At 44.4% G+C, this 230,686-nt stretch carries 226 protein-coding genes, 7 tRNA genes, 3 rRNA genes, 1 other RNA gene, 2 pseudogenes and 2 riboswitches (1 of these 241 cut by a window edge); of the genes and pseudogenes, 192 read left to right on the forward strand and 47 right to left on the reverse strand.

The features are described 5' to 3' along the window. The first annotated feature begins 218 nt into the window (after positions 1-218). The 5 genes from ACZ43I_RS01145 (at position 219) to ACZ43I_RS01165 (ending at position 4,015) form a co-directional block, all read left to right on the forward strand. The gene (locus ACZ43I_RS01145; RefSeq protein WP_344703426.1) at positions 219-1,352 is read left to right on the forward strand and encodes an alcohol dehydrogenase catalytic domain-containing protein; all 1,134 of its coding nucleotides are present in this window, start codon (positions 219-221) and stop codon (positions 1,350-1,352) included. A 202-nt stretch (positions 1,353-1,554) separates the two neighbouring features. Continuing rightward, entirely contained in the window at positions 1,555-2,001 is a 447-nt protein-coding gene (locus tag ACZ43I_RS01150; RefSeq protein WP_344703427.1) for a DUF4385 domain-containing protein, read from the forward strand. 81 nt (positions 2,002-2,082) lie between these two features. Further along, the gene (locus ACZ43I_RS01155; RefSeq protein ID WP_344703429.1) at positions 2,083-2,535 is read left to right on the forward strand and encodes a YaiI/YqxD family protein; all 453 of its coding nucleotides are present in this window, start codon (positions 2,083-2,085) and stop codon (positions 2,533-2,535) included. Between the two features lie 69 nt (positions 2,536-2,604). Further along, a complete protein-coding gene (locus ACZ43I_RS01160) occupies positions 2,605-3,114 on the forward strand; it encodes a YfiT family bacillithiol transferase (RefSeq protein WP_344703431.1) in 510 nt (169 codons plus the stop codon). Positions 3,115-3,151: 37 nt separating this feature from the next. After that, on the forward strand, positions 3,152-4,015 hold the full coding sequence (locus tag ACZ43I_RS01165) for an alpha/beta fold hydrolase (RefSeq protein ID WP_344703433.1): 864 nt from the start codon (positions 3,152-3,154) through the stop codon (positions 4,013-4,015). Positions 4,016-4,185: 170 nt separating this feature from the next. Here the strand turns inward: ACZ43I_RS01165 and ACZ43I_RS01170 are convergent, their stop codons facing one another. The 5 genes from ACZ43I_RS01170 to ACZ43I_RS01190 form a co-directional block, all read right to left on the reverse strand. Further along, complete coding sequence (locus tag ACZ43I_RS01170; protein ID WP_344703435.1) at positions 4,186-5,100, reverse strand: ABC transporter ATP-binding protein; 915 nt, start codon at positions 5,098-5,100, stop codon at positions 4,186-4,188. Next, the gene (locus tag ACZ43I_RS01175; protein ID WP_344703437.1) at positions 5,100-6,143 is read right to left on the reverse strand and encodes an ABC transporter ATP-binding protein; all 1,044 of its coding nucleotides are present in this window, start codon (positions 6,141-6,143) and stop codon (positions 5,100-5,102) included. The genes ACZ43I_RS01170 and ACZ43I_RS01175 overlap by 1 nt, the downstream gene beginning before the upstream one ends. 5 nt (positions 6,144-6,148) lie before the next feature. Further along, on the reverse strand, positions 6,149-7,063 hold the full coding sequence (locus ACZ43I_RS01180) for an ABC transporter permease (protein ID WP_344703466.1): 915 nt from the start codon (positions 7,061-7,063) through the stop codon (positions 6,149-6,151). A 4-nt stretch (positions 7,064-7,067) separates the two neighbouring features. Continuing rightward, on the reverse strand, positions 7,068-8,006 hold the full coding sequence (locus ACZ43I_RS01185) for an ABC transporter permease (protein ID WP_344703439.1): 939 nt from the start codon (positions 8,004-8,006) through the stop codon (positions 7,068-7,070). A gap of 78 nt (positions 8,007-8,084) precedes the next feature. Continuing rightward, the gene (locus tag ACZ43I_RS01190; protein ID WP_344703441.1) at positions 8,085-9,731 is read right to left on the reverse strand and encodes a peptide ABC transporter substrate-binding protein; all 1,647 of its coding nucleotides are present in this window, start codon (positions 9,729-9,731) and stop codon (positions 8,085-8,087) included. A gap of 271 nt (positions 9,732-10,002) precedes the next feature. Between ACZ43I_RS01190 and ACZ43I_RS01195 the strand changes: the two genes are divergently transcribed. The 3 genes from ACZ43I_RS01195 to ACZ43I_RS01205 all read left to right on the forward strand — a co-directional run bounded on the left by ACZ43I_RS01195 (position 10,003) and on the right by ACZ43I_RS01205 (position 12,842). Then, complete coding sequence (locus ACZ43I_RS01195) at positions 10,003-11,430, forward strand: NAD(P)H-binding protein (protein ID WP_344703443.1); 1,428 nt, start codon at positions 10,003-10,005, stop codon at positions 11,428-11,430. Positions 11,431-11,566: 136 nt separating this feature from the next. Continuing rightward, positions 11,567-11,848 carry a DUF3219 family protein gene (locus ACZ43I_RS01200; protein ID WP_344703445.1) on the forward strand — a complete coding sequence of 94 codons (282 nt, stop codon included), beginning with the start codon at positions 11,567-11,569 and terminating at the stop codon, positions 11,846-11,848. A 13-nt stretch (positions 11,849-11,861) separates the two neighbouring features. Then, the gene (locus tag ACZ43I_RS01205) at positions 11,862-12,842 is read left to right on the forward strand and encodes an LLM class flavin-dependent oxidoreductase (protein ID WP_344703447.1); all 981 of its coding nucleotides are present in this window, start codon (positions 11,862-11,864) and stop codon (positions 12,840-12,842) included. Positions 12,843-12,872: 30 nt separating this feature from the next. On the opposite strand, the gene ACZ43I_RS01210 is transcribed toward ACZ43I_RS01205, so the two are convergent. Then, complete coding sequence (locus ACZ43I_RS01210) at positions 12,873-13,823, reverse strand: threonine ammonia-lyase (RefSeq protein WP_344703449.1); 951 nt, start codon at positions 13,821-13,823, stop codon at positions 12,873-12,875. Between the two features lie 250 nt (positions 13,824-14,073). Between ACZ43I_RS01210 and ACZ43I_RS01215 the strand changes: the two genes are divergently transcribed. From ACZ43I_RS01215 to ACZ43I_RS01235, 5 genes are all read left to right on the forward strand, one after another. After that, positions 14,074-14,487: a universal stress protein gene (locus tag ACZ43I_RS01215; RefSeq protein WP_344703451.1), complete on the forward strand. Its 414-nt coding sequence runs from the start codon at positions 14,074-14,076 to the stop codon at positions 14,485-14,487. Between the two features lie 139 nt (positions 14,488-14,626). Continuing rightward, positions 14,627-15,409 (forward strand): Cof-type HAD-IIB family hydrolase, encoded by a 783-nt coding sequence (locus tag ACZ43I_RS01220; RefSeq protein WP_344703453.1) that lies wholly within the window; start codon positions 14,627-14,629, stop codon positions 15,407-15,409. Between the two features lie 140 nt (positions 15,410-15,549). Beyond that, on the forward strand, positions 15,550-17,445 hold the full coding sequence (locus ACZ43I_RS01225; RefSeq protein ID WP_344703455.1) for a heavy metal translocating P-type ATPase: 1,896 nt from the start codon (positions 15,550-15,552) through the stop codon (positions 17,443-17,445). 13 nt (positions 17,446-17,458) lie between these two features. Continuing rightward, on the forward strand, positions 17,459-18,121 hold the full coding sequence (locus tag ACZ43I_RS01230; protein ID WP_344703457.1) for a Crp/Fnr family transcriptional regulator: 663 nt from the start codon (positions 17,459-17,461) through the stop codon (positions 18,119-18,121). A gap of 65 nt (positions 18,122-18,186) precedes the next feature. Then, on the forward strand, positions 18,187-18,654 hold the full coding sequence (locus ACZ43I_RS01235) for a Dps family protein (protein WP_344703459.1): 468 nt from the start codon (positions 18,187-18,189) through the stop codon (positions 18,652-18,654). Between the two features lie 132 nt (positions 18,655-18,786). Here ACZ43I_RS01235 and ACZ43I_RS01240 read toward each other — a convergent pair whose 3' ends face one another. After that, positions 18,787-20,376: a BCCT family transporter gene (locus tag ACZ43I_RS01240; protein ID WP_344703461.1), complete on the reverse strand. Its 1,590-nt coding sequence runs from the start codon at positions 20,374-20,376 to the stop codon at positions 18,787-18,789. A 147-nt stretch (positions 20,377-20,523) separates the two neighbouring features. On the opposite strand from ACZ43I_RS01240, the gene ACZ43I_RS01245 reads away from it, so the two are divergent. Next, positions 20,524-20,964 carry a MarR family winged helix-turn-helix transcriptional regulator gene (locus tag ACZ43I_RS01245; RefSeq protein WP_344703462.1) on the forward strand — a complete coding sequence of 147 codons (441 nt, stop codon included), beginning with the start codon at positions 20,524-20,526 and terminating at the stop codon, positions 20,962-20,964. 104 nt (positions 20,965-21,068) lie between these two features. Here ACZ43I_RS01245 and ACZ43I_RS01250 read toward each other — a convergent pair whose 3' ends face one another. Beyond that, the gene (locus ACZ43I_RS01250; protein ID WP_344703464.1) at positions 21,069-21,290 is read right to left on the reverse strand and encodes an HAD hydrolase-like protein; all 222 of its coding nucleotides are present in this window, start codon (positions 21,288-21,290) and stop codon (positions 21,069-21,071) included. Between the two features lie 70 nt (positions 21,291-21,360). On the opposite strand from ACZ43I_RS01250, the gene ACZ43I_RS01255 reads away from it, so the two are divergent. Both ACZ43I_RS01255 and ACZ43I_RS01260 read left to right on the forward strand, forming a co-directional pair. Continuing rightward, on the forward strand, positions 21,361-22,029 hold the full coding sequence (locus ACZ43I_RS01255) for a transposase (protein ID WP_344703107.1): 669 nt from the start codon (positions 21,361-21,363) through the stop codon (positions 22,027-22,029). A 47-nt stretch (positions 22,030-22,076) separates the two neighbouring features. Then, complete coding sequence (locus ACZ43I_RS01260) at positions 22,077-22,922, forward strand: IS3 family transposase (protein WP_464761327.1); 846 nt, start codon at positions 22,077-22,079, stop codon at positions 22,920-22,922. Between the two features lie 71 nt (positions 22,923-22,993). Here the strand turns inward: ACZ43I_RS01260 and ACZ43I_RS01265 are convergent, their stop codons facing one another. Then, positions 22,994-23,452 carry an HAD family hydrolase gene (locus tag ACZ43I_RS01265; RefSeq protein WP_344703587.1) on the reverse strand — a complete coding sequence of 153 codons (459 nt, stop codon included), beginning with the start codon at positions 23,450-23,452 and terminating at the stop codon, positions 22,994-22,996. A 115-nt stretch (positions 23,453-23,567) separates the two neighbouring features. On the opposite strand from ACZ43I_RS01265, the gene malQ reads away from it, so the two are divergent. Further along, positions 23,568-25,049 carry a 4-alpha-glucanotransferase gene (gene malQ / locus ACZ43I_RS01270; protein ID WP_464761669.1) on the forward strand — a complete coding sequence of 494 codons (1,482 nt, stop codon included), beginning with the start codon at positions 23,568-23,570 and terminating at the stop codon, positions 25,047-25,049. Then, a complete protein-coding gene (locus ACZ43I_RS01275) occupies positions 25,046-27,394 on the forward strand; it encodes a glycogen/starch/alpha-glucan phosphorylase (protein WP_344703591.1) in 2,349 nt (782 codons plus the stop codon). Before malQ ends, ACZ43I_RS01275 begins: the two co-directional genes overlap by 4 nt. Positions 27,395-27,440: 46 nt before the next feature. Here ACZ43I_RS01275 and ACZ43I_RS01280 read toward each other — a convergent pair whose 3' ends face one another. Together ACZ43I_RS01280 and ACZ43I_RS01285 are read right to left on the reverse strand one after the other, a co-directional pair. Further along, positions 27,441-27,866, reverse strand: coding sequence for a hypothetical protein (locus tag ACZ43I_RS01280; protein ID WP_344703593.1), 426 nt, complete (start codon positions 27,864-27,866; stop codon positions 27,441-27,443). 21 nt (positions 27,867-27,887) lie between these two features. Continuing rightward, entirely contained in the window at positions 27,888-28,604 is a 717-nt protein-coding gene (locus ACZ43I_RS01285; protein ID WP_344703595.1) for an SDR family NAD(P)-dependent oxidoreductase, read from the reverse strand. Positions 28,605-28,742: 138 nt separating this feature from the next. Here ACZ43I_RS01285 and kynU point away from each other — a divergent pair, with 138 nt between their 5' ends. The 10 genes from kynU (at position 28,743) to ACZ43I_RS01335 (ending at position 39,449) form a co-directional block, all read left to right on the forward strand. Next, positions 28,743-30,008 (forward strand): kynureninase, encoded by a 1,266-nt coding sequence (kynU, locus tag ACZ43I_RS01290; RefSeq protein WP_344703599.1) that lies wholly within the window; start codon positions 28,743-28,745, stop codon positions 30,006-30,008. Further along, positions 30,008-30,637, forward strand: coding sequence for an arylformamidase (kynB, locus tag ACZ43I_RS01295; protein WP_344703603.1), 630 nt, complete (start codon positions 30,008-30,010; stop codon positions 30,635-30,637). Before kynU ends, kynB begins: the two co-directional genes overlap by 1 nt. After that, a complete protein-coding gene (locus ACZ43I_RS01300) occupies positions 30,630-31,472 on the forward strand; it encodes a tryptophan 2,3-dioxygenase (RefSeq protein WP_344703605.1) in 843 nt (280 codons plus the stop codon). The genes kynB and ACZ43I_RS01300 overlap by 8 nt, the downstream gene beginning before the upstream one ends. A gap of 16 nt (positions 31,473-31,488) precedes the next feature. After that, the gene (locus tag ACZ43I_RS01305) at positions 31,489-31,809 is read left to right on the forward strand and encodes a hypothetical protein (RefSeq protein WP_344703607.1); all 321 of its coding nucleotides are present in this window, start codon (positions 31,489-31,491) and stop codon (positions 31,807-31,809) included. A gap of 127 nt (positions 31,810-31,936) precedes the next feature. After that, positions 31,937-32,923 carry a TAXI family TRAP transporter solute-binding subunit gene (locus tag ACZ43I_RS01310; protein WP_344703609.1) on the forward strand — a complete coding sequence of 329 codons (987 nt, stop codon included), beginning with the start codon at positions 31,937-31,939 and terminating at the stop codon, positions 32,921-32,923. 4 nt (positions 32,924-32,927) lie between these two features. Next, complete coding sequence (locus ACZ43I_RS01315) at positions 32,928-33,455, forward strand: DUF1850 domain-containing protein (protein ID WP_344703611.1); 528 nt, start codon at positions 32,928-32,930, stop codon at positions 33,453-33,455. Then, positions 33,445-35,670: a TRAP transporter permease gene (locus ACZ43I_RS01320; protein ID WP_344703613.1), complete on the forward strand. Its 2,226-nt coding sequence runs from the start codon at positions 33,445-33,447 to the stop codon at positions 35,668-35,670. The genes ACZ43I_RS01315 and ACZ43I_RS01320 overlap by 11 nt, the downstream gene beginning before the upstream one ends. Positions 35,671-35,827: 157 nt before the next feature. After that, positions 35,828-36,976: an NAD-dependent epimerase/dehydratase family protein gene (locus ACZ43I_RS01325; RefSeq protein ID WP_344703615.1), complete on the forward strand. Its 1,149-nt coding sequence runs from the start codon at positions 35,828-35,830 to the stop codon at positions 36,974-36,976. Between the two features lie 16 nt (positions 36,977-36,992). Continuing rightward, positions 36,993-38,129, forward strand: coding sequence for a glycosyltransferase family 4 protein (locus ACZ43I_RS01330; protein WP_344703617.1), 1,137 nt, complete (start codon positions 36,993-36,995; stop codon positions 38,127-38,129). An 18-nt stretch (positions 38,130-38,147) separates the two neighbouring features. After that, the gene (locus ACZ43I_RS01335; protein ID WP_344703619.1) at positions 38,148-39,449 is read left to right on the forward strand and encodes a pyrimidine-nucleoside phosphorylase; all 1,302 of its coding nucleotides are present in this window, start codon (positions 38,148-38,150) and stop codon (positions 39,447-39,449) included. Positions 39,450-39,512: 63 nt separating this feature from the next. On the opposite strand, the gene ACZ43I_RS01340 is transcribed toward ACZ43I_RS01335, so the two are convergent. Next, on the reverse strand, positions 39,513-40,442 hold the full coding sequence (locus ACZ43I_RS01340; protein WP_344703621.1) for a GGDEF domain-containing protein: 930 nt from the start codon (positions 40,440-40,442) through the stop codon (positions 39,513-39,515). A gap of 356 nt (positions 40,443-40,798) precedes the next feature. Between ACZ43I_RS01340 and ACZ43I_RS01345 the strand changes: the two genes are divergently transcribed. The 9 genes from ACZ43I_RS01345 to ACZ43I_RS01385 all read left to right on the forward strand — a co-directional run bounded on the left by ACZ43I_RS01345 (position 40,799) and on the right by ACZ43I_RS01385 (position 51,319). Continuing rightward, positions 40,799-41,203: a response regulator transcription factor gene (locus ACZ43I_RS01345; RefSeq protein WP_344703623.1), complete on the forward strand. Its 405-nt coding sequence runs from the start codon at positions 40,799-40,801 to the stop codon at positions 41,201-41,203. A 75-nt stretch (positions 41,204-41,278) separates the two neighbouring features. Continuing rightward, positions 41,279-42,190, forward strand: a complete 912-nt coding sequence (locus ACZ43I_RS01350) for a hypothetical protein (RefSeq protein ID WP_344703625.1) — start codon at positions 41,279-41,281, stop codon at positions 42,188-42,190. Then, positions 42,177-43,589 (forward strand): glycosyltransferase family 2 protein, encoded by a 1,413-nt coding sequence (locus tag ACZ43I_RS01355; RefSeq protein WP_344703627.1) that lies wholly within the window; start codon positions 42,177-42,179, stop codon positions 43,587-43,589. Before ACZ43I_RS01350 ends, ACZ43I_RS01355 begins: the two co-directional genes overlap by 14 nt. Further along, positions 43,589-45,712, forward strand: coding sequence for a hypothetical protein (locus ACZ43I_RS01360; RefSeq protein ID WP_344703629.1), 2,124 nt, complete (start codon positions 43,589-43,591; stop codon positions 45,710-45,712). The genes ACZ43I_RS01355 and ACZ43I_RS01360 overlap by 1 nt, the downstream gene beginning before the upstream one ends. A gap of 110 nt (positions 45,713-45,822) precedes the next feature. Then, positions 45,823-46,971, forward strand: a complete 1,149-nt coding sequence (locus ACZ43I_RS01365) for a UTP--glucose-1-phosphate uridylyltransferase (protein WP_344703631.1) — start codon at positions 45,823-45,825, stop codon at positions 46,969-46,971. Positions 46,972-47,024: 53 nt separating this feature from the next. Beyond that, positions 47,025-47,693 (forward strand): PAQR family membrane homeostasis protein TrhA, encoded by a 669-nt coding sequence (gene trhA / locus ACZ43I_RS01370; RefSeq protein WP_344703649.1) that lies wholly within the window; start codon positions 47,025-47,027, stop codon positions 47,691-47,693. A gap of 78 nt (positions 47,694-47,771) precedes the next feature. Next, positions 47,772-48,575, forward strand: a complete 804-nt coding sequence (gene proC / locus ACZ43I_RS01375) for a pyrroline-5-carboxylate reductase (RefSeq protein ID WP_344703633.1) — start codon at positions 47,772-47,774, stop codon at positions 48,573-48,575. A gap of 76 nt (positions 48,576-48,651) precedes the next feature. Beyond that, positions 48,652-50,208, forward strand: a complete 1,557-nt coding sequence (locus tag ACZ43I_RS01380) for an amidohydrolase (RefSeq protein WP_344703635.1) — start codon at positions 48,652-48,654, stop codon at positions 50,206-50,208. Between the two features lie 13 nt (positions 50,209-50,221). Continuing rightward, on the forward strand, positions 50,222-51,319 hold the full coding sequence (locus ACZ43I_RS01385) for an NAD/NADP octopine/nopaline dehydrogenase family protein (protein ID WP_344703637.1): 1,098 nt from the start codon (positions 50,222-50,224) through the stop codon (positions 51,317-51,319). A gap of 121 nt (positions 51,320-51,440) precedes the next feature. Here ACZ43I_RS01385 and ACZ43I_RS01390 read toward each other — a convergent pair whose 3' ends face one another. Further along, the gene (locus ACZ43I_RS01390) at positions 51,441-52,838 is read right to left on the reverse strand and encodes an alanine/glycine:cation symporter family protein (protein ID WP_344703639.1); all 1,398 of its coding nucleotides are present in this window, start codon (positions 52,836-52,838) and stop codon (positions 51,441-51,443) included. 27 nt (positions 52,839-52,865) lie between these two features. After that, positions 52,866-54,311 (reverse strand): alpha-amylase, encoded by a 1,446-nt coding sequence (locus ACZ43I_RS01395; protein WP_344703641.1) that lies wholly within the window; start codon positions 54,309-54,311, stop codon positions 52,866-52,868. A 188-nt stretch (positions 54,312-54,499) separates the two neighbouring features. Here ACZ43I_RS01395 and ACZ43I_RS01400 point away from each other — a divergent pair, with 188 nt between their 5' ends. The 13 genes from ACZ43I_RS01400 to rocF all read left to right on the forward strand — a co-directional run bounded on the left by ACZ43I_RS01400 (position 54,500) and on the right by rocF (position 64,227). Next, a complete protein-coding gene (locus ACZ43I_RS01400; RefSeq protein WP_464761676.1) occupies positions 54,500-55,414 on the forward strand; it encodes a mechanosensitive ion channel in 915 nt (304 codons plus the stop codon). Positions 55,415-55,552: 138 nt separating this feature from the next. Continuing rightward, entirely contained in the window at positions 55,553-56,602 is a 1,050-nt protein-coding gene (locus ACZ43I_RS01405) for an Mrp/NBP35 family ATP-binding protein (protein ID WP_344703645.1), read from the forward strand. 15 nt (positions 56,603-56,617) lie between these two features. Further along, positions 56,618-57,388, forward strand: coding sequence for a KinB-signaling pathway activation protein (locus ACZ43I_RS01410; protein WP_344703647.1), 771 nt, complete (start codon positions 56,618-56,620; stop codon positions 57,386-57,388). A 423-nt stretch (positions 57,389-57,811) separates the two neighbouring features. Next, a 16S ribosomal RNA gene (locus tag ACZ43I_RS01415) occupies positions 57,812-59,364 on the forward strand. A 224-nt stretch (positions 59,365-59,588) separates the two neighbouring features. Then, a 23S ribosomal RNA gene (locus tag ACZ43I_RS01420) occupies positions 59,589-62,465 on the forward strand. An 89-nt stretch (positions 62,466-62,554) separates the two neighbouring features. Beyond that, positions 62,555-62,669 (forward strand): 5S ribosomal RNA (gene rrf / locus ACZ43I_RS01425). The 16S, 23S and 5S rRNA genes sit together here with 6 tRNA genes alongside, the layout of an rRNA operon. 14 nt (positions 62,670-62,683) lie before the next feature. Further along, positions 62,684-62,758: transfer RNA gene (locus ACZ43I_RS01430), tRNA-Asn, on the forward strand. 28 nt (positions 62,759-62,786) lie between these two features. Beyond that, positions 62,787-62,858, forward strand: a tRNA-Glu gene (locus ACZ43I_RS01435). Between the two features lie 10 nt (positions 62,859-62,868). Continuing rightward, a tRNA-Val gene (locus ACZ43I_RS01440) sits at positions 62,869-62,941 on the forward strand. Positions 62,942-62,945: 4 nt separating this feature from the next. Beyond that, a tRNA-Tyr gene (locus ACZ43I_RS01445) sits at positions 62,946-63,026 on the forward strand. Between the two features lie 9 nt (positions 63,027-63,035). Beyond that, positions 63,036-63,110: transfer RNA gene (locus ACZ43I_RS01450), tRNA-Gln, on the forward strand. Position 63,111: 1 nt separating this feature from the next. Then, positions 63,112-63,184, forward strand: a tRNA-Lys gene (locus ACZ43I_RS01455). Between the two features lie 131 nt (positions 63,185-63,315). Next, positions 63,316-64,227 (forward strand): arginase, encoded by a 912-nt coding sequence (gene rocF / locus ACZ43I_RS01460; RefSeq protein WP_344703282.1) that lies wholly within the window; start codon positions 63,316-63,318, stop codon positions 64,225-64,227. A 91-nt stretch (positions 64,228-64,318) separates the two neighbouring features. Here rocF and ACZ43I_RS01465 read toward each other — a convergent pair whose 3' ends face one another. Continuing rightward, positions 64,319-64,774 (reverse strand): ArsR/SmtB family transcription factor, encoded by a 456-nt coding sequence (locus ACZ43I_RS01465; protein WP_344703284.1) that lies wholly within the window; start codon positions 64,772-64,774, stop codon positions 64,319-64,321. 162 nt (positions 64,775-64,936) lie between these two features. Here ACZ43I_RS01465 and ACZ43I_RS01470 point away from each other — a divergent pair, with 162 nt between their 5' ends. From ACZ43I_RS01470 to ACZ43I_RS01540, 15 genes and pseudogenes are all read left to right on the forward strand, one after another. Further along, entirely contained in the window at positions 64,937-65,884 is a 948-nt protein-coding gene (locus ACZ43I_RS01470; protein WP_344703286.1) for a helix-turn-helix domain-containing protein, read from the forward strand. Positions 65,885-65,906: 22 nt separating this feature from the next. Beyond that, a complete protein-coding gene (gene cdaA, locus ACZ43I_RS01475) occupies positions 65,907-66,731 on the forward strand; it encodes a diadenylate cyclase CdaA (RefSeq protein WP_344703288.1) in 825 nt (274 codons plus the stop codon). Further along, on the forward strand, positions 66,718-67,656 hold the full coding sequence (locus tag ACZ43I_RS01480; RefSeq protein WP_344703291.1) for a CdaR family protein: 939 nt from the start codon (positions 66,718-66,720) through the stop codon (positions 67,654-67,656). Before cdaA ends, ACZ43I_RS01480 begins: the two co-directional genes overlap by 14 nt. A 25-nt stretch (positions 67,657-67,681) precedes the next feature. Beyond that, a complete protein-coding gene (gene glmM / locus ACZ43I_RS01485; RefSeq protein ID WP_344703293.1) occupies positions 67,682-69,031 on the forward strand; it encodes a phosphoglucosamine mutase in 1,350 nt (449 codons plus the stop codon). A gap of 315 nt (positions 69,032-69,346) precedes the next feature. Continuing rightward, on the forward strand, positions 69,347-71,149 hold the full coding sequence (gene glmS, locus ACZ43I_RS01490) for a glutamine--fructose-6-phosphate transaminase (isomerizing) (RefSeq protein ID WP_344703295.1): 1,803 nt from the start codon (positions 69,347-69,349) through the stop codon (positions 71,147-71,149). Between the two features lie 213 nt (positions 71,150-71,362). Next, complete coding sequence (locus tag ACZ43I_RS01495; protein WP_344703298.1) at positions 71,363-72,124, forward strand: SurA N-terminal domain-containing protein; 762 nt, start codon at positions 71,363-71,365, stop codon at positions 72,122-72,124. A 301-nt stretch (positions 72,125-72,425) separates the two neighbouring features. After that, positions 72,426-74,558 (forward strand): ATP-dependent Clp protease ATP-binding subunit, encoded by a 2,133-nt coding sequence (locus ACZ43I_RS01500; protein ID WP_344703299.1) that lies wholly within the window; start codon positions 72,426-72,428, stop codon positions 74,556-74,558. A gap of 136 nt (positions 74,559-74,694) precedes the next feature. Continuing rightward, entirely contained in the window at positions 74,695-75,153 is a 459-nt protein-coding gene (locus ACZ43I_RS01505) for a transposase (protein ID WP_464761680.1), read from the forward strand. Positions 75,154-75,179: 26 nt separating this feature from the next. Beyond that, positions 75,180-75,362: a hypothetical protein gene (locus tag ACZ43I_RS01510; protein WP_464761765.1), complete on the forward strand. Its 183-nt coding sequence runs from the start codon at positions 75,180-75,182 to the stop codon at positions 75,360-75,362. A 47-nt stretch (positions 75,363-75,409) separates the two neighbouring features. Continuing rightward, complete coding sequence (locus ACZ43I_RS01515) at positions 75,410-76,255, forward strand: IS3 family transposase (protein ID WP_464761327.1); 846 nt, start codon at positions 75,410-75,412, stop codon at positions 76,253-76,255. A gap of 452 nt (positions 76,256-76,707) precedes the next feature. Beyond that, positions 76,708-78,158 (forward strand): annotated as a pseudogene (gene aldA, locus ACZ43I_RS01520) (aldehyde dehydrogenase). 58 nt (positions 78,159-78,216) lie between these two features. Continuing rightward, complete coding sequence (locus tag ACZ43I_RS01525) at positions 78,217-79,128, forward strand: cation diffusion facilitator family transporter (RefSeq protein ID WP_344703317.1); 912 nt, start codon at positions 78,217-78,219, stop codon at positions 79,126-79,128. A 206-nt stretch (positions 79,129-79,334) separates the two neighbouring features. Next, a complete protein-coding gene (gene desA / locus ACZ43I_RS01530) occupies positions 79,335-80,354 on the forward strand; it encodes a Delta(5) desaturase DesA (protein ID WP_344703318.1) in 1,020 nt (339 codons plus the stop codon). Positions 80,355-80,437: 83 nt separating this feature from the next. Beyond that, complete coding sequence (locus ACZ43I_RS01535; RefSeq protein WP_344703319.1) at positions 80,438-81,568, forward strand: sensor histidine kinase; 1,131 nt, start codon at positions 80,438-80,440, stop codon at positions 81,566-81,568. Next, a complete protein-coding gene (locus tag ACZ43I_RS01540) occupies positions 81,565-82,164 on the forward strand; it encodes a response regulator transcription factor (protein ID WP_344703320.1) in 600 nt (199 codons plus the stop codon). Before ACZ43I_RS01535 ends, ACZ43I_RS01540 begins: the two co-directional genes overlap by 4 nt. 11 nt (positions 82,165-82,175) lie before the next feature. On the opposite strand, the gene ACZ43I_RS01545 is transcribed toward ACZ43I_RS01540, so the two are convergent. After that, complete coding sequence (locus ACZ43I_RS01545) at positions 82,176-82,658, reverse strand: metal-dependent hydrolase (RefSeq protein ID WP_344703323.1); 483 nt, start codon at positions 82,656-82,658, stop codon at positions 82,176-82,178. 286 nt (positions 82,659-82,944) lie between these two features. Between ACZ43I_RS01545 and ACZ43I_RS01550 the strand changes: the two genes are divergently transcribed. Then, positions 82,945-83,139: a YwbE family protein gene (locus ACZ43I_RS01550; RefSeq protein ID WP_344703326.1), complete on the forward strand. Its 195-nt coding sequence runs from the start codon at positions 82,945-82,947 to the stop codon at positions 83,137-83,139. A 36-nt stretch (positions 83,140-83,175) separates the two neighbouring features. On the opposite strand, the gene ACZ43I_RS01555 is transcribed toward ACZ43I_RS01550, so the two are convergent. Then, positions 83,176-84,636 carry an MDR family MFS transporter gene (locus ACZ43I_RS01555; protein ID WP_344703329.1) on the reverse strand — a complete coding sequence of 487 codons (1,461 nt, stop codon included), beginning with the start codon at positions 84,634-84,636 and terminating at the stop codon, positions 83,176-83,178. Positions 84,637-84,753: 117 nt separating this feature from the next. Between ACZ43I_RS01555 and ACZ43I_RS01560 the strand changes: the two genes are divergently transcribed. Then, positions 84,754-84,924, forward strand: coding sequence for a hypothetical protein (locus ACZ43I_RS01560; protein WP_344703331.1), 171 nt, complete (start codon positions 84,754-84,756; stop codon positions 84,922-84,924). Positions 84,925-85,004: 80 nt separating this feature from the next. Then, on the forward strand, positions 85,005-85,991 hold the full coding sequence (locus tag ACZ43I_RS01565; RefSeq protein WP_344703333.1) for an acrylyl-CoA reductase family protein: 987 nt from the start codon (positions 85,005-85,007) through the stop codon (positions 85,989-85,991). 49 nt (positions 85,992-86,040) lie between these two features. Here the strand turns inward: ACZ43I_RS01565 and trhO are convergent, their stop codons facing one another. After that, on the reverse strand, positions 86,041-86,997 hold the full coding sequence (trhO, locus tag ACZ43I_RS01570) for an oxygen-dependent tRNA uridine(34) hydroxylase TrhO (protein WP_344703335.1): 957 nt from the start codon (positions 86,995-86,997) through the stop codon (positions 86,041-86,043). A 259-nt stretch (positions 86,998-87,256) separates the two neighbouring features. Between trhO and queC the strand changes: the two genes are divergently transcribed. The 4 genes from queC to queF all read left to right on the forward strand — a co-directional run bounded on the left by queC (position 87,257) and on the right by queF (position 89,616). Then, entirely contained in the window at positions 87,257-87,910 is a 654-nt protein-coding gene (queC, locus tag ACZ43I_RS01575; RefSeq protein WP_425568394.1) for a 7-cyano-7-deazaguanine synthase QueC, read from the forward strand. Between the two features lies 1 nt (position 87,911). Beyond that, positions 87,912-88,328, forward strand: coding sequence for a 6-carboxytetrahydropterin synthase QueD (gene queD / locus ACZ43I_RS01580; protein ID WP_344703339.1), 417 nt, complete (start codon positions 87,912-87,914; stop codon positions 88,326-88,328). Continuing rightward, the gene (queE, locus tag ACZ43I_RS01585) at positions 88,325-89,044 is read left to right on the forward strand and encodes a 7-carboxy-7-deazaguanine synthase QueE (RefSeq protein WP_344703341.1); all 720 of its coding nucleotides are present in this window, start codon (positions 88,325-88,327) and stop codon (positions 89,042-89,044) included. The genes queD and queE overlap by 4 nt, the downstream gene beginning before the upstream one ends. An 83-nt stretch (positions 89,045-89,127) precedes the next feature. Further along, positions 89,128-89,616, forward strand: a complete 489-nt coding sequence (gene queF, locus ACZ43I_RS01590; protein WP_344703343.1) for a preQ(1) synthase — start codon at positions 89,128-89,130, stop codon at positions 89,614-89,616. A gap of 30 nt (positions 89,617-89,646) precedes the next feature. Here queF and ACZ43I_RS01595 read toward each other — a convergent pair whose 3' ends face one another. Further along, complete coding sequence (locus tag ACZ43I_RS01595) at positions 89,647-89,931, reverse strand: hypothetical protein (protein ID WP_344703345.1); 285 nt, start codon at positions 89,929-89,931, stop codon at positions 89,647-89,649. A 109-nt stretch (positions 89,932-90,040) separates the two neighbouring features. On the opposite strand from ACZ43I_RS01595, the gene ACZ43I_RS01600 reads away from it, so the two are divergent. The 4 genes from ACZ43I_RS01600 to ACZ43I_RS01615 all read left to right on the forward strand — a co-directional run bounded on the left by ACZ43I_RS01600 (position 90,041) and on the right by ACZ43I_RS01615 (position 94,139). Further along, a complete protein-coding gene (locus tag ACZ43I_RS01600) occupies positions 90,041-90,541 on the forward strand; it encodes a GNAT family N-acetyltransferase (RefSeq protein WP_344703347.1) in 501 nt (166 codons plus the stop codon). Positions 90,542-90,629: 88 nt separating this feature from the next. Further along, complete coding sequence (locus ACZ43I_RS01605) at positions 90,630-91,814, forward strand: dicarboxylate/amino acid:cation symporter (RefSeq protein WP_344703349.1); 1,185 nt, start codon at positions 90,630-90,632, stop codon at positions 91,812-91,814. A 234-nt stretch (positions 91,815-92,048) separates the two neighbouring features. Beyond that, positions 92,049-93,185: an MFS transporter gene (locus tag ACZ43I_RS01610; protein WP_344703351.1), complete on the forward strand. Its 1,137-nt coding sequence runs from the start codon at positions 92,049-92,051 to the stop codon at positions 93,183-93,185. A gap of 42 nt (positions 93,186-93,227) precedes the next feature. Further along, positions 93,228-94,139 carry a Rossmann-fold NAD(P)-binding domain-containing protein gene (locus ACZ43I_RS01615; protein WP_344703353.1) on the forward strand — a complete coding sequence of 304 codons (912 nt, stop codon included), beginning with the start codon at positions 93,228-93,230 and terminating at the stop codon, positions 94,137-94,139. 99 nt (positions 94,140-94,238) lie between these two features. On the opposite strand, the gene ACZ43I_RS01620 is transcribed toward ACZ43I_RS01615, so the two are convergent. The 3 genes from ACZ43I_RS01620 to ACZ43I_RS01630 all read right to left on the reverse strand — a co-directional run bounded on the left by ACZ43I_RS01620 (position 94,239) and on the right by ACZ43I_RS01630 (position 96,979). Further along, the gene (locus ACZ43I_RS01620; protein WP_344703364.1) at positions 94,239-95,168 is read right to left on the reverse strand and encodes an IS3 family transposase; all 930 of its coding nucleotides are present in this window, start codon (positions 95,166-95,168) and stop codon (positions 94,239-94,241) included. Further along, positions 95,126-95,797, reverse strand: coding sequence for a transposase (locus ACZ43I_RS01625; RefSeq protein ID WP_344703355.1), 672 nt, complete (start codon positions 95,795-95,797; stop codon positions 95,126-95,128). The genes ACZ43I_RS01620 and ACZ43I_RS01625 overlap by 43 nt, the downstream gene beginning before the upstream one ends. Positions 95,798-95,884: 87 nt before the next feature. Beyond that, positions 95,885-96,979, reverse strand: coding sequence for a LysM peptidoglycan-binding domain-containing protein (locus tag ACZ43I_RS01630; protein WP_344703357.1), 1,095 nt, complete (start codon positions 96,977-96,979; stop codon positions 95,885-95,887). Positions 96,980-97,217: 238 nt separating this feature from the next. On the opposite strand from ACZ43I_RS01630, the gene ACZ43I_RS01635 reads away from it, so the two are divergent. The 3 genes from ACZ43I_RS01635 to ACZ43I_RS01645 are packed head-to-tail and all read left to right on the forward strand — an operon-like array spanning position 97,218 to position 99,396. After that, positions 97,218-97,832, forward strand: coding sequence for a Bax inhibitor-1/YccA family protein (locus ACZ43I_RS01635; protein WP_344703359.1), 615 nt, complete (start codon positions 97,218-97,220; stop codon positions 97,830-97,832). A 53-nt stretch (positions 97,833-97,885) separates the two neighbouring features. Next, on the forward strand, positions 97,886-98,605 hold the full coding sequence (locus ACZ43I_RS01640; RefSeq protein WP_344703361.1) for a YebC/PmpR family DNA-binding transcriptional regulator: 720 nt from the start codon (positions 97,886-97,888) through the stop codon (positions 98,603-98,605). Positions 98,606-98,622: 17 nt separating this feature from the next. Continuing rightward, on the forward strand, positions 98,623-99,396 hold the full coding sequence (locus tag ACZ43I_RS01645) for an SDR family NAD(P)-dependent oxidoreductase (RefSeq protein WP_344703362.1): 774 nt from the start codon (positions 98,623-98,625) through the stop codon (positions 99,394-99,396). A 171-nt stretch (positions 99,397-99,567) separates the two neighbouring features. On the opposite strand, the gene ACZ43I_RS01650 is transcribed toward ACZ43I_RS01645, so the two are convergent. After that, positions 99,568-100,797: an IS110 family RNA-guided transposase gene (locus ACZ43I_RS01650; protein ID WP_344703124.1), complete on the reverse strand. Its 1,230-nt coding sequence runs from the start codon at positions 100,795-100,797 to the stop codon at positions 99,568-99,570. A 349-nt stretch (positions 100,798-101,146) separates the two neighbouring features. Between ACZ43I_RS01650 and ACZ43I_RS01655 the strand changes: the two genes are divergently transcribed. The 3 genes from ACZ43I_RS01655 to ACZ43I_RS01665 all read left to right on the forward strand — a co-directional run bounded on the left by ACZ43I_RS01655 (position 101,147) and on the right by ACZ43I_RS01665 (position 104,620). Next, a complete protein-coding gene (locus ACZ43I_RS01655) occupies positions 101,147-102,052 on the forward strand; it encodes an ABC transporter ATP-binding protein (protein WP_344704651.1) in 906 nt (301 codons plus the stop codon). Continuing rightward, positions 102,024-104,015 (forward strand): hypothetical protein, encoded by a 1,992-nt coding sequence (locus tag ACZ43I_RS01660; RefSeq protein WP_344704649.1) that lies wholly within the window; start codon positions 102,024-102,026, stop codon positions 104,013-104,015. Before ACZ43I_RS01655 ends, ACZ43I_RS01660 begins: the two co-directional genes overlap by 29 nt. A gap of 77 nt (positions 104,016-104,092) precedes the next feature. Next, on the forward strand, positions 104,093-104,620 hold the full coding sequence (locus ACZ43I_RS01665) for a ribonuclease FAU-1 family protein (protein ID WP_344704647.1): 528 nt from the start codon (positions 104,093-104,095) through the stop codon (positions 104,618-104,620). A 42-nt stretch (positions 104,621-104,662) separates the two neighbouring features. Here ACZ43I_RS01665 and ACZ43I_RS01670 read toward each other — a convergent pair whose 3' ends face one another. Beyond that, entirely contained in the window at positions 104,663-105,541 is an 879-nt protein-coding gene (locus tag ACZ43I_RS01670) for an SDR family oxidoreductase (protein WP_344704645.1), read from the reverse strand. Between the two features lie 136 nt (positions 105,542-105,677). Between ACZ43I_RS01670 and ACZ43I_RS01675 the strand changes: the two genes are divergently transcribed. The 5 genes from ACZ43I_RS01675 to ACZ43I_RS01695 all read left to right on the forward strand — a co-directional run bounded on the left by ACZ43I_RS01675 (position 105,678) and on the right by ACZ43I_RS01695 (position 108,559). Further along, positions 105,678-106,535 carry a LysR family transcriptional regulator gene (locus tag ACZ43I_RS01675; RefSeq protein ID WP_344704643.1) on the forward strand — a complete coding sequence of 286 codons (858 nt, stop codon included), beginning with the start codon at positions 105,678-105,680 and terminating at the stop codon, positions 106,533-106,535. Between the two features lie 178 nt (positions 106,536-106,713). Further along, the gene (locus tag ACZ43I_RS01680; protein ID WP_344704641.1) at positions 106,714-107,199 is read left to right on the forward strand and encodes a DUF456 domain-containing protein; all 486 of its coding nucleotides are present in this window, start codon (positions 106,714-106,716) and stop codon (positions 107,197-107,199) included. 75 nt (positions 107,200-107,274) lie between these two features. Continuing rightward, positions 107,275-107,529 carry a hypothetical protein gene (locus ACZ43I_RS01685; protein ID WP_344704639.1) on the forward strand — a complete coding sequence of 85 codons (255 nt, stop codon included), beginning with the start codon at positions 107,275-107,277 and terminating at the stop codon, positions 107,527-107,529. Positions 107,530-107,584: 55 nt separating this feature from the next. Then, on the forward strand, positions 107,585-107,926 hold the full coding sequence (locus ACZ43I_RS01690; protein ID WP_344704637.1) for a hypothetical protein: 342 nt from the start codon (positions 107,585-107,587) through the stop codon (positions 107,924-107,926). 93 nt (positions 107,927-108,019) lie between these two features. Then, positions 108,020-108,559 (forward strand): GNAT family N-acetyltransferase, encoded by a 540-nt coding sequence (locus ACZ43I_RS01695; protein ID WP_344704635.1) that lies wholly within the window; start codon positions 108,020-108,022, stop codon positions 108,557-108,559. Between the two features lie 22 nt (positions 108,560-108,581). Here the strand turns inward: ACZ43I_RS01695 and ACZ43I_RS01700 are convergent, their stop codons facing one another. After that, the gene (locus tag ACZ43I_RS01700; RefSeq protein ID WP_344704633.1) at positions 108,582-109,169 is read right to left on the reverse strand and encodes an LOG family protein; all 588 of its coding nucleotides are present in this window, start codon (positions 109,167-109,169) and stop codon (positions 108,582-108,584) included. 44 nt (positions 109,170-109,213) lie between these two features. Then, on the reverse strand, positions 109,214-110,200 hold the full coding sequence (locus ACZ43I_RS01705) for a hypothetical protein (RefSeq protein WP_344704631.1): 987 nt from the start codon (positions 110,198-110,200) through the stop codon (positions 109,214-109,216). Positions 110,201-110,335: 135 nt separating this feature from the next. On the opposite strand from ACZ43I_RS01705, the gene ACZ43I_RS01710 reads away from it, so the two are divergent. The 12 genes from ACZ43I_RS01710 (at position 110,336) to ACZ43I_RS01765 (ending at position 123,253) form a co-directional block, all read left to right on the forward strand. Then, positions 110,336-111,022, forward strand: a complete 687-nt coding sequence (locus ACZ43I_RS01710) for a hemerythrin domain-containing protein (protein WP_344704629.1) — start codon at positions 110,336-110,338, stop codon at positions 111,020-111,022. Between the two features lie 239 nt (positions 111,023-111,261). Beyond that, on the forward strand, positions 111,262-114,933 hold the full coding sequence (locus tag ACZ43I_RS01715; RefSeq protein WP_344704627.1) for a nitrate reductase subunit alpha: 3,672 nt from the start codon (positions 111,262-111,264) through the stop codon (positions 114,931-114,933). After that, positions 114,923-116,476: a nitrate reductase subunit beta gene (narH, locus tag ACZ43I_RS01720; protein WP_344704625.1), complete on the forward strand. Its 1,554-nt coding sequence runs from the start codon at positions 114,923-114,925 to the stop codon at positions 116,474-116,476. Before ACZ43I_RS01715 ends, narH begins: the two co-directional genes overlap by 11 nt. Beyond that, positions 116,469-117,047 carry a nitrate reductase molybdenum cofactor assembly chaperone gene (narJ, locus tag ACZ43I_RS01725; protein ID WP_344704623.1) on the forward strand — a complete coding sequence of 193 codons (579 nt, stop codon included), beginning with the start codon at positions 116,469-116,471 and terminating at the stop codon, positions 117,045-117,047. The genes narH and narJ overlap by 8 nt, the downstream gene beginning before the upstream one ends. Next, on the forward strand, positions 117,040-117,717 hold the full coding sequence (narI, locus tag ACZ43I_RS01730; RefSeq protein ID WP_344704621.1) for a respiratory nitrate reductase subunit gamma: 678 nt from the start codon (positions 117,040-117,042) through the stop codon (positions 117,715-117,717). The genes narJ and narI overlap by 8 nt, the downstream gene beginning before the upstream one ends. A 30-nt stretch (positions 117,718-117,747) precedes the next feature. Beyond that, positions 117,748-118,206: a GAF domain-containing protein gene (locus ACZ43I_RS01735; protein WP_344704618.1), complete on the forward strand. Its 459-nt coding sequence runs from the start codon at positions 117,748-117,750 to the stop codon at positions 118,204-118,206. Further along, positions 118,193-119,224 (forward strand): sensor histidine kinase, encoded by a 1,032-nt coding sequence (locus tag ACZ43I_RS01740; protein ID WP_344704616.1) that lies wholly within the window; start codon positions 118,193-118,195, stop codon positions 119,222-119,224. The genes ACZ43I_RS01735 and ACZ43I_RS01740 overlap by 14 nt, the downstream gene beginning before the upstream one ends. Positions 119,225-119,236: 12 nt before the next feature. Then, positions 119,237-119,887, forward strand: a complete 651-nt coding sequence (locus ACZ43I_RS01745) for a response regulator transcription factor (protein WP_344704614.1) — start codon at positions 119,237-119,239, stop codon at positions 119,885-119,887. 15 nt (positions 119,888-119,902) lie between these two features. Then, entirely contained in the window at positions 119,903-120,439 is a 537-nt protein-coding gene (locus tag ACZ43I_RS01750) for a hemerythrin domain-containing protein (RefSeq protein ID WP_344704612.1), read from the forward strand. A 109-nt stretch (positions 120,440-120,548) separates the two neighbouring features. Next, positions 120,549-121,727 carry a nitrate/nitrite transporter gene (locus tag ACZ43I_RS01755; RefSeq protein WP_344704610.1) on the forward strand — a complete coding sequence of 393 codons (1,179 nt, stop codon included), beginning with the start codon at positions 120,549-120,551 and terminating at the stop codon, positions 121,725-121,727. A gap of 10 nt (positions 121,728-121,737) precedes the next feature. Further along, on the forward strand, positions 121,738-122,742 hold the full coding sequence (locus ACZ43I_RS01760) for a ThiF family adenylyltransferase (RefSeq protein ID WP_344704608.1): 1,005 nt from the start codon (positions 121,738-121,740) through the stop codon (positions 122,740-122,742). 10 nt (positions 122,743-122,752) lie between these two features. After that, the gene (locus ACZ43I_RS01765) at positions 122,753-123,253 is read left to right on the forward strand and encodes a MogA/MoaB family molybdenum cofactor biosynthesis protein (RefSeq protein ID WP_344704606.1); all 501 of its coding nucleotides are present in this window, start codon (positions 122,753-122,755) and stop codon (positions 123,251-123,253) included. Between the two features lie 21 nt (positions 123,254-123,274). Here the strand turns inward: ACZ43I_RS01765 and moaC are convergent, their stop codons facing one another. After that, positions 123,275-123,757, reverse strand: coding sequence for a cyclic pyranopterin monophosphate synthase MoaC (gene moaC, locus ACZ43I_RS01770; RefSeq protein WP_344704604.1), 483 nt, complete (start codon positions 123,755-123,757; stop codon positions 123,275-123,277). Between the two features lie 62 nt (positions 123,758-123,819). On the opposite strand from moaC, the gene ACZ43I_RS01775 reads away from it, so the two are divergent. The 9 genes from ACZ43I_RS01775 to ACZ43I_RS01815 all read left to right on the forward strand — a co-directional run bounded on the left by ACZ43I_RS01775 (position 123,820) and on the right by ACZ43I_RS01815 (position 131,956). Beyond that, the gene (locus ACZ43I_RS01775; protein WP_344704602.1) at positions 123,820-125,076 is read left to right on the forward strand and encodes a molybdopterin molybdotransferase MoeA; all 1,257 of its coding nucleotides are present in this window, start codon (positions 123,820-123,822) and stop codon (positions 125,074-125,076) included. Beyond that, a complete protein-coding gene (gene mobB, locus ACZ43I_RS01780) occupies positions 125,073-125,522 on the forward strand; it encodes a molybdopterin-guanine dinucleotide biosynthesis protein B (protein WP_344704601.1) in 450 nt (149 codons plus the stop codon). Before ACZ43I_RS01775 ends, mobB begins: the two co-directional genes overlap by 4 nt. Beyond that, complete coding sequence (locus tag ACZ43I_RS01785; RefSeq protein ID WP_344704600.1) at positions 125,519-125,962, forward strand: molybdenum cofactor biosynthesis protein MoaE; 444 nt, start codon at positions 125,519-125,521, stop codon at positions 125,960-125,962. The genes mobB and ACZ43I_RS01785 overlap by 4 nt, the downstream gene beginning before the upstream one ends. Then, entirely contained in the window at positions 125,962-126,198 is a 237-nt protein-coding gene (gene moaD, locus ACZ43I_RS01790; protein WP_344704598.1) for a molybdopterin converting factor subunit 1, read from the forward strand. The genes ACZ43I_RS01785 and moaD overlap by 1 nt, the downstream gene beginning before the upstream one ends. Continuing rightward, positions 126,195-126,770 carry a molybdenum cofactor guanylyltransferase gene (gene mobA, locus ACZ43I_RS01795; RefSeq protein ID WP_344704596.1) on the forward strand — a complete coding sequence of 192 codons (576 nt, stop codon included), beginning with the start codon at positions 126,195-126,197 and terminating at the stop codon, positions 126,768-126,770. Before moaD ends, mobA begins: the two co-directional genes overlap by 4 nt. An 11-nt stretch (positions 126,771-126,781) precedes the next feature. Next, positions 126,782-127,804, forward strand: coding sequence for a GTP 3',8-cyclase MoaA (moaA, locus tag ACZ43I_RS01800; RefSeq protein ID WP_344704594.1), 1,023 nt, complete (start codon positions 126,782-126,784; stop codon positions 127,802-127,804). Positions 127,805-127,855: 51 nt separating this feature from the next. After that, positions 127,856-129,424 (forward strand): ATP-binding cassette domain-containing protein, encoded by a 1,569-nt coding sequence (locus tag ACZ43I_RS01805; RefSeq protein ID WP_344704592.1) that lies wholly within the window; start codon positions 127,856-127,858, stop codon positions 129,422-129,424. Next, positions 129,424-131,040 (forward strand): ATP-binding cassette domain-containing protein, encoded by a 1,617-nt coding sequence (locus tag ACZ43I_RS01810; RefSeq protein ID WP_344704590.1) that lies wholly within the window; start codon positions 129,424-129,426, stop codon positions 131,038-131,040. The genes ACZ43I_RS01805 and ACZ43I_RS01810 overlap by 1 nt, the downstream gene beginning before the upstream one ends. 64 nt (positions 131,041-131,104) lie before the next feature. Continuing rightward, positions 131,105-131,956: a DegV family protein gene (locus tag ACZ43I_RS01815; RefSeq protein WP_344704588.1), complete on the forward strand. Its 852-nt coding sequence runs from the start codon at positions 131,105-131,107 to the stop codon at positions 131,954-131,956. Between the two features lie 34 nt (positions 131,957-131,990). Here ACZ43I_RS01815 and ACZ43I_RS01820 read toward each other — a convergent pair whose 3' ends face one another. Next, the gene (locus ACZ43I_RS01820; RefSeq protein WP_344704586.1) at positions 131,991-132,437 is read right to left on the reverse strand and encodes a MarR family winged helix-turn-helix transcriptional regulator; all 447 of its coding nucleotides are present in this window, start codon (positions 132,435-132,437) and stop codon (positions 131,991-131,993) included. A 325-nt stretch (positions 132,438-132,762) separates the two neighbouring features. Between ACZ43I_RS01820 and ACZ43I_RS01825 the strand changes: the two genes are divergently transcribed. Next, positions 132,763-134,094: a hemolysin family protein gene (locus ACZ43I_RS01825; RefSeq protein ID WP_344704582.1), complete on the forward strand. Its 1,332-nt coding sequence runs from the start codon at positions 132,763-132,765 to the stop codon at positions 134,092-134,094. 35 nt (positions 134,095-134,129) lie between these two features. Here ACZ43I_RS01825 and ACZ43I_RS01830 read toward each other — a convergent pair whose 3' ends face one another. Then, complete coding sequence (locus tag ACZ43I_RS01830) at positions 134,130-137,009, reverse strand: DEAD/DEAH box helicase (protein ID WP_344704580.1); 2,880 nt, start codon at positions 137,007-137,009, stop codon at positions 134,130-134,132. Between the two features lie 122 nt (positions 137,010-137,131). Here ACZ43I_RS01830 and ACZ43I_RS01835 point away from each other — a divergent pair, with 122 nt between their 5' ends. Then, positions 137,132-137,419, forward strand: a complete 288-nt coding sequence (locus ACZ43I_RS01835; RefSeq protein WP_344704578.1) for a hypothetical protein — start codon at positions 137,132-137,134, stop codon at positions 137,417-137,419. 32 nt (positions 137,420-137,451) lie between these two features. Here ACZ43I_RS01835 and ACZ43I_RS01840 read toward each other — a convergent pair whose 3' ends face one another. Together ACZ43I_RS01840 and ACZ43I_RS01845 are read right to left on the reverse strand one after the other, a co-directional pair. Continuing rightward, positions 137,452-137,709, reverse strand: coding sequence for a GlsB/YeaQ/YmgE family stress response membrane protein (locus ACZ43I_RS01840; protein WP_344704576.1), 258 nt, complete (start codon positions 137,707-137,709; stop codon positions 137,452-137,454). A 95-nt stretch (positions 137,710-137,804) separates the two neighbouring features. After that, positions 137,805-139,004, reverse strand: a complete 1,200-nt coding sequence (locus ACZ43I_RS01845) for an MFS transporter (protein ID WP_344704574.1) — start codon at positions 139,002-139,004, stop codon at positions 137,805-137,807. A gap of 200 nt (positions 139,005-139,204) precedes the next feature. Here ACZ43I_RS01845 and ACZ43I_RS01850 point away from each other — a divergent pair. The 6 genes and pseudogenes from ACZ43I_RS01850 to recQ all read left to right on the forward strand — a co-directional run bounded on the left by ACZ43I_RS01850 (position 139,205) and on the right by recQ (position 144,868). Then, a pseudogene (locus ACZ43I_RS01850) lies at positions 139,205-139,795 on the forward strand (anthranilate synthase component II). Between the two features lie 80 nt (positions 139,796-139,875). Further along, positions 139,876-141,489 (forward strand): bifunctional anthranilate synthase component I family protein/class IV aminotransferase, encoded by a 1,614-nt coding sequence (locus tag ACZ43I_RS01855; protein ID WP_344704572.1) that lies wholly within the window; start codon positions 139,876-139,878, stop codon positions 141,487-141,489. Continuing rightward, positions 141,476-141,706 (forward strand): hypothetical protein, encoded by a 231-nt coding sequence (locus ACZ43I_RS01860; protein WP_344704570.1) that lies wholly within the window; start codon positions 141,476-141,478, stop codon positions 141,704-141,706. Before ACZ43I_RS01855 ends, ACZ43I_RS01860 begins: the two co-directional genes overlap by 14 nt. A gap of 19 nt (positions 141,707-141,725) precedes the next feature. Further along, positions 141,726-141,983 (forward strand): hypothetical protein, encoded by a 258-nt coding sequence (locus ACZ43I_RS01865; protein WP_344704568.1) that lies wholly within the window; start codon positions 141,726-141,728, stop codon positions 141,981-141,983. Beyond that, positions 141,980-142,921, forward strand: coding sequence for a 5-oxoprolinase subunit C family protein (locus tag ACZ43I_RS01870; protein WP_344704566.1), 942 nt, complete (start codon positions 141,980-141,982; stop codon positions 142,919-142,921). Before ACZ43I_RS01865 ends, ACZ43I_RS01870 begins: the two co-directional genes overlap by 4 nt. 156 nt (positions 142,922-143,077) lie before the next feature. Then, positions 143,078-144,868 (forward strand): DNA helicase RecQ, encoded by a 1,791-nt coding sequence (gene recQ, locus ACZ43I_RS01875; protein ID WP_344704659.1) that lies wholly within the window; start codon positions 143,078-143,080, stop codon positions 144,866-144,868. Between the two features lie 31 nt (positions 144,869-144,899). On the opposite strand, the gene ACZ43I_RS01880 is transcribed toward recQ, so the two are convergent. Beyond that, on the reverse strand, positions 144,900-145,763 hold the full coding sequence (locus ACZ43I_RS01880) for a DMT family transporter (RefSeq protein ID WP_344704564.1): 864 nt from the start codon (positions 145,761-145,763) through the stop codon (positions 144,900-144,902). A gap of 355 nt (positions 145,764-146,118) precedes the next feature. On the opposite strand from ACZ43I_RS01880, the gene nrdI reads away from it, so the two are divergent. From nrdI to nrdF, 3 genes are read left to right on the forward strand one after another with little or no spacing between them, the layout of a single operon-like run. Continuing rightward, on the forward strand, positions 146,119-146,526 hold the full coding sequence (gene nrdI, locus ACZ43I_RS01885) for a class Ib ribonucleoside-diphosphate reductase assembly flavoprotein NrdI (RefSeq protein WP_344704562.1): 408 nt from the start codon (positions 146,119-146,121) through the stop codon (positions 146,524-146,526). Beyond that, on the forward strand, positions 146,489-148,594 hold the full coding sequence (nrdE, locus tag ACZ43I_RS01890) for a class 1b ribonucleoside-diphosphate reductase subunit alpha (protein ID WP_344704560.1): 2,106 nt from the start codon (positions 146,489-146,491) through the stop codon (positions 148,592-148,594). The genes nrdI and nrdE overlap by 38 nt, the downstream gene beginning before the upstream one ends. Before the next feature lie 27 nt (positions 148,595-148,621). Then, positions 148,622-149,596 carry a class 1b ribonucleoside-diphosphate reductase subunit beta gene (gene nrdF, locus ACZ43I_RS01895; RefSeq protein ID WP_344704558.1) on the forward strand — a complete coding sequence of 325 codons (975 nt, stop codon included), beginning with the start codon at positions 148,622-148,624 and terminating at the stop codon, positions 149,594-149,596. Positions 149,597-149,705: 109 nt separating this feature from the next. On the opposite strand, the gene ACZ43I_RS01900 is transcribed toward nrdF, so the two are convergent. After that, positions 149,706-151,181 carry a Na+/H+ antiporter NhaC family protein gene (locus tag ACZ43I_RS01900; protein WP_344704556.1) on the reverse strand — a complete coding sequence of 492 codons (1,476 nt, stop codon included), beginning with the start codon at positions 151,179-151,181 and terminating at the stop codon, positions 149,706-149,708. A 189-nt stretch (positions 151,182-151,370) separates the two neighbouring features. Then, positions 151,371-151,499: riboswitch (FMN riboswitch) on the forward strand. Between the two features lie 163 nt (positions 151,500-151,662). On the opposite strand from ACZ43I_RS01900, the gene ribD reads away from it, so the two are divergent. The 10 genes from ribD (at position 151,663) to ACZ43I_RS01950 (ending at position 160,291) form a co-directional block, all read left to right on the forward strand. After that, on the forward strand, positions 151,663-152,697 hold the full coding sequence (ribD, locus tag ACZ43I_RS01905; RefSeq protein WP_344704554.1) for a bifunctional diaminohydroxyphosphoribosylaminopyrimidine deaminase/5-amino-6-(5-phosphoribosylamino)uracil reductase RibD: 1,035 nt from the start codon (positions 151,663-151,665) through the stop codon (positions 152,695-152,697). Between the two features lie 4 nt (positions 152,698-152,701). Then, positions 152,702-153,340 (forward strand): riboflavin synthase, encoded by a 639-nt coding sequence (locus ACZ43I_RS01910; protein ID WP_344704552.1) that lies wholly within the window; start codon positions 152,702-152,704, stop codon positions 153,338-153,340. Further along, positions 153,333-154,505, forward strand: a complete 1,173-nt coding sequence (gene ribB / locus ACZ43I_RS01915; RefSeq protein ID WP_344704550.1) for a 3,4-dihydroxy-2-butanone-4-phosphate synthase — start codon at positions 153,333-153,335, stop codon at positions 154,503-154,505. The genes ACZ43I_RS01910 and ribB overlap by 8 nt, the downstream gene beginning before the upstream one ends. A 12-nt stretch (positions 154,506-154,517) precedes the next feature. Beyond that, positions 154,518-154,982: a 6,7-dimethyl-8-ribityllumazine synthase gene (gene ribH, locus ACZ43I_RS01920; protein WP_344704548.1), complete on the forward strand. Its 465-nt coding sequence runs from the start codon at positions 154,518-154,520 to the stop codon at positions 154,980-154,982. 120 nt (positions 154,983-155,102) lie between these two features. Then, complete coding sequence (locus ACZ43I_RS01925; protein WP_344704546.1) at positions 155,103-155,516, forward strand: FixH family protein; 414 nt, start codon at positions 155,103-155,105, stop codon at positions 155,514-155,516. A 100-nt stretch (positions 155,517-155,616) separates the two neighbouring features. Further along, complete coding sequence (locus ACZ43I_RS01930; protein WP_344704544.1) at positions 155,617-156,294, forward strand: SDR family oxidoreductase; 678 nt, start codon at positions 155,617-155,619, stop codon at positions 156,292-156,294. 138 nt (positions 156,295-156,432) lie between these two features. Further along, complete coding sequence (locus ACZ43I_RS01935; protein WP_344704542.1) at positions 156,433-157,401, forward strand: ABC transporter permease; 969 nt, start codon at positions 156,433-156,435, stop codon at positions 157,399-157,401. After that, positions 157,394-158,353 (forward strand): iron chelate uptake ABC transporter family permease subunit, encoded by a 960-nt coding sequence (locus ACZ43I_RS01940; RefSeq protein ID WP_344704540.1) that lies wholly within the window; start codon positions 157,394-157,396, stop codon positions 158,351-158,353. Before ACZ43I_RS01935 ends, ACZ43I_RS01940 begins: the two co-directional genes overlap by 8 nt. Beyond that, positions 158,350-159,159: an iron ABC transporter ATP-binding protein gene (locus ACZ43I_RS01945; RefSeq protein WP_344704538.1), complete on the forward strand. Its 810-nt coding sequence runs from the start codon at positions 158,350-158,352 to the stop codon at positions 159,157-159,159. Before ACZ43I_RS01940 ends, ACZ43I_RS01945 begins: the two co-directional genes overlap by 4 nt. Positions 159,160-159,253: 94 nt before the next feature. Further along, positions 159,254-160,291 (forward strand): siderophore ABC transporter substrate-binding protein, encoded by a 1,038-nt coding sequence (locus ACZ43I_RS01950; protein WP_344704536.1) that lies wholly within the window; start codon positions 159,254-159,256, stop codon positions 160,289-160,291. 23 nt (positions 160,292-160,314) lie between these two features. Here ACZ43I_RS01950 and murB read toward each other — a convergent pair whose 3' ends face one another. Beyond that, the gene (gene murB, locus ACZ43I_RS01955) at positions 160,315-161,256 is read right to left on the reverse strand and encodes a UDP-N-acetylmuramate dehydrogenase (RefSeq protein WP_344704534.1); all 942 of its coding nucleotides are present in this window, start codon (positions 161,254-161,256) and stop codon (positions 160,315-160,317) included. Between the two features lie 154 nt (positions 161,257-161,410). On the opposite strand from murB, the gene ACZ43I_RS01960 reads away from it, so the two are divergent. Further along, the gene (locus tag ACZ43I_RS01960) at positions 161,411-162,307 is read left to right on the forward strand and encodes an EMYY motif lipoprotein (RefSeq protein WP_344704532.1); all 897 of its coding nucleotides are present in this window, start codon (positions 161,411-161,413) and stop codon (positions 162,305-162,307) included. Between the two features lie 11 nt (positions 162,308-162,318). On the opposite strand, the gene ACZ43I_RS01965 is transcribed toward ACZ43I_RS01960, so the two are convergent. Beyond that, complete coding sequence (locus ACZ43I_RS01965) at positions 162,319-162,558, reverse strand: hypothetical protein (RefSeq protein ID WP_344704530.1); 240 nt, start codon at positions 162,556-162,558, stop codon at positions 162,319-162,321. Between the two features lie 114 nt (positions 162,559-162,672). On the opposite strand from ACZ43I_RS01965, the gene ytxJ reads away from it, so the two are divergent. Further along, positions 162,673-162,993 (forward strand): bacillithiol system redox-active protein YtxJ, encoded by a 321-nt coding sequence (gene ytxJ, locus ACZ43I_RS01970; RefSeq protein WP_344704528.1) that lies wholly within the window; start codon positions 162,673-162,675, stop codon positions 162,991-162,993. Between the two features lie 24 nt (positions 162,994-163,017). Here ytxJ and gdpS read toward each other — a convergent pair whose 3' ends face one another. Both gdpS and ACZ43I_RS01980 read right to left on the reverse strand, forming a co-directional pair. Further along, the gene (gdpS, locus tag ACZ43I_RS01975) at positions 163,018-164,064 is read right to left on the reverse strand and encodes a GGDEF domain-containing protein GdpS (protein ID WP_344704526.1); all 1,047 of its coding nucleotides are present in this window, start codon (positions 164,062-164,064) and stop codon (positions 163,018-163,020) included. Positions 164,065-164,086: 22 nt separating this feature from the next. Continuing rightward, positions 164,087-165,040 carry an LCP family glycopolymer transferase gene (locus ACZ43I_RS01980; RefSeq protein ID WP_344704524.1) on the reverse strand — a complete coding sequence of 318 codons (954 nt, stop codon included), beginning with the start codon at positions 165,038-165,040 and terminating at the stop codon, positions 164,087-164,089. A 146-nt stretch (positions 165,041-165,186) separates the two neighbouring features. On the opposite strand from ACZ43I_RS01980, the gene ACZ43I_RS01985 reads away from it, so the two are divergent. Further along, entirely contained in the window at positions 165,187-166,239 is a 1,053-nt protein-coding gene (locus ACZ43I_RS01985; protein ID WP_344704522.1) for a glycosyltransferase family 4 protein, read from the forward strand. On the opposite strand, the gene ACZ43I_RS01990 is transcribed toward ACZ43I_RS01985, so the two are convergent. Then, on the reverse strand, positions 166,240-166,872 hold the full coding sequence (locus ACZ43I_RS01990; RefSeq protein WP_344704520.1) for a YigZ family protein: 633 nt from the start codon (positions 166,870-166,872) through the stop codon (positions 166,240-166,242). It abuts the gene before it with no gap. Between the two features lie 98 nt (positions 166,873-166,970). Here ACZ43I_RS01990 and ACZ43I_RS01995 point away from each other — a divergent pair, with 98 nt between their 5' ends. The 22 genes from ACZ43I_RS01995 to whiA all read left to right on the forward strand — a co-directional run bounded on the left by ACZ43I_RS01995 (position 166,971) and on the right by whiA (position 191,741). Continuing rightward, positions 166,971-167,843, forward strand: coding sequence for a DegV family protein (locus tag ACZ43I_RS01995; protein WP_344704518.1), 873 nt, complete (start codon positions 166,971-166,973; stop codon positions 167,841-167,843). Positions 167,844-167,899: 56 nt separating this feature from the next. After that, a complete protein-coding gene (locus ACZ43I_RS02000) occupies positions 167,900-169,150 on the forward strand; it encodes a DEAD/DEAH box helicase family protein (protein WP_344704516.1) in 1,251 nt (416 codons plus the stop codon). Further along, positions 169,147-169,812 carry a ComF family protein gene (locus tag ACZ43I_RS02005; RefSeq protein WP_344704514.1) on the forward strand — a complete coding sequence of 222 codons (666 nt, stop codon included), beginning with the start codon at positions 169,147-169,149 and terminating at the stop codon, positions 169,810-169,812. The genes ACZ43I_RS02000 and ACZ43I_RS02005 overlap by 4 nt, the downstream gene beginning before the upstream one ends. Positions 169,813-169,867: 55 nt before the next feature. Then, entirely contained in the window at positions 169,868-170,422 is a 555-nt protein-coding gene (gene hpf / locus ACZ43I_RS02010; RefSeq protein WP_344704512.1) for a ribosome hibernation-promoting factor, HPF/YfiA family, read from the forward strand. 152 nt (positions 170,423-170,574) lie between these two features. Then, positions 170,575-173,094, forward strand: a complete 2,520-nt coding sequence (gene secA, locus ACZ43I_RS02015; protein ID WP_344704510.1) for a preprotein translocase subunit SecA — start codon at positions 170,575-170,577, stop codon at positions 173,092-173,094. Between the two features lie 17 nt (positions 173,095-173,111). Beyond that, positions 173,112-174,222, forward strand: a protein-coding gene (gene prfB / locus ACZ43I_RS02020; protein WP_344704508.1) for a peptide chain release factor 2 whose coding sequence is annotated in 2 segments (ribosomal slippage) — positions 173,112-173,183 and positions 173,185-174,222 — 1,110 coding nt in all. Because the reading frame shifts where the segments join, the coding sequence is not laid out codon by codon here. Positions 174,223-174,344: 122 nt separating this feature from the next. Further along, positions 174,345-174,731, forward strand: coding sequence for a c-type cytochrome (locus tag ACZ43I_RS02025; protein WP_344704506.1), 387 nt, complete (start codon positions 174,345-174,347; stop codon positions 174,729-174,731). Between the two features lie 329 nt (positions 174,732-175,060). After that, positions 175,061-176,278, forward strand: coding sequence for a C40 family peptidase (locus ACZ43I_RS02030; RefSeq protein ID WP_344704504.1), 1,218 nt, complete (start codon positions 175,061-175,063; stop codon positions 176,276-176,278). A gap of 126 nt (positions 176,279-176,404) precedes the next feature. After that, entirely contained in the window at positions 176,405-176,989 is a 585-nt protein-coding gene (locus tag ACZ43I_RS02035; protein WP_344704502.1) for a TlpA disulfide reductase family protein, read from the forward strand. A 2-nt stretch (positions 176,990-176,991) separates the two neighbouring features. After that, positions 176,992-177,630: a YfbR-like 5'-deoxynucleotidase gene (locus tag ACZ43I_RS02040; protein WP_344704500.1), complete on the forward strand. Its 639-nt coding sequence runs from the start codon at positions 176,992-176,994 to the stop codon at positions 177,628-177,630. Positions 177,631-177,633: 3 nt separating this feature from the next. Then, positions 177,634-177,870, forward strand: a complete 237-nt coding sequence (locus ACZ43I_RS02045; RefSeq protein WP_344704498.1) for a DUF2198 family protein — start codon at positions 177,634-177,636, stop codon at positions 177,868-177,870. A 79-nt stretch (positions 177,871-177,949) separates the two neighbouring features. Beyond that, complete coding sequence (gene uvrB, locus ACZ43I_RS02050) at positions 177,950-179,929, forward strand: excinuclease ABC subunit UvrB (RefSeq protein WP_344704496.1); 1,980 nt, start codon at positions 177,950-177,952, stop codon at positions 179,927-179,929. A 4-nt stretch (positions 179,930-179,933) separates the two neighbouring features. Beyond that, the gene (gene uvrA, locus ACZ43I_RS02055; RefSeq protein WP_344704494.1) at positions 179,934-182,774 is read left to right on the forward strand and encodes an excinuclease ABC subunit UvrA; all 2,841 of its coding nucleotides are present in this window, start codon (positions 179,934-179,936) and stop codon (positions 182,772-182,774) included. 1 nt (position 182,775) lies between these two features. Next, positions 182,776-183,927, forward strand: coding sequence for a DUF4097 family beta strand repeat-containing protein (locus ACZ43I_RS02060; RefSeq protein ID WP_344704492.1), 1,152 nt, complete (start codon positions 182,776-182,778; stop codon positions 183,925-183,927). 150 nt (positions 183,928-184,077) lie between these two features. After that, the gene (hprK, locus tag ACZ43I_RS02065; RefSeq protein ID WP_344704490.1) at positions 184,078-185,016 is read left to right on the forward strand and encodes an HPr(Ser) kinase/phosphatase; all 939 of its coding nucleotides are present in this window, start codon (positions 184,078-184,080) and stop codon (positions 185,014-185,016) included. Beyond that, positions 185,006-185,836 (forward strand): prolipoprotein diacylglyceryl transferase, encoded by an 831-nt coding sequence (lgt, locus tag ACZ43I_RS02070; RefSeq protein ID WP_344704488.1) that lies wholly within the window; start codon positions 185,006-185,008, stop codon positions 185,834-185,836. The genes hprK and lgt overlap by 11 nt, the downstream gene beginning before the upstream one ends. Next, positions 185,833-186,321, forward strand: coding sequence for an acyltransferase (locus tag ACZ43I_RS02075; protein ID WP_344704486.1), 489 nt, complete (start codon positions 185,833-185,835; stop codon positions 186,319-186,321). The genes lgt and ACZ43I_RS02075 overlap by 4 nt, the downstream gene beginning before the upstream one ends. Next, positions 186,314-187,732, forward strand: coding sequence for a tetratricopeptide repeat protein (locus tag ACZ43I_RS02080; protein WP_344704484.1), 1,419 nt, complete (start codon positions 186,314-186,316; stop codon positions 187,730-187,732). Before ACZ43I_RS02075 ends, ACZ43I_RS02080 begins: the two co-directional genes overlap by 8 nt. A 65-nt stretch (positions 187,733-187,797) precedes the next feature. Further along, complete coding sequence (gene trxB, locus ACZ43I_RS02085) at positions 187,798-188,745, forward strand: thioredoxin-disulfide reductase (protein ID WP_344704482.1); 948 nt, start codon at positions 187,798-187,800, stop codon at positions 188,743-188,745. A gap of 180 nt (positions 188,746-188,925) precedes the next feature. Beyond that, positions 188,926-189,810 (forward strand): RNase adapter RapZ, encoded by an 885-nt coding sequence (rapZ, locus tag ACZ43I_RS02090; RefSeq protein WP_344704480.1) that lies wholly within the window; start codon positions 188,926-188,928, stop codon positions 189,808-189,810. After that, complete coding sequence (locus ACZ43I_RS02095; RefSeq protein ID WP_344704478.1) at positions 189,797-190,780, forward strand: gluconeogenesis factor YvcK family protein; 984 nt, start codon at positions 189,797-189,799, stop codon at positions 190,778-190,780. Before rapZ ends, ACZ43I_RS02095 begins: the two co-directional genes overlap by 14 nt. Positions 190,781-190,796: 16 nt before the next feature. Further along, positions 190,797-191,741, forward strand: a complete 945-nt coding sequence (gene whiA, locus ACZ43I_RS02100; protein WP_344704657.1) for a DNA-binding protein WhiA — start codon at positions 190,797-190,799, stop codon at positions 191,739-191,741. A gap of 38 nt (positions 191,742-191,779) precedes the next feature. On the opposite strand, the gene ACZ43I_RS02105 is transcribed toward whiA, so the two are convergent. Beyond that, positions 191,780-192,694 (reverse strand): TIGR01777 family oxidoreductase, encoded by a 915-nt coding sequence (locus ACZ43I_RS02105; protein ID WP_344704476.1) that lies wholly within the window; start codon positions 192,692-192,694, stop codon positions 191,780-191,782. Between the two features lie 137 nt (positions 192,695-192,831). After that, positions 192,832-193,425, reverse strand: a complete 594-nt coding sequence (gene clpP, locus ACZ43I_RS02110) for an ATP-dependent Clp endopeptidase proteolytic subunit ClpP (protein ID WP_344704474.1) — start codon at positions 193,423-193,425, stop codon at positions 192,832-192,834. A 176-nt stretch (positions 193,426-193,601) separates the two neighbouring features. Here clpP and ACZ43I_RS02115 point away from each other — a divergent pair. From ACZ43I_RS02115 to ACZ43I_RS02200, 18 genes are all read left to right on the forward strand, one after another. Then, positions 193,602-193,673, forward strand: a tRNA-Arg gene (locus ACZ43I_RS02115). Positions 193,674-193,690: 17 nt separating this feature from the next. Beyond that, entirely contained in the window at positions 193,691-194,476 is a 786-nt protein-coding gene (locus ACZ43I_RS02120) for a threonine/serine exporter family protein (RefSeq protein ID WP_344704472.1), read from the forward strand. Positions 194,477-194,486: 10 nt separating this feature from the next. Continuing rightward, positions 194,487-194,939: a threonine/serine exporter family protein gene (locus ACZ43I_RS02125; RefSeq protein WP_344704471.1), complete on the forward strand. Its 453-nt coding sequence runs from the start codon at positions 194,487-194,489 to the stop codon at positions 194,937-194,939. A 2-nt stretch (positions 194,940-194,941) separates the two neighbouring features. Further along, positions 194,942-195,205, forward strand: a complete 264-nt coding sequence (locus tag ACZ43I_RS02130) for a glutaredoxin family protein (protein ID WP_344704469.1) — start codon at positions 194,942-194,944, stop codon at positions 195,203-195,205. A gap of 109 nt (positions 195,206-195,314) precedes the next feature. Then, positions 195,315-196,337 (forward strand): sugar-binding transcriptional regulator, encoded by a 1,023-nt coding sequence (locus ACZ43I_RS02135; protein WP_344704467.1) that lies wholly within the window; start codon positions 195,315-195,317, stop codon positions 196,335-196,337. 33 nt (positions 196,338-196,370) lie between these two features. Beyond that, positions 196,371-197,378 (forward strand): type I glyceraldehyde-3-phosphate dehydrogenase, encoded by a 1,008-nt coding sequence (gap, locus tag ACZ43I_RS02140; RefSeq protein WP_344704655.1) that lies wholly within the window; start codon positions 196,371-196,373, stop codon positions 197,376-197,378. A gap of 98 nt (positions 197,379-197,476) precedes the next feature. Next, positions 197,477-198,664 carry a phosphoglycerate kinase gene (locus tag ACZ43I_RS02145; RefSeq protein WP_344704465.1) on the forward strand — a complete coding sequence of 396 codons (1,188 nt, stop codon included), beginning with the start codon at positions 197,477-197,479 and terminating at the stop codon, positions 198,662-198,664. A gap of 47 nt (positions 198,665-198,711) precedes the next feature. Then, positions 198,712-199,470 carry a triose-phosphate isomerase gene (gene tpiA / locus ACZ43I_RS02150; RefSeq protein WP_344704463.1) on the forward strand — a complete coding sequence of 253 codons (759 nt, stop codon included), beginning with the start codon at positions 198,712-198,714 and terminating at the stop codon, positions 199,468-199,470. Further along, positions 199,463-200,986, forward strand: coding sequence for a 2,3-bisphosphoglycerate-independent phosphoglycerate mutase (gene gpmI, locus ACZ43I_RS02155; RefSeq protein WP_344704461.1), 1,524 nt, complete (start codon positions 199,463-199,465; stop codon positions 200,984-200,986). Before tpiA ends, gpmI begins: the two co-directional genes overlap by 8 nt. A 60-nt stretch (positions 200,987-201,046) precedes the next feature. Next, entirely contained in the window at positions 201,047-202,348 is a 1,302-nt protein-coding gene (eno, locus tag ACZ43I_RS02160) for a phosphopyruvate hydratase (RefSeq protein WP_344704459.1), read from the forward strand. A gap of 111 nt (positions 202,349-202,459) precedes the next feature. Then, positions 202,460-202,690, forward strand: a complete 231-nt coding sequence (gene secG, locus ACZ43I_RS02165) for a preprotein translocase subunit SecG (RefSeq protein ID WP_344704457.1) — start codon at positions 202,460-202,462, stop codon at positions 202,688-202,690. A gap of 102 nt (positions 202,691-202,792) precedes the next feature. After that, positions 202,793-203,539, forward strand: a complete 747-nt coding sequence (locus ACZ43I_RS02170; RefSeq protein WP_344704456.1) for an alpha/beta hydrolase — start codon at positions 202,793-202,795, stop codon at positions 203,537-203,539. A gap of 14 nt (positions 203,540-203,553) precedes the next feature. Beyond that, positions 203,554-205,866 (forward strand): ribonuclease R, encoded by a 2,313-nt coding sequence (gene rnr, locus ACZ43I_RS02175; RefSeq protein ID WP_344704454.1) that lies wholly within the window; start codon positions 203,554-203,556, stop codon positions 205,864-205,866. After that, the gene (smpB, locus tag ACZ43I_RS02180) at positions 205,863-206,333 is read left to right on the forward strand and encodes an SsrA-binding protein SmpB (protein WP_425568435.1); all 471 of its coding nucleotides are present in this window, start codon (positions 205,863-205,865) and stop codon (positions 206,331-206,333) included. The genes rnr and smpB overlap by 4 nt, the downstream gene beginning before the upstream one ends. A 71-nt stretch (positions 206,334-206,404) precedes the next feature. Continuing rightward, positions 206,405-206,770, forward strand: a transfer-messenger RNA (tmRNA) gene (gene ssrA, locus ACZ43I_RS02185). A gap of 224 nt (positions 206,771-206,994) precedes the next feature. Next, complete coding sequence (locus ACZ43I_RS02190) at positions 206,995-207,417, forward strand: universal stress protein (protein WP_344704450.1); 423 nt, start codon at positions 206,995-206,997, stop codon at positions 207,415-207,417. 99 nt (positions 207,418-207,516) lie between these two features. After that, positions 207,517-207,897 carry a YbgA family protein gene (locus tag ACZ43I_RS02195; RefSeq protein ID WP_344704448.1) on the forward strand — a complete coding sequence of 127 codons (381 nt, stop codon included), beginning with the start codon at positions 207,517-207,519 and terminating at the stop codon, positions 207,895-207,897. Between the two features lie 77 nt (positions 207,898-207,974). Next, complete coding sequence (locus tag ACZ43I_RS02200) at positions 207,975-209,441, forward strand: Mur ligase family protein (RefSeq protein ID WP_344704446.1); 1,467 nt, start codon at positions 207,975-207,977, stop codon at positions 209,439-209,441. A gap of 17 nt (positions 209,442-209,458) precedes the next feature. On the opposite strand, the gene ACZ43I_RS02205 is transcribed toward ACZ43I_RS02200, so the two are convergent. After that, positions 209,459-209,806: a DUF488 domain-containing protein gene (locus tag ACZ43I_RS02205; protein WP_344704444.1), complete on the reverse strand. Its 348-nt coding sequence runs from the start codon at positions 209,804-209,806 to the stop codon at positions 209,459-209,461. Between the two features lie 133 nt (positions 209,807-209,939). On the opposite strand from ACZ43I_RS02205, the gene aroD reads away from it, so the two are divergent. Continuing rightward, entirely contained in the window at positions 209,940-210,692 is a 753-nt protein-coding gene (gene aroD, locus ACZ43I_RS02210) for a type I 3-dehydroquinate dehydratase (protein WP_344704442.1), read from the forward strand. 31 nt (positions 210,693-210,723) lie between these two features. Here the strand turns inward: aroD and ACZ43I_RS02215 are convergent, their stop codons facing one another. Then, on the reverse strand, positions 210,724-211,041 hold the full coding sequence (locus ACZ43I_RS02215) for a thioredoxin family protein (RefSeq protein WP_344704440.1): 318 nt from the start codon (positions 211,039-211,041) through the stop codon (positions 210,724-210,726). A 131-nt stretch (positions 211,042-211,172) separates the two neighbouring features. On the opposite strand from ACZ43I_RS02215, the gene ACZ43I_RS02220 reads away from it, so the two are divergent. The 15 genes from ACZ43I_RS02220 (at position 211,173) to ACZ43I_RS02290 (ending at position 223,159) form a co-directional block, all read left to right on the forward strand. After that, the gene (locus ACZ43I_RS02220) at positions 211,173-211,535 is read left to right on the forward strand and encodes a Spx/MgsR family RNA polymerase-binding regulatory protein (RefSeq protein ID WP_344704438.1); all 363 of its coding nucleotides are present in this window, start codon (positions 211,173-211,175) and stop codon (positions 211,533-211,535) included. 36 nt (positions 211,536-211,571) lie between these two features. Further along, positions 211,572-211,979, forward strand: coding sequence for a glycine cleavage system protein GcvH (gene gcvH / locus ACZ43I_RS02225; RefSeq protein ID WP_425568428.1), 408 nt, complete (start codon positions 211,572-211,574; stop codon positions 211,977-211,979). Positions 211,980-212,039: 60 nt separating this feature from the next. After that, the gene (locus ACZ43I_RS02230; RefSeq protein WP_425568427.1) at positions 212,040-212,453 is read left to right on the forward strand and encodes a toprim domain-containing protein; all 414 of its coding nucleotides are present in this window, start codon (positions 212,040-212,042) and stop codon (positions 212,451-212,453) included. Next, on the forward strand, positions 212,404-212,721 hold the full coding sequence (locus tag ACZ43I_RS02235) for a thioredoxin family protein (RefSeq protein WP_344704433.1): 318 nt from the start codon (positions 212,404-212,406) through the stop codon (positions 212,719-212,721). The genes ACZ43I_RS02230 and ACZ43I_RS02235 overlap by 50 nt, the downstream gene beginning before the upstream one ends. Before the next feature lie 40 nt (positions 212,722-212,761). Continuing rightward, a riboswitch (SAM riboswitch) is annotated at positions 212,762-212,861 on the forward strand. Between the two features lie 74 nt (positions 212,862-212,935). Continuing rightward, complete coding sequence (locus ACZ43I_RS02240) at positions 212,936-213,958, forward strand: methionine ABC transporter ATP-binding protein (RefSeq protein WP_344704653.1); 1,023 nt, start codon at positions 212,936-212,938, stop codon at positions 213,956-213,958. Next, positions 213,955-214,647: a methionine ABC transporter permease gene (locus ACZ43I_RS02245; RefSeq protein WP_344704431.1), complete on the forward strand. Its 693-nt coding sequence runs from the start codon at positions 213,955-213,957 to the stop codon at positions 214,645-214,647. Before ACZ43I_RS02240 ends, ACZ43I_RS02245 begins: the two co-directional genes overlap by 4 nt. Positions 214,648-214,685: 38 nt before the next feature. Next, positions 214,686-215,564, forward strand: coding sequence for a MetQ/NlpA family ABC transporter substrate-binding protein (locus ACZ43I_RS02250; RefSeq protein ID WP_344704429.1), 879 nt, complete (start codon positions 214,686-214,688; stop codon positions 215,562-215,564). Between the two features lie 173 nt (positions 215,565-215,737). Beyond that, positions 215,738-216,073 (forward strand): DUF4870 domain-containing protein, encoded by a 336-nt coding sequence (locus tag ACZ43I_RS02255; protein WP_344704427.1) that lies wholly within the window; start codon positions 215,738-215,740, stop codon positions 216,071-216,073. 218 nt (positions 216,074-216,291) lie between these two features. Beyond that, the gene (sufC, locus tag ACZ43I_RS02260; RefSeq protein WP_344704425.1) at positions 216,292-217,077 is read left to right on the forward strand and encodes a Fe-S cluster assembly ATPase SufC; all 786 of its coding nucleotides are present in this window, start codon (positions 216,292-216,294) and stop codon (positions 217,075-217,077) included. A gap of 15 nt (positions 217,078-217,092) precedes the next feature. Further along, positions 217,093-218,409, forward strand: coding sequence for a Fe-S cluster assembly protein SufD (gene sufD, locus ACZ43I_RS02265; protein WP_425568425.1), 1,317 nt, complete (start codon positions 217,093-217,095; stop codon positions 218,407-218,409). A 21-nt stretch (positions 218,410-218,430) separates the two neighbouring features. After that, positions 218,431-219,651, forward strand: coding sequence for a cysteine desulfurase (locus ACZ43I_RS02270; protein ID WP_344704421.1), 1,221 nt, complete (start codon positions 218,431-218,433; stop codon positions 219,649-219,651). Beyond that, positions 219,641-220,084 (forward strand): Fe-S cluster assembly sulfur transfer protein SufU, encoded by a 444-nt coding sequence (gene sufU, locus ACZ43I_RS02275; RefSeq protein ID WP_344704419.1) that lies wholly within the window; start codon positions 219,641-219,643, stop codon positions 220,082-220,084. Before ACZ43I_RS02270 ends, sufU begins: the two co-directional genes overlap by 11 nt. A gap of 15 nt (positions 220,085-220,099) precedes the next feature. Next, positions 220,100-221,497, forward strand: coding sequence for a Fe-S cluster assembly protein SufB (gene sufB / locus ACZ43I_RS02280; protein WP_344704417.1), 1,398 nt, complete (start codon positions 220,100-220,102; stop codon positions 221,495-221,497). Positions 221,498-221,597: 100 nt separating this feature from the next. Beyond that, on the forward strand, positions 221,598-222,266 hold the full coding sequence (locus ACZ43I_RS02285) for a transposase (RefSeq protein WP_344703107.1): 669 nt from the start codon (positions 221,598-221,600) through the stop codon (positions 222,264-222,266). Positions 222,267-222,313: 47 nt separating this feature from the next. Continuing rightward, positions 222,314-223,159, forward strand: coding sequence for an IS3 family transposase (locus ACZ43I_RS02290; protein ID WP_464761327.1), 846 nt, complete (start codon positions 222,314-222,316; stop codon positions 223,157-223,159). Between the two features lie 113 nt (positions 223,160-223,272). Here the strand turns inward: ACZ43I_RS02290 and cyoE are convergent, their stop codons facing one another. Then, positions 223,273-224,205: a heme o synthase gene (gene cyoE / locus ACZ43I_RS02295; protein WP_344703420.1), complete on the reverse strand. Its 933-nt coding sequence runs from the start codon at positions 224,203-224,205 to the stop codon at positions 223,273-223,275. A gap of 144 nt (positions 224,206-224,349) precedes the next feature. After that, positions 224,350-224,892 (reverse strand): M15 family metallopeptidase, encoded by a 543-nt coding sequence (locus tag ACZ43I_RS02300; RefSeq protein ID WP_344703418.1) that lies wholly within the window; start codon positions 224,890-224,892, stop codon positions 224,350-224,352. A gap of 220 nt (positions 224,893-225,112) precedes the next feature. On the opposite strand from ACZ43I_RS02300, the gene ACZ43I_RS02305 reads away from it, so the two are divergent. From ACZ43I_RS02305 to ACZ43I_RS02315, 3 genes are read left to right on the forward strand one after another with little or no spacing between them, the layout of a single operon-like run. Beyond that, positions 225,113-226,657 (forward strand): NAD(P)H-hydrate dehydratase, encoded by a 1,545-nt coding sequence (locus ACZ43I_RS02305; protein ID WP_344703416.1) that lies wholly within the window; start codon positions 225,113-225,115, stop codon positions 226,655-226,657. Further along, a complete protein-coding gene (locus ACZ43I_RS02310; protein WP_344703414.1) occupies positions 226,654-226,986 on the forward strand; it encodes a hypothetical protein in 333 nt (110 codons plus the stop codon). The genes ACZ43I_RS02305 and ACZ43I_RS02310 overlap by 4 nt, the downstream gene beginning before the upstream one ends. A gap of 13 nt (positions 226,987-226,999) precedes the next feature. Beyond that, a complete protein-coding gene (locus ACZ43I_RS02315; protein ID WP_344703412.1) occupies positions 227,000-227,923 on the forward strand; it encodes a prenyltransferase in 924 nt (307 codons plus the stop codon). A gap of 107 nt (positions 227,924-228,030) precedes the next feature. Here ACZ43I_RS02315 and ACZ43I_RS02320 read toward each other — a convergent pair whose 3' ends face one another. Continuing rightward, positions 228,031-228,939 carry a DMT family transporter gene (locus ACZ43I_RS02320; RefSeq protein ID WP_344703410.1) on the reverse strand — a complete coding sequence of 303 codons (909 nt, stop codon included), beginning with the start codon at positions 228,937-228,939 and terminating at the stop codon, positions 228,031-228,033. A gap of 116 nt (positions 228,940-229,055) precedes the next feature. Here ACZ43I_RS02320 and ACZ43I_RS02325 point away from each other — a divergent pair, with 116 nt between their 5' ends. Beyond that, positions 229,056-229,613: a thioredoxin family protein gene (locus ACZ43I_RS02325; RefSeq protein ID WP_344703408.1), complete on the forward strand. Its 558-nt coding sequence runs from the start codon at positions 229,056-229,058 to the stop codon at positions 229,611-229,613. A 39-nt stretch (positions 229,614-229,652) separates the two neighbouring features. Here the strand turns inward: ACZ43I_RS02325 and ACZ43I_RS02330 are convergent, their stop codons facing one another. After that, a complete protein-coding gene (locus ACZ43I_RS02330; protein ID WP_344703406.1) occupies positions 229,653-230,417 on the reverse strand; it encodes an ABC transporter permease in 765 nt (254 codons plus the stop codon). Further along, on the reverse strand, positions 230,414-230,686 hold the final stretch of the coding sequence (locus ACZ43I_RS02335) for an ABC transporter ATP-binding protein (protein WP_344703404.1). 432 nt of this gene lie beyond the right edge of the window; only the last 273 of its 705 coding nucleotides appear in the window; its start codon lies beyond the right edge, outside the window — the gene reads right to left on this strand; it ends in the stop codon at positions 230,414-230,416. Before ACZ43I_RS02335 ends, ACZ43I_RS02330 begins: the two co-directional genes overlap by 4 nt.

Consider the following 230,686-nt stretch of genomic DNA (forward strand, 5'->3'; position numbering starts at 1 on the left):
ATTTTACTGCCTCCCTCAGTTCTCAAAACGTTAATATTAATTTACAATCCCTTCAACCATTTAAGGTTGGAGGGATTTTTATATTTACTTCTTTATTCTTTACGAGCAGTTAAAATAACCCTCCATTTTTGTATATACGTTTAAGGATGAATAAAAAAGGCTATTGCTATATATGATAACAGCATACATTATATAAACAAAGGTAAGGAAGGGATACAATGAAGGCGGTAACATTCCAAGGTAAGAAATCAATGGTTACAAAAGACGTGGCGACACCGGATATACAAGATAACAAAGATATAATCGTCCGTATCACTGCAAGTGGCATCTGCGGATCAGATCTTCATCTATACCATGGGGGGGTAGTCCCAGAAGAAGATTACGTCATTGGACATGAACCGATGGGTATCGTGGAAGAAGTGGGTTCTGAAGTCAAGAACTTGAAAAAAGGCGACCGTGTGGTCATTCCGTTCAATATCGGTTGCGGAGAGTGCTTCTTCTGTAAGAACCAGATGGAAAGTCAATGTGATGAATCGAATCCTCATGGAGAAGTGGGAGGACTATTTGGCTTTGCCGAGCCTAATGGGAATTTCCCGGGGGGCCAGGCAGAGTACTTACGCGTACCATATGCCGACTTCACTTCATTCAAGGTCCCCGAATCCAGTGAATTGAAAGATGAGCAAGTGATGCTGCTCTCTGACGTACTGCCGACGGCCTACTGGAGTGTGGAGCACAGCGGCATGAAGAAAGGCGACACTGTCATCATATTGGGTTCAGGGCCAATTGGACTAATGGCGCAGAAGTTTGCATGGATGAAAGGTGCTGAACGTGTCATAGCTATAGACCAGGTGGATTACAGGCTCAAGCATGCTAAGAAAACAAACAATGTTGAAACATTCAACTTCAAAGATAATGAACAAATCGGCAAGCTTCTCCATGAAGAGACAAAAGGCGGGGCGGATGTTGTCATCGATTGTGTCGGTATGGACGGCACAGTACCACCGAATACAGAATTCGGATCAGAGTTGGATAATCAGTTCGGTACAATCAGCCCGATAGTAACCGCTTCGCAGTCTGTAAGGAAATTCGGCACAGTACAACTTACTGGCGTCTATGCATCAGAAGCCAATGGCTTCCCGCTTGGCGATTTCTTCACACGAAACGTATCGCTCAAGATGGGTCAGGCTCCTGTCATCCACCTCATGCCTGAACTTTATGAGAAGATTGAGAATAATGAATTCGACCCGACTGACATCATCACCCACAAGATGGACCTTGATTATGCAGGAAAAGCATACGATATCTTCGACAGGAAAGACGACGACAGCATCAAGATCATATTCAAGCCGTAATTCGATGAATGACGATATCGTTTAACAGTACGACCTTAAAATAATTCGCACTATGTCAAGTATATCAAAGGCATCCGAAACAACTGGAGGGAGAAATATTTTCTTCAGTTGCTAGGATGTCTTTTGATTTATAGCCAGAAAATGTCTGAAGCTTCATCAATGGGGGAAAGATGATAGTGTAGAAAAGAAAGGGTGAGGACGTATGGCATTTGATTACGATATGGATTTTGATTCTATCGACTTCAGGGAACAGCCTGAATTATATCGGGTCGGCAGGGGAGAGCAGGGCGTGCTGATGGTTGAACCTTACAAGAGCGAGATATTGCCCCATTGGCGCTTTAAAACGCCTGATATCGCAAAAGATTCTTCTGAAAAAATATACGCTATGTATCTGGATTATAAAAAGTCAGGTGATTTCGTCGGGATGGATATGTCGCGAAAATTTCTGCAGATGGGATATACTCGTGCGCGTCGATATGCAAATTATAAGGGTGGACGTAAATATGATGAAGACGGCAATATAAAGGATAGAGAAATAGATTCTGAAAAGGCGGAAGCGGCTGCAATTTTCGAAAAGAAGTGGATAAAGGTTCGGGAAGATGAAGAATATCTTGCACTTAAAAAAGAACACCAGAAAAAGTATGGATGATGATCACAATGAAGAAGGCAGCGCAAGAAGACATGTTGGGCATACGCGCTCTGATATAATGGAGCCAAGGAGAGTGACGCCATGAAAGTACTCGTTGATGCAGATGCATGTCCCGTAAAAGATATCGTGATTGAATCAGTCGCCCGCAAATCTATACCGGTCGTGCTGGTATCCAGCTTGTCCCACTATTCTCCAAAAGACCTTCCGTCCCACGTTGAGAGCATCTATGTCGAAGCGGGGCCGGATGCGGCGGATTTTCGCATTGTAAAATTGGCTGAGGGTGAAGATATAATTGTTACCCAGGATTATGGCTTAGCTTCGTTATTGCTGCCTAAAGGTTGTACAGTCATTCATCACAAAGGGTTTATGTATACCAATGATAATATCGACCATCTTCTTGAGACCCGTTATATGGGTGCTATGATACGAAAAGGAGGCGGCCGTACGAAAGGTCCTAAACCTTTATCCAAAGAGGACCGTATGGCATTCTCCGAGCTGTTTCTTCAAAAGATTGAACATTTGGCTATAGAGTAGATGACTATACTAACTTAAAAAATTTATGAGTAATATCAAAACTGATAAAACAAGGAAGGATGAATATAGATGGATGTTAAATTTCCAATAGGTAAATTGAGTGTGCCCGATAACGTGAACAAAGAGAATGTTGACGAGTGGGTTGCTCAAATTGAAACGTACACCAAACGTCTGAGAGAACAAGTGGATGGACTCACGGAAGAACAGCTGGAGAAGACATATCGTGAAGGTGCCTGGAATGTGCGCCAATTGGTCCACCATATAGCAGATTCCCAGTTGAATATGTACCAGCGTCTAAAACTGGCCTTAACGGATGACGCGCCTAAAGTACCGGCTTTTCTTCAAGAGGAGTGGGCAACTCTGCCTGATATGAATCTTCCGGTGGAAAGTTCAATCAAAATGTTGGAAGGCATGAACGCGCGCATTGCTTCAATCGGACGCGACCTCACCAAAACTCAATTAGATCGTTATTTTGTACATGATACCAATGGGAAGATAACAGTAGCCACAAAGATGGCAAAGCTTGCCTGGCATGAAGAGCACCATCTTGCACACATCAAAATAGCACTATCCAAGTGAATCCGGAATAGTTGATTATAAAGTAAGGAGGGGTGAAATGGATATCGATTTTCAATATATACACACAAATAATATTGACCTGCATATGGCTGTGGCGGGTCCAGAAGAAGGTGAACTGGTAGTCTTACTCCATGGCTTCCCTGAGTTCTGGTACAGCTGGAGGAGACAGATACGTGTATTGGCCCAGGCGGGTTACCGGGTGATCGCCCCTGACCAGCGCGGATATAACAAAAGTGATAAACCTGCAGGAGTCGGGGCATATGCCATAAATATCCTTAAAGAAGATATAATTGGGCTCATCGATCACTTCAACAGGGATGAGGCGGCGATTGTCGGACACGACTGGGGTGGTGCTGTGGGATGGCATCTCGCAAGTATCAATCCCGAGAGGGTAAAGTGTTTTACCGCAATCAATATGGCCCATCCAGGCGTATTTCCAGAAGTCATGATGGCTAAGCCCACCCAAATACTGAAGAGTGCCTACATGCTCTTTTTCCAGCTTCCACGTCTTCCAGAATTCATTATGAGTTCTAGAGACTATAGTAACCTGGAACAAATGTTGAAAGTGACGAGTAAAAAAGGTACATTTTCCGATAACGAGCTTGGCGCCTATAATATTGCCTGGTCTAGGCATAACGCGTTGAAAAGTATGTTGAATTGGTATCGGGCGATACCCCATAGTATAAAAAGCATCGACAAGAAATCCAAAGTGGAGGTGCCTGTAAAAATCATCTGGGGCAGTTCAGATCAATTTCTTTCGCAGCGGCTAGCAGAGGAGAGCCTTAAGTATACCCATAGTCAAAGAGTGGTATGGGTGAATGGCGCTACGCATTGGGTCCATCAAGAGTACCCTGATTTCGTCAATGAACAGATATTGCAATTTCTAGATGAACATAAGTAAGGAAAGTAATCTTTTGTCGTAACCGTCTGACTTCATGTCAGGAAAATGTAAAAAAAGCCAGGCCCCATGCTTATATTTAAGCATGGGGCCTGACGTTACTGATTTTCACCATTCATTCGGAAAGAAGACGAACAATCTTCAAAATCCCTGTTGTGACTAAAGCTGTTTCTTCAGCTCCAGTTATCAAACTCTTTTTGGGAACAGAATACATAATGTCCGTTGCCGAAGTCCCTGAGTGTCACTTCTTCATCTTCACTGTAATTATGCTGGCTGGCATCATAGTCCACCCTTTTCCTCTTTTTCTCAGTACGAGGATCAGGTTGGGGAACTGCCGAGAGCAATGATTTCGTATAAGGGTGGATCGGGTTATTATAAAGATCGGACGCCTCTCCAACTTCGAGGAGTTGCCCCATATACATTACAGCGATGCGGTCTGATATATACTTGACCATCGATAAATCATGGGCAATGAATAGATAAGCAAGTCCGCGTTCTTCCTGAATTTCTCTCATCATGTTGACGACTTGAGCTTGAATGGACACATCAAGCGCGGAGATCGGTTCATCAGCTATTATCAGTTTAGGATCAAAGCTGAGGGCACGTGCAATACCGATCCTTTGACGTTGGCCTCCTGAGAATTCGTGAGGATACCTATTGGCATGTTCACGGTTCAAGCCTACTGATTCGAGCAGTTCATATATCTTTATGCGACGTTCTTTCTTGTCCTTATATATGCCGTGGATTTCATATCCTTCGGCAAGAATTTCAAAGACAGTCATCCTTGGGTTGAGGGAAGCATATGGATCTTGGAATATCATTTGCAGTTCCTGGTTGAATTTCTTTTGTTCCTTAGTGGACAACTGATCTGTATGCTTACCATTGAATATGACTTCGCCACCGGTCTTCTCATAGAGCTTGATGATTGTTCTGCCTGTAGTCGATTTACCACAGCCAGATTCTCCAACAAGGCCAAGGGTCTCACCCGGCATCACATGGAAAGTAATATCATTTACAGCTTTAAGCGGATTGTTTTTTGCACCAAAGTATTTTTTTAAGTTCTTTACTTCAAGTATGGGTGCTGTCATCAGTTGTCACCCCCTGTGTATTGAAGATATCTGTTTTTAATGATGTCTGGTATTTCTGATTCCGGTGCATCAGGATGCAGCCTCCATGTTTTAGCGAAATGCTGATCATTTACTTTGAACATAGGTGGGTTTTGTTCATAATCTATTTTCATGGCGTGTGGATTCCTCGGTGCAAACGCATCTCCCTTTGGAGGGTCTGTCAAGTCTGGCGGTGAACCTTCTATAGTACGTAATTTTTGTTCCCTATCTTCGTTCAAGTCGGGCATAGATCCCAATAGACCCCATGTATAAGGGTGTTGTGGGTTATAGAAGATATCCTCTACCGTTCCCACTTCAACTATTTCGCCAGCATACATTACTGCTACACGATCAGCAACATTGGCTACAACTCCAAGATCGTGTGTGATGAATATGATTGATGTCTGGGAATTTTTTTGAATTTCTTTCATCACATCAAGTATTTGAGCTTGGATAGTTACGTCAAGAGCAGTTGTAGGCTCATCTGCGATAAGTAGTTTTGGATCGGCTGCAAGTGCAATCGCAATGACGACACGCTGTCTCATACCACCCGAGAATTCATGTGGATACTGATTGAGACGCCTCTCTGGCATTGGAATGCCTACCATCTTCATCAGTTCAAGTGCACGCTTTTTAGCATCGTTCTTAGAGATTTTCTGGTGTTTCAGCATCACTTCTGTAATCTGCTTACCTATTTTCATAGTCGGATTTAAAGAAGTCATGGGATCCTGGAAAATCATGCTTATATCTTTCCCTCTTACTTTTTCCATCTGTTTCTCAGAAAGATCAAGCAGATTCTTATCATCAAAAAGTATTTCACCACTGGAATAGATGGCAGGAGGTTGTGGGAGCAACTTCATTATGGCCTGGTTTGTGACACTTTTACCTGACCCCGACTCACCGACAATCGCTAGCGTCTCTCCCTTATATACATCGAAGCTTACTCCTCTAACTGCATTTACAGTACCTGCGTAAGTTGAGAAATCTACATGCAGGTCTTTCATTTGGAGAACTGGTTCATTCATCAATATCACTTCCTTAACTTAGGATCCAAAGCGTCTCTCAGTCCATCGCCAATCGAATTAAATGCAAAGATTGTCAAACTGATAAATAGCGCTGGGAAAAATAGTCTCCAAGGTGCGTTCGCCAATGCCGGATAGCCATCGTTGGCCATAGTACCCCAACTGGCTAGTGGCGCAGGTACACCAAGCCCCAAATAACTTAGGAATGCTTCTGTGAAGATCGCATTCGGTATTGTAAGTGTCATCGTAACGAGTATGGCGCCAAGTGCGTTGGGAAGTAGGTGCCTTCTGATCAAATGGAGATTTTTGGCACCAAGTGTCCTGGCGGCAAGTACATACTCCTGGTTCTTCAGTTTAAGTATCTCCGAGCGTGTAATACGAGCCATGTTCACCCAACCTGTCAGAGACAATGCAATGATCATAGGAATCAGCCCAGGCTGCATGACAACAAGGAGTATGATGACAACAAGAAGATACGGAATAGCTGTTAGGATATCAGCGATACGCATCATAATTTCGTCAGTCCGTCCGCCTTTCAAGCCAGCGATGGCTCCCCAGGCTACACCGATTATAAGGTCGATGATCGCGGCTGCGAAACCGATGAATATTGAGATTCGAGCCCCAATCCATACACGTGTGAATATGTCACGTCCAAGATCGTCAGTTCCAAACCAATATGTGCCGTTTGGAGAAACATTGTAATCTCCATTCTGCTGTCTATAGGAGAATTCTGAAATCATGGGTGCGAATATGGCACCGAGAATAATGAGGAAAAGTGTGACAAATCCTACTAGCGCCAGCTTATTTCTTATGAATCTTCTGGATACTTCTCCCCAGAAGGAAATCGACTTCTTGGCAAGTATTTCTGTTTCGTCGGAACGTGTACCGACAACTTCAAAATCTGAATCGTTGAGTTTCGGAATATCTTTATTTGCCACCTGATTTTCCTCCTCTCAGTTTGATGCGCGGGTCGATAAAGCTGTAAAGAATATCAACTAATAATACAGCAAGAAGCAGGATGATAGAGTAGAAGACCGTCGTACCCATTATTACTGTATAGTCACGGTTTGTGATACTCGTAACAAAATATTTACCCATGCCAGGGATTGCAAAAATCTCTTCGATGACGAAACTGCCGGTAATGATTCCTGCTGTGAGCGGAGCCAAATATGTAACGACAGGCAATAATGCATTTCTTAGGGCGTGTTTGAAGACGACCACCCATTTTGATATGCCTTTTGCTTTAGCCATTTTGACATATTCACTATTCGTTTCTTCAAGCATGCTGGAACGTGTCAGTTTGGCTATAAATGCCATAGGCGTGGAAGCTAAAGCCACGGCCGGCAATATGCTGTATAGGAAACCTTCCCACCCTGCGATAGGGAACCATCCGGCTTTTAGGGCAAGGTAATACTGTAGTATCGAGGCCATTACAAAGGATGGTACTGATATACCGATGACGGCTATTACGCTCATCAGGTAATCTGGCCACTTGTTATGGAATAGTGCAGCAATGGTACCGATCAATACTCCCATACCGACTGCAATGAACATGGCTTCAAGTCCAAGTGTCATTGAAATTGGGAAGCCTTCTGCGATCATATCGTTTGTTTCACGATACCGATATTTCATTGAAGTACCAAAATCGCCTTTAACTGTATTTACCAGATATTCTCCGTACTGAACATACCATGGATCATCGAGACCATATTTTTCATTCAGACTTTCCTGGATGGCTGGGGGCACTGTCCTTTCTGAAGCGAAGGGGTTTCCTGGAGCCAAGCGCATCAAGAAAAATGTTGCTGTGATAATTATAAATAAAGCAATGATGATGTATATAAGGCGCTGACCAATATATTTGACCATCTTTAGCGCTCCTTCCTCAAAAATGACAGGTGAGTATATTTATACTCACCTGACAGTGTATTTCTTATCTTATGAAGTCTATTCTTCGATGTCTACGTATTTCAATTGTACGTTACCAAGTGGGTCTGGTGTCATATTCTTAACTTTATCTTCATGCACCGAGAGGTTCGTGTAGAAATATATCGGTGCAATCGGGAAGTCTTCCATGAAGACACTTTCAGCTTCCTGTAGCATTTCTGTACGGGCTGCTTCGTCTGTTTCTTCTGATGCCTGGTCTAGAAGGTTGATGTATTCTTCATCTGTCCAGCCTGTGTTGTTGTTACCTTCTTCTGTTTTGAAGATTTCAAGGAAGTTGACAGGGTCGTTGAAGTCGGCGAGCCAGCCGTAACGGCCAACTTGGTGTTCACCGGCGTCAAGTGCTTCAAGATAGACTTGCCACTCTGAGTTATCGAGTGTGACATCGATTCCCAGGTTCTCTTTCCAACCTTGTTGTACGAACTGTGCAATAGCAGCGTGCGCTTCACTTGTATTGTAGGAGAGTGCAATGCTGAGTTCGGAAGGGTCTTCCATACCGAGTTCTTCAAGTCCAGCATCAAGAGCTGCTTTTGCATCGTCCATGTTACCTGGTTCAAAGTATTCTTCAGGATCTTCAAAGCCTTCCATTGTCAGAGGTACGAGACCTGTTGCAGGTTCTTGTTCACCTTTAGTGACGTTGTTGATGAGCCCTTCACGATCGATGGCGATTGTGAGCGCCTCACGGATATTTTTGTTCTGCATGATTTCATCTTGTGTATTGAATACATACATATAAGTACCGGCTTGGTCGCTGACATTCAACGTACCATTGTCCTTAAACTTATTAAGAGCATTCAAATCAATTGAGTTGAACGGTGAGCCGAGATAGTCAAGATCTCCGCCTTCGTACATTTTAAGTGCAGTGGATTCACTTTCCACCATGTCGATGTTAACTGTTTCAAGCGCTACATTTTCAGAATCCCAGTAATCCTCATTCTTTTGAAGGACAATTTCATCTGAACTTGTGAAGCTTTCCAGATTGAATGGTCCATTTCCAATATAGTTCTCACCATTTGGATCCGTGTGCCAATCTGGATTTTCTTCTGCCATCTTAGAGTTGACAGGGTAGTAAGTGTAGAAGGCCGTCAATTCATCAAAGTAAGGTGTCGGGTTGACCAGTGTTACTTCAAGTGTCTTTTCATCAACTGCTGTAACTGCTACATCTTCTGCAGAGCCTTCGCCTGAGTTGTATGCTTCAGCACCTTCTATGTAGTACAGTTGATATGCATAGTCTGAAGCATTCTCAGGGTCAAGTGCCCATTTCCAGGCATATTCGAAATCATCTGCTGTAACAGGGTCACCATTGGACCATTGAGCATCTCTTAAAGTATACGTATACGTTTTTTCATCTTCACTGACCTCGATATTCTCAGCCATGGCAGGCTCAGGGTTACCTTCAGGATCGAGACGTGTCAAGCCTTCAAAAACACTTGCCATGATTGCACCAGAAGTCGTATCAGTCGCGAGTGCTGGGTGGAAAGAAGGTGGGTCTGAAGCAATCGAAAGGTTGATGGTTTTACCATCTGATCCTTCGCTGCTGGAACTGCCTTCTTCGCCGCCACCATTTCCGCTGTCGTCTCCACCGAAGTTACATGCGGCAAGGACGAGTGTCAAAGTCAGGAAAAGCAATAAAGCCTTAAAACTTTTCATACAATTCACTCCTTTTTTATTATTCTAATTATACTGCTAATTACAGGACTATTACAACACTACAATTGTGTAATATGACAAACTTATCAAATGCACCCTCATTTGAAAACGTTTGCTTTTAGTATTATCTATAAATTCAATCAAGTTGTCAAATTTAAAATAATTAAAAATTAAAACCTCTTGCAGATGAGCACTTTACTTTTGAAGACTATACTTTTAAAAAAAGGGTATGGACAACGATACAGAAAATAAATATGGGAGAGGTGCTAAGATGAAGATTCTATTGACCGGAGCTTCAGGATATATAGGCGGCAATCTATTAAAGAGTCTTAAAGAAGATAATGAAATAGTCGCAGTGTCGAGAAACACATCTAACAAAAAGAATGAAGAGAATGTAACTTGGAAGGAAGCGGATCTTTATTCGCAGATAGATATTGAAGAAGTGATGGAGGATATAGATATTGCGGTGTATCTCGTACACTCGATGCAGCCTTCGTCAAAGTTGTCTCAAGGAAAGTTTAAGGATATGGATGCGATTCTAGCCGATAATTTTGCGTGGGCTGCTAAACAAAAGGGCGTCAAGAGAATCATTTACCTAAGTGGAATCATACCAGAAGATGCTCATTTATCGGAGCATCTATCGAGCCGCCTTGAGTGCGAGGAGATTTTGGGGGCTTACGGAATCCCTGTAACAACATTGAGGGCGGGGCTTATAGTAGGTCCGAAAGGATCATCTTTCCCAATCTTGCATAATCTTGTCAAACGGCTGCCAACGTTGATATTGCCTTCTTGGGCATATAATCGTACGCATCCTGTTGCATTGAAGGAGGTCATCGAGGGATTAGGCAAAATCGTCAGACGGGAACCAAAAAACAATGAATCCATCGATATAGGCGGACCTGAAGAGAAGACATATAAGCAGCTATTTGAAGAGACAGCTGAAGTGATGGGAAAAAAACTGCCGATGGTTGATGTGCCGATCATTCCTATAACTTTGTCGAAACTATGGGTAAGACTCATTGCCCAGAAACCTAAAGAAATGGTCTATCCTCTGTTGGAAAGTCTATCCCACAGCATGGTGATGCACGATGAAAATCGCGTTGAAGGCATTTCAGACGCCAAGACGACATTCAAGGAGAGCGTGCGTATTGCGCTTGACGACGAAATGGATACTGCCGGATTATCAAGACCGGAAGTGATAAAAAAACAGGATCTTGAGAAAAATGATGTGAAATCCGTACAGCGCATTCGGATTCCCGCCAAGTGGTCGGTTGACGATGCTGCTGACTATTACATTAATTGGCTATCAAGAATCGGTGGCAAATTCATTACGACCCGGGTGAGAGATGCCGAAACATCAATCACCTTACCTTTCTTCAAATCTCCAATCCTTGTCCTTGAGCGTTCCAAAGAACGCTCTTATGAAGATCGCATCCTTTATTATATTAAGGGAGGAAAATTTTCTCAGGAGCGGCAGGACGGGCGTGCTCGCCTGGAATTCAGAAGAATTCTGGACTCGAATGAAGTGCTCATCGCCATCCACGAATATGAGCCAACCTTGCCATGGTATGTCTATACGCTGACACAAGCAAAGGTTCATCTGCTTGTCATGAAGGCATTCGGACTGGAGACAAGGGTGCTTGCGAACATGCTGGACTCGAGATATGCCAAATATGCCTCAAGTCCAACATCGAGTTAATATTAAACAGAAAGCACGTAGTCAGAAGTATTGATTACGTGCTTTCTATTGCAGTCTGTCCGTATTATGGGACAGTGAGCAATCAATCTTAGCAGCAGCTATGAATATGATATTCTAGACGGGAAAGGATGATAGCATGTCACAACAAGTGTTCTTGAATGACACACAAATACCGATAAAGGATTATAAACTGGAAAATGAAGGTGGCCAACGACGCTTGACGGTAATCTTTAATGTCACCAGCAAAGATTATCATGATATTGCAGTGCTGTTATACGAGCGGACTTTCGATATCAAATTGCCTTCCGAATCTTTGGATTTCAAGGGAACGATAGTAAATTATTCGACTTCACTGGATAATCTATATGAGCCAGGACAAACTGCAGAATACCGTGTCACGCTACAAGAGGTTGCATAGGGGGAGACAAGTTATGAGACTGAGTATTTTGGACCAGGCTCCAATTTCTGAAGGCCAATCTGCAAAAGAGGCCTTGGAAGCATCGTGCCAACTGGCCCAAGTCGGAGATGAATATGGGTTCAATCGATTTTGGGTGGCTGAACACCACGCTCTACCTAGCCTGGCCTCCAGTACGCCGGAAGTGTTTTTGGGATATGTAGGGTCCCACACGAAACAAATAAGAATCGGATCAGGAGCCACATTGCTCCCATACTATAAACCTTACAAAGTGGCAGAAAATTTCAATATGCTGGCAACGCTATTTGAAGGGCGAGTAGATCTCGGTATCGGTCGGGCACCAGGCGGACCATCTGAAGCATCTGAAGCCTTGACGGACGCCTTTTTACCCCAAGTGTTCAAAATGCCGGAGCTGGTGGATGAATTGATCGAGCACAATCAAAATGCCACTGCTAATCCGCCTGCTAATCCGCTTCCAGCTGTTCCACCATCTTTGTGGATGCTTGGCACCAGCCCCAAGAGTGCAACTTTTGCAGCAGAAAAAGGGCTGTCCTATTGTTTTGGTCAATTCATGAGTGATGAAGACGGATCAGAAGTGGTGAAACAGTATAAGAAGGAGTTCCAACCACGGGATGGTCAGGACTGGCCTCAAGCAATGTTGGGGATATCAATCGTTTGTGCGGATACTTCGGAAGAAGCACATGAAATCGCCGACAGCTGGGTTGTATGGCAATTGATGCAGTCGGAGGGTGCAACAGAAAAAGTGCCGTCTTCTGAAACGGCACGTGCGTATATGGATTCAATGGAAGACCCCGCAAAAGTTGAAGCGGCTAAGCAGAAGATGATTATCGGTGACCCGACTGATGTTGTGGATGAGCTTGAAAGGCTTCAGGAATCCACCGGAGTCGATGAATTCATAATCATCACAATTACGCATTCGCCCGAAGATAAATGGAAATCCTATAAACTCATTTCAAAGGAAGTTAAAAATAGATAGTTGTTTTGACTTTATATTTGTTTTTTAGGTTCAGAGACTTTCCAGTTGTTTGAGCAATGCATCACCAGCATTACCACCAGAGATGACAAAGCATATATCATCATCAGCATTCACTTTTAACTGCTTTGAGAGTATGGCGGCAATTCCGATACAGCCCGAAGGTTCTGCAAGGATCTTGCCCTCCATCAGCATCAATCTGGTAGCCGACAGCAGCATTTCCTCCTGGACATTTAGCATGCCATCGGCATGTTTCTGGATGACCGGGAAATTTTCAATGCCTGGCTGATTAGTGACGAGTGCATCTGCAAGGGTATGCTGGTCTTCGACCTTTTTTCTCTCACCTGCTTTCAGGCTTACGGTGTAACGTGGTACGGAGGCAGGCTCGGCTCCATACACCTTAATGTTTTCCATGACAGGTTTGACAGCTGAAAGGATGCCTCCAAGCAAGCCGCCCCCGCTCGTCGGCACTATTATTTTGTCGATGTTCGGCGATGCGTTTATAATTTCAGAACCGACAGTTCCCTGTCCTGCCATAATATCGGCATCGTCATAAGGGTGAAGCAGTGTATAACCATGTTTTTCAGCTAGTTCCTCACTGATGGTGAAGCGTTCTGAGACATTGCATTTGATAATGTCCGCACCATACTGTTCGATAGAGTGAACCTTGAATGGCGATGCGGTATCGGGAACAACCACAGTTGCTTTTATGCCTAGTGATTTTGCAGCATATGCCACCGCCTTCCCATGATTGCCGGATGATGCGGTAATGATGCCTTTTTCCTTATCCCTAGAAGACATCTTCAATATTTTGTTCATGGCTCCACGGAATTTGAAGGACCCTGTAATCTGCATATTTTCCAGCTTTAAATAGACTCGGCATCCTAAAGCTTCATCAAGTGCCCGCGCTCTGATGAGGGGCGTTTCAGTTATATGCTCTTGTATTCTTTTTGCTGCATCGTCAATCATTTGAATTGTGACCATGGTTTCAACTCCTCTCTTTTGCTCCATTATACGTGGGCGGATTGAATCAAGGAAATTAAAATGTAAAATCATCTAGGTTTCTGCAATTGCACGACATCTTCGACGGGAAGGGTTTTGTAAATCTTTTCATGTAAATCGCGCGCCATATATCAAGCGCTTATGGCCCTTGATAAAAGTGATGATGAAACTGGTAAACAGTCGCACTGTCTAATCAGTGACCAAATATTTCTAGCCCAGAAAGGATGAGTGGATGTATAAGGAAGTGTTATTGGCAATAGATGGCTCCGAGAATAGTCGCAGAGCGGCGGAAGAAGCACTTCATCTTGCAGATGGTAAAACCCGGATCACCCTCCTCCATGTGATGGACCCTGATGATAACCAGGGGGACATAGTAAGGTCGACGAATGAACGCGCATGGAATAAAAAAAAGAAGGATGAAGTGTCTTCCATCATTGCATTCTTCGACAGGGAGAATGTGGGACATAAATATTTGACGCGCCGCGGCCTGCCCGCTAAAGAAATCATTAAAGAAGCTGAATTGGAGGATTATGAGCTTGTGGTCATAGGTAGCAGGGGGTTGAGCAGATTCCAGGAGATGGTGCTTGGCAGTGTCAGCCACAAAGTGGCTAAACGTGCAGAAATCCCTGTAATGATCGTCAAATGAATACTCCCGATCTAAAGTTGCCATACAGGCGATACCTTATCGTAGCCCCTTCAATAAGTGGCTTTCTTTGACATGAAAGGCTTTTCATAAGGTATGATGGTTATGCTTTCGAATGTAAATAATGGATGAGGTGCAAGGGATGAAGGGTAAAAGCATTATTTTCTTTGATATTGACGGAACTTTGTTGGATCATGATAAAAAGCTGCCGTCTTCAGCCAAGCAGGCAATCGCGGAATTGAAGAAAGCGGGTCATATCGTTGCAATCGCAACAGGGCGTGCTCCATTTATGTTCAAAGAATTGAGGGAGACACTCGGCATCGATACATATGTCAGTTTCAATGGTCAATATGTCGTCCTCGAGGGTCAGACCATATATAGAAACCCCCTCGACTCAAAAGCGTTGGAGGCTCTGACGGAAGACGCCCTCGGCAATGACCATCCGGTCGTCTATCTGGATGAAGAAGATATGATGTCGAACGTGCCTGAACATGAATATATCACAGAAGGCATTTCGACACTGAAGCTCGGCATGATGCCTGGTCATGATCCCACATATCATGAGACACGAACACTTTATCAGACGCTGCTCTTCTGCCCGGAGGGTGAGGATGCACAGTATGAAGAAAAGCATGTTGCATTCGACTTCATCAGATGGCATCCGGTCAGCATTGATGTCTTGCCGAAGGGCGGATCAAAAGCGCTCGGCATCGAAAAAATAACTACCCAATTGGGGATTTCTGATGAGAATCAGTATGCATTCGGAGATGGTCCGAATGATCTGGAAATGTTGAGCGCCGTCCATCATAGTGTAGCGATGGGCAATGCGGCCGACGAAGTTAAATCGTATGCCAAGTATGTCACTAAAGATGTGGATGAGGATGGTCTCCTCCACGGCCTGAAAATGGTAGGGCTTATAGAGTAGAAGAACTGCAGGCTTTTGCCTGCAGTTCTTTTTTTGTATCGAATATTGATGACCATCAATTTTTAATCAGCCGGCAGCGTCTATAATAAGAATTAAGCAAGGCGCCGGCAATTAAAAATAAAACAGAAGAGGTGGCAATTATGACGAGGTGGCTAAATAAGCATTTGAACCAAATGATGTATGTTTCTGGAGCATTGATCATAGTGGGAATAATATTCAGGGTGGCGGGGTATGCCGAAATAATGAATATGACATTCATTGCTGCAACGATTGCAGCAATCGGTCCAATCGTCAACAAAGCATGGATGGCACTCAGGATGAAAAGTTTCAGCATAGAACTCCTCATCACCATTGCAGTAATTGGGGCGATGTTGATACAGGAATACACTGAAGCGGCAATTGTAACATTCTTGTTCCTGTTTGGCGCATATTTGGAAAAAAGGACTCTGAACAAAACAAGGGATTCAATTCAGGCACTTGTAGATATGGCGCCTGCAACGGCAACTGTGTCAAGGGACGGACAGGAGCACGAAGTTGATGTCGATGAGGTGGAGGAGGGGGAGAGAGTAATCGTCAGACCCGGGGGTAAAATACCAGTTGACGGCATCATATCAAGTGGCCAGGCACACATCAATGAGTCTGCCATAACCGGAGAATCGAATCTGAGGTTCAAAAATGAAGCGGCTGAAGTGTTTAGTGGGAGTGTGCTAGACGAAGGTTATATTGAACTGACGGCAACTAAGGTCGGAGAAGATACAACATTCTCTAAAATCATTGAGCTGGTAGAGGAAGCGCAGGAAAGTAAGAGTGGCACGGAAAAGTTCCTGAATAAGTTTGCCCAGTACTATACGCCAGCAATCGTAGTGCTCGCGGTGTTGGTTTTCATGCTTACACGAAACCTGCATCTCGCCATCACCTTTTTGGTCATCGCCTGTCCAGGTGCATTGATTATCGGAGCTCCTGTAGCCTACGTTGCAGGTATAGGCAACGGTGCTAAAAATGGTGCACTCATCAAGGGTGGCGAAATTATAGATAACTTTGCAAGAATTGACACAGTGATATTTGATAAAACAGGTACTTTAACTGAAGGACGCCCTTCAGTATCAGATATCATGGTATTTGATGATACGGATCGAGACAAGCTCCTTGAACAGGTTGCGAATATTGAAATGGTCAGTGAGCATCACCTTGGACAGACAATCGTCAAAGAGGCGAAAAAACGTTCACTGAGCGTGGACATGGAAGATGTAACTGATGCAGAAGCATGGAAGGGCAGAGGGGTCACCGGGAAATATCGGGGAGATGATTTTGTCATCGGCAACCTCAAACTGATGGAGGATTATGGGGTGAATGTAGGGCTGAGAACTAAAGAAAATTACATCAAACAACAAAAGATGGGTAATACAGCGATATTTGCAGCAAGGAATGGTGAAGTCGTCGGGATCATATCCATCATGGACCAAATCAGAAGAGATGCTTTTGAAGCAATCACAACTTTGCGTGATAAAGGGGTAGGGAAGTTGGTCATGTTGACGGGTGACAACGCATATTCTGCTGAAAAGGTAAGCGGTATACTCGGTTTGGATGAATATCATGCAGAATTGATGCCCGATGATAAAATGAGGTATATAGAGAATGAAAAAGAAGCGGGCAGGCGGGTGATGATGGTTGGTGATGGCATCAATGATGCCCCAGCGTTGGCATTTGCAGATGTTGGAATCGCCATGGGTCACGGCGGTACGGATATCGCAATGGAGACAGCAGATGTAGTGTTGATGGGGTCAAGGATGGAACAGTTGGCTCATGGATTTACGATCTCGAAAGCAACTTATAGAGTTATGCTTCAAAACACAGCGATTGCGTTGCTGACGGTGGCGTTGCTGCTTGGCGGAGTACTTTATGGATATATCCATCTCGCCTCTGGTATGCTCATACATGAAGTCAGCATACTGCTTGTCATACTGAATGCAATGCGTCTGAGAAAATTGAGGGAGCGCAGCCCGAAAGTTGCACAAATGAAAGAGAGCATGGGTTAGGAGGCATTATGTAATGGAACAACACGCCAATCATAAGATGTGTGTCAGGAAAGTCCCGATTTTCAACCATCTTACCGATAAGGAAATGGATGAAGTATTCAACCAGGTCAATTCAAAAACTTACAAAAGGCAAGAGCATCTTTATATGGCAGGAGACCCCGAAAACGCTCTGTTTGTCCTTCATCGCGGAAAGATTCGTATATACCGTCTGAACGAAGAGGGCAAAGAACAGTTGATCCGCGTCCTCATGCCGGGAGACTTTACCGGTGAACTGGCTCTTTTTGGGGGGGAGACAATGCATGACTCCTATGCTGAAGCAGCAGAAGATTCGAAAGTATGTGAGATTCAAAAGAAAGAATTGTACACGCTTCTTAAGGAGTATCCAGAGATCGGAATCAAAATAATAGAACGATTTTCTGAACGCTTGAGTGAAGTCGAACAACAGGCCACCAATATTTCATTGCTTAGCAGTGAAGAGCGGTTGATTGAATTCATACGGACGGATGTGGATGAGAACGATCGTTTGAAGCTATCGATGACGAAAAAGGATCTGGCGTCCTACTTGAGTATGCAGCCTGAGACACTGACCCGGCTATTCAAGAAATTGGAACAAGACGAGGTATTGGAAAGGGTCGACCATAAAACCTACAATCTGTTGGACTACAGCATACTGTAAGAAGTTTATAGACGGTGGACCAGGGTATATTTAATAATGATATCAATCAGGAAAGGTGATTATTAATGGCTAATTCAGATCGTAAACAGGAAGTAAGAAATGCACTTAATCTGCAAGTCGCCAATTTTACAGTGTTATGGACTAAGCTTCACAATTATCATTGGTACGTTAAAGGAAACAACTTCTTCTCATTACACGACAAATTTGAAGAGTTGTATGACACTGCAGCAGAATATGTGGATGAGCTTGCAGAGCGTCTACTTGCTATTGGTGGGGAGCCTATCGGCAAACAATCTGAAGCAATTGAGAAGGCAACTGTAAAAGAAGCAGAATATGATATAGAGGCTAATGCGATGGTCAGACAGCTTGTCCAGGATTATGATAATATCATCCAGGAGCTTGATGAAGGCAGAAAAGTAGCCGAAGAAGCGGGAGATGACCGTACAGCGGATACTTTCATTAGCATGACTACGGATATAGAAAAAAATAATTGGATGCTTAAATCATTCTTGGGTAAAGAGGTTAAGCAATAGCCACAAATCGGATAATCAATATGAAGAAGCACCCCATGGGTATTGTGCAAACAATCCATAGGGTGCTTCTGTCTTACGAAATGACCAAATTAGGGCACGCCGAATCATTAAATTAAAGCATGGCGAGTATTACTAGTATGAATCACTTGAGACATTCTTCTTCTTCGCAGCTTCTTTTGTATTGTATTTCCAAGCTTCGTCCTTGTCGATCATCTTTATTACAGCATAGACGGTCAGGAACTGTAGAAGTATGATCGGTAATCCCATCATACCGGAAACAATTTCAAGAGGAGCGAGGCCTCCGATTTGCATGAGCACAAGGGCCAATCCTGTAATGACGATGGCAATGAATATCCTTAGGAATTTAGACGGATCCTGTTTACTCATGTCATTCTTGCTTGTATAGGCAGCAATTGTAAACGTTGTAGAGTCGAGTGTCGTAGTAAGGAAAATCATGGCGATGATGATATAGACGACCATCACTATGCTTGAGAATGGCAATGTCTGAAGGATATCAGGTATTATTTGCACCGCTTCCTGTTCGCTTGCCAATGCCAATACATCGAGTTCTCCGTTCAGTTGGCTGTAGACTCCAATGCCTCCCAATACTCCTGTAGCGATCCAAGAAAGTAATGTCGGTGCGAGAAGATAAGTCAGGATCATTTCCTTTATCGTTCTTCCCTTGGATATTTTGGCGGCAAAGATACTGTGGAGCATCGCCCAAGTAGAGCTATATGCAATCCAGAATATCATGTGGTCACGCATATGCGCAGATTGTTCCACGGCTAATGAATCTGTAAAAAAGGAATAGGCGAAATAATTATTCAGTAGATGGCCAACCGTGTCTGTAAAATAATCAAAGATGAAAACGCCCGGACCGATGATCAATATGAATACTGCAAGCAACCCTGCAAGGTACATGTTCGCCACGCTCAACCGCTTGATGCCTTTCTCGATGCCGAGGTATGCACTGAGCGAGAACAATGATACCCAGATGATGGTGACAATCATGGTCATGGTGAATGTCACTTCCATATCAAGAAGGGCAGCCAGGTTGGATGTGATGATCGGTGTGCCCAACCCTAGCGTGACGGCAGCACCTGAAAGGATGCTGACAAGGAAAAGTATATCTATAAGTATACCGCCGATGCCATCAGTGAATTTATCTCCAAAGATGACGCGTGTCGCTTCTGAAATGCGCATCATCGGTCGTTTCTTTACGTGGATGATATAAGCGACTGCAGGAGCAGTCATGACAAATATGGAGAAGATCTGGAAGCTCCACATGTACATTGCATAGGCGTTACCCCATAATAGGGCTTCATTGGAACCAGCTTCTATACCGAAAGGGGGATTGTTTGCAACTTCGGCCCACTGTATCATACCAGTTCTCATTATGGTGGAACCGAGTCCCATTGCAATCAGTATTGAAGCGTAGGATAATAATGAAAACCGCGGCTTCTCACCAGGGTCCCCCAGTACGACTTTTCCGTATTTTGAAAAAGAGAGATAAAGGCCAAGTCCGAAAAGAATGGTGGCATACCAGATGTAGCCCCATCCGAACGATGCTATAATCTGATTAAAAATACCGTTGAGTATTTTTAAAGATTGTGACTCATAGAATGAGAAGGGTATGCTTATTGCAATGATTAGTAAAATGGAAGGTAGAAATATTTTCCAATCGATCGCCCTCCATCCAGTGAGTTTTGGTTTGTTCGACATTTTATTTTCCTCCTCGTCATTAAATTGTTACACTATATACATGCGTAATGCATATGTAAGCAGTGTAACATATTTTCAATCCCCAAAATGTTTTGTAGTACAATAAACGTTATGAAGATAATATAAACTTGAATGGAGAAATGAATCATGGATGAATCCAACGACCAAGCACTATCCTTGAAATTATACGTTATACTCCACCACGCTTTCCATGCCTTGCAGACTGAAGCTTTCAGGGATATGCGGAAGCATGGTTTGAAACCTACAGCTTTTGCGGTACTTGAACTGTTGTATAGTAAAGGTCCCCAACAAATTCAGCATATTGGGGAAAAAGTATTGATTTCCTCAAGTTCAATTACGTATGTCGTGAATAATCTTGTACGAGAAGGATACGTTATGAAAGAGCAATACAGTGGCGATCGGCGCATCACTTATGCCAGCCTGACGGAAAATGGTCAAGAATTGATGAAACACACTTTTCCGGAGCATGCGAAGCGTCTTGAGCAGGTGTCCGGGGGACTGGATGCAGAAGAGAAGGCTCAGTTGATTGATTTACTGAAGAAGTTAGGTAAGAACGCCAGTGGCTGATATGAAATCCATAGTAAGGGGGCGACATGAATGTGTCGTCCTTTTTTGTGCTCAATTCGCCAAGTTTTAGGGCGCATCATATTGTTTCACAGGAAACATCCCCTTCAGTAATTCAGTATTTCTGTAAGTTCATCCAACCGTCTAACTATATAATCAGGGGCATAAGAATGCGGGTTCGTATGGTTGTAAGGGTTGAACCAGCATGTGTCTATTCCGCTATTGATGCCTCCTTTGATATCTGATGTCAACGAATCGCCGATGATGAGTGCTTCATCATGCCTAAATTCTGGAATATTCATAGCTACATGATCAAAAAAAGCCTTCATAGGTTTGATTTGACCCCCTCCAGGTTTACAGATGAAATAAAACATCTGTAAACCTGGAGGGGGTTCTTTTATGACTGACAAATATTATTCATTTGAAGAAAAGCTGAAAATGATTCAGGAATTGAGGGTAGGCATCAGTCCAAGCCATATATCCACAAAGCATCAGGTGTCTGTTGAGACACTTAGAAAGTGGCGGATAAAGTATGAGAAGCATGGTGCTGAGGGATTAAAGAAACGGGACAGGCATAGAACATATACCCGCGGCTTTAAAAAAATGGTCGCAAAAGAATATATGAATGGAATGATCTCCACTCACGAACTCGCACACAAATATGACATACCGTCGAAAACAACTGTTCGGAATTGGATTATACGTTACAATAATGGTGAAGAAATAAGAACGACGCGGGAGGGAGCTTCACCATTGACCAAGGGACGGAAAACAACGTACGCAGAACGGGTTGAGATTGCGCAGTATCATGCACAGGGGGATATCAGTTATCGTGAACTTGCCGAAAGATTTGAGGTGAGTTACCAGCAGGCCCGGAATATCATTGTGAAATACAAGGAATATGGTGAAATCGGCCTTGAGGACAGACGCGGAAAAGGAAAATCAGAAGACCAGCTCACTGAGACGGACCGCTTGAACAGAGAAATTTCCATGCTCAAAGCAGATAAACGAAAGCTTGAGGTGGAGAACGCCCTGCTAAAAAAGTTGGAGGAACTCGAGAGGGATTAAAATACAGCCGGGTTCCCAGTCACACGCTCCACACTGCCATCACTACGTTGCATAATGAAGGCTATGCCATCTCTGAATTATGCCATACGGCAGGCATCTCAAGACAAGCGTATTATCAATATCAGAAACGCCCCGTGCCACACGCTGAAGCAGAGAATGACACAGTGGCCAGTGCGATTGCCGAAATCTATGTTGAAACGGACGGCATCTATGGCTATCGTCAGATGTGCCATGCGGTCAACAAAGCCTTGAGGACGGGGTATAACAGGAAACGCATCTATCGGCTGATGACACGGATGGGCTTGAAATCGGTGACCCGGATCAAAAAGAAACAATACGTCCCCCACACACCGCAACAGGTCGCTGAGAACGTATTGAACAGAGATTTCCACGCAGCCCATGTGAATGAGAAATGGCTCACCGATGTGACTGAATTCAAAGCGCTGAACGGAGAGAAAGCCTACTTGAGCGCGATCATCGATCTGTACGACAACAGTATTGTGGCCTACAAATTCGGCCGTTCAAACAATAATCAGCTTGTTTTTGATACATTCACTTCTGCGATTCAAAAGCACCCGCAGGCAACGCCGCTTGTGCACAGTGACCGTGGCTTCCAGTACACCTCCTACGGCTTTAAAAAGATTCTGGATGCCCAGCAGATTCAACAAAGCATGTCCCGCGTCGGAAGATGCATCGATAATGGCCCGATTGAAGCATTCTGGGGAAAAATCAAATCGGAACGGTTCCACATCAGACGCAAGCAGAAGTACTATGCGGATTATCAAACAATTATAGAAGACATTACACGCTATATTGAGTTTTACAACCACCACAGACCGCAACACAAATTCAAGGGATTGAGTCCGCTGGAATTCAGGGCATTGGCGGCATAGAAAAACGCCTGAGAATCTCCATTCTCAGGCGGGAAACATTTATATTATTTCATCTGTCAACTTGGTAGGGTTCAGATCACCTCACTGATGAAAACATTTAAAAAATAAGGCTGCAAACCTGATTTGAAAAGTCGGACCTCCTGAGTCTCCTTGACGCCATTAGTGATGATATACAGATCATGATAACGTGACAAACTATGAAGGAGATCCAGGGTTCCGTCGAACAGCCGGGTGCCGTACTCGGTGATATTGCTGCGATACAGATTATCGACTTCATGACCATCGACTTCAAAGCCAAGGGTGGAGAAGAAACGCTCGTGGCGCAACTTCAAGACATCTTCTTTTGAGATCAGATCTTTTTCAAGCATCTCCCAATGCTTTCTGTTTATTTCCTTGTACACGCTAAAGTGCCGTGGGGTGCTCGTGACCCCATGATATTCAAGAACCTTCTTCAGAGCGGTATGTTCAGCGTGACCAAAGTCCAATAGTGTATCGTCCAAATCGAATAGTAGTGTTTTATAATCCTTCAAGTTTTAGCCTCCTTATAATGTGTGGTAACATCATCAATTATAAAGTTATTTTAATGTAAATGCATATGGTATACTTAAGTGAAATTGCAAACGTTTGCACAAAAGGAGGATGCATATGGAAGAGCGCTCCAGTGGAATATTGCTTCATATATCTGCATTACCCGGGAAATACGGAATTGGTGATTTTGGGGAAAATGCATACCAATTTGTAGATTTTCTCAGCGCTTCGAGAACCCAGTACTGGCAGATACTGCCGCTTGGCATTACAAGTTATGGGGACTCGCCCTATCAAAGTTTTTCCGCCTTTGCCGGCAACCCTTATTTTATCGACTTGGATAGGATCGTTGAATCCGGTTGGCTGAGGAAATCTGAAATCACGAAGACGGATCTGGGTGAAGATGACGACACAGTCGATTACGCAAAATTATATAAGGGTAAAATGGCGTTGTTGGATACAGCATTTCAACGTGCGTATCCGGATGTGAAAAGTGAATTGGAATCCATGATGGAGCGCCATTCAGATTGGCTGCCGGATTTCGCTCTGTTTATGGCGATCAAACGGACCCATGATAATGCAGCTTGGACGGAATGGCCTGAACACTACCGCCTACGGGATGAGAAGACGCTACAGCACTTCTATGGGAGGCATGAAGCGGAAATAATGTTTTGGGTATTCACCCAATATCTCTTCTTTGAACATTGGCATGACCTTAAGGAGTATGCCAATGGGAAAGGTATAAAGATCATTGGGGACATACCTATTTATGTGGCTGCAGATAGTGTCGATGTATGGTCACGACCAGACCTCTATAAGCTTGATGAAAACTTGCATCCAAGTGTGGTGGCAGGAGTACCACCCGATATGATGAGTGATACCGGACAGCTGTGGGGGAACCCTATCTACGACTGGAAGAAGATGAAGGAAGAAGGTTACCATTGGTGGATCAGACGTGTCGAAGAAAGTTTCGAATTATATGACACTGTGCGGATTGATCATTTCAGAGGGTTTGAAGCATATTGGGAAGTGCCGGCCCAGGACGAAACAGCTGAAAATGGGAGATGGGTGAAAGGTCCTGGACTGCCTCTCTTTGAAGCCATACGTGAAAAATTAGGTGAGAAGGATATACTGGCCGAAGATCTTGGATTCCTTACCGAGGAAGTCTATGAACTTATTGCCTCGACCGGCTATCCAGGAATGAAAGTGCTTCAATTTGGTTTCGGAGGCAAAGAATCGGAATATCTTCCTCATAACTATACAAGGCACACAATTGCCTATACAGGTAACCATGATACACAGACCACAAAGGGATGGCTCGCCAGCGCGGATAGTGATACTTTCAATAAAGTCCAAGCATATTTGAACCTGACTGAGGCAGAGGGGCACGTAAACGGATGCATCCGAGGTGTTTTTGCATCCAGTTCGAATCTTGCAATAATACCTGTGCAGGATCTTCTGGGTTTGGGCGATGCTGCGCGGTTTAATGTCCCATCCACAATTGGAGGCAATTGGGAATGGCGTCTGACACCGGGGTCGCTCACCAAAGCACATAAAGACTATCTAAAAAATATAAACGAACGATACGGGAGGTCGCTATGACATCATTAAAACTTAAAGAAAGAATCGAAGGGCAAGCGTATGAGAGCCATGGACAATCCTTCTATGAATTGAATGAAAAAGAACAGTTCATCGTGGTTGGCAATGCAGTCATGGAACAGCTTGTGCCAAGGTGGATAGAATCAAAAAATAAATTCAAAAAGAAGAAACAGGCCTACTACCTGTCTGCAGAGTTCCTGATGGGGCGCGCACTCAGTAATAATCTTGTCAATTTAGGTATGGAAGATGAGGTCAAACGTACACTTGCAGAGATGGGAGTCGACTATAATGCCCTCGAGGAAGCTGAGGATGATGCAGGTCTTGGAAACGGAGGATTGGGTCGTCTGGCTGCTTGTTTCCTCGACTCAGGGGCAACCCTTGACTATCCTTTATCGGGTTATGGAATCCTTTACCAATATGGCATATTCAAGCAAAACTTTGTTAATGGTTTTCAAGTGGAGGAAGCGGATCCGTGGCTTGAACATGACAATCCGTGGCTTATAAAGAACAGCAATGACACGAGGGTTGTTGAATTCAGTGAAGAGGACAAAGTAGAAGCGGTCCCTTATGATATGCCGATTGTAGGGTATGGTGGGGAGACAATCAATACGCTACGTCTATGGAAAGCGGAAGCCATCAATAAATTCGATTTTAATGCATTCGACGAGGGCAAGTATATCGAATCTGTCCGTGCCCAGAACGAAGCAGAAACGATTTCGCGTATCCTCTACCCCAATGACTCGACATATGAAGGTAAACGTCTCAGATTGAGGCAGCAGTATTTCTTCACATCTGCCTCTTTACAGGATCTTATGGAGAAGTATAAGGCGGAAGGTCATAAGAATTATGATGATTTCTCCAAGATGCATTCCATACAGTTGAACGACACCCATCCAGCCATGGCGATACCTGAGTTAATTCGACTGCTTGAAAATGAAGGTGTGGAGTTCGAAAAAGCTTTCGATATCACGCAAAAATCGATGGCGTATACGAACCATACGCTACTGGCAGAAGCACTGGAAGTTTGGGAAAAGGATTTGTTCATCTCGGCAGTGCCGAATCTCTACCCTTATATTGAACAAATCAATGCACGTCTGATCGGCGAACTAAAAGAGTGGAATGTAGATGAGTCAGATTGGCATAAATACCTGATCATCCAAAACAACTCGATTCATATGGCTTTTATGTCCATCTATGCAACTAGTGCTGTCAACGGTGTAGCTGCCATCCACACCGAACTGTTGAAAACGGATGTCATCAAAGCGTGGCATGATATTTTTCCTGACCGCATACTCAATAAGACTAACGGCATCACTCAAAGGAGATGGCTATTGCAATCGAATCCTCAACTAAGTGAAATGATCACCGATCTGATTGGTTCAAAAGATTGGATCACTGATTTGATGAAGTTGAAGGGTATTGAAGGAAGATTTGAAGAAGAGGAAGTATTGGAGCGCTTCATAGATATCAAGAAAGAAAAGAAAGTGGAACTTGCCGATTATATACGCTTCCACGAGGAAGTCGATATCGACCCCGATTCCATCTTCGACATCCAGATAAAACGACTGCACGAATATAAGCGTCAGCTTATGATGGCATTCTATATAGCAGACTTGTATAACCGCATCAAAGCAGACCCTGATGCCGATTGGACCAAGAGGAGCTTCATCTTTGGAGCGAAGGCGGCTCCCGGCTATTATGCTGCAAAATCAATCATCAAATTCATCAATGAGCTTGCAAATAGGGTGAATAAAGATCCGGAGGTCAACAATATCATCAAGGTCGTGTTCGTGGAAAACTATGGTGTCTCCTATGCGGAGAAACTGTTCCCAGCAGCCGATGTCTCAGAACAGATTTCCCTGGCAGGGAAGGAAGCTTCTGGAACAGGTAATATGAAATTCATGCTGAATGGAGCGGTGACAGTCGGTACGATGGATGGTGCGAACGTGGAAATCGTAGAAGAAGCGGGTCGAGAGAACAATTACATCTTTGGAATGGAAGTTGAAGAAGTTGTAGAAAAACGTGGTAAATATGACCCCCAAAAGGCTCTTAAGAAGACAGAGGGATTGAAAGACGTTGTCGAGTCTCTTGTTGATGGCACTTTCAATGATAATAACACTGGTATGTTCCAAGATTTATATGACAGCCTCATTCATGAAGATCAGTACTTCGTGCTGGAAGATTTTGCGAGCTATCGTGAGGCGCAGGATCAGATAGAAAGTGATTTTAAAGACCCGAAGATGTTTTACAGGAAAGGATTCATCAATATGGCGAACGCTGGTAAATTTTCATCCGACCGGACGCTTGAAGAGTACGCAAAAGAAATATGGCTCGTCAATAAAGGATGACTGCATAAGAAATGCCCAGCCGTAATCGGCTGGGCATTTCTTTTTACTATTCGGCCAGTAGGAATGCTTCTTCATCGCGTGAATGGATTTCATCTACAATGACGATTGAAACAGAGTAATCTACAAGCTTTTGGAAATCGACTTCATCTTTGGCAAGCTCTTCCTTCATCTTATCGATCATGATCCGCATCAGATCGTGATCCCGGGTAAGATGTTGGATCTTGTCATGCATACCGGGATTATTGCGTACAGTTTCTTCATATAGCCCTGATTCTTCCTCTTCGCTGTCGGCATGTGTCAATATACGCTGTTCAACAAATTCGATGAACGATTGCATTTCTTCAGCAAGTTCCTTATGTTCCATTTTATTCAGCATAATTTTCATATCGGCTACGTGATCCTCTGCACCTCCTAGACTTGCATCGTGGATGGCTCTATGTGCATGCAATTGCTTCAGGGCAGGTCCTGCCATGTCGTCACTCCTTATCATTCATTATTTTTGGATGGGATTAGTCGCCCACATTTGACTTGTTTTGATGAAAGTTCTCGGATTCAGTTTGAGTTGGCTGACGATGATGTCTGCAATATCTTCTGGATGAGTCATAGATTCTTCTTCCAAATTAGACTCACCTATTAGATCAGTCAGGACAGCTGAGGGGGTCAAATAGGAAACGCGTATATTATGTCTGCGCATTTCCTGCATCACTCCTTCAGTCATACCTATGACTGCATATTTAGTAGCAGAATAGAGTGAACTGTTTGGCGAGGCCTTCAGGCCAGACATGGAAGAGATATTGATGACGTCTCCAATTCCCTGTTCTTGCATCATTGGAAGGATGCTATGCATCATATTGTAGATGCCGTATACGTTGACGCCCATCATTTCACTTAAATCATCCTGCGAGCTCTCGAGGAATGGCATGTGATTCATGATTCCGGCATTATTGATGAGTATATCAATTCGTGCGAATGCGTCTTTCACTTCGTTCAACATGCGTGTTACATCCTCATTGCTTGAAACATCTCCGTTCAAGGCCACAATCTGTACACCATGTTTTCTGAGCGAATCGGCGGCATCTGCCAGAGTATCGGCGTTCCTTCCGATTATTGCTACGTTTACACCTTCTTCGGCCAAAGCATGGGCCGTTGCCAAGCCAATGCCGCGTGTGCCGCCGGTAATGACTGCATACTTACCTGTAATATCCTGCATATACAATTCTCCTTCTTGTTCGTTACTGTAACGTCATTATAACAAAGAGGGGGAGAACAGACATGGATGAGACTTTAATTGTGGAGATTTCGCTGTATAATGGAGAAAAGGCTTACATTTATAATAAGGAGGCATATTATGGAAGAATGGTTGAAAGTAGCACACAGTAAAGATTCAAATGATTCATTGGCGAAATTCAGATCACAATTCTACATCGGCTCAGGCAGTTATTATATGGACGGCAACTCCCTAGGGCTGATGAGCAAGGCAGCTGAGGAAAGCCTGCTCTCGGTCATGGAAGATTGGAAACGCCATGGCATCGATGGATGGACCGAAGGGGAGCGGCCATGGTTCTATATGAGCGAACGTATTGGGGAAATGATGGCTGATCTCATCGGAGCCGAACATCACGAAGTGCTGGCGACGAATTCAACTACAATGAACATCCATCAGACGGTAAGGACGCTTTATAAACCAACAGAGGAAAGGCATAAAATTCTGGTGGATGAATTGAACTTTCCTTCTGATATCTATGCAGTGCAGGCAATTCTGGACGATTCAGGTTATCCCAACGGGATGGTTGAGGTGCCATCGGAGAATGGCCATACGTTATCAACAGATACCATCATAAATATGATGGATGAGAGTATCGCGCTTGTTATCCTACCGTCTGTATTATATAGAAGCGGTCAAATTCTGGAAATGGAACGAATAACAGAACACGCTCGGAAAAATGGCATCATTGTTGGATTTGATCTATGCCATTCCATCGGTGCGATACCCCATGATTTGAAAGAATGGGGAGTTGATTTTGCTGTATGGTGCACATACAAACATTTGAACGGCGGCCCCGGCTCTGTTGCAGGGCTGTATGTGAATGAGAAGCATCATCCCCATAAAGTTTCTTTGAGGGGATGGTTCGGCAACAATAAAGAAACCCAGTTTGATATGTCCCATAAGTTTGATCCTGCCTTGGATATCAGCCAATACCAAGTCGGAACCCCACACATCTTCTCCATGGCCCCGCTTCTTGGCTCGCTTGAAATATTCGAAGAGGCAGGAATTGCATCCGTCCGCGAAAAATCCCTCGAATTGACGGATTTCATGATTGCAATGATTGAAGATGTGTTCGAAGAAGGTGAAATTGAAATCGTCACTCCAAAAGACCATGATGCAAGAGGGGGACATATCCTCATTGGCCATCCTGATGCAGCAGGTATCAATGCAGCATTGAAATCTAAAGGAGTCATCCCCGATTTCAGAGCCCCAAGCTACGTTAGGATTGCACCTGTTGCACTCTATAACTCATTTGAAGATGTCTATAATACGATAAAGATACTAAAGGAAATTATGGATGGACGGCTATACAAGAAGTTTGAGAATAAGCGGGGAGTGATTGCCTGATGTGGATGGATATTACCCAGATGCTTGAAGCGGATATCGCACATTGGCCCGAAGACACGCCTTTTAGCTATGAACGTACTGTTACCAAGGCGGAGAGTGGTTCCGTGAATATCGGTAAAATCACAACAAGCACCCATATCGGTACTCATATTGATGCGCCTTTCCATTTCAAGGAAGACGGCGATACCGTCGATCAGCTGGATATCAACCGGTATATCGGAGAGGCGACGGTAATAGAAATAGAGAACTCCAAAGAACTGGGTCTTGAGGCAATCAGGCAGTTTGATATCCGAGGGGATATACTGCTTATAAAAACTAAAAGAAAATCCGACACTACAGTTTTTCCGGAAAGTATACCTGTGCTTGAAAAAAGGGCAGTGGAATATATGGCTGCTCAAGGAATCAAACTGTTCGGGACAGATGTCACTTCAGTAGATGCGATTGACTCTAAAACCCTTGATATTCATCATCTACTCCATGAGAGGGACATCATGATTCTTGAAAATGCAGTGCTGGACGATATCGCTCCAGGCTATTATGAATTCGTTGCATTGCCATTGAAGATTAAAGGGGCGGATGGTTCACCGGTGCGTGCTGCGCTGCAGTATAAGGGGGATTTAAATGACTGATTATCAGGATCATACACTGGACGGAGAAGAAGTGAAGACTGATTTTACAAAAGATATGACTTACAGCGAATATCTCAACCTGGAGCAGATATTGTTTGCTCAGGATACTATGAGTGAAGAGCACGACGAGACATTGTTCATCATCATTCACCAAGTGACCGAATTGTGGATGAAACTCATCATCCATGAAATGAATTCAGCCATTAAAGATATCATGGCGGATAATTTCAGGGAATCATTCAAAAAACTTGCGCGGGTGACGAATATACAACGTCAGATCATTGCTGCATGGGATGTACTTTCAACAATGACGCCGAGCGACTACTTGAAATTCAGGGATGCCCTTGGTAATGCCTCCGGATTCCAGTCCTATCAAAACCGCATGATGGAATTCAGTCTCGGCTACAAGACGACACATGCATTAAAAATTTATGAAAAAGATCCCATCATCCATGCGAAATTAAAAAAACAGATCATGACACCGAGCATCTATGATGAGGCTATACGTGCTGTGGACAGAGCAGGCTTCAATATAGACAAGAAAGTCCTCGAACGTGATGTAATGGAGAAATATGTACCTGACCCTTCCGTCAAAGAGGCCTTCAAGCAGATATACCTCAATACTGAAGATTATTTTGAGCTGTATGAAATGCTCGAAAAACTGGTTGATGTAGAAGACCTGTACAGTCAATGGCGGTTTAGGCATATGAAGACTGTCGAGAGGATCATCGGGTTCAAGAAAGGCACCGGAGGGAGTTCTGGTGTGAACTATCTGAAACGCGTCATAGATGATTATTTCTTCGAAGAACTTTGGGAACTGCGGACTGAACTATAGGAAAGGAGTGCATGTAATGCGTGATTTTGGGCAGACCAATATATTTGATGATGTGATAAAAGAAGATGAGACGTTTGTGATCGTTGTGCAGGAAGTGGCCGGGTCGGGTGCACGATTGCAGAAACGTGTCCTACGGGAGTATCCGGGTCTTAAGATGGAAGGAATGAAGCATTTATATGAACACTTGAAGGACGTCTATCTGGAAGAACCGTTCTCGGAAGATGGAAAGTACTTTGATATTACCGTCTATACTAATGAAGATTATGCAGGCGAAAATATTTATGCACATACCAAACGGCATAAAAACAGCAAGGTATGGACGACGACTCCGAAATAAAAGGCTCCTGAGGGGTCTTTTTTTTATGCTGATAAAATAGAATATTCTAAAAAATAAAGCCAATGTAAACGCTATTATGTTACAATATATAGTAAGTAAGATAAAAAATACAAAGGGGATTGGGATTATGAAGAAATTTTCATGGTTGCTTGTATTGATGATTTCCCTATCTTTTGCCTTAGCTGCCTGTGGCGGAGAAGGCGGGGACTCCAGCTCAGATGAAGGCGATTCTTCAGGAGATGGACAGGTTGAAAATGTCACTGTGTTGACTGGGGGAGAAGCAGGGGTATACTTCCCGATCGGTGTAGCGATGGCTGATATCATTGATTCCCAATTGGAAGATGTATCAGCTACTGGTGTTTCATCAGGTGCTTCCGTTTCCAATACGGAGCAGTTGAATAACGGTGAAGCACAGCTTGCACTTGTCCAGAATGATATTGCATACTACGGAGTAGAGGGAACGAACATGTTTGAAGAGCCTCTTGAAAATTACAGTGGGGTACTCACGCTTTATCCTGAAACGATTCAGTTAGTTACAATTGCTGACTCAGGCATTGAATCTGTATCGGATTTGGAAGGTAAACGTGTAGCGATTGGGGACGTCGGATCAGGAACTGAAGCCAACGCAAAACAGGTCCTTGAAGCCCATGGCTTGAGCGAATCCGATCTGGATGCACAGTATCTTGATTTCGCTGATGCCTCGACGAATCTTCAAGACGGCAATGTCGATGCAGCATTCGTTACAGCCGGAACTCCAACTGGTGCGATTCAGGAGTTGAGTGCCAGCGCAGATGTGAAATTGGTCAGTTTCGATCAGGATGCAATTGATTCATTGACAGAAGAATATTCCTATTATACACAACAGGATATTCCTGAAGATGCTTATGAAAACTTCGACAGTACAGCGACTACGGTAGCCGTACAGGCCATGGTAATTGCCTCCAATGATATTCCAGAAGAACAGATGTATGAAATGACGAAGGCACTTTTTGAAAATCTCGATGATCTGAGCAATGCCCATGTCCGTGGTGAAGAAGTGACGCTCGACACTGCACAGGATGGTATGCCGATCGATCTTCATCCAGGTGCTAAAAAATATTATGATGAGCAGTAATTGAATGGTAAGTAGTAATGATAAAAAGACATTGCGTCGCCGCAATGTCTTTTTCACCCTTATCGTAATTTCAACAGTAGCACTACTCGTCATTCTTTATATAACAACGCCTTTTCATATTTCAATCTCTGACATGGAAACAGGTGAGGTTCTATACAGCACCCGAATTGATGACGGGGAACGTTTCTCTGTTGAATACATACATTCAGTCGAACGCTCGCCTGTAAAGGAAATTTTTGAAGTGCGCGGTACGGATATATATACGATGGAAAGCCACACGGAATCATTTGGAGCCGGAATGCCCTATGAGGGGGACGTGATGGAACTCAAAGATGGCAAGTTCATCATCAGTGAAATCAACAGGCCTGTCCATGGTGGGGCTTTGAGAATACGCCCATCCTCTGTATTTCCTCATCATATTATGATAGGAGAGGATGACATACTCATTTCTGAACCGCCATTCAAAGGTAGAAATCTGGAGGTCAATGTCACCCGTGCCTTCTTTAAGAGAGGTGAAATCGATGGAAGATAAAGAACAGAAGAAATTGATCCAGGAACTGGAAGGGAGTGACAGGGAACTTGGGAAGAAGATGGGCCGATTAGTCAGTTTCGTGGCCCTATCCCTGGCATTCTTCCACCTCTATGTAGCTGGGTTTGGACTGCCTGGTATCGGGTCCAGAACTTTCTTGGTCATCCACCTTATATTGGGGGTCATCCTTGCGTTTTTGATCTTCCCGATAAAAAAAGGGTTAAATCAGAAAACAATACCTTGGTACGATTTGTGCCTTGCGGTTTTGACTTTAGGCATAGGAGTATATCTCATCAACCGGCAGACGGCTGAAGCTATAATGTCAGCTCGCCCCACTGAAGTGGATTTATTGGTAGGCGCGCTTTTTGTACTCATAGTCATTGAAGCCACACGTCGTGTAGTCGGGTTGCCTCTGGTCATAATAGCAGCCATTTTTATGGGTTATTTCTTTTTAGGACAATTCATGCCGGGGGATTTCTATCACAACCGAGGGGATTTTTCCCGATTTGTCTATGAAATTGTGTATCGCAGCAATGGTATATTCGGCACGCCAATCTATGCCTCAGCGCAATTTGTTTTCATCTTTATCCTGTTCGGTGCCATACTTGAATCGACTGGAGCGGGTAAGATGTTCATTGATCTGGCTATCAGGGGCTTTGGGAAATATAAGGGGGGGCCTGCTAAAGCCAGCGTGGTGGCGAGTGGCATGATGGGGAGTATCTCCGGGAGTTCTACAGCGAACGCAGTTACTACAGGCACATTCACAATACCTTTGATGAAGAAGGTGGGATTCCCCTCTCATGTGGCTGGTGGTGTTGAAGTAGCAGCTTCTTCAAGCGGGCAATTCCTGCCGCCTGTTATGGGAGCTGCGGCCTTCATCATGGTGGAATTCACGGGGATCCCTTATTATGAAATCATTAAAAGTGCATTCATTCCTGCGATATTGGCTTACGTCGGCATTTTGTTCATGGTCCATTTTGAAGCGGGTAAACATAATATCTCTGGGATGGAACGTTCTGAAATGTCCTCAGCACGGAAACTACTTATGAAACAAGGCTATATGCTAGTGCCGATATTGATTCTGCTGTACTATCTCGTTATTGAACGCGCATCGGTCAATGCTTCGGCATTCTATACGATCATAGCGATGATCGTCATAGCACTCTTCACCTATCGCTTCAAGGAACGTCTGGGAAGAACGATACTTTATGCGGCGATATTGCTTGCACTCACGTTTGCGATGCAGTATCTGGTTGGATACCTCAACCAGGGACTGGTCGCGTTGAATGATGTTTTTGGAACAAGAGTCTTCAACACTCAGACGATACGATGGAGAGACTCGATATTCACCATGGTATTGGGTGGAATCCTTGTGGCATTTCTATTTGGCATTTTCCAAAGGTCGATGAAACATGACAAGGTGAAGTCGGAATACGGAACCAAGGAATTGTTGGAAGGTTTCGACACCGCTTCTAGGAATGCGCTGAGCATCATAGTAGCGTGTGCAACTGCAGGGATTCTGATTGGGGTCATCACGACAAGCGGTTTGTCTACTAAATTCACACGTATCGTCATTGAGTTTTCAGACACCATTGAATCTTCACTACCGACCTTCATGATCACCGATAACACTCAAATTTATATTGCGTTGATATTAACAGTGTTTGCATGTCTGCTTCTCGGGCTTGGTTTGCCGACTACAGCGACTTATGTGGTACTTGCGGCAGTGATTGCGCCAGTGCTCACCAATTTGGGCTTGCCGATCATTGTGGCCCATCTCTTTGTCCTGTACTATGGTGTGCTTGCAGATGACACACCACCAATAAACCTGCCTGCCTATGCAACGGCTGGTATTGCGAACGCCGGTCCGATCCGTACAGGCGTGCAGGGCTTCAAATACGATTCTGCGGCACTTCTTCTGCCGTTTATGTTTGCGATAAATCCTACTATACTGCTGATTACAGATGCCACGGTACTTGAAATGGCATGGGCTGTCCTAACCGCTGCGATAGGAATGGCGACATTTGCGTCATTCATCCAAAACTATATGCTCACCCGTTACAATATCGTAGAGAGAGTGGTTGCGGTCGCTACTGCACTGTTGTTCATACAGAGCAGTCTGATGACGGACGGAGTAGCAATCGGGCTGTTCATCCTACTCGTGGCCTTCCAGTATTATAAGAAGAAAAAGCAGCAACGTACACCTGAAGCGGTTTAATCAGGAACCGGGTCCATCAGGATCTGGTTTCTTTTTAGCATTTCATCAAATAGTCATTAAAAGTTTGTCCGAAGCCATAAACATCTTTATAATAGTGTTGTATACTAGTGGTATACTGTGAGTATTGTAAATAACACTTGAAGCGAGGGATTTTTAAATGAGAATTATTGTAGCAGGAGGAGACGGATTCTGCGGGTGGCCTACAGCATTGTACCTTTCTGAGAAGGGCCATGATGTGACGATTGTAGACAATCTGGTGAGACGCAAAATCGATAATGAACTGCATTCCAACTCTGTAACACCAATTGCTTCGCTCCAGGAGCGCGTGGATAAATGGAAAGAACTCACCGGCAAAGAGATCAAAGTGTATGAAGGGGATCTTAACCATTATGATTTCTTGACTCTGGTCTTTAAAAATGAGCGCCCAGAAGCATTTGTGCATTTTGCCGAGCAACGGTCAGCACCGTATTCCATGATCGATCGTGAGCATGCGGTCTATACTCAGCAAAATAACGTACTGGGTAATCTCAACGTACTTTATGCAATCAAAGAATTCGAACCTGATTGCCATCTCATAAAGCTCGGAACGATGGGTGAATATGGACAGCCGAACATAGACATCGAGGAAGGGTACATAGAGATCGAACATAAAGGTAGAAAAGATACCCTGCCGTTCCCTAAACAACCTGGGTCTTTCTATCACCTTACAAAAGTTCATGATACTCATAATATCATGTTCGCCTGTAAAATCTGGGGTATCCGTGCAACTGATCTCAACCAGGGCATCGTCTATGGTTTGAACACTGAAGAAACAAAAAAAGACCCAGCTTTAGCTAACCGTCTTGACTACGATGCCGTTTTCGGTACAGCCCTAAACCGGTTCTTGGTACAGGCTGCAATTGGTCATGACATCACCGTTTACGGTTCAGGAGGCCAGACTCGCGCCTTCCTGAATATACAAGACACTGTCCGTTGTGTTGAAATTGCTGCGGAAAATCCGGCTGAACAAGGTGAATTCCGTGTCTTCAACCAATTCACAGAGTCATTCTCTGTTCAAGAACTTGCTGAGAAGACTAAAAAAGCAGCAGAAGAGTTGAACGTTGAAGCAACAGTAAAATCAATAGAAAACCCACGTGTTGAAAATGAAGACCACTACTACAATGCAGTGAACACAAACCTGATCGACCTTGGTCTTGAGCCACATCTGCTGACGCAGAATGTCCTTAAAGAAATCCTCCAGGAAGCAATGGAACATAAGGACCGTATCATTGTAGATAATGTTCTTCCTCAAGTGACTTGGAAATAGAAAGAGGTAAGACCGTATGAAGATAGCAATTGTCACGGAGACATTTCTACCATCGACTGATGGGATAGTGACGAGATTGACGAAAGCGATAGATTACTTTATACGGGAAGGACACGAAGTTCTGGTCATTGCGCCGGACCTTGGTGTGTACGACTATAAAGGTGCAAAAGTGATCGGTATCAAACCGATCACTTTCCCTTTTTATAGATACCGTAAATGGGGGGTCCCTTCTCGTAAAGTGTACCATGAATTGAAAAAATTCCAGCCTGACGTAGTACACGCGGTCAATCCAATCCTTCTCGCAACAAGTGCAGTGAAGGCTGCACAGAAACTTGATATTCCGCTTGTCTCCTCCTATCACACTCATCTGCCAAAGTATCTGGATTTCTATAAAGCGTATAAGCCGGCGAAACCGCTTCTATGGTGGTATATCAAACGCAACCATAAAAATGCGGATTTGAATCTTGTCACCTCACAGGCCATCCGTAGGGAACTTGATGCCCAAGGCATCAAGCGTCTGGATGTCATTCCACGTGGAGTGGACGTGGACCATCGGCATCCACGGTTTCGCGATGATAAGATGAGGGAATGGCTGACCGGAGGAAAGCCATCTAATAAGTTGCTAGTATTCATCGGCAGGATAGCGATAGAAAAGGAACTGCATAAATTGGTGCCGTTACTTGAGAAGCGTACCGATATAAGCTTAGCTATGGTCGGCGACGGTCCAGCACGGGCAGAGATTGAAAAGCGTTTTAAGGGTACAAATACGGTATTTACCGGCTTCATCCATGGAGAAGAATTGTCGAAGGCATTTGCTTCTGGAGATGCTTTTATCTTCCCATCAGTTTCTGAAACCCTTGGGCTTGTCATTTTGGAATCGATGGCTTCAGGTCTACCTGTCATTGCCGCCGAAAGTGGACCAACTAATGAACAAGTTGAACATGGTGTCAATGGCATGCTGTTTGAGAATGAAAATCTTGAAAGTATGCTCGAGGCGGTTTCTGTCCTTGAAGATCCAGAACATCTTGACTTGATGCGCAGGAATGCCAGAAAAGAAGCGCTGGACTTTGCATGGGATAAGACTTCCCAAAGATTGATAGATTTTTATATGGAGGCGCGTGACCGACACTCTGTTGGAAATAAAACTATATAGTGTGGAAGGAAGATATGTATGAGAATGGTCGATATAATTGCTAAAAAGCGTGATAATGGAGAACTTACCAAAGAAGAGATCCAGTACTTTATAGACGGCTATACGAAAGGGGATATCCCGGACTATCAGGCATCCGCCCTACTGATGGCTGTATTCTTTAATGACATGACCCAAACAGAACGGGCAGAACTTACAATGGCAATGGTCAAATCCGGAGATGAAATCGATCTTTCAGCAATCAGTGGCGTTAAAGTGGATAAGCATTCGACAGGTGGAGTGGGAGATACCACGACACTCGTTCTGGCACCGCTAGTGGCGGCCCTAGATGTGCCTGTAGCCAAAATGAGTGGGCGTGGACTTGGCCATACAGGCGGAACAATCGACAAACTTGAGGCGGTAGAAGGATTCCACGTCGAGATTACAGACAAGGAATTCACAGACATCGTCAATCGTGACAAAGTGGCGGTCATAGGCCAATCCGGCAACTTGACCCCAGCAGATAAAAAAATCTATGCATTACGTGATGTCACGGCGACAGTCAATTCGATTCCCCTGATTGCAAGCTCAATCATGAGTAAGAAGATTGCTTCGGGCGCTGACGCAATCGTCCTTGACGTTAAAACAGGGGATGGCGCCTTCATGAAGCATGAGGAAGACGCCGTCGCACTTGCGGAAGCAATGGTATCAATCGGCAATAACGTAGGCCGTAATACAATGGCGATCATATCAAGCATGTCAGAGCCACTTGGTTATGCCATCGGCAACGCCCTGGAAGTCAAAGAGGCCATTGAAACACTTAAAGGTGAAGGACCTGAAGACCTGACCAGACTATGCTTGGAACTCGGTGCACAGATGGCAGTCCTTGGGGGAGCTGCAGAAAGCTTGGTTGAAGCAAAAGAAAAGCTCCAGGCGGTCATTGATGATGGACAGGCGCTTGAGAAATTTAAAACCTTCTTGAAGAATCAAGGTGGCGATCCGACTGTAGTCGACGATGTATCGCGGCTGCCTAAAGCGGATTATCAATATGAGGTTAAGTCAAAAGAGAGTGGCTTCGTGGAAGAAATCAGGGCTGAAGAAATCGGTATTGCATCGGCAATGCTTGGAGCTGGGCGCCAGACCAAGGAAGATGTTATTGATCTGGCTGTAGGCCTTGTGCTTAAGAAAAAGGTTGGCGATCCTGTAGAAGTTGGCGAAACACTTGCTGTCATCCACAGCAATACAGAAGATGTGTCAGAGGTTGAAGCCAAAATTCTCAAGGATTATAAAATTGGCAGTAACAAAGTGAATATTGAACTTGTAAGACAAGTCATCACCGGATAAAACTCCCTTCTAGGGAGTTTTTTTGATTGCGTTGCTCAATCAGAGGCCATTGGGGTTTATCAGCTAAAGGAGGTCGCAGCAGACTTGATTGCGTCCCATTGCTTTAGCCTTATAAAGATGTTCGTCGGCTTTTGGGTACAATTCCTCTACACTATCCACCTGGTCCGGATATACAGCAACTCCAAGAGATATGGTCACCTTGATTACTGTACCGTCGAGTGTAGTGAAAGTACTATCTTCGATCGCTGATCTGAAGATTTCGGCGAGTTGTGCAGCTTGCGCCATTGTGTAATCATTAAGTATTACGGCAAATTCTTCTCCTCCTATACGTGCCATAAGTCCTTCACTGACGAGGGAGGATAATTCATGAGTCACTGCTTTTAGGATTCTATCACCTTCAGCGTGTCCATAATTATCATTGAAGGATTTAAAGTGGTCAATATCAATCAAGATCATTGCGGCATTTCTCGTCCCACTTAGTCTATTCATTTGTTCATCAAAGATCCGCCGGTTGTAGACTCCGGTAAGTCCGTCAGTGGAAGCTTCCATTTCGTATTTTTGTAAAAGATTTTCAGAACGGATCATGTAATTGATGACCGACGCTCCTACGGTTATACTGAGAAATGAGAGGCACAGATAATAAAATGAACTGATCAATGTTCTGTCGAAGGCCGGTCCGGTCCATAAAAGAGAAGACAAATATTCAAGGTTGAGCACAAGTGTGAATAAAAACAATTTGAAGTACCTCTGTCTGTTCTGCAGAAGAAAATCGAGTAGGAAGAGGGCAGAGAACAGACGCAGTAGATCAGGGAGTGAGATTGTGGGTATGGCCAGCGGCGAGAAGCCAATCCATATCATAAAGATAAGGCTGCCGATGGCGTATGCACCTCTTCCCGTAAACACGAAGGAAAGTACCAGAACCACCATGCTTAAGCTGAAAAAAACTTCACCATGTGCTACTACTGCATAATAATTTAGGATAATGGCGAACATGCCGCTCATAGATCCTCCGTATAATGCTTTAGAACTTTTTTTCCGTAAAAAGCTTAATAGCCTCCATTTAAGCTGAAAATAAATGTATATGAAAGTAATCAACATACAAAAAAGTATGAACATATCCATGATCATTTTATATACCTCCGCCCTAGCTCAAAGCTCGACCACAGTGATTGAATCCAGCTATTGAAGTATCGTTCTCCACATGCAATTTTTCAGTATATACATAAGTCTATCATAGTATTTGTAAAATAATCTTTAATTAATGATAACGATAGACACGTGAATTAAAAAATTTATAACATTTGTAATTTAATGTATGATTAAAAATATAATAATAAGGAAGTGAAGAAATGTCCGAACATCCAGTTGAGATTCACATCGTTGAACCTGACCCGGTCTTCTTAAGAATACTTTTACGTACATTGGAAGATTATGAAGCATTCGAAAGCGTATTGGTACATGGCTATGAAAATGGTCATGAATTTCTCGAACACTATGAATATAAAGGCATCTATTGCATATTCATCATCAATGATGTGCTCCCTAAAAAAAATGGTACAGAAATTGCCAAAAGGATTCGAAAAGATGATTCTAAAAGCACCATCTACTTCATGACCCGCTCCAATACCGAAGAAGAGATGGTATATGCGCTGAATTCTGGAGTAGATGGATATTTCATAAAACCTTTCAACCTTAAGGTGTTTCAAGCAAAAGTAAATAGGCTGCTTGATAAAGGGGAGAAAATATGGAACTAGAGATTCAGATTATGCTTGTGACTATAGGTTTGTTCTCGTCACTAGTCATCTCAATGACGCTACTTCTTATATACCGTGGTTGGCAAAAACGAAAAAAGATTCAAAAAAACGGCATTATATATTACCAATAATCTCGATCACTGGTTCAATCATCTGTTTTACGGGGATGAACTGAAACAGATAACGCCTTTAAAAAAGTATGAGATTGAAGCAGTTGAGAAAATATTTTTCATCTTTTTGAATAATGGACATTCAGAGGAAATAGATAAAAGAATCCAAGCATTTGCCTCTGTATACTTTGCAACAGAGTATCATCGTCTGTTAAAACACGGCATATGGGCAAAACGTGTGAATACATTGAATAAAATCATCCAGTTCAGGGTGCCAGGTTTCAGCGGATTGTATACCCGTAGAAAGATCATGCGGTTATCACGTTTTGAATACTTTTTGTATTTTACATACCTTTCCATTTTTGACATGACAAGATTTATAGAAACCTTTTTCATGAGGAAAGATCTTTCAGAATACGAATATAAAAAGATATTCAATAAACTTGATGATGAACAGACAGGAATACTTAGGCAGCACTTCGGAAAGATGTCTGATACAGCCAGATATTCTTTGATAGCCAGAACTTCATATATACCTACCAAAGATTCAATCATATGGCTCGAATCCCTTTTGGATTCTAAAGAAGCAGAGATAAGGATAAGGGTCCTTAAAGCGATTAAAACAATTGGCATGATCTATCAGAAGGAAAGATACATGAACTTTAAAGATTCCGGTACATGGGAGGAACGCATGCTTATCATGAGACTCTCACCCCTTGTCGGGAGAGAGATGATACCTCTCTTAGTCAAAGGTATGGATGATGCGAATGAATGGGTGAAAAAAGCATCTGAAGAATCACTGGGCCATTTTAAGACACAGTTGAAAAGTTGGTCCGTACCGCTTGATGGAGGGGGTTATAAAGATGGAGTTGAATGAAGCGGGTATTGTATTGGGGTGGGCCATAATTCTTTATATGGCTCTACTCATCTTCTCTTATATGATCATGATTTTCTCTGCCTACCGCTCTTTAGTCAGGCAGAAAAATCTGGATGCAGAATTTCTGGAAGAGGAATTCAATATGAACATATTCACTAAACCGGTCTCGATCCTGGTCCCAGCGTATAATGAAGCCTCCGGGATCATAGAATCAATCCATTCCTTAATTAACTTGAGGTATCCGGAGTCTGAAATCATCATAATTGATGATGGTTCGCTCGATGAAACAGCCCAAGTGGTTATCGATGCCTTCGATATGCAGAAAGTGTATAAGGAGAAGGATAAACCACTTGAAACGCAGCCAATCAAGAGCATCTTCCAATCACGGGTCCATCCGAAGATATCTATGATCTGTAAAGTCAACGGCGGAAAAGCGGATGCCCTGAATGCGGGGATCAATTTATCTAGATATCCCTACTTCTGTTCCATTGATGGTGATTCCATACTGGATGAAAATTCACTTCTCAAAGTGATGCGGCCAATCATCACTTCAGATGGTGAGGTGGTCGCAGCAGGAGGGAATGTCCGCATTGCAAACGGCAACGATATCCATTTAGGCTCAATTGTCCAACGCCAATTTATGAGACGACCTTTGATTCAGATGCAGATCATTGAATACTTGAGAGCATTCATGTTGGGGCGCATATTTCTGAGCAGATTCAATATGGTGCTCATCATTTCCGGTGCATTCAGTGTATTTTCGAAGCAACGCGTGGTAGAAGCAGGCGGCTACACCTCTGGGGTCATGGGAGAAGATATGGAACTTGTAATCAAGGTCCATGAATTGCTGAGAGAGAAAAAAACTGGTGAGAGGATAGAGTTTGTTCCTGAACCAGTATGCTGGACCGAGGCCCCGACAACATTTAAAGTGCTGAGGCGGCAGCGGCGCAGATGGAGTCAGGGGCTGATTGAAAGTTTATGGCGTCATAAACATATGACCTTGAACCCAAAATATGGACGGATAGGGTTAATCGCTCTGCCTTATTTCTGGCTATTCGAAACATTCGGAGCGATAGTTGAAATCACAGGATACATATATATCGTCATTGCGTTATTCGGTGATGCTTTATATACGGAAATGGCAGTGCTTCTGATGTTGACATTCATTCTGTATGGTTCAATATTCTCGATATTTTCTTTGCTCGTCGAGGCATGGAGCACCGATAGTTATTCCAGGCCGCGGTATACGCTTTCTCTAGTGCTACTCGCCCTTACAGAGACATTTTGGTATCGCCCACTAACCTTGATATGGAGGATGGAAGGACTATTAAATTTCATAAGGAAGAAGCAAGTGTGGGGACAGATGGAGAGAAAGGGACTAGGGAGGGATTCAAGGTAATGAAAAAATACCTGGTTATACTTCTGCTGGTTGTGATTGGAGTTACTGTTGCATACAGTTTAAGTTTCAATAAGGAGAAGGAGGAGCATGAAATGCAACCTGCGCGGGTCTCAGATGATCGTTTCGAAATCAACACTCCAGAAGGATGGGAGGAAATCACCATAAAAGGAGTTAATATGGGCATGGCCAAACCTGGCTACTTCCCAGGAGAAGCAGCAATTGAAGAAGAGGAGTATGCCCGCTGGTTTGAACAGATTGGTGAAATGGGTGCAAACACAATACGGGTATATACGTTGCATCCTCCCGCTTTCTATAATGCGTTACATCGGTATAATAAGAAGAACGAGAATAGGCCACTATATATCATGCATGGGCTCTGGGCAGACGAAAAAAAGATGCATGAAGGGAAAGATGCCTATAAGACCGAATTGAACGAAGAGTTTGATCAGGACATCAAAAATGTTGTGGATGCAGTCCATGGAAACGGTGAAATCGAAGAAGAACCAGGCAAGGCCTCTGGGAACTATAGAAAAGATATTTCACCGTATGTGATCGGCTGGGTAATGGGAGTCGAATGGTACCCGCCTTTTGTAATCGGAACCAATGAAAAACATCAGGATATTGGCGACTATGATGGTGAATTCTATTCTACAGATGGGGCGTCCCCGTTCGAACATTGGCTTGCTAAGAAGATGGACTTCATTACAAGTTATGAAAATGGCAATTATGGTACAGCACGTCCAATGAGCTTTACAAACTGGGTGACGACCGACATTTTAGATCATCCTTCGGACTCTTCTGATATGGAAGATAAAGTCAGTGTCGATCCAAATGTCATTTATACCAAGGGGCTTATGGAGAATGTGGGGCAGTATGCCTCCTACCACATTTATCCTTATTATCCAGACTTTCTTAACTATGATGAGAAATACGTTAATTTTAAAGATCATCGGGGTGAGTACAATAATTACGCCGGTTACCTGGATGAAATGAAAGAGCGACATCGATTGCTCATACTTGTCGCTGAATTTGGTGTGCCGGCTTCCAGGGGGCTGACCCACCGTAACCCATTCGGCCTGAACCAGGGTTTTCATTCCGAAAAAGAGCAAGGAGAGATCGTTGCCCGACTTTTTGAAGATATCATGCATGCGGATATGATGGGAGGTTTGATCTTTACATGGCAGGATGAATGGTTTAAGAGGACATGGAATACCATGGATTATGACGATCCGGACCGACGTCCATTCTGGTCCAACGCTCAGACTAACGAACAGCAATTTGGGCTCTTGAGTTTTGATACGCATAAGATCAAAGTGGATGGTAAACCTTCGGATTGGTCCAACGACTCTCTTTATAAGGGGGACGGACAGCTGCAGTCGTTGGCTATGGACCACGACGAACGCTATCTTTACTTGAAAATTGAGCACGCTCCAGAAATGAAGGGACAGATTGAAGTTGCTTTGGATGTTGTGCCGGGGCAAGGGAACACCGACCTCAATCAAGGATTGAAAGCTGATTCGGGTGTGGATTTTCTCGTCAAACTGAATGAAGGGACTTCTAGGGTTGTAGTGGATGATTATTATGATTTCTTCAATTTCCAATATGGACATACACTGAACATGATTGAGGGCGGAGAAAAGCCTTCAGTCGACTCCGGAGTATTCAACACAATCAAGCTCGCGCTCAACAAGGAATATCATCTGCCCGATCGAGGGGAGACTTTGCCTTTTGAATCACATGAAACTGGAAAGTTGCGGGAAGGGAATGGCAATCCTGAAGCAGAAGCCTACGATGCTTTGGCAGATTATAACTGGAACCGCAGCGACGGTATAGTCGAAGTACGCCTGCCTTGGCAGCTGATCGGGGCACGCGACCCGAGTCAGCACAAGTTCATCGGAAACATTGTAGAAGAAGGGCTTGATGCTTCGCAGACAATTAAAGGGATAAAGGTCGGAGTAGTGGCGATAGAAGATGATAGGATTATCGATGGTCTACCACGACTTCAGGAAAAGATGCTTTCCCTTCAGGCCATGTATAAATGGAAGGCCTGGGATATGCCGGATTCGAAGGAACGGTTGAAATCGTCCTACTATATACTCAAAGAGACTTTTGACGAATATTGAATCTGATGACTGAATTAGATTTTAAGGATGCGGACTACCGTCATCATTTTTTATATTTTTACAGTTCCATAGATATACATTATAATTAAGAAAATGATTTGTGGAGGATAATGATGATAAAGACAATGATACCCCAATACGACAAACTGGAAAGAAATGAACAGGAAGAAGTGGAACATCAATTCCAAACACTTGATATGAATGAAATCAAGGAAGTGTTTGATGATGTCTACCGAAATCCGACACTAGTTGATATGAGAAGCATCGCTGAAATTCCTTATACTACACCTGAAGAACTGGATGAACATATGTTGCATGAAATGACGCTTGATGCAATGGCGGACGGTCAGGTGGGTGTACTGCTGATGGCAGGCGGTCAAGGGACCCGTCTTGAGCACAAAGGACCGAAAGGTACATTCTCATTTGATGGCCATTCCTTATTCGAATTGCAGGCAAAACAACTCAAAGCGTTCCAGGAAGAAGTGAATGTGTCTGTACCATGGTTCATCATGACGAGCGACATCAACCATGAAGAAACTAAGCAGTTCTTCTCCACGCACAATCATTTTGATTTGGACGCAGACAATATCCATTTCTTTAAACAGGAACATTTCCCGGCGTTATCAAAAGATGGGGAACTGCTGCTTGATGCTGACAAGAATATATTGATGACCCCAAACGGCAATGGAGGGATATTCAATGCGCTGAAGGATTCAGGTATGTTGGAGCATATGAAAGAGTTGGGTATCAGGCATGTATTCATGAACAACGTTGATAATGTAGTGGTCAAGGTGGCGGATCCGCTACTTGTCGGACTCCATATTCAAAATGACAATGAAGTGACATCCAAGTCGATAGAACCGGTGGCGGGTGAAAGTGTTGGACGTTTGTGCCTACTGGAAGATCAGAAGAGCGTAGTTGAATATACTGAATTGCCTGAGGGTCAAGAGGAAAACTTCAGGAATGGGAATATCGGTATACATGTTTTCAATATCGAGTTTCTTGAAAAGGTAGCTGACGTAAAAATGCCCTATCATCTTGCATTGAAAAAATTGGAGCATCTCGATGATGATTTGAAGATCATTAAGGCGGAGGCCCTTAAATTCGAAAAATTTTATTTTGATGCGTTCCAGTTTGCAAAAACTCATATGACACTACAAGTCGGTCGGAAGGGTGAATTTTCGCCACTTAAAAACAAGATGGGGAAAGACAGTGTCGAAACAGCTAGGCGGGACTTGATGGATGAAGGCTTGATATAATGTTTTTAAAGCATACAGGTACACGCGGCCCTTTATACAGAAAACAGCACGATATGAGGGGCAGAGTCGTGGATTCATTGAAACACATGGTCCCACTGTCTTTCGGAGAAGAAGTCGGCAATAGCGTCAGCCACGGTGTAGCAGCCATCATATTTATATTGCTGTTGCCCTTTACGGCAGTCTATATGTATGAGAATGGTGGCGTGATGCATGCTGTGGGTGGCTCCATCTATGTCATCAGCATCTTCTCCATGTTCCTGACTTCTACTCTTTATCATGCCATGGCTCATAATACGAAACATAAATATACCATGCGTCTGCTTGATCATAGCTTTATATTTGTTGCTATTGCAGGCACTTATACACCCATTGCCCTGTCAGTGATCGGCGGCACTTGGGGCACAGTGACCCTGATTATCCAATGGACGGTGGCAGTATTAGGCATTTTATATAAAGTGCTGAGTCCAAAAGTGAGCAACAGGGTGAGTCTGACGGTCTATCTCATCATGGGATGGATGGCAGTCATCTTCTTCCCGAGAATATTAGCGAATACAGATTGGGTATTTTTATTTATGATTACATTGGGAGGCGTGAGCTACACGGTGGGAGCTTGGTTTTACGCACAGAAGACACGTCGGTATTTCCATATGATATGGCATTTCTTCATCATAATAGCGAGTTTTCTACACTATGTTGGCATTGTTTTCTATATCCAACCTTGATTAGAGTGCCATTTTAAATATTCGTTTCAGTTTGTTATGATTGTTACTGTCCGTAAAATCAAAAATGGAGCTGATCTTATGAAAATCGTATTTTATGGTGCGGGTAATATGGCGAGTGCCATCTTTATAGGGATGATTGAAAATAAAGTGGTAAAACCAGAAGATATATATTTGACGAGCAAAAGTCAGAAAGAGAAAATAAAATTCTTTCAAGATAAACTGGGAGTCAATATCTCTTATGATGATTCAGAGCTGTTGAAGAATGCAGATTATGTCATCTTAGCGAGCAAGCCGCAAAGTTTTCCTGATGTAGCCAAGAGGCTGCGCCCATACCTGGAAGAAGCGACGAAGATTATTTCCGTTATGGCAGGCACCCAGATTAAAACAATCAGAAGAGAACTTAAAAGTGACAATCCAATAGCTAGGTTGATGCCGAACACTAATGCGATGGTTCAGCATTCCGTCAGCGGTATCAGCTACTCCGAAAACTTTCCGGATAAGGATGAGCTTGTGGAATTGATGGAGAGTTTTGGCACGACCGTGGTAGTGGAAGAAGATGCAATGCATAACATTACTGCTGCAACAGGTTCGGGATCGGCCTTCCTATATTATATTTATGAGAAGTATGCAGAGAGTCTCATGGAGCTTGGATTCGATGAAAACGAAGCCATGTTCCTGACGACAAACCTTGTTATCGGCGCTGGTAAAATGGTGGAGGATTCCGATCTGTCGTTCAGTCAACTAAGGAAGAATATCACTTCAAAGCGGGGAACGACTGAAGCGGGATTGGACGCTTTAGATGGTGAAGGAATTAAGAGCATCTTGATGACAACATTAAATGCGGCAGCTAACCGCAGTGAAGAACTGAGCCAGGATGATTAATTCAACCATTTTGTAAGATAATGATGAATGCTTCATATATAATGTATATATGAGGCATTTTTTCTGGAGGTAATGAATGAAGACATTATATTATAATGGGAATATATATACGATGAAGCGTCCGGAAGATAGGGTGGAGTCTGTCCTTGTAGAGGATGGGACTATTCAAGGGACAGGGAGTTTCTCGGAATTCCAACATGAAACAGATAACCTGGTAGATCTGGAAGGTGCTACAATGCTGCCGGGATTGACCGACACACACATGCACCTTGTCATGTTGGGGAAAAAATTAAAATCACTCACACTCAATGAAGTCAATGATATGAATATGATGAAAAAATTGATCTCAGAATTTGATTCGAAGGACAAATGGAATATCATTTTGGGCTATGATGAGAATAATTTTCCTGATCAATATAAAATGAAGCGCGAAGAGTTGGATATGCTGACCCATAAACCAACACTGATCACCCGTGTGTGCCATCACGCCGGATTGATCAACACGGAAGTGATGTCGCATCTCGGCCTTGATAGTACGACAGAGGATCCGGAAGGTGGATATTTCGAAAGGGATGCGGACGGGGAATTGACAGGGTGGGTCTATGATAAGGCTTTTGAGAAGGTCAGAGCGGAGACGGTGGAAGATGATATCGACTCAATAAGCGATGACATATCAACAGCAGTCGATCATCTCCATTCGTATGGCATCACCAATGTCCATACAGAGGATATGTCCTATCACGGTCCTTATCAAGTGCCCCATGGGGCATATCTCAAGACGGTAGGGCCTGAGGGTAAAAAGATCCGGGTCAATCTGCTTCGGCACGAACAGGTTTACGATGACATGGTTACAGATGAGCCGGATTACCTAAAAGACTGGATTGAACCTGATGCCATGAAACTTTTCATGGATGGCGCTTTTGGTGGTAAAACCGCTCTTGTTAAAGACCCTTATGAAGGCACGGCTGAGCATGGACTGCAGATCCACTCCCAGGAAGATCTGGAATCGCTCATTCTGAAGGCCCGATGTAATAAAGATGCAGTAGCAGTGCATGTCATAGGAGATAGAGCGTGTGAGATGGTGGTGGACGCCATCGAAAAACATCCGGCTCCTGAAGGTAAACACGACAGATTGATCCACACAAGCCTGCTGAACCCAGCATTGCTTGAGAGGATGGCTAAACTGAGTATCATATGCGATGTACAACCGACCTTTCTGACGTCGGACATGCCCTGGGTCGAGAGATATCTTGGGAAAGCGCGTCTTGAATACCTTTATCCATTCAAGACAATGCTCGATCATGGCTTGATACTCGGGGGATCGTCTGATGCCCCTATCGAAGCAGCCGATCCGATGCATGGGATCCATACACTTGTAACACGTCGTGGGGAGAGCAAGGTCTACAATGAAAGTGAATGCATCAGCCGGTATGAAGCATTTAAAATGTATACGCATGATGCTGCTGCAATCATCTATAAAGGTGACAGGGCGGGGTTGATCGATGCAGGCTATTACGCTGACTTTGCGATATTTGAGCGTGACGTCATGCAGATGCCGCCTGAGGAATTATTGACCACAAAAGTAATAAAAACAATCGTCGACGGCGAAGTCGTCTACGATGGACAACCATAGAAGGAGGGATTTGATGGGTTTGAAAATAGGGATTTTTGGTGCCGGCAATGGTGGAATCACTGCGGCCGCTGATATGACTGAGAAGGGTCACCAGGTGACACTTTTTCAGTCGCCGCAATCAAAGAAGGATTTGAGTCAAATTGAGGAGAGTGGAGCAATTTCATTCAATGGAAAACCAATCTCACTCCATAAATTTACACGCGAAGCGGAAGTAGCCGTCAAGGGTCAAGATGTAATAATGCTTACTGTCCCTTCTGTTGCAATTGAACCGGTTGGCGAAACGATCGCACCTTATATTGAGGACGGGCAGTATATACTGATTAATGGCGCAAGTGCAATGTCCAGCCTTCGTTTTAGGCGTGTGCTGCATAATATGAAGGCTGACGTGGATGTGAAAGTAGGCGAGACGATGTCGTTGACCTACGCTTCACGCTATTCATCTGAGAAAAATGAGGCGCAGCTCATTGCCTATAACAAATATAACCTCTTCGCCGCATATCCAGCGAGACATACCGAGGAAATGCTCGAGGTATTCCATCGCATGTACGACTACCTCGAGCCCGCTGAAAATATACTGGAAACAACCTTAAACAACGGTAACCCTGAGAGCCATCCAGGCCCCTCCATACTGAATGCCGGGAGGATCGATTATGCTGGGGATGATTTCTATCTCTACAAAGAAGGAATCACCAAGCATACTGTGAATGTGGTACACAAAATCGATGAAGAGCGTCAGGAGATCTGCAGAGCACTTGGTTTTGATGCACTTTCGAAATCAGAAAGAAGCCTCAGAAGCGGGTATTTTGAAGATGGGCTTACCTTAGATGAACAGTACAACCATTCTAAGGTTTTGAAAGATATAAAGGGGCCTATAGAACTTGACAATCGTTATGTCACAGAAGATGTATCCAACGGGTTAGTACTGTGGGCAAGCATCGGAAAGATGGTTGGGGTTCAAACACCAGTAATGGACTCGGTCATCACGCTGGCAGGGGTCCTTTTGGAACGTGACTATTTCCAGGAGGGTGTGACCTTGGCTAAGCTAGGTATAGAGGATAGCAGTCCGGCACAATTGAATGAAGACATGAAATATAATCATACACGGGACTAAGCCCCAGCTTATTAGGCGAACATATTCTAAAATCAAAAATATGAAATACCCTTCAGTGGTTCTGAGAATACAGAACCACTGAAGGGTATTTTTTAATATGTGCAGAACGGACTGCGTTTAATCAAACTCGTCCATCTCCCACATCTTTCTGATAGTACTTTGGATCGTTGAAGAATTCTTTCTTCAATTCGATGATCTTTGGAGAAAGTAGTATTATGGCGATGATATTCGGTAATACTACGAAGAACAAAGTGAGATCAAGGAAGGCCCATAAGGCAGTTGCTCCCCCTACCGCCCCAACGACGATCGAAATGACGTAGATACTCTTCATGACTGTGCCGGCCCATAGGCCGAAGAGGTACTCTGCTTGCCGTGCGCCATAAAAAACGACTACCGTTATGGTCGAGAAGACAAATATAACCAAGGCTATCGATACTACATAACTTCCGATCGGTCCAAAAGATTCTTCGAAGGCCCGGGTCGTCAAAGCTTCCCTGACACTTTCCTTATGTGCATCACTCTGTTGCCATACACCCGTCGTTAGGACGACCAACGCTGTAACTGTACAAATAATCAGGGTATCAACCAGAATTTGGATCACGGCCCAAAAAGCTTGACGAATCGGATGATCTGTCTGGGCAGCGGCATGTGCAATTGGAGAAGTACCTAACCCCGCTTCATTGCTGTAGATGCCGCGTGCGAAGCCCCACCGTATTGTTTCAGCGAGTACCGCACCAGCTCCGCCGCCAAGAGCCGCTGTCGGATTGAAGGCTTCGGTGAAAATCAATCTAAAGGCTGCAGGAACGGCCGAGGCATTCAAAATAAGAATGATGACCCCTGCCAGAATATAAAACAAGGCCATGAAAGGGACGAGGTAAGAAGACACTTTGCCGATGCGTTTCACACCACCAAAGACAACGACGCCGACGGCAATGGCTATAATGACGCCGGTTGCCAGTGGGTTGAATGAGAAGGACTCAGCTATCGTACTGGCGACGGAATTACTCTGCACCATGATGCTTGGTATCAACTCAATTAATAGGAAGGTGGCATACCATGCTGCCAGAAACTTACCGATCATGGGCCATTTTATGCCATTTTTCATATAATAAGTGGGGCCCCCAACATATTCGCCTGCTTTATTTTTCTCCCTATAGTGTACACCGAGTGCAGTTTCTCCAAATTTTAATGCCATGCCGAACACGGCGATGACCCACATCCAGAAAACGGCACCCGGGCCGCCAAGCATTATTGCCACCGGCACACCTACGATATTCGCAGCGCCGATCGTTGAAGATAGGGCTGTGGTAAGTGTCTGGAAAGGTGTGACAGTCCCTCTTCCCCGCGGTTTTTTGCCGATGCTTCCAAAAGTCTGCCTGAAAATATAGAAAGGATAGACAAACTGAAAGAACTTCAACCTGAAAGTTAAGTAGACGCTAGTGAAAAACAACATTATGATAATCGGGTATCCCCAAAGGAACGATGAAATGGCTGTCACTGATTCTATTAATTTCTCCATGGCTTATCCCCTTTGATTAATTATATATTATGCGTCTGGAAGAGCGTATACACTGATGCTCTGACTATCGACGAAGAATTCCCCATTGCCTTCTTCATCGATGTTAACGACATCCTCCCTGTTTTCTGTAACGTCAACCCATTCCTCACCGCTATGCTTGTCGCCCACATACATTTTTTTGACCCCTTCTTCCACACCATTTGAAATGAGGACGGCGCATCCGGAATTTTCGACTTCATCTTCTCCAAAACGCACCCAGCCTATTGTATTGGGGTGGTCGAAGTAATCTTGTTGTTCTCCAAGCGCCTTGTTATGTCTGGCGTATAGAAGAGGATCGATCAATTCTCCCACCCCCTCTTCACCATCCATTCCATAGTAATCTCCGTAGAATACGCAAGGAAATCCATCCTCCCTCAGAAGAATGAGTGCATAGGCGGACTGTTTAAACCAGTCATCAATAAATGACTCAAGAGATTCTCCAGGCTGCGTATCATGATTGTCTACGAAGGTGACGGTGTTCCAAGGATCTTCTTGCACAAGTGTGCCGTCGAATATCTGGGTGAGATCATAGCCTTCATATTCATTTGCAGCTTCAAAAAGATTATAGTGCAATTTGACATCGAAAAGATCTATATCGAATTCCACATCCTTCAAAAATCCTTCTTTTGCTTCTACATCTGGATTCCAGAACTCTCCGAAGAAATATAAGTCACGATCAGCATGTGCTTCCAGCGCTTCTATAAACTCTGCGATAAATGTACTGTCGATATGCTTGACGGCATCCAACCTGAATCCATCGACGTTCAAAGTATCAGTGAGCCATCTGCCCCAACCGATCATCTCTTCTTTGACATCAGGATGATCGTAATCGATGTCTGAGAACATGAGGTAGTCGAAATTACCATATTCGTCATCAACATTACTGTTCCAATCCTTGTAGTCACCCAAGATACGGAAAATCCCTGTCCGGTCTTCTCGTGCATCATAGTCGACTCCACTGAAATGGTTGAAATTCCAAACGAAGTCACTGTATTTTCCATCTCTTCCGGGGAAGAAGAACCGTGTATACCCTTCTATATCAAAAGGCTCAGAAATATCCTTTTCCCGATCTTCCTGATCCACTTCGATGACTTTGAATGTTTCAGTTTCATCTCCGGCAGCCTTATGGTTCATCACAAGATCGATATAGACCAGTAGATCGGCCTCCTTACATGCTGCTATCGCCGCTTCGAGTTGTTCACGCGTACCATATTTGGTGCGGACGTCTCCTTTCTGATCAAATTCACCAAGGTCGTACACATCATAGACTGCATACCCTGGATCTGTCGTACTATCCGCTTTAGTGGGTGGTGGCAGCCATACGGCATCAAAGCCTTTATCCTTTATTCTTTGGGCGTCATCCTTGAGACGGTTCCAATGTTCGCCGTCATCGGGGAGATGCCATTCGAAATATTGCATGATTGTTAAGTTCATTTATGATCCCGTTCCTCTCTATTGTAATACTCTCTTTATAGCCAATATGAGGATAGTTAACCCCAAATATAATATTTTAGTTTTGAAATAAAATGGAAAAATGTGTTTGGGTGCCATAAAACGGGGTAATAGCTAACCATAATACATTTTAAGGAGGTAATTTTTTGGGTAACGTAGGAGATCAGCTAATGTCAGTATTAGACAAGATCATCGCTTTTATACCTAACTTGATCAGTGCACTTTTACTTTTACTGTTAGCTTGGATTATCGCGGTAGTACTTAAAAACATTATTGTAAAAGGTTTGAAGGCAGTTGGCTTCGATAAATGGCTGCAGAAAAAAGAGTTGAGCAGTCCGGACGAAGCTAAAAAAGAATCAGAAGGCCTCATCACTACACTTGGGAAGCTGGCATACTTTCTAGTATTTATCTTGTTCCTGCCACCAGTTTTCGACGCATTGAATATGCAGTCGGTATCGGCTCCAATTAAGGAAATGATGACTGCAGTGCTTAATTTCATTCCGAAACTGCTTGTTGCTGCGGTTCTGATAGTATTGGGGCTGTACTTGGCTAAGATTCTAGGTAGATTGGTTACAAATCTACTCCAGGGCTTAAATATGAGCAGATTCAATTCATACGTAAACTTTGGCGACAAGACAAAAGAAGGAATTGACATTCCACAAGCTTCCGGTGTAGTCATATCAGTACTAGTAGGCCTGTTCTTCGTTGTACAGGCGTTGACAGTATTGAACTTGGAAGTCTTCAATACGATTGGAACAGCAATTATCGCCTATATTCCACTTGTCGTATCAGCCCTCATTATATTGACTCTAGGATTTGTTGGAGGTAATTTACTTTCTACTGTAATAACTAAGAGTACAGGCAATGCTTTTATTGGCGAGATTGCTAAATATCTAATTATAATTGTCGCGGTCTTCATGACGCTTGATCAATTGAATTTCGCACAAAGCATCGTAAATCTGGCATTCTTGATCATCCTTGGCGCTGTAGCTGTTGCTTTCGCAATAAGCTTTGGTATGGGTGGTAAACCGTTTGCTCAAAAACAGCTTGAGAAATTCGAAAATAAAGTAAATGAAAAAGAGTAATATGCATTAGCGTCAACTAAATATGAGTAAAGTAACCAAACACTTCGGCCATAAAGTGTTTGGTTTTTTTCATTATAAATAGAATATGTTGTGTTATCATGGATGTATTAACCATAAGGCGTAAAGGAGAATTTTTAAATGCTTACTAGAGAGCAAGTGGAAGAAATCGTCGGCAACATAAATGATCCAATCTTGAATGTACCTATATCTGAAACAGAGGGCATCCAGGAAATCAGCATCAAAGAGGAAAAAAATCATGTAAGTGTAAAAGTGGCAATCGGCCGCCTCGGTGGTCAGGAGCAGCTTGATCTGCAGATGAAAATCGTAAATGCAGTAAAAGAAGCAGGCGCAGATACAGTAGGCCTCAGGTTCGATGAACTGGATGAAGAGACAATCGAACGCCATAGAGGCACTTCGGGCAGTGAAGTGGAAAATCGCTTCAAAGATAATGATACAGCGTTCATTTCTATCGCCTCCGGAAAAGGTGGGGTCGGTAAATCGACGGTAGCAGTCAATTTGGCGGTCTCATTGGCGGAGAAAGGTAAGAAAGTCGGACTCATAGATGCGGACATATACGGATTTAGTGTGCCTGATATGATGGGCATTACCGAAAAACCTGGAATTAAGGATAAAACAATCATTCCTGTTGAAAGATACGGGGTAAAGGTTATTTCCATGGCATTTTTTGTCGAAGAGAACACACCGGTGATCTGGAGAGGTCCTATGCTCGGCAAGATGATCAGCAGTTTCTTTAATGAAGTCGATTGGGGAGACCTTGACTATCTTCTCCTGGATCTACCTCCTGGTACTGGAGATGTAGCACTTGATGTCCATCAGCTGTTGCCGCACAGTAAGGAAATAATAGTAACCACACCACATCCGACAGCCGCATTCGTCGCTGCCCGGGCAGGTGCAATGGCACAGCATACTGATCATGATATCATTGGTGTCATAGAAAACATGAGTTACTTTGAGAGTGAACTTACAGAAGAGAAGGAATATGTTTTTGGACAGGGCGGTGGACAGAAACTTGCTGATGAACTAAGTGTGCCACTGCTTGGCCAGTTGCCTCTCGGCCAACCTAAATGGGACAAAGAAGATTTTGCGCCTTCAGTCTACGGGGCAGATCATCAGATAGGAAAGATCTATCGTGAGATTGCAGAAAATGTAATTGATGAAAGTAAATAGCCGGGGGATTATAGTATGACATCTAAGTATCTTGTGAGGTTCTATTTCAGGACACTGCTCCTCGGTATGATCATTACAGCTCTGGTGAGCATGGTTACAGAGTATGAGAATGTAACGCGATATCTTTTTGTAGGGCAATTTGGTGAATTTCTTGCTGGCCTGATTTGGTTTCTTGGGTATGGGTTGTTGATTGCTACAGTAAGTCAAGTGGCATTCTTCATCTATCTGTTCATTCATCCATTAGGTATGGGGCTTTTCAGGAAGCTATGGCCATATATACAATTGTTATTGGTAATCTATGCAGTATTCGATCTTTTCTATGTTAGATTTTACCGCTTTGGCAAAGAAGCGGGTGATGTAATCGACTATATATGGATTCCGATCATTGTAGTCATTGCCGGCTTTATAGTCGCGTGGTGGAAAGACCGCGATGCGCGCGGCACACAAGTTTTCATACCGTCACTCTTCTATATGGTATTCATGACTTCGATTGCCCTGATTCCTTTCCTGAACGTAGAAGATACAGCTTGGATCTATCGTTCAATCTTTACGTTGGTGGCAGTAAATGCATTCCAACTTATAATGTTACCTAAGTATATTGAAGCGTCAGAGCAGGAAAAACGTGAACGCGGTAGGGTCACAAAGGCAGAACGCAACGAAGAAAAGAGAAGAGCAATGGCACAGAGCGATGAGCGCCAGAAACAAAAAGAAGCTGGCCAGGTTAAAGTAAACAATAAGATGAAGTACAAGAATAAGACGAGACAGAATACATCCAAGAAGAAATGATAAAGGCGGTGCATAGCACTGCCTTTTCAATTGGTGTAACAATGCACGATAAAAAAGCTGCGCACCGTTGACACTCTAAAGAGACCTTGTTATGATATAAAAGTCGCTGAAAACAGACGGCAGCTTACCAGCAGCAAGCAACTTAAAATAAAAATAAAAAAAGGTTGCAAGCGAAACGGTAAGATGTTATAGTAGAGAAGTCGCTGAAAACAGCAGGCAAGTATTTGAAATCTACAAGAGCAATCTTGGAAAAGAAAAATAAAGATTGCAAATGAGTAAGTCAAATGCTACGATAGTAAAGCAGTCAACGAGAGAACATTGAAAACTGAATGACAATATGTCAACGTTAATTCCAATAAAACTGGATGGTTTTACCATTCAACTTGGGCGACAAGTAAAACCGCAACGAGTCAGAGCACTCCAATTATGGAGAGTTTGATCCTGGCTCAGGATGAACGCTGGCGGCGTGCCTAATACATGCAAGTCGAACGCGCAGCCCCGGAGCTTGCTCTGGGGTCTGCGAGTGGCGGACGGGTGAGTAACACGTAGGCAACCTACCCATCAGACTGGGATAACCGCGGGAAACCGTGGCTAATACCGGATAATCCTTATTCCCGCAGGGGGATAAGTTGAAAGGCGGTCTTTGACTGCCACTGATGGATGGGCCTGCGGCGCATTAGCTAGTTGGTGGGGTAAGGGCCCACCAAGGCGACGATGCGTAGCCGACCTGAGAGGGTGATCGGCCACACTGGGACTGAGACACGGCCCAGACTCCTACGGGAGGCAGCAGTAGGGAATCTTCCGCAATGGACGCAAGTCTGACGGAGCAACGCCGCGTGAGTGAAGAAGGGTTTCGGCTCGTAAAACTCTGTTGTCAGGGAAGAACGCCGGTGGGAGTAACTGTCCATCGGGTGACGGTACCTGACCAGAAAGCCACGGCTAACTACGTGCCAGCAGCCGCGGTAATACGTAGGTGGCAAGCGTTATCCGGAATTATTGGGCGTAAAGCGCGCGTAGGCGGTTCGTTAAGTCTGATGTGAAAGCCCCCGGCTCAACCGGGGAGGGTCATTGGAAACTGGCGAACTTGAGTGCAGAAGAGGAGAGTGGAATTCCATGTGTAGCGGTGAAATGCGCAGAGATATGGAGGAACACCAGTGGCGAAGGCGGCTCTCTGGTCTGCAACTGACGCTGATGTGCGAAAGCGTGGGGATCAAACAGGATTAGATACCCTGGTAGTCCACGCCGTAAACGATGAGTGCTAAGTGTTAGGGGGTTTCCGCCCCTTAGTGCTGCAGCAAACGCATTAAGCACTCCGCCTGGGGAGTACGGCCGCAAGGCTGAAACTCAAAGGAATTGACGGGGACCCGCACAAGCGGTGGAGCATGTGGTTTAATTCGAAGCAACGCGAAGAACCTTACCAAATCTTGACATCCTCTGACCGCCATGGAGACATGGCTTCCCTTCGGGGCAGAGTGACAGGTGGTGCATGGTTGTCGTCAGCTCGTGTCGTGAGATGTTGGGTTAAGTCCCGCAACGAGCGCAACCCTTATCATTAGTTGCCAGCATTCAGTTGGGCACTCTAGTGAGACTGCCGGTGACAAACCGGAGGAAGGTGGGGATGACGTCAAATCATCATGCCCCTTATGATTTGGGCTACACACGTGCTACAATGGACAGGTTACAAAGGGCAGCTACGCCGCGAGGCCAAGCGAATCCCATAAAACTGTTCTCAGTTCGGATTGGAGTCTGCAACTCGACTCCATGAAGCTGGAATCGCTAGTAATCGTGGATCAGAATGCCACGGTGAATACGTTCCCGGGTCTTGTACACACCGCCCGTCACACCACGGAAGTCGGTAACACCTGAAGCCGGTGGGCCAACCTTTATGGAGGCAGCCGTCGAAGGTGGGACCGATGACTGGGGTGAAGTCGTAACAAGGTAGCCGTATCGGAAGGTGCGGCTGGATCACCTCCTTTCTAAGGAATATAACGGAACGTCCCTTTGGGACGGCGGGATTAACGATTGACATATTGTATTCAGTTTTGAATGGTCTTCATTGACGATTCAACCCTTGCACATTGAAAACCGTATAGAAGCAATGCGAAAAATGATTTTAACCGAAATCAAGCGTAGAAACCGAGAACTGAAGAGTTCATAAAAACACGCGTTGTGTCGCAAGACACACTCACAAATTCATTGCGATTAAGTAATGAAGGGCGCACGGTGGATGCCTTGGCACCAAGAGCCGATGAAGGACGGAACCAACACCGATATGCTTTGGGGAGCTGTAAGTAAGCGTTGAACCAAAGATTTCCGAATGGGGGAACCCCGCACATTAGTGCGACTTTCAGGTGAATACATAGCCTGAGAGAGGTAGACCCGGGGAACTGAAACATCTTAGTACCCGGAGGAAGAGAAAGAAAAATCGATTCCCTGAGTAGCGGCGAGCGAAACGGGAAGAGCCCAAACCAGTCTTTGACTGGGGTTGTAGGACACCGAAAAAGCAGATTGAAGCGAGCAGAAGCGACTGGAAAGTCGCACCATAGGGGGTAACAGTCCCGTATGCGAAGTTTTGATCTGTGGCGGTGTATCCTGAGTACGGCGGAACACGAGAAATTCCGTCGGAAACTGGGAGGACCATCTCCCAAGGCTAAATACTTCTTGGTGACCGATAGTGAACCAGTACCGTGAGGGAAAGGTGAAAAGCACCCCGGAAGGGGAGTGAAATAGAACCTGAAACCGTGTGCTTACAAGTAGTCAGAGCCCGTTAATGGGTGATGGCGTGCCTTTTGTAGAATGAACCGGCGAGTTGTGATTGCATGCGAGGTTAAGCAGCGAATGTGGAGCCGTAGCGAAAGCGAGTCTGAATAGGGCGTCTAGTATGGGGTTGCAGACCCGAAACCAGGTGATCTACCCATGTCCAGGCTGAAGTCCAGGTAACACTGGATGGAGGGCCGAACCGACTTACGTTGAAAAGTGACCGGATGAGGTGTGGGTAGCGGAGAAATTCCAATCGAACCTGGAGATAGCTGGTTCTCTCCGAAATATATTTAGGTATAGCCTCGTGTTAGCATCGTGGAGGTAGAGCACTGTTTGGACGAGGGGCCCATCCCGGGTTACCGAATTCAGACAAACTCCGAATGCCACCTATGTGATGCACGGGAGTCAGACAGCGGGTGATAAGGTCCGTTGTCGAGAGGGAAACAGCCCAGACCACCAGTTAAGGTCCCAAAATATATGTTGAGTGGAAAAGGATGTGGCGTTGCACAGACAACTAGCATGTTGGCTTAGAAGCAGCCATCATTTAAAGAGTGCGTAATAGCTCACTAGTCAAGTGACGCTGCGCCGAAAATGTACCGGGGCTAAACATATTACCGAAACTGTGGATCAATTATATTGATGGTAGGAGAGCGTTCCGATTGCACAGAAGCATGATCGTGAGGACATGTGGAGCGATCGGAAGTGAGAATGCCGGTGTGAGTAGCGAAAGACGGGTGAGAATCCCGTCCACCGAACGACTAAGGTTTCCAGAGGAAGGCTCGTCCGCTCTGGGTTAGTCGGGACCTAAGCCGAGGCGAAACTGCGTAGGCGATGGATAACAGGTAGAAATTCCTGTACCGGTGATGTGTGTTTGAGCGATGTGGTGACGCAGGAGGAGAAGCAGAGCGTGCGGAAGGAAGTGCACGTCCAAGCATCGAGTCGTCAGGGTAGGCAAATCCGCCCTGTGTAACGACGAGATGTGATGGGGAGCCGAAAATAGTAGGCGAAGCTGTGGGTTCACACTGCCAAGAAAACCCGCTAGTGAATACATTACCGCCCGTACCGCAAACCGACACAGGTAGTTGGGAAGAGAATTCTAAGGTGAGCGAGCGAACTCTCGTTAAGGAACTCGGCAAAATGACCCCGTAACTTCGGGAGAAGGGGTGCTCATGAAAATGAGCCGCAGTGAATAGGCCCAAGCGACTGTTTATCAAAAACACAGGTCTCTGCCAAACCGAAAGGTGACGTATAGGGGCTGACGCCTGCCCGGTGCTGGAAGGTTAAGAGGAGCGCTCAGCGTAAGCGAAGGTGCGAATCGAAGCCCCAGTAAACGGCGGCCGTAACTATAACGGTCCTAAGGTAGCGAAATTCCTTGTCAGGTAAGTTCTGACCCGCACGAAAGGCGTAACGATTTGGGCACTGTCTCAACGAGAGGCTCGGTGAAATCATAGTACCTGTGAAGATGCAGGTTACCCGCGACAGGACGGAAAGACCCCGTGGAGCTTTACTGTAGCCTGATATTGAACCTCGACCTCACTTGTACAGGATAGGTGGGAGCCGTTGATGCGTGGACGCCAGTCTACGTGGAGGCACTGGTGGGATACCACCCTGGTGATGTTGAGATTCTAACCCGCACCCGTAATCCGGGTGGGAGACAGTGTCAGGTGGACAGTTTGACTGGGGCGGTCGCCTCCTAAAGAGTAACGGAGGCGCTCAAAGGTTCCCTCAGAATGGTTGGAAATCATTCATAGAGTGTAAAGGTATAAGGGAGCTTGACTGCGAGACAGACACGTCGAGCAGGGTCGAAAGACGGACTTAGTGATCCGGTGGTTCCGCATGGAAGGGCCATCGCTCAACGGATAAAAGCTACCCCGGGGATAACAGGCTTATCTCCCCCAAGAGTTCACATCGACGGGGAGGTTTGGCACCTCGATGTCGGCTCATCGCATCCTGGGGCTGTAGTCGGTCCCAAGGGTTGGGCTGTTCGCCCATTAAAGCGGTACGCGAGCTGGGTTCAGAACGTCGTGAGACAGTTCGGTCCCTATCCGTCGTGGGCGTAGGAAATTTGAGAGGCGCTGTCCTTAGTACGAGAGGACCGGGATGGACATACCACTGGTGTACCAGTTGTCGTGCCAACGGCATCGCTGGGTAGCTATGTATGGTCGGGATAAGTGCTGAAAGCATCTAAGCATGAAGCCCCCCTCAAGATGAGATTTCCCCATTAGATCCCTCAGAGATGATGAGGTAGATAGGTTCGGCGTGTAAGTGTGGCGACACATTGAGCGGACGAATACTAATCGATCGATGACTTATTCAAATGAAGAAAACCGTGTATGGTTTACTACGCAAACGCATTGCTTCTATCCGGTTTTGAATGTCCAAGGGGCATTCAAGCATGCCATATTGTCCGGTGGCAATCGCGGAGAGGCCCCACCTGTTCCCATGCCGAACACAGCAGTTAAGCTCTCCAGCGCCGATGGTAGTTGGACTGACGTCCCGTGAGAGTAGGACGCCGCCGGGCAATTTATAGATTGATCCACAGTAGCTCAGTGGTAGAGCTATCGGCTGTTAACCGATCGGTCGTAGGTTCGAATCCTACCTGTGGAGCCATTTTTTTGTTTTAAATAAAATTTATTCTGGCCCGTTGGTCAAGCGGTTAAGACACCGCCCTTTCACGGCGGTAACACGGGTTCGAGTCCCGTACGGGTCATTTATCTTCAGGAGAATTAGCTCAGCTGGGAGAGCATCTGCCTTACAAGCAGAGGGTCGGCGGTTCGAACCCGTCATTCTCCATTACGGAGGAGTAGCGAAGTGGCTAAACGCGGCGGACTGTAAATCCGCTCCTTCGGGTTCGGCAGTTCGAATCTGCCCTCCTCCATTTCATTATTGGGCTGTCGCCAAGCGGTAAGGCAACGGTTTTTGGTACCGTCATGCACAGGTTCGAATCCTGTCAGCCCAGCCATGAGCCATTAGCTCAGTTGGTAGAGCATCTGACTTTTAATCAGAGGGTCAGAGGTTCGAATCCTCTATGGCTCATCATTAAGACACTTTCTAATCGAAAGTGTCTTTTTTTTTTATGTTTTATGCGGAATATTATTTATATTTGCATAAAAATCCGATGTTGTATATTATGTATGTTGTGAGAATTAACTGAAAAGGGGATAGTTATGAATCAGAATATACATATTATCGGTGCAGCGACAACATTCGGACAACCAAGGTTGGGAGTAGATCTTGGGCCGGACGCAATACGATATGCAGGTCTTGATAAAGCGCTCTATTCGTTAGGTTACACTGTTACTGACGCGGGGGATATACGAAGCAAGTATCGGGTTAATGCTTCCAATCATTCTGTTAAGAATGAAACGAATCTATTAAATTATAAAGAGGTGATGGATTTCAGCCTTGAGCTTGCGGCTGAAGTTGACAACACAGTTTCTTCAGGACATTTTCCTTTGATACTTGGAGGAGATCATTCTTTATCGATTGGTTCTTTAGCAGGCATAAGCAAGCACTATGAAGATTTGGGAGTCATTTGGTACGATGCGCACGGTGACCTCAATGATAGCCGTACATCACCTTCTGGTAACATCCACGGGATGCCATTGGGTATATCATGCGGAGTGGGAGACGAGGATTTGGTCAATCTCTACAATCGGGGTATAAAGGTAAAACCGCAAAATGTAGTGCTTATAGGTATGAGAGATCTGGATGAAGGTGAAAAATTATATATTAAAGAGAATGATATATTGACATTTACAATGGGTGACATCAGAGCTAAAGGCATAGAAAATGTTATGAAGGAAGCTCTGGTCCATTTGGAGGGACGCACAGATGGCATTCACCTATCAGTCGATGTAGATGCCTTGGATCCACTGGAAACACCGGGCACGGGTACTCCAGTAGATGGAGGATTATCGCTCTCTGAGTCACAGCTCGCTATGGAGATGCTGAATGAGAGTGAGAGAATAACCTCAATGGATTTGGTGGAAGTGAACCCTCTACTTGATGAGAAGAATAAAACAGCAGAGAAAGCAGTGAAGATTGCAGAAAGCCTATTTGGAAAAAAGCAACTTTAATTGATAAAAAACCTGTAGCCGTGTTGAGGCGAATCCAAAACGTTCAATTTTGGGCTTCACTTCATTCCGGTACAGGTTTTTTAATCCGTATTCACTCTTCTCCTATGGGCATGATCTGGACCTTGTAGTCTTTTGAGTTTTTTGTATCTTTTTTTACTGAGCTATCTTTAACGAACTTTTTCAGCTCTTTTTTAAAGGATTTAAGATCATCTTCTTTAATTCTTAAGTTATAGGACATGCTATCCTTCTTCTTTTCATCTGAACTATATTTAAGAAGATCTATATTAGGGACTACTTTTTTAGCGATGGGTTCATAAAACTTCTGTACAATACTATTCTTCTCTTCTGTCTTCACAACATGGATAATTCCATTTTTGAGCAGTTCATTCAAATGGTAATGAATTTTTGCACGAGGAATCTCAAGTTCATCAGCAAGCATCTGTCCTGTCTTTGGTTTTTCTCCAAGCATTGTGAGGAGTTGGATGCGAAATGGATCACTGACACTTTTTAATTGAGCAAGATTATCTATTACAAGCAGTTTTTTCACATTTAACACCCCTTATAATGTATGTTTATAGTATGATTAAGTGAAATTGTTATGTCAACGGAATAAACATCCATTTATTTGACTGATAACACTTGTAACATTTGTTGCATAAAGGGCAATTTGATATGATGGAATTGTTAAGTAAGTGGAGGGGGCGCCTTTATGATAGGACAGCGTATTAAGGAAATCCGCAACAATAATAATCTGACTCAAGAAGAATTGGCTGAGGGAATCATTTCCAGAACCTATTTAAGTCTTATTGAAAAGGGCAGTGTCCATCCTTCCACAAACGTTTTGATTAAGCTGAGTGAGCGGTTGAACTGTTCAGTCAATGATTTTATGCAGGAAGTTTCCCATTTCCGGTATAATGATGTAGAAATACTGCGCGAAATCTCTTATTATGAACAGAAGGTGGATCAGGGCGACTATACCTCGTTTGAATATTTCATCGATAAAGAATATCAGAAGGTGGATGAAGTCCCAGCACCGGATAATGGCAGGATCCATTTATTATATGCTAAGTATTATAGGCATATTGGAGACGGACAGAATCTTAATGTACATATCGATCAGGCCGTAAAACTTCTCTCATCTGTCTCCTTCAATCAAACCTACATTGATGCGATTCTCCTCAAAGTGGAGTTGATGGTCGAAGAAAGTAGGGTGGAGGCCGCCCTAGATTTGTTGGAAGATACTTTATTCACGATCCTCCGATTTTCCGATCAGAATTTCGGAGTGATTCGCATCATGTTCGCTGTGGCCGATTGTTATCAGAGATGCGGAGAATATCTTACATCACTCAGGATGCTTAAAAGAGTGGAAAAGCAGTCCAGGATGCTTCAAATCCAATACAAACCAGATGAGCTCGCTATAATTGAAGGAAAGAATTTTGCGATGACTGGTAATTATGAACTGCTTCAAAAAAGAGTGGAGAACATAAACAGTCCAGAGGCAAAATTATTGATGTGTTACGCCACTTTTAAAAAAGGGGACTTTGGAAGTGCCGCAGCACTTTTTGATGATATCAAATCTGATATCCCGACTGTGAGAAATGATGGAGTACTTTCTTTAATCCATGACGAATTGGAAAAAGAATTCGACAGTATATGAATGATTAAGTGAGGGACATATTATGCAGATGGACAGTGTTTTAGGGAATTTCACAACAGCTACTATAATTACAAGTATTGTCGATCTGCTGATCGTATGGTATGTCATTTACCTTTTGATGACAGTGATGAAAGGTACAAAAGCAATTCAGCTGATCAAAGGTATATTCTTCATTCTCATCGGCCGGTCGATAAGTAACTATTTTGATCTTACCACGACCACTCAGATGTTCGATACAGTTTTAGAATGGGGTTTCCTGGCAATAATCGTAATCTTCCAGCCTGAATTAAGGCGTGCCCTGGAGCAGCTTGGGCGGGGCAGCCTGTTCCGTAAGAATGGCAATGGAAGTGCTACATCGGAACACGATAAACTTAGGGAAGCAATGGTGAAATCAGTGCGTTATATGGCTAAGCGGCGCATCGGGGCACTGATTGTTTTTGAAAGGGAAACTGGGTTGAAGGATTATATAGAAACAGGCATACCCATAAATGGAAATATAAGTTCAGAACTGCTGATCAATATATTCATACCAAACACCCCACTGCATGACGGGGCAATGATTATCCAAGGGGACCAGATAGCTACGGCAGCGAGTTATCTTCCATTATCCGACAGCAACAAAATAGCTAAGAATCTTGGTACGAGGCACCGTGCCGCGGTAGGGATATCGGAAGTGACTGATGCCTTCACAGTGGTTGTGTCAGAAGAGACAGGAAACATTTCTGTTTCATACGATAGCAGCCTGACTAAGGAAATTACACTTGAAGAGCTGGATGACCTGCTGAAGACACATTGGAACATACTTCCACCTGTGAAGGAAGGAGGCGGTTTGTTTGCTAGAAAGTAAATGGGGGCTCAGATTTGTCGCCTTGGCATTGGCACTGTTCATGTTCTTGTCGGTCAATAATGTATTTGATGAATTGTTGAATGCGGACAACGATACAGCAGATATGGAAATAATTGAGGATGTCCCAGTAGAAATACTTTATGAAGAAGAAGATTATTATGTGTCAGGTGCTCCTGAACAAGTCAATGTACAATTATTCGGTAATGCTTCGAATATCAAAAGGCTCCAGACCACACGGGATCTGACTGTCTATCTGGATTTGAGGAATCGTGATATCGGGGAATATGAAGAACACTTTACAATAGAAGGTCTGCCAGAAAATGTGACGGCAGAAATAGTCCCACAATCAGCGAATGTAGATATACAGGAGCTTGTAACGAAAACATTTGAAGTGCAGGCAGAAGTCAGTGACAGTCGTATAGGATCAGATCATGAACTTAAATCAATTACGGTGGAGCCTGAAACAATCACGGTCGTGGGTGGAGAAAGTCAGATGAATCGTATACAATATGTACGTGCCACTTTAAGTGATAATTCAAAAATCACTGAAGATCGCGTTGAAGAAGCTGAAGTCAGCGTATTTGATGCCCAATTCAACAAACTGGACGTCAAGCTAGATCCAGGACGTGTCCGGGTTGAAATTAAAGTTGATGAACGAAGCAAGGAAGTACCAGTAAGCTTTGAGGTGAATGGCCAAGTAAAAAAGGGATATTCATTAAAAAATGTAGACCTCAATTATGAAACGGTAGAAGTATTCGGTTCAGAAGACATATTATCAGGAATCGATGAAATGAATGTAGATGTTGATATAGACGGCTTAAGCCAATCGACTTCACAAGATGTGAAAATCGATCTGCCGGAAAATGTGGACCGCACAGAACCGGCAGTTTTTCAAGCAAAAATACAGGTTGAGGAAAACAGTTAAATCTTGGATTAAAAAGGAGAAAGAGATGGGTAAATATTTTGGAACTGATGGAGTCAGAGGTGTTGCAAACACTGAACTTACTCCCGAATTAGCGTTTAAGCTTGGCAGATTTGGCGGCTATATATTAGCGGGAAATGACAACACTAACCCTACCGTATTGGTAGGACGCGACACACGCATTTCAGGGGAAATGCTTGAATCCGCTCTCGTGGCTGGACTTTTATCAATTGGAGCAGAAGTGATGCGACTTGGTGTCATCTCGACTCCAGGCGTCGCTTATCTGACCAAGGAGATGGATGCGGACGCAGGCATCATGATTTCAGCTTCACATAATCCTGTAGGGGATAACGGCATCAAATTCTTCGGATCCGATGGATTTAAACTGAGTGACGACCAGGAAGCTGAAATAGAAAAACTTCTGGATACAGAGAAAGATACATTACCAAGACCGATAGGTGCTGAACTTGGCAGCAAATCGGATTATTACGAAGGTGGACAAAAATATATAAGTTACCTGAAGTCCACAGTAGATGTCGAACTCGAAGGCATGAAGATTGGCCTGGATGGTGCACATGGTTCGACGTATTCCCTGGCACCTTATCTTTTTGGTGATTTGGAAGCAGATACAGTGACCATCGGCTGTAACCCTGACGGCAAGAATATAAATGCGGGCGTCGGGTCAACTCACCCTGAAAAACTTGCAGAGCTTGTTGTAGAAGAAGGGTGCGATTTCGGTTTCGCTTTCGATGGGGACGGCGATAGGATAATAGCAGTGGATGAAAAGGGTAATATTGTAGACGGTGATAAGATCATGTTCATCCTAGCTCAGCATATGAAATCAGAAGGTATGCTGAAAGATGATATGGTTGTATCGACAGTCATGAGTAATCTAGGTTTCTACAAAGCATTGGAAGCCCATAAGCTCAGAAGTGACAAGACTAAAGTCGGAGATAGATATGTTGTTGAAGAGATGAGAGCAGGAGGGTATAGCCTCGGCGGCGAACAATCCGGCCATATCATCATGATGGACTACAATACAACAGGCGACGGGCTTTTGACAGGTGCCCACCTCGCAGCGATCATCAAATCCTCCGGCAAGACGCTGGGACAACTTGCAAAACAAGTTGAGACGTATCCTCAGGAATTGGTGAATATCCGGGTTTCAGACAAATATAATGTCGTCAAAAATGAAAAAGTGTCTAAAAAGATTGAAGAAGTTGAGAAGGAAATGAATGGCAATGGTCGCGTCCTTGTCAGAGCTTCGGGTACAGAACCACTTGTCCGGGTAATGACTGAAGCGGAAACAGAAGAACTATCAAGCAGTTATGCCAATGCTATAGCTGAAGTGGTTCAACAGGAAATGGGACTCGAATAAATTTTAGGCTCCCGGATGAATAATCCGGAAGCCTGTTTTTTGAGAAGACGGTATTCATTAATCTATGTTTATATTGCGGTAGGAAAGCATTTCCATTAGAATGAAACCACTGACAGTGAAGGAGAATAAAGAGAATTTAAGAAATCGGAATAGCGCCTGGACAGGTTTTCCTGTTGACGAGGAGGACAGTTATCGAAAATCGGCGGATGCTGTCCCGGGTACTAAAGTATTCGTGAAGCCAATTGATAAAACTGCCGGGTGACTGGCGGGACAGAACATTGGCATGGATCTACCAAATCGGAAAGGATGTTTTTTATGTGTGGAATTGTTGGTTATATAGGAAGCAAAGATGTTAAGAATATATTGCTTAACGGTCTTGAAAAAATGGAGTATCGCGGCTATGATTCCGCAGGTATCGGTGTCAGGAATGAACAGGAAGTAAAAGTCTTCAAAGAAAAGGGCAGAATTAAGGATTTGACTGAAAAGGTTGATATGGATTTCGCTTCGACAGCAGGCATCGGTCATACAAGGTGGGCCACCCACGGTGTACCGAACGTCAAAAACGCCCACCCACACCAAAGCACTGATAAACGTTTTACATTAGTTCATAACGGTGTCATTGAAAATTATGAGCAGATTAGAGAAACTTACATCCCGGATGTTGAATTGGTTTCAAGCACTGATTCTGAAATCATCGTCGAGATCATCGCCAAGTTCGCGGCGGAAGGAATGACTACTGAAGAAGCTTTCACGAAAACTTTGGACCTTCTACATGGATCATATGCCATTGGTCTGCTGGATGAAGAGGAGCCGGAAGTCATCTATTCAGCTAAGAACAAATCCCCACTTCTGCTCGGTAAGGGCGAAGGTTTTAATGTCATCACTTCTGATGCAATGGCAATGCTTAAGGAAACAAATGAATTTGTTGAATTGATGGATCAGGAGATTGTCCTTCTGAAAAAAGATGAAATCATCATTAAGGATGCTTTGGGTAAAGAAATTCAAAGAGAATCCTTCATAGCCGAGATCGATGAGAGCGAAGTTGAAAAAGGGACTTACGATCATTTCATGCTTAAGGAAATCAATGACCAGCCGGCAGCCATGCGCAAAATTATACAGGAATATCAGGATCAGGACGAAAACCTTAAAATTGATGATGCAGTGATAAACCAACTCAAAGGTTCGGACCGTATATACATCATAGCCGCCGGAACAAGTTACCATGCTGGTCTGATCGGCAAAGAGTACTTTGAGAAATGGGCGGGGATGCCGACTGAAGTGCACGTGGCTTCAGAATTCGTCTACAATACGCCACTTCTATCAGAAAACCCACTATTCATCTTCATTTCTCAATCAGGTGAGACAGCAGATAGCCGGGCAGTACTTGTTGATGTCAAAAAGCAGGGACATAAATCCCTGACTGTGACCAATGTACCCGGATCTACCCTCGCCCGGGAAGCGGATGAAACACTTATATTGCATGCGGGCCCTGAAATCGCCGTCGCTTCAACAAAAGCCTACACGGCTCAAATTGCAGTACTCTCGATTCTGGCTCAAGTAACCGCAAGAGAACTCGGCAAAGACATTGAAATCAATCTGATGCGTGAACTCGCTAAAGTTACAACAGCCATCACAGCTGTTATCGATGATGCGCCTGAAATCGAACAGATCGTCAACGAATATCTTGAAACAACAAGAAATGCTTTCTTTATCGGCCGCACTATGGATTATTATGTCGGTGTCGAAGGCGCTTTGAAATTGAAGGAAATATCCTATATTCAAGCAGAAGGTTTTGCTGGCGGTGAGCTTAAGCACGGCACAATCGCATTGATTGAAGAGAATACACCGGTGTTTGCCTTAGCGACACAGGAACGGGTCAATTTGAATATCCGTGGGAATGCCCAGGAAGTTGAAGCAAGAGGGGCTAAAGTATGCATGGTATCCATGGAAGGAATGGATCAGGAGGAGGACACCTATGTCATTCCGCAAGTGCATGAGATGTTGACCCCCCTTGTTTCGGTAGTGGTATATCAGCTTATTGCCTATTATGCTGCGCTACATCGTGGCAACGATGTGGACAAGCCGAGAAATCTCGCAAAATCAGTGACAGTGGAATAGAAAGCAGAACATTTAATGATGCCCTTATGGATTAAAAAACTTCTATAAAGGGCATTATTTTATATTTTCGGTGAGTTAAAAAGTTATATTTACTTCATGTAATGTTCACATTTCAAAAAATAAACAGATATGTCCTCCCTTAAGAAATGGAATTAAGTTCATGGTGTGTTAAAATGACGGACAGTAAGTATTGGAAGGAGTTCTAAAATAATTATGAAAAAAATATTAATGGCTCTAACTCTAGGCACATTGATTCTTGCCTTGGCAGCATGTGGAGGAGAAGAGTCAGCTGAAGATAAGAATGATGATGCGAAGAAAGAAGAAACAGCAAGTAAGGGACAAGAAGGCGAACAGCCAGAAATGCCTGAACCTGAGCTTGATGATGTACCGGACGTCGTGGCAGAAGTGAATGGAGAAGAAGTGAAGAAAGATGAATTTGAAAAAACTTATACAGCACAGTTTCAACAGCTTGCCATCCAGCAGCAGATGGCTGGTGAAGAAGTAGACCAGGGTGAACTGAAAAAGCAGATAGCCGATGGAATGGTCGGTCAGAAGTTACTTGTACAAGAAGCAGAAGAACGTGACTATAAAGCTTCCGATGAAGAAGTGGATGATATGCTTGATGGCCTTGTTAAGCAGAATGGCATGGAATCCAAAGAAGATTTCTATGCTGCCGTAGAAGAGCAGGGCATGTCTAAAGAGGAAATCACCTCCCAAATTAAAACTCAGGTGAAAGTAGATAAGCTGATTGCAGAAGAAACGGGCGAGGTCAAACCGACAGAGAAGGAATTACAGTCACTTTATGATGATGCGAAAGAACAGCGTGAACAAATGGAAGGTGCGGAGGAACTACCATCTTTTGAAGAACTTAAGCCTGAACTGGAATCCCAGATCAAGTCGCAAAAAGAAAGTGAAGCGGTCCAGAAACTCGCTGAAAAGCTTCGTGAGGATGGAGACATCACTATACACCTGTAAAATGCCAGTAAATGAAAAACAATATTCCAACCCCCTGTACCCGGGCTTTAGTACCGGTGCAGGGGTTTTTATTTTAAAGATTCAACGATGGTAGACACCTATAATTATATGCAGATTTTTAAGGTTAATCACTTGAAAGTCAAACAAGGTCAATGTATAATATTTATATAGTCAAAGTTAGTCAAACGCATAAGGCTTCAAATAATTTTTGAAGCAGACTCTTTGAAATGATGATTGAAAGGCTTTATACTATCTATATAGTCAAAGTTAGTCAAAGTCAATTATATAGGAGGTATGATTCATGAAATGCCAAAACTGTGGAATAAATGATGCAAATGTTAATGTTGCAATGAAACTTAACAATAAAAAGGTACAGATGCACTTATGCAACCAATGTTTCCGAGATATTAGACAACAGATGATGAACTCTGATGGATTCCAGTCTGGATTCCCTTTCAATGGTGAAGGACATAATGATGAATATTATGAAGGAAATGGGTCTGGCCATACAGGTACTACCGTCAAGCAGGGTCAAGAAGGTAACGACAGCCTAATAGAACAGCTTGGCAAAAACGTTTCAGAAGCAGCCAGAGCAGGAGAAATTGATCCTGTCATCGGTCGCGAGCAAGAAGTCAAGCGTGTGATCGAGACATTAAATAGGCGGAACAAAAACAATCCGGTATTAATTGGTGAGCCAGGGGTAGGTAAGACGGCCATCGCAGAAGGGTTGGCACTGAAAATTACTGAAAGTGCAGTGCCGACAAAATTGATAGGCAAAGAGATATATATACTCGATGTAGCCTCGCTTGTAGCCAATACGGGTATCCGTGGGCAATTTGAAGAGCGCATGAAGCAATTGATCGAAGAAATACAGCAAAGGGACGACATCATTGTATTTATTGATGAAATCCATCTATTGGTTGGAGCGGGTACGGCAGAGAGCTCACAGATGGATGCAGGAAACATATTGAAACCTGCACTTGCCCGTGGGGAAATGCAACTCATTGGGGCGACTACGTTAAAAGAATATCGTCAGATCGAAAAAGATGCAGCTCTGGAGCGTCGCTTACAACCGATTATAGTGAAAGAACCAACATTGGAAGAAGCGGAACAAATCCTTCAAGGTATCAAGGATCGCTATGAAAATTTCCATGAAGTACGTTATTCCGACGAAGCGATTCATGCTTTTGTATCACTTTCTGACCGCTATATCCAGGACAGGTTTTTGCCGGATAAGGCGATTGATCTGATGGATGAGGTCGGTTCACGGTTGAACTTGGCAAATGCAGAAAACGATGCGCATGCCATACAACAGCATCTCGATGAAATTGAGAAAGAAAAAAACGAGGCGGCAGAACGAGAAGATTATGAAAAAGCAGCAAACTTGAAGTATGTCGAAATCCAACTTGAGAAACAGCTTGAGAAAGCTAAGGATGAAGAGAAGACCATCGACGTTGATGTCTCTGATATCCAGTTGATAATTGAGGAGAAAACTGGCATCCCTGTAACGAAGTTGCAGACAGATGAACAAGAGAAGATGCGTGATCTGGAAGAAAGGATGACGAGTAAAGTCATTGGACAGGAAGAAGCTGTCGCAAAAGTTGCGAAAGCAGTACGTCGCAGTAGGGCAGGTTTGAAATCGAAATACCGTCCGATAGGCTCTTTCCTCTTCGTCGGACCGACCGGGGTCGGCAAGACAGAACTGACTAAAGCATTGGCGGAGGAACTGTTCGGTTCCCGAGAGTCCATGATACGCCTTGATATGAGTGAGTACATGGAGAAGCATGCAGTATCTAAAATCATCGGTTCTCCTCCAGGTTATGTTGGCCACGAGGAAGCTGGACAACTGACTGAAAAAGTGCGGCATAACCCGTACAGCATCATCCTTTTAGATGAGATAGAAAAAGCACATCCTGATGTACAGAACACTTTCCTGCAGATTATGGAAGATGGTCATTTGACAGATTCGCACGGTCGTATGGTCAGTTTCAAGGATACAGTCATCATCATGACAAGTAACGCAGGCACAGGAGTCAATACAGCGAGTGTGGGATTCAATGCAGATGCACATGAGTCTGTATCGACACTGGAGAATCTGAGTGACTACTTTAAACCTGAGTTCCTGAACCGTTTCGATTCAATCATCAACTTCAATGAACTCTCTGAAGATGACCTATTCCTGATAGTCGACCTCATGTTGACAGAACTTCGGGAAGCCGTCGAAGACAACGATATCGGAATCACGATTACGGATGAAGCGAAATATGAACTGGCACGGCTCGGATATGATAAACGATTTGGTGCAAGACCATTAAGAAGGGTCATCCAGGATATGGTTGAGGACCAACTTACAGATCTTATACTGGAAGAGGAAGCGGTAGGCAACGTTGAAGTAAGGTTAGAAGAAGGAGAAGTAAGAGTCGCATTGGTCTAAAAATTGAGATGGACTCGTGTAATATGCGAACTTCTTGAAATGGAAAGCATGAAAAAAGACTTCCGGGGAATTGATTTGACCCCCTCCAGGTTTACAGATGAAATAAAACATCTGTAAACCTGGAGGGGGTTCTTTTATGACTGACAAATATTATTCATTTGAAGAAAAGCTGAAAATGATTCAGGAATTGAGGGTAGGCATCAGTCCAAGCCATATATCCACAAAGCATCAGGTGTCTGTTGAGACACTTAGAAAGTGGCGGATAAAGTATGAGAAGCATGGTGCTGAGGGATTAAAGAAACGGGACAGGCATAGAACATATACCCGCGGCTTTAAAAAAATGGTCGCAAAAGAATATATGAATGGAATGATCTCCACTCACGAACTCGCACACAAATATGACATACCGTCGAAAACAACTGTTCGGAATTGGATTATACGTTACAATAATGGTGAAGAAATAAGAACGACGCGGGAGGGAGCTTCACCATTGACCAAGGGACGGAAAACAACGTACGCAGAACGGGTTGAGATTGCGCAGTATCATGCACAGGGGATATCAGTTATCGTGAACTTGCCGAAAGATTTGAGGTGAGTTACCAGCAGGCCCGGAATATCATTGTGAAATACAAGGAATATGGTGAAATCGGCCTTGAGGACAGACGCGGAAAAGGAAAATCAGAAGACCAGCTCACTGAGACGGACCGCTTGAACAGAGAAATTTCCATGCTCAAAGCAGATAAACGAAAGCTTGAGGTGGAGAACGCCCTGCTAAAAAAGTTGGAGGAACTCGAGAGGGATTAAAATACAGCCGGGTTCCCAGTCACACGCTCCACACTGCCATCACTACGTTGCATAATGAAGGCTATGCCATCTCTGAATTATGCCATACGGCAGGCATCTCAAGACAAGCGTATTATCAATATCAGAAACGCCCCGTGCCACACGCTGAAGCAGAGAATGACACAGTGGCCAGTGCGATTGCCGAAATCTATGTTGAAACGGACGGCATCTATGGCTATCGTCAGATGTGCCATGCGGTCAACAAAGCCTTGAGGACGGGGTATAACAGGAAACGCATCTATCGGCTGATGACACGGATGGGCTTGAAATCGGTGACCCGGATCAAAAAGAAACAATACGTCCCCCACACACCGCAACAGGTCGCTGAGAACGTATTGAACAGAGATTTCCACGCAGCCCATGTGAATGAGAAATGGCTCACCGATGTGACTGAATTCAAAGCGCTGAACGGAGAGAAAGCCTACTTGAGCGCGATCATCGATCTGTACGACAACAGTATTGTGGCCTACAAATTCGGCCGTTCAAACAATAATCAGCTTGTTTTTGATACATTCACTTCTGCGATTCAAAAGCACCCGCAGGCAACGCCGCTTGTGCACAGTGACCGTGGCTTCCAGTACACCTCCTACGGCTTTAAAAAGATTCTGGATGCCCAGCAGATTCAACAAAGCATGTCCCGCGTCGGAAGATGCATCGATAATGGCCCGATTGAAGCATTCTGGGGAAAAATCAAATCGGAACGGTTCCACATCAGACGCAAGCAGAAGTACTATGCGGATTATCAAACAATTATAGAAGACATTACACGCTATATTGAGTTTTACAACCACCACAGACCGCAACACAAATTCAAGGGATTGAGTCCGCTGGAATTCAGGGCATTGGCGGCATAGAAAAACGCCTGAGAATCTCCATTCTCAGGCGGGAAACATTTATATTATTTCATCTGTCAACTTGGTAGGGTTCAGATCAGATCCCGGAAGTCTTTTTTCATATATCGAGCTTTTATCAATCGAATCAAAACATTCGACGTTTAGACACAGTCCGGTCCCACTGTTAGAATGGTTTTAGAAGTTTGTCTGTAGCCATTGAACTGGAGAAAGATGAGTGAGGACAAATGGAGTTCAGATGAGGAGGTTAGTTTCATGAAAGCAATCAAGCTATTGATGGCCGCCGGCATGACACTCATGCTGTTGACCGCATGTGGTACAGGAGATGACGAAGAAGAATTCAATAAACAGCAGACCATCAATGACTATTGACGATAGACATGCCAACTATTAGAAAAGTTTAAGACATTCCAGTTAAGGGAAGATGGTTATAAACATTTCTAGGAGGCGTTGTTGTGCAGGAACATAAATTGTATATTAACGGACAATACGTCGAATCATCCGGTAATGAATGGCTCGACATCATTAATCCGGCAACAGAAGAAAAGATTTCTAAAACACCAAAAGGTACTGAAAAAGATGTGGATAAAGCTGTAGAAGCGGCATTCAATGCCCAGAAACAGTGGGAAATGACTCCAAACATTGAACGCGGTAAAATTGTACGCAGGCTAGGCGATGAGATCGAAAAAAACAGGGACAGATTTATCGATATTCTTCAAGAAGAGCAAGGTAAAGATTATGAGTTGGCAAGCGGAGAAGTAGACCTTGCCATAGACTATTTCCGATATATGTCTGAATGGGCGAGAAGGATTGAAGGGGAAATCGTTCCAAGTGACCGCCCCAATGAGAACATCTTCATCTATAAAAAGCCGATAGGCGTCGTGGCGGGCATCATACCATGGAACTTCCCGATTTTCATTTTGGCAAGAAAAGTCGCTACTGCTCTTGTAACCGGTTGTACAATCGTAGTGAAACCAAGTCAGCATACACCTAATACAACAATGGAATTTACAAAGCTTGTACATGAAATGGAAGATATACCAAGTGGTGTATATAATGTTGTGACAGGCGTCGGCTCTGAAATAGGCAATGCATTGGCTACTCACGAGAAGGTCCATATGGTGACCATGACAGGAAGCATTCCAGGTGGTGCAAAAGTGATGGAAGCTGCTGCGCAGAATATCACAAAAGTCAATTTAGAGTTAGGTGGAAAGGCACCAGCAATCGTGACGAAAAATGCAGATTTAGACCTTGCAGCAGAAAATATAGCAGCATCACGACTTGCGAACAATGGCCAGGCATGTACAAACGCAGAGAGGGCTTATGTACATGAAAGTGTAGCCGCTGAGTTGACTGAAAAACTAAGAAAATATTCGAATCTAAGAAAATCGGTGATCCGCGTACAGACAAAGAAATCTCAGTTGGACCTTTGGTTAACCAGGAGCGCCTCGAAACTGTAGATGAAATGGTGCAGGAAGCAATCAAAAGCGGGGCTGAAGTGGTCACAGGAGGCGAGCCTGCAGAGACGGATGAAGGGTTCTTTTATAAACCGACCATATTGACTAACGTCACCCACCAGTCAAATATAATGAGCGATGAAATATTCGGTCCAGTGATTCCCATCTCTACGTTCAATACACTGGATGAAGCGATTGAAAAAGCCAATGATACAGTATATGGCCTTTCGTCTTCAGTCTATACAGAGGATTTGAATGAGGCTATGCGTGTAGTCAACGAAATGAAATTTGGCGAAACTTTTGTTAACCGTGAAAACTTTGAAGCGGTGCAGGGTTATCATGCAGGAATGCGTCAGTCGGGCCTTGGAGGTGCGGACGGCAAGCATGGAATGGAAGATTTTCTGGTGACTCAAGCAGTCTATATGCAATACAAAACGGATGATAACTAGTTAATTGGAGGGGCCATGGATTAGATATCCATGGGCTCTTTTTAAAGGAGGCGCGCTGATGGCGCACGATCATACCCATAACGCCAATAAAAAAGTGCTCCAGATTAGCTTCTTCATCATTGCAGGATTTATGATTGTAGAAGCAATTGGAGGGTTTTTGACAAATAGTCTTGCCCTGCTATCTGACGCAGGTCATATGCTGAGTGATGCCATTTCCTTAGGTGTAGCAGTGCTGGCATTCAGATTTGGCAGTAAATCGGCAGATTACAGTAAAACCTATGGCTACAAGCGTTTTGAAATACTTGCAGCCATTTTCAATGGGGTAACACTTATCCTCGTTTCTTTATATATATTCTTTGAAGCCTACCAGCGTTTTACAGATCCGCCGGAAGTAGCTTCAACGGGTATGCTCATAGTCGCCATCATTGGCTTATTGGTCAATTTGGTCGTAGCTTGGTTGATGATGAGGGGCGGTGATACTGAGGGGAACCTTAATATCAGAGCCGCATTCATGCATGTGATGGGAGACCTCCTCGGTTCAATCGGAGCAATCATAGCTGCACTCCTGATCATGTTCTTCGGATGGGGGGTTGCAGACCCCTTGGCAAGTGTGATTGTCGCAGTGCTGATTCTCTTCAGTGGCTGGAAAGTAACGAGATCATCGATACATGTACTGATGGAGGGCACACCGGTTGATATAGATGTCGTTGACATCATTAAAATCCTGAGAGAAGATGATAGGGTCTTAAATCTCCATGATCTTCATGTGTGGAGTATCACAAGCGGCCAGCATGCCCTATCCTGTCACGTGATAGTAGATGGAAAAAAAACTATAGCGGAGAGCCAGTTACTGCTTGATGATCTGGAAAAAAGGCTGATAGATGAAGGGATAGGACATGTTACGATACAAGTTGAAAGTACGGACAACCCACATGATGAAAATATATTGTGTAGAGCACTAGAGGAATAAGGTCATGCATGGATCTAAGGGAGATGGAGCATAGCAAAAATTGTTATGCTCCATTTTTATATGCTTCCGCAAAAAAGCTTCCCAATGAAGAAAGTTATAAAACAATGACAAATGTCATATATTTTTGCTGACACCTGATTCTATTTATATGGTTGTTCCCATTATAAAATGAATTTAACTAGAATAATGGGAAAGAAGGTATACGGATGACTAAAGAAAAACAAGCTCAACTCAGAAAAGCGGTTATGCCTTATGCAAAATCACAGACAAAGACTAGTATAATCCAGATCCTCAATACAATCGTGCCATTTTTTGTATTGTGGTTCCTAGCCTATCAATCATTAAGCATTTCTTTCTGGCTCAGCCTTCTATTCAGCTTGGGAACAGCTGGATTTATGATCAGAACATTTATCATATTCCATGATTGTGCACACCAATCTTTCTTTAAGAGTAAGAAATGGAACAGTATATTGGGCACGTTCACCGGTGTAATCACACATTTTGCTTATGAAAAATGGAAACGTGAACATTCCATTCACCATGCAACCAGTGGGAACCTTGATAAGCGTGGTATTGGTGATATCTGGGTCATGACCGTTGAAGAATATAAGGAAGCAAGCAAAAGTGAGCGTCTCAAGTATCGCCTCTACCGTAATCCGCTTGTCATGTTCGGGCTTGGCCCATTATCACTGTTCCTCTATGCGAACCGCTTCAACCGTAAGGGAGCAAAGAAGAAAGAGCGTATGAACACGTATCTCATCAATGTTTCCCTATTGGCCATTTACACGTTGATTGGTTTTACTTTGGGCTGGCACGTCCTTCTGCTTGTCCAACTTCCAATCATCTATTTTGCAGGTGCACTGGGCATTTGGCTCTTCTATGTCCAACACCAGTTTGAAGATTCATACTTTGAAAATGAATCCGAATGGGATTATGTTAAAGCAGCAGTCGATGGCAGCTCGTATTATAAACTGCCACGTTGGTTGGAGTGGATGACGGGCAGCATCGGCTATCACCACGTCCATCACCTCGCTCCTAGGGTGCCGAACTATCATCTCGAGCAAGCACATGAAAGTACACCGCCTCTACACCAGGCGACAACCATCACATTGAAGTCCAGCCTTGAATCGATCCGGTTCCGCCTGTATGATGAAAAAAATAAGACTTTTGTCGGCTTCCGCGAAATCGAAGAGAGATTAAAGCAGAACCGCACGAGCCTCCAGTAGAAACCAATCCCCCACCATGGGGGATTTTTTAATATATAATGCCGATAAAACTGTTACACTTGAATAAAATGAGGGGGATCAGCATGCGTGACTGGTATCATATATTTCCAAGAAATACAGGGCTCAGTCTATATATATGGATTATTTTGTGCATACTCCCATTTTATTTTATATTCCGTTCGAACTTATTGGCGGAAATAGTGTTTGGTATTGTCATGACATTGCTTTTCTTTACGATATATTGGCTGACATTCAACACCAAGGGTCCGCTTGTATACATTGGGCTCAGTATAGAAATACTCATCAATATTGTCATGACGATTTTATATGGATATGTATATTTCGCACTTTTTATCGCGTTTTTTGTAGGCAATATAAAAAGTAAGGCGGGCTTCGTCTCAATGTATGTCATTCATCTCGTAACGACAGCAGGAGCCATAGTGACAGGTTTTTTCTATAACTATAGCCTTCTTTTCAGCCATCTGCCATTCTTGATTATGACAGTGCTTGCAGTCACACTCATTCCTATCAATCAATATAATAGGCTCAAACAAGAAGAGTTGGAGTCTCAGTTGGAAGATGCAAATCTCAAGATAGCTGAACTAGCAATCGTCGAAGAACGTCATAGAATTGCCCGAGACCTCCATGATACACTTGGTCAAAAATTATCCATGATCGGATTGAAGAGTGAACTGGCCCATAAGTTAATGGCAAGGGACCAGGAAGCTGCCAAGGAGGAGTTGGCAGATATTCAAGTGGCATCCAGGCAAGCATTGAAGGAAGTGCGTGAGATGATCAGCAATATGAAGAATGTCGCACTGTCGGAAGAGGTCACCCACGTCAAAGAACTCATGGATGCTGCGCAGATCAGTTATGACATCAATATTGATGGAGAACTTGATCACATTCCCTTACTGGTGGAGAATGTGCTGAGCATGTGCCTGAAAGAAGCGGTCACAAACGTTGTCAAACATAGCCGCGCGCACTTTTGTGCAATAGAGATCATTGAGACCAACAAAGATATTTTCCTCAAAGTCATGGACAATGGGGAGGGTAAAGAAGAAAATTTCGAAGCAGGCCACGGGATCAGTGGTATGCGTGAACGTTTGGGCTTTGTAAACGGTGATCTCCAGATAATCAATAACATGGATGGATTTGAAATCAATATTACGGTACCGAAGATATTGAAACAGATTGAGGAGGAACAAGCGTGATCCGGATTGTAATTGCTGAAGATCAAAATCTATTGAGGGGTGCGCTTAGCGCATTACTGGATTTGGAAGATGATGTAGAAGTAGTGGGGCAAGCAGAAAACGGCAAGGAAATATTGGGCCTAGTTGAACGGGAAAGGCCGGATATCTGTTTGATGGACATTGAAATGCCTGTCATGACAGGACTCGATGCTGCAGAACAGCTTCAGGAAGCAGATTGTAAAGTCATTATACTTACTACGTTTGCCCGGCCAGGCTACTTTGAAAGGGCTAAGAAGGCGGAGGTAAGCGGCTACTTGTTGAAGGACAGCTCCAGTGAGACTCTGGCACAATCAATAAGGCAGATTATGAAAGGGAAAAAGGTATATTCTCCTGAACTTATTGATATAGCTTTCGAAGCTTCCAATCCGTTGACTGACAGAGAAAAGGAGATCATCCAACGTCTCAGAGAAGGAAAAAGCACCAAAGTGATCGCTAAGGAATTATATCTCTCGAATGGGACGGTCAGAAACTATATATCAATCATATTGGATAAGATGGGTACAAAAAATCGTATTGAAGCAATATCGAAAGCACATGATAAGGGATGGCTCAAGTAGAATGGAACAACCTATAGATAAAACCATGCTATATATTTAAATATGTAGTACCAGCACACGAGGGTGAGTATACTGAGGAAAAACTTCTCGATCCGCCCACCTGTCTTTACAGTGATGGGAAAGCGGATTATGATTGGCAACGGGAAGAACAAACGAATGCCATTATGGGTGGCCATATCAAGAAGGTAATGGCTGATCATTCCAGCAAGAAGACCGTATTTTATAAGATCGCCCGAGAAAATCTGATCAGTGATGAGTGATATCAGAACAAGGAATAGCAGGCTATGTGTGACAGTCCGATGCCCGAACAGCAGATTGATGAGTTTTGATAGGAATGGGAACTGGCGGCCAATCTTACTCCCGCTATGGCATATGTCCGGCAATAACGCGCCCACTATACCTGCTGTGGCTATGATGAAAGGGTTCTCGCTGATGCCATAAGATACTGCAAGACTTGCTGCGATGCCCCCGACTAAGTGTGTTTTTCCAGTCATTGCTGTTCCCTCCTAAAATGCAGTCAGATGAATATTATAATACAATTTGGTATTATTTTCCCGACAATCACAGAAAAATTTAATGTATTCTCTACGTACCAACGCAAAGTAAGATTATTTCATGGGTTTGAAGGGAATATGGTGATGAACTGTGCAATAATAGCTGAGCTCATCAAGAACGTATGTAGGGGTATAAAAATGCAGAAGCAGTAATCACTGACTAGCTCCTGTAGAAATATGAGTATAATAGAGGACAGACGAAACAATAGAAAAGGAGCATTATAATATGGATGGAACAAATAGAGTAGATATCAATATAGGCAGCACAGTTAAAGTGGTGCAGAAACATCATCAGAAGTCTGGACAATTGACTGAGGGAAAAGTAGCGAGGATTTTGACCAATTCTCCAAACCACCACCATGGTATTAAAGTAAAGCTTGAAGATGGGACTGTAGGTAGGGTCAAAGAAATCGAATCGTAAAAATAAGCGCCTGTAAAGGCGCTTATTTTTATAGAGTCATATATGATCAAAATCATCAGGGGATCCCCGGTAGACGCGGAGTGCAAGGAATACGGCGACAAGTGAGAAAAGGAAGGCGATGAAATAAACGAGTTCTACTCCGGCAACCATCGCCTGGTCAATAATCTCAGGGTCATCAGGTCGTTCTGAAGCATTGAGGTAGGCAGCTTGTCTGGCATTCAATATACTGATGAATACAGATACTCCAATGGCGCCGGCCAGCGGCTGCAATGTTGAGATGACAGCTGTACCATGAGGGTATAAATCCTTAGGCAATTGGTTCAGACCATTTGTCTCGACTGGCATCATGATTGCAGAAACCGACACCATCAGCAGAATGAAACTGACGATGATCGTCCAGATTGAACTGTCCACATCCAGTCGACTCATCGTGAACATTGTCACAGCGAGTATGATGGATGCAGGTATCATCAACGGCCGGGGGCCGAACTTATCGAACAGACTACCCATGAATGGGGATAGGGCACCATTCAACAGGCTGCCTGGCAGCAGTAACACTCCTGCAGTCGCTGCACTTAGCGCAAGCGGGCCCTGCATGTAGATCGGAAGTATAATTTCTGACGCAAACATCGTCATGATGATGATCAGGAACATGAAAGCAGCTTGACGGAACATGGGATATTTGAAGACTCTCAGATCCATGATCGGATCATCCAATTTGAACTGGCGCCATGCGAAGAGGGCGATTCCGAGAAAACCGATCAATATGGTCCCGACCACTTCAGGGTTCAAAAATCCGGCTTCACTCTGTCCAGCGGAACTGAAGCCATAGATCGTCGCTCCGAACCCGACTGTAGAGAAAAGGATGGAAAGCAAATCAATTTTAGGCTTTGTGACTTCTGAAACATTAATCAAGAAGAAATAAGCAAATGCTATTGAGAATAAAGTGAAGGGTATAACGGAGATGAACAAGAATCTCCAACCAAGGTATTCTACAATGATGCCTGATAGCGTCGGACCGATTGCGGGTGCAAACATGATTACGAGACCGATGATTCCCATAATTTTCCCTCTGCGATGGGGCGGATAGATGAGCAGGAATACATTGAAGAGTATCGGGATCAACATCCCGGTACCTATTGCCTGAATAAATCGTCCAAGTAGAAGGATGCTAAATACAGGTGCAGAAGCTGCTATCAGCGTTCCTACGGTGAATATGATCATAGTCCCCAAGAACAGTTGGCGGGTGGAGAACCACTGTATCACCAGTGCAGAGATTGGGATCACCACACCCATGACGAGCATGAAGCCTGTAGCCATCCATTGGACAGTGGGTAGAGTGATATTGAATTCTTCCATAAGGGTCGTAAACGCGATGTTAAGCAGCGTTTCATTTAGTATGGCAAAAAAAGCACCTATGATGAGCGACAGCATTATCGGGAGCGTTTTAACATCCGGGTTTTCAGAAAGGTATTCATAATTGGCGTCGTTCGTCATGGTCAGCCTCCTGATTATGTATTGGAACAAATTGCTTCAGTCTATGTTCACATTCCAATATAATATTATGTATATATGATATGTACAAGCAGATAGACTTACGTGGAGGAGATAAGTATGCGCTGTGGAACGAAATGTTTTATCGTCACTATAGAGATGGGCCAGCAGACATTTGTCGAAGAAGTTGGAGCAAGGAGTCAGACAGAAGCAAGAAAAATGACAAGGCGACACTATGGAAATGAAGCTAAAGTGAAAAGGATCATAAAAAAAGACGGGCTGATGAAATAACTATACATGACGCCGAAGTAAACGGGTATATATGTATTGGAACTTAAAAAAACTACACCGTCCAATAAGGAGGATTACATATGGAAAGATTCAAGGCACTTGTTGCAGATAAACAAGACGATAAAATGGAAATGAACATTAAAGAGTTAGGCATGGAAGATTTATCAGAAGGAGAAGTAGTCATCCGGGTAGCCTATTCAAGCGTCAACTATAAAGATGGTATGGTGGGTGTGACAGGCGCTATAGCTGAAACCTTCCCGATCATACCCGGCATAGATCTCGCAGGCACCGTTATCTCTTCAGAGGATGATCGATTCAAAGAAGGGGACGAAGTGATTGCGACAAGCTATTATATCGGCACACGCCACAGTGGTGGATTCAGTGAAGTTGCACGCATACCCGCTGATTGGGTGGTGCCGCTTCCTGAAGGATTGACTAAAAAAGAAGCAATGGAAATCGGGACTGCCGGTTTTACTGCAGCATTATCGATCCAGAGGCTTGAAGATAACGGGCTTGAACCAGGAGATGGTGAAGTACTGGTGGATGGTGCCAGTGGTGGTGTCGGTAGTATCGCCATCAATATGCTTGCAGGCAAAGGATATGACGTAGTTGCAAGTACAGGGCGTACAGAAGAAGCGGAATATTTGAAGTCTCTCGGTGCCCGGAAGGTCATCCATAGGGATGAGGTGACTGATACAGACGGAAAATCTACACGTAAAAGAAGATGGAGGGCGGCCATCGACCCAGTGGGGGGCAAAACGCTCCAGTATATATTAAGCAGTTTGGACTATGGTGGTTCTGTTGCGACATGTGGGCTTGCAGGAGGTGTCGAGGTTGAGACTACAGTACTCCCATTTATTTCCCGGGGAATAAACTGGCTAGGCATCGATTCGGTGAAGTACCCGATGGAAAAACGTTTAGAAGTGTGGGAAAGGTTGGCTGGTGACATGAAGCCAGCAGCTCTTGGCACACATATCGCGCATGAGGTGACGCTTGAAGAGTTGCCTGATACGTTGCGAGATATTTTAAATGGAAAAGTGAGAGGACGCGTCATAGTAAGATTATAGAAACAGTGCCCTCCATCCTGGTATAGGATGAAGGGCACTTTTCATTTATCTATTTGGCATAGGCTTCTTCTTCAAGCTTCTTGATTTGTGCTTCAACATACTCGGGTGAAAGGTCATTTTCTATAATATATCTATTTCTTGAGTGCTTACTGCATTCCAATGAACAGCCACCGAGATGTTTCGCCTCGTTTTCTTCCGATGCAAGAATCTGGTCGTTGCAATCCGGATTGGCACAGTTGATATAGCGCTCACAAGGCGTGCCGTCGAAATGGTCGCGCCCCACGATGTTATGCTCCACCTGGTTGACTGGAACTGTCAATCTTTCATCGAAGACATACATCATACCGTCCCAGTTTTGACCTTTTGCGACAGGATCTTTTCCGTAGGTAGCGATGCCTCCATGGAGTTGACCGACATCTTCAAAACCCTCACGTTTCAACCATCCAGAGAATTTCTCGCAGCGTATGCCCCCGGTGCAATATGTCAGTATGCGTTTGCCTTCAAGCATATCACGGTTTTCTCTTACCCAGTCAGGTAAGTCGCGGAATGTTTCAACTTCCGGACGTATGGCGCCGCGGAAATGACCAACATCATATTCGTAGGTATTCCTGGCGTCGAGCACGATTGTGTCCTCATCCTGCATCTGCTCAAGAAACTCTGCAGGTGCCACATATTCACCCGTCATCTCACGTGGATTGATATCATCTTCCAGACTCAGATTGACGAGCTCAGGTCTCGGGCGTACATGCATTTTCTTGAAGGCATGACCTTCTTCCTCATCAATTTTGAAGGTGATTCTTTCAAAGAGTGGGTGCTCCTTCATATATGCCATATACTTTTCAGTATCCTCCACTGTGCCGGACACAGTACCGTTGATGCCTTCTTGGGCTACAAGTATGCGGCCTTTAAGATCCATGCTTCTACATAGTTCAAGATGTTCTGAAGCGAATGCTTCCGGGTCCTCGATGTCAACATAATAGTAATACAGTAATACTTGATATTTCATTGTCTTTTCCACCTATCAATTATATTTGCAGGATATACCTGATAGTTGCATGAACTGTTCATGCAATACTTCATTATACCAATAACCCGCCTGATTTTAAAGTCTCCCTTATAAAAATGGATATTCATGAAAGTGGCAGTATGATAGGAGCAGAGAATTAACATCTTGGACATGATTCGATAGATTGGATAGTGGAAATTGCTTATAAAAATTGATAAAATCATATAATTGGATATTTAGTGATGAGAGGTAGATGGCTATGAATAGGAAAAAGGCACTTGTTGTTTTCTCGGGAGGTCAGGACAGTACAACTTGCATGTTTCATGCAATGGCCCATTACGATGAAGTAGAGTTAGTCACTTTCAATTATGGGCAACGTCACAGCAAAGAGATCGAAGTGGCAAAAAGTATAGCGGAGGAACAAGGGCTTAAACATCATATATTGGATATGTCATTGCTTGGCCAGTTGAGTCCTAATGCCTTGACGGCACATGATATGGAGATTACGAAAGAAGCAGACGAAGAGATGCCGAATACGTTCGTTCCAGCCAGGAACATGCTGTTTTTATCCTTCGCGACGGCGCTAGGTTATCAGATAGGCGCCGGTACAGTCATCACGGGTGTTTGTGAAACAGATTACAGCGGCTACCCTGACTGCCGGGATATTTTTGTAAAATCGATGAATGTAACGGCGAACCTGGCCATGGATAGCAACTTCGTCATAGAAACACCGCTCATGTGGCTCGATAAGAAGGAAACATGGGCTATGGCAGATGACTATGGCAAGTTGGAATATGTACGGGAAAAGACATTGACTTGCTACGAAGGGGTCATCGGCGATGGATGCGGAGAATGCCCAGCCTGCAGGCTTAGAAATGAAGGGTTAAATGCCTACTTGAACGAAAGGGATTGAGATGATGAACTACAATACTCCGATGCATGACTATACATTTGAACTAAATAAAGACTTCAATTTTTCTGCTGCCCACTATATTCCTGATGAGCGGGCAGGGAAATGCAGTAATGTGCATGGCCATACGTATCATGTGAATATTACAATTGCAGGAAACGAACTGGATGATCTGGGCTTTCTGGTTAATTTCGGGGAGCTCAAATCACTGATAAGTGGTGCATTTGATCACACGCTCCTTAATGACCATGAGCGTTTTAGGGATGTACCCCCAACTTCAGAAACGGTGGCTAAAACGATATATGAAATGGTGACGGAATATATATCCGGATTGAATAACAATCCGGTGTGTCTACAAGTTATTCTGAGGGAGACACCAACAAGTTATGTCGTATACCGCCCTAAAAAGGAGATGCGATGATGAAAGTCCCAGTACTGGAAATTTTTGGCCCGACATTCCAAGGGGAAGGTGCTGTAATCGGACAGAAGACCATGTTCGTCAGAACAGCAGGGTGTGACTACAGCTGCAGCTGGTGCGATTCGGCATTTACTTGGGACGGGTCTCAAAATGATCGTATTCGAATGATGACAGGAGAAGAAATTTTAGAAGAACTAGATGGCCTTGCGCCAAACAATTATAGCCACGTTACTATTTCCGGTGGGAACCCCGCTCTGCTGAAAAACATGGCCGGCTTTGTGGAACTTGCCAAAGAAAGAAATATTCAGATGGCTGTAGAAACACAAGGTACCGTTTTCCAGGAGTGGATGAAAGATATTGACGATGTCACCATCAGCCCAAAACCACCAAGTTCCGGCATGGTTACAGATTACGAAAAATTGGAGAAGGTAATGGCTGGGTTGAATGCTGGAGGCGCCTGCTATAATTTCAAAGTGGTGGTCTTTGATGAACAAGATTTTGAGTATGCTGCACATATTCACGAGAAATATCCTGACGTTGCATTCTACCTGCAAGTAGGCAACCCATTCCTTGGAGATAATGTTGCAGATCATACCAGCAAATTGCTCGAGCGTTATAACAATCTAGTAGATATGACTATGAAAGACCAGAGGATGAATGATGCCAAAGTACTTCCACAGCTGCACACATTACTTTGGAGCAATAAGCAGGGTGTATAACGAAATGGAGAGGTTCTTAGCGCTACCCTCTATAAAAAACTGAGGCATACAGCAGATGGCTGCATGCAAAAAGGAGTATTACAATGCATAATGAAAACACTAAAGATTTGAGCCTCTTGGGGAATCAGGAAGTGAAATACGACTTTGATTATAACCCTAAACTTTTGGAGACGTTCGATAACAAGTATCCCGACCGGGACTACTTTGTAAAATTCAATTGTCCTGAATTCACCACGCTTTGTCCCATCACGAATCAACCTGACTTTGCGACTGTCTATATCAGTTATATACCAGATGTGAGAATGGTTGAAAGCAAATCATTGAAATTGTACCTGTTCAGTTACAGGAACCACGGCGGCTTCCACGAGAGCAGCATGAATCTGATTATGGATGATCTTGTTGAACTTATGAATCCGAAATATATAGAAGTGTGGGGCAAGTTCACCCCGCGGGGAGGGATCTCGATCGATCCATACTGTAACTATGGCCGTGCAGGAACCAAGTATGAAGAGATGGCTGACTACCGCATGATGCACCACGATATGTACCCAGAAAAAATAGATAATCGATAAGAATAAAAAGCGCCCTGATGGGCGCTTTCTTTATTCAGATACAGTTTGATTGGTCTTGTTGAATGTAATGATTTTGTACAAATGATATATCGCCCCGTAAAGCACTAGCAAGGGTGTGATGATGAGCAATAGGAAAAATAGAGTGCCTCCAAATTCACGTAAGCCGAAATTCGAGAAAAACTCCTGTGTAGCAACATCCTCTAGCGGCGGATAGAATACAAAGATGTAGATTAAAGTAATGACTGCAAGTGTGAATATGTAGAAAATCATATTGGTGATATGGTAGGGCACGGTGTACTTATCGAATTTAAACATATTAAAAAACCCCTCTATATTCATTCTACAGATATTATACACTATAATAGAGCTATGTGGATATCAAAAATTGAAAATGATGAATTATGGAAAAATTAGGAGGTATAATATGATCAGACAAGCAGAAAAAAAAGATTTGACTCGGGTTATGGAGATCAAAGAAGCGGTGGTCCCCCTGATGGTTGCTGCAGGGAATACCCAGTGGAGCTCGGAGTACCCCAATGCCCAGCGGTTCAACAGAGATATAGAGTCAGGAACTTTGTATGTCTATGAATCGGACGAAGAGATAGCCGGGTTTGTGGTGGTGGATGATGAGCACCCTAAACCTTATGAAGAAATATCCTGGGAAGTGGAAGCTTCACAAGCGAAAGCAATGCATCGTATGGCAGTTGATCCCGGAGTGCAGGGACAGGGTATCGCGAGGAAGATGATGGAGGCGATAGCAGAGGTACTAGAGCAACAAGGTATCAAAGGCATTCATACAGACACTTCACTAGAAAATGAACGGATGCAGAAACAATTTGAGCGTAATGGCTATCATTACAGAGGTAAGCTCCATCTCGATGATAATATAGAGGACTGGTATATAGCCTATGAAAAAACATTTTAGCATTAGTGGATGCATTATATTGTTTTTTTAACTTGCTTAGATGGTGTAGTATATAGTGGGGAACAACAATTGAATAGGAGGAGTTATAGTGAAATTGTTATTGAAGCTGGTAACCGGCATCGTTGTCGGTATCGGTGTTGGCGCCCTATACTATGGGGTGGGTGAAGCAGGTGGTTTTGGAGCTTTTCTTGAATTCCTGGTCAGGTTGTTCATCACGATAAAGTCTATCCTTGGGAGCTTCATATTCTTCATGATCCCATTGATCATACTCTTTTTTATCGCAAATGGAATTTCAAAGATAGGAATAGGATCCGGAAAAGTTGTCGGGGTCACCTTGGGTACAGCATACATATCGACACTTGGTGCAGGACTTCTTGCCTATATGGTGGCAATGATGGTGATGCCGCGCATCACTAATGGCGGCAGTGTTCCAGAAGAAGCAACCGGACTCGAGCCCTTCTTTACATTCGAAATAGCACCATTGATGGATATACTTACAGCGCTTGTGTTGGCTTTCGCCTTCGGTATAGTCATTACTCTCACGCGCTCAGAAGTGATGGAGAAATGGTTTGAGGAAGGCAAGAATATCGTTGAGTTTCTGATCCAGAAAGTTGTCATCCCAATTCTACCGTTTTATATTGCTGGTGTGTTTGCAGAAATGGCTTCACAGGGGACGGTATTCAACACATTATCTGTATTTGGACTTGTACTGCTTGTGGCAGTCGCTCTTCACTGGATATGGATCACTATCCAATATACAATCGCCGGTGCACTACTCGGCAAGAATCCTTTCAGGATGATTAAAACGATGATGCCTGCATATTTCACTGCGCTCGGTACTATGAGCAGTGCAGCGACGATACCAGTTACCTTGCAGCAGACTAAAGAGAATGGTGTGCGGGGAAGGATAGCAGACTTTGTTATCCCGCTTTGTGCAAATATTCATCTCTCCGGCAGTACGATAACAATAGTTAGCTGTTCAATTGCAGTCATGTCAGTATTGCCTGAATATCAGCTGCCAGGTTTTCTCGCAATGCTCGGTACAATAATGCTCCTTGGAGTGATCATGATTGCGGCACCTGGTGTGCCTGGTGGCGCGATTATGGCAGCAAGTGGGGTACTGGTCACCAACCTTGGCTTTACAGAAGCGGCTGTTGCCTTCATGATTGCACTGTATATGGCGCAAGACAGCTTCGGTACAGCAGCGAATATTACAGGTGACGGAGCGGTTAGTGCCATTGTCGATGCCTACGAAAGAAAATTGAATAAATAGCGGAAAAAAATTCCACATGAATGATCGCCCTTCAAATGATCTACTTGAAAAAGTCGAGAATTTGGAGGGCTTTTCTGTAGTTAAAAAGAGAGTAAAATTAAAAGTTTACCGGCTTATATCGCTTGTACGGCCAGAATTGGATGATCTGTAACATTTACGAGTCATAGAACCCCCAAGCGACTGAAAATATGTTTATAATGGTAGTTATGATTATATGGATAAAGGATGCACTCTATGAATAAGTTTTTGTATTTCATCATCGTCATTTGCTTTTTGGATCTGTTCATTCAGCTGCCGATCATCACCCCATTCGCATTATCACTTGGTGCTGATGAATATACGGCAGGTATCATTGTAGCGATATATTCTTTGTTTAATATAGTGGGCAATATATTTGGCGGATTTTTCTCGGATAAATTCGGGAGAAAGAATATGCTACTTCTCGGAATGGGCTTGCAGATCTTCATTCTGTTATTGTATACCGTAGTGCCGACTGTAGGACTTCTCATTGTCATACGGGTTATACATGGTTTTTCGAGTGGTTTACTGACACCCGCTGCATTCAGCCTTGTAGCCGATATCTCCCGAAGATCAGCAATTGGTAAATCAATGGCGCTGACTGGAGTATCCATAGGGGTTGCTGCAGTACTCGGGCCGGCACTCGGTGGCATCATATCCAGCCAAGCCAGCTACCAGATGGTATATCTTGTCATGTCGGGTATATTCGTATTTGGTATTCTGCTGATTCTACTAACTGTTAATGAGAGCACAACAGTGAAGAGTCGTGAAGAGCACTATACTACGAACTTCGGTGAAATCATCATTAGGCCATCTCTGATAGTGGCTTATATCTCTGCATTTACCTTAATGGTTTCAAATGGCTCACTAGCGTTCGGCCTGCCGCTTAAAGTTGCTGAGGTTGGATTATCGGACCAATCAACAGGCGCGATGCTTAGTGTATTTGGCATCACGGCCATTATTATTTTTGCGAGTCCGCTCAATAGGATATACACAAACTATAGCCCGGTGGCACTTGTATCATTTGGGGTTCTAATCGTAGGCTTTTCCATGATGGTTCTTCATGTTGTCCCTACAGCTTTGATGATCTATCTTGTGATGATCCTCTATGGTATTGGCTTTAGCCTGATTTTCCCTTCGATGAATAAGATAATCGGACAGAATACGGAAATATATGAGCGGGGGAAAGCCAATGGCATATTCTATTCATTCTTTTCCCTGGGGTCTGTAGCAGGTGCCTATTTATCGGGAATCTTTGCCACGTATTTTACAACTCCTTTCCTTTTCATTGGAATGATACTCATCATATTGCTGAGTGGCATTCAGTATGCACATAAAAAAAGTGGCATTTAATATCTCCAGCTAAAGAATCATAAGGGCAAAGGGTGTGGTCATGTGAAAAATGTTTTACTGATGGGCATCAATGGCAGAATAGGAAAAAACCTTTATGAAGAATTGAAAGGAGAATTCAATCTTTTTGCGTTTTCAAGTCCGAATCAAATAAACAATGAGATGGATATCACTTTTTTGAAAAAAGATCTGTTTATCTTACCTGAAGTGGAAGAAGCACTGAAGGGAATCGATACGGTGCTCTTTTTCGAAGATCCTATAATGCGGTTGAACCGGCAGACACAAGGACGCTTCGAAGACTTTTATATTTTGATAGCCGACAATATCGCCAGAGCCGCGCAACTGCATGAAGTCAAACAGATAATATTCATAGCAGATGAGGTGAGTAGCCCTTATATCGTTGAAGTTTTGGGTGCCTTTGGCACAAAAGTGCAGGTCACCCGAACTCCAATTAAAAGATACGGCAAGACCCTCTCCTATAAAACAACTGATTACAACAGTGTGAGGAGTGTACAACGGGCGCGTATGCCCCGCGGCTGGAACATCAAAGATGTTGGGCAATATTATTTTGATTGGCTTGATAACATTCTTTATGGACTCATCAATATCAGTTATGAAGGACGCACGATTAACATGCAACTTCCGAAAAAGGCGCGGCCTATCCTGGTAATCGAATATGATGCACAAGGCAGCTATAACGGTTTGGAAATTTATAGGATAAAGGGTGGCAGCCTATCGAAAAGATTGATGAATAAAACGCCTAGGTTTGAATTCAGAGCATTGCCGGGCGGAGAAGATTTCCTTATGGCACTACATGATTTTGAACCCAAGCTCTCTTGGGGCATTTATCAAATTATACAGGCACCTCTATACACATTGATTAACCGCATATATCAAGTGGAGATGATCATAAATAACCAGGCGCCTGGATCACATAATCGTCCTAGTGTGGAATGATAAAAAAATGGGACGATCGATTGATCTGGTACCACTAAAGTTTACAGATGAATAAAATAATTTTTGCTGAGATTCTAATCGATTAGAATCTCAGTTTTTTTATGCGGCAATCTTGCGTAATTCGACAGGCGTAAGGCCGTAGAGTACCTCTTGCGGGCGTTCGTGATTGTAAAAATGGATGTAGACATCCAGATCATCTATGAGTTGCTGATACGTCCCATATCCAGTATCTTTCCGCACCAGATTGTACCGTTCCGATTTCAGTTTGCCAAAGAACGACTCCATCGGCCCGTTATCAATGCACTTGCCAACACGGGACATGCTTTGCGTCATGCCATGCGCCTTTAAAATCTTTCTGAAACCATATGATGTGAACTGGAAGCCGCGATCACTGTGGATCATGGGGGAGGCGCCTGGATTGGCTGCGAGCGCTGCCTTGAGTGTATCAAACACCAGCCGGTTATTATTACTGAGACCGAATCGGTAAGCGACGATACTGTTATCAAACAGATCGAGAATCGCACACATGAAGACCCGCCGGCCAGTCTTCAACTTGAACTCGGTCACATCGGTCAACCACTTTTCGTTCTTAAATTCCGAGATGAACTGTCGGCCCAGGCCATTCTTTGCCGTGAAGTCGCCGGATTTCATGGTGCGGACCATCTTCTTCTTCCGTGTGACGGACTGAATGCCCATCAGCCGCATGATGCGCAGGATACGGTTACGACTGTAGGCCGTGTTCAAATGACGGTTCACAAGGTGACGCATCATGCGATACCCCGGCACCCCCTGGTACTTGATGTAGAAGTCCGCGATGCATGCGGCAATTGTTTCGTTTTCAATTTCATTCTTCGTTTTTTGGCGCTTTTGGTACTGATAATACGCTTGGCGGCTGATGTTTGCGACTGCGCACAGTTCAGAGATGGAGTAGCCTGCGCTGTGCAGTTCTGTGATCGCTTCATGAATCCGTTGACCCCGAACCCGGCTTACTTGCGTCTCCTCTCGAGTTCTTCCAACTTTTTTAAGAATGCATTCTCCACTTCCACTTTTTTAAGCTTATTCCGTTCGATTTCCAGCTCACGCTTCAGTTTGTCGACTTCAGTCAACGCTGCTTCCGGTTTAGGGCGGCCCCGTCGGTCTTCGAGGCCATATTGCCCCGCTCTCTCGTACTTCTTCACATATTGATACGCTTGTTGATAGGAGACATCGAATCGTTCTGAGAGCTCACGGATACTGACATCATGGGTTGCGTGATACTGTGCGATTTCCAATCGTTCTTCATATGTCGGCTTTCTGCTTTTCGTCATAGAGCGCGCACCCCCAAAGGTCGATTTTAATCTTTTACCTTCAGTATACTCGATGACCCATTGTTTGACTGTAGTATCAGAAGCAATATCGTATTTCCTTGCGAGTGGGAGATACCCAATGCCCTGCTCTAAATACTCAAGGATGACTCTTTCTTTGAAATCGGTTGAATAGGTATGATGCCGTCTTCTGACTGCCAGTGACTCAGGCCCTTTCTCTTGATGCGTTAACACCCATCGATGAATGGTTGTTTTACTAACCTCAAATCGTCTGCTGGTCGTCTTCATATCACCATGTGTTAAATAATGCTCTATAATTGCCATCTTTTCTTTGAAACTGCGATGTCTGGCCATTAAAAAACCTCCTAAGCTACAGATTTTTTCTTTCATCTGTAAACTTAGGAGGTAGCACCTCAGATTAGTCGATCGTCCCATTTTTTATTAATGTATGAAGGTATGGCTGGATACTTGTGATGAACTGATCGTCCTGAAGTTTTTGACGCCTTTGCCACTACCGAAGTTCATTTCGGATACGAGTACGGAACCGTCTGCATTGATGCGTTCCACTACGGCCACATGGCCAAAGCTCCATGCATAGTTTGTCCATGCTTCTGTTTGCATGATCGCGCCGACTGAAGGAGAATTGTTGACGCTATATCCTTCGCTTCTTGCCCCGTTGTCCCAGTCATAGGCATTCCCCCAATTGTTTCCAACAGGTTTTCCGAGCTGTTTGCGGCGTTCAAAGACATACCATGTGCAATCGCCCCAGTAATAGTAGTTCGTACCGTATGAGGTGCCTGAAGGAGCAGGCGCTGACACTTTATCAGTGACTGATGTGTTGTCATTGGAATCCGGCTCACTTACAGAGCTTGAGCTTCCGCTGACACTCAACTTTTGTCCAACATAGATGACAGTTGAAGACAAATTGTTCAAGTTCATGATTTTTCTGTATGTAGTACCATGTTTATTGGCGATTTTACTTAGCGTATCACCAGATTTTACAGTGTATGTACCGGTAGACCTTGTACTCGAGTCTGAGCTTGATGTTGAGTTGGAGTTGGAAGTGTTGGAACTGCTCGAGTTGCTGGAGTTGCTAGAAGATTTCGAACTTCCATCTACACTCAGTTTCTGACCCGGATAAATGATATGTGAAGAAATATTATTATTTTTCATCAATGTACGGTAATTCATGCCATGTGCAGATGCAATCTTGCTAAGCGTATCGCCAGGCTTTACAGTGTATGATCCGCTGGATGAAGTGGTTGTACTTGTTGATGAACTTGATGAAGAGTTTGAACTTGAACTTGAAGAGTTGCTTGAGCTACTCTCTACAGTGAGCTTTTGGTTAATGTAGATCATGTCTGAAGATAAGCTATTCCAAGATTTGAGTTGACCCACTGACACATTATTCTGGTTGGCGATCTTCCAAAGCGTATCTCCGCCTTGTACTGTATAGGACGATGCTTCGACCTGATCTGCGAGACCGTATGTAGATAGTGCAGCTGTAGCTGTAAGGGCTGTGATGACTTTTTTCATGAATGTGTTGACCTCCTGAGGTATGTAGTGATTGTATGTTATGTAATTATTCTTCATACTCCGCTGTCCGTTATTACAAATCATATATTAACAAATTAACAGAATGAATAGTCGAATGTAATATAACTGTAATATAAACTCAATAACATTAATATATTCAGAATATTCCCGTAATAATAAAAGGGTAATTTCACCATTAAAGGGTATATGAATCGTGTTGGTTTGGAGGGATGACAGTATGGCAAGAAAACAAGATAATCGAATGGTCTGGCTGTATTTTCTCTATTATTGGGTAATTTTTGGAATTGGTGCGTACTTTGGACAGTATTTGCCGGAGGAATGGCGACCAACGGCATCAGCGGTCGTTTTTGGAATCTTGATGATCTCGTTATTCGTCCGAGGTTTCAACCGCAGTGGGCCAGTCATAAGCCACTTGTATGCAGTTCTTATAGGACTTGTGTCATATGGGGTATTTGAAAATTTCATCAATGACTTTGGAAACGGTACATTCTACCGGATCATCTTGTTGGGGATAATTGTATTCATCTTCTTTGGTATTATAGGTTACTTTTTTCTTAGGGATGTTACGCATTGGGGAAAGTATTTATTTATCGCATTGCTGGTTGTAATAGGGACAACACTGGTTAACTTCTTTATTGATTTACCCTACTTGACGTTGTCGCTCACGATCGTGGGGCTGGTGTTATATCTACTCTACACAATCTACGATTTCAACAGGATGAAGAACGGTAAATACAGCCCAAGGGAAATGGGATTCAATCTGTTCATCAACCTGCTCATCATCATAAAAAGGCTTCTTAGGCTGTACCGGTATATTAACAATAGAAAATAAATGGTATAGAATGAGATATAGAATATAAAATTTTTAATGAAGGAAGATGAAGTATGGGGCGTAAATGGAATAACATCAAAGAGAAAAAAGCTCAGAAAGATAAGGATACCAGCCGCGTCAATGCTAAATTCGGGCGAGAAATATATGTGGCTGCAAAAAAAGGTGAACCTGATCCTGAGAGTAACCAAGCGCTGAAAGCTGTCCTCGATCGTGCCAAAACATACTCCGTACCAAAGCACATCGTAGATAAGGCGATTGATAAGGCAAAAGGCAATGATGAAGAAGCATTTGATGAACTCCGCTATGAAGGCTTTGGACCAGAAGGTACAATGATCATAGTCGATGCGCTTACAAATAATGTGAACCGTACAGCTTCCGATGTCCGTGCAGCATTTGGAAAAAATGGTGGGAACATGGGGGTAAGTGGTGCAGTCAGTTATATGTTCGAAGCGAAATCGGTCTTCGTCTTTGAAGGGTTCGACCCGGAAAGCATAATGATGGAGATGATGGAGAGGGATCTCGATGTAGAGGACGTGCGGGAAGAGAACGGCTTCACGGTTGTATATGGACCACCCCAAGCTTTCCATGATTTGAAGGAATCACTAGATGGCATGGGGGTTGAAGATTATGAAGTGGCAGAACAGACGATGATTGCACAAAACGAAGTATCATTGGAAGAAACTTCAAAGGAACAATTTGAGACATTGATCGAAGCACTGGATGAACTGGAAGATGTGTCTAACATCTATCACAATGTTGACTTAAGCAAATAAATGGAGGGGAAAGCAGAATGAATTTTGGCTATGAAGGCAAAGTCGCTATAATCACAGGGAGTAGTCAGGGAATAGGACGAAAAACTGCCGAACAGATGGCTCGACTTGGAGCAAAAGTCATGCTTGTTGCTCGAGGTGAGGATCGACTTCAGGAAGCTAAAAAGGAGATTTCACAATTTGGAGAAGTGGATTACATTGTTGCCGATGTGAAAGAAAATGACTCAGCAGAACGGATCATCGAAGAAACAGTCAAACGCTATGGACGGTTGGATGTATTGGTCAATAATGCAGGAGGGTCATTTGCGAAACCATTTGAAGAAGTGGCAATCTCAGACTGGGAAGATGATTTAGACTTGAAACTGCTGGCAGCTGTGAGAATGTCTAAAGCTGCTCTCCCTCATCTGAAGGAGCAGGGTGGAGCAATCCTCAATCTGACGGCTGTCCTTGGTAAAACACCACCACCATCTTCATTGCCGACGACTGTTTCGCGTGCCGCGGGGATGGCTATGACAAAGGCAATGAGTAAAGACCTCGGAAAATATGGCATTCGGGTCAATACAGTGTGCATTGGCCTCATAAGGAGTGCGCAAATAGAAAAGAAATGGCAAAATGAAGCACCTGAACTGACTTGGGAGGAATATTCAAAACTCGATCGCCATAATATTCCACTAGGCAGAATAGGAGAGACCGAGGAAGCAGCGAATGTCATTACATTCCTTTGCTCCGATCTTGCGTCCTACATCAGTGGGGACGCTGTCAATATAGACGGTGGCTCAGGCCATGCCTTATAGAATAATTACGCCTACGGGCGTTTTTCTTACGATTAGTCAATAGATTACAAGCATATATTCCATATTTTTCATCCCTATCCAGCGGGGCGCCCCGCTGGATAGGGATGTCGGCATGCCAAATAGGCCCTGCTTTTTCAGTTTTTTCGGAGCAGGGGCTGTGGTATACTTGAGTTACGAATTGACGCAGTGGTGGGTGGCCACAGCGTAATCATATCGCTGTCCAACGGTGACAAGATGGAAGAGGCACTTCAAAAACTTGTTCACACAGGCGATGCAGGCAACCTTATGGTGTTTACCATGGGGTTGCTTTTTTAGTTTCCGATAGTAGTCCACCAGATGGTTATCCGCGTGCCTCTGGTTCCGGATCATATTCTCGATCATGTAGTACAGGATTTTCCTTAGATGCTTATTGCCGCGCCGATTGATCTTATCCTTGTACAGAAGGGTGCCGGATTGATGGCGGCGGATGTCGATGCCGGTATAGGCATTCAGCTGATTGGCCGTGTCGAACCGGCGGATGTCTCCGGCTTCAGCGATGATACGGACCGCTGTAATGTCTGCAATCCCTGGAAAGCTCTTCAGGATATGGTATTCCGCCTGTTCCTGAGACATGGCGACCATTTGCTGGATGAGCCGGTGCTTCAGCTCCAGCAGGGTCTGACAGCGTGCAGCATAGTTTCTGAGCTGTTCAATTCGGACGTCATCTGTAGACAGTGCCGGATAGGCATCTGCGGCCGCCGACATCAGCTGATCGGCTTTCTCTTCTGCGCGTTTTCGGGACTGGCGCTTCCCGGTGCTGCCGAGGATCATATTCTTCACTTTCGTTCTGGACAGCACAGTCACCCGATCCGGATGCGGAAACAGTTGGAGGATGGAAAGATACAGGTCGGAAGTTCGGGTAAAGAGCTGCTCCAGTTCCGGGAAGGTCATCTGAACCAGGGCATGGATCCGGGTTCTCAGTCGGACAATCTCCTGCTCCAATTCAGCGTAGTGGCGGGAGAGGCTGCGCATTTCTTCGTAATACCCTTCTTGAACCTGCTTGTTGCGGGGCGGATGGGTAAAACAGGCCTGGGCGAGTTTATGGGCATCACTCCGGTCCGTCTTGTGCATCCGCATGGACAGGCTCTGCATCTTGGCCGCCAGTGGATTGAGCAGCGCATACTCGAACCCGCATGCCTGCATGAAGCGTTCCAATGCCTTTGAGTAGACCCCTGTGGCTTCAAATACAATATCAGGCAGGACGCCATCCTGTTTCCGTTGCGTCTCAATCTGGATCCGGACATTATCAAAAGCCGATCTGGTATGCGTGATATCCCCTTCAAATATACAGTGCTGCCAAGCATCATAGACGACCATGTAGCTGTGTCCCATACTGACATCAAATGCGATGACACTTTTCATTTGGTTCTCCTCCTTTGTTTTAAGCAGAAGTGACCACGTATCCTCATCGATTCCCTTTTCTCATACTCGATCTCGAAGATCCCACATACTGAACCTGATTCAGATAAGGATAGTGGAGCTGGCCCGTTTTTATTCCGGATTCTAAATCCTAAAACCTCGTCGACCTGATCTCCACTCCTACTATATGAAAATAGTACCACAGGACCTGGCCGGGTCCTGTGGTACTAATCTTAGTATGTTTTTATTGCTTTAAAATTACACCAGCTATATTATTTAGAATAATACATATAGAATGTCTTCAAGAGGATGATTGGCCTAAATATCAGATTCTAAAATGGAGGTGAGGTATATGAACCTTGAAGTGGTACAACTTGATAAATCATTTTCTGGAAAAAAAGCGGTAGAATCAATTACTTTGTCTGTTGAATCTGGAAAAATCCATGGGCTTTTGGGGTCCAATGGCGCAGGTAAGACCACTTTCATGAAGCTGCTCAGCGGCATCTATCGGCCAGACGATGGATGCGTATATTTTAGTGGTGCGCCTATCTATGGGAACACAGAGATAAAGAGCCAAGTCATGTTCATTAGTGATCATCCATATTTTCTTAATGGAAAAACGCTACTTTCAATGGCTGAATTCTATAGGGCAGTGTATCCGAGATGGTCTTCCACGCGCTTTAGTCAGCTCGCACATCATTTCGGGCTTGATCTTCATCAGCCTCTCTCCCAGTTCTCCAAAGGAATGAAGCGGCAGGCTACCTTTGTTCTTGCGTATTCCTCACGTCCCAAAGTGCTGTTATTGGATGAACCTTTTGATGGCCTGGATCCGATCATCAGGCGACAGGTGAAGGATATCATGATGCAGGATATCACAAATCATGGAATGATGGTCATAATCTCGAGTCATAACTTAAGGGAGATGGAGGACATATGCGACTCCATATCGATGATGCACGAAGGGAAACTGCTGTTCCACAGCAACTTGAATGAAGTCAGAGGAACGCACTTCAAGCTACAGATTGCTTTTGATGTATTGCCGACCGAGTCATTTTTTAAAGATGTGGATGTCGTACACCATGAAATCAGGGGACGGGTGGTCACTTGCATCGTTAAAGGCGACAGGTATGATATCGAACGAAAAATTACAAAATATAGACCTTTGATGTATGACATTCTGCCTTTGTCATTAGAAGAGATATTCGCCTATGAAATGGGGGAGAGAGGTTATGCGATCAGCGACATCACTATTGAATAGGACATTGCTCCTTCATTTTACCGGGTCAGTATTCTGGTTATCGATATTATTTCTCATAGGTAACATATTGCTCCAGCCTCTGGCTTTATGGATTGCCTCGATCAATGTCCGGATTAATGATGGATATGTACCCTCCGGTAATCCTTTGGATATGATGGCAGGTATCCAATTGGTTTTCGGAATGGTCTATGTCGTGTTTTTGGCCGCTTTTCTATTCAGTTATAAAAATAAGGAACAGTCAATTGATTTCATGCACGCGCTTCCAATGAAACGGCATTATCTGTTGAGCCATGCACTGCTCTCAGGATTTATCAATATTTTAATACCTATGGTCACTACTTCAATCATTTTGTTCTTTGAGCGGCACTTCCTTGTATTTGACATATCATTCATAGATATCATTACTTGGGGCGCATATTCAGTTTTTGTCCTGATGACTGTATTTTCTGTTTCAGTATTTTGTGGCTTCCTTGTAAATAACATTTTAGTGCATCTGCAATTGATCCTCATCGTCTTCTTCTTGCCTGTTATTTTTTGGACGCTGAATGTAGCCGTTGCAGACGCGCTTTTTGAGGGTGTCGGAATAATGTCATTTACGGGGAATGGCGGGAACCTAATCAGTGGCGTTGTCGATAACACCTTTCCGATATTTGCTATACAGCAGATCTATTCTGGTTTTGTTTTCTGGAAAAGTTTCATGTGGTCACTGTTCGCAGTATTCCTATTCATTGGATCCTATATTTTATACGGAAGGAACCAGAATGAAAAAGTGCATCACACCTTTAATCAAAGTTGGCTTCGTAACATTCTTGTTGCATTCCTATCGATTTCAGGAATGCTATTGGTGGGCTTGATCATTTCAGTTACATTGCCCAATGGGCTACTGGTTTTCATTTTGTCATTTTTGTTCGGCACGGCCTTTGTTTACATCGCGATAGAGATGTCTTTCCAGGGTACCGTCCGGCTTGAACGGAATATAAAATCTATGATTACGACAGCAGCCCTCCTGATTCTTTTTTGGACTGTTTTCATAATAGGCTGGAATCAATATGTTGCATACGTTCCGGAAGAATCAGAAATCGACAGTGTGAGAGTGACAAATTCTTCGAGCAGCAGTTATGGTAGTAATGGAAAGGTAAATGGAGAAATGAATGAAGATTATCTATACATCGACAATGGGGAGGTAATAGCAGAAGCGGTTCAGGCTCATGAAGAAGCAATGGCCGGCCTGGCCCTCAAAGATATATCACAAGGATATGAATGGATTGAAGTCAGCTACAGGATGAAAAATGGCAATTACATCAATAGACGATTTGATGATCTTGAAAGAGAGCCCTACAAGGAAATTTTAGGCAAGGTAAACAGTGGGGAGTATGCCAGGAACAATGATGTCTTTTTTAATGTCGAGGACCCGTCAAAGCTTTTGAGAATCGAGATATCAGCCCCTGGCGGTACTGTGACGGTTGAAGAAGCTTCATCGTTTATAGAAGAGTATCAGAGGGCGATGCTTGGCGTTGATGAGGATATACCTGCAAATATCCCAAACGGCGGGGAGCCTCTGCTGAACGGTGTGGCAGAATTTGAGCAAAGCTACTACAGTGGCCAGGCATCAATCTATAACCCTGTGCTTCAAAAGGCGATAAAAGGGGAAGAGGAATTGGCAGAGTTCCTAGGAGTGGAAGGCAGCGAGGAAATGTACACCATGACGTTGGATGAAGTGGACAGGCAGAAATTCTTCCAGGATTATCAGACGTTGACCCCAAAACAGTTCACCAGTAAATATGAGCTGAAAGTTTTATCTGACAGTCAGATGGCAGAGATAGTGAAAATAGTCGACGAAGGCAAGTTGGACGGCAGAGGTCAGAAGGTACTAATTTACAGTTCTGTGGCTGAAAATTGGCTGGACGCGGAAGAAATTACAATTTCAATGAATCAGGAATTCAATATTCTGGGGATTGAATGATCAATCGTGCTTGTAGAATTTAATCCTTCACATTCTTCCTCTGATTTTTGTATAATTGAGGGAAGGAGATGACCGTGATGAAAACCAAATATCTCGATAAAAGAGGATGGAGACGTCTTCTCCGCTCTGATTATAGAGAAAAGATCATCCATTACGAAGACGAAAAGATATTGGTGGGTCTGCTGGAGATCCATAAAGTTCGCTCCCCCCTGACAGTATCAATATTGGATGAGAGGGTGAAGGTGTGCGACAATCGATACAGTTGGCTGCAGATTCTTCCTGAAAATAGGAAGTATAGCGTAACGGTGATGTATGACGCCCGTGGCAAAGTACTGCAATACTATTTCGATATCAATATCAAGCACATCCTCGAACTCGGCAATGCCAGGCGCAAGGATATTTATCTGGATGTCTTGGCTCTTCCAGATGGCCGTTATGAACTGGTCGACGAGAAGGATATAGCACGTGCCGTAAGAAAGGGGCATATATCAAAAAAGCAATATGATTTTGCATATAAGGCTGCAAACGAAGTAATGGAAGAGATGGACAAGGATTTTGAACAGTTTACCCGGTTGGCCGCACATTGCAAAAAGATGATGAAGTGATAAAAGGCAGGAGGGAAGTGGAGCTTCCCTCCTGCCTTTCTGTTAAGTTGTCGTGAAGCCCCCACCATTGACATGAAGGACCTGTCCCGTCATGTAGCTTGAGTCTTCAGAGGCCAAAAGCACATAGCATGGAGCGAGTTCACTCGGCTGCCCACGTCTGCCCATCGGTGTTTCATGACCGTGCTTTTCGACTTTCTCGGCATCGAAAGTGGCAGGGATGAGTGGAGTGTATATAGGGCCTGGTGCCACACCGTTTACACGGATCCCCTTATCCGCAAGATTGGCTGATAAGGAACGTGTAAGTGATGTGATGGCACCATTTGTTGCAGAGTACTCGATTAGTTCAGGAGAACCTCTATATGCGGTTACACTCGTGGTGTTGACTATGGCATCTCCTTTCTCAAGATGTGGAAGAGCCGCTTGAGCCATGAATATGAAACCATATACATTTGTTTCAAAGGTGCTCTTCAGCTGTTCTTCTGTAATTTCCAGAAAATCTTCAGTCGGGTATTGCACACCTGCATGGTTGACCAGAATATTCAATTTACCAAAATTATCTATTGTAAATTCTACGAGCTCTTTACATTCTGATTTTTTTGTGACGTCAAACGACTTGATTTCACACCTTACACCGTATGACTGCACAACTTCTTTAGTTTCCTCAGCATCCTTGTCCTCATCGAGGTAACCAATGACCAGATCTGCACCTTCTTTAGCATAAGCCACTGCTACGGCACGTCCTATACCGGAATCTCCACCGGTGATGATGGCGACTTTGCCTTTTAGCTTACCGCTGCCTTTATAATAATCAGCGTCGTATATGGGAGCCGGGTCCATGGTATGTTCAGTACCAGGCTGCTCTTCCTGAGTGTATCCTTTTATCTCCTCGTCAATGCGTCCATACTTATTCTTGCTGCTCATGTTATGTCTCCTTCCATAATATTTAATGTAATGTGCATCTACCCGTTATATCCATCACATACACCTTAAAAGCTGATGATTGTAAAATATAGTTTTTATGATAAGATTTTCTTATCAGTGAAAGGGGAAAGAGTAGATGAAGGTCGATGACTATAAACTTCTGGTCACACTGGATGAAACGCGCACCTTGAGGAAGGCTGCTGAAAAACTATTCATATCTCAACCAGCTGTCAGCCAACGGTTGAAAACGATAGAAGATGAGTGGGGCGTCAAAATTTTCATTCGGACCAAAAAAGAGCTTTATATGACTGGAGAGGGCGAAAAGATCATCGAGCATGCGCGCGATGTTACTGAGAAAGAGGCATTGGTGAAAGAATATATCCGAAGTAATGAAAATTCCATCCAAGGCAATTTATCGATAGGAGTATCATCGCTCATAGGGCACACCATCTTGCCTGAAATATTGTCCCAATACTTGAAACTATACCCTAATGTAAATATAAAGATAAAGGTGGGCTCTTCCCAACAGATCATCGATGAACAGAATGACTTCCATATATCGATTGTCAGAGGAAACCGCATTCTAAACAAGCAGAATGAATTGTTGTTCGTCGATAGGCATTACTTGGTCACCCCCAATGGAAATGAAGAGGAAAAGCGGTTACCAATAATAGAATTTCAGGCAGATCCGATATATATCAGTGAAATTGAACGTTTTTTTGAAGAACGCTTCAAAAGGAAATATGAATCACAGATCAAGGTCGACCAGATTGCAACTTGCCGGGCACTTCTCCTTGAGGGCATAGGCATGACGGTGTTGCCCGAAATAGTGTTGAAGGATTTCGATAAAAGTCAATTCAATATCGACGAAGTATTATATGAAGGACGTGCGATAACCCGCGATACCCATATTGCTTTTGATAAGAGTGTCATGGCACTTCCGCAAGTCGAGGCATTTTTGAAATTAGTGCGCACGTTTGTGAATGCAGATTGAGTAGAGTTCAATTAACAACGATAAGTTGATGAGTTTAATGTAAAAGAAAGAAAATTTATATTTTGTGGTACTGCTATGTTATCCAGTCTCTCATGGCAATTGCCATGCCTCATATGGGACAATGGGAGTATCTTTTGCCTTGCCTTTGTTAAAATGAAATTAAAAAAGGAGAGATTCGATGGAAATCGTCTGGTGGCTCATCGTCATTGCATCATTCATATTGGGTTTTCTCGGCCTTGTTTTCCCGGTTATACCCTCTATCTTGATGTTTTGGGCGGGTTTTCTAGTATTCCAATTTGCTATAGACGGAGAAGCGTTATCATGGATGTTCTGGCTTATCATATTCGTACTGACACTTCTGGTGTTGTTCAGTGATTTTATTGCAAACAGTTATTTTGTTAAAAGATATGGGGGAACGAAGCGGGGGGAGTATGCCTCTATAGCCGGGGTCATCATCGGGATGTTCCTCTACCCGCCATTTGGCATCATATTTGTCCCGTTTGTTTTTGTGCTCGTTGTGGAACTTCTTAACTCAAAAGACATCAACCAAGCATTGAAAGCTTCTGTAGGTTCATTGCTCGCTTTTGTATCGAGTGCTGCTTTCAACCTCGTCGTCTATGTGTTGATGCTTGTCTGGTTCCTGCTTGATGCACTTCTATTTTAAAAATATCCCTCCCTTGGCATACACCATTGATATTAAAAAATGATATGATTATAGACGGATGAGAAGAGTGATTTGATGAAACGTATGATGGCAATCATAATGTTGTTCTCCATTGCGGGATGTTCTGGAGAAGATAGTCAGGCTGAAAAAGATCTGGAGGAAGTGAACCAGGAGAATCGGTCGATAGAGAACAAAGTGCAAAATCTAAAGAATGAAAATGCCCAGTTGAAAGAGAATATAGAGGCGAAGCAAGAAGAACTCAATGCGCTTCAGGATTCTGACTCAGAGTCTCAGGCTAAAAGTAAAACAGAGGCTGAGGATACTGATTAAATGCAATTGATTTGGGAATATATACAGTAAATACTTGAGAGCGAGGAGATTTAACATGCATGAGGAGAAGTTCAATATCATTGAAGGCAAGCAGATGACCCTTGAATCCCTGGGACATGAATTGGAACAGATAACAGGTTTATCGGTTCGGGACTTCAAAGGTGATGCATCACGCTCTGTTGCAACTAAACCAAATCATGATCAGGATTTTGAGACATTCAATGTCCGGTATGACTTCAAAGAATCAAATGACTTTGTAGACGTAGTGTTTACAGTCAAGAAGGAAAAATCTTTGGAGGACTACAATCTTGATGAAGCTGAGGTAACGGTACAACTCATCACCTATAAAAGGGAAGATGCGCCACAACAGAATGAGAGTGATAAAATCAGCGAGTAGGCCCAGTGCTTGCTCTTTTTTGGTGATATTGCTTCAGCCGTATAAAGGAGATCAAACGCTTATAATATAGACGGAAAGTGGTTGTGAGAGCGGATGAAATATATAAAAACCAAAAGGCTTATCCTACGAGATTGGCAAGATAGTGACATCCATCCTTTTATAAAAATGAACCAGGACCCAGATGTCAGAAGATACTTCCCCAGTAAATTATCTGAAGAAGACTCGAAAAATTTTGTAAGAGAAGCTCAAAAGGATATAGAGGACAGAGGGTTTGGGCTTTTTGCGATTGAGCGACGCGATAATGGAGCGTTTATCGGCTTTGCTGGTATGCAGGTTCTCGAAGAAAATGGACCGTTCAGATTGGAATTTCTACCTTGCATTGAGATTGGCTGGAGACTTTCAAAAAGAAATTGGAATCAGGGATTTGCAACGGAAGCTGCGCTTGGAGTCCTTAAATTTTCTGAACGACATACAGATATTAAAGAAATTTATGCGTTGGCAGCTCAGAAAAACCGCCCTTCCATAAACGTGATGGAAAAGATTGGTATGAAGAAAATCGGAGAAATTTCTCATCCTTTGGTAGAAGATGGCCATTCGTTGAAACCACATATCGTTTATAAGATGACAATATAAAATCAAAGAGACATCGATGTCGTCATCGATGTCTCTTTGATTCATATGATCTGATTTCAACAGGTTCGAAATCATCAAAACCTTTCAATATTTCATCTATGTCTTCTGAAATGAACAGTTGGGTTAAATACTTTTCTTGCAGGAACTCCTCGGCAATCAAGTTTTCAAAAAGGTTGACGATCGAGTCGAAGAATTGATTGATATCAAGGATACCAATAGGTTTTTTATGCAATCCTATCTGACCCCATGTGAACATTTCGAAAAACTCTTCCAAAGTCCCTACTCCACCGGGGAGGGTAATGATCGCATCACCCATTTCTTCCATCAATGCTTTCCTCTCATGCATTGACTTCACAACACTCATATGTTGAACATCAGGGTGGGCCATTTCCCTATTGACGAGAAATTCTGGGATTACGCCCTTGACGGTCCCCCCTTTTGACAACGAACCATCAGCAAGAGCCCCCATGAGTCCGACAGCACCGCCCCCATACACGATGGTGATGTCGCGTTCAGCCAATGCTGCTCCCAGTTCGAATGCTTTTTCTTTGTAAAGATTGCCTTTACCTTGGCTTGCGCCGCAAAAAACCGTCACGCTATTTACCTTCAAACTGTGCCACCTGCCTTTTCATGTCTCGTGGAGGGTAAGAATAATTATTTATATTGTTTCCTACGTTGTTTTTCTATTTTCTTCTCAAGCTTCATCTGTTTCTTTGATTTTGTCATTGAACTGGGTTCACCAGTTCTGCGTCCTGTTTCAGACACCTTTTCTTCCTGCATGGTACGGTGGCGATTAAAGAGGGAATCTTGATTGTCCGCTGAGGATGAAGATTTTGAGATTGCGTGTTTTGGGTCCAGTATATTTTTATGCTTTGTGAAGAGTGGGCCATTTTCGTAATTTTCCTCTTCATGTCCTTTGACATTCTTCTCGATGTAGTGGTTCATATTTTGATTCATGTTGTCTAATCTCTCCTGTCCTTCATTATTGGATGGTACTTCCTGTAGATTGTCATCCTCTCTCAATGACGATCGGTCAGAATTACCACCGTCTTCTGTAGAGTATACATCATCCTGGTCATCTTCATCAGCAATCAATCGATTTGATGCGCGATTATCTTCGTATGCCAATGCAACTCCATAGTTATCAGGATTGGATTTCATATCGGTTTTTATTTCAGGGGCTACAGGATCTTCTTCCCCGGAATCGTATGATAAACCATCGTTGTTTTCATTTTGGGACTGCATTATTTTAGGGACTTCGGACTTTTGGATTTCTTTCAAACGGGATTTGCGGTGTTTTTCTTTATCCTTTTGGAAACGGGATTCCAAGGCTTCTGCTTCTTTCAGACTGTCTTCATACTGCTTCATTTCTTTGGTGTATAAGCGTTCGCTTCGTTTTTCTTCTATTGCCCCGGAAACTTTTGATAATGCTGTCCTGCCAGTCGTATATGTCGTGGCCCCAGCATTTTTTACCGTATCCAATGCATTGGCGCTTTTATCCTTTGCAGTATGATAAGCATGAGAAGATTTCTCCTCGAGTTTTTGTACGTCAGGATGCTGCTTAATCCGTTTTCTTTCATTTAGGAGAGGGACGAGGATAAGCGGCAGGAGCGTTACTGCCTTTTTCACATTTTCATTCATTAGATTCAACCTCCATGGTCTTCATATATGATGATTATAATATACCCTAGCCGATGTTTCATTAAACTGCTGGAGAAATCGTTTAGATGCTGTGCTTTAAAGGTATGGTTACAATAAAATAGGGAGGAATGCAGGTTGAAAAATATAACAGAACAGATGACAATAGGCGAGATTGTGACAGAAGTTCCAAAAGCCGGCGACATGATGCGCAAACTGAGAGTCGATTTTGCCAATGAGGGTGGACGGACATTGCAGAGCATAGGAGAGGCACAGCAATTGCCACTTGAAAACCTTTTATATGAAATAAATCAATTCGATACTGAAAATATGGATGGCATTGATGTGAAGTATATGGACGAAGAGAGTCTCATCAAATATATTCAACGGAAGTATCATGAAGACTTGAAAGATGAGCTACCGGTATTGGAAGAATATGTTGAAAAAATGGTCAAAGAAGATCGTGCCCTTGAGGAAGTGGAAACTGTTTTCCTTAATTTGAAGACTGCGCTCCTCGACCATACGAAGGATGAAGACGACAATGTATTTCCGATGCTTAAAGAATTCATGGAGACACCATCAGCCGAGTTGAAAGAGGCTTTAAAACCTCATTTGACAGAACTCGAAGATGAACATCGGAACGCGGTAGAGGCTTTTTGGCGGGTGAGGGATCTGACGAATGATTTCACGCCAGAAGAAGGCGACTCCGGGATTATACGCTTTGTGTATCAGCGGATGGAAAAACTGGAAAAAGATACATTGGACCATGTTCACCTGGAAAATAACATCTTGTTCAAGAATGTTAGAGAAAAACATTACGGCTGATTCGATAAAGCCCCCTGGCCTAAAAGGCCAGGGGGCTTTTTGAACCTATCATTTCCTCGTGTTTGTCTATTGTATAGCCATCTCGTATTCGACTGAGGGGTATGACCATCCTCAATTTCAATTTGATACAGTTCAAAAGAACCAAAAGTAGGAAATTCCCTAATATCTTTATAGGCACTTTAGCCAGATAATATAGATATATTAATCAAATAGCAGAAATTTTGATGGGAGTGGCACAGATGGATGGTTTGTTTGGACTTAAGTTTTTCAAGCCTACTGAGAAGTTCAATGGTAACTGGTCGATTCTGGAAGAAAAAAGTCGCGAATGGGAAAAGATGTATAGACAACGATGGAGTCACGACAAAGTGGTCAGGACAACACACGGCGTAAACTGTACAGGATCCTGTTCCTGGAAGGTGTTCGTCAAAAATGGAATTATAACTTGGGAGAATCAGCAGACGGATTACCCTTCATGCGGGCCCGACATGCCGGAATATGAACCAAGAGGATGTCCTCGTGGCGCTTCGTTCTCATGGTATGAGTATAGTCCGATGCGCATAAAATTTCCTTACATGAGAGGGAAGCTATGGCGTCTCTGGCGGACGGCATTGGAAGAACAACAAGACCCAGTGAAAGCGTGGGCAAGTATTGTCGAAGATGAAGAGAAGGCGAAATCCTATAAGCAAGCAAGGGGGATGGGCGGTCATGTGAGGGTCAACTGGAAAGACGCCACGCAGCTCATAGCAGCGCAGCTCATATACACAATCAAGACATATGGACCGGATCGCATTGCAGGATTCACTCCGATTCCCGCCATGAGCATGCTCAGTTATGCTTCGGGTTCAAGGTTCATTTCCTTGATTGGAGGAGAGATGCTCAGTTTCTATGACTGGTACGCCGACCTTCCGAATGCTTCTCCGCAGATCTGGGGGGACCAGACTGATGTACCCGAATCTGCAGATTGGTATAACTCCAATTATTTGATGATGTGGGGTTCAAATGTTCCGCTGACACGTACGCCGGACGCACACTTTATGACTGAAGTCCGATATAAAGGGACTAAAATCGTATCTGTGGCTCCGGACTATGCAGAGAATGTCAAATTCGCCGATAATTGGCTGGCACCAAATCCAGGAACGGATGCGGCACTTGCACAAGGGATGACGCATGTCATTCTTGATGAATTCTATCATGAACGAAAAGAACCAATGTTCATCGATTATGCCAAACGTTTTACAGACATGCCATTCCTCATCCTGTTGGATGAATTCGAGGATACTTTAAAAGCCGGCCGGTTCTTACGAGAGAGTGATATTGGTCTTGAGTCAGAGCATGCCGAATGGAAACCGGTCATACTGGACGGCAATACCGGCGAAATGATCGCTCCAAACGGTACGATGGGTCAAAGGTGGGAAGAAGGCAAAAAATGGAACCTGAAACTCGAAAGGGATGATGGAGCCCCGATTGATCCGATGATGACAGTTGAAGGTTCGGACTCGGAAGTAATTGAGATTGTATATCCATATTTTGATAATGCCGGAAATGGTACTTTCACCCGTCCTATCGCAGCACGAAAAGTGACCCTGGCAGACGGCACAGAGCGCTATGCAGCAACCATATACGACCTTATGCTGAGCCAGTATGGCGTCAACCGCTTCGGCACTGAACACGAAGCAAAAGGGTATGATGATGCATCTTCCATCTACTCCCCAGCGTGGCAGGAGAAAGTGACGGGAATCAAGCAATCACTGGTTATACAGATTGCCCGTGAATTTGCACAAAATGCTGTGGATACGGATGGACGCTCCATGATTATCATGGGAGCAGGCATCAACCACTGGTTCAATTCAGATACAATATATAGAGCCATTCTGAACCTGGTCATCCTATGTGGTTGCCAAGGTAAAAATGGTGGTGGCTGGGCCCATTATGTCGGCCAAGAAAAAGTAAGGCCACTTGAAGGATGGGGTCAGGTAGCATTTGCAAAAGACTGGGGTGGGCCATCACGCCAGCAGAATGCAACGAGCTGGTTCTATTTCGCAACTGAACAATGGCGTTATGAAGAAGCTGGGGCGGATACACTCCAGTCCCCTACTGCTGAAACAATCAGCTATAAGCATCCGGCTGACTATAACGTACTTGCAGCGCGTCTTGGTTGGCTGCCGAGTTATCCGCAATTTGATAAGAATAGCCTCGACTTTGCTAAAGAGGCAGCAGCGGCGGGTGATGATTCTGATGAAGCAATCATCAATATGGCAGTAGAGCAATTGAAGAACAAAGAAACGAGATTTGCGATAGAAGATCCGGGCGCCAAGGAAAATCATCCGAAAACATTGTTCGTCTGGCGTTCAAACCTTATCTCTTCTTCAGCAAAAGGTCAGGAATATTTCATGAAGCACCTTCTAGGTACAAAAAGTGGACTGCTTGCTTCTCCAAATGATGAATTCATGCCTGAGGAAATTGAATGGCGAGATGATGTGGAAGGTAAGCTGGATTTGATGGTTGCCCTGGATTTCAGGATGACAGCAACACCAATCTATGCAGATATTATACTGCCGGCCGCCACATGGTATGAGAAACATGACATCTCAAGTACCGATATGCACCCATTTGTGCATCCATTCAATCCAGCTGTAGATCCACTGTGGGAATCAAAGTCTGATTGGAATATCTTCAAAGATATAGCGCGGGGCTTTACAACGATGGCAGAGGAACAACTGCCGGGTAAACATAGGGACCTTGTCACAATGCCTCTTGCACATGACACCCAACAGGAAATTGCACAGCCTCTCGGCCATATTAAAGACTGGTCGAAGGGTGAGATAGAAGCGATACCGGGCAAAACCATGCCGGCCATGAAGGTTGTAGAGCGTGACTTCACGCAAGTATACGATAAGTTCATTACTGCAGGTCCTGGATTTAAGAACAAGATAGGAGCGCATGGCGTTTCGTTTGACGTCAGCAAGCAGTATGAAGAATTGAAATCGATGAACGGTGTCTATACAGACGGTTCCATAAAAGATGGTTATCCGCTGATGGATACTGCAAGACGTGCTGCTGATGTAGTACTTCATGTTTCCTCCTGTGCAAATGGGGAGGTTTCCGAAAAATCTTATGAAGACCTGGAGAATCAGACTGGAGTCCAATTGCGCGATATTTCAGCAGACCGTAAAAATGAGAAGATTACATTCAAAAACATCACATCACAACCTCGTGAAGTGATTCCGACGGCAATTTTCCCTGGATCCAATAAACAGGGCAGACGCTATAATCCTTTCACCACCAATATCGAACGACTGGTGCCTTTCCGTACTTTGACTGGTCGCCAATCATTCTATATCGATCATGATATGTTCCTGCAGTTTGGGGAAGCCCTGCCTGTCTACAAACCAACATTGCCCCCGATGGTATTCGGTACACGTGACAAAAAGGTTAAAGGCGGCGTAGACAGTCTGGTGTTGAGGTACTTGACACCACACGGCAAATGGAATATCCACTCAACCTATCAGGACAATCTGCATATGCTGACCCTCTTCAGGGGTGGGCCTACTGTGTGGATATCAAGGCTTGATGCAGAGGATCACGACATCAATGATAACGAATGGCTGGAAGTCTATAACCGTAACGGAGTGGTTGCGGCACGGGCAGTCGTTTCACACAGAATGCCAAAAGGTACGATGTTCATGTATCATGCGCAGGATAAACATATAGAAGTACCAGGATCGGAAATTACGGATACACGAGGCGGCAGTCATAATGCCCCTACGAGAATACACATGAAGCCGACACAGATGGCAGGAGGGTACGCCCAGATCAGTTATGGCTTCAACTATTACGGCCCTATCGGAAACCAAAGGGATGAATATGTAGCAGTAAGAAAAATGAAGGAGGTCGACTGGCTTGAAGATTAAAGCACAGATTGCAATGGTGATGAACCTTGATAAATGTATTGGCTGCCACACATGCAGTGTGACCTGTAAGAGTACTTGGACGAATCGTCCAGGCGCTGAATATATGTGGTTCAATAACGTTGAGACTAAACCCGGAATCGGTTATCCGAAACGTTGGGAGGATCAGGAGCATTACAAAGGTGGCTGGAAACTCAAGAATGGCCGTCTGGAACTTAAAAGTGGTACGAAACTCTCCAAGATTGCCCTTGGTAAAATATTCTACAATCCTGACATGCCCGAAATGAAGGAGTATTACGAGCCATGGACTTATAACTATAAAGACCTGATTACTAAAGAAGAAAGTGAGCATAGTCCTGTAGCTAAAGCCCATTCAGTCATCTCAGGAGAAAAGATGGATCCTGAATGGGGACCGAACTGGGAGGATGATCTGGCAGGCGGACACATTACCGGTCCGAGAGATCCGAACATCGAAAAAATTGAAGAGGAAATCAAATTCAATTTCGAACAGACATTCATGATGTACCTTCCGAGGTTATGTGAACACTGTCTGAACCCAAGCTGTGTGGCAAGCTGTCCTTCAGGTGCAATGTATAAGCGTGACGAAGATGGCATTGTTCTGGTTGACCAGGATGCATGCCGCGGATGGCGCTACTGTATGACTGGTTGTCCTTATAAGAAGGTATACTTCAACTGGAAGACAAATAAAGCAGAGAAATGTACATTCTGTTTCCCACGTGTTGAAGCAGGGTTGCCTACAGTCTGTTCCGAAACTTGCACAGGCAGAATGCGTTATTTGGGAGTTCTGTTGTATGACGCAGATCGCGTACTCGAAGCTGCAACTACGGAAAATGAGAAGGACCTCTACGAAGCACAACTTGACCTGTTCCTGGATCCTAACGACCCGGAAGTGATCGAGCAGGCTGAGAAAGATGGTATCTCTTACGATTGGATTGAAGCGGCGCAGAATTCTCCTGTATATAAACTTGCGGTTGAATATAAACTGGCGTTTCCGCTTCATCCAGAGTACCGCACAATGCCTATGGTATGGTATTGCCCACCACTCAGCCCAATCATGAACTATTTTGAAGGTAAGGATTCCATAAAAAATCCAGATGCAATCTTCCCAGCTATTGATGAAATGAGGATTCCAGTCCAATACTTGGCCAATATGCTGACAGCAGGTGACACTGAAGCAATAAAAGGTGCACTGCAGAAGATGGCGATGATGAGACAATATATGCGTGCCATCTCAAGCGGGAAAGACTTCGATGAATCAAGGCTCGAGCGCGTTGGAATGACTGCTACGGAAACTAAAATGATGTATCGCCTGCTGGCTATTGCGAAATATGAGGATCGTTTCGTCATCCCGACTTCACATCGGGAACAATATACGGACCCATACCGCGCTCAAGGCAGCAGTGGCTTCGGCTTTGGAGGTTCGGATTGCGATGGATGTGGTCCATCATTGTCCCAGGCTTCAATGGCGAAATCAGGTAGAGAAGTTTATGAAGAAAACTTCTACGGGGGAATCTGGCGTGATTAATCTAGAGAAACTATATGATTACAAACAGGCATTCGGCTTTTTCGCCACTCAGCTTACGTACCCGGAAAAACTTGACTTTCATCCAAGGGAATTCGAGGGGGCTTTCACGGAAAGCCACCCTGCCTACCCTTTCATCAAGCAATACTGGGATGATATGTATGAAATCAGTTTGGACGAAATACAACAAGTCTACACACAGACATTCGACTTCGATAAGCATACGAATCTATATATGACCTACTTCAAGTTCGAGGAGCAGAAAGAACGGGGTCAGATGCTTGCGAAACTTAAAGTATTGTATGAAATGTTCGGGTTGAAAATGCCGGACAATGAATTGAGTGATTACCTGCCATTGATGCTCGAATTTCTTTATGCTGCTGATTGGCGTGGAGATGATCGGGCAAAAGAAAGCATGACACTGCTCATCATGGTGCTTGAAGATGGTACATACCACCTGATTCAAGCCCTTGAAAAAAACAAGAGTCCATATTTCAACCTGATAAAAGGACTCAGGGAAACGTTCAAGGCATGTGTAGAAGTGTCTGAGAAAGAGGGCGTAGAACATGATTGATCAGTTCCTTTGGGTTATTCTGCCTTATCTCTGCATCGCAATTTTTATAGTGGGACATATATGGAGGTACAAAATCGACCAGTTCGGCTGGACGGCCAAATCCAGTGAGTTCATCGAAAAGAAATATCTGATGATCGGAAGTATACTTTTTCACTTTTCTGTTATTCCGGTATTCTTTGGTCATGTTGTAGGACTGTTGGTGCCTGCACGGTGGTTGGAAGGAATCGGGGTAACTAACCACCTATATCATCTCGGTGCATTATATGTCGGCGGTTTTTTCGGCATCGTTATGCTGATAGGCATGTTTTTGCTGACACTGCGCCGTGTTACCAATAAATCTGTGCGCCGACTCAGTTCGGCGTCAGATATCCTTGTGAATTTCCTGCTGGTTTTCATTACATTCATGGGAGTATATGCTACTCTTGTAACGAACAATATAGTTGTAGATTTTGACTACAGGCAGACCATCTCCATCTGGCTGAGGGGATTATTCGTATTCTCTCCTGATGCCAACCTGATGACTGATGTACCATTGGCGTTCAAGATACATGTCATTACCGGCTTTCTGATCTTCGCCTTGTGGCCGGCCACGCGGTTGGTCCATGCATGGAGCTTGCCATTCTTATATTTCAACAGAAGCTATATTGTTTACCGCAAGCATAAGTCTTAAAAAAAGACCTCCTTGGGATGGAGTGGGGATATGGATAAGATGGAAAAAATTCTTACTGATATAAAAGAGAAATACCTATTTGATACAGTGGCATTGACGGATGTTGAATGCAACCGCTGCCACAGCATAAAATGGAAATACAATATTGGGAGTACAAATGACCGTTGGAGAAAGATCGAACTCAGAAGCGGCAAAGGCATCCCGGGCATCGTAATGAAAACAGGAAAATCATTGGTTGTTGATGCAATCGAGCGTATAGAGATGGATAGCGACGTTTTCCAGTATCCAATGATCAAAATAGAACGGCTGAAAAGTTTTATTGCAATGCCTCTGTGGAACGATACCGAAGAAGTTATCGGTATCGTTTTATTGGGTAATAGACAAGTAAGGTATTTTCCTCAAAAGGAATACGAGGAGATAAAGGAATATATAGAGAAGCATCTCAGGCAACAAATTTTGAAAGAGTTGGTAGCTAATGAAGGAAGCTAATCTGATCGGTCTACTTGAAGCAATGTTTCACCAGTCTAAAGAAATGATCCTTTTCGTCAATGGAGATGGCGAAATCGTCTATATGAATGCTCATGCATCGCGCACATTGGACGATACAGATTATGATAAATCGCAATTTCAGCATATCTGCTCACATTGTCAAGGCATGTATGTGGGAGAAGGACGTATAGAATGCAACAACTGTTATCTGCATATGGACGAAAAGGTGACATTCCAGGTGTATATGCGTACCAGGGATGGGAGTATAGAACCATTCATCGCCAACTTTCAGCGCATAGATCCAGAAGAAGGCATCAGTGTGTTTACTTTGAATCCATTATCTGAACAACTTAAAACACAAGAGATGGAACATCAAAAACGATTGACACAACGCATCATCCAAGCCCAGGAAGATGAAAGAAAACGGATTTCGAGGGACTTGCATGATGGGGTGACCCAAGAACTTCTTAATGTATTGCTTGAGATGAGATTGTTCAAATATATCGAGGACCATGATGCATTAACTGAGAAGATGCAGAAATCGGAAGAGTTTTTAAGTCGCCTATTGGATTATGTCAGAAACATCTCTGTAGAACTACGACCTGCAAGTCTCGATGACCTTGGACTGGAAGCTGCGCTTAAAACCCATTTCAAATGGGTGGAGAGACAGTACGGCATGACTGTAGAGTGCCACTTGGATATGCACAATAAGCGCTTCAACCCTGAAGTGGAGACAGTCGTCTACAGGATTATCCAGGAAGCGATTTTCAATGCAGCGAAGTACGCAGATGTAGAGACCGTGGAAGTCGATTTGCACGAGATTGAGGATATCTCAGGCCACTCCCTCAATTTTGAAATACGTGACGGAGGACTCGGGTTTGATCTGAATAGCCATCCACTGGGTACAGGACTCGGCCTTTTTGGCATGAATGAACGTGTAAGTAGCGTTAACGGCAACGTGACCATAGACAGCGCCCCAGGTAATGGCACGACAGTATCAGGTTCGATCCCTTTATAAGGAGGCGTTGGAATGAATATAGTCATAGCAGACGATCATGCAGTAGTCCGCACAGGCTTCAGTATGCTGATCGATTACCAGCCAGATATGAAAGTGATCGGGACGGCTGCAGACGGCAGGCAGGCATTTGATAAAGTAAATGAGCTTAGACCGGATGTTCTCCTGTTGGATTTGAGTATGCCACCGGGAGAGTCCGGTCTTTTTGCAGCCAGTCGTATTACAGAAGCTTTTCCAGAAATCAAAGTATTGATTTTGACCATGTATGATGATGAGGAATATATCACCCATACTTTCAAAAGTGGCGCACATGGTTATATATTGAAGAATTCACCAGACGACGAATTGATTTCAGCAATCAGGACAATTTACAACGGTAAACGGTACATTGATCCAGTGCTGATGGATGAAGATATGGAACGGCTGCTGAAAAATGATCAGTATCCGGAGCATTCGAATGAACCATTCAACATCCTGACAAAAAGGGAGTTGGAAATCCTACCACTAATCGCCAAAGGGTATGGAAACAAAGATATTGCAGGCATGCTTTTTGTTTCCGTCAAAACGATTGAGGCACATAAATCAAGAATCATGGAGAAACTGGAATTGACATCACGTCCGGAACTTGTTGAGTATGCAATGAAGAAAAAACTCATGGATTTTTAAATGGAGGGGAATGGAGTGGCACAGGAAGCGTTTCAGTTTAAAGTGAAAGCATTGAGAGTGCTGGAAAACGAGCATCGTTATCTGAAGTATTTGATGGATGACTGGTTTCAATTGGTGCTGAAGTTTGAACATGATGATGTTAAAAGCAGGTTGGAGGGGCTGATGGTCATCAAAGATCTCAGGCAGAAATTGAATGAATTCGAAAAACCTTTGAAGCGACATCAGGAGAAGGAAGAAAGATTCTTCTTTCCGATGCTTGGTGCATACATCGGGTTGGAGCAGGGACCGATCATGTCGATTGAAGAAGAGCATGCAGAGATAGATTCATATATCGCCCACTTCTTTCATCACTCCATGCATGATATGAACGAAATGTCCCTTGAGAGCATGAATGAAATGGTGAAAGACGTCATGGAAGCTTATGAAGTGCTGATGGTACATATGGTGAAAGAGGAATCGGTCCTTTTTGAAATGGCAGATAAAATGTTGAAAACAGTTGACGAAGAAGTGCTGTTTGAACAAGTGAATACACTCATCACTGAGCCGGCGTGAGGTTCCGCCGGTAAATATAGGGTTTTCCCTTCTTAACTATATTGAGGTTTTTGAATTATACTATGTATGTATAATAAATCACAATATAAAATAAAAGAGGTTGATTCCTATGAATGAGAAAATGGGTAAAAAGCAGCTGATTCTCCACACATTCAGTCTACTTGCCGGATTCATGGTGTGGACATTGCTTGCACCGCTCTTCCCTGAAATCGTCGAAGATATCCCGGAAGCGGCCGCGCAGCAATCTTTGATTGTTGCCCTACCGGTGATTCTAGGTTCCGTCCTGCGCATACCATTCGGCATACTGGCCAATAAGATCGGAGCGCGCCTAGTGTTCCTGTTCAGCTTCATTTTCCTTTTGGTTCCAGTCTTCTATCTGAGTATCGCTACTACACCGATGGACCTTATGATAGCAGCGGTGTTCCTCGGAGTCGGTGGAGCGATTTTCAGTGTGGGTGTTACGAGTCTTCCAAAGTATTATCCGAAAGAAAAGCATGGGTTTGTCAATGGTGTATATGCCATGGGTAATATCGGTACTGCCGTGACAAGCTTCGGGGCACCATTACTGGCCCTCGCATTTGGTGGCTGGCAGGCAGCTGTCCAGACATATCTTGTAGTATTGGCGCTATTTGCCATTCTGCAGTTCATATTGGGCGACAGAAACGAAAAGAAAGTAAGTCTGCCTCTCGGCAAGCAATTCAAGGAAGTCATGCGCGACTATAAGTTCTATTTCTTCAACTTATGGTACTTCATTACATTTGGTGCTTTCGTCGCTTTCGGACTCTTCTTACCGGCATTTCTGACGGATGAAGCATTGTTTGGACTGACGACCTTGGATGCTGGTGTCAGAACCGCAGTCTTCATTATAATTGCGACGGTTCTTAGACCAATAGGTGGCCTGATCGGTGATAGGTTCAATGCGCTGCATTCTTTGATCATTGTATTTATCGGCTTGACCGTTTCAGGACTACTCCTTGCCTTCACATATAATTTCATCTTCTTGTTTACCCTGGGAAGTTTGCTTGCAGCGGTATGCGCGGGGATTGGAAATGGACTTGTCTTCAAGTTCGTGCCGACATACTTCTCTAAACAGGCGGGTATCAGTAATGGAATCGTTGCAATGATGGGTGGCCTGGGTGGCTTTTTCCCGCCGATTGTAATTGATCAGGCACACAATTTGACTGGTAGCTATGCAATTGGATTCATCCTGCTGTCAGTCTTCTGCATCATCAGTCTGTTTACAATGTTCTACATGAATAGTAACCTTAAGAAAAATGAACTTGCATAAGAGGGATGATATGGAACGATATTCGAGGCAGATGCTTTTTAATAGAATAGGGGCAGAAGGCCAGCGCCTGATCGGCTCACGTACGGCCCTCATCATTGGGGCCGGGGCGCTCGGTTCCCTTTCCAGTGAACTGCTTGCACGGGCAGGTATCGGCAAGCTGATCATGATTGACCGTGACTATGTCGAACACTCCAATCTTCAGCGCCAAACCCTTTTTACCGAACAGGATGCAGATGATAAGAAACCGAAAGTAATTGCTGCGAAAGAACGCCTACAATCAATCCGTCCAGACCTCGAGGTAGATGCACATATCGCGCATTGCGATGGCCCGCTATTGACGGAGCTCGCCATGGAGGCAGATATCCTGTTGGACGGGACAGATAACTTTGATACGCGCCTGCTGATCAATGACGTTGCATATAAATCGTCGAAGCCTTGGGTCTATGCAGCTTGTGTAGAAGCCTCTTACAGCAGCTGTGGTTTTGTGCCCCGCGCCACACCATGCTACCGCTGTCTGGTGCCGGTGCTGCCGAGTACCACATTGACGTGTGACACTGCCGGTATCATCGCGCCTGCAGTACAGATGGCAGTGGCCGAACAGGTCACGACTGCAATTAAAATGCTTACAGACCAATATGAAGCGCCTTATTACTTACGGATCGGTAACGTCTGGGATATGGAACATATGAAATACAAGGTTGACGCAATGAAAGACTCAGATTGTAGGACATGTGGGTATGCCCCTGTCTATCCGGCACTTGAAGAAGAGGATACGGATAATGCCATGCGGCTATGCGGCCGTGATACCGTCCAGGTGATTGACGGTCGGCTGACTGAAGAAGTTGTAAACCATACATTGACTCGGCTGGATATGAAAGTAAACCGCACGCCGTACTTCCAGGAGTTCCACTATAGTGGACAAAGGTTCGTCTGCTTCAATAATGGACGCATCCTAATCCATGGCCTGGATGATATGAATCGCGCGAAGACCCTTATCAACCAATTGTTCGGATAGGAGGAGCATTATGAGTCTAGTGGGGGAGATAGATCGCGAAATCCGTATGGGCATCATAACGGTCAGCGATACACGCACTAAGGAAAGTGATAAAGGCGGACGCCTTGTCATGGATTACGTCTCAGGAATGAATGTGGAAATCAAGCCGGAGTGGTACAGCATCGTCAAAGATGACCAGCAAGAGATTGTGGATGCGGTGCACGAGCTTTTGGATAACGGCGTCGATGCCATCATAACCACGGGGGGGACGGGCATAGCGCCTAGAGATGTTACCATCGAAGCAGTGCGCCCCCTTTTTGATAAGGAGATAGAAGGATTCGGAGAAATTTTCCGTATGCTTAGCTTTACGGAGGATATCGGGTCACGAAGTATACTCTCAAGGGCTGTAGCCGGAAGCATCGGCAACGCAGTGCTGCTCTCATTGCCGGGATCGACAGGCGCAGTCAGATTGGCGATGGAACGGTTGATTGTCCCCGAATTAAACCATATCGTCCACGAATTGAACAAATAAAAGCGTGCCGTATGGCACGCTTTACTTGTCTATATGGTAATCCCCGGACTTCCCGCCAGTCTTCGAGATGAGGGCGGTTTCGCGGATGATCATTCCCTTATCGATGGCCTTGCACATATCGTAGACGGTCAGGGCAGCTGCACTTGCTGCTGTCAGTGCCTCCATTTCGACACCGGTGCGGCCGGAAGTCTTAACTGTTGCTTCAATATGAAGTGCGTAGCCATCAGATAAATCCCAAGTGAAGGAAATATCTATGCCGGACAGCGGAAGCGGATGGCACATCGGTATGATCTGATGTGTGTTCTTTGCAGCCATGATGCCGGAAACTTGTGCCACAGAAAGCACGTCACCTTTTTCGACAGTCTTTCCTGTGATGGCTTCATGTATTTCTTTAGAAACAATAAGCGTACTTTTGGCGAGCGCTGTACGAGTCGTTACCTCTTTATCGGATACATCGACCATCCGGGCTCTGCCTTCCTGGTTGAAATGAGTGAATTTCGACAATTTAAACTTCCTTTCTAGTATAATGAGTATAACAGAATTCATAATATGAAAGTAGGGATGATATGAATTTGAACCGTAAGCCGATCCCTGTACTGGAGGCAGTGGATCGTGCCGTTGCTGAAGTAACGCCTCTTAAGAGTGAAGCGGTTCCCTATAGGGAAGCATATGGGCGCATTTTAGCGGAGGATCTGAAGGCAACCATGGCGGTGCCCCATTTTGACAAATCCGCGATGGATGGGTTTGCGATACGTTCAAAAGACTCAATAGGGGCTTCAGGTGATGATAGAATCGAGTTCACTGTGGCAGAAGAAGTGCCAGCAGGCTCGACAAGTGACTATATACTTAAAGAAAATGAGGCTTTCCGTATAATGACCGGAGCGCCTGTACCGGCAAGTGCTGACGCAGTTGTCATGTTTGAACAGGCGAAGATGGGTGATGGGACTTTTACGGTAAGGAAAGCGTTTAATCCAGGCGAAAATATTGCGATAAAAGGCGAGGAGTGTCAACCAGGCGAAGTGATCGTCCCTCGGGGCACGTTCATCAATCCTGGTACTGTAGCGACTTTGGCGACATTCGGCTATGAAAACGTAGAGGTCTACAGACAACCTGTCGTCGGCATTTTGGCTACAGGGAGTGAATTGATAGAAATAGACCAGCCACTCAGTCCAGGTAAGATAAGAAATTCAAATGGCCCAATGATCTTGAGCCAACTGAAGCGGATGAACATCACCGGGAAGATGTATGCATTGGAAGCGGACGATTTTGACACACTTCTCGAACGCGTTGAAGATATGTTGGATGAAGTGGATGCCATAATCACAACGGGTGGCGTTTCCGTAGGCGATTACGATTTCCTGCCCAAACTGTATGAGGCCCTTGGCGCTGAGGAACTCTTCAATAAAGTAGGTATGCGTCCGGGGAGTGTCACAACAGTAAGCATGTTGGGAACAGTTCCACTCTTCGGGTTGAGCGGCAACCCTTCGGCATGCTACACAGGATTTGAACTGTTTGCGAGGCCGGCACTGCTTAAGATGATGGGGCACGATAAAATCTATGCACCTGTAGTAGATGGTGTACTTGACGGTGACTTTAGAAAAGCCAACCCGTTCACACGTTTCGTCAGGGCAGAGATTGACTATCGAGCTGGAGGCATATACGCAAGACCGGCTGGATTCAATAAGTCGAATGCGGTCACGTCCATTGCGAGAAGCAATGGCATCATCGTTTTACCGGGTGGTTCAAGAGGGTATCAAAAAGGGGACCCCGTCAAGGTGATGATGACTGATATGACTACTGGGGCCAGGCAGTTCAATCTATGAAGATTCTGCAGATAACCGGTTTCAAGAACACCGGAAAGACCACCCTGATATTGAAACTTGTAAAGCGGCTGAAACAGCAGCAGCGGAAAGTTGCAGTCATAAAGCACCATCATCTGCAAGAAGAAGCTGGAAGCACCGATACGGAGAGATTTTTGCTTGAAGGTGCCGATACGACGATATTGAATACCCCGTCCATAACCATTGAGACAAGGAGACATCCCGATCTGACCGAACAATTGGCAGAATTTGAAGGTGCAATGGATGTCGTATTGATAGAAGGATACAAACAGGAAGCGTATCCTAAAATAGTACTGACCTATTCCTTCTCCGATGGACACACTAATGTCAGTGAAATAGGGATTCGGAATATTTTAATGGAAGCGGATATGAGGTATGATGAGGCTAAGGTTATGCAATGGTTTGACGAATGGAGTTCTGGAATATGAAGCAATATGAAATAGTGGATACACCAATAGATATCAACAAGTACCATAGTTATACGGTCAATGAAGTGCAAGGGGCTGTATGCATGTTTACAGGTCACGTGCGCGAGTGGACAAAAGGGACCAGAACTGTCCACTTGGAGTATGAAGCCTATAAACCTATGGCGGAGAGTAAAATGGCCCAAATCGGGGATGAGATTGCACAGCGTTGGCCTGGAGTCATTACAACGATCGCCCATCGGGTGGGCAAGCTTGAAATATCAGATATTGCTGTCGTCATAGTAACAAGTGCCCCACATCGGAAAGATAGTTATCAAGCCAATGAATATGCGATAGAACGGATTAAGGAAGTTGTTCCGATCTGGAAAAAAGAAGTATGGGAAGACGGTGAAGAATGGATGGGGCATCAGCGTCAGTACCATTCAAGTGTGGAGGAGGAATAATGATGGATATCATGGTGTTCGCAGGGCTGAAGGAGAAGATTGGGGATACCCGCATCACGTTGGACATCAAAAATGAACCTACGGTCAAAGAGTTGAAAGAAACGGTATATAGGCAATATCCCGCGCTCGAAGGGGATGTTTTCCAAGTGGCCTGCAACGAATCATTCGTTAAGGATACGCACATACTTTCAAAAACGGATGAGGTTGCTCTGATTCCACCAGTGAGTGGAGGATGACAGACACTATAGGCATAGTTATGGCAGGGGGGAACTCCACCCGTTTTGGCGAAGATAAGCCTTTCTTTGAAGTAGACGGCAAACCGATGTATCGGCATATAGTAGATGCGATGGCGCAATCCGGCGTGTGCGATGATATCATGGTCAGCACTAATTCAAGATTAAGTGGCCGATTTCGTGATATGCCGGTAAAAGTGGATGTGGAAAGGTTCAAGGATAAGGGGCCGCTTGCTGGCATATATACATTTGCCGATGCTTATCCGGATAAGCGGTTGCTCATCATTTCATGTGACACGCCCTACATCAGTCCCGAGTGGATCAGGACGCTGCATGAAGTTGCTCTTGATGACCAGTCAATCGTTGTGACACGCGCTGGAGACAGGCTACACCCACTTGTTGGCATCTATCAGGGGGACGGTCTCGCTTCAGACATTGAAGAATTGTTGACGACAGACCGAAGAAGCATGAAAGCACTATTCGCAGAAAGAAAGACAATCGAAGTGAACAGTACACTTTATAACATTGATGTAGCAGATTTCTTGAACATCAATAGAAAAGCGGACCTTCACTGAGGAGGGGTACGATGGTGGGAAGCATAACGGATAAATTTGGCAGACCGATTCGGGATCTGAGGATATCAGTGACTGATCGTTGCAATTTCCGATGCAGATATTGCATGCCGAAAGAGATTTTCGGGGATGATTTCGAGTTTATGAAGAAAGATGAGCTTTTGTCTTTTGAAGAAATTGAACGCATTGCAAAAATATACGCGTCCCTGGGCGTCAAAAAATTGAGGATCACCGGCGGGGAACCGCTTCTTAGACGGGACCTCGATGTATTGATAAAAAGACTTAACGATATAGAAGGTATTGAAGATATAGGTATGACCACAAATGGTCTATTGTTGAAGAAACATGGCAAGAAACTTTATGAAGCAGGCCTCAGGAGACTCAATATCAGCCTTGATGCGATGGATGACGAATTGTTTGGACAGATCAACGATCGCGGCATCGGCACTTCAAGGATAATCGAGCAGATTGAATATGCAATCTCACTTGGATTTAAGATTAAAATCAATATGGTTGTGCAAAAAGGCTTGAATGACCATGAGATCCTGCCAATGGCCCGCTTCTTCAAAACTATGCCTGTAACGTTGAGATTCATAGAATTTATGGATGTCGGTAACGATAATGGGTGGAATTTTGACAAAGTGGTCACCAAAAAAGAAATACTGGAAATTCTTGAGAATGAATTTGATATTGAACCTTTGGAACCGGCATACTATGGGGAAGTGGCAAAAGTCTATCGTCATAATGACGCAGATTCGCACCTTGGTTTCATCACCAGCGTGTCTGAAAGCTTCTGTTCGACATGCACCCGTGCCAGACTATCCTCAGATGGAAAGTTCTATGGCTGCCTTTTTGCGGTAGAAGGTTTTGATGTCAAAAAGCATCTTAGAGAAGGTGTATCCGACCGGGAATTGGAAGAGATATTGACTGGGGTATGGAACAAGCGGGATGACCGCTACTCAGATCTCAGAACGGAAATTACTGCAGAAAACCGCCGGAAGCGCAATAAGATCAATATGAGCTATATAGGTGGCTGACAAAGAACGTGAAGTGTGACTTCACGTTCTTTGTCGATGGAAAGGATAATTATGAAGCTGAACATACCGAAGAAATATATCCTGTTGTATACACTGATGTCAGCCATGGGCGTGGCGGCTTTCGTCTTGTTTGGACATAACCTTTCGCTAGTGCTTGAGGAAATTGTAATGGAAAAGGAAGCTCCAGCTGTTAAAGGGATGACGTTGGCCGGCCTTTTCTTCATCGTCTATGCATTGCTGTTGATGATCTATAGGGTGACCTCGGCTAAAATTGCAAATAGCCGTATAGAGGCATTGACCACCGAGTTGATTGAGAAGATCGGTGATGGCACCAAAAAGCAATCAGAAGCGATGCTCAATGCAGTGTTTGTCCATATGGAGAAATACCGCCCTTTCGAAAAGGTATTCATCCCTACTGTCATACAGACTGCTGTCAAACTGGCAGTAATTATCATTGCATCATTCTTCGTGCATAAAAATGCTGCTTTCATCATGTTATTCACAGCACCATTCGTACCATTGTATTACATCCTTGTAGGATTGCGTACGAAGGATGAATCGGAAGCTCAGGCCACGCAGTTCGACGAGCTTGGTACGCTTTTCCTCAACCTGATAAGGGGGAAGGATACGGTACGCTACACACAATCTCAACAAACGGTCATCGATAGGCTCAGATCATTTAATTCGGGCTATGTAAAAGAAACGATGAATATTTTAAAATATGCCTTCCAATCCACTTTAATGCTTGAGTTCATTACGATCCTCGGGATTGGACTCATTGCTCTTGAAGTTGGACTGCAGATCATAATTTTTGATGGCATTACATTCTATGCAGCATTTTTCACGTTGCTGCTGGCACCCGAGTTCTATAATGCATTAAAAGTACTCGGCATCGAATTTCATAATGGCAAGCTTGCCCAAGGGCATTTGGAGCGCATCGAAGTGTTGATCGATCAGGGAGAACCAACCGAAGAGTACCGCATTTTCAATGCTCAGACGAGTGCAGTGACACTCGAGGGTGTTTCAATGGGCCATGGGGAGCTATCGCTTCTGGAAAATGTGAATCTATCCTTGCCGAAAACAGGGCTCACTGCCATAACAGGTCCTTCCGGCATCGGTAAAAGTACATTCATGCGTATGTTGCTTGGACTCCACCGCCCTGCTGAAGGCGCTTTATACCTTCATACGGATGATATCGGATATATATCCGATGAAGTCTATTTCTCGGATACGTCCATCTATGACTATGTTTCTGATGGACGTTACAGCGAAGAAGACGTCATCAGTATATTGGAGCGCCTTGACTTGATGGGGAGCTTGAACAATCTGGAGCAGGGCATCCATACTGAAATCGTAAACCACAACATCCCCCTCTCAGGCGGGGAAGTGGTGCGGCTCAAGATGGCGCGTGCACTGATAAGAAAACCTGAAATCATCATTATGGATGAACCTACTGAGTTTCTCGATGCAACGACGGAAGAGATGGTTCTCTCATACTTGGATGAAATCAAGCATGAGAGTGCCATCATAGCGGTGGTCCACCGTAGAAAACTGCTCAGCATTGCTGATGCACACTACACGTTCGCTGACCGTAACATTGTAAGGGGAGGGGCTTTGTAATGGAATATTTGAAGAGTGAAAGGAAAAACATCTTCTACAGCATCCTTCTCGGCCTTGCAGGTGGTCTGGTGGGGGTCTCCCTGTTCGGACTCAGTGGCTACATGATCAGTCTTAGTTTCTTCGACCCGCCATTTTTCATAATCGTCCTCATCATTGCAGTAATCAAGTTTTTCGGGATGATGAAAGGCGCCTTCAAATATATCGAGCGTCTACTCTCGCATGATGCGACATTCAGGCTCATCGGGCGTCTTAGGTTGAATTACTTCAAAACCGCCATACAAAATCATGCGGATACGCATAGCGTTAAATTCATACAGCGGCTGAACCAGTATTTTGAAGAGGTCGAAAATTATTATATCCGCATTGTCTATCCGTATATCGTAGCGTTGCTGTTATCAATGCTCCTGATTCTTCTATCCATCTATTTCGGGGCAGTATTTGTAATAATGTCGACAGTTGTGGCACTGGTGCTTCTTTATGCCATACCGAAAATGTTTGAAAAGCGGGTGACGAATGATCTGCGTGCCAGGAATGGTGTTGAAGACGCGCTCTATGGTCGTCTCTATCATTATATCCACGACTTTACCGACTTGTTTGTGACAGGGAGGACGCAAGATAAGAAAAAAGAGATTTCCCAGGAAATCTCTAGGGTGAGAGCAACAGAAGATAAGGTTGCCTTCTCGGACGCTGCAATGCAGTTCATCGCCCAACTGCTTCAGGTTGCAGCACTCCTGTTCATCATATTCTGGCTGTATGAAGATATGCCACTCCTTGTACCTATGATCATGTTACTGGTACTCAGCTATTTCGATCTTGTCATGCCGGTCATGCAACCTGCAAGCCGGTACAGATCAGTCAAGGAAGCGGTAGGGGTACTCAACGCTGAGACATCACCACAACCGACAATAACGAACGATGTCTCCCTCGACCAAATAGATGTGACGCTGCTTGATTATCGTTATGCCACTGCCTCAGTCGATGTCCTAAAAGGGATTACGGCGAACTTCAGGCGTGGTGAAAAGCACGCAATCATCGGCAGTAGTGGGTCCGGTAAGACAACCTTACTTGAACGCATCATTGAAGGTGGATCTTCAATCCGTCTAAGTCATGGCCCTGAGGAAGTCAGTCAGGAGGCGTTACTTCAAAATGCCTCCATCATGCCCCAACATCTCGACTTCTACAATGCGTCAGTCATTGACAATATTACTCTTTTCGGTCATCTGAAAAAGACTAGAGCAGAAGTTATCCAAGACCTCGAAATGATGGAAATGTCATATTACACACCAGAAGAGATCATCGAATTCACCGGCCGGCTATCAGGAGGGGAACAAAAGCGTCTGCACTTCATAAGAATGTTGGCCGAAGATAAATCATGGTGGATTATGGATGAACCGACAGCACGGTTAGATGACAGGCTCAAACAAAAACTGTGGGATCAAATATTGGCACAGCCAACAGTAATTGTAAGTACACATGACTTAAGTCGCCTTGAGGAATTTGACTATATTCATTATATGGAGCAGGGCAGTATAATAGAATCAGGCAGCTATTCGGACCTGATGGCTGAAAAAGGTCATGTTTATCAAGCTGTTCAGCGCTTCAATGATTATTTATAGTAATAAAATTATATGCATGATAGAATTATGGGAGTTATTTCATAGAGAAAGTGGGAAAATGACGATGAAGAAAACAGCAATCGTGACGGATTCGTCCTCAGGTGTAGAAAAAGATTATGCAGAAGAACATGATGTCTTCGTATTGCCGATGTCTGTCATCATCGACGGAGTCGCCTACAGGGACGGCGTTGATGCAACAACTGAAGAGATTTACGATATGCTGAAGCAGAGTGGGGAAGGTGCTAAAACTTCACAGCCGACAATCGGTGAGTTCATGGAGATCTATGAGAAAATAGAAGCGGATGACTCATTTGATTCGGTCATCGCAATCCATGCATCCAGTGAACTTACGGGTACCTACCAAAGTTCGCTGAGTGCTTCTGAAAACATCGACAAGCCTCTTCATGTCATCGACTCCCGTATTGGAAGCTATCCTATGAAGCAGATGGTGGAACATGCTGTCGAATCGAAGGAATCTGACAAAGGAATTGAAGAGGTGGTAAAGGAAATTCAAAGCATGACCGACCGTGCTCAATTATACTTGCTGCCTAAAAGTTTCAACCAAATGAGGAAGAGTGGCAGAGTATCAGCATCACAATCGATGCTCGCTTCTGTATTGAATATCCATTTGAAGCTTGAATTCGATGATGGAAAAGTAGTTATTGGAGAAAAGCTCCGCACAAAAAAGAAAATCATCAATAATGTTATGGAAAAATTGGAAGAATACGTCAGAGAGAAATCGGTAAGTACAATTGCCATTGTATATGCAGGTGGCATCGACTTGACCGAAGAATGGAGAAAACGGCTGGAAACACGTCTGCCGGATGTCAAGCTGGTTATAGAACCACTCGTCACTGTGGCAGGTGTTCACACCGGTCATGGCACCATCGGATTCGGCTTTACCAAGGGAAGATGAATAAGTCGGAACAAACAAAAAATGCAGTCCGGAATCATTTCCGGGCTGCATTTTTTTCAGCAAGTCTTACATTGACGTGCTGTATATATTCAAGAAAGAGGGACTCCTCTTCGGTTGTCAGGTTGATTACGTCATCAAAAGCTTCAAAAGCTTCTTCCAACTGTTTTCCCATTTTTCTGCCATGCTCTGTGGGTTCTAGAATTACAAGGCGCTGATCAGTGGGATTTCTAAAGCGATGTACAAGTCCAAGCCGTTCCATCCGCTTTATCAGAGGAGAAATGGTTCCAGTGTCGAGCCGCAATGTTTCAGCCAACATTTTGATGTTGACTTGTTCCTTATCCAATAAAATATTCAAAACCAAAAATTGTGGATAAGTAATCTCCATTTCTGTCAGTACGGATTTATTGTAGAAGCGGCTAATCTGGTGGTGCAGACTATATACATTAAAGCAGAGGCGCTTATCCAAAGAGGGTTTAGTCATTAAAGACAACCTCCATTCTGTTTATCATGTGTCCCTTCAGTTATTATACAAGCAATTATATGCGAATTCAATATAAATATTATGGGTGCTTGTACCTTAATCAAGGGGAGAGAATGAAGTTCGGTAGCAATCATAAAATAATGTATGGTAAAATAACCATAATTATAACTTTTGGGAGGTGACTGCAATTGGGAAGACGAATCTGAACAGTAATATGTCCATTGAAAAGCCGGCCCCATGCAGAAACATAGTTTCAAAAAGCATACCGCGCAGAATTGCAGTCACATATTACCGGAGGTGAATCCCTTTTAAAAAAGGGAACTAATTGGATATAACCACATTATGGAACTTGATTTTTTTTATAATACTTATATTGCTCACAATGTTTTTTGTGGGCTCTGAATTTGCACTTGTCAAAGCTCGGATGTCGCGTATTGAACAACTGGCTGAGGAGGGTGATAAAAAAGCACAGCGTGTGCGCAGGATGACAGGCAAACTTGATTATTACCTGTCCGCGTGTCAATTGGGTATTACTGTCACTGCACTTGCCCTTGGGTGGATTGGTGAATCGACTTTTGCTGTTGTGTTGGCACCCCTTTTCGAAATGCTGGGGATACCCAGTCAATTGACGACGCCATTGGTCATTGGTATGGCCTTTGTAATAGTCACATTCCTGAACATCGTCATAGGACAACTTGCGCCTAAGACGATTGCAATCCAGTATGCTGAAAAGTTGGCGCTTACCCTTTCCGGCCCCCTTTCTTTTTTTGGTACCATCATGAAACCATTCATCTGGCTGATGAACGGTGCTGCCAGATTCCTTGTCAGGATCTTTGGCCTTAAAGATGTGCCGGTTGAGCAGGCTCACTCAGAAGATGAACTGAAGATTATAATGACGCAGAGTTATCAGAGTGGAGAAATAAACCAGACTGAACTCGCCTATATGCAAAATATATTTTCATTTGATGAGAGGTTGGCGAAAGACATCATGGTGCCAAGGACTCAGATGATCACAATGGCAGACCCTGTGAATATAGATGACGTCATTGCGACAATCAAGGAGCACAACTTCACGCGTTACCCCATCACGGAAGAAAGCGGAGATAAAGATCAGATTATCGGCTTCATAAATGTCAGGGAATTTTTAACGAACCATGTTTCCGATGAAGAAGTGACCCCGGCAGATCATATACATGAAATCCCGATGATTACAGAGGTATCACGCATCAGCGATGCACTGGTTAGAATGCAGCGCGAGCGTGTACACATCGCGTTAATCATCGATGAATACGGTGGCACAGCCGGGATGATTACAATGGAAGACATCCTTGAAGAGATAGTCGGGGAAATCCGCGATGAGTTTGATGAGGACGAACAGCCTGATATTGTGAAGGTTGAGGAAAACATCTATCATATCACCGGTCGTGTATTGATTGATGATTTGGAAGAACAATTCGATCTGAACTTCAATGATAGTGATGATATTGATACCATAGGTGGTTGGCTGCAGAGCATCAATACCGACCTCGAGATTGACGATACGATAGATACAGCTGATGATAGATGGATTGTCCTTGATATGGATAACCATCTGATTAAAAAAGTGGCGCTCCTGAAAGATCACAATCGTACCGTTGAAGACGAGGAAGAAGCATAATAGAACAGCGTCCCCCGTATACGGGGGACGCTGTTCTATTTAACGACATTCGCGTCGAGATATCTATAGATATTATATTCAACAGGAGACTCCATTATCATATGCATGGTCACGACTGGTTTGCCGGATGCTCCAGGCATCACAGTTTCCTTTAGAGTATGATAATCAATCCGACTTTTCCCAAGATAATAGAAGGCAGTGCCTTCATCATCGTCTTTTTTGACGAATATATGAATCGGCATCCCGTTTTGGTGGCCATCAAGTATGGATTTGATTTCTTTGGAAGCTAATGTCCTGTTGCTCCTTGTGAACCATTTGAGCGTATGACGGTCGAGAAATTCATCGTCGTAATTAATGGTGTCTTCCACCGCCTCATTTTTATGATAGGTGATGAATACCGGACATGTCCCATGTTTTTGTTTATAGCCGTACATTGTAGAAGCTTCATCTTTTTGCCAATTCAGCATACGGCAGACGTCTTTTCTGGAATACTTCTGGTTAAGGGTCAATGGTCGAGATTGATCATACTGATTGCTATTCAATAAGGAAAGTTCCATGATTTGTCTGTAATGCTTCATGAAGAGCTTTGAATGGAGAGCAGACTCGAATAATTCCGAAGGATATATATAGCCGCTATCCAGATGGATGAGGGGATAACCATATTTCAAAATATCCTGTTGCCTGAAAAAGTCGAGTGTAAACACCCTTATGACAGAATCCATGACTGCATCAGACATGTAATATCCTTGTTTGTGCATCTCCATCTGAAATTCATTCTTATCTACAGGACCAGACATGAGGGCTTTTAGAAGGTGCATTTCGACGATGCGTTTTCCACCGGCCAGTTCTTCCGAAAGGAAAGTCAGCATCTTATCCATCGGGCCCTCCAGAGTGCTGTCATCTTCTTTGATCTTCTGTAGGAATTCCGGATAATGCCTGTATTTATTGAGGATGATCATTGGATCGATTACATCCTTATCATAGTAGAAGTCCACTAATGTAGGTTTCCTTCCGATTTTATTCTTAAGGTATATATACATCTCCTTCAAGTGCCTCAAGTTGTCCAAGGAAGACGCATTAATGGCTTGATAGATTTTCTCTTTTGCGACGGATTCGAAATTGATGGTCGAAACTCCTTGAAGGGGTGTACGGTCAATCAGTGAACGTCTCAAATTGTCCTTATTATAGGAGTTATCTCCTGTTAGGGCAATCGGGATCAGATAATTGTTTCTATAGTTGCCGATGAAGTCTATAACGGTAAGATATTCTTTATCATCATGTTTCCTGAGTCCTCTCCCGAGTTGTTGGATGAAGATGATGCTTGATTGTGTCCGTCTCAGCATGACGACTTGATTGACCGAAGGGATGTCGATTCCTTCATTGAATATATCCACTGTAACGATGTAATCGAGGTGACCATTCTCAAGATTCCTGGCAGCTTCCCTCCGTTTGTCCTGTGCATCAGCTCCAGTCAACGCAATCGTACGATAACCGAGCAAATTGAGTGCGTAGCTAACCTCCTGCGCTTCTTTTTTATTGGAAACGAACATCAGCCCACAAAGCGTTTCGCCCGAATATCCATAGTATTGGATCTTCTCATGGAGATGTCTGATCCGCTCAATGTTGGTGAGGTCCGACAACGCGCTTGTATCATCGATCTTTAGACCTTCGGTCTCGTAATCAGTCACCCCGAAATAATGGAAGGGTGCGAGTATTTCCTCCTCTAGTGCATTTTGGAGTCGTATTTCATAAGCGATGTTGTAGTCGAATAGACCAAAGATCTCATTATCATCTGTCCTCTCAGGAGTTGCTGTCATGCCAAGCAGGAAAGAAGGTTTAAAGTGATTGATGATCCTCCTGTATGTACGCGCGCTTGAACGATGTGCTTCATCTACTATTATATAGTCGAACTCCGTTGGATTGAATTGACCCAGAGTATCTTCATTCGACATGGTCTGGACTGTTGCAAACAGATATTTGCTGTGGGTTGATTTTTGATTACCACTGAATACGCCGAATGAGGAAGGCGAGTCTTCCAAGAGAGTCATGAAATCCTGTCTGGCTTTTTCAAGAATCTGCTCACGGTGGGCCAAGAAAAGCATACGTTTTGGTCGGAATTGCTTTACATCAAAGGCAGATAGATACGTCTTTCCGGTCCCTGTAGCGGATACCACAAGTCCTTTGTCATTGCCTTCGGACCTAAGTTGTTTGAGGGAATGCAGTGCTTCCTGCTGCATGAAATTCGGCACTATTCCTTCGGCCCCTGACGTCCTGTATTGATATTTGGAACGGTCCTCGATAATTTCGAGTATTTTCTGTTTGTCTGTTTGTTCTTTATGGATGCGCTCATATTCCATGATCCAAGTGGCATCAACAGGAGTTGCTTCATTCCATAAGTCATCGAATTGATCCCTGAAATGGTTTAGGACTGCCCCATTATCAAGACTTGTCAATTTGAGATTGTATTCATAATTCTTTTTAAGTGCAGAATCGGTCAAATTTGAACTCCCTATGAAGAGGGAGGAATAGGCTACATTGCTGAAGACATATCCTTTTGCGTGAAATCCCTGTTTATCAGCTATTCTGACATCTATGTTTGGGATATTGAGCAGTGCTTTGAAAACTTTCGGTTTATTGAAATTCAAATAGGTAGAGGTGATGATTTTTCCTCTTACATTCCTTTTCGCGAGCTCGTGCAACGTTGTTTTTAATGTAGCAAGTCCGCCTTCAGTGATGAAAGCGACAGAAATGAAGAATGCATCACACCCTTCCATCTCATCGAGTATGGAAGACAGGACATTTTCTTCTTTTGAATTGATGATCATCTGTGGAGGATGATGGGCGACCTTTTCTGCATCTTGATCGATAAATCCTCGTTCATAGGCGTTCAATAGATTCATTTCATTCAGTTCCATGGACATCCACCTCTTTCATTCCATTATATTGAAAGGGTCAACGGATTCCAAGATCGACTGCTAAATTGATAAAATCACCGTCAGTATATGATAAGATGGTTTTAAATGAAGGTGGTGGTCCTATGGGTATATTAGAATTTATAGTAGCGACATTACCCGTTGTCTTAGTGTTTTCGATTCCACTTTATGCGATCAACGTCGGTCACAGACAGAAAAAAGAGAAAATGGAAATAAGGAAACTGCAGGAGGAGAAGGAAGTGGAGCGTTTGAAACAAGAGAATTTCCTTCTTGAAAACAAACAGATGCAGATGGAGCTTGACCGTATAAAAGAGGAACGGGAACAGAAGCAGCTAGTGGAATCGAAAGAGTCAAGATGGCTGATTGAAGATGAGGAAAAAGATCCCCTGTAACGGCCGTTACAGGGGATCTTCCATAAGTGTTACTATGCTTTATTGCCTCCGAGTGCTTTCATGATGAATGAGACAATCAAAATCAGGATGATTGCGCCAATCAGTCCACCAAGAATGCTGACGCCACCCAATTGTGGGCCGAAACTTAGCCCGAGCGCATTTGCAATCGAAGCACCGACAAGACCTGCGATGATGTTGCCGATGATGCCGAATGGTACATCTTTACCTAATATAAGACCAGCGAGCCAACCGATGATGCCACCGACAATTAATGTAATAATCCAACCCATGGATATTTCCTCCTTATAATGCTTAATTTTAGTTTATTAGATTAAATAATGCATCGTTCTAGTTAGAATATACCCCGGGTTGGCGAGACCAAACATTAATCTGCAGCCATCCTGTCTTTTTTCCTGTAGTGCCTCATAATGAACAGGAAAAGTATCAATGACAATGTGACACTGAATGCACTGGTGAAATAGATGGTGCTGTAGCCGAACGCTTCAGCGATGAATCCATAACTGATTGCCCCAAGCCCGACCCCCATATCAAAGGCTGAAAAGAAGGTCGCATTGGCCATGCCACGCCGATTGTTGTCGGCACGGTTAACGGCCCACGCCTGTAGGGCAGGCTGCACACAGCCGAACCCGAAGCCGTATAATGCTGCAGCAATGAACAGATAATACGGATTGGCCATAATGCCAAGGAGTATCATGGCAGCAATGATTGCGAGTGAACCTGGTACGAACACGATGGTAATTCCTTTTTTGTCATACAATTTCCCGGCGACTATGCGGGATAGCATAAGAAAGGCTGCATAAATGACAAAATAGAACTGGATGAATGTAGGATCGAAGCCCCGCTCATAAGTGTAGACGGGGAGGAATGCAGCAATACCACCAAATGTTACAGTTATGAAGAATAGGAGCGAAGCTGCGGGCAATGCCTGGCGTTCGACAATATCGAACCGTGGCACATAGGTGCTCTTTTCCTTTATGGAAGTGTCGGGAGCTTCTGGTTTCTGATAGCGGATATTTGTTGCAAGGATAAGCGCAGTAAGTCCGAGAACCCCACATATTGAAAAGAGCAGAGTGAATGATATCTGGTCGACGAGAAAGAGTCCGAGAGCCGGCCCGAAAGCGAGTGCGATGTTACCACTGAGACCGTAGTAACCGAGGCCTTCCCCCCGTCTTTTCTTAGGCACAAGGTCTGTGGCGATGGTGCCGGCTGACGTGCTTGACAGTCCCCAACCTACACCTTGCATGATGCGGACTGCGAGCAACAGCGCGATAGTAAAACTTGCGGCCAGTGAAAACATTGAGAGGACAAATAGCAGTAGTCCTGTCAGAAAGACCGGGGCGCGGCCCTTCGTATCAAGCATTTTGCCTGCGCTCGGACGGATGAGCAAAGCAGAAAATGTGAATATGCCGACAACAAGGCCGACCCATCTATCGCTTGCGCCAATCTCCTTGACGAAAAGCGGCAATGTTGGCAGGGTCATCTGGAAGGCAGTGAAGATGAAGAAATTTACGATGACGATAAGTACAAAATCTCTGGTCCATATTTTATTTTTATCATGTGCCATAAAATTACAACCTTCTCGCTTTTAGATTTGTGAAGTCCATATTACTTCGTATTTCGAAAGGAATACTATTATATATTCTACAACACATGACACTTTTTTTCAGCTTAGAGGGGACCATCTTTGGATTTCTGCAAGAAAAGATAGTGTGTTAAAATAGTGTAAAATAAATGCAAAGGAATTTACTCCCGATGAAACTGCTGATGATTGATAACTACGATTCGTTTACATACAATATAATCCACTATTTGGAAAAGGTGAGGCAGGATATCGAAGTTATAACCATCACACCAGATATGCTGGAATCCATCGATATGGAAGACATGGCCGGCATAATCATCTCTCCCGGCCCCTCCCACCCGGCGGCCCGTCCCGAGGTTATTGATTTCGTCAGACGGTATTGAGACACTCTGCCCATTCTCAGCGTATGCCTTGGGCATCAGATGCTTTGGCATATGTGCGGCGGCAGTGTGGCGCATGGGTCGCGCCCGATCCATGGCCATACATTTGAAATTTCCCACGATGGCGGGCCTCTCTTTAAAGGATTGCCTGAACGTTTTTCTGTAACACGCTACCATTCGCTGATATGCCTAGGGGAAGTGCCAGAAGAGCTCATGGTCTCGGTGTGGACCGATGAAGGCGACATCATGGCGATCAGGCACAAGAGTTTGCCGATCTATGGGGTGCAGTACCATCCGGAATCAATACTTTCAGAATGGGGTCTTGAGCAGTTCAGGCTTTTCATCGAAGAAATGGAGAAAGGTGAAGAAAATGCAAGTCCATATAAAATTTAAAAGGAATACGGGTAGTCGGCAATACGGGTAGTCGGCCGCTTTATTTTGCCCATCCAAAAGTAGTGTTTACAGAGAAAGATATGTCGTTGCAGGAAGCACTCCAAAGCATCGAAAAATACATCGATGAAGGATTCTATATCATCACGTCACTTAGCTATGAAGCCAAAGAAGGAGGACCGTTCATCATCGGAGTGTTCGAGTCGCCTGTAGAACGGAGTGTCTTCCAGTCCGCCTATGGTGAGTATGGCGGATACTCAATGCGGAGTCCGGAATTCATCGATTCCCCTTCTAAAATCAAGGGGGACATCGAAGAAATAAGGAATTACATCAAGGACGGACATACATATCAAGTCAACTATACCACCCGATTAAGACGGGACTTCAGAGGGAACGAGCACGCTTTGTTTGAACAATTGACTTCCCGCAACAATGGAGACTACGCTGCTTTTATCCACCATGATGAAGACACGATCGTCAGCTGCTCACCGGAATTGTTCTTTGAAAAGGATGCACATGGCAAAATCAGCGCTCGACCGATGAAAGGGACTTCAAGAAGATATAAAGACCGCCAGGAAGATCAGAAGAGCTATGATTTTCTCAGGCATTCAAAGAAGGACCGCGCTGAGAACGTGATGATTGTCGACCTGCTTCGCAATGATCTGTCAAAGTTGGCGGAAAAAGGTAGTGTCAGGGTGCCTGAACTATTTACAATAGAGCAGTATGAGACGGTCTACCAGATGACTTCGAAGATCGAAGCCCAGCTCACGGAAGGATGCCGTACTGCTGATATCATCGATGCCCTCTTCCCGTGCGGTTCGATCACAGGTGCCCCCAAGCGTTCGACAATCGATATCATCAGCCGTCTCGAGAGCACACCCCGAGGCTACTATTGTGGAGCAATAGGGATCATCTATCCGGATCGAGGCCAAGTGTTCAATGTCCTGATACGTACAATGCATATCAGAGAAGGACAATTTGAATACGGAGCAGGTGGGGGTATTACATATGATTCACTCCCTGTTGCTGAATATGATGAGATTGTTGCGAAAACCGCCTTTTTGGAAGCGGGCAGATACAAATTGATTGAAACGATGCGTTATGAGTCAGGCGAAATAGCGCGGCTAGATTTTCACGAGGCGCGTGTAAATCACTCCAGCAGGAGCCTTGGCTTCAAGCAGCCTGATTTTAAAGAAGCCCTCGCCTCCTATTTGCGGCATCATGCACTAACAGAAGGCACTGTCTTTAAAGTACGGGCACTGATAGATGATAGTGGAGAAACATCGCTCACCCATGAAGAGATGGGGGCCGTGGAGCGCATGCAGGCAAAGATCCACAATGATGCAATCGACAGCCCGGATGATTTCTTGTCCAACAAGACCACCATACGTCACCATTATAAAGGGGCGAGCGATGAATTTCCTCTCGTTTTGTATTATAATAAAAGGCATCAAATCACAGAGTTCAATCTCGGGAACCTGGTTGTGGTGGAAAAGGATGGCTATTTCACTCCTTCAGCCGATACAGGACTGCTTGAAGGGGTCATGCGGACATCTCTCATCAGCGATGGTGTCATATCGGAAAGGGATTATGATTTAGATGAGTTCATTCGGCGATATGAGCAAGGTGAAATTGAAATATATATGATCAATAGCCTAAGGGAATGGGTCGAGGTCAATCTTGATGTTCAGAGGTGAAGGCATGATGGTCCTTTTATGGATGATATTGATAATTGTAATTGTAGTTGGCACACATTTTATTGTGACGTATCTGATTGAAAATAATGTTAAAATAATCGGCGTACTTTTTGCATTTATCGGAGTAACTATAGCGATTCTGCTGGTTCAACTTATCATCAGCGGCATGACGGACTTCGTCGCAGATGAATTAGGAATGTTCTACAAGGATAAATAAAACTTTAGGAGGTGCAACCATGATTTTTTGCAATGGAGATTGCCACATCACCTATCAGAGCGAAAAAGCGCTGGGTGAGACGGTGCGGACACAAGTAGTTCGTTCATTCGAAGATCGGGGGCATGCATATTTGACGAAAGTATCAACGACTGCAAATACGATTACCTTTCAATATTCACCCGTAATCATCATGGAAGCAGAAAATACGATAGAGCCTGGCCACAAAGCCATGATTGAAGCAGAGAAATTTCTCGAAAGGATGGAGATTTCCATATGAGTCTGATTATAAAGGATAGTGGAATGTTGACGTTGCTCCAGACTTTGGACCCCGGACCTTCAGACCAAAATAATCACTATAACGGTGCATGCGACCGTCTGGCGCATAGACTTGCGAACCAGCTTGTGGGGAATCGTGTCGATCAGCCGACGATAGAGATGACGTTACGCCCAGGCACGATAAAGTTCACCGAACCGACTATAATTGCATTCTCCGGAGCGGAATTCATGGCGAAATCAGGTGACCGTAGCATCTACGTCAACCGGATATACCTATTCGATAAAGGGGACGAACTTGTATTCCAAGAAGCAACGCGAGGGAACAGGGTGTATCTTGCAGTAGCAGGTGGAATTAAAGTCGAGGGCTCAAATATCTTGAAATCTGGGGATGAGGTTCTCATGTGCCGTGAATATACACAGCAACATGACGAGCTGTTCAATAAGTTGAAAAGGCATAACGAAGTGAATTGGGGAGTCGACACCTACGCTCTGGTTGAAGTGTATATATCCGATACATACCACCTTGTAAAGCGCCCGGATATTCCTGAATCAGTCTATGAAGCATTAGAAGCAGGCGAGTATACAGTACAATACGAAGAGTATCGGATCACACTCCATCTTGAAGGAAGAAGAATCGATCTGTCCCCTCAAAATATGGAACATGCCGGTATTCGGGGCGGTGTATATATTTCAGAAGAACAACCGCTTCTTGCATTGAACGATTTCGATGCGTCCACTAAAGCAACGCACATAGGGACAATCCCTTCTTATCATCTCCACAAACTTGTACAGAAACGTCCGGGATCCAAAATTCAATTCAAATGCATATCTGCAGAAGATGCCCATGCCAATCTATATGCGCATCACCTTTGGGTGAAAAGCCTGTTCAAGGCGATTGACTATAAATTATCAAAAGAACTGATAAAAGAAAAAATGTAGATCTCTGCCCAGGCTGCAGCCTGGGATTTTTTTCTGCCTTCGGACAAGATAACAGACTTGTTCTACAACAAATGGGATGCAAAATAAGGTATAATGATATATCAGAAATAAGGGTTGCCAACCAAGGCAAAAAGTGGGAATGGTATTATTATGGAAATGGAAAAGACTCTAAAGCAATATTTTGGATTTGAAAACTTCAGGCCTAAGCAAAGGGAAATCATAGAATCCGTAATGCATGGAAACAACACCCTTGGAGTGCTTCCGACTGGCTCAGGAAAATCGATTACTTTCCAGGTGCCAGGGTTGAAGCTCGAAGGATTGACATTGGTCATCTCCCCGTTGATATCTCTTATGCAGGATCAGGTGGAAGCGCTGAGGAGGCAAGGTATTCCGGCTGCCTATCTGAACTCCACCTTGAAAAGGCAAGAAGTGGAACATATAAATGAGGGGCTTGAAGCAGGCGCCTATCAATTTCTATATGTGGCTCCTGAGCGTTTTAATAATGAAGCCTTCAGACAGATGATTACACGCATGGATGTGTCCCTTGTCGCTTTCGATGAAGCGCACTGCATATCCAAATGGGGGCATGACTTCAGACCGAGCTATCAAAACATCATACCCGTATTGAGATCATTGATACCGGATGCTGTAACGATGGGATTGACTGCCACTGCAACAGAAGAAGTACAAACTAACATAAGGGAATTGTTGGAGATTGCTCCCCAGAATGTCTATACGACAAGTGTGGCCCGCAATAATCTGCAACTCAGTGTCAATCCGACCTACCAGCGGGAGCAATTCATCCGTACTTATGTCGAGGCCCATAGCGGTGAGTCGGGTATCATCTATGCAGCAACACGCGCAGAGGTGGAGAAGTTGTCTGGCCATCTCAAAGAATATGGCGTCGACAATATCATCTATCACGGTGGCCTTGCCAAAGATGAAAGAAACCGCAATCAGCAACGGTTCATAGATGGGGAAGTGGATTTGGCGGTAGCAACGAATGCCTTCGGTATGGGAATCGATAAGCCCGACATACGATTCATCATCCACCATAATCTGCCCGGCGATCTGGAGAGCTATTACCAGGAGATTGGGCGTGCCGGAAGAGACGGAGCAGCGAGTGAATGTATACTGCTCTCAAGCCCGCGGGATATCAGTCTGCACCAATTCTTCATAGATCGTTCCAACTCGACAGATCAGTATAAGGATCACATGAGGGCTAAGCTTGATCGCATGATTCAATATAATCGCACAAGCAAATGCCTGAGCAGCTTCATCATCAAATATTTCAATGAAGATGAATATGTGGTCGAATGCGGCCAATGTTCAAACTGCAGAGATAAGGGACGCACATATGACATGACAGCTGAAGCCAAGCTCGTCATGCAGGCTGTGTCACAAAATGCTGTGAGGATGACTAAAGAACAGACTATACAAGTGTTGAGAGGGGAAATGGCAGAAAATGTGATTGCCTTTCAATTAGATGAATCAGCTGCTTTCGGCACCATGGCTCATTATTTGACGAGTGAACTCAATCATATATTGGAAGAGCTCATCTACAGGGGCTATCTCCACGTGGAAGCAGGTGGACTCGAACTTGCTGAAAGGAGCAACATCGTCTTGGAAGGTGAACGCACTCTCTACACTGTGCCTTTCAGGAAACACTTCAATGAAAAAGTCGATATCAGTACCACATCTTCGCCGAATGAACTTCTTTTTGCCAAGCTTGCAGAAACAAGGTATCATCTTGCTGAAAAGCATGGCGTCCGGGAAGAAGATATATTTACCGATAATACGTTGCGGGAGTTTGCCAAAAAAACACCAAAATCCAAGCAGGATATGGTAAATATACATCGAGTGGGCAATTACAAGCTCAAACACTACTGCCCGGATTTTCTTGAGACAATCAACAGCTATAAACGCCAAATGCAGAAGACAAAATAAATAAGCCGGCCAATGGGCCGGCTGTTTCTTGTCATATTTTAGAATGTTTCGGTGGTCTGTTCTTCATGAACATGTAGTAGCTTGCCCCGAAGATGATGATGTAACCGACTATGGAGAGCATATCCGGAACTTCATTGAAGAAGATGATGCTGAAGATTGCAGTGTATAAGATAGTAGAATAGAAGAAAATCGATATTTCACGTGCCGGGGCATAACTGTAGGCGATGGTAAGCCCAAATTGGCCAAGTGCAGCGAATATACCTGCCGATACGAGCAGCCAAAACTGCACAGTGGTCATTGGTTCAAAATTCCATATGAAGAACGGGAGCAGGGCGACCGATGAAAAGAACGAAAAATAAAATACTACAGTGTAGAATTTTTCCCGGCTGCCAAGGACACGCAAAACAGTATAGGCACCTGCAGCAGATAGAGCACCAAGCACAGCAATCAGAGCATATACCGTCTCGCTTGATAGGGAAGGCTTGATAATAAAAATAGCTCCGGCAAAAGCGATAATAATTGAAATCATTTGATATCTGCGTATATATTCCTTCAAGAAGATCGCGCAGAGGATGATGGTGAAGAATGGACTCAGCTTATTGAGTATGTCTGCATCACTAAGCACCATCTTATCGATGGCGAAGAAATTCAGCAGAACACCGAGCAGCCCGAAAGATGATCTGAGGAGTAGAAGCCCTTGGTTCTTTCTATGACCAAAAAGTTTTTCTTTGTAGTACAATGCAAAGGGCAAGGCGACGAGCATCGCCACAAAGTTTCTGAAAAAGGCTTTTTGGACGGTAGGCAAATCACCGCTATATTTTACAAAAAGGGCCATCAGACTGAATCCAAGTGAAGAAATAAGCAAGGCGATGATGCCTTTTATGGTATTGTTCATTATTATGCCAACTCCATCTTTATATTTTATTTCAATGTTTTACAATCTGGAATTTTACACAAAAAAATTTAGAAGAATTTCCGATATAGTATAACATACTTATGATGCGCCTTTGGAGTCATTAAAGTGATTTTATGCGCAATGAAATTCCTTTTAATGCCATTGTAAATTAAATGCCAATATGGCATCATAGGGTATGCGATACGTATATATTGTGTACTCAATTCTAATTGGGCGCAATATATAGTGTTTAACTTAAACACTAAACGTGTAAAATCATAACAACATGAACTAAATGAAGGCGAACTTATGTTCGTTGTATTTATTTTATGATAGCATGAAAAGGAGGGGTGGCATGATCATTGCATTCTATTCGATGACCGGAAACGTCAGGCGCTTCATTAACGGTTCTGGAATTGCTGAAGACTACGATACTTATGAGATACGTGCTTCAAACAAAAATGAACGCATACATGAGCCATTTATATTGGTAACCAGCACCTATGGTTTCGGTGGCGTGCCGAATGAGGTGAAAGCCTTCCTTGAAGTCAACAACGACCTTATGAGGGCAGTCGCATCCAGCGGCAACCGCAACTGGGGTGAAAATTTTGCACGTGCAGGTGAAGACATAAGTGAAAATTACAATGTTCCCTTGCTGATGAAGTTTGAACTGCACGGAAACCAAAAAGATAGGGAAGAATTCTTTGGAAAGGCAGGAGCTATATATGAAAGTTATGGACGATCAGAAATTCAATCATATTGAGTTGAACAACGAAGTGACAAAGCGCGATGAAACGGGCTTTTACCAATTGCACAAGGACCAGGAAGCACTTGAAGTGTTTATGGAGGAAGTGAAGGTTAACACCATTCATTTCGATTCTGAATTGGAACGGATGCATTATTTGGTGGACAATGACTTCTACTACGATCTATTCCAGGAGTACACAGATGAAGATGTACTTGAAATCGTAGCATACGCAGACAATATTCCATTCAAGTTTAAAAGCTATATGGCTGCCAGCAAATTTTTCAAAGACTATACAATGAAGACAAATGATAAGAAATATTATCTTGAAGATTATAAGCAACATGTGGTGATCGTCAGCCTCTACTTGGCGAAAGGAGATAAGGAGCGTGCAAAACGTTTCATCCTCTCGATGATCGAACAGCGCTATCAACCGGCAACGCCGACCTTCCTGAACGCAGGACGTGCTAGACGTGGAGAGATGGTTTCGTGCTTCCTGCTTGAAGTCGACGATAGCCTGAACTCAATCAACTATATCGATTCAACGGCAAAACAGCTATCTAAAATAGGGGGCGGGGTTGCGATTAACCTCTCCAAACTCCGGGCACGCGGCGAAGCGATCAAAGGCATCGAAGGCGTAGCTAAAGGGGTGCTCCCAGTAGCTAAATCACTGGAGAATGGATTTGGCTATGCAGACCAGTTGGGACAAAGACCTGGTGCAGGCGCCGTCTATCTCAACATCTTCCATTATGATCTTCCTGAATTCCTGGACACGAAAAAGGTGAACGCCGATGAAGATCTGCGTTTGGCCACGATTTCAACAGGCCTTGTCATCCCATCCAAGTTCTTTGATCTAGCCCAGGACAACCAGCCGTTTTATCTGTTCGCGCCTCATACGGTAGAGCGTGAGTACGGCCAGTCATTGGACGACATGAATCTTGATGAGATGTATGAGGACCTGGTGGCTAACGACAACGTCAAAAAACGCAAACTCGATGCCCGCGACATGCTCAATACAATCGCACAGACACAACTCCAGTCGGGTTATCCATACATCATGTTCAAAGATAATGCCAACAAAGTGCACCCGCTTAAGGATGTCGGACAGATAAAGATCAGTAACCTATGCACTGAGATTTTCCAGCTGCAGGAAACGTCTACAATCAATGATTATGGTACAGATGATGAGATACGCAGAGATATATCATGTAACCTAGGCTCCTTGAACATCGCCAATGTGATGGAGTCCGGAAAAGTACGGGATTCAGTCCATGATGGCATTGAAGCACTGACCGTAGTGAGTGACTCTACAGCCATCGCCAATGCGCCAGGTGTCAAAAAGGCGAATGATGAATTGCATTCCGTTGGTCTTGGAGCAATGAACCTACATGGCTACCTCGCTAAAAACAAGATCAATTATGAATCTGCGGAAGCAAGGGATTTTGCGAATGTCTTCTTCATGCTGCTTAACTTCTATTCCCTTGAAAAATCGATGATGATTGCGAAGGAACGCAAAAAGACATTCAAAGGTTTCGAAAAATCCGAGTATGCGAACGGTGCCTACTTCGAACGCTACATCAACGATGTTGTGGAACCTGAATTCGATAAAGTGGCAGAACTTTTCACTGATATCCATATCCCGACGCAACAGGATTGGGCGGCGCTCCGCGATGAGGTTGTAGAACACGGTCTATTCCATGCCTATCGTCTCGCGATTGCCCCGACCCAGAGCATTTCATATGTCCAGAATGCAACGAGTTCGGTCATGCCGATTGTAGATTCAATCGAGCGCCGTACCTACGGTAATTCTGAAACATTCTATCCGATGCCATTCCTGTCTCCGGAAACCATGTGGTACTACAAGAGTGCATTCAATACCGACCAGATGAAGCTGATCGACATGATTGCTACAATCCAACAGCATATCGACCAGGGCATCAGTACGATCCTATATGTAAACTCAGACATTTCGACTAGAGAATTGGCCAGACTTTATATATACGCACACCATAAAGGCTTGAAATCCCTGTACTATACAAGGAATAAACTACTCAGTGTCGAAGAGTGTACAAGCTGTTCAATATAAGAGAGCAAGGACAAAGGAGTCATTAAAATGATCGCAGTTAACTGGAACAAAGAAGATGACATGACCAATGTGTTTTGGCGACAGAATATATCCCAGATGTGGGTGGAGTCGGAGTTTAAAGTCTCAAAAGATTTGGCTTCATGGGCAGGAATGTCGGAAGATGAAAAAGATACATTCAAAAAGGTGTTGGCAGGCCTGACCGGACTCGATACCCATCAAGCTGATGATGGCATGCCCCTCATCATGCTTCATACTGATGATCTCCGTAAAAAAGCGGTATATTCTTTCATGGGTATGATGGAGCAGATTCATGCGAAATCCTACTCCCATATATTTTCAACGCTACTTCCTTCAAAAGAGACGAATGTGCTCCTTGATGAATGGGTGCTTGAAAATGAACATCTTAAGCTCAAGGCAGATAAAATAGTAGGTTACTACCATAAATTATTCAACAGCGAAGCCTCTGTCTACGACCAGTATATGGCGCGCGTCGCGAGCGTATTCCTGGAATCGTTCCTATTCTATTCCGGCTTCTATTATCCATTGTATCTTGCCGGACAGGGACGTATGACGACAAGTGGGGAAATCATCAGGAAGATTTTGCTGGATGAATCCATCCACGGCGTATTCACTGGTCTGGATGCCCAATCCATGAAAGGGGATATGTCTGCAGAAGAGCAGGAGCGTGCTGATAAAGAAATGTACGAAATGCTCAAAGAACTCTATGCAAACGAAGAAGCCTATACAAAAGCACTGTACGATAAAATTGGCCTGACTGAAGATGTGCTGAATTATATCCAATATAATGCCAATAAGGCACTCGCCAATCTAGGGTTCGAACCCTACTTCGAAGAGAAGGCTTTCAACCCGATTATAGAGAACGCACTGGATACCACGACCAAAAACCATGACTTCTTCAGTGTCAAAGGTGATGGCTATGTGATTGCGCTTAATGTTGAGCCAATTCAGGATGAAGATTTTATATTTGATGATGTGAAATGAAAATATCCTAAATAAAATTGAAATGATCCATAAGAAAGCGGCTCGGAGATTCCAATAGATCTCCGAGCCGCCTTTTTGTTTGACCGAGGGAATCGTGAAGCGGAAATATCTAGTCTTCCGGCTTCTCTTTGACCTCTTCACCATTTTTCCCTTCATATCTCAAGCCCCATCCTGTTATTGCTGCAAAAAGCATAATGAGGAAAAGGAACCATCCTTGGAACACGAATGGAAACACTGCTGTTGGTTCAACAATAGGCAACCAATCATATGATTGGTTCTTTATTGTCTGTATCGTTGACCATCCCAATAGGACGGGCGCGCCCCACGGGAAAATATACCCTAAAGCTGAAGTCACTGCATCCAGCATATTCGCCCTGCGGTAACGGTGGATTTTATACTTCTCACCGATCTCCCTTACGAATGGGGCAGCAGCAATTTCAGCTGCAGTATTGATCGTTATTGAGCTGTTCAGTATGGAAACTATCGCCCATATGGAAAGTTCTGCTCTACGGACGGAATTCTTGATCCATTTGACCAGACCGTCAGTTATGGCTGCCATTGTTCCGCCGAGTCTCATCAGATGCGCTGCACCAACTATAAGCAGGATAAGTATGGCCATGTTAAAATATCCAGTCAACCCTGAAACTAGCGCTCCTTCAACGACTGTGTCTGACTCCGAATTAAAGCTTAAAATATCTCCCGGTGACCCAGGGGCTATTGTAAAGACCAGCAGAATGGCTGATAAGATCCCCCACGTGAGAGACGTTAAAAGATGTTGACCGGATAAGGCGAGTATAAGTACAAGGGCAAAAGGTATCAGCATGATCAGGCCATCCGGCGTGACGGATTCCAATATGGAGGCAGTTGAAACTTGTTCAGATGTAGAAGCACCTCCGCCGCCGAAGATGGCAAACAGTATTACGGCAGGAATCGCTGCAGCAATCGAATATTTGAAGCGACTGCGGACAACCCCGGGTACATCCGCATTCTGTGTAGTTGCAGAAACAATTGTCGTATCGGATACCGGTGCGAGGTTATCACCGAATACTGCTCCAGCCAGAATGGCCGCGAACATGAATGTCGGATCTGCCCCGACAGCAACGCCAGCGGGATACATCAGTGTACAGAAAGCAACAGTTGTACCGTATCCAGTACCGACGGCAGTCGAGAAAGTTGCTGCCAACAAGAAGGTGAGGGCGACAAAGAGCCCGCCTTCGACACCTGTCACAGAACCAATCCACACCAAACCTTCAACCAGGCCGCCGACCTGCAGCACTTGGGCGAACATGCCAGCATAGAACCAGGCCACCATCGCAATCAGGCCTACCGGTTGTGCCAGACCATCAAACAATCCTTGGGCATAGTCTTCCCATTTGCTTTTGCACAGGAGCAATCCCAGGGTCACTCCAATTACTGCTCCCAGTACAAGTGCCACTTCTGATGATAATTGCATTACACTGATCGTTATTGCCCACACTACAAAAAACAATAAAGGGACTGCTGCACCGAATGGTCCCAGACGGAAATCCAGTTTCTTTACAGTCCTTTCTCCAGTTGCACGATCCAATTCTTCGTTATCGGTCAATTTTCTCCCTCCCCATAATTAAATCGACACGATTATTTAATGTCGATTATTACCACCATAGTAACATATAATCAGAAAACAGATAATATTCAAATAATAAACGATATAAAAACAATACATTCTGTAATGCGGCTTGACAAAAACTATGTGTGTCATATGATGGTAGTAGAGTTTTTCAACTGAATACAAGCATTCTTTCGGGGCAGGGTGAAATTCCCAACCGGCGGTGAGAGCCCGCGACCTGCATCTATAATTGATGTGGCTGATTCAGTGGAAATCTGAAGCCGACAGTGAAAGTCTGGATGGGAGAGAGAATTGTGGAACATACTGATTAAAGTATGCTTATTTGGCATACCTTAAAATGAGGCATCGATTATGCGCGTCAGCAAACATGCGCACATCCGGATGCTTGCTTCTGCATACAATCCTTTAAGCGCCGATGAATCCATTCATCGGCGTTTTTATATTGAGGAGGTAGAAATTGAATCATTATATGAAAATGGCGCTACAACTTGCCCAAATGACCTCAGGCCAGACTGGAACCAACCCGGCTGTCGGTGCAGTTATAGTGAAGGATGGAAAAATAATCGGCATGGGAGCACACTTGGGATACGGCGAACCTCATGCTGAGCGTCAGGCGCTGGCAGCATGCAATACAGACCCTGCAGGTTCAGACATGTATGTAACGCTGGAACCGTGTTCACATCATGGTAAAACTCCGCCTTGTACAGAGGCGATAATCGCGGCAGGCATAAAAAAAGTGTACTATGCTGCGAAGGATGAGAATGTGGAGGTAAGAGGACATGAAGTATTGGATGCGACCGGTGTTCAAGTCGCTCATCAACAGGAAACCGAGATAGATAGCTTCTACCATCCTTTCTTTACGCATTTGAAGAGGAAGTATCCTGTAATCACATTGAAATGCGCCATGAGCCTGGACGGTAAGCTTGCCCTCTGTGATGGCACAAGCAAGTGGATAACGGGAGAGGCCGCAAGGTATGATGCCCATGAAGAAAGGCATGTCCACGACGGCATACTAGTGGGCGGCACGACTCTGCTTAGGGATAATCCACGACTTACAGCCCGGGTATACGGGGGAGGGAACAGTCCTGTACCGATCATTCTGCTTGGTGACGGGATGCTGCATGATCATCTGCATATATTCGATCATGATAGCCGGCCGATCATTTTTACGACGAATGAAATGAATATGAAATACAGCGACCGATGCGATCTCAGAGTGGGGGAGAGACCACTTGAGGAAGTGTTGAAAGTATTGTACGAAGAAGGGATATCCACCCTTTTCATAGAAGGTGGTGCGAGCACCCTCACCTCTTTTATAGAACAAGAATTATACGACAGGATCATCTTATATATTGCCCCGAAATTGTTTGGTGAATCCGGTTATGGGTTGTATCAATCACAGGTTCCAAAAATGGAATCTGTTGTGCAACTGGACCTGGAAAAAGTTGAAAGCCTCGAATCTGATCTTAAATTGACTTATAGAAAGGCTTGAGGATATGTTTACAGGAATAATTGAACAAGTGTGCAAAGTGGAAGAAGTCGAAGATACAGGACAGCATACCCGACTGATGATAGAGAAAGGCATGTTTGATGATTTGAAAATCGGTGACTCCATCAGCATTGATGGTGTCTGTCTGACTGTAACCCATCTGGATGATGAATGTTTCACAGTCGAAATGATCAACAAGACCAAAAAGATTACAAATCTCGGCCCGATAAAACCAGGTACCATGGTGAATCTGGAGCGGGCATTGACCATGAGCACGAGACTCGGTGGACACTTTGTCTCGGGCCATGTTGATGGTGTCGGCAAGGTGATGCATAAAGAAACTGATGGCAGCGCGGTTAATATGCATATTCAATGTCCTGGGAAGCTGATGAAATATATATTGGATCGAGGGTCGATTACAATAGATGGCATCAGTCTGACATTATTTGGAGTGCGGCCCGACCGTTCCGAAGTCATCATCAGCCTGATACCTGAAACACAATCCAGTACGACACTTGGAAGCAAAGCGCCGGGTAGTGCCGTCAATATAGAGGCAGATATGCTGATGAAGCATGTGGAGCATCTATTATCTTGGGGCACTTTAGAGGCAGGAGAGGCGACGAGAAAGGAGGTGCCCCATGTTTGATTCGATTGAAGCGGCTTTACAGGACCTTAAGGCTGGGAAACTGATCATCGCAGTAGACGACGAGAATCGGGAAAATGAAGGGGACCTCATAGGCATTGCAGAATTCATCAGCGAGGCTGAAGTGAATTTCATGGCCACTCACGGACGCGGACTGATATGTGCGCCGATTTCAGCTGACATTGCTGAGGAAGCAGGACTCTCCTTGATGATTGAGGACAGCAGTGATCCTTATAAAACTGCATTTACGGCGTCCATCGACCACAAATCATCTACAACTGGAATCAGTGCATATGAACGATTCAGAACAATCCGGGCCCTGACCGATAAAACTGTCGACTCAACCGAATTCAATAAGCCGGGCCACGTCTTTCCACTTATAGCGAAAGGAGGGGGTGTCCGGGAGCGCATGGGACATACGGAAGCCTCTGTAGAACTTGCACGCCTTACAGGCGCCTCCCAAGTCGGCATCATATGTGAAATCATGAATGAAGATGGTACGATGGCACGCGTTGACGACCTAGTTGAATATAAAAGGAAACATGGCCTCAAGATGATTACAATTGAGGCATTGAGGAAGCATGTTGAAAATAAGGGTGCGGTCACTCTGGAGACGACCATAAATATGCCTACCGAATACGGTACGTTTAAAGTTTACGGTTTTATCGATAAAGGGACCGGACAGGAACATCTTGCTCTGGTACATGGAAATGTAGGCAATAAGACCAATGTCAGAATCCATTCGGAATGCCTGACCGGTGACGTTTTCCGTAGCCTTCGCTGTGATTGCGGTGCGCAGCTCGAAAAGGCCATGAATATCATGAGCCGTGAAGATGGCGTCATATTATATATGAGACAAGAAGGTCGGGGCATTGGTCTGATCAATAAGATGAGGGCCTATGAATTGATAGAAGATGGTTATGACACAGTCAGTGCGAATGAGCATCTTGGTTTCGATGCGGATCTGCGCACATATGATGCAGCTGCAGAAATGCTGCGACAATTGGGCATCGACCATGTCACTTTATTCAGCAACAATCCAAGCAAGATAAAGGGGCTTGAGGCTGAAGGGATAAAAGTACAGCACAAAAGCCATATCGTTGAATCGAATCTAATCAACCAGGATTACTTGAAGACCAAAAAAACGAAGCTTGGACATATGCTTTAGGAGGAAATGATAATGAATAAAATAGAAGCTAATATGATAGGGACTGATCTGAAAATCGGGATTGTCGCGGGACGGTTCAATGATTTCATCACTTCCAACCTCGTTACCGGTGCCGAAGGTGCTCTGCTCAGCCATGGCATCAAATCTGAAGACATCGAACTGTTTCATGTGCCGGGGGCTTTCGAAATCCCGCTCATCGCCAAGACCCTGGCCGACTCGGGGAAATATGATGCGATTGTAGCATTGGGATGTGTAATCCGAGGAAGCACCACCCATTATGACTATGTATGTAATGAAGCGGCCAAAGGCATTTCAAACGCTTCTATATCCTCAGGTGTCCCAGTCATGTTCGGGCTGCTTACTACAGAAACGATTGAGCAGGCAGTGGAGAGGGCCGGTACAAAAGCAGGCAATAAAGGAACCGACGCAGCACTCGGCGCAATTGAGATGGCTAACTTGATGAAGAAGATAATATAATCATTCCACAGACTTCCTGAGTGGGCCGATATATTTCAGATAACGTTCATATTTATGTGCGCTAGAGCGCTTCTTTCCATGGTACTCTGTAAAATACGTACTAATAAGGAGATGTAGCGAATGAATTTGAAAGTAGGTTTTTTCACGGTATTAACTTCAGGGGTTCTGTTGCTTTCCGCCTGTGGGGGCGGCGAAGATGACGATCATGAAATGAGCCATGAAAATTCAAATGGTGATGAAATTAAATCACTGGAAGCCAGTTTGGAAGTGCCTGGAACGGTGGAAGCTGGTGAAACGGCTGAATTTATCGCGCATGTCACTTCCAATGATGAAAATGTGACAGATGCCGATAAGGTTGTATTTGAAGTCAAAAAAGATGAGGAAAGCATAGAGAAGATTGAAGCGGAACATTCAGAAGCAGGTGCATATACGATTGACTATACTTTTGATGAGCCAGGAGACTATGTAGTCATATCGCACGTCGACGCGTTCAGTCTTCATACGATGCCGCAGGAGGAAGTGACGGTGGAATAGACCGTCTGAGGTGCCATCCTTCAGTTTGTAAAGCAGCCATTTAAGGTTTACAATAGAGATAGCATTTATCTAGATATGGCGCTTTAATCAGGAGGAAAAGATGAATTTGAAAGAGAAGACTTATGTAGTGTCGGATGCTGCTACTCCCTTAGGCAGGGAACTGTCGATGCATCTTGCGCAAGAGGGGGCCAACGTCATTTTGGCGGGGGTGGATTACGCTGAGTTGGAAAATCTTTTTGAAGGTCTAAAGCAAAGTTCTGAGGGCACGCACAAAGTGGTGTTTTTGGAACAGGCGAAAGAGATAGATTGGGTAGCGACGGTCGAGGAGATCCAACAGGATTACAATACATTAAATGGCATCGTATTGGTTCATAGGATCTTTACGGAAAACCGTTCCGTCTATGATGTATCATTCGATGAATTCAACCAGGTAATGTATGAGCATGTATGGGGGACTTATCTCGGCATCCGTACATTACGGCCGATGCTGAAGGACGAGAGTGACGCGAAGATCATCAATGTGATTGAACCGTCATTTGAAGATGTCTTCGAAAGGAACCTCTACTACACAGTTACAGGCGCAATCGAGGCATTGACACATTCTACCGCCGCCGAACTGCGGAGGGAAGACGTGGATGTGTACGCCTTAAGCTACAGACCTTCCATCCGCTATGAAGAATCAGGGGGGCGCTCTTATCACGAAGCGCTCAGCACAATAATGGCCATCCTATACGGGGAAGAGAACATACCGAATGGAGAAACTATTATAATCAATTAAACAACCGGATACCATCTGATGCCAATCGGGTGGTTTTTTTATTATATTGGATTTTGAATGCTTGAAATTGAAGCATTGACGTGTATAATTGAACATGTGGTTATCGCTGATAATCATTATCAATTAAGGTGGATTAAAATGATATATAAACTGTTCAGGCTAGACATCATGATTATATTATTGATAGTACTTTCGATTGTCTCGATGTTTGTCGGGGTGGTTGAACTTTCTCCGGGAGATCTGTTTGATTTGACGGACAACCAGAAGAATATCATTATGGAAAGCCGCTTGCCGAGAACAGTTGCGATTATCATTTCCGGTGCATCACTCAGTGTTTCCGGCTTGATTATGCAGCAATTGACACGCAATAAGTTCGTTTCTCCAACGACGGCTGGTACTATGGACTGGGCACGTCTCGGTATATTATTGGCTCTGATGTTCTTTCCGACTGCCAGTCTGCTCGTCAAACTGATTTTCGCATCGGCACTCAGTCTTTTGGGGACGATGCTTTTCATGCAGATTATTCAACGCGTCCAATTTAAAGATGTGGTATTTGTTCCATTAATTGGTCTGATGTTGGGTAATGTTGTCGCCAGTGTAGCGACATTCCTGAGCTTGAGGACGAATTCGATTCAGTCATTATCGAGCTGGCTGCAAGGTGATTTTTCCATAATCATTTCCGGACGATACGAAGTATTATACATAAGCATTCCTTTTCTCATCATTGCATTGTATTATGCGAATCAATTTACAATTGCGGGGATGGGTCGCGACTTTTCAAAAAACCTTGGGCTCAATTATCAACGCGTGATGAATATTGGCTTGCTTATTACCGCTGTAATCACAGCATTAGTGGTGGTCACAGTGGGCATGTTACCATTCCTCGGCCTGATTATCCCGAACATCATTTCACTATTTCGGGGTGATCATCTGAAGAACACAATTTTTCTGACTGCTGTGCTTGGAGCCGTTTTTGTCATGATATGTGACATTCTTGGACGCATCATCATCTTCCCGTATGAAATTTCCATCGGCTTGATGATTGGTGTCATAGGAAGCTTCATCTTCCTGATTATGGTCTTCAGGAGGGTGAGATCCAATGCATGATAAAAAGAACAACAGGCTACTCATCATTTTTGTAGCTGCAACACTCATCATTGCAGGGCTCTACACATTCTATCAGTTGAACTTCGATATACTCTATTATCAATTGCCGTCACGTCTAAACCGTGTGGCTACCATGATCATTGTGGGTATAGCGATTGCCCTATCAACAGTCATCTTTCAGACTATCACGAAAAACCGTATCCTGACTCCATCGATAATGGGGCTCGATTCCGTCTATTTATTTATACAGACGGTAATAGTGTTTGTCGCAGGCGCACGTTCTCCTCTGATTACGAACGACAACGTGAATTATCTGGTCAGCATGATCGGGTTGGTGATCTTTACTGTATTCGTCTTCAAGTACCTGTTCAAGATGACAGGGAACCATGTATTCCTGCTGCTGCTAATCGGAATCATCCTGGGTACATTCTTCAGCAGCCTGTCGACATTCATGCAGATGCTCATCAATCCGGATGACTTCCTCGTATTGCAGAGCTCAATGTTTGCCTCATTCAATGCAATCAATGAACAGCTGCTCTGGATTACCGGTGCCATCGTGCTGATCATGCTTCTTATAGTACTGAAGGACTTCCATTCACTTGATGTCATCACACTGGGCCGTGATCATGCAATAAACCTGGGTGTGAACTATGATAGGAAGGTGTCCCAGCTGCTTCTCATCATTGCGGTATTGGTCTCGGTATCTACCGCACTGGTTGGTCCTATAATGTTCCTTGGTTTGCTTGTCGTAAACCTGGCCCACGAGGTGTTCAAGACATATAAACACCGTTATCTGCTTATCGGCAGTTCACTCATTGCAGTGATTACACTGCTGGTCGGACAGATTTTGACACAGTATGTATTCAACCAGGCAGTCGAGATCAGCGTAATCATAAATCTTGTAGGTGGCGTATATTTCATCATATTAATGCTTAAGGAGAGTCGAAGATGATCGATCTTAAAGGTATTTCCAAATTCTATGGCCAGAAAAAAGTAGTCAATGACGTATCTGTTTCAATTGCCAAGGGTAAAGTGACCTCTTTCATAGGCCCCAACGGTGCAGGTAAGAGTACAGTATTGTCCATGGTCACACGTCTTTTGAACCATGATAGTGGAGAAGTTCTCCTGGAAGGTAAAAACATACTCAATGCTCCGAGCGATTCCCTAGCGAAGAAGATTGCAATTCTAAAGCAGTCCAATAATATGGACTTGAAGATTACTGTCAGGGAACTGATTTCTTTCGGTCGTTTCCCTTATTCCAAAGGTCGTCTCACGCAAAAAGATAATGAAATCATAGATGAAGCCGTCAGCTATATGGAATTGGAAGACTTTGAAGATCGTTATATCGATGAGCTGTCCGGCGGACAGAGGCAACGCGTATACATTGCCATGACGATTGCCCAAGATACGGAATATATATTCCTTGATGAACCCCTCAATAACCTTGATATGAAGCATTCTGTGCAGATAATGCAGATTTTAAGGCGATTGGTGCGTGAGCGCAACAAGACGATAATCATAGTAATACATGATATAAACTTTGCCTCATGCTATTCAGATAACATTGTTGCAATGAAAGATGGCAAAATCGCAGTCAGTGGTAAAAAAGATGATGTCATCAGAAAAGAGGTTCTAGAAGACATCTATGAGATGGATATCAATATAGAATGCATCTATGGACAGCAGATATGCGTCTATTTCGATGAGCATGAGAATGCGACTGTAGATGATTTCATCGAGGACCAGGCACGTGCCTAATACGAACATAGACATTAAGGGAGGTGATGGGTTCTTACCGGATATATGGATGTTTTTAGTGGGGGCTAAAGACACATAGGAAAGAGGAATGGAAATGAAGAAATTTTATTTATTGCTAGCGATCATGATGATCATGATCCTTGCCGCTTGCGGCAATACTGAAGGAACATCGGAAGAAGAAGCAGCCGAAGGTTCAAGTTCAGATAAGGAAACAGTTGAGGTCAAGAATAATTATATGATTTCTGACGAGTCTTCCGATGACGAAGAAGCGAGTGAGGAAGTTTCCGAAACGGTTGAAGTGACGAAAAACCCAGAAAGTGTAGCTGTATTCGATTATGGTGCACTCTCTACAATCGATGAGCTCGGAGAAGCGGACAGTGTAGCAGGTTTGCCTAAAGGTGAGGGGACAAGTACCATACCCGATCAACTCGATAAGTTTTCTGATGATAAATACGAAAATCTGGGGACTTTGAAAGATCCTAACTTTGAAAAGATTGCAGAGCTTCAACCTGAAGTGATCCTCATTTCAGTTCGTCAGGCAACCTCGCAGATGGTCAGTGAATTTGAAAAAGCGGCACCAGATGCTAAAATCCTGTATGTTTCTCCATCCAGTGAGAACTACTTCGATGATATCCGTCACTATACAGAAATGCTCGGCAAGATCTATGATAAATCTTCTGAGGCAGAAGCACTTATAGAAGACTTTGATGCAAAAATTGAAGAAGTCAAAGAAAAAGCCGAAAATGCTGATAAATCGATGATGTTCGTCATGGCTAATGAAGGAGAACTTTCAGTATTCGGTCCCGGAGGACGCTATGGTTTCCTATATGACAATCTCGGCATTAAACCATCCGATGATGAGATTGCCGATAAGGGACACGGCCAAGCAATAAGCTATGAATATATCAATGATAAGAACCCAGGCATTATTTTGGCACTGGATAGAGGAAGTGCCATAGGTGGAGAATCTTCATCCGGCTCCGTGTTGGATAATTCCGTCATGCAGAATGTTGATGCGATTGAAAACGATAAGGTCGTCGAGCTTGATGCGAAACTTTGGTATCTTGCTTCAGGTGGCGTAATGACGACCATTGGTCAGCTGGAAGAAGTAGAACAAGCTTTGGAACAATAAAAAAAGACCCTAAGGGTCTTTTTTTATTGTTCATAGCGTTTGGATCGTCTGTAGACAGGTTCGCCGATAATCCGGACTTCCCGATTCAACCAGACACCGAATTCATTGAACACTTTGTCTTGTACATGTTTTATCAGTTCTTCATAGTCACTGGCAGAGCCGTTGTCGACGTTGACCATGAAACCAGCATGTTTTTTTGAAACTTCCACGCCCCCGATGCGATGGCCCTGTAGACCAGCATCTTGGATAAGTTTACCAGCAAAATTCCCTGGGGGTCTCTGGAAGACACTGCCGCAGGAAGGATATTCCAAAGGTTGCCTCCGTTCCCTTCGTTCCGTAAGATCATCCATGACAGCTTGTATATCACCCTTGTTTCCCGTGCTCAATGCAAACTTTGCTTCCACTACTACATAGTCATTTTGCTGCACGACGCTTTTCCTGTAACCGAGCTCAAGCTCACCATTTTGAAGGACGATCTTTTTACCAGACTCATCAAGGACGGTAACTTCCAACAGGCAATCTTTCACTTCTCCGCCATACGCTCCGGCATTCATATAGACAGCACCACCAACACTACCTGGAATACCGCATGCAAACTCGAGGCCTGACAGCGAATGGTCCCTGGCAAAGTTTGAGGCATCGATGATGGCGCAACCACTGCCGACCGTCAAAACATCCGCATCGACTTCTATATAGTCCAGCTTAAGCATATTAAGAACAATGCCTCTGATTCCTCCATCACGGATAATGATGTTTGAACCATTGCCTAAATAGGTGACCGGGATACGATTATTGTAGCTGTATTCAAGGACGCGGGAAGCCTCCTCAAAATCATATACAGTGACATAGAAATCTGCTACTCCGCCAGTCTCGGTATATGTATGTTTTTTTAGGGGTACATCGGTTTTAAACGTACCTTTGACAAGTAAAGCACTTAAATTTTCTGCAATTTTTTTGTAATCCACCTTAATATGTCCTTTCAAGAGAAAATACCTACATAATATTATAATGTAATGGCCCGCACATTGCCAATGGAATTGGCGGGGACTTCCATTATGTGCTATATTTTATTTGTTGTGCGAGCGTAAGAATCCATAATTATAGGAAAGTGTGGCCTCCATGCATATGAAAAAAGGTATCATAGGCATAACCTTCATGGTTTTACTCCTGCTGGCAAGCGGTTGCGACAGAGGACTTCAAGCAAATTATGAAGAATACATGAGTGACATGGAAACCATCCATGAATTAGACGAAGAATTTAACGATAAAATAAATCAGATCGACCTTGAAGCTCTGGTTGAAGAAACGTCAGCAAGGGATCCGGAGATTGATTTGGAAAAACTCTCCTCCCTCAATGACATGCTCAGCGAAGAAGTGGAACCGCTCATTGAACAGATGAACATGAAAATGGAGCAAGTGGAAGTGGCGGAAGAGGATTTACGGGAGAGTCATGAAACCTACAAAGAGAGCCTGGAATTGAAGGGAAAATTTGTTGATGAGTTGAATGGCTATGTCGAAACATACTATAAATCTGCACGTTCAAATGAGACATTGATAGAGTTAAGCCAGGCGTTCATGGAGAATCAGGAAGAGCGCGATCAGGTGATTGAAGACATCCAGAAGGGAGAGGGGGAGACCGAAACTGATGAATTAATCGAACAGATAAATTCAAACAGTGAAGAACTGGATGGAAAAGCAGAGCAGCTTAAACAAAATGAACCGCGTGATGATAGGACCACCTACATCAACGAAGTGATATTGCCGCTTGTGGATAGGCACATCCGATCCCTCAACCAAGTGAATCTCGAAACTGAAATTGCTATGCAGGTGAGGAGTTTGACTCTGGAGATGTATTACGGTTTCGAAAAATATTATCAGGAACGCACGAGGACTATGGAGTATAACGAGCAACTCCAACAACTTCAGCTCCAGAATATCCTGCCTTATAAGAGCACTTACAATCAGTTGGACGACCAGTACTGGAAAGGCTTGAAAGAAATAGAAGACGGGCTCTAAAAGCCCGTCTTCTATTTCTTATTCTCTTCAGACTGGTTGGTATGCATGGGATGGTTCGGATCCTTTTCGATCTTTGAAATGAAAATGTTCCGCAGGATTACCGTAACGATCCAAAAAGCGAATACAGCAAGAAGAATGATTGTAACAGTCGCATTGTTTTCAAAATCGAGCATGAACAAAAGGACGATGATCAAGAGTGATGCATTTATAGTATCCAAAAATGTCCATCTTTTCAGTGGTTTGTTATTCATATGAATCCTCCAATCGAAGTCATTATAACACAATACATAATCGGATTTGCCAAATAGTAGCATAAATGATAAGTTATTAAGAGCTTAATGAGAAGTTAATGAGAAGGTGATGAAATGATAACTAAGACAACATCGATTGAGTCATTTCAAAAGTTGTTGCAAGAAAAGAAGAGTTTTTTCTTCATGAAGCATAGCAGTACGTGTCCAATTTCAGCAGCAGCCTTCGAAGAGTTCCAAAAATTCCATTATGAAAGGGATATGGACGGCTATTATCTTATCGTACAAAATAACCGCGATCTCTCCGATTATATTGCAGAAAACTTCAACGTAAAACATGAATCGCCTCAGGCATTCTATTTTGAGAATGAAGAAGTGAGATGGCAAGACTCGCATAGTAACATTACACTCAAAAGTCTTTCTGCCGTTGAAGATTAAAACCAGGACAATGTCCTGGTTTTTTTATAATGGATTGAACATTACTCTATTCTCTCCCTGTTTCTTCGCAGCGTGAAGCATATCATCTGCTTCCTTGAACAACCTGCCTTTTGTTTCCGGGGCCAGGGGTTGATAGGCGATGCCTATGGACACCGTCAACCGGACATTCTCAGTTTCGCTGACATGGAAACGCGCCCGCTCGACGCTATTGCGAATCGCTTCAGCCAGGCGTACCGTACGGTCGAACGAGAGATCTTTCATCACCATCGAAAACTCTTCTCCGCTACTCCTGTACAAAGTACCGCCACTTGGTACATGGTTATCCAGTAGATGGGCCATCTGTTTAATCAAGGCATCGCCAGAAGTATGGGTATACTTATCGTTGATCAGACTGAAATTGTCTATATCAATAAGCAGAAGGCTGAGTGTATCGGACTCGTCCATGAGTTCGGTGACCGCATTATCCAGGGATTTAACATTGCCGAGTTGGGTCAGGTAATCTTTGTACTCTTCTTCTTCATACCGTTTCAAAAGGGCAAGGATTGCATTTACATCTTCATACATCATCACGGCAGTAAACATCACCACCGTACTTGCCCCGATGAACAGAAGCATCTGCCATAAGGTAAGGGGCTGAACGAACATATGAATGCTGATTACATAAAACAGCGTAAAGATGACGGTGGTTGCTGTCAGTGACTGCAGTTTCTGGATACGGACGAAGGGCAGTATCATCATGATGAAAAAATAGAGGATGAAGAATATCAGATAGATCTGCCATTGAAAATCAAAAATCATATGATGAAAGAGATAGACGACCCCGACAGCGCCGATGATGAGGTGGGTGGCGCTGTACTTGACCAGAATCAACAAAGGTATGAAATATAGACTGAACGTCATCCCCGCCAAGTGCAGCGGCACCATCAACAGCAGAACAGCTATGGTAGTCATCAGCAACGCCTGGAAAATATCGGAATCCATGAATTTGCGGTCCTCGATATACTGCAGGCGATGGAACAGGTAGATACCACTGATCGTGATGGATATATTGAGTACGAAATCGATGAGCATGCCTGTCCCTCCTAAATCTTAACTATTCCAGATCTAGATTTTCACGTAATTCGTTTCTTGTCGAATTAAATGAAGAATCATCAGGAATAAAATACCATAGACCATCGTCCAGCCTCTGATCCGTCCCTTCAAGAGTCAGACGTTCTATATTTTGCGCAGCCTTCTGATAGTTGGAACGAAAGGCATTCATCTCCTTGAATGGGATATTGGTACGGACATTCCCACCCATGACATCCAGGATTGAACCGAGGTTCGCTACTGTTTTAAGGCTAAGCATTTCCTGACCGATGCTTTCAACTACTTGCTGTTGTCTCTTCTGTCTTCCCGAGTCGCCGCCCGCACCTTCGGATTTACGGCTTCTGGAAAAGGCGAGGGCCATATCCCCGTCCATCTCATAGGTTTCGCCAGCTGTAAACTGGTAGCCGGATTGTTCGAAGGTGTCTTCGCTTGTAACCGTGATGCCACCAAGTTCATCGACTATGGTGGTGAACCCATCCATATTTATCGAAAGGAAGTGGTCTATCGGCATATCTAGGAAGTTTTCCACTGTACGGGATGCCATCTCAGGACCCCCATAGGCATAGGCGTGGTTGATCTTTTCTACTGTGTCACGGCCTACGATCTCTGTACGTGTGTCCCTCGGTATACTGAGCATGCGACCTTCATCGGTGTTCGGGTTGAGCGTCACCACCATGATGGTGTCGGAACGCTGCCCCATACCGCTTGCATTCCGGGACTCATCATCATCGGTCCCGAAGAGGACGACGGAGATGGGGTCGCCGTCTTTGAAGCTCACATCCGTCTCCCTGAGGTCTGAGGTTTCTGATGTGAAATCATCATCGTACATGTCATTTGCAGCACCTTTCAACTGCAGATATACATAAGCAAAAATACCGATCAATAAGATGACTGAGATGATGAGCAGAGTGAGTAATATTTTGAGGACGGGATGCATCCCGCCTGTTGTTCTATTCATATTAGATCTCCTTTTTCTTGATTAAGATAATTATACAACGAATTTGAGTTTAATTAAAATTATATATGTAGTAAGATGGATGACCGATACATAATTGAAGGCTAATATGATATAGTGGGTTGGAAATAACTAGTGATGGTGATGGAATGTATACTCTATTTTTATTGACGGTTTCGTTTCTTATTTCATTGATTCTGACACCGCTCTTCATATGGGTTAGTCGTAAATTCGGTTTTGTCGACTATCCAAACAACAGAAAAGTCCATCGGACACCCATTCCATACCTTGGTGGTGTGGTGATTTTGATATCGTTCATTATCGGTGTCATCATCTCACGTCCGATAGAAGCTGAGTACAAGGCAATCATATTCGGCGGAGTCGTCATCGTAATCGTGGGCATCATCGATGATAAATACGACCTCAAACCTGGCCTTAAGCTAGTAGGACAGATTGCAGCAAGTCTAGTCCCGGTATTTTATGATGTGGTGATCGACAGTGTGACTCCATTCGGCATCGAAATCGAATTCGGTGTATTTTCCATACCGATAACCATCATCTGGATAGTCGGTATCCTGAATGCGATCAATCTGATAGATGGATTGGATGGGCTCGCTACAGGAGTCTCCGTAATCGCTCTTTCAAGTATCGCATTCATCACGATTCTCCAGGGCAATATCTTTGTCATGATGATCTGTGCAATCCTTATCGGGGCGTGTATTGGGTTTCTGGTTTACAATTTCCATCCGGCGAAGATATTTCTTGGTGATAACGGGGCGATGCTGCTTGGTTTCATAATCAGCGTGGTATCGTTGATGGGCTTTAAAAACATCACCCTCATCTCACTTTTCTTCCCGATCATCATTCTCGCAGTTCCTTTCATCGACATGTTCTTCGCTGCATTAAGAAGGTATCGCAGCAATGTATCTCTGGTCAAAGCGGACCGTAGCCACATCCACCATCGGCTGCAGAATCTTGGGTATTCGCATGCTGAAAGTGTAGTGTTGATCTATTTCATCGCGCTTCTCTATTCCGGGGCGAGCATCATCCTCTATTTTTCGACGATACCCGGTGCCATCATCATGTCGTTGCTCTTGATCCTCACAACCGAGATAATCGTTGAGGCGATCAATCTGGTGGATAGTGACTGGAAGCCGGTCCTTAACTTTGCCAGAAAGATTTTCCATCGCATACTGCCATAATCAGCTGACGGCACTTTCAGCCTGGATGATATCCATCTCTTCCAGGCTGGAAGTGTCTTTTGTGATTTCCTTGAGACGGGTGCGGAAAAACTCCATATCATCAATCTTCACATGAAGTAGGTATGCAACCTTATCGGTATATGCAATGTCTTTTATCTCAATATCCGTATCAGCGATTGTATGTTCGAATCTACTGGTATAGGTATAATCCATAGTCACTCTGCATGGCACTACATCGATTTCGACGACTTTACCTGCTGCCTCCACTGCTTTGGCTGCAGCTCCGGAGTACGCACGTATCAATCCGCCGGCCCCTAATTTTATACCGCCGAAGTAGCGGGTGACTACAACCGTGACATTATAAAGGGCTTCTCGTTTCAGCACTTCCAGTATGGGGACGCCTGCTGTGCCTGAAGGTTCACCATCATCGTCCGCCTTTTGGATCATCGCACTCTTTGTAATGATGTATGCGCTGCAGTTATGGGTCGCATCCTTATGCTCTGCTTTGATCGAAGCGATGAATGCCTTTGCCGCTTCTTCTGTATCGGTGCGTGAAATGTATGTGATGAAGCGTGATTTATTGATGATGGTTTCAACAGATTCATCGGTTCTGTTCATATATTCTTGTTCCATCCATTTTCACCTCTTAAAAATATATTAACACATGGACGAAAGCGATTGGAATGTAGTAAACTGTTATCAAGTGTGAATCGGGAATTGGAGGGGCGAGTATGAAGATAGCGGTGGTGGTGGACTCTACGTCCTATCTGCCCGAAGGGCTGAAGAAGAAGTATGATATCCGGACCATCCCTCTTAATGTAGTCATTGAAGATACAGCCTATAGGGAAGATGAAGATATAGATGCAGGAGCATTCTTTGAAAAGATGAACAAGATGGCCGACCTGCCCGGTACAAGTCAGCCGTCGATAGGCGATTACATCCTACTCCTTGAAGCTTTGAGGAGTGAGGGGTATACAGACGTAATCAGTGTGCATCTGTCTAGTGAGATAAGCGGGACCTATCAGAACGCCATGGCGGCCGGAGAGAGCGTCGATGGCATCAAGGTCCATGCCGTCGACACAGAGATCGCCTGCTATGTACAGGGTTTCATGGCTCTTTATGCGGCTCAGCATAAGGCCGACATGCCCTTGGACAGTTTGATGGATCGGCTGGAGGATATGAAGCGGAAAAAGCATACGAATGCTTATTTCGTAGTAGACACATTGACTAACCTTCAGAAGGGAGGGCGCCTATCAAACGCCCAAGCAATGATAGGCAGCCTATTGCAGGTCAAGCCGATACTGGAATTCCAGAATGCGAAGATTGTACCCTTCGAAAAGATACGGACTAAAAAGAAGGCGTTAAAGCGCGTAGAAGAAATTTTTGCGAAGGAAATGGAAAAACATAAAGGTAAACCGGTGACTGCTGTGGTCATCCACAGCAACGCTGAAGAAGAAGGCAGGCGTTGGATGGAGAAGCTCCATTCGGAGTATCCGGATATTACGTTTAGATTGAGTTATTTTGGCCCTGTCATTGCAACGCATCTTGGTGAGGGTGCGTTGGGCTTGGGTTATACCACTTTCGAGGTGGATACAGAATATTAGGGAAAAGGCGCAGTTTGTTTACTGCGTCTTTTTTAATGGGGAAAGGGAGCGAATAAATGATATTGGAGCGGACAGGTACAATACCCTATAAAAAAGAAGGTGTCGACATCACCATTCCAAAGTGTCATCGCTGTGGCAATGAACGACGTCAGTATTTTTATACATATCGATCGCCTTTGCACGAAAAACTGGTATCCTACTGCTTGAAATGCGCGAATCTAGGACGGGCAGACACAATGGCACCACTATACTGCAGCACGCCCCCAGACTGTTTCGATAGCGCCGGGTACATTTTGGATTTCAAACTGACGAAGCAGCAGGCTTATGCTTCAGATAGGATCATCGGGGCTTTGGAGAGGCGTCAGCATCTGCTCCTATACGCAGTGACTGGTGCAGGCAAGACTGAGATGACGTTTGCGGCTATTTCACGGGCAAGGCAGAACGGGATGAATGTTGCCTTCGTCTCTCCGAGAATCGATGTGGTAAAAGAAGTGTACATCAGGTTGGAGGCGGCCTTTTCGGACAGTGCCATAAGCCTCATGTATGATGGCGTCAAACAGGTTCGGGACCATCACTTCGTCGTCTGTACCATCCATCAGCTCTATAACTATATCGATCATTTTGATTTTGTCATCGTCGACGAGACTGATGCTTTCCCCTTGCCGGAAGACCCACTGCTCATGCAATCAATCAGCCGGGCTTGCAGGGAGAGGGCATCAATCATTTATATGTCGGCGACCCCATCGCGGCAACTGATCAGGCAGGTCGGTAAAGAAAACGTGGTAATTCTACCGGAACGCTTTCATGGCTACAAGCTCGCCATACCATACATGCGGTATATTGACGTTAGAAAGAGCGTCCATAGGAACAAGGTACCCGCCGTCTGCACAAAAGAACTGGAACGTGTCTTGCATGACGAGAGGAAAGTGATGGTGTTCTTCCCGGATATTGCATTGATGAAAAAGATGCATCAGCTGATGCTGCCCGAATTCCCAACAATCGAAACAGTGTATAGTGCTGATCCTGACCGCGACGGTAAAGTGGCCCGTATGCGAGCAGGGGAAACTGATATTCTCTTTACGACCACCATCCTGGAACGCGGCGTGACGTTCGATCGGCTGGATGTGATCATCATCCATGCAGAAAGATTCAGCAAAGAGAGCCTTGTGCAGATGTGCGGGAGGGTCGGGAGGAAGTGGACAGATCCTGTCGGCAATATTTGTTTTATGGCTGCCTATAGGACTTCTTCCATCACGGCTGCGCAGAAGATGCTCAAATCCTTCAATTCAGGAAGGGTCAGGATATGATCTGCCTGTACTGTCATTCAAACATCCAGGAAGAACCTGATATAATCACCCTTTTCAAGACCCCCCGCCCCCTATGTCCCGTTTGCCGGGAACTGCTTACAGAATGGCGTGCCGGCCTGCGCTGTGATTTCTGTCACCGCCTGATGGAAGAAGGGTGGCAGAAATGCATGGATTGTGATTTTCTAAAGCGGCGTTTCACGCCACCCGCTAAGATTACTTGCCTCTTGGAATACAATCAAACAGTTAAAATGCTGTTCCATAGATATAAGTTCATGGGGGATTACGCACTGTCAGAAGTTCTCGCGGAGTTGCTGGATATAGATCTGCGAGGATACGATGCCGTCATCCCCATCCCGTTGTCCGAAAATCGGTTTAGAGAACGTGGATATAATCAGACGACAACGGTGCTTGATCAGAAACGGATAGTCTATAAAGAGGCGCTTGCCACCACCGATAGGGCCAGACAGTCTGAGCTGAGTAAGGTGCTGAGAATCAATGGGGAGAATCCTTTCAGTGTCTTGAACGGGAGTCAATTGCGCGACCAACGCCTTCTGCTGGTTGATGATATATATACGACCGGCATGACGGTGCACCATGCGCTGGAGAAACTCTACACCATTTCCCCATCCTCAATCGATGTGTTAACGTTTTCCAAAGCATGAACATTCTGATATAATGAAAGTAGAAAGAATAACGTACTCAAGGAGGGGTTTCATCATGATAAGATGTGAAATTCGAGGAGAGAACATTGAAGTAACAGACGCCATCAGAAGCCACATAGAAGAAAAAGTGGGCAAACTGGAACGTTACTTCACTAATGCTCCCAATACACACGCTCATGTCAACATCAAGACCTATAATAACAAGAAGGCAAAAGTTGAAATCACAATTCCTATGAAAGACCTGACTCTGCGGGCTGAAGAAAGCCATGATGACCTGTACGCAGCCGTCGATCTGATCATCGACAAGCTGGAGAGACAAATCAGGAAACATAAGACTAAAATCAACCGCAAGTTCAGGGAGAAGAATCCGGAGCAGGATTTCCTTGCAACACTCGATGCTGCAGACGGCAAGGACGAAGAGGCGGAGGAGACATCTGAAATTGTCCGTTCAAAGCAATTCCAGCTTAAACCGATGGATTCGGAAGAAGCAGTGCTGCAGATGAATATGCTCGGCCATGATTTCTTCATCTTCAATGATAGGGAAACTGATGGTACAAGCATTGTCTATAAACGTAGAGACGGTAAATACGGTCTTATCGAAACCAATTAAAGATTGGTTGCATGCTTTTTGAGACTTGTTAAAGAGGATCCCTGGCTATAGTCGGCCAGGGATCCTTTTTGATTCGTTCATTTTATTTTTAGCCTATTTAGTGATATTATTATTGAATGAATATAGAGTGAAATTAGTGAGGAGAGAAATCCATGAGTATTTTGGACAAAGTCTTTGACGGCAATAAACGGGAGTTGCGTTCTCTCCAGAAGATCGCAGATAAAGTCGAGGCGTATAAAGAAGAATTCACTAAAATGTCAGACAGTCAACTGCAGGCGAAGACGGATGAATTCAAAGCAAAACTTTCCGAAGTCGAAGATGATAAAGAAGACAAGATGCTTGATGAAATTCTTCCTGAAGCATTTGCCACAGTCAGAGAAGCTTCAAAACGGACGCTTGGACTTGAGCCGTACCCAGTACAGATTATGGGGGGCATGACACTTCATAAAGGCGATATCGCTGAAATGAAAACTGGTGAAGGTAAAACGCTTACAGCAACGATGCCAGTATATTTGAATGCATTGACCGGCAAAGGAGTTCATGTAATCACTGTCAACGAATATCTTTCCGCCACCCAGATGGAAGAAATGTCCGTTCTCTACAATTTCCTTGGGTTGAGTGTAGGATTAAACATGAATGCCAAAAACAGTGAAGAAAAAAGGGAAGCTTTCAATGCCGATATAACATATACGACAAACAATGAACTTGGATTCGACTATTTAAGGGATAACATGGTGACATATAAGAAAGATCGTGTTCTACGGACACTGAATTATGCGATCATCGATGAAGTCGATTCCATTTTAATCGATGAAGCACGTACACCACTGATCATCTCCGGTAAAGCTGATCAGTCGAATACACAATATATCAGAGCCAACGCTTTCGTGAAGATGTTGAAGGAGGATGAAGATTTCACTTATGATGTGAAAACGAAAAACATCCAATTGAACGATGAAGGTATGGAAAAGGCCGAAAAATGGTTTAAAGTCGACAACCTGTACGATGTCAAACATGTTAACCTTCTGCACCATATCAATCAGGCGTTGAAGGCCCACTTCTCAATGCAAAACGACATCGATTATGTGGTGGAAGATGAAAAGATCGTCATAGTCGATCAGTTTACAGGAAGAAAGATGAAAGGACGCAGATTTTCTGATGGACTGCACCAAGCCATCGAAGCTAAAGAGGGCGTCGATATCCAAAATGAATCAAAAACAATGGCATCGATTACTTTCCAAAACTTTTTCAGGCAGTTCAATAAACTCTCAGGCATGACCGGTACAGCCAAGACCGAAGAAGAGGAATTCCTCAACATATATAACATGAAAGTAACTGTCATTCCGACTAACAAACCACTTGCTAGGATTGACCGCACTGATAAGATATATTCGACCAAGGAATTCAAATTCAAGCATGTGATAGAAGAAGTGGTTGAACGCTACCGATTAGGTCAGCCGGTCCTGATAGGTACGGTGGCTGTAGAGACAAGTGAGTACCTCTCCGAGATGCTCCGCAAAAAAGGAGTCAGACATAATGTCCTTAATGCGAAGAATCATGGACGGGAAGCTGAAATAATCGCCAATGCAGGTAAAAAAGGTGCTGTAACCATCGCCACGAATATGGCCGGACGTGGGACAGACATCAAGCTCGGTGAAGGTGTGACTGAACTGGGTGGACTCGCCGTTATAGGGACAGAACGTCATGAATCCCGCCGCATCGACGATCAGTTGCGTGGTCGGTCAGGCCGTCAGGGGGATGTTGGAGTCAGCACATTCTACTTATCCCTAGAAGACGATCTGATGAGGCGGTTCGGGTCGGAACGCATGCAGAACACCATGCAGCGACTGGGTATGGCGGAAGAGGAATTGACTTCCAAAATGATTTCCAGGGCAGTCGAATCGGCGCAGAAACGTGTAGAAGGCAACAACTTCGATGCACGTAAGAAGCTGCTTGAGTATGACGATGTGCTGCGCCGTCAGAGAGAAATCATCTACGAAGAACGTAATGAAGTGATAGATGAAGAAGATGTGCGCGCCCAGCTGATGGGAATGATTGAATCTTCCGTCGAACGCACCGTAGACTATTATATTCTGGAAGATGAAGAGCTTATAGATTATCAGCAGTTTGTCCAGACTGTCGCCGATATGTATCTATGGGAAGAGGAAATCACTGTTGACGAAATACGTGGACGTGAAAATGAAGAGATCACAGCCCTTATCCTGGAAAAAATGCAGACGGATCTCGCAGCGAAGGAAGAGAAGCTCGGCTCAGAAAAGATGCGACTATTCGAACGTATGATGATGTTGCGTACAATCGACCAGAAGTGGGTTGAGCATATAGATAGTATGGATCAGCTGAGGACGGGCATCCATCTGCGCTCATATGGCCAAATCAACCCTCTTAGGGAATATCAGAATGAAGGCTTGCAGATGTTTGAAGATATGCTTGTCGCGATTGAGGACGATACAGCACGATATGTCATGAAGACGGAAGTCAAGTCCGATGAAGAGATCAAGCGTGAACAAGTCATTGCAAAAAATGAAATGCACGCAGGGGACAGTAAGGAAAAAGCCAAAAAAGGACCGGTAAAGAAAGAGATGAGGGTGGGTCGGAATGACCCTTGTCCTTGCGGGTCAGGAAAAAAATATAAGAATTGTCATGGTAAATAAGAGAAAGAAGGGTAATTATGGAAATACATGAAATCAGGAACTTCATTACGGAGATGCACGGTAAATTAGATGACTTCAGGGGGTCTCTTTGACTTAGAGGAAAAAGAGACACAGATCAAAGAGTATGAAGAGCAGATGACAGACCCAAGTTTTTGGGATAATCAGGAGAAGGCACAGGAAGTCATAGATAAGAACAACAATTTGAAGAAAGTCGTAGATGAGTTCCATGCCATCGAAGAGGCCGTTGAGGATATAGAAGTGTCCCACGAGCTGCTCAAAGAAGAAGATGATGAGGAAATGTATCAGGTGCTCGAAGAAAATGTCGATCAGGTGCGTGCTAAAATCGACAAATTTGAGTTGAATATGCTGCTTAACAATGAACACGACGAACTGGATGCTATTCTCGAACTGCACCCTGGAGCAGGCGGCACCGAGTCCCAAGACTGGGCTGAGATGCTGCTCAGGATGTATCAACGGTATGCCGACCAACAGGGCTTCAAAGTAGAGACACTTGATTACCAGTCAGGGGACGAAGCTGGGGTTAAAAGTGTAACGCTGCTCATCAGAGGATTGAACAGTTATGGACTTTTAAAAGCGGAAAAGGGAGTCCACCGACTGGTGCGGATATCTCCGTTTGATTCATCGGGACGTAGACACACCTCTTTCGTCTCCTGCGAAGTCACGCCACAATTCGACAATAAGGATATCGAAATTGAAATTAAGCCAGATGACATCAATGTGGATACGTACCGCTCCAGCGGAGCCGGGGGACAGCATGTCAATACATCAGATTCAGCTGTCAGAATCACGCACCATCCAACCGGAATTGTCGTGACTTGTCAAAATGAACGGTCCCAGATCAAAAACCGGGAACAAGCGATGAATATGCTCAAGTCCAAACTTTACCAAAAAGAACTTGAGGAGCGCCGCGCGGAAATGGATGCCATCAAGGGAGAACAGAAAGAAATAGGATGGGGCAGTCAGATCCGCTCCTATGTATTCCACCCATACTCCATGGTAAAGGATCATCGCACAAACATGGATGTGGGCAATACCGATAAAGTAATGGATGGAGATATTGGTCCCTTCATTAATGCCTACCTGCGCATGACGATGGATGAAAATTAAGTTGCGACGTCCATACCCTATAGTATGGGCGTTTTTAAATATTCAATTAATGTTTATATCACTCTCATAGATGGGTAAGTGAATTATATAGTCTATATCATATCTGCAAAGGAGACAGTGTAATGAAAAAATTCTGGTTACTTATGAGTTTTGCATTGGTTCTTGTCCTCGGTGCCTGTGGAGGCTCTGGAGATGAAGAATCCACAGAGGAATCGACTGGTGAAGCAAGTACTGAGGAAGAAAGCAGCACGGAGGAAGGCAGTGCAGATTCTGGAGACACGGAGCTTGCCAAGCAATCATACGAACAAAACAACTGCATGAGCTGTCACGGTGAAAACCTTGAAGGCGCATCCGGCCCAGCACTTACGGATATAGGCAGTAAGATGTCTGAAGATGAAATACGTACACAAATTGACGAAGGCGGGGACGGTATGCCTGCTGGCCTTGTTTCAGATGAAAAAGAGATGGACGCCCTTGTAAAATGGTTATCCAGCCAGACAGGTGAATAGGCTGTCGATTACGGCATAGAAGACAACGTGCATTGATTTTGTTATATACATTTGGAAAATAAAATCATGAGTAAAAGACCCCTGACTGGAATATTCCAGTCAGGGGTCTTTTGATGCTTAACATTATATTACGCTGTATTTCAGTGATTTCTTTTACATTACAAGTGTATTACAAAGGCACAAATGGCTGATATTCTGTGCTATAGTGTGCAACGTAGTCATCAAGAAACATTTCAAGATTAAACCACAACACAGAATTACCCTGAGTGGGATAAATATAAACATAAATATATACAATAGATTTAAAAAATAGGAGGATTTATTTACTTATGAAAAAGACGCTACTATCAGTCGCAACAGTCACTGCACTCACAGGTGTCGCATCCAGCAATATATCTGCAGCAGATTATACCGTAGAGAGTGGAGATACGCTTTGGGGCCTTGCAACTGAACATGGAACAACAGTTTCTGCGCTTAAAGAAGTAAATGGACTCTCTAGCGACCTTATTATTGAAGGCGAGCAACTGAGCCTTGATGAAGAAGAAGAAGTTAAAAAAACCGAGACGGCTGATGATGGCACATACGTCATCCAACCAGGCGATACTCTCTTTAAAATAGGACAGAAATTCAATGTCGAGTACCAACAGATCATGGAGTGGAATAATCTATCATCCGATCTTATTTTTGCAGGTAAAACATTGATCGTCTCTGGTAATGCTGCGCCTGTTGTAGAGGAACAGACTGAAGTCGTTGAAGCTGCACCTGTTGTAGAGGAGCAAACTGAAGTTGTTGAAGATACACCTGTTGTAGAAGAACAGACTGAGGTTGTTGAGGCAGCACCAGCAGTAGAAGAAACTGTTGAAAATCAAACATCTTCTGCAGTTGCGCAAGCTGAGGCGGATCGTGCAGCCGAGCAAGCTGAGGCAGAACAAGCCGCAGCGGAACAACGTGCAGCAGAGCAAGCTGAAGCGGCAGAAGCTGAGACAGTAGAGCAACCTTCTGCACCGGCAGCGCAACAAAACAATGATCGTGCGGCAGAACAAGCTGAAGCAGATCGTGTAGCAGAACAGGCGGCAGCGGAACAACGCGCAGCTGAGCAAGCTGAAGCAGAACGTCAGCAAAGAATTGAACAAAGGGAAGCAGAACAAGCAAAAGCACAAAAGCAAGAAGCTGAAAAGGCTCAAAGTCAGCAAGTATCAAATGTGGGTGGCAACGCAGCATCTGTTGCACACTCAGTAGCAGCAGGCAAGAGCTATGTATATGGTGCAAACACTTCTACAGCAGTAGACTGTTCAGCCCTTTCCCAACAGTTCATGAAAGCATTTAAAGGTGTCAACCTCCCAAGAACTGCTGCAGGCCAAATGGCAGCAGGCACACAAGTATCCAACCCTCAACCGGGAGATCTTGTATTCTTCAATGGCGGTTCACACGTCGGCATCTACATTGGTAATGGCCAAATGGTCGACGCATTGAATCCATCTGAAGGTGTTGGACAGCGTTCTGTAAGTTATGTGCACGGTTCAATCGACGGATACTTCAGATATTAATTCATATAACAAAAGGTCAGGACTCGGTCCTGGCCTTTTTTCATGCACTTCAGCACGCTCTATTAAATGTAAGTCTCTATAAGTTATGTTAAACTAATCTAAATAAATAATAAGGTTTGTTGAAATATGAAACTTAAAAACATCGTCATCATAATCATATTAGGCTTATTCTTTTTGACGGTTGGAGCAGGTGTCACCGCTGTCATCAACATGTCAGAAGAAGGCTTGAAAGAACAATCTTTAAAGACACTCGAAGAGTCTGAAGGTAAGGACAACCATCATGCAGTGGGCATGAATATCATTGATGAAAAAATGGAGGGTGTACGGAATGACGAGAAAACAATGAAGGCAATCATAGCAGATAATGAAGTGACGGTGGTCAACTTTTTTGCTTCGTGGTGTGACCCGTGCCGTCGTGAGACACCTGAATTGAATGAATTCCATCAGGCGCATAAAGATCAGCCCGTCGGTATGATCGGAATAAATGTAGACGACAAGGCATCCAATAGAGATGAATTCCTGGAAGAATTTAAGGTCTCCTATCCAGTCTACGAGTTTTCTGATGAAGATTCTGCCCTCCAGACCTTCAATATCCATCTGATGCCTACGACATTTTTCGTGGATTCTGAAGGAGAAATAATCAGAGCATATGTTGGAGAAGTCGAACGTAAACTGCTTCAAGATTACATCAACTACGTCAAGGAGGAATAATTATGGGAGTCCACCAATATTTTAAAAGTCTAAATGACTTGGAAAAACTCGTGAGGTGTCCCGGAAAATTTAAATATCAGGATCATAATGTGGCAGCCCACTCTTTTAAAGTGACTAAAATTGCCCAATACCTAGGCACTGTTGAAGAACATAGTGGAACGGATATTGACTGGAAGAGTCTTTATGAAAAGGCATTGAACCATGATTATCCGGAAATATTCACAGGCGACATCAAAACACCTGTCAAATATGCCTCTGATGAACTCAATGTGCTTTTCAAAGAAGTTGAGGAAAGCATGACCAAGCGATTTGTGCTGGAAGAATTTCCTGTTGAGTATCAGGAAACTTATTTAAGGCGTTTCAAAGAGGGCAAGGACGGTACGGTGGAAGGCGAAATATTGGCTGTAGCGGATAAGATTGACTTATTATACGAATCCTTCGGTGAAATACAAAAACGTAATCCGGAACCACTATTTTTTGAAATCTACGAAATGTCCCTACTAACCATCAGAAGGTATTCCCATCTGGAATGTGTAACGGACTTTCTTGAAAATATACTCCCGGATATGTTGCGGGAGAGATTCATACCAAAAACTGAACTGATGGATATTACTGAAGCCATAATGGAAAAGGAGCTCTGATGAATGGCTCTTTACTGGTACATGATGGCAATGGTGGTCCCGGCTTTTACAGTGGTGTTTTTTTCAAGGTTGACACGCAACAAGTTCGTCGCAGTCTTCCTAACCTTCATAATCTTCGGAGTCTCCATCTATCGTGGTTTTTACCATTCTGAATGGGTGATATTCATTGATTCGCTGTCGATAGTCTTAGGGTACATGCTAGTGGAAGTTTACCAAGTCGATAAAGTGGAAGACGATTAGCCAATGCCGAACAAATGTTTGCCATTTCTATTTTTATTTTGTAAAATAGTCTACGAACATATTAATGGGGGAAGAATGAATGGCCAAATTCGAAGTGGTCTCTAAATTCGAGCCTGCAGGCGATCAGCCAAAGGCGATAGAAGAGATTACAGAACAGATCAAGTCCGGAAATAGACATCAGACACTACTCGGTGCGACAGGTACCGGGAAAACATATACCATGAGTAAAGTGATTGAAGAAGTGGGGAAACCGACTTTAATAATTGCACATAATAAAACTTTGGCAGGGCAACTTTACAGTGAGTTCAAGGAATTCTTCCCGAATAACAGGGTAGAGTATTTTGTGAGTTACTATGATTATTATCAACCTGAAGCGTATGTCCCTCAGACGGATACTTTTATAGAGAAGGATGCACAGATTAATGATGAAATAGATAAATTACGGCACTCTGCAACCAGTGCGTTGTTTGAGCGCGACGATGTAATCATCATTTCATCTGTCAGCTGCATCTACGGTCTCGGTAATCCCGAAGAATACCGTGATATGGTCGTAAGTGCACGGGTTGGAATGCAGATGGACCGTAATGAGTTCCTACGCAAGCTCGTGGATGTCCAGTACTCACGAAATGATATCGATTTCAGAAGGGGTACTTTCAGGGTACGGGGGGACATTGTCGAAGTATTCCCGGCTTCACGCGATGAGCAATGCGTGCGCGTTGAATTCTTTGGCGATGAAATAGACCGCATCAGAGAAGTGGACTATCTGACTGGTGAAGTATTGGCAGAGCGCGAACATATCGCAATATTTCCGGCGTCCCACTTCGTCACACGCGAGGAAAAGATGAAAGTAGCGATTGGCCGTATAGAAAAAGAACTTGAAGAGCAACTTAAGATTTTGCGTGATGATGGCAAGCTGCTTGAGGCGCAGCGCCTCGAACAGCGGACGAACTATGACTTGGAGATGATGCGGGAGATGGGCTTCTGCTCAGGGATAGAAAACTATTCTGTCCATCTGACACTGCGCCCCATGGGTTCGACCCCATACACACTGCTTGATTATTTCGATGACTTCCTGGTCATGATAGATGAGTCCCACGTCAGCGTGCCGCAGATAAGGGGTATGTATAACGGAGACCAGGCAAGAAAGAAAGTTTTAGTGGACCATGGATTCAGATTACCGAGTGCACTCGACAACAGGCCTTTGAAATTTGAAGAATTTGAGGCGAAAACCCAGCAGTTGCTTTATGTCTCAGCAACACCTGGACCATACGAAATGGAGCATACTGAGAAGATGGTCGAGCAAATCATAAGGCCGACTGGATTGCTGGACCCTACTATCGATGTCCGACCGACGGAACACCAGATTGATGACCTGCTTGAGGAGATTGTGACCCGGACCGAGAAGAATGAACGTGTCCTGATCACAACACTGACTAAGAAAATGTCAGAAGATTTGACTGCCTATCTAAAAGAATCCGGAATAAAGGTTCAATATCTGCATTCCGAAGTCAAGACGCTTGAACGCATTGAAATAATCAGGGAACTCAGGATGGGCGTCCACGATGTACTGGTTGGAATCAACCTACTCCGGGAAGGTCTGGATATTCCTGAAGTTTCGTTGGTTGCAATATTGGATGCTGATAAGGAAGGGTTCCTGCGCTCGAGTCGTGCACTTGTTCAGACGATTGGTCGTGCAGCCCGTAACAGCGAAGGACACGTGATCCTATATGGGGATAAAATGACCGATTCGATGAACTACGCCATCGAAGAGACCGGCAGACGACGCGAAATTCAAATTGAATATAATGAAAAGCACGGTATTACGCCTCAAACTATACAGAAAGAAGTACGAGATTCGATCAGTGCGGAAGTGGAAGTGAAGAAAGAAAGCAGAAGTGATGGATCGGATAAAGGTAAGAAGACTAAGATGACGAAAAAAGATAAAGAGAAATTGATGACCCAGCTTGAAGAAGATATGAAGCAGGCTGCCAAGGATCTCGATTTCGAAACCGCTTCAGAACTCAGGGACGCACTATTCGAATTGAAAGCAGAAGGGTGATATTTTGAAGAACAAATATATCAGTGTGAGGGGTGCAAGACAGCACAACTTAAAAGGAATCGATGTCGACATCCCAAGGGACAGCCTGGTGGTCATGACTGGACTGTCTGGTTCCGGGAAGTCTTCTTTGGCATTCGATACCATATATGCTGAGGGCCAACGACGCTATGTGGAGTCGTTAAGTTCTTATGCCAGGCAATTCCTGGGACAGATGGAGAAGCCAGATGTAGATTCGATAGAAGGATTGTCACCTGCTATTTCCATCGATCAGAAAACGACAAGCAACAACCCAAGATCGACCGTATCTACGATTACTGAGATATATGATTACCTCAGGCTGCTTTATGCAAGGGCGGGCACCCCGTACTGTCCGATCCATGGCGTCGAAATTACATCGCAAACCGTTCAGGAGATGGTCGACCGGGTCATGGAGCTCCCGGAAAGGACCAAAGTACAACTTTTTGCCCCTGTCATAAAGGGCCGTAAAGGGCTGCATGAAAAGGTGTTTGAAGATTTGGCTAGAGAAGGGTATGCCCGGGTCATCGTAGATGGGGAAATGTATGACATCGAATCCGTACCCGAACTCTCCAAAAATAAAAAGCATGATGTGGATGTCGTCGTCGACCGGCTTGCGATCCGCGAAGGCATTGAAGCGCGCTTGAGCGATTCGATGCAGACTGCACTTGAAAAAGGAGAAGGGAATATCACCGTCAATGTCATCGATGGGGAAGACATGCATTTCTCCGAACATTTCTCCTGTCCAATATGCGGTTTCACCATATCAGAAATGGAACCTAGACTGTTCTCCTTCAATGCCCCGTACGGAGCGTGTCCGGACTGTGATGGCCTGGGTATGAAAATGGCAGTGGATGAACGCCTCGTAATCCCTGATGCAGACCTGTCATTAAAGGAGGGGGCACTCCTTCCTTGGCAACCAATCAGCTCGGACTATTATCCAACCTTGCTTAGACAGACTTGCGAGCATTTTGGTATAGATATGGATATCCCCTTTAAAGACCTCAAGAAGAAAGAAAAGGACCTGATACTGCATGGATCTAAAGGCGAGGTGGTCAACTACAGGTTCACCCAAAACAACGGTATAGTCCGGAACCGCAAGATGCCTTATGAAGGGATCATAAATAATATAGAACGGCGCTACAAGGAGAGTCCATCCGATTACACAAGGGATGTAATGAGCAGATACATGAGGGAAATCACATGCAAGACATGTGAAGGGTACCGACTGAATGCGGAAGCCCTTGCTGTAATGATAGAAGGGCGGCATATAGGCCAAGCTGTGGATCAGCCCGTTAAAGAAGCGATAGATTTCTTTGATGGACTCTCCCTGTCTGAACAAAACAGAAAAATTGCTGCACCCATTCTTAAAGAGATATATGAGCGCCTCTCATTCCTTCATAATGTCGGCTTGGACTATCTGACTCTGAATAGGCGGAGTGGTACCCTCTCCGGGGGGGAAGCACAGCGCATACGTCTTGCAACACAAATTGGCTCAAGGCTCAGTGGAGTGCTGTATATACTTGATGAGCCTTCCATTGGACTCCATCAAAGGGATAACGATCGCCTGATCAACACGCTCAAGGATATGCGCGACCTCGGCAACACTCTGATTGTGGTGGAGCATGATGAAGATACTATGCTTGCAAGTGATCACCTCATTGATATCGGACCTGGAGCAGGGGAACACGGTGGTCGTATAATGGCTCAGGGCACACCGGACGAAGTGATGGAGGATGACAACTCGATTACTGGTCAATATTTGAGCGGCAAGAGGGAGATTCTATTACCGGATGCATACCGCAAACCTGACATGAAAAAGGTGCTTGAGGTACGTGGAGGCAAAGAGAACAATTTAAAGAACCTCAACGTAAAAGTTCCTCTGTCAGTTTTAAATGTGGTCACAGGGGTCTCGGGGTCAGGCAAAAGCACCCTTATTAATGAAATCCTCTATAAAGGGCTTCATACTCAGCTGTATAAATCAAAACAAATACCCGGGGACCATAAAGAGATAAGAGGCGCAGAAAACATTGAGAAGATAATCGATATCGATCAGTCGCCAATTGGCCGTACACCCCGCAGTAACCCTGCAACTTATACAGGTGTATTCGATACAATCAGGGATGTCTTTGCCCAGACGAACGAGGCAAAAGTACGAGGTTATCAAAAAGGACGGTTCAGTTTCAACGTCAAAGGTGGAAGGTGTGAAGCCTGTAAAGGCGATGGCATCATCAAAATAGAAATGCATTTTCTGCCCGATGTATTCGTACCATGTGAAGTATGCGATGGAAAGCGTTATAATAGAGAGACGCTGGAAGTTAAATACAAAGATAAGAGCATCGCAGATGTCCTGCAGATGACTGTGGAAGAAGCTTATTATTTCTTTGAAAACATTCCAAAGATCAAACGCAGAATGAAAACATTGCTTGATGTGGGACTTGGCTATGTACGGTTGGGTCAGCCTGCTACGACATTGTCAGGCGGGGAGGCGCAAAGAGTCAAACTCGCTTCCGAACTGCACAGGCGTTCTGATGGAAAAACGTTGTATATACTGGATGAGCCTACTACTGGCCTTCATTCGGAGGATATAGGCAGGTTGATCACCGTGATCCAGCGTCTTGTCAATAATGGGGATACCGTCATTGTCATCGAACATAACCTAGATGTCATAAAAGTGGCCGATCATGTCATCGACCTTGGCCCGGAAGGCGGCGATGGGGGAGGCACCATCGTAGTCAGTGGCTCAATTCAGGACGTAATGGCAGAACCAAAAAGCTATACGGGACAGCACCTAAAAAAATGGTTGGACAGAAACCATCAGGGGGATTGAAATGGATAACAAAAACCGCATTCTGAAAATGTTGGAAGAAGGAAAAATCACGTCAGAAGAAGCAATCCGTTTAATGGAAGCTATAGAATCCAAAGAGAAACAGGATGATCCAGTACAGGACGCAAAAGAAGACAGGACCAATCGGAATCGCTCGACTAAAAATGGGTCGAAGGATATTCTCAACCAATTCATGGATGAATTTCAGAAGTATGTAAACCCTGAAAAGGCAAATGAAGCATTGAATCAAGTCAAAAATAAAATGGAAGGGCAGAAGCAGACTGCCCAAGTCTACCGTACTTTCGAGAAGGCATTCGACAGTGTCAAGAACAGTTCCATTGACGCAATGTTTACACAAGGTTCAAAAAATCGTCTCATCGAAACGGTCGAGGACGACTATTCGAACGTATCAATCGATATTGCGAACGGCAATATCAAGGTTGTGCCGACAGACGGTTCAACTACAGCGAGATTCGAAGTGACTCCTTTCTATAGAAAACTTGATAAGCAGCGTAATTATTTCCAGGACATCATCTGTGAAGTCAAGAATGATGAGCTTCTCATCGTTTCAGATATTCGTACAGCCCGGGTGAACATTGAACTTCAGGTGAACCGGGAAACACTCAAACGACTCATCATTTCAGGATCTAACGGTAATGTGCAGATTGAATCCCAATCCTTCAATGATCTCACGATCGATCTGTTGAATGGCAACATTTCCCTCGAGGATGCAGTGAGCAGCAATGCATTCATCAGAACATCAAGGGGCGATATAACCGTTAAAGCGGGTTCCCATGGAACGATAGAGATGATTTCCATGCTTGGGACAATCAATACCGATAAGTTGAATGCGAAAGATATTACAATATCTTCTAATGGTTCAGTAAATGTTTCTTTAGAACCAGGAACTGAATCTGCTACGGTTAATGCCAACATGGGCAGCATCAATATAAATATCCCGCATGCCCGTGCTGTGGAAGGTCGCTTGAGCACCGTCATCGGGCAGATCAACTATCCTCCGGACCTGAATGTCAGATTCATGAAATCGCAGGACATCGGGTTCAAGGAATTGATGCTGCTTAACGATACGGATGAAGAAGCGCTGTTGCTTGAAGTGGGGACCAAATTCGGCAGTGTTACACTGCACCGCAGTTAAAAAGAACACACTACAGCCCGGCATTTGTGCCGGGCTGTAGTGTGTTTGTATATATAATTGAAAAATTGCCCCTTGTATTCAAGTCCCGTTTCATTGAAATGAGCAGCCTGATTCTTTATAGTTGAATTATTAAATGTCCGAGGTGACCAAATGCTCACAGTAAAAAAGATCATAGATGAATTTCAACTGAAATTGATTTCGGGTAATGATGGCATCAACAAGGAAATCACCAATATTGATGTCTCGCGTCCGGGTCTTGAGATGGCAGGTTATTTCTCCCATTATTCCTCCGATCGCATACAGATACTTGGAATGACGGAAATTTCATTCTTTGAGAGGATGCTTACAGAAGAAGAAAGGGAAGACCGCCCGAAAAAATTATGCCGCAAAGAAACGCCCTGCATCATCATCACTCGTAATCTGAATCCGCCGCTTGAATTTATAGAAGCGTGTAACCAGAGCCGAATTCCCCTATTGGTCACTGAAGACAACACGACTAATTTTACGAGTAGAATCTCCAATCATCTGGAGAAAGCCTTGGCGCCAGAAACTAACATGCACGGTGTATTGGTGGATATATACGGAATCGGTGTTCTAATCACCGGAGAAAGTGGCGTCGGAAAAAGCGAGACGGCGCTGGAACTTGTCAAGAATGGCCATAGGCTCGTAGCTGATGATAACGTTGAGATAAAAGAAGTGTCGAAGAATGTACTGATTGGTGCCTCGCCGCCAATCATACGCAATCTGCTTGAAATACGCGGCCTCGGCATCATTAATGTGATGACGCTTTTTGGAGCGGGAAGTATCCTGGAGGAGAAACGTGTCATGCTCAATGTGAGCCTGGAAGCCTGGGAAAAGGGAAAAACTTATGAACGTCTCGGCCTGGATCAGAAGAAGCTGAAGATCTTGAATACCGAGATCGACCAAAAGACCATCCCTATCCGTCCGGGGCGTAGCCTGGCGGGCATCATTGAAGTGGCTGCCATGAATTATCGTATGCAGTATATGGGGTACGATGCAGCCCAGGAATTCAATGACCGTCTGAACCGTCAAATCCAAATCAACGGAGGGATGATTGATGATCTATAGCGCGCCGTTCAGCCCAATCGCAATTGAACTCGGCCCGATAGGGATCCACTGGTATGGCATCATCATAGCGGCCGGCATGTTGCTTGGGTATTACATAGCAGACCGTGAAGCGGACCGGAAGGGTCTTCCTGAAGGACTTTTCATGGATTTGATGTTCTATATCATCATTGCTTCAATTATAGGTGCAAGATTATATTATGTTATTTTCCAATGGGAATACTATAGTCAGAATCCATTTTCCATATTGCTGATAAATGAAGGGGGTATGGCGATTCATGGAGGATTGATTGGTGGCTTCATCGCTGGTATCGTCTACTGCCGGGCTAAAGGCTTCAGTTTCTTTCAGTTGGCGGACATTGCGGCCCCGAGCCTTATTTTGGGGCAGGCCATAGGCCGTTGGGGAAATTTTATGAACCAGGAGGCGCATGGGGGAGAAGTGTCCAGAAACTTCCTCGAATCCTTGATGCTCCCAGACTGGATCATCAACCAAATGTTTATAGACGGTGCGTATTACCATCCTACATTCCTATACGAATCCGCATGGAATATAATAGGCTTCATCCTCCTTCTCATGCTCCGTCCAAAACTGAAAGTGGGCCAGACCATCCTTCTATACTTGATGTATTATTCGATTGGCCGTTTCTTCATAGAGGGAATGCGTACAGATAGTCTGATGATCGGAGAGCAGCTGCGTACCGCACAGTTGATTTCAATAGTTCTGATCGTTGTGGCAGCGGGTGTCTGGATCTATAGGGAAATGAAATATAAGTTGCCGAAATACCGGGAGGTACAAGGCATCTATAAAGGAAGACGCAAATGAGGAAACTTGAAAAATTCAAGGCGGGTGCGATAAATCCGCTATGGCATCTATATAGGACAGTCTCACGCATAAAAGTTGCGAAGAACTTCATCATAATCGAACTTGGCCGGTTTTGTCCCTCGACCATATGGAAGCATGTACTATACAGGAAAGGACTCGGCATGAAGCTTGGGGAGAACGTTTCCCTAGCCTACAAAGCCATGCCGGACCTTATGCATCCAGAGCGCATCCACATTGGCAAAAACAGTATAATCGGGTATAATACAGTGATATTGACTCATGAATATCTCGTGGATGAGTATCGTCTCGGGAATGTCTACATCGGACATGATACCATGGTGGGCGCAAATGTCACTATTCTGCCGGGGGTGACTATCGGCAATCATGCTGTAATAGGAGCGGGAAGCGTAGTTTCAAAAGATGTTCCCGACCACTCGGCTGGTTACGGCAATCCGCTTATAATAAGGAGTATGGATAATGACTAGGAAAGTGATTCCGTTCGATCAGAATGGAGAATTCCATTTTAATCAAGGTCTGAAGAAAACAGAACAGAATAAAAAACCGGAGGCGCTTAGGAGCTTTCAGAAAGCCTATGAACTTGACCGGAATAATCTGGCATATCTGTCCCAGTATGCATACTTGCTTGCTGAAAATGGCCGCGGTGCAGAAGCTGAACATATATTGATCAACGCATTCATTCAGCATCAGTATGATGCTGAATTTTATTTTATATTGAGTCAACTTTATATCATCAATAATGATGCGAATAAGGCGTTTCTGTTCGGTGTGCAATATGTCAAATATGAGCCGGACTCCGGCTATGATGAAGAACTGGAAGAGATGTTCGAAGTGAGTATTCATGATGAAGAAGAAGTTGAACGGGAAGCGGCTAGATTTACAGCCCAGCATCTGTTCCAGCATCTCTTCATGAACGCCAGGATAGAAGAGGCCCTGGAATTTCTATCTACAGTGCCCGAAGACATCCGGAAGGAACGCGAATTCAGAAATCAGAAAGCCATGGCGCTCCTATTTCTGAACCGTTACGATGAAGCGCACGAACTATTGGAGCAGCTATTTCTGGAAGACCGCACGGATATGCATGCATTGAGCCATATGACACTCTTGTACTACCACACGGGAGAAGAGGATAAATTCAATGAATTCCTTAAAAAGTTGGAAGTGGTGCAACCATTAGATGATGATGCCCGGTTCAAGGTGGGGCTCGTGCTCAATTTCCTGCAGAAGTACGAAAGGTCATACGAGCTTCTTTATCCTTTATTCAAAAAACAGTCATTCATCAGTTTCCAGCTGCTCCATGCATTGAGCCATGCAAGCTATCATACTGGTCGTGCCGAAGAATCCAGGGTGTTCTGGAATCGTATGCAGACGTTTCATCAGGTAAAGGAAATATATAGCCCTTGGAACCGCCATAGGGCATCTGAGAAAGTATCAGAGATAGAAACCGCCTACTTGAAGGATGACGATCCGTACAGGCGCCTTCTAGGTCTCTATAAGATCTACAATGTCGTTCCGAGGGACGTCATACTGGGACACGACGTGTGGGATACGATTGAGAATCTGGAAGATTACGAGAAGTTGTATATATCATTCCTTTTCCAGGGACTTAAGCTAGTCAGGCTGGGGCGGATGCATAAAGGGCTGGAGGCACTGTCGCAAGCTGGCTTTACGGATGAAGAGGACCAGATGTCTTGGATAGAACTATTTCACGAACTGTATGAGCAGAAAGTGGAGTTGGAAGATATTGATGCCTTTGCAGCTGCGACAATGTACTTCCATAAGCGCGAAAGGAAGTTCAGCAAAAAATATCTCGTCGAGACATTTGGTACTACACTGTACCGCTTGAATAAGGCATTGGGGCATATCGAGCAGAAATGATGAAATAATATAAATATCCCTTTATAATATTTAACAGCTGACAATACGGAAAAGGAGTTTTTACCATGACTGAAGAAAAAAATATTTATGACGTAGTCATCATCGGTGCAGGGCCGGCAGGAATGACAGCTGCTGTCTATGCTTCCCGGGCAAACCTTAAGACAGTGATGCTTGAACGCGGCATGCCGGGCGGTCAGATGGCGAATACGGAAGAAGTTGAGAACTTTCCAGGATTTGACTTCATAACAGGTCCTGAATTATCAACCAAGATGTTTGAGCACTCCCAAAAATTCGGTGCCGAATATAAATATGGTGACATCAAATCCATCGAAGATCAGGGAGATGTCAAAGTGCTTAAAACGGGCAATGAAGATATCTACACGCGTACTGTCATCATAACGACAGGTGCCGAATATAAGAAGGTCGGAGTCGAGGGCGAAGAAGAACTCGGCGGCCGCGGCGTGAGCTATTGCGCAGTATGTGATGGCGCTTTCTTTAAGGAGAAGGAACTCGTCGTAATCGGCGGTGGGGATTCTGCAGTAGAAGAAGGGGTCTTCCTGACGAAATTCGCAAGCAAAGTAACTGTAGTGCATAGGCGCGATCAATTGCGTGCTCAAAAAATCCTCCAAGACCGTGCGTTCAAGAACGACAAGATGGATTTCATCTGGGATACTGAGATCCAGTCCATCAATGGTGACGGCAGAGTGAAGAGCGTCACACTGCTTGATAAGAATACGGGCTCTACGTACGATTATGAAGCAGATGGTGTCTTTGTCTATGTAGGCATGAAGCCATTGACTGCACCATTTGAAGGTTTGGACATCTTGAATGAAATGGGATATGTAGTCACCAATGATGAAATGGAAACATCAGTTCCAGGCATCTTTGCAGCTGGAGATGTGCGCAACAAGACCTTGCGTCAGATCGTCACAGCGACCGGGGACGGCAGTATAGCTGCCCAGAATGCCCAGCACTATATCGAGAAGCTTGGAGATATGCAGGAAAGTAAATAGAAGACCACCCCAGGGTTTTGGGTCGACGGCAACCGGATGTCTTATCCAACTGCCGTCGGCTATGTCACCCTGGGTTTTTTAATAGGGGCAAGCAGCTAGAAAACTTACTGAGTGTTGCGGGAGAAGATGCGAGATGGTTTAATTGAAAGAGGCAAATAACGCTTAAGAGGATGTGGATCTATGAAAAAACTGAGTATAGTGACAGGCATGAGTGGGGCCGGCAAGTCTGTGGCCATTGAAGCGCTTGAAGATATGAGTTATTTCTGCATCGATAACCTACCACCGATCCTGCTTCAAAAGGTTTTGGAATTGATGGAAACGACAGAGGGGCAGATGGAGCAAGTGGGCTTGGGCATAGATCTCAGGGGTAAAGAGTTCTTTGATCAGCTTCTCGACGAAATAGAACAACTGAGGGACCACCCGGATATTGCACTGGAAATAATTTTTCTGGATGCAGACGATAACCGCCTTGTCTCACGCTATAAAGAAACCCGTCGGGCGCATCCGCTTGATGGGGAGATGGTCCTGCTGGACGCAATCATGAAGGAACGTGAGCTCCTGAGCGTCTTGCGGGGGCATGCTTCCCATATCATCGACACCACCGAGATGACTCCCAAAGAATTAAGGAATCTGATGTTTGAAAAATGTTCTGGAGATAACGGTCCAGCTTTCAATATAAACGTGTTGAGCTTTGGCTTCAAGCATGGTGTTCCAATCGATGCGGACTTGGTTTTCGATGTGCGTTTCCTGCCGAATCCCCATTACATTGACGCATTGAGGCCGCTTACAGGACTGGACGAACCGGTCTCGAGTTACGTCATGAAATGGAAGGAAACCAAAAAATTCTATAAAAAACTGTACGATCTCCTTAAATATATGATTCCCCAATATATAAAAGAAGGAAAAGCACAGCTGGTCATCGCCATCGGATGCACAGGTGGTAAGCATCGGTCTGTAACGCTTGTAGAGAAGCTCACAGAAGACTTGAGTGAAGACTTTAATTTTACTATCCGGGCGGTCCATAGAGATGCACCGGTAGAAGGTGTAGAACATGAAGAAGATTAAGATTACAGTGGTCGGGGGCGGTACTGGCTTGAGTGTTTTAGCCAGAGGCCTGAAAAGATATCCGGTGGATATAACCGCCATTGTCTCTGTAGCGGATGACGGTGGTTCAACCGGCCTCATCCGGGATAAGATTGATATGCCGGCACCAGGAGACATCCGGAACGTGATGAGTGCCCTCAGCGAAGTGGAGACGAAATTGGACAACCTCTTTTCCTACCGCTTCAATAAGGATGCACTCGATGGTCATGCGCTCGGCAATCTCATGCTGGCCGCGATGTATGATATGACCGGTGATTTTGCTGTGGCAGTAAAGGAATTAAGCAAGATATTGAATGTCAAGGGTACTGTCATCCCATCGACCAATATCAGTCCGGAGCTGGCTGCACGGATGGCTGACAACTCGATTATCGTCGGGGAGAGCTATATTCCGGAAGTTGGACAGAAGATAGAGGAGATGTATCTGATTCCGGACGATACTGTAGCAACCCCCGAGGCCATAAAAGCCATCGAATCTTCTGATGTCATCGTCTTTGGACCGGGAAGCCTGTATACGAGCATCATCCCCAACCTCATACCTGAGGGCATGAAGGAAGCGATAATTAAAGCGCGCGGCATTAAGGTCTATATTTCAAACATCATGACTCAGGCGGGCGAGACGATAGATTACAGCGCTGCAGATCATCTTGAAGCCATCCATCACCATGTCGGCCAGAATATTTCAGACTTCATTATTTTGAATGAGGAAGACATCAAAGGCCGCATATCCAATTATTACCATGAAAATGATATGGAGATCGTCGAGAGTGACAGAGAGAGGCTTAAACAGATGGAAGTTGAAGTAATGACAGACCACCGCCTTGTCCAGATTGACGAAGAAGGTGCAGTACGGCACAACAACAAAATACTGGCGCAGATGATCTATGATATTGCGCTGAGGGAAATCAGTACGTTGCAGTATAGGAAAAAATAGAATGGGGCGTGATCGCATGTCATTTGCTTCTGAGATGAAGAACGAATTGACCAGAATCGAAGTGGATACGTGCTGTATGAAAAGTGAGCTTTCAGCGCTCATCAAAATGAACGGGGCACTCAGCCATTCCAATGGACAATGGATCATTAATATACAGACTGAGAATGCGGCGATTGCGCGCCGGATTTTCTCATTGATCCGGACTACGTACGGAGTCGAGATAGAACTTCTGGTCCGTAAGAAAATGAAACTGAAAAAAAACAACGTATATATTTCAAGGATAAAAAAAGAAAGCAAGAAAGTACTGGAAGACTTGGAGATCATGAAGGGTGGTCTGCTTGAACATGCCATCAGTGAAGATATCAAAGAGAGGGAGTGCTGCATCAGAAGCTATCTGAGGGGGGCATTCCTTGCCGGTGGCTCGGTGAATAATCCAGAAACCTCAGCTTATCATCTGGAGATATTCTCCTTGTATGAGGAGCACGCCAGAAATTTGACTGAGTTGATGAACGGCTATGAGCTGAATGCGAAATTCATTGAAAGAAAGCGCGGCTACATCACCTATCTTAAGGAAGCCGAGAAGATTGCAGAATTCCTTAGCCTGATTGGTGGATACCAGGCACTTTTGAAATTTGAAGATATACGGATTGTCAGGGATATGCGCAATTCTGTGAATCGACTGGTGAACTGTGAAACAGCAAACTTGAACAAAACAATCAGCGCTGCAATGCGTCAAGTTGAGAACATCAATTTCATCGCCTCAGAGATAGGGCTTGAAGAGCTGCCTGAACGCCTTAGGGAAATCGCAAGATTGAGGGTTGAGCACCAGGAAGTTTCCTTAAAGGAGCTGGGGGAGATGATGTCGACAGGTCCGATATCGAAGTCTGGGGTGAATCATCGCCTAAGGAAACTGGATAAGATAGCGGATCAGGTGAGAAGCGGTGAAGAAATCACCTTTTAATGAAGAAAGCGTGCACTAGAGTGCACGCTTTCTTCATTTTATAGTTCATATAGATCTTCAAGTGCGATTTCCAGTGTAGGAAAGAGGAATTTATAATCATTTTCCATCAGTACTTCCGGGAGCACGTACTGGCCTTTCAATATAAGCATGGACTGTTCACCCAAAAGCTTCTCGATCAGAAAAGAAGGGGTATGGAAAAAGTCAGGTTTTCCGAGTGCAGTGCTCAAATATTTGGAGAAATGCTTTTGTCTGAGTGGCATTGGGGCGGTAAGATTGACCGGACCTGAAATTTCCGAATGCACGCCCACGAACAACAGCGCATTCAACAAATCCTCTATATGGATCCAACTGTACCATTGGTTTCCGCTTCCGATGGGGCCGCCCACGCCCATCTTATATGGCAGGGCCATTTTAGGGAGGGCACCTTCGTCCTTATCGAGGATCAGGCCAAACCGCGTGAAGACGGTACGGGTTCCGAGAGCTTCAAACTTCCTGGCTTCAGCCTCCCACGCCACAACTACTTCGGATAGGAAATCGTGTTCGACAAAGGCATCACCTTCATCATATTGGACATTCTCGCTGACTGGATAATAGCCGATTGCACTGGCATTCACGAGGACCTGAGGTGTGATTTCGGCCTGCTCAGCCCACATCCGCAACATGCGGGTCACTTTCATTCTGGATTCGTAGATGGCTGCTTTGTGGGAATCTGTCCATTTCTCTTGGAGTGAGGCCCCCGCCAGGTTATAGATGATATCGACTTTTAAAGGTAAATCCTGCATCCAACTGTCGTCTGACGGGTCGTCAGGATTGTATTTAATGAAGTGTACGAAAGGATGTTCCGATTTTCTGTCACTCCGCGTCAATATATACACATGATCATTCTCTTCCTGGAGAATTTTTGTCAGTCTTGATCCTACAAAACCAGATCCACCTGTAATTAATACATTCATGTCATCACGCTCCTTAATACCATTATAGCCTGTCTGTAGTGATGATAATCCGGAAATTTAAAATTTTGCCAAGAGTTATGAAATGAAGCAATTAAAAAAAGGGATGGAATCAATATTCCATCCCTTTTCCAATATTTTTAGCCCTGTAATTTTTCAGGCTCCATTACGTCGTCAACTAAGCCATATTCTTTAGCTTCTTCTGCTGTCATAAAGAAGTCGCGGTCAGTATCTGTTTCAATCTTATCGAGAGTTTGACCCGTGCGCTCCGCAAGGATCTTGTTGAGTTTTTCGCGTGTTCTCAATATATGCTTGGCTGCTATTTCAATTTCTGTAGCCTGACCTTGCGCACCACCAAGTGGCTGGTGAATCATCACTTCAGCGTTCGGCAGAGCGAAGCGCTTACCTTTTGCCCCTGCCGCAAGCAGGAATGAACCCATTGAAGCGGCCATGCCAAGACAGATTGTCTGTACATCAGGTTTGATGTGCTGGATTGTATCATAGATCGCCATGCCTGCAGTCACACTGCCGCCAGGAGAGTTGATATAGAGGAAGATATCTTTTTCTGGGTCTTGAGCTTGCAGGAAAAGCAGCTGGCTGACAACGGAGTTTGCCACGTTGTCATCGATGCCCGTACCAATCATGATGATCCTATCTTTAAGCAACCTGGAATAGATGTCATAGGCGCGTTCTCCGCGGTTCGTCTGTTCAATAACTGTAGGGATTAAATTCATTGTGTTACCTCCTGATATTATAGTACTCTTAATTGGCTAATTCATTTATACCACATTAGTCAAATAAGGTCAAAAGAAAACGTTTGTGGTATAAAGATTAAATTAGGCCTTTAATTTATTCAAGTTTATTGCTATACTAAATAAGGCTTTATGAAGAATGATATTAATTTTATCATACCCCCGTGGTGTAATGGATAACACGTAAGATTCCGGTTCTTGAGATGGGAGTTCGATCCTCTCCGGGGGTGTAAATAGAGGTGGCCGTGTGAGTGGCGAACTTGAGATCATAGAAGCTCCAGAAAAAGTCCTTAGCGAAAATTTTGTACGCGATGTTTTTTATATCGTTATCAATTGTGGCAAGATGCTGTTGGAAAGTGGAGCGGAAACTTACCGTATAGAGGATACGATGATGCGAATCGCATCCAGTTACGGTATAGAAAATGCTCAAGTTTTCGCAACTCCCACGGTCATTATTTTTTCCTTGAATGATTATGCATTGACTCAGACGCTGCGTATTGAAGAAAGGGCGAACAACTTGGAGAAGGTTGTGGCAGTGAATGAACTTTCGAGGCGCATTTCCGCCGGTATGCCTCTTGATCAGGCTTTGCGCCGGATGGAGGCGATTCACGACAGCAGGTTTTTTCCATTTTGGCTGACTATATTATCGGGCGGTATCATTGGAATGATGTTCCTGCTGCTGTTCGATGGTGTAGTGGCCGATCTCCCCGCTGCCTTCGTCGGTGGCGCAGGGGGAGTCTTTATAATGGAGGGTATCCTCCGCTACACTAAAGTCAAATTCTTTACAGAATTCTTTGCCTCCCTATATATCGCACTGACAGCCATAATTTTTGTCGATACGGGTTTTGGCACTATGCTCGATACCATCATCATCGCCAGTGTAATGCCGCTCGTGCCCGGTGTCCTCATTACAAATGCAATACGCGAAATGATCCGGGGACATTTGATGGCTGGTATCATGAAGGGGACTGAAGCAGCACTGACAGCCATTGCGATCGGTGCTGGGGTGGGCCTTGTATTTTTGATGATCTAGGAGGATGCTGATGATTTATCTGTATCAATTCATCCTTAGCTTTTTCGCTTCTGCAGGATTCGGCATACTTTTCAATGCGCCAAGGGCCGCCATCATCAGATGTGGGCTGACAGGCGCAGTCGGTTGGATGGTGTTCTATATATTGAGGGAAGGGGGCGTCGACCTTGTTCTTGCATCTTATATCAGCGCCCTCGTTCTATCAGCAGTGGCACTCTTGAATTCGAGAAGTCAAAAAATGCCTGTTATCCTGTATATTACATGCGGAATCATCCCACTTGTTCCAGGAGGTATGGCATACGATTCAATGCGGCAGATTGTGCTGCAGGAATATATGATGGCCCTCGAGTATGGATTTGAAGCAGCACTGATTTCCTTGGCGATCGCAACCGGCATCATCAGTACAGAAATGTCGGATCAGGTTCTGCAGACTATCAGGAAGAAATTGAAGAAGAAAGAGGTATGAGTATGCTCGAATTGGTATATTATACGAGGGACAGATGTCCGCTTTGTGATGAAGGGATGGAGCAGATCAAGCTTGCCTTGTCTGAATTGAGGTATAGCGATGTCAAGATGACGGCGATAGATATCGATGAAGACGATGCCCTGCAGGAAGTCTACATGATGCGCGTCCCGGTCTTGTGCCATAAAAGTCAGGTGATTCAAGAAGGCATCATTGATTTTGTCTATGTCTATGATTACCTCAAGGAGTATTTGGGTACAATAAAATAGCTGAAGCGGAATAATTGCATTCTTGAATATTTATGATATATTTAGAATGTAATTATTTTTGTCCCGAGTGGGACGCAATACGTCTCATGATGGTGAGGTATCGAAACTCATGTGGCAAAAACTTTTAGACATCCAGAAGCGTATCGCACCGGAAGTAGTGTCGGAATTGCAGAAGCGTTCAACTATCCTGAAACAAATCAGGACCTATCAACCGATAGGTCGACGCCCACTTGCAAAGCAACTTAATATGACCGAGAGGGTTTTACGTAAGGAAGTCGATGCATTACATGATTTGGATCTGATCGATATCGATAAAAAAGGAATATCGATTTCCCAAACGGGTATTGAGGTATTGGATGAACTTTCACCGTTCATGACAACACTTGATCGACGTTCCGGGCTGGCCCTTAAGCTTCAGCAGCAATATAACCTGCAAGGTTGCCATATCATCCGTGGGGATGCCGATGAGGATCCCGAGCTCCAGCAGGAGCTTTCCCAACTCATGGCCGAAGAACTCCAAAAGATGGTTTTCGACAATGCCATCATTTCCGTGGCAGGTGGTTCGACGATGGCCAATGTAAGCCAATATCTGAAACCAGCAGCGGAGAAACTTTTATTCGTTTCGGCTCGGGGTGGACTTGGTGAAGAAGTGGGCAACCAGGCGAACTCGATTGCAAGCCGTCTTGCAAAAGCGACGGGCGGTGAGCACCGGGTCCTCTATGCGCCTGATAGTGTAGGAGATTCGGCATATGAATCTTTGAAGGATGAGCCATCCATCAAAGAAATTGCCGAGCTCAACCGCCGTTCCGACTATGTCATGCACGGCATCGGCGAAGCATTCATGATGGCGCGTCGCAGAAATGTGGAAGCCGCCACCCTCTCCCGACTGGAAGCCGATTGTGCAGTTGGTGAAACCTTTGGCTACTATTTCAACGCTGAGGGGGATATCGTCCGTAAGGTCAAAACCATCGGCATCCAGTTGGAAGACCTTGCATCGAAGAAAGCGATATTTGCAGTGGCAGGTGGAAGCAGCAAGAAGGAAGCAGTCCGTGCGTATATGAAGGTGGCTCCGAAGAACACTATTCTGTTCATCGATGAAGCCATCGGGGAATTTTTGTTGAAGAATGATTGATTAATTCAATATATAAAATCAAGGAGGCCATAAATTATGGTTAAAGTAGCAATCAACGGTTTTGGACGTATAGGTAGGCTCGCAGCCAGGGAAATCCTCAATTATGAAGATATCGAACTGGTGGCAGTCAATGATCTCACAGATGATGAGTTCTTGGCACACCTGGTCAAATACGATACAACTCAAGGGCGTTTCGACGGTGATGTGGAAGCCATCGAAGGTGGGCTGAAAATTAACGGCAACGAAGTGAAATCCTTCAACGTCAAAGATCCTGCAGAACTTCCATGGGGAGACTTGGATATCGATATCGTTCTCGAGTGTACAGGTCTTTTCACTAACGAAAAAGACGCAAGGAAACATATCGAAGCAGGCGCGAAAAAGGTATTGCTTTCAGCTCCAGGCAAAGGCGATATGAAAACAATCGTCTATGGTGTCAACGAAGATGTGCTTGACGGTTCAGAGGAAATAGTATCAGCTGCATCCTGCACGACGAACTGTCTTGCCCCTGTCGTTAAAGTACTCAATGACGAGTTCGGTCTTGAGCGTGGCCTCATGACGACAATCCACGCTTATACAGGAGACCAGAACACATTGGACGGGCCGCATGCTAAAGGTGACTTCCGTCGTGGACGTGCCGCAGCTGAAAACGTGGTCCCGAACTCTACGGGTGCAGCGAAAGCCATTGGCCTCGTGTTGCCTGAACTTGATGGTAAACTCGACGGCGGCGCTCAGCGTGTGCCAGTTGCGACAGGTTCCCTTACAGAAGTTACTGCAGTACTCGGCAAAAATGTTTCAGTTGAAGAAGTGAACCAGGCAATGAAAAATGCGGCGAATCCATCATTCGGCTACATTGAAGATGAGATTGTTTCATCTGATATCATAGGTATCAAAGAAGGATCTCTATTCGATACGACACAGACTCGTGTTGTAGATGTAGACGGAAAACAGCTTGTACGTGCCGTTTCTTGGTATGACAATGAAATGTCCTATACTGCCCAATTGGTCAGAACACTTCATCACATGGCAACGAATAAGAAGTAACTCATAGAAGAACGGGCGGACTTTCCGCCCGTTTTTATTTTATTCATACATCGGTATGGGTATAATAGGAATGAGCAGAAAATATAGGAGGCACAGCCATGAAGAAAACTGTAGAAGATGTAGAATTGAAAGGGCGCAAGGTATTGTTGCGCGCTGATTTGAACGTTCCGATGTCAGAAGGTGAGATCACCAATGATAATCGTATCGTCCAGGCGTTGCCTACGATTAGGCATATCATTGAAGCTGGAGGGAAAGTGATCCTTTTCTCTCACTTGGGAAAAGTGAAGACAGAAGCGGACAAGACAGACAAGACGCTTAAACCAGTCGCTGATAAGTTGTCGGAGCTGCTTGAGCAGGATGTCACCTTCATCCCCCACACAAGAGGTGAAATGCTTGAAGACGCCATCGATGATTTGAAAGAGGGCGAGGTCCTGATGTTTGAAAACACACGTTTCGAAGATATCGAAGGCAAAAAGGAAAGCGGTAACGATGAGTCGTTGGGTAAATACTGGGCTTCTCTTGGTGATATCTTCGTAAATGATGCATTCGGCACAGCACACAGAAGCCATGCTTCAAACGTCGGCATCGGAGCCAATATCGAAACAGTTTCAGGATTCCTCATGCAAAAGGAAATTGAATTCATCGGAGGTGCCATCGATTCGCCGGAACGTCCATTCGTGGCTATTCTAGGCGGTGCCAAAGTCTCGGATAAAATTGGCGTAATCAAAAATGTGCTCGAAAAAGCTGATAAAGTAATCATCGGCGGTGGTATGGCGTACACCTTCCTGAAAGCGCAAGGCAAAGAAATAGGTAGCTCGCTCCTCGAAGAAGATAAAGTGGAAATGGCAAAGGAACTTCTTGAGAAATCAGAAGATAAAATCGTTCTGCCACAGGATGTAGTCGTCGCAGAAGAGTTTGCCGCAGATGCCAAACATAAAACCGTAGGCGTCGATGAAATACCATCCGACATGGAGGGCCTTGACATCGGTCAGGATACAATCACTGCCTTTAAAGAAGTACTGCAAGGTGCGAAGACAGTCGTATGGAATGGGCCGATGGGTGTGTTTGAAATGGAGAATTTTGCACACGGAACGATTGGTATATGCAAGGCGATCGCTGAACTTGAAGGTGCGAAGACAATCATCGGTGGCGGAGATTCCGCAGCTGCAGCAATGGATCTTGGCTATGCTGATGATTTCTCCCACATCTCAACAGGCGGCGGCGCTTCACTCGAGTATCTGGAGGGCCAAGAATTGCCAGGCTTGTCTGTAATTGACGAGAAGTAATGTTTAGAGCCTTATACAAAAACAAGGAAAAAACAAGGAGGAATATTATGAGAACCCCATTTATTGCAGGAAACTGGAAAATGAATAAAACCATTTCAGAAGGTGAGGCATTTATAGATGCACTTGGCGAACTGCCAAACAAAACTGAAGTGGAGAGTGCAATCTGCGCTCCATTCATCCATCTGCCGTCGCTCGTTGAAAAGGCTAAAGATATGGAGCTCGGCATAGGTGCTGAAAATAGCCATTATGAAGATGATGGTGCCTTCACCGGAGAAGTTTCCCCATTGATGCTCCAAGACCTCGGAGTCGATTATGTGATCATCGGACACTCGGAGCGCCGCGAACACTTCAATGAAACTGATGAGGCAATCAACAAAAAAGCGCATGCGCTCCATTCAAAAGGCATCGTGCCGATCATCTGCTGTGGTGAGACGGATGACGAACGGGAGTCCGGTAAAGCAGAAGATAAAGTGAAACAGCAAGTTGCCAAAGCGTTTGAGGGTCTAAGTAAGGACCAGGCTAAAACCTCTGTTATCGCCTACGAACCTATCTGGGCAATCGGCACAGGGAAATCCGCGACAAGCGACGATGCAAATGAGATGTGCGGTGTAATCCGCCAGACAATGGCATCACTTTATGATGAAGAAACTGCAGAGGCAATCCGTATCCAGTACGGTGGCTCAGTAAAACCAGAAAACATAAAAGAGTATATGGCACAGGAGCATATTGATGGCGCTCTTGTAGGCGGCGCGTCACTCAAACCTGAATCTTTTGTGCAACTATTGGAAGGTGCTAAAAATGACTAAACCAGTTGCTCTCATCATACTTGATGGCTTTGCCAACAGGGACGAAGTGAAAGGTAATGCTGTCAAAGCGGCCCATAAGCCGAACTATGACCGCTTTTTTGAGAAGTACCCGAATAATGCACTCAGCGCCTGCGGTCTTGACGTAGGTCTGCCTGAAGGACAGATGGGCAACTCTGAAGTCGGTCATCTGAATATCGGCGCGGGGCGAGTGGTCTATCAAAGTCTTACAAGAATCAATAAGTCCATTGAAGACGGGGATTTTTATGAGAATGAGGTACTGCTGGACACGATGGACCACGTAAACTCTAATGACAGTACCCTTCATATCATGGGTCTGCTTAGTGATGGCGGGGTACACTCGCATTATGAACACCTCTTCGCAATACTTGAAATCGCAAAGAAAAAAGGCGTCGAAAAAGTATATGTACATGCATTTCTGGATGGACGCGACGTCGTGCAAAATTCGGCAATCGAATATGTGCAGGAGTCGGAGAAGCGTTTTAAGGAGATCGGTATTGGAGAATTTGCGACGGTAAGTGGCAGGTACTATGCCATGGACCGGGATAAGCGGTGGGACCGTGAAGAAATGGCATACAATGCCATCACGTACGGAGAAGCCCCACGTTTTGCTTCAGCCGAAGAAGGAATCCAGGCAAGCTATGCTAAGGAAGAATACGATGAATTCATCAAACCATTCATCATTGCCGAGACAGAAGAAGGCTATGATAAAGGAGTGGTCGACGGAGATGCGATCGTTTTCTTTAACTTCCGTCCGGATCGCGCAGCCCAGTTGTCTGAAATATATACAAATGAGGAATTCATAGGCTTTGATATCGAAAAGAGAATCAAAGATTTGAAATTCGTCACTTTCACTAAATACAGTGACCAAGTCGATGCAGATGTAGTCTTTGAAAAAGAAGATATCATCAACACGATAGGCGAAGTGGTGTCTAAAGCAGGCAAGAAGCAGCTGAGGATTGCAGAGACAGAAAAATATCCTCATGTAACGTACTTCATGAGCGGTGGACAGCATGATGAGTTTGAAGGAGAACGCAGAGTCCTTGTAGATTCTCCTAAAGTGGCAACTTATGATCTCCAACCTGAAATGAGTGCGTATGAAGTGAAGGAACGTTGCCTTGAAGAACTCGAAAAAGAAGACCTTGACCTTATACTCATGAACTTTGCAAATCCTGACATGGTGGGTCATAGCGGTAAAATGGAGCCGACGGTCAAGGCAATAGAAGCAGTGGATGAATGTCTAGGACCTATTGTAGATGAAATCATCGCGCAAGGCGGTACAGCCATCATAACCGCCGATCACGGCAACTCGGACGAAGTAATCACTTTGGACGGGGAGCCGATGACTGCCCATACTACAAACCCGGTTCCTATAATCGTAACTAAAGAAGATGCTGCGGTTAGAAGTGGACGATTGGCTGACTTGGCGCCGACCCTACTTGAATTAATGGGATTGGAACAGCCGGAAGAAATGACAGGCAAAAGCCTTTTGGAGTAAGTTGTGCTGGTAAGATTGAAAATGATAAAAAAAGAAATCAATTAAAAAGGAGATATCGTTATGCCATTAATTATAGATGTGTATGCACGTGAAATGCTTGATTCAAGAGGGAATCCAACAGTTGAGGTCGAAGTGTTGACGGACAGCGGTGCCTTTGGCCGTGCGCTTGTACCTTCCGGTGCTTCAACAGGAGAGCATGAAGCAGTTGAGTTGAGGGATGCAGATGACACGCGTTTCCTTGGCAAAGGTGTCGAAAAAGCAGTTGAAAATGTTAATGAAATTATCGGGCCTGAGCTTGTAGAGGGTGATTTCAGCGTCCTTGAACAAGTGTCAATCGACAGAATGATGATTGCCCTTGATGGCACTACCAATAAAGGTAAATTGGGTGCAAACGCTATTCTAGGCGTTTCTATGGCCGTAGCAAAAGCAGCTGCTGACTTTATGGGACAGCCACTCTACAAATATTTAGGCGGATTCAGCGCAGTCCAACTTCCAGTGCCAATGATGAATATCATCAATGGAGGCGAGCACGCAGATAATAACGTGGATATCCAAGAATTCATGATTATGCCTGTGGGTGCTGAAACATTCAAGGAAGGACTACGCATGGGCACGGAAATATTCCATAACCTTAAAAAAGTACTCAGTGAAAAAGGCTATAATACTGGTGTAGGAGACGAAGGCGGCTTTGCACCGAACCTCGGTTCCAATGAAGAGGCTTTGTCGACCATCATTGAAGCGGTTGAAAAAGCAGGTTATAAGCCAGGTGAAGAAATCCGCTTAGCGATGGATGCAGCTTCAAGTGAATTCTACGACGCCTCAACAGGTAAATATGAACTAAAAGGAGAAGGCAAATCCTATACTTCTGAAGATATGGTCAATTGGTATGCTGAGATGATTGAAAAATACCCAATAATATCCATCGAAGATGGGTTGGATGAGAATGATTGGGAAGGTACTAGACTCCTTACTGAAAAACTCGGTTCAAAAGTACAATTGGTCGGAGATGATCTTTTCGTCACCAATACTGAGAAGCTGGCACGTGCAATTGAAGAAGGTGTCGGAAACTCCATCCTCATCAAAGTCAACCAGATCGGTACTTTAACTGAGACGTTCGAAGCAATCGAAATGGCGAAGCGCGCAGGCTACACAGCAGTCATCTCCCACCGTTCCGGAGAAACGGAAGATACTACGATTGCAGATATTGCGGTAGCTGTTAATGCAGGACAAATCAAAACCGGTGCGCCATCACGTACAGACCGTGTCGCCAAATACAATCAGCTGCTCAGAATTGAAGATGAGCTGTTTGAAACGGCAAAATATGAAGGGCTTGCATCCTTCTACAATCTGGATCTAAAATAATCCACAAGCCTCCCTTGACCTAAGGGAGGCTTTTTAGCTAGTATGGCATTTGCAATTCCCTCTTTAATCTGATAAAATGCTTGTGTTACTAATATTCGGAGGGATTACCACATGCAAACACTGCTCGTCATATTGTTGATTGTCGTTTGTATATCTTTAATTGCAGTGGTATTGCTACAGTCAGGGAAAAGCGCCGGCCTCTCAGGTGCAATCGGTGGCGGTGCTGAGCAATTATTCGGTAAACAAAAAGCGCGGGGCATGGATCTTGTACTGCATAGGACAACAGTCATACTTTCGTTACTGTTCTTCCTGATCATGCTGCTGCTCACATATCTAAATTAGAAATAATGGCCTCCTATTGTTGATAGGGGGTTTCTTTTTATTTTTCTATGCTCCTAAATTGTCGTACAATGAAATTAATGTGCAGAAAGTAGGGTATAAATAATGAAGATACAATTACCAGAACCATTCTTTTTTGAGGAAGGCGAAAAAGCAGTCCTGTTGCTGCATGGCTTCACAGGCAACTCATCAGATGTCAGGCAACTTGGACGCTATCTCCAAAAACACGGCATAACTTCCTACGCTCCGCATTACGAAGGCCATGCGGAGCCTCCTGAAAATCTGTTGGAATCAAGTCCACACATCTGGTGGAGGCAAGTGACTGAAGCCTACGATTTCCTTATCTCTAAAGGCTACGATAAGATTTTCGTAGCAGGGCTATCCCTTGGCGGAGTCTATGCGCTGAAATTGGCGACTGTGCGGGATGTAGTAGGCATCGCCACCATATGCAGTCCGATGTACCTCAAGGACCGTGAAACAATGTATGAGGGCGTTTTGGAATATGCACGAGGCTTCAAGAAGATGGAAGGTAAGACACAGGAAGAAATAGATGGTGAGATGGAGGTGTTCCGGCCGACCGGCATGCTGGACGAGGTGCGGGATGTGATCCAGGCGGTCCGTGATCATCTCCCGGATGTATATGCACCTTTATTTGTGGCTCAGTCGGAACAGGATGAGATGATCAATCCGGACTCGGCAAACATCATCTTTAATGAAACTTCGGTTGAAAATGATGAAAAGAAACTGGAATGGTATCCAGAATCAGGACATGTATTGACAATCGATAAAGAGAAACAGCAACTGTTTGAGGATATGCATGCATTCATGGATCAGTTGGATTGGAATGAGTAATAGGGGGATAAGTAATGGGTAACTATCGAGAACGCATTTTAAATGTTATTGAGGCTGACGATTATCGTCCAATGACGATGGAGGAGTTCAAACAGGAACTTTCGGCTCATGACTCAGACGACTTCAAGGAAATGGTGAAAGCCGTTGTGGCGCTTGAAGAAGAAGGTGAAATTCACAGGACGAAAAAAGATAAATATATCAAGATGAGTGAAACCGACATGCTCAAGGGCAAGCTCTCCATGCACAAACGTGGGTTTGGTTTCCTGCGTCCTGAAGAAGGGGATATGGAGGACATTTTCATCCCGCCAACTTCAATCAATGGTGCCCTTGACGGAGATACAGTGCTGGTGGAAGTGCAGAAACATTCAAAAGGTGATAACCAAGAAGGTCAGGTCACCACTATTCTGACCCGGGGTACAACTCGAGTCGTCGGGGAGTATCATGCGAGCAAAAACTTCGGTTTCGTCGAACCGGATTCCCAAAAGATGATAGACGACGTCTTCATCCCAAAAAATCATAACCTAGGTGCCATAGACGGCCATAAAGTTCTTGTTGAACTGACTAAGTACCGGGAAGGTGAGGACAAGCCAGAAGGGCATGTCATTCAAATATTGGGACACAAGAACGACCCTGGCGTCGATATCCTCTCCATAATCTATCAGCATGGAATTGAAATAGAATTCCCTGAAGAAGTGATGAAAGAGGCGGAGGCGACACCGGATACCATCAGTCAGGATGAGTTGGATGGTCGTCGGGACTTGCGTGATGAATTTACGATCACCATAGATGGTGCGGACGCAAAGGACCTGGATGACGCAATTGCCGTCAAAAAATTGGATAATGGCAACCACGAACTGACAGTCAGCATTGCTGACGTCAGCTACTATGTCGATGAGGCGTCGGCGATGGGCAAAGAAGCCTATGAACGCGGCACAAGCGTCTATCTCGTAGATCGGGTCATACCGATGATTCCACATCGTCTGTCCAATGGCATCTGTTCCCTGAATCCTGGTGCAGACCGTCTTACAATGAGCTGCAGGATGGAGATTGATGCTGGTGGTAAAGTGGTGGACCATGATATTTTCCAGAGTGTCATTCATTCCGATAGACGTATGACATACGATGCAGTCAACCGGATGCTTGATGATGAAGACCAGGCGCTCATTGCAGAATTTCCTGACGTCTATCCAATGATCAAGAAAGCACGCGAGCTTGCCTCGATATTGCGTGGACGACGTGACAAGCGTGGCGCCATCGACTTTGATTTCAATGAAGCACAAGTGCTCGTTGCAGCAGACGGTACGCCGTCCGATGTTGTCCTCCGTACACGTTCAGTAGGCGAGCGCATGATTGAAGAGTTCATGCTTGTTGCCAATGAAACTGTAGCTGAACACTTCCATTGGATGGAAGTGCCTTTCCTATACAGGGTACATGAAGATCCAAAAGAAGAGAAACTGCGCCAGTTCTTCGAATTTATCACGAATTTCGGTATTGTAGTTAAAGGTAAAGGTAATGAAATCCATCCGCGTGCCATGCAGGAGATAGTTGAGGAAGTCGAAGGACGACCTGAAGAAATGGTGATCAGTACATTGATGCTCCGCTCGATGCAACAGGCTCGCTATGCGGAAGATAACTTGGGTCACTTCGGTCTGGCGGCTGATTTCTATACCCACTTCACATCACCGATCAGACGTTACCCGGATCTTGTTGTGCACCGGCTGATCCGCAAATATCTAATTGAGGGTAAGACGGATCAGAAGACCCAAAAGCGGATGGAGTCAGAGCTTCCTGATATCGCTGAGCATACTTCAAACAGGGAACGCCGGGCACAGGAAGCAGAGCGAGATACGGACGACCTTAAAAAAGCAGAGTATATGGTGCAGCATGTCGGGGAGACTTTCGAAGGCGTCATTTCAGGCGTCATGAATTTCGGCATGTTCGTTGAACTTCCAAATACAATCGAAGGGCTTGTCCACGTCTCCCATATGACGGATGACCACTATCAATTCCAAGAACGCCATATGGCGCTTATCGGTGACCGTACCGGCACAGTATACCGCATCGGGGATCCCGTTGAAGTGGAAGTGCTGGATGTCAATCTTCATGAGCGTCTCATTGATTTTAAGATAGTTGGAATGCCAGCTCGCCAACCGCGCGAGAGAAGGGGCAGACCGGTTGAAATTAAAGCGAAATCTGAATCCGGCAACCGTCGACAAAATGGGAAAAAAGGTAAGGATAAAGATGGCAAGAAGCACTTTGATAAGGGTAAGACCAATAAAAAACCATTCTATAAAGGCGCAAAAAACAGTAAGAGGAAGAAGAAATAGCCATGAAGAAAACACATGATAAACCATTAGCCCAAAATAGGAAGGCCAGCCATGACTATCATATAGAAGATACGCTCGAGGCGGGTATAGAGCTCAGGGGTACAGAAATCAAATCCATCCGACGCGGTTCAGCGAACTTGAAGGATGCCTATGCCCGTGTATACAAGGGGGAGATGTATGTCTATAACATGCACATTGCCCCCTATGAAGAAGGGAACCGGCATAATCATGACCCACTCCGCTCGCGCAAGCTGCTGCTCAAACGAAAGGAGATAGATAAGCTTGCCGGACAACTCCAGGAGACAGGCTACTCTTTGATTCCACTGAAACTGTATATCAAGCATGGTTTCTGTAAGGTGCTGCTCGGAGTGGGACGCGGCAAGAAGAAATATGATAAAAGGGAAGACCTTAAACGTAAACAGATGAAGCGCGATGTAGATCGTGCCCTGAAGGATCGCATGAAGTGATATTCTTGAAAAAACGTATGGAATCTGGTATTATATAGTATACGTCTGATGAAGGCGAGCTGTTAAAATCCGGGGACGTTCCGGATTCGACAGGGGCTGTTTGAGCAACTTAAGCGTGTCGGAGGTTTCGGCTCCGTCATCAACGATACACAGTTTATAATAACTGGCAAACAAGACAATTTCGCAGTAGCTGCCTAAGAGCACACTGCATCATCCCATGACGTTTCCTGTGCGTCTTGATTGGATGATTCAACCTTAACAGGATACGCATCTGGTTCTTCCGCCTGGAGAACCCGGTGAAGAGATTAATCAGGCTAGCATGGATCTGTGGTACGTCCATTACCAACAGCCATGCGAAATTAAAAAATGGACTACACACGTAGAAAGAGTTGTGCCGAGGTCCCTGGACGCGGGTTCGACTCCCGCCGTCTCCATATTTGGGAATGTACTAAAGAAATGCTTCTACCCATGACGAGGTAGAAGCATTTTTTTAATCAATCAGATGCACTTCTTCTTAAATGATGGATATCCTAGTCAGAAATGGCTGTTACATATTTAAAAAATTCATATAAAGACGAGTGATGCTTGGATTAATCTGATGAAAACTGTTAAATTATAATAAAGAAGTCATGTTTGACTCAGATTAGAAAGGTGGATGGACATGTATAAAAAAATCCTGCTTCCATATGATTTTGGAAACTCGTTCACTAACGTCCCTGAACAACTGTCGAAACTCACGGGCAACAGTGAGGATGCCAAAATCACAATATTAAATGTAATCCCCGAAAGCGAAATGGCAGATAGCGTGAAGTATCATGGCAAACACTTTGACGACATCACCGAAGATAAAATCAAGGAATTGAAGCCTTTTTTGGAGAAGTTGGATGAGCTCGGTTTGAACTATACTACAACATTCAAGGCAGGAAGGATTATTCATGAACTGCTCGAGGAAATAAATGAAAATGATTATGAAGTTGTAGTCATGAGCAACAAGCGCTCTAAACGCGATATAAAACACGTCCTCGGCCACGTCACCCATAAGATAGCCAAACGCGTAAACACGCCAGTTTTGATCATCAAATAATCCATGCTGTAGAACGAAGGCTTAAAAAGCCATCTGAAAGCCTGTCAACTATATGTTGCAGGCTTTTATTTTCTCAAAATACAGGGAGAGGGATGCGTTATGAAGGAAAGGAGAGAAACCGAGCGGCTGTGGGCCCGTGAAAAATATCGGGTCATGTATCATAGCCAACAGCATTATAATCGTTTAAGGGAAGCACTAAAGAGAGGTGCCGGAATTACAGAAGTGAGGGGCTTGATAGAAGACGCAGTAGCCGTTCCCCCGACCAAAGGGTCAATGATGAATGCATTCGACCACATTTGGGGATACTTCAAAAAGGAGTGTATAGTTGCAGAGCGAGACCGCTATGCAAACATGAAAAAGGAATTTAAGGCAGGTAATCTTACCGAAGAAGAAATGCTGGACTACCTGAAATCATTAGCGATTCTTTATCAACAGAAATATCTGCTTGATTCCACAATGCTGTTTCCAGCTTTCAATTGAGTAAATTCTGTTTATTGCCAATACGAAATGGGGTATTGTTGTAAAATGAGTGAATAGAAGGGACAAAGGGGTCTTAGATGAAGATAAATGAAATAGTGGATGCTTTAGGAGAACAATTGTTAAAAAGTATAAATATGCAGGATAGTATGGAGAAGTCGGTGTCAGGGATCACATCAATGTACCAGGATATTGAACCGGGTCATGTGTTCATGCTCAAAAACTCTGCAACCTCAGCGTATTATTTTGATGCTGCTTCAGCCAATACCCCTGCTTTCATCATCACAGATTTTGAGGTCGGCCGTTTTGACGACAGGGATGTGCCTGTAGTATATGTCGAGGATTTCATGAAAGCCGCGAATAAGATGGCAGAATTTTTTTATGGTGAGTCTATAAAAAAACTCAAATATATAGCAGTCACTGGTACGAACGGCAAGACGACGGTCAGTCATTTCATCGGCAGGCTGCTGTCCAACCTCGGGTGTAGAACGGCAACTGTAGGCACCCTTGGAATATTTGACGATTCCTATCAGAAAGTGCCGTTTCGACATACTACTCCAACTACACCAATGCATCTGGAATTTGCTGAGATCATCAAGCATTTTGCCGACCGTGACTATGACTACATTGTCTATGAGGCGACGTCAATCGCCCTGGATCAGCAGCGTACTGATTTTATCTGGAATGATATGGCCATATTCAATAATTTCAGTCCGGAGCATATCGAGTATCACGGAACTGTAGAGGCATATTTGTCAGCGAAGTTGAAATTGGCTGAGCGGAGTACACGTGTCATTGCAAATGCCGATGTACCGGAGTACGCTGCATTGACTGGTCAAGGAAGACACTTTTCCAAGAGTCCAGGAACCTATTATCATTATCAGACAGAGCTCGATCACGTCAATCTAAGCATCGGTGGATCGAGCTATATGGTATCACCGGGATTCATCGGGGAGCATAATTACATCAATTTAGCTACTGCAGTCTTCGGACTTGTGGAAACAGGTTTTTCTGCCGCTGCTGTTACAGAAGCTTCAAGAGGTATCCAGGCACCGGTTCACCGGTTTGAGCTGTTTTCGGAAGGATCTTATGACTTTGTACTGGATTTTGCCCATACACCCGTTGCCATCAATGAGGCGATATTAAATGCGTTAAAATACGCCCGGGCAAAAGGTAAGAATCTGATGGTCATGGTGACGGGCATCGGATTAAGGGGACAGGATAAGATCAAAATGACCATGGAAATGCTGCCTGAGGATATCCCGTACCTTATCCTGGCAGCAGAACAAGTCGGCTACGAAGATGAGGAAATGATTGTCCAGATGATGAGAAAGCATTTGCCGGAGAGTTATAATAATATGAACATAATCACTGCATTCTCGAGGCAGGAAGGTATTGTACAGGCGATTGAACACGCAGATGAAGATACCCTGATTCTATTGACAGGCATCAACGAGCCCCAGAACTACCGGGGCGGGATGGTGGCGCATGATGATCGGGAGTTCATTTCATCATATGTTACTGGTAATCTGAATAAAAAAGGATAGACCCTTCAGTAAAGGGCCTATCGCATATTTTCCACGTATTCCTTAATGGCTTCAGCCTGATTGTACTGGGTGTCTTTTGCACTGTATAGCAGTGTGACATTATGGCCATCGCTTTCTTTCTGGAGTGTTTCGAGGAGCTCTTTGTTCTCTTTGAGCTCTTTGAAATAGTCTTTCTTGAACGTTTCCCATTTGTCCGGATCGTGATTGAACCATTTTCTGAGATCATTTGAAGGAGCGAGTGATTTGTACCATTCATCATGGCCGAGATCTTCCTTTTTGATGCCCCTTGGCCATACCCCATCGACGAGGATACGTTTTCCGTCCTGGGATGAAGGGTCATCATAGACTCTTTTTGTTTTCAACATGATATCACCTCATTATGACTGTGCCCATTATGGTGTGGATGCAAACAAATAAAAAATAAAATGGATATACAATTGAAATTTTTATCCATTTTATTTAATGTATAAAGTAAATGAAGATACGTGGGGGATTACTATGAATATTAAAGGTGTAGATATCGGAGCAGGAATGCCGAAGGTGGTTGTATCCTTCTCGGGTAATTCAAAGAAAATGATTGATGAAGAAATGGAAGCGGCGAGGAGAAATACCAGTGCATTCGATATCCTTGAAATCAGAAGCGATGCATTTGATGCGTTGAGCCGTGAAGACCATGTAGGGATGGTTGAATATATCACGAGTCATATGGCTGGGTATCCGATCATTTATACTTATAGGACATTGAAAGAAGGTGGGAAAGGACAAAAGACGGCAGCTGAATATGAATCACTGCTTGCTGATGTGATGGAACGCTGCAACATCGATATGGTGGATATTGAATTTTTCATGTACGAAGACATCATCGATAACCTCGTCGCACGTGCAAAATCCAAGGGGATAGGCATCATCCTCAGTCAGCATGACTTTCAGGACACTCCCCACTTTGACGAAATGATGGCAACATATCGGGATATGCTCGAAAGCGGAGGAGACATTTTAAAACTGGCCTACCAACCGGGCGGGGGACGTGACGTCCTCAGCATATTGAGTGCAGTCCATGATGCCCGTCAACAGTTTGATTGCAGGGTGGTCGGCATCGCCATGGGGGAACTCGGAAAGATTACTAGGGTGGCCGGCGGAGTTTTCGGTTCATGCCTGACCTACGGTTACATACTTCACAAAGCTGCACCTGGCCAGATTCATGCAGAGGATCTGAAGGAAAACCTTAGGTTGTTTGAGGAAGGTAAATAAAAAAAGTGCCTCGGAAGGGCACTTTACTTGATTATATATTTGATTTCAGGAATTCCTGGACGGATTCAGGCGACTTGGCATCTGCAGAATGCAGGTGGGCGAGCTTCTTGCCATTTTGAAAAACGAGCAGGCTCGGAATCCCCATGACATCATTTTCATCTGCAGCTTCAGGCACATCATCCCGATTCAGCTCATACCAATCAATGTGATTGTATTCTTCCAAGATAGGGTCGATGAACATATTCATACGCGTGCAGTCCGGACACCAGTCCGCGAAAAACTTGATGATGATCTTATCATCACCTTGAATTTTTTGGCTGTAATCATCGTATGCAGTAATCGGCTTCATAATCATACTCCTTTATATATCGATATGTTTCAGTCTACCATCTTTTTTTATAATATGAAATTATGCCAGACCCCAACATCCATGGAAAATTTGAATGAAATATCTTATAATTGAACTATTGGAGGAAATTGATGACTATATTGTATGGATATCCAAAATGTACGACTTGCCGTAAGGCCAAAAACTTCTTGAAAGAGAATGATATCCCTTTTGAGGACATCAATCTCGTGAAAAATCCACCATCTGGAGAAAAAATATCGGAGATGGCTGAGAAATCCGGTAAAAGTTTGAACGAATTCTTTAATTCACGTGGGAAAAAATTCAAGGAGTTGAATCTTAAGACGCGCCTTGATACTTTATCCGACGATGAGAAGCTTAGCTTGCTGGAGGCGGACGGGCTGCTCATAAAACGACCATTACTCTATCGTGAAGAAACCATCCTGCTTGGTTTTAAAGAGGCAGAGTATAGGAGAACTTTTGACATGGATGATTAACCTTGCTTAAATGGCAAAGTATGTGAGAATATATATATGTATAAGAAAAAGGAGGTTTTTATTGTGGCATCACCAAAAGAATTCAAGTATTCAGAAGACCACGAATGGGTCAAGGTGGAAGAGGGCAAAGTAACACTCGGCATCACTGAGTTTGCACAATCAGAACTCGGGGACATCGTATTCGTCGAGCTTCCTGCTGAGGGTGACGATATTACAGTTGGGGAATCATTCGGTAGCGTAGAATCAGTTAAGACTGTATCTGAATTATATGCACCGGTAAGTGGTACAGTAGTAAAAATAAATGAAGAGCTGGAAGATAGCCCTGAACTCGTCAATGAATCTCCTTATGAAGAGGCCTGGATGCTTGTTGTCGAACTTTCCGACGATTCACAGGTCGATAAGCTGATGGATGCGGATGCTTATGATGAAATGGTGGACGCATAGAACACTTGAACTCTGGACAATGTCCAGAGTTTTTTTAAAACCTATCATGAACCAGAGGTGATGGCTGTGCATGTTTCTGATAAAATACTCATTGTAGAGGGAAAAACAGATAAGCACCGCATCAAGGAAGTACTTGTGGAACCTGTACATATAATATGTACGCATGGTACCATGGGAATCTCCAAATTGGATGACATTCTGGAAGAATCGAATGGCTCTGATGTCTATATACTGACCGATTCAGACAACGAAGGAAGAAAGATCAGGCAGTGGTTCAAAAGGCATATTAGCGAGGGCACGCACGTTTATATAGATTCGAATTATGGTGAAGTGAGCCGGTGTCCGCTCGATTATCTGGCGATGCTGCTCGCCCATCATGGATTTTACGTCGATGAAAGACTGCTCATGAAAGGTAAGTTCGAAAATGAAGAAATCCTCCGAAAAAATCGATATAATCAGTCATATTCAAGCTGAAGACACTTTCATCCTTTACTGCTACGCGCCAATTTGCGCCAATTGCAGGATTGCTGAAAAGATGCTGGACGTAGTAGCGGAGATGAAAAGTTTTTCCTATACAGCAGTGGATCTGAATTATGAAAAAGAATTGATTGAAAGATATCAGATCCGCTCTGCACCAGCACTTCTCCTTTTTAAAAATGGGGAGTTGAAGGAAGAAATCTATGCATTTCAATCCGTCCCCCATTTAACTGAAAAATTAGAAGAATTTTTTGTTGACGTCTAGACCGACTGGTGCTATTATGGTTAACAATCGAATAACAAGACTCTTATCAAGAGTGGTGGAGGGAAGTGCCCTATGAAGCCACGGCAACCGTCATTATGACAAGGTGCTAATTCACTAGATCTTAGGATCGAAGATGAGAGGCTGCGGATCATACCAGAAGCCTACTCATTTTTTGAGTAGGCTTTCTTATTTTTATAGGCAGGAGTGGAGCATGATGATAGACATAAAAAAAGCGACCAAGACATTTAAGACTAAAGCCGCAGATATAAAAGCAGTGGATGGGGTAGATCTGCATGTCCGTCAGGGCGAGATATTTGGGGTGATAGGCTACTCTGGGGCTGGGAAGTCCACACTGATCCGGCTGCTCAACGGCCTGGAGCAGCCAACTTCAGGCGATGTGGTGATCAGTGGAGATGCCCTCACCTCGATGACACGCCCTGCACTTCGGAGAAAACGTCAGAAAGTTTCTATGATTTTTCAGCATTTCAATCTTCTCTGGTCGAGGACGGTCGCCGAGAACATCAGTTTTCCGCTTGAAATTGCCGGTGTGCCAAAAAAGGAGCGTGAGAAGAGAGTCGCCGAACTGATTGCTTTGGTCGGACTGACAGGACGTGAAGACAATCATCCGAGCCAGTTGTCTGGGGGCCAGAAGCAACGGGTGGGGATTGCCCGTGCATTATCTAACCGTCCGGAAGTGCTGCTGTGTGATGAGGCGACAAGCGCGCTCGATCCGGAAACGACAGATGAGGTGCTTGAGCTGCTGGTCAGAATTCGGGATGAAATGGACTTGACTATTGTTCTGATTACCCATGAAATGCATGTGATCCGTAAAATCTGTGATAGAGGTGCTGTCATGGAAAACGGTAAGGTAGTTGAAACAGGCCCGATTATAAAATTATTCCAGAACCCTGAACATAGCGTGACGAAACGATTTGTTAAAGACGATATCAATGACGAAGAATCAGCACTGTCTTTTGAAGAGGTAAAAGAGATGTTCCCAGCTTCCAAGATTTTGAAGCTTGGATTTGTCGGGTCCCAGTCCAAGGCGCCTATCGTTTCCCAAGTCATCAAAAAATACAACTTGGACTTGAATATATTATCTGGCAACATCAAACGGACCAATAACGAATCCTACGGTCACCTCTACGTTGCCATAGAAGTAGATGAAGAGAAGTTGGGATTTCTTGGTGAGGAGCTTGCTGAGCACGATGTAACAGTGGAGGTGGAGCAACAATGACGGATTTTGTGACAGCATTCCAGGAAATGATTTCTTTTGAGAATGTCAGATGGGGGAATGTGTGGACGGCTACACAGGAAACTCTCTATATGACGATAGTTTCAACCGCGTTCACCTTTGTCTTCGGCCTGATCCTAGGCATCATCCTATTCTTGTCATCCAAGAAAGAGCATGCAGCAAGTGCACCAATTTATGGCGTAACGGCTTTCCTCGTCAATTTGTTCAGGGCTATACCGTTCATAATATTAATCATATTGCTGATACCATTCACTAAAGTGTTGATGGGTACCATCATGGGCTCCCAAGGTGCCCTGCCGGCGTTGATCATTGGAGCGTCCCCCTTCTATGCAAGGCTTGTGGAAATAGCGCTGAAAGAGATTGACAAAGGTGTAATTGAAGCAGCGGAGTCCATGGGGGCAAGCACTTGGACAATCATCAGGAAAGTGCTCCTGCCGGAATCTCTGCCGGCTTTGATATCAGGAATCACAGTCACAGCGATCATGCTGGTCGGTTCCACTGCCATTGCAGGAGTCATCGGAGCCGGCGGGCTGGGCAACCTTGCCTACATGGTCGGTTTCACTAGAAGCCAGAGTGATGTCACTCTGGTCGCAACGATAATAATATTGGCGATCGTTTTTATCATCCAGTTCATTGGGGATTTCACCGCCAAAACTGTGGATAAAAGATAGCCATCATTATAAATACATTTGGAAAGTAGGAATTAATCATGAAAAAATATCTATTGTTTTTTAGCCTGCTGGCATTTGCAGTTCTCCTGACAGCATGCGGTGGTTCCAAAGATGCCGTTTCAGATGACAGCGAGGAAAGTGCAGAGAATGCTGAAACAAGTGAAAAAGAAGAAACTGAAGAGGCTGGCGGAAAACTCTCGATAGCTGCTTCTCCCGCCCCACACGCCGAAATCCTTGAAAAGGCAGCCAGTCTGCTTGAATCAGAAGGGATCGAACTTGATATTTCAATCGTCAATGACTACACTACCCCAAACCGTCTTTTAGCGGATGAGGAAGTCGATGCAAACTACTTTCAGCACACACCGTATCTTAAAACGGAAAAGGACTCCCATGATTATGATCTAGAAAGTGCAGGGAACATTCATATAGAACCTATGGCCGTCTATTCGAAAGACTATGATGCCCTAGAAGACTTGCCAGAGGGCGCAACCATCCTCGTTTCCAACAACCCGGCTGAAGAGGGGCGTTTCCTGTCATTCTTTGTAGACACAGGACTGATCGAAATCGAAGAAGGCATCGATATTGAAGATGCAACATTTGATGACATCACCAAAAATGAAAAGAATTTCGAATTCAACAATCAGACAGCACCAGAACTGTTGGTTGAAATGTACAATAATAATGAAGCGCCTGCAGTAATCATCAATTCCAATTTTGCGCTTGACGGAGGCTTGAATCCAGTGGATGATTCAATCGCCATTGAAGAGGGCGATTCTCCATATGCGAATTTGGTGGCAGTACGTTCAGGAGATGCAGGACGCGATGATATAAAGAAATTGATTGAAGTGCTGCAAGGGGAGGAAATCAAACAATTTATCGAAGACAACTATGAAGGAGCAGTCATCCCGGCAGAGTAGCCACAGTAGCGACAGCATAGGCTGTCGCTTCTTTAATTGAGAAAATGCCCCGCTCATTTTCAATGGAGCACTTTTTTTGAAGCAGAAACATGTATAAAGCATATGATGTTACATATATTAAGAATAAGGGTAAAAGTATACTGAATAAAATACGGTCTACAGGAGGGGTAAAAATGAACAGCGAAGAAAAGGGAGTGTTCGACAAATCCATCGTCATGGTTTCATTTCTAGTTGCGGCTTTTACTGCAGTAATCGGCCCAATCATCCTATGGGTGTTGAAGAAGGATGAGGATAAGGCGACGGGAGAGGCATTGAGGGTGGTGGCCAACTTCGGTCTTTCATACACGATCTATATGTTTGTAGCCTGGTTGACGTCATTCATACTGATTGGTCTGATCCTAGGACCTATTTTGACCATCGCATTCTACGTATTCATCGTAATCGGAGCCATTAAAGCAAATGAAGGGGAAATCTACAAGCCGCCATTCACCTTGGACATCATAAAATAGAAGTCATTCTGCTTATCCCCCACGACCCGCATCGGTCGTGGGGTCTATTTTTGTCCATATACATGTTTGGGAGGGTGCAAAGGTTTAAAGTCGGGGGAGTTTACGTTATAATGTAGGAGTGTTGGAAAACCCTTGCTAGTCTTTGACTATTAATTGGAATTATTATAAACTAGTAAGGAGAAATAAATTATAAAATAATCTGTTGGAGGGTAATATAAATGGCATCTGTTCTAGAAATCAAGGACCTGCATGTTGAAATCGAAGGTAAGGAAATTCTCAAAGGTGTGGATCTCGTATTGAAGCAAGGTGAAATCCACGCTGTAATGGGGCCAAACGGTACAGGTAAATCCACGCTTGCCCAGGCGATCATGGGTCACCCAAGGTATGAAGTGACTCAAGGCGAGGTGCTTCTCGATGGTGAAAACGTACTTGAGATGGAAGTGGACGAACGTGCCCAAGCAGGCCTGTTCCTCGGCATGCAATATCCATCAGAGATTTCCGGTGTAACCAACTCTGATTTCCTGCGTTCTGCTATCAATGCACAGCGTGAAGAGGGCGATGAGATTAATTTGATGCAGTTCATCAAAAAATTGGACAAGAACATGAACCACCTAGAGATGGATCTGGATATGTCCACACGCTACCTTAACGAAGGTTTCTCCGGTGGTGAGAAAAAACGCAACGAAATCCTCCAGCTTATGATGCTCCAACCGAAATTCGGCATACTGGATGAAATCGACTCTGGCCTTGATATCGATGCGTTGAAAGTTGTATCCAAAGGAATCAATGAAATGCGCGGAGAGAACTTCGGTGCGCTGATCATCACCCACTACCAACGTCTGTTGAACTATATCGAGCCCGACCATGTCCACGTAATGATGCAGGGCCGTGTCGTCAAGTCAGGCGGCGCAGAGTTGTCTAAACGCCTAGAAGAAGAGGGTTACGACTGGATTAAGGAAGAACTCGGCATCGAAGATGAAACAATTGCTGCAGACGCAGAATAAGACAGGAGGATGACCATGGCTACTGATTTGAATGAATATGTTATCAATGCTGATGAAGTTCTTTCACGTGCAAAGGAACGCGGTGAGTCTGAACTGCTGATCAGCAAGAAGAAAGAAGCACTCGATAAAATTGAAGCGCTTGAAATGCCAAAACCGGATAAGACCAAAATCAATAGATGGGACTTCTTCACGAACTCCAAGCCCGTAGTGGACAGCGATGTCTACAGTTCGCTTGAAGAATTGCCTGAAGCGGTCAAAAATCTTCTTGACCAGGAGCATACTAAAAACATCTATGTTCAGCACAATAATACGCCTGCCTTCCTTCAGGTTTCTGATGAACTCCTCGACCAGGGCGTGATTATAGAAAATATAATTGAAGCGAGCGAGAACCACAGGGAATTGGTTGAAAAATACTTCATGACTGAAGGCGTTAAGATAGATGAGCATAAACTCGCAGCTTACCATGCAGCAATGCTGAATGGCGGATTGTTTGTATACATCCCCAAAAATGTGCAGGTGAAAGACCCTGTACAGATGGTAGTCCTTCATGATGATGAAGAAGCATCGTTCTTCAACCATGTATTGATTGTAGCTGACGAAGGTTCCGAATTGACTTATGTGGAAAACTATTTGTCTACAGTCGAACACTCTAAAGAACAGTTCAATATCATTTCTGAAGTCATTGCAAAAGATAATGCGAAAGTCACATATGGTGCAGTCGATTTCCTGACTGAAGGATTTACAGGCTACAACAACCGACGTGGTATAGTCGGTAGGGATGCACTTATAGATTGGGCATTGGGCCAGATGAATGACTCCAGTGCAATCATAGACAACACAACATATCTGATGGGCGACAACTCAAAATCAGATTTGAAGACTGTTGTTGTTGGCCGCGGAGAACAGGTGCTCAACTTCACTTCGCAGATCATCCATTACGGCAAAGATTCAGAAGGCCATATATTGAAGCATGGTGTAATGAAAGATAGTGCAACTAGCATCTTCAATGGTATAGGGTACATTAAACACGGCGCAACACGCAGCGATGCACAGCAGGAATCAAGGGTGCTTATGCTGAGTGAACGCGCAAGGGGTGACGCGAACCCGATTCTCCTGATAGATGAAGATGATGTTACTGCAGGCCATGCGGCATCTGTCGGGCGTGTAGACCCGCTTCAGATGTTCTATCTCATGAGCCGTGGCATATCCAGAAGAGAAGCTGAAAGGCTCGTTATCCACGGTTTCCTGGATCCAGTCGTACGCGCTCTGCCGATAGAATCCGTCAAGAACCAACTCAGGGATGTTATTGAACTGAAAGTACTTTCAAAATAAGCTTTAAAGGGGTTTTCCCGAATGAACGTGAATGATATCAGAAAGGATTTCCCAATCCTTGATCAGCAGGTCAACGGCAAAGACCTCATCTACCTGGATACATCAGCGACGAGTCAGACACCGTCGGTTGTCATCGATGCGATGACCGAATATTACCAGTCATATAACTCGAATGTTCATCGGGGTGTCCATACACTTGGGACTCATGCAACTGAAGGTTATGAACAGGCCAGGATGAAAGTGAAATCCTTCATCAATGCCAAACGGTTCGAAGAGATTATCTTTACTAGAGGCACCACTGCAGCAATCAATCTTGTAGCACGGAGCTTCGGTGATATGATCATTGAACCGGGTGATGAAATTGTAGTGACTGAAATGGAACACCACGCTAATATTGTCCCATGGCAGGAGCTCGCCAAGCGGACTGGGGCTGAACTGAACTTCATCCCGATGGCAGCGGACGGCACATTGACCAAAGACAGTGTCGAAGCCACTATCGGCGATAAGACGAAGATTGTCGCAGTCACGCATGTGTCCAATGTGTTGGGGACGATCAACGATATCAAAAGCATCGCTGAAACGGCCCATAATAACGGTGCCTATATTGTAGTCGATGGTGCGCAGGCAGTGCCTCATATGACGGTTGATGTACAGGATCTGGATGTTGATTTCTATGCGTTCAGCGGGCATAAGATGCTTGGCCCAACCGGTATCGGCGTCCTTTACGGCAAAAGTGAACTCCTTGACGAAATGCCGCCCATAGAATATGGTGGCGATATGATCGATTTCGTCGATCTCAGAACATCCACTTGGACAGATTTACCTGTGAAGTTCGAAGCTGGTACGCCGATGATTGCTGAAGCAATTGGTTTGGCCGCTGCTATCGACTATATAAGGGAAATCGGTCCGGAAACGATTCTGGCTCACGAAAAAGAACTTGCGGACTACGCCCTTTCGCGGATGAAGTCATTGGAGGGCATAGAAATCTATGGTCCGGATTCCCGTGCCGGGTTGATTACATTCAACTTGACCGATGTGCATCCACATGATCTTGCGACCGCCCTTGATTCAGAAGGGATTGCAGTCAGAGCGGGCCATCATTGCGCGCAGCCACTTATGAAATGGCTGGGCGTATCATCTACAGCACGCACGAGTTTCTATATATACAACACGAAAGAAGAGATTGACAGCTTGATCGAAAGCCTTAAGCGTACGAAGGAGTTTTTCTCTTATGAATTTTAATAACCTGAATCAACTATACCGGTCAGTCATAATGGACCACTATAAGAACCCACGCAATAAAGGGGTCATTGAGAACGGTACAATGACGATAGATATGAACAACCCAACATGCGGAGACCGCATTCGTCTTACGTTGAACGTCGTCGATGAAATAGTCGAGGATGTCAAGTTTGATGGCGAGGGCTGTTCCATTTCAATGGCCAGTGCCTCCATGATGACTGAATCGATCACCGGTAAAAATATCAATGAAGCACTTGCCATGGGGGATGAATTCAGCAAGATGATGTTGGGTGAAGACTATGATATCACTGAAGATATGGGTGATATCGAAGCGCTGTCCGGAGTCACCCAATTCCCGGCACGTATCAAATGTGCCACACTATCTTGGAAGGCCCTTGAAAAAGGCGTCAAATCCTCTGACAGCAAACTATGAGAAGGAGTGAGTTGAATGGCTAAACAAGAACTAGAAATGGAAGATTACAAATACGGTTTCCATGATGAAGATGTCTCCATTTTCCGTTCGGACCGCGGTTTGACAGAAGAAATAGTAAGAGAGATTTCGAACATGAAAGAAGAACCGCAATGGATGCTGGACTTCCGTCTCAAATCATTGGAACATTTCTATAGAATGCCAATGCCGACATGGGGCGGAGATCTTTCAGAATTGAACTTTGATGAAATCACGTACTACGTGAAACCTTCTGAACAGTCAGAGCGTTCATGGGACGAAGTTCCAGAAGAAATCAAACGTACTTTCGATAAATTGGGTATCCCAGAAGCAGAACAGAAATACCTTGCGGGTGTTTCCGCACAGTATGAATCAGAAGTGGTCTACCACAACATGGAGCAGGATCTGGAAGATAAAGGTGTAATCTTTAAAGATACAGATTCCGCACTCCGTGAAAACGAAGACCTCTTTAGGGAATACTGGGCAACAGTCATCCCACCGACAGACAACAAATTCTCGGCGCTCAACTCTGCAGTATGGTCAGGTGGTTCATTCATCTATTGTCCACCAGGCGTTAAACTCGATACGCCACTCCAGGCATACTTCAGGATCAACTCTGAAAATATGGGACAGTTTGAACGTACCCTGATCATCTGTGATGAAGGATCAAGCGTTCACTATGTAGAAGGTTGTACAGCGCCTGTCTATACGACGAATTCCCTGCACTCGGCTGTTGTTGAAATCATCGTCAAAAAAGATGCCTACTGCCGTTATACCACAATCCAGAACTGGGCTAACAACGTGTATAACCTTGTTACGAAACGTACATTCGTCGATGCCAATGGTACGATGGAATGGGTAGATGGCAACATTGGGTCTAAGATTACAATGAAGTATCCTTCAGTCTTCCTAAAAGGCGAAGGTGCACGCGGAATGACGCTCTCAATCGCGCTTGCAGGTAAAGGACAACTGCAGGATGCCGGAGCTAAAATGATTCACCTGGCGCCTAACACATCATCTACAATCGTTTCCAAATCGATTGCAAAGCAAGGTGGTAAAGTGTCCTACCGTGGCCAAGTCCACTTTGGAAGAAAAGCCACTGGTGCACGTTCCAACATCGAGTGTGACACACTCATCATGGATAACGAGTCTACATCAGACACAATTCCTTACAACGAAATCCTAAACGATAACATCTCCCTCGAGCATGAGGCTAAAGTTTCCAAAGTTTCAGAAGAGCAACTCTTCTACTTGATGAGCCGCGGAATTGGAGAAGAGGAAGCGACAGAGATGATTGTCATGGGCTTCATCGAACCATTCACGAAAGAACTGCCTATGGAATATGCAGTTGAGATGAACCGCCTGATTTCATTCGAAATGGAAGGTTCCATCGGTTAATATCAGTAACAACAAAAAAAGCCTTATCACCAATGTGATTTGACCCCCTCCAGGTTTACAGATGAAATAAAACATCTGTAAACCTGGAGGGGGTTCTTTTATGACTGACAAATATTATTCATTTGAAGAAAAGCTGAAAATGATTCAGGAATTGAGGGTAGGCATCAGTCCAAGCCATATATCCACAAAGCATCAGGTGTCTGTTGAGACACTTAGAAAGTGGCGGATAAAGTATGAGAAGCATGGTGCTGAGGGATTAAAGAAACGGGACAGGCATAGAACATATACCCGCGGCTTTAAAAAAATGGTCGCAAAAGAATATATGAATGGAATGATCTCCACTCACGAACTCGCACACAAATATGACATACCGTCGAAAACAACTGTTCGGAATTGGATTATACGTTACAATAATGGTGAAGAAATAAGAACGACGCGGGAGGGAGCTTCACCATTGACCAAGGGACGGAAAACAACGTACGCAGAACGGGTTGAGATTGCGCAGTATCATGCACAGGGGGATATCAGTTATCGTGAACTTGCCGAAAGATTTGAGGTGAGTTACCAGCAGGCCCGGAATATCATTGTGAAATACAAGGAATATGGTGAAATCGGCCTTGAGGACAGACGCGGAAAAGGAAAATCAGAAGACCAGCTCACTGAGACGGACCGCTTGAACAGAGAAATTTCCATGCTCAAAGCAGATAAACGAAAGCTTGAGGTGGAGAACGCCCTGCTAAAAAAGTTGGAGGAACTCGAGAGGGATTAAAATACAGCCGGGTTCCCAGTCACACGCTCCACACTGCCATCACTACGTTGCATAATGAAGGCTATGCCATCTCTGAATTATGCCATACGGCAGGCATCTCAAGACAAGCGTATTATCAATATCAGAAACGCCCCGTGCCACACGCTGAAGCAGAGAATGACACAGTGGCCAGTGCGATTGCCGAAATCTATGTTGAAACGGACGGCATCTATGGCTATCGTCAGATGTGCCATGCGGTCAACAAAGCCTTGAGGACGGGGTATAACAGGAAACGCATCTATCGGCTGATGACACGGATGGGCTTGAAATCGGTGACCCGGATCAAAAAGAAACAATACGTCCCCCACACACCGCAACAGGTCGCTGAGAACGTATTGAACAGAGATTTCCACGCAGCCCATGTGAATGAGAAATGGCTCACCGATGTGACTGAATTCAAAGCGCTGAACGGAGAGAAAGCCTACTTGAGCGCGATCATCGATCTGTACGACAACAGTATTGTGGCCTACAAATTCGGCCGTTCAAACAATAATCAGCTTGTTTTTGATACATTCACTTCTGCGATTCAAAAGCACCCGCAGGCAACGCCGCTTGTGCACAGTGACCGTGGCTTCCAGTACACCTCCTACGGCTTTAAAAAGATTCTGGATGCCCAGCAGATTCAACAAAGCATGTCCCGCGTCGGAAGATGCATCGATAATGGCCCGATTGAAGCATTCTGGGGAAAAATCAAATCGGAACGGTTCCACATCAGACGCAAGCAGAAGTACTATGCGGATTATCAAACAATTATAGAAGACATTACACGCTATATTGAGTTTTACAACCACCACAGACCGCAACACAAATTCAAGGGATTGAGTCCGCTGGAATTCAGGGCATTGGCGGCATAGAAAAACGCCTGAGAATCTCCATTCTCAGGCGGGAAACATTTATATTATTTCATCTGTCAACTTGGTAGGGTTCAGATCAATGTGATAAGGCTTTTTTTTGTTGGTATAAATTTTTAGATGAAAGTTTGCACCAACGGAGAAGTGAGGATGATCATCATGAGTAATATCAGGACTAGATAGAAGATGGAGTAGCGGAGATTCATCTTGGCCCATATCTTTTTATCTTCTGAGGCATGCCCCCGAGAAGCGATGAAGATCCAATAGAAAGTCAGTATTGCTGTTGTTACAGAGAAAAGCCAGCCCATAGAATCGATGAGCATAATGGGGAAGGGCAGGAGCATGATGACATATACCATAATCTGTCTGATGGTGGCGTCTACTCCCCGCACTACCGGCAGCATTGGTACGCCAGCGCGTGAGTAATCAGCTAATCTTCTTATGGCGATGGCATAAGTGTGTGGGATCTGCCAGATGAGCAATAGATAGAACAATGCCAGCGGTACAATATGGTAGGCAGGCGCAATTACAGCCCAGCCGATCAAGGGGGTAAAGGCACCAGAGATGCTTCCGACAATCGTGTTCATCGTATATCTGCGTTTCGACCAGAATGTATACAGCACAACATAAAAGAACCAGCCGGCAAATGAATAGATGAAAGCTTCGGCTGTTGTAGCAGACATGATGGCCAAACCGAGTAGAGTAGAAATGATACCCGACCATAGGACTGCCTTTAATCTAAAAGCCCCTGTCACAGTTGGCCTGTTCTGTGTCCGGGTCATTAAGCGGTCTAAATCTGCCTCATACCAATTGTTGAGCATCAACGCTCCCGAAATGACGAGCGTGCTGCCGATCATCATCAGAAAAAATATGCCCAGATGATCTATAAAACGTTCTCCGTTGAAGTATAGCGCGAGCCAATATGCAGTAAAAACAGGGAGCACATTAGCCAAAAGCACCTTACCTTTAAGCAGATATTTCAGATCAGAAAAAAAGGAGACGAGCTGGTATGTATAGCTCCGATCTCTTATTAATGTTTTATCTTCCAAACAAGTTCCCTCGCAAATAATATATTGATGACCTTCCATACCATTATAACAGCAACTATCTTTGGAAGGATGGACATACGCTCTCCATATTACCAAATCCGGTACAAAAAAAGAAAGCATGGCTACATGCTTTCTTCAGTACCATTAGAATAAATAATGGTTGCCATTAATCAGATTATGGATGGAATATCCAAAGTCCATTTGGAGGTGTGGATAATCCTTGAAAGATTCCCAGTCCCCGCCCCAGGTGAACCCGAGGTTTTTAGCAATCTGTGCGACCTCGAACCAATCCGGGTAGCCGTTGCCATTGCCGTCATATTCTAAATCCCAGATGACATCATGACCGACTTCCAGCGCGAAATCGACCGCCAAGCCATAATTGTGGTAGGATTCCCCGGCCTGGGCATTAGTCACTATGTAGCCTGCTGTAGTACGTCCCTGCGCGTAGAGTCTGTCCTGCTCTTCAAATGACCGGAAACCGTCTGTAAAGCGTATGTTGATGCTGCGTGCAGCAGCGTGCTGCCTCAATAGCTCTGCGTGCTCTGCAACTACTGGATGCAAGCCTTGAGGTTGTCTTGTTTCCTGCCACTGTTCAGCAGATGCTGTTGATGGGGCGCTAAGTAAAAATGCAGTGATTGTAAAAAGTGTCGCAATCGCAAATGACAAAGATCTGATGCCTTTTCTCATAAAGGTGTAATTCTCCTTTGTTTAGTTGTTTATCCTTTCTTACGTTAACATAGTGATTGGAGATTTCAATGTATTCTGAGAAATCATATAGAATTGTAATGAAAATGTAATGATAGCTGAAATACTACTATTGGAAAACTTAAATGAGTTCAGATTATATGTAAATTTTTATTTTTACTATAGAGGTGTATAATGACATATAAGATAGAGGAGGGGTTTGATGAAGATAGTAGGCAGAAAGGAAATGGAGGAAACCGAGCGCTACGTCATTGAAAATATAGGGTTACCGGCTAAGGTGTTGATGGAACTTGCCGGGAATCATGTAGCTGAAGAAATAAAGTCGATCTATCCTGATCAAGGCACGTCCATCGTGATACTGCTTGGTGGAGGCAACAATGGCGGCGATGGGTTCGTCATCGCGAGGCGTCTGTTTGATGCGGGATATGAGCCGATGGTATGGCTTCTTGCGAAACCCGAAAAGCTTAAGGGGGACGCCCATCTACAATATAAGGTTTATTTAGCGAGAAAACTGCCTCTACATCACTTGGAAGATGGGGGGGAGCGTTTAGAGGAGGACCTAGAGAAAGCTGAAGTCGTCATCGATGCGATACTTGGTATAGGTGGAGAAGGCCCGGTGCGCGAGCCGTTCAAACATGTCATTGAAGCGGTGAATGGTAAAGTGGATGGAGAAATTATTGCGGTGGATATTCCATCCGGCCTGTCATGCGATACGGGCGAGGCAACAGATGTTGCCATACAGGCAAATATTACATATACGTTCGCTTTTCCAAAACGCGGCTTCTTTCTGCAACAGGGGCCATCCAGTATAGGCAGATGGCATGTGAAAGATATTTCCATCCCTTCTTCCATTGCAGAAACCGTCAAATCCAATCTGCCTGAAGTCGTAACCCTGGCACGCGCGCAAAAGGCACTGCCGACACGTCATCAGTTCGGACATAAGGGGACGTTTGGCCATGTGCTTGTTGCAGGCGGGTCAAAGCCCTATATCGGGGCCCCTTTGCACAGTGCCGAGAGTGCTTTCATGACGGGCGCCGGGCTTGTAACGTTGCTTGTGCCTGAGGATATATATACGGCTGTAGCCAGTCAGAACAAGAATGCGTTGCTCCGCACACTACCTAGTGAAGACGGCCATTTCATCAGCACTGGTATGGAAGATCTCCCGTTCGAAGAGCTGGACGTCCTGGCAGTCGGTCCTGGTCTCGGCCGCTTTACTGGTGGCCAAGAATTTCTACAGCGTCTAATGGAGGGACTCGGAGGACAGCCTCTCGTCATCGATGCCGATGGCCTCTACCATATAAAAGGTCAGCTCGGCAGAGTATCCGAATATGCAGGTGAGGTCATACTGACACCGCATCCTGGAGAGATGGCCATGCTGCTTGGCAAGGAAGTTTCAGAAGTAGAAGCTGATAGGTTGGGCATTGCCCATGAATTTGTCCAAAAATATGGTGTCAATCTGATTCTTAAGGGGCATCGTACCGTCATTGCGACACCTGATGCCCTGCTGGTCAATCAAAACGGTAATGACAGCCTTGCCAAAGGGGGGAGTGGTGATGTGCTGACTGGTATAATCGCTTCTTTCCTTGGACAGGGCGCCAGCCCCCTGGAGGCCATGACAGCAGCCGTCCACCTTCATGCAACAGCCGGTGAATCAGCTGCCATCCGCCTGTCTCATTACAGTGTAACCCCAGAAGACGTGCTGGCTGAAAGCAGATATATCATGAAGGAATGGGAGGTAGGGAAATGAAGGAGAAAGCACTAAAGAGCGGTAACGGTAATCTATTTAAAAATAATGTGCCGACCAGCGGCAAACTGCACCTGACGTCTGAAGCAATTTATCATATTCCTCAGGCAATGAACCTAGACCGTAAAGAGACAAAGATAATGCTTGAGGAAATCGAGCAAGTAAAAGTCATAAATTTTAAAGTGTTGAAGCTGATACCGATCACTAATGGTCTACAGGTCACACTGAGAGATGGTAGAAATATGAGATTCATAGTAAATGGAAGGAAGAGATGGAAGAAACATATAGAGCAAGCACTCACGCATCGTGGATTCAGTGATTCGATAAAATAAAAGGGGGATTCAGATGAAGCAAGGGGACTTCAGTTTCAAAGGGCTTAAAATGGTAGTCAGGGCAATAGCGGTGGTGACCTCAAGCATAGCAACGATCATCTCTACTGCACTGCCGCTTCTGCTGGGCTATGATATCACAGTACTTGGCCTATTTGGTCTATCCCTGCTGCTTGTCACAGGTGCACTCCTCGTACACGGTGTGCTGACGCATGTATTGAATGATCTGATGGACTTCGAATCAGGTACCGATCAGGCCAGTCCTGCCTTGTTGTCCGGTGGCAGCCGCGTCATCCAGGATGGTGTAATGTCTCTTGGGACACTGAGGCGGATGGCGGTTTCAGCAATCATCATTCTTCTATCTGCCGGGCTCCTTTTTATGGTGCTGGGCCAATTCAAGCTTGTCATCTTGACGCTCATCGGCATCTGGGGTGCTGTAACCTATTCAACCAGACCGTTCATCTTTGCCTATCGGCCGTTCCTTGGAGAATGGCTCAGCCTGTTCCCATCTATGCTGCTGCTTGGTCTTGCGGCGCCATGGATCATGTTGGATTCCGTTCCATTATGGGCATGGCAGAATGCTACGATCAATGCTCTTTGGTGCATGGCATGGGTGATGGTGCACCATATCCCTGATTTGAACGCCGACCGGAATTCTGTTCCAAAGAAGCGGACGTCGGTCGTCTGGTCGGTCGAACGCTACGGCCTTTATCGGGCGGGACTTCCGGCCTTGATTTATCTCGTATTGGTTTTTCTTATCGTCATGACAATGATATCAGCCCGACCGATTGGAGCTGTTGGTGCATTATTGATGCTCGGATATGCCATCTATCTGATTTTAAGCATGGATGTAAAAAATGTCGAACAAGTCACGCAACGTGAAAAGATATTACTTCTGCTCGCCATGAGCACTGCGATATGGTTGGGCATATTCTACTGATGGCAGACCAGCTGCCGAGACGAGTCGTTCGTTTCATTGGCATAGGTATAGAAAAAGCAATCGGACCATGATGGTCCGATTGCTTTTCTTCAAGCTGTGGCAGGCTCTCATGCAGCCTCTTTCCTTCCTGTGGAAATATAGATGGCAACGCCTAGTATGATGATGATCCCAGCTACTTGATACCAACCCATGCTTATGTTGAGCCAGAGGACTGAACTCACCACGGCTGAAACAGGTTCCACTATGCCGAGGACTCCCGCTTCCTTTGAAGAAAGGTGTTTCAAGCTGCTGATATAGAGCAAAAAGGCAAGAGTAGTGCCTAAAAGGACGGAGAGCAGGAGGATAATCACCAGGGTAGGTGTCCAATCAAAACTGAAATCGAAATCCCATACGGGATGGATGAAATTCATCGCTATACCGCCGATGAGCATTGATCCCCCGACCAGTTGCAGGGGGTGCAGCCTATAGAGCAGCACTTGGGCATGCAATGTGTAGTAGGCGAGCGCGATGCTGGAGACGACTCCCCAAAATAGTGCTGGGCCTGGTACGATGAGTGCCGTCAAATCTCCATTGGTGGCAATCAGTACTACACCTGTAATCATACCAATAATGATGAAGGCATCTGCTGTTGTCCATTTGGCATACTTTCTGATGATCAGCCACATTATGATATAGATGGGGCCGGTATATTGAAGGACGGTCGCTATAGCAGCGTTACCGTAACCGATTGCCGCCATGAATGAATACTGCACCATGGTCATCCCGAATAGGCTGAAGATGATCAGCATCAACAACGTTCTTCGATCGAGTCTTACGGGTTGATGCTTCCTGGAAAACAACCAGTAGGCACTGAGCAGGATGATGCCGCTTATAATCAATCTGAATGATACATACCACTCTACCGTAACTGGAGTATTCCTGAATATGTAGTCTGCGGCTGTCCCACCGAGTCCCCATAAAGCAGCCCCGATCAGGACGAATATTAAACCTCTTATATGTTTTACTTCTGAATCCATTTATATTTGCCTCCTTTTGCATTATGCAAAGCATAGTCCAACATTTTTCCAATTTCAATAGGAAAAGCATTTTAAATGATATACTGCAGATATATCATAAAATTGGAGGGATAAACATGGCACTTGATCAATGGTTCAGCCAAGCAATTGCAGCTGAAACCTATATTGAAGAGATGCAAAAGCACAAAGAAAATTTGCAGAAGGTATACGATGTCTTCGAAATACCTGATGACGAGTCATTTTTCCTGGAATTGGAGAACCAAAATCTACGGGTGATCGCCATCACCGAAGACTGGTGTGGGGATGCCATGATGAACATACCGATATTGCTTCATTTAGCCGAGAAGAGTCATATGCCGGTTAAAATGATACTGAGGGACTCGAATCTTGAATTGATGGATCAATATTTGACGAATGGGAAGTCACGCTCGATTCCGATATTCATCTTCATCGACGAAAATGGCCGTGAAGTGACACATTGGGGGCCGCGGGCAGAAGCGGTGGAGCAGGAAGTGGCGGAGATGAAAAATCAACTTCCGGATAAAGGCCATCCACAATACGAGGAAGCCTTCCATAGCCTCATCGCCAAGCTTACAGAACGCTTTACTTCGGATGCTGATTTTTGGAATGCCACATACGACAGCATCAAGACACAGCTGAAAAAGAACTTATGATGACAAAAGGGCACACCCGGCGGGTGTGCCCTTTTACATTTATTTTGAGTTGTATGTGAGACCTATGAACTGCATCTTCTGGTTGAATAGCTTCGGATAGGACATATAGCCTACCATGACGGAAGACAGGGAAGCTGTAGTCAGTATCAGGAACAGGACCAGCAACTGATACATGACCGCTTCTATCGGATCGGCCCCACCGATTATGAGCCCACTCATCATGCCAGGCAATTGGACGAGACCCATGGTCTTCTGGGCTTCGATGGTGGGGATCATGCTTGTCTGGATGGCGGATTTCAAACTTTTATCTATAGCTGTCTTAGGTTTCCCGCCCATTGAAAGGATGAGTTCGATCGTTTCATCGCTACGCTCGACCTCATCTTTAAACTTGTTCAGGAACAGTAGGGACAGCACCATACAGTTGCCGATGACCATTCCGCTGATCGGAATGACTTCTTCCGGAGTGAAGGGGATGATGCCGAAGCCGAGCATGATTCCCATCGTCACCAGTTCGACCACGACGAGTGTGATGACGATCATCAAGGTGATGCCTGGTATCCCTTCTCCTTTTTTGATGACGTTCTGGGTTGCGGCTGCAATCATGAGCATGATCATCAGAATGATGAATATGACACTGCCGCTTTCAAACACGAAAGTCAGTATATAGCCGATGATCAGCAGTTGGATGATCGAGCGGACGGTGGCGATGATGATGTCCCTCTGCAACCCGAGTTTAAGAAAAAGCGTAAGAGCTAGGGGAATTGCGATAAAGACTAAGGACAGAGAAAGTTGGGCGAATGTCATAGTTCCTCCCCTTCCACAAATTTTTGTACCAGCGGATTGCTGGATTCGTCGATGAATGAAGCATCGCCAAATTCGATGAGCTCACCTTTACGGAGGAACCACATATCGTCGCTGACACGCCTTGCCTGGTCCAGGTCGTGAGTGATCCATATGACGGTCACATCATGTTTTCGCTGGAGCTTGACGATCATCCGCTCAACCTCTTTCACCATGCGGTAGTCGAGACTTGAAGTGATTTCATCGAGAAGCAGTACTTCCGGCTGGTTGAC

The sequence above is a fragment of the Salinicoccus jeotgali genome, assembly GCF_055379195.1.

What these genes read in the sequence shown, in the direction of transcription:
- ACZ43I_RS01495 (WP_344703298.1), top strand. Translation starts at nt 71,363, where the DNA reads ATGAAAAAAATATTAATGGCTCTAACTCTAGGCACATTGATTCTTGCC.
- ACZ43I_RS01505 (WP_464761680.1), top strand. Translation starts at nt 74,695, where the DNA reads ATGACTGACAAATATTATTCATTTGAAGAAAAGCTGAAAATGATTCAG.
- sufU (WP_344704419.1), top strand. Translation starts at nt 219,641, where the DNA reads ATGAATTTTAATAACCTGAATCAACTATACCGGTCAGTCATAATGGAC.
- ACZ43I_RS02145 (WP_344704465.1), top strand. Translation starts at nt 197,477, where the DNA reads ATGAAGAAAACTGTAGAAGATGTAGAATTGAAAGGGCGCAAGGTATTG.
- ACZ43I_RS01685 (WP_344704639.1), top strand. Translation starts at nt 107,275, where the DNA reads ATGAAACGTATGATGGCAATCATAATGTTGTTCTCCATTGCGGGATGT.
- gpmI (WP_344704461.1), top strand. Translation starts at nt 199,463, where the DNA reads ATGACTAAACCAGTTGCTCTCATCATACTTGATGGCTTTGCCAACAGG.
- ACZ43I_RS01170 (WP_344703435.1), bottom strand. Translation starts at nt 5,100, where the DNA reads ATGACAGCACCCATACTTGAAGTAAAGAACTTAAAAAAATACTTTGGT.
- ACZ43I_RS01660 (WP_344704649.1), top strand. Translation starts at nt 102,024, where the DNA reads ATGCGATCAGCGACATCACTATTGAATAGGACATTGCTCCTTCATTTT.
- ACZ43I_RS02205 (WP_344704444.1), bottom strand. Translation starts at nt 209,806, where the DNA reads ATGTTGAAAACAAAAAGAGTCTATGATGACCCTTCATCCCAGGACGGA.
- gdpS (WP_344704526.1), bottom strand. Translation starts at nt 164,064, where the DNA reads ATGCTCATCGATTTCGTACTCAATATATCCATCACGATCAGTGGTATC.
- trhO (WP_344703335.1), bottom strand. Translation starts at nt 86,997, where the DNA reads ATGAAATATCAAGTATTACTGTATTACTATTATGTTGACATCGAGGAC.
- ACZ43I_RS02200 (WP_344704446.1), top strand. Translation starts at nt 207,975, where the DNA reads ATGAAGATAAATGAAATAGTGGATGCTTTAGGAGAACAATTGTTAAAA.
- ACZ43I_RS01535 (WP_344703319.1), top strand. Translation starts at nt 80,438, where the DNA reads ATGCGTGACTGGTATCATATATTTCCAAGAAATACAGGGCTCAGTCTA.
- ACZ43I_RS01235 (WP_344703459.1), top strand. Translation starts at nt 18,187, where the DNA reads ATGGCTAATTCAGATCGTAAACAGGAAGTAAGAAATGCACTTAATCTG.
- secA (WP_344704510.1), top strand. Translation starts at nt 170,575, where the DNA reads ATGAGTATTTTGGACAAAGTCTTTGACGGCAATAAACGGGAGTTGCGT.
- ACZ43I_RS02235 (WP_344704433.1), top strand. Translation starts at nt 212,404, where the DNA reads ATGAAGAAATCCTCCGAAAAAATCGATATAATCAGTCATATTCAAGCT.
- sufC (WP_344704425.1), top strand. Translation starts at nt 216,292, where the DNA reads ATGGCATCTGTTCTAGAAATCAAGGACCTGCATGTTGAAATCGAAGGT.
- ACZ43I_RS01560 (WP_344703331.1), top strand. Translation starts at nt 84,754, where the DNA reads ATGCGCTGTGGAACGAAATGTTTTATCGTCACTATAGAGATGGGCCAG.
- ACZ43I_RS01285 (WP_344703595.1), bottom strand. Translation starts at nt 28,604, where the DNA reads ATGCAGGATATTACAGGTAAGTATGCAGTCATTACCGGCGGCACACGC.
- queD (WP_344703339.1), top strand. Translation starts at nt 87,912, where the DNA reads ATGATGAACTACAATACTCCGATGCATGACTATACATTTGAACTAAAT.
- mobB (WP_344704601.1), top strand. Translation starts at nt 125,073, where the DNA reads ATGAAGATTCTGCAGATAACCGGTTTCAAGAACACCGGAAAGACCACC.
- ACZ43I_RS01810 (WP_344704590.1), top strand. Translation starts at nt 129,424, where the DNA reads ATGGAATATTTGAAGAGTGAAAGGAAAAACATCTTCTACAGCATCCTT.
- lgt (WP_344704488.1), top strand. Translation starts at nt 185,006, where the DNA reads ATGATCTATAGCGCGCCGTTCAGCCCAATCGCAATTGAACTCGGCCCG.
- ACZ43I_RS02105 (WP_344704476.1), bottom strand. Translation starts at nt 192,694, where the DNA reads ATGAATGTATTAATTACAGGTGGATCTGGTTTTGTAGGATCAAGACTG.
- ACZ43I_RS01185 (WP_344703439.1), bottom strand. Translation starts at nt 8,006, where the DNA reads ATGGTCAAATATATTGGTCAGCGCCTTATATACATCATCATTGCTTTA.
- ACZ43I_RS01160 (WP_344703431.1), top strand. Translation starts at nt 2,605, where the DNA reads ATGGATGTTAAATTTCCAATAGGTAAATTGAGTGTGCCCGATAACGTG.
- ACZ43I_RS02095 (WP_344704478.1), top strand. Translation starts at nt 189,797, where the DNA reads ATGAAGAAGATTAAGATTACAGTGGTCGGGGGCGGTACTGGCTTGAGT.
- ACZ43I_RS02195 (WP_344704448.1), top strand. Translation starts at nt 207,517, where the DNA reads ATGAAGGAAAGGAGAGAAACCGAGCGGCTGTGGGCCCGTGAAAAATAT.
- ribH (WP_344704548.1), top strand. Translation starts at nt 154,518, where the DNA reads ATGAATAAAATAGAAGCTAATATGATAGGGACTGATCTGAAAATCGGG.
- ACZ43I_RS01815 (WP_344704588.1), top strand. Translation starts at nt 131,105, where the DNA reads ATGAAGAAAACAGCAATCGTGACGGATTCGTCCTCAGGTGTAGAAAAA.
- ACZ43I_RS01745 (WP_344704614.1), top strand. Translation starts at nt 119,237, where the DNA reads ATGAATATAGTCATAGCAGACGATCATGCAGTAGTCCGCACAGGCTTC.
- ACZ43I_RS01345 (WP_344703623.1), top strand. Translation starts at nt 40,799, where the DNA reads ATGTCCGAACATCCAGTTGAGATTCACATCGTTGAACCTGACCCGGTC.
- ACZ43I_RS01325 (WP_344703615.1), top strand. Translation starts at nt 35,828, where the DNA reads ATGAGAATTATTGTAGCAGGAGGAGACGGATTCTGCGGGTGGCCTACA.
- ACZ43I_RS01280 (WP_344703593.1), bottom strand. Translation starts at nt 27,866, where the DNA reads ATGGCAGGACCTGCCCTGAAGCAATTGCATGCACATAGAGCCATCCAC.
- ACZ43I_RS01735 (WP_344704618.1), top strand. Translation starts at nt 117,748, where the DNA reads ATGGATAAGATGGAAAAAATTCTTACTGATATAAAAGAGAAATACCTA.
- secG (WP_344704457.1), top strand. Translation starts at nt 202,460, where the DNA reads ATGCAAACACTGCTCGTCATATTGTTGATTGTCGTTTGTATATCTTTA.
- ACZ43I_RS01145 (WP_344703426.1), top strand. Translation starts at nt 219, where the DNA reads ATGAAGGCGGTAACATTCCAAGGTAAGAAATCAATGGTTACAAAAGAC.
- ACZ43I_RS01960 (WP_344704532.1), top strand. Translation starts at nt 161,411, where the DNA reads ATGCATATGAAAAAAGGTATCATAGGCATAACCTTCATGGTTTTACTC.
- ACZ43I_RS01550 (WP_344703326.1), top strand. Translation starts at nt 82,945, where the DNA reads ATGGATGGAACAAATAGAGTAGATATCAATATAGGCAGCACAGTTAAA.
- tpiA (WP_344704463.1), top strand. Translation starts at nt 198,712, where the DNA reads ATGAGAACCCCATTTATTGCAGGAAACTGGAAAATGAATAAAACCATT.
- ACZ43I_RS02270 (WP_344704421.1), top strand. Translation starts at nt 218,431, where the DNA reads ATGAACGTGAATGATATCAGAAAGGATTTCCCAATCCTTGATCAGCAG.
- ACZ43I_RS01165 (WP_344703433.1), top strand. Translation starts at nt 3,152, where the DNA reads ATGGATATCGATTTTCAATATATACACACAAATAATATTGACCTGCAT.
- ACZ43I_RS01565 (WP_344703333.1), top strand. Translation starts at nt 85,005, where the DNA reads ATGGAAAGATTCAAGGCACTTGTTGCAGATAAACAAGACGATAAAATG.
- ACZ43I_RS02060 (WP_344704492.1), top strand. Translation starts at nt 182,776, where the DNA reads ATGGATAACAAAAACCGCATTCTGAAAATGTTGGAAGAAGGAAAAATC.
- ACZ43I_RS01595 (WP_344703345.1), bottom strand. Translation starts at nt 89,931, where the DNA reads ATGTTTAAATTCGATAAGTACACCGTGCCCTACCATATCACCAATATG.
- ACZ43I_RS01695 (WP_344704635.1), top strand. Translation starts at nt 108,020, where the DNA reads ATGAAATATATAAAAACCAAAAGGCTTATCCTACGAGATTGGCAAGAT.
- ACZ43I_RS01680 (WP_344704641.1), top strand. Translation starts at nt 106,714, where the DNA reads ATGGAAATCGTCTGGTGGCTCATCGTCATTGCATCATTCATATTGGGT.
- ACZ43I_RS01845 (WP_344704574.1), bottom strand. Translation starts at nt 139,004, where the DNA reads ATGGCACATGATAAAAATAAAATATGGACCAGAGATTTTGTACTTATC.
- ACZ43I_RS01665 (WP_344704647.1), top strand. Translation starts at nt 104,093, where the DNA reads ATGAAAACCAAATATCTCGATAAAAGAGGATGGAGACGTCTTCTCCGC.
- nrdI (WP_344704562.1), top strand. Translation starts at nt 146,119, where the DNA reads ATGATCATTGCATTCTATTCGATGACCGGAAACGTCAGGCGCTTCATT.
- ACZ43I_RS01910 (WP_344704552.1), top strand. Translation starts at nt 152,702, where the DNA reads ATGTTTACAGGAATAATTGAACAAGTGTGCAAAGTGGAAGAAGTCGAA.
- clpP (WP_344704474.1), bottom strand. Translation starts at nt 193,425, where the DNA reads ATGAATTTAATCCCTACAGTTATTGAACAGACGAACCGCGGAGAACGC.
- ACZ43I_RS02130 (WP_344704469.1), top strand. Translation starts at nt 194,942, where the DNA reads ATGCTCGAATTGGTATATTATACGAGGGACAGATGTCCGCTTTGTGAT.
- ACZ43I_RS01245 (WP_344703462.1), top strand. Translation starts at nt 20,524, where the DNA reads ATGGATGAATCCAACGACCAAGCACTATCCTTGAAATTATACGTTATA.
- ACZ43I_RS01545 (WP_344703323.1), bottom strand. Translation starts at nt 82,658, where the DNA reads ATGACTGGAAAAACACACTTAGTCGGGGGCATCGCAGCAAGTCTTGCA.
- ACZ43I_RS01940 (WP_344704540.1), top strand. Translation starts at nt 157,394, where the DNA reads ATGCATGATAAAAAGAACAACAGGCTACTCATCATTTTTGTAGCTGCA.
- ACZ43I_RS01740 (WP_344704616.1), top strand. Translation starts at nt 118,193, where the DNA reads ATGAAGGAAGCTAATCTGATCGGTCTACTTGAAGCAATGTTTCACCAG.
- ACZ43I_RS01980 (WP_344704524.1), bottom strand. Translation starts at nt 165,040, where the DNA reads ATGAATAGAACAACAGGCGGGATGCATCCCGTCCTCAAAATATTACTC.
- malQ (WP_464761669.1), top strand. Translation starts at nt 23,568, where the DNA reads ATGGAAGAGCGCTCCAGTGGAATATTGCTTCATATATCTGCATTACCC.
- ACZ43I_RS01355 (WP_344703627.1), top strand. Translation starts at nt 42,177, where the DNA reads ATGGAGTTGAATGAAGCGGGTATTGTATTGGGGTGGGCCATAATTCTT.
- ACZ43I_RS02135 (WP_344704467.1), top strand. Translation starts at nt 195,315, where the DNA reads ATGTGGCAAAAACTTTTAGACATCCAGAAGCGTATCGCACCGGAAGTA.
- ACZ43I_RS02305 (WP_344703416.1), top strand. Translation starts at nt 225,113, where the DNA reads ATGAAGATAGTAGGCAGAAAGGAAATGGAGGAAACCGAGCGCTACGTC.
- ACZ43I_RS01315 (WP_344703611.1), top strand. Translation starts at nt 32,928, where the DNA reads ATGGTAAGTAGTAATGATAAAAAGACATTGCGTCGCCGCAATGTCTTT.
- ACZ43I_RS01855 (WP_344704572.1), top strand. Translation starts at nt 139,876, where the DNA reads ATGTCGTTGCAGGAAGCACTCCAAAGCATCGAAAAATACATCGATGAA.
- ACZ43I_RS01880 (WP_344704564.1), bottom strand. Translation starts at nt 145,763, where the DNA reads ATGAACAATACCATAAAAGGCATCATCGCCTTGCTTATTTCTTCACTT.
- ACZ43I_RS01705 (WP_344704631.1), bottom strand. Translation starts at nt 110,200, where the DNA reads ATGAATGAAAATGTGAAAAAGGCAGTAACGCTCCTGCCGCTTATCCTC.
- ACZ43I_RS01635 (WP_344703359.1), top strand. Translation starts at nt 97,218, where the DNA reads ATGGCAAGAAAACAAGATAATCGAATGGTCTGGCTGTATTTTCTCTAT.
- sufD (WP_425568425.1), top strand. Translation starts at nt 217,093, where the DNA reads ATGGCTACTGATTTGAATGAATATGTTATCAATGCTGATGAAGTTCTT.
- ACZ43I_RS01640 (WP_344703361.1), top strand. Translation starts at nt 97,886, where the DNA reads ATGGGGCGTAAATGGAATAACATCAAAGAGAAAAAAGCTCAGAAAGAT.
- ACZ43I_RS01380 (WP_344703635.1), top strand. Translation starts at nt 48,652, where the DNA reads ATGAAGACATTATATTATAATGGGAATATATATACGATGAAGCGTCCG.
- ACZ43I_RS01220 (WP_344703453.1), top strand. Translation starts at nt 14,627, where the DNA reads ATGAAGGGTAAAAGCATTATTTTCTTTGATATTGACGGAACTTTGTTG.
- ACZ43I_RS01860 (WP_344704570.1), top strand. Translation starts at nt 141,476, where the DNA reads ATGTTCAGAGGTGAAGGCATGATGGTCCTTTTATGGATGATATTGATA.
- trxB (WP_344704482.1), top strand. Translation starts at nt 187,798, where the DNA reads ATGACTGAAGAAAAAAATATTTATGACGTAGTCATCATCGGTGCAGGG.
- ACZ43I_RS02245 (WP_344704431.1), top strand. Translation starts at nt 213,955, where the DNA reads ATGACGGATTTTGTGACAGCATTCCAGGAAATGATTTCTTTTGAGAAT.
- ACZ43I_RS01675 (WP_344704643.1), top strand. Translation starts at nt 105,678, where the DNA reads ATGAAGGTCGATGACTATAAACTTCTGGTCACACTGGATGAAACGCGC.
- ACZ43I_RS02250 (WP_344704429.1), top strand. Translation starts at nt 214,686, where the DNA reads ATGAAAAAATATCTATTGTTTTTTAGCCTGCTGGCATTTGCAGTTCTC.
- ACZ43I_RS01155 (WP_344703429.1), top strand. Translation starts at nt 2,083, where the DNA reads ATGAAAGTACTCGTTGATGCAGATGCATGTCCCGTAAAAGATATCGTG.
- ACZ43I_RS01985 (WP_344704522.1), top strand. Translation starts at nt 165,187, where the DNA reads ATGTATACTCTATTTTTATTGACGGTTTCGTTTCTTATTTCATTGATT.
- ACZ43I_RS01555 (WP_344703329.1), bottom strand. Translation starts at nt 84,636, where the DNA reads ATGACGAACGACGCCAATTATGAATACCTTTCTGAAAACCCGGATGTT.
- ACZ43I_RS01760 (WP_344704608.1), top strand. Translation starts at nt 121,738, where the DNA reads ATGGAACGATATTCGAGGCAGATGCTTTTTAATAGAATAGGGGCAGAA.
- ACZ43I_RS01150 (WP_344703427.1), top strand. Translation starts at nt 1,555, where the DNA reads ATGGCATTTGATTACGATATGGATTTTGATTCTATCGACTTCAGGGAA.
- trhA (WP_344703649.1), top strand. Translation starts at nt 47,025, where the DNA reads ATGAGGGGCAGAGTCGTGGATTCATTGAAACACATGGTCCCACTGTCT.
- ACZ43I_RS01935 (WP_344704542.1), top strand. Translation starts at nt 156,433, where the DNA reads ATGATATATAAACTGTTCAGGCTAGACATCATGATTATATTATTGATA.
- moaA (WP_344704594.1), top strand. Translation starts at nt 126,782, where the DNA reads ATGGTGGGAAGCATAACGGATAAATTTGGCAGACCGATTCGGGATCTG.
- ACZ43I_RS01930 (WP_344704544.1), top strand. Translation starts at nt 155,617, where the DNA reads ATGAATTTGAAAGAGAAGACTTATGTAGTGTCGGATGCTGCTACTCCC.
- ACZ43I_RS02000 (WP_344704516.1), top strand. Translation starts at nt 167,900, where the DNA reads ATGATATTGGAGCGGACAGGTACAATACCCTATAAAAAAGAAGGTGTC.
- ACZ43I_RS01240 (WP_344703461.1), bottom strand. Translation starts at nt 20,376, where the DNA reads ATGTCGAACAAACCAAAACTCACTGGATGGAGGGCGATCGATTGGAAA.
- ACZ43I_RS01320 (WP_344703613.1), top strand. Translation starts at nt 33,445, where the DNA reads ATGGAAGATAAAGAACAGAAGAAATTGATCCAGGAACTGGAAGGGAGT.
- ytxJ (WP_344704528.1), top strand. Translation starts at nt 162,673, where the DNA reads ATGATAACTAAGACAACATCGATTGAGTCATTTCAAAAGTTGTTGCAA.
- ACZ43I_RS01305 (WP_344703607.1), top strand. Translation starts at nt 31,489, where the DNA reads ATGCGTGATTTTGGGCAGACCAATATATTTGATGATGTGATAAAAGAA.
- queC (WP_425568394.1), top strand. Translation starts at nt 87,257, where the DNA reads ATGAATAGGAAAAAGGCACTTGTTGTTTTCTCGGGAGGTCAGGACAGT.
- glmS (WP_344703295.1), top strand. Translation starts at nt 69,347, where the DNA reads ATGTGTGGAATTGTTGGTTATATAGGAAGCAAAGATGTTAAGAATATA.
- ACZ43I_RS01230 (WP_344703457.1), top strand. Translation starts at nt 17,459, where the DNA reads ATGGAACAACACGCCAATCATAAGATGTGTGTCAGGAAAGTCCCGATT.
- rnr (WP_344704454.1), top strand. Translation starts at nt 203,554, where the DNA reads ATGGGTAACTATCGAGAACGCATTTTAAATGTTATTGAGGCTGACGAT.
- ACZ43I_RS02035 (WP_344704502.1), top strand. Translation starts at nt 176,405, where the DNA reads ATGAAACTTAAAAACATCGTCATCATAATCATATTAGGCTTATTCTTT.
- ACZ43I_RS01765 (WP_344704606.1), top strand. Translation starts at nt 122,753, where the DNA reads ATGAGTCTAGTGGGGGAGATAGATCGCGAAATCCGTATGGGCATCATA.
- ACZ43I_RS02330 (WP_344703406.1), bottom strand. Translation starts at nt 230,417, where the DNA reads ATGACATTCGCCCAACTTTCTCTGTCCTTAGTCTTTATCGCAATTCCC.
- glmM (WP_344703293.1), top strand. Translation starts at nt 67,682, where the DNA reads ATGGGTAAATATTTTGGAACTGATGGAGTCAGAGGTGTTGCAAACACT.
- nrdF (WP_344704558.1), top strand. Translation starts at nt 148,622, where the DNA reads ATGATCGCAGTTAACTGGAACAAAGAAGATGACATGACCAATGTGTTT.
- ACZ43I_RS01210 (WP_344703449.1), bottom strand. Translation starts at nt 13,823, where the DNA reads ATGGTCACAATTCAAATGATTGACGATGCAGCAAAAAGAATACAAGAG.
- proC (WP_344703633.1), top strand. Translation starts at nt 47,772, where the DNA reads ATGAAAATCGTATTTTATGGTGCGGGTAATATGGCGAGTGCCATCTTT.
- ACZ43I_RS01990 (WP_344704520.1), bottom strand. Translation starts at nt 166,872, where the DNA reads ATGGAACAAGAATATATGAACAGAACCGATGAATCTGTTGAAACCATC.
- ACZ43I_RS01255 (WP_344703107.1), top strand. Translation starts at nt 21,361, where the DNA reads ATGACTGACAAATATTATTCATTTGAAGAAAAGCTGAAAATGATTCAG.
- queE (WP_344703341.1), top strand. Translation starts at nt 88,325, where the DNA reads ATGATGAAAGTCCCAGTACTGGAAATTTTTGGCCCGACATTCCAAGGG.
- ACZ43I_RS01785 (WP_344704600.1), top strand. Translation starts at nt 125,519, where the DNA reads ATGAAGCAATATGAAATAGTGGATACACCAATAGATATCAACAAGTAC.
- ACZ43I_RS02030 (WP_344704504.1), top strand. Translation starts at nt 175,061, where the DNA reads ATGAAAAAGACGCTACTATCAGTCGCAACAGTCACTGCACTCACAGGT.
- ACZ43I_RS02080 (WP_344704484.1), top strand. Translation starts at nt 186,314, where the DNA reads ATGACTAGGAAAGTGATTCCGTTCGATCAGAATGGAGAATTCCATTTT.
- ACZ43I_RS02310 (WP_344703414.1), top strand. Translation starts at nt 226,654, where the DNA reads ATGAAGGAGAAAGCACTAAAGAGCGGTAACGGTAATCTATTTAAAAAT.
- ACZ43I_RS01500 (WP_344703299.1), top strand. Translation starts at nt 72,426, where the DNA reads ATGAAATGCCAAAACTGTGGAATAAATGATGCAAATGTTAATGTTGCA.
- ACZ43I_RS01175 (WP_344703437.1), bottom strand. Translation starts at nt 6,143, where the DNA reads ATGAATGAACCAGTTCTCCAAATGAAAGACCTGCATGTAGATTTCTCA.
- rocF (WP_344703282.1), top strand. Translation starts at nt 63,316, where the DNA reads ATGAATCAGAATATACATATTATCGGTGCAGCGACAACATTCGGACAA.
- ribB (WP_344704550.1), top strand. Translation starts at nt 153,333, where the DNA reads ATGTTTGATTCGATTGAAGCGGCTTTACAGGACCTTAAGGCTGGGAAA.
- ACZ43I_RS01870 (WP_344704566.1), top strand. Translation starts at nt 141,980, where the DNA reads ATGAGTCTGATTATAAAGGATAGTGGAATGTTGACGTTGCTCCAGACT.
- ACZ43I_RS01820 (WP_344704586.1), bottom strand. Translation starts at nt 132,437, where the DNA reads ATGACTAAACCCTCTTTGGATAAGCGCCTCTGCTTTAATGTATATAGT.
- ACZ43I_RS01925 (WP_344704546.1), top strand. Translation starts at nt 155,103, where the DNA reads ATGAATTTGAAAGTAGGTTTTTTCACGGTATTAACTTCAGGGGTTCTG.
- ACZ43I_RS02300 (WP_344703418.1), bottom strand. Translation starts at nt 224,892, where the DNA reads ATGAGAAAAGGCATCAGATCTTTGTCATTTGCGATTGCGACACTTTTT.
- ACZ43I_RS02190 (WP_344704450.1), top strand. Translation starts at nt 206,995, where the DNA reads ATGTATAAAAAAATCCTGCTTCCATATGATTTTGGAAACTCGTTCACT.
- ACZ43I_RS02040 (WP_344704500.1), top strand. Translation starts at nt 176,992, where the DNA reads ATGGGAGTCCACCAATATTTTAAAAGTCTAAATGACTTGGAAAAACTC.
- ACZ43I_RS02230 (WP_425568427.1), top strand. Translation starts at nt 212,040, where the DNA reads ATGGCTGTGCATGTTTCTGATAAAATACTCATTGTAGAGGGAAAAACA.
- ACZ43I_RS01865 (WP_344704568.1), top strand. Translation starts at nt 141,726, where the DNA reads ATGATTTTTTGCAATGGAGATTGCCACATCACCTATCAGAGCGAAAAA.
- hpf (WP_344704512.1), top strand. Translation starts at nt 169,868, where the DNA reads ATGATAAGATGTGAAATTCGAGGAGAGAACATTGAAGTAACAGACGCC.
- ACZ43I_RS01250 (WP_344703464.1), bottom strand. Translation starts at nt 21,290, where the DNA reads ATGAAGGCTTTTTTTGATCATGTAGCTATGAATATTCCAGAATTTAGG.
- ACZ43I_RS01390 (WP_344703639.1), bottom strand. Translation starts at nt 52,838, where the DNA reads ATGGAGAAATTAATAGAATCAGTGACAGCCATTTCATCGTTCCTTTGG.
- ACZ43I_RS01190 (WP_344703441.1), bottom strand. Translation starts at nt 9,731, where the DNA reads ATGAAAAGTTTTAAGGCTTTATTGCTTTTCCTGACTTTGACACTCGTC.
- ACZ43I_RS01410 (WP_344703647.1), top strand. Translation starts at nt 56,618, where the DNA reads ATGACATCTAAGTATCTTGTGAGGTTCTATTTCAGGACACTGCTCCTC.
- ACZ43I_RS01195 (WP_344703443.1), top strand. Translation starts at nt 10,003, where the DNA reads ATGAAGATTCTATTGACCGGAGCTTCAGGATATATAGGCGGCAATCTA.
- cdaA (WP_344703288.1), top strand. Translation starts at nt 65,907, where the DNA reads ATGCAGATGGACAGTGTTTTAGGGAATTTCACAACAGCTACTATAATT.
- ACZ43I_RS01310 (WP_344703609.1), top strand. Translation starts at nt 31,937, where the DNA reads ATGAAGAAATTTTCATGGTTGCTTGTATTGATGATTTCCCTATCTTTT.
- ACZ43I_RS01690 (WP_344704637.1), top strand. Translation starts at nt 107,585, where the DNA reads ATGCATGAGGAGAAGTTCAATATCATTGAAGGCAAGCAGATGACCCTT.
- mobA (WP_344704596.1), top strand. Translation starts at nt 126,195, where the DNA reads ATGACAGACACTATAGGCATAGTTATGGCAGGGGGGAACTCCACCCGT.
- ACZ43I_RS01215 (WP_344703451.1), top strand. Translation starts at nt 14,074, where the DNA reads ATGTATAAGGAAGTGTTATTGGCAATAGATGGCTCCGAGAATAGTCGC.
- ACZ43I_RS01715 (WP_344704627.1), top strand. Translation starts at nt 111,262, where the DNA reads ATGGATGGTTTGTTTGGACTTAAGTTTTTCAAGCCTACTGAGAAGTTC.
- ACZ43I_RS02215 (WP_344704440.1), bottom strand. Translation starts at nt 211,041, where the DNA reads ATGAAGCCGATTACTGCATACGATGATTACAGCCAAAAAATTCAAGGT.
- rapZ (WP_344704480.1), top strand. Translation starts at nt 188,926, where the DNA reads ATGAAAAAACTGAGTATAGTGACAGGCATGAGTGGGGCCGGCAAGTCT.
- ACZ43I_RS01965 (WP_344704530.1), bottom strand. Translation starts at nt 162,558, where the DNA reads ATGAATAACAAACCACTGAAAAGATGGACATTTTTGGATACTATAAAT.
- ACZ43I_RS01300 (WP_344703605.1), top strand. Translation starts at nt 30,630, where the DNA reads ATGACTGATTATCAGGATCATACACTGGACGGAGAAGAAGTGAAGACT.
- ACZ43I_RS02125 (WP_344704471.1), top strand. Translation starts at nt 194,487, where the DNA reads ATGATTTATCTGTATCAATTCATCCTTAGCTTTTTCGCTTCTGCAGGA.
- queF (WP_344703343.1), top strand. Translation starts at nt 89,128, where the DNA reads ATGCATAATGAAAACACTAAAGATTTGAGCCTCTTGGGGAATCAGGAA.
- ACZ43I_RS02285 (WP_344703107.1), top strand. Translation starts at nt 221,598, where the DNA reads ATGACTGACAAATATTATTCATTTGAAGAAAAGCTGAAAATGATTCAG.
- ACZ43I_RS01395 (WP_344703641.1), bottom strand. Translation starts at nt 54,311, where the DNA reads ATGAACTTAACAATCATGCAATATTTCGAATGGCATCTCCCCGATGAC.
- ACZ43I_RS02240 (WP_344704653.1), top strand. Translation starts at nt 212,936, where the DNA reads ATGATAGACATAAAAAAAGCGACCAAGACATTTAAGACTAAAGCCGCA.
- ACZ43I_RS01840 (WP_344704576.1), bottom strand. Translation starts at nt 137,709, where the DNA reads ATGGGTTGGATTATTACATTAATTGTCGGTGGCATCATCGGTTGGCTC.
- whiA (WP_344704657.1), top strand. Translation starts at nt 190,797, where the DNA reads ATGTCATTTGCTTCTGAGATGAAGAACGAATTGACCAGAATCGAAGTG.
- ACZ43I_RS01995 (WP_344704518.1), top strand. Translation starts at nt 166,971, where the DNA reads ATGAAGATAGCGGTGGTGGTGGACTCTACGTCCTATCTGCCCGAAGGG.
- ACZ43I_RS01405 (WP_344703645.1), top strand. Translation starts at nt 55,553, where the DNA reads ATGCTTACTAGAGAGCAAGTGGAAGAAATCGTCGGCAACATAAATGAT.
- ACZ43I_RS01835 (WP_344704578.1), top strand. Translation starts at nt 137,132, where the DNA reads ATGGGTATATTAGAATTTATAGTAGCGACATTACCCGTTGTCTTAGTG.
- ACZ43I_RS02045 (WP_344704498.1), top strand. Translation starts at nt 177,634, where the DNA reads ATGGCTCTTTACTGGTACATGATGGCAATGGTGGTCCCGGCTTTTACA.
- ACZ43I_RS01525 (WP_344703317.1), top strand. Translation starts at nt 78,217, where the DNA reads ATGGCGCACGATCATACCCATAACGCCAATAAAAAAGTGCTCCAGATT.
- ACZ43I_RS01225 (WP_344703455.1), top strand. Translation starts at nt 15,550, where the DNA reads ATGACGAGGTGGCTAAATAAGCATTTGAACCAAATGATGTATGTTTCT.
- ACZ43I_RS01805 (WP_344704592.1), top strand. Translation starts at nt 127,856, where the DNA reads ATGAAGCTGAACATACCGAAGAAATATATCCTGTTGTATACACTGATG.
- ACZ43I_RS01360 (WP_344703629.1), top strand. Translation starts at nt 43,589, where the DNA reads ATGAAAAAATACCTGGTTATACTTCTGCTGGTTGTGATTGGAGTTACT.
- ACZ43I_RS02170 (WP_344704456.1), top strand. Translation starts at nt 202,793, where the DNA reads ATGAAGATACAATTACCAGAACCATTCTTTTTTGAGGAAGGCGAAAAA.
- ACZ43I_RS01610 (WP_344703351.1), top strand. Translation starts at nt 92,049, where the DNA reads ATGAATAAGTTTTTGTATTTCATCATCGTCATTTGCTTTTTGGATCTG.
- ACZ43I_RS01600 (WP_344703347.1), top strand. Translation starts at nt 90,041, where the DNA reads ATGATCAGACAAGCAGAAAAAAAAGATTTGACTCGGGTTATGGAGATC.
- ACZ43I_RS01200 (WP_344703445.1), top strand. Translation starts at nt 11,567, where the DNA reads ATGTCACAACAAGTGTTCTTGAATGACACACAAATACCGATAAAGGAT.
- uvrB (WP_344704496.1), top strand. Translation starts at nt 177,950, where the DNA reads ATGGCCAAATTCGAAGTGGTCTCTAAATTCGAGCCTGCAGGCGATCAG.
- ACZ43I_RS02025 (WP_344704506.1), top strand. Translation starts at nt 174,345, where the DNA reads ATGAAAAAATTCTGGTTACTTATGAGTTTTGCATTGGTTCTTGTCCTC.
- ACZ43I_RS01830 (WP_344704580.1), bottom strand. Translation starts at nt 137,009, where the DNA reads ATGGAACTGAATGAAATGAATCTATTGAACGCCTATGAACGAGGATTT.
- ACZ43I_RS02005 (WP_344704514.1), top strand. Translation starts at nt 169,147, where the DNA reads ATGATCTGCCTGTACTGTCATTCAAACATCCAGGAAGAACCTGATATA.
- ACZ43I_RS01630 (WP_344703357.1), bottom strand. Translation starts at nt 96,979, where the DNA reads ATGAAAAAAGTCATCACAGCCCTTACAGCTACAGCTGCACTATCTACA.
- ACZ43I_RS01655 (WP_344704651.1), top strand. Translation starts at nt 101,147, where the DNA reads ATGAACCTTGAAGTGGTACAACTTGATAAATCATTTTCTGGAAAAAAA.
- ACZ43I_RS01205 (WP_344703447.1), top strand. Translation starts at nt 11,862, where the DNA reads ATGAGACTGAGTATTTTGGACCAGGCTCCAATTTCTGAAGGCCAATCT.
- ACZ43I_RS01335 (WP_344703619.1), top strand. Translation starts at nt 38,148, where the DNA reads ATGAGAATGGTCGATATAATTGCTAAAAAGCGTGATAATGGAGAACTT.
- ACZ43I_RS01400 (WP_464761676.1), top strand. Translation starts at nt 54,500, where the DNA reads ATGTCAGTATTAGACAAGATCATCGCTTTTATACCTAACTTGATCAGT.
- ACZ43I_RS01650 (WP_344703124.1), bottom strand. Translation starts at nt 100,797, where the DNA reads ATGAAAAGTGTCATCGCATTTGATGTCAGTATGGGACACAGCTACATG.
- ACZ43I_RS02255 (WP_344704427.1), top strand. Translation starts at nt 215,738, where the DNA reads ATGAACAGCGAAGAAAAGGGAGTGTTCGACAAATCCATCGTCATGGTT.
- ACZ43I_RS01625 (WP_344703355.1), bottom strand. Translation starts at nt 95,797, where the DNA reads ATGGCCAGACATCGCAGTTTCAAAGAAAAGATGGCAATTATAGAGCAT.
- eno (WP_344704459.1), top strand. Translation starts at nt 201,047, where the DNA reads ATGCCATTAATTATAGATGTGTATGCACGTGAAATGCTTGATTCAAGA.
- ACZ43I_RS01950 (WP_344704536.1), top strand. Translation starts at nt 159,254, where the DNA reads ATGAAGAAATTTTATTTATTGCTAGCGATCATGATGATCATGATCCTT.
- ACZ43I_RS01340 (WP_344703621.1), bottom strand. Translation starts at nt 40,442, where the DNA reads ATGTTCGCCATTATCCTAAATTATTATGCAGTAGTAGCACATGGTGAA.
- ACZ43I_RS01945 (WP_344704538.1), top strand. Translation starts at nt 158,350, where the DNA reads ATGATCGATCTTAAAGGTATTTCCAAATTCTATGGCCAGAAAAAAGTA.
- recQ (WP_344704659.1), top strand. Translation starts at nt 143,078, where the DNA reads ATGGAAAAGACTCTAAAGCAATATTTTGGATTTGAAAACTTCAGGCCT.
- desA (WP_344703318.1), top strand. Translation starts at nt 79,335, where the DNA reads ATGACTAAAGAAAAACAAGCTCAACTCAGAAAAGCGGTTATGCCTTAT.
- ACZ43I_RS01470 (WP_344703286.1), top strand. Translation starts at nt 64,937, where the DNA reads ATGATAGGACAGCGTATTAAGGAAATCCGCAACAATAATAATCTGACT.
- ACZ43I_RS01385 (WP_344703637.1), top strand. Translation starts at nt 50,222, where the DNA reads ATGGGTTTGAAAATAGGGATTTTTGGTGCCGGCAATGGTGGAATCACT.
- ACZ43I_RS01365 (WP_344703631.1), top strand. Translation starts at nt 45,823, where the DNA reads ATGATGATAAAGACAATGATACCCCAATACGACAAACTGGAAAGAAAT.
- ACZ43I_RS01330 (WP_344703617.1), top strand. Translation starts at nt 36,993, where the DNA reads ATGAAGATAGCAATTGTCACGGAGACATTTCTACCATCGACTGATGGG.
- aroD (WP_344704442.1), top strand. Translation starts at nt 209,940, where the DNA reads ATGAATATTAAAGGTGTAGATATCGGAGCAGGAATGCCGAAGGTGGTT.
- ACZ43I_RS01275 (WP_344703591.1), top strand. Translation starts at nt 25,046, where the DNA reads ATGACATCATTAAAACTTAAAGAAAGAATCGAAGGGCAAGCGTATGAG.
- gcvH (WP_425568428.1), top strand. Translation starts at nt 211,572, where the DNA reads ATGTATAAGAAAAAGGAGGTTTTTATTGTGGCATCACCAAAAGAATTC.
- nrdE (WP_344704560.1), top strand. Translation starts at nt 146,489, where the DNA reads ATGAAAGTTATGGACGATCAGAAATTCAATCATATTGAGTTGAACAAC.
- ACZ43I_RS02075 (WP_344704486.1), top strand. Translation starts at nt 185,833, where the DNA reads ATGAGGAAACTTGAAAAATTCAAGGCGGGTGCGATAAATCCGCTATGG.
- kynU (WP_344703599.1), top strand. Translation starts at nt 28,743, where the DNA reads ATGGAAGAATGGTTGAAAGTAGCACACAGTAAAGATTCAAATGATTCA.
- ACZ43I_RS02320 (WP_344703410.1), bottom strand. Translation starts at nt 228,939, where the DNA reads ATGGATTCAGAAGTAAAACATATAAGAGGTTTAATATTCGTCCTGATC.
- ACZ43I_RS02220 (WP_344704438.1), top strand. Translation starts at nt 211,173, where the DNA reads ATGACTATATTGTATGGATATCCAAAATGTACGACTTGCCGTAAGGCC.
- sufB (WP_344704417.1), top strand. Translation starts at nt 220,100, where the DNA reads ATGGCTAAACAAGAACTAGAAATGGAAGATTACAAATACGGTTTCCAT.
- ACZ43I_RS01775 (WP_344704602.1), top strand. Translation starts at nt 123,820, where the DNA reads ATGAATTTGAACCGTAAGCCGATCCCTGTACTGGAGGCAGTGGATCGT.
- kynB (WP_344703603.1), top strand. Translation starts at nt 30,008, where the DNA reads ATGTGGATGGATATTACCCAGATGCTTGAAGCGGATATCGCACATTGG.
- ACZ43I_RS01755 (WP_344704610.1), top strand. Translation starts at nt 120,549, where the DNA reads ATGAATGAGAAAATGGGTAAAAAGCAGCTGATTCTCCACACATTCAGT.
- ACZ43I_RS01670 (WP_344704645.1), bottom strand. Translation starts at nt 105,541, where the DNA reads ATGAGCAGCAAGAATAAGTATGGACGCATTGACGAGGAGATAAAAGGA.
- ACZ43I_RS01645 (WP_344703362.1), top strand. Translation starts at nt 98,623, where the DNA reads ATGAATTTTGGCTATGAAGGCAAAGTCGCTATAATCACAGGGAGTAGT.
- ACZ43I_RS02325 (WP_344703408.1), top strand. Translation starts at nt 229,056, where the DNA reads ATGGCACTTGATCAATGGTTCAGCCAAGCAATTGCAGCTGAAACCTAT.
- moaD (WP_344704598.1), top strand. Translation starts at nt 125,962, where the DNA reads ATGATGGATATCATGGTGTTCGCAGGGCTGAAGGAGAAGATTGGGGAT.
- narI (WP_344704621.1), top strand. Translation starts at nt 117,040, where the DNA reads ATGATTGATCAGTTCCTTTGGGTTATTCTGCCTTATCTCTGCATCGCA.
- ACZ43I_RS02315 (WP_344703412.1), top strand. Translation starts at nt 227,000, where the DNA reads ATGAAGCAAGGGGACTTCAGTTTCAAAGGGCTTAAAATGGTAGTCAGG.
- hprK (WP_344704490.1), top strand. Translation starts at nt 184,078, where the DNA reads ATGCTCACAGTAAAAAAGATCATAGATGAATTTCAACTGAAATTGATT.